The organism is Streptomyces pactum (assembly GCF_002005225.1).
Classification (GTDB): Bacteria; Actinomycetota; Actinomycetes; order Streptomycetales; family Streptomycetaceae; genus Streptomyces; species Streptomyces pactum_A.
This window is the reverse complement of the sequence record NZ_CP019724.1, coordinates 1085035-1315720: the sequence shown is the minus strand read 5'-3', so window position 1 is coordinate 1315720 and position 230686 is coordinate 1085035. Positions and strand designations below refer to the sequence as shown.

Sequence of the window (230686 nt, the reverse complement as noted above, 5' to 3'; positions counted from 1 at the left end):
GACCTGGTCGTCGGCCTCATCCACGAGATCCGCGCCCGCTTCCCGGACCTGGACCCCGCCGCCGTCGACGACATCGTGCTCGGCGTCGTCGGCCCGGTCGGCGACCAGGGCTCCGACATCGCCCGCATCGCCGCCATCGCGGCCGGACTGCCGGACACCGTGGCGGGCGTCCAGGAGAACCGCTTCTGCGCATCGGGTCTGGAGGCCGTCAACCTGGCCGCCGCCAAGGTGCGCTCCGGCTGGGAGGACCTGGTCCTCGCGGGCGGAGTCGAGTCGATGTCCCGGGTGCCGATGGCCTCGGACGGCGGCGCCTGGTTCAACGACCCGATGACCAACCTCGCCACCAACTTCGTCCCGCAGGGCATCGGCGCCGACCTGATCGCCACCATCGAGGGCTTCACGCGCCGCGACGTCGACGAGTACGCGGCCCTCTCCCAGGAGCGCGCGGCCACCGCCTGGAAGGAGAACCGCTTCGAGCGGTCCGTCGTGCCGGTCAGGGACCGCGCCGGACTCACCGTCCTCGACCACGACGAGCACCTGCGCCCCGGCACCACCGCCGACTCCCTCGCGGGCCTCAAGCCGTCCTTCGCCGACATCGGCGAACTCGGCGGTTTCGACGCCGTGGCGCTGCAGAAGTACCACTGGGTGGAGAAGATCGACCACGTCCACCACGCGGGCAACTCCTCCGGCATCGTGGACGGCGCCTCCCTGGTCGCCATCGGCTCCAAGGAGACCGGCGACCGCTACGGGCTGCGCCCGCGCGCCCGGATCGTCTCCGCCGCCGTCTCCGGCTCCGAGCCCACCATCATGCTCACCGGCCCCGCCCCGGCCACCCGCAAGGCGCTCGCCAAGGCCGGGCTGACCATCGACGACATCGACCTCGTCGAGATCAACGAGGCGTTCGCCGCGGTCGTCCTGCGCTTCGTCAAGGACATGGGCCTGTCCCTCGACAAGGTCAACGTCAACGGCGGCGCCATCGCACTCGGCCACCCCCTCGGCGCCACCGGCGCGATGATCCTCGGCACGCTCGTCGACGAACTCGAGCGCCAGGACAAGCGTTACGGCCTCGCCACCCTGTGCGTGGGCGGCGGCATGGGCATCGCCACCATCGTCGAGCGCGTCTGACCCCCTCCCGACGGATCACCTGGAGCACACCCTCATGAGCACCGAGCCCACCACCATCCGCTGGGAGCAGGACGACACCGGCGTCGTCACCCTCGTCCTCGACGACCCCGACCAGTCCGCGAACACCATGAACCAGGCGTTCCGCGAGTCCCTCGCGGTGATCACCGACCGCCTGGAGGCCGAGAGGGACTCGATCCGCGGCGTCATCGTCACCTCCGCCAAGAAGACCTTCTTCGCCGGCGGCGACCTGCGCGACCTGATCCGCGTCACGCCCGAGACCGCCCAGGACCTCTTCGACGGCGGCATGGCGATCAAGCGGAACCTGCGCCGCATCGAGACCCTCGGCAAGCCCGTCGTCGCCGCCATGAACGGCGCGGCCCTCGGCGGCGGCTACGAGATCGCCCTCGCCTGCCACCACCGGGTCGCCCTCGACGCCCCCGGCTCCAAGATCGGCTGCCCCGAGGTCACCCTCGGCCTGCTCCCCGGAGGCGGCGGCGTCGTCCGCACCGTCCGGATGCTCGGCATCACCGACGCGCTGCTGAAGGTGCTCCTCCAGGGCACCCAGTACAACCCGCGCCGCGCCCGGGAGAACGGCCTGGTCGACGAGGTCGCCGACAGCCGGGAGGACATGCTCGCCAAGGCCCGCGCCTTCATCGACGCCAACCCGGAGTCCGCCCAGCCCTGGGACAGGCCCGGCTACCGCATCCCCGGCGGCACGCCCTCGCACCCGAAGTTCGCGGCCAACCTGCCCGCCTTCCCCGCCAACCTGCGCAAGCAGACGAACGGAGCCCCCTATCCGGCGCCGCGCAACATCATGGCCGCCGCCGTCGAGGGCTCCCAGGTCGACTTCGAGACCGCGCAGGTCATCGAGGCGCGCTACTTCGTCGAGCTGGCCGCCGGGCAGACCTCGAAGAACATGATCCAGGCCTTCTTCTTCGACCTCCAGGCCGTCAACTCCGGCGCCAACCGCCCGAGCGGCGTCGAGCCGCGCCGGGTCCGCAGGGTCGCCGTCCTCGGCGCCGGCATGATGGGCGCCGGCATCGCCTACTCGTGCGCCCGCGCGGGCATCGACGTCGTCCTGAAGGACGTCGCCCTGGAGTCGGCCGTCAAGGGCAAGGGCTACTCCGAGAAGCTGTGCGCCAAGGCCGTCGCCAAGGGCCGTACGACCCGGGAGAAGGCCGACGCGCTGCTGGCCCGCATCACACCGACCGCCGAGGCCGCCGACCTCGCGGGCTGCGACGCGGTCATCGAGGCCGTCTTCGAGGACACCTCCCTCAAGCACAAGGTGTTCCAGGAGATCCAGGAGGTCGTCGCCCCCGACGCGCTGCTCTGCTCCAACACCTCCACCCTGCCCATCACCGCGCTGGCCGAGGGCGTCGAGCGGCAGGCCGACTTCATCGGGCTGCACTTCTTCTCGCCGGTCGACAAGATGCCGCTGGTGGAGATCATCAAGGGTGAGCGGACGGGCGACGAGGCGCTGGCCCGCGCCTTCGACCTGGTCCGGCAGATCAACAAGACACCGATCGTCGTCAACGACTCCCGCGGCTTCTTCACCTCCCGGGTCATCGGCCACTTCATCAACGAGGGCGTGGCGATGGTCGGCGAGGGCATCGAGCCCGCGTCCGTCGAGCAGGCGGCGGCCCAGGCCGGCTACCCGGCCAAGGTGCTCTCCCTGATGGACGAGCTGACGCTCACGCTGCCCCGGAAGATCCGCAAGGAGACCCGGCAGGCCGTGGAGGAGGCCGGCGGCACTTGGACCGCGCACCCCGCCGAATCCGTCATCGACCGCATGGTCGACGAGTTCGGCCGCCCCGGCCGCAGCGGCGGCGCCGGCTTCTACGAGTACGGCGAGGACGGCAAGCGGGCCGGGCTCTGGCCGGGGCTGCGCGAGCACTTCACCAAGCCCGGGTACGAGATCCCCTTCGAGGACATGCAGGAGCGCATGCTCTTCGCGGAGGCGCTCGACACGGTCAAGCTCCTGGAGGAGGGCGTGCTGACCTCCGTCGCCGACGCCAACATCGGCTCGATCTTCGGCATCGGCTTCCCCGGCTGGACCGGCGGCGTCCTCCAGTACATCAACGGCTACGAGGGCCGCGCCGGGGTGGGTGCCGGCCTGCCCGGCTTCGTAGCCCGCGCGCGTGAGCTGGCCGACCGCTACGGCGAGCGCTTCACGCCGCCCGCGCTGCTGGTGGAGAAGGCGGACAAGGGGGAGGTCTTCACGGACGGCCGCTGACCGGCCAGGTCCGTCTCACCGCCTCACCGCCTCACCGCCTCACCCGGGCTCGCCTCCGTCGAGCCACTCCCGCAGCTCTTCGCGCAGCGACCGCTGGAACGTGGTCAGCAGCGCCTGCACCACGAGCGGGTGCATGTGGGCGGACAGGGACCGTACGTCCCGCGCGTCGCGTTCGGCGACCGCGTCGCGCAGCAGCCGCGACAGGTCCCGCGCGGCGGCGCGGGAGTGCTCGAGGAGGGCCGACCGGGCGGCGAGGACCGTCTCGGGGGAGAAGGGCACGCCGAGCAGCTCCACGCCGAGCCGGAGCAGCCCGGCGTCGACCCGGTAGACGGCACCGTCCGGGGCGTCGCCGTCCCGCGCCACGATGTCCATCGCCGTGAGCCGGTCCACCTCGTCGTCCGTCAGCGGCCGGCCCGCCCGCCGGTCCAGCTCCCCGCGCGTGACGCTCTCCACCGTCTCCGGTGCCCAGGAGGCCACCACCGCCCGGTGCAGGGCGAGGTCGTGGGCGCTCACGCCCGGCGGGAGCTGCCCGAGATAGCGCTCGATCGCGGCCAGCGTCATGCCCTGGTGCTGCAGTTCCTCGATCAGTGCCAGCCGGGCCAGGTGCTCCCCGCCGTAGTGCCCGACCCGGCGCGGGCCGATCGCCGGCGGCGGCAGCAGCCCCCTGGTGCCGTAGAAGCGGACCGTGCGCACCGTGACGCCGGCCCGCGCGGCCAGCTCGTCGATGGTGAGGGTCGGCTCCTCGGTGTCGGGCGTCGTCATGTGCAGCAGTATCGCTGTCTCACCAGGGCTGTGACACCTCTTGTGCACCATGTGGAGACGACTGACGGATCTTGTGGCAAGTCACGCTGTGTGACATGAGACACCGTGTGGCAACGCAGAGTCGTGGGAAGGTGCTGCCTCGGTCTGTGCCGCGAAGGGTGGTGCGGGCCTTGTCGCTGTACGGACGACCTGGGCGTATCCCGCCCGGGCGCACCAGAGAGTGGAACCACCCGTGAGCAAGGACGCCGTCGCCACGGCACAGGCCGCCACCCACCCCCAGGCGGCCGAACGACCCGCGGACGCGGGTGACGCCGGCTACAGCAAGGGCCTCAAGGCCCGCCACGTCAACATGATCGCCATCGGCGGCGCGATCGGCACCGGCCTCTTCCTCGGCGCCGGCGGGCGCCTGCGCGACGCGGGCCCGGCGCTCGCCATCGCCTACCTCGTCGCCGGCGTCTTCGCCTTCTTCGTCGTCAGGGCCCTCGGCGAGCTGGTGCTCTACCGGCCCTCCTCCGGGTCCTTCGTGTCGTACGCGCGCGAGTTCCTCGGCGAGAAGGGTGCCTACGTCGCCGGCTGGATGTACTTCCTGAACTGGTCGACGACCGGCATCGCCGACATCACCGCGATCGCGCTGTACACGCACTACTGGAGTATGTTCACGAGCATCCCGCAATGGGTGCTCGCCCTGATCGCCCTCGCGGTGGTCCTGGCCGTGAACCTCATCTCGGTCAAGATCTTCGGCGAGATGGAGTTCTGGTTCGCGATCGTCAAGGTCGCCACCCTCGTCGGCTTCATGCTGATCGGCATCTTCCTGCTGGCCACCCAGCACGAGGTGGGCGGCCACACCCCGGGCGTGGGCATGATCACCGACCACGGCGGCATCCTCCCGCACGGCGCGATGCCCGTCATCCTCGTCATGCAGGGCGTGATCTTCTCCTACGCGGCCCTGGAGCTGGTCGGCGTCGCCGCAGGCGAGACCGCCGAGCCGGAGAAGATCGTGCCCCGCGCGGTGAACTCGATCATGTGGCGGGTCGCCCTGTTCTACGTCGGCTCGGTCGTCCTGCTGGCCCTGCTGCTGCCCAGCTCGCTCTACTCGGGCGACGAGAGCCCCTTCGTCACGGTGCTGTCGGGGATCGGTGTGCCGGCCGCCGGTGACGTGATGAACCTCGTCGTCCTCACCGCGGCGATGTCCTCCCTGAACTCCGGCCTGTACTCCACCGGCCGCATCCTGCGCTCCATGGCGATGGCGGGCTCCGCGCCCAGGTTCACCGGCGTGATGAGCCGCAGTCAGGTCCCCTACGGAGGCATCCTGCTGACCTGCGCGGTCTGCGTCCTCGGCGTCGGCCTGAACTACCTGGTGCCGAACAAGGCCTTCGAGATCGTCCTGAACGTCGCCTCCCTGGGCATCATCAGCACCTGGGTGATCATCATGATCTGCCACCTGGTCTTCGTGCGCCGGGCACGTGCGGGCCTGGTCGCCCGGCCGCACTTCCGCCTGCCCGGCAGCCCCGTCACGGAGATCGTCACGATCGTCTTCCTGCTGGCCGTGATCGTCCTGATGTGGAACGACCCCGAGGTCGGCCGCAAGACCGTGCTGCTCGTGCCGGTGATCGCGGTGACGCTGGTGGCGGGCTGGTTCGGCGTCCGCCGGCGGGTGGCGCGGACCGCAAGGCAGGAGCCGTGCGGGCTCACCAAGTAGCCGGAGGCAGCGGGTCACGGCCGCTGTCAGTGGCGGCGTCTACGGTGGCGGTCATGTCGGAGATCAGGTATGTCCGGGGTGACGCCACCGTCCCGTCGGTCAAGGGCGTCAAGATGATCGCCCATGTCTGCAACGACCTCGGCGGCTGGGGCAAGGGCTTCGTCCTGGCCGTCTCCCGCCGTTGGCCGGAGCCGGAGGCGGCCTACCGCGCCTGGCACCGCGACCGCGCGTCGAACGACTTCGGCCTGGGCGCGGTCCAGTTCGTCCGGGTCGAGCCGTACGTGTGGGTGGCCAACATGATCGGCCAGCGCGGCATGAGAACCGGCAGCAAGGGCGTTCCCGTGCGTTACGAGGCGATCGACACGGCCCTCGGCCGCGTCGCCGACAAGGCGGCCGAGCTCGACGCGTCGGTGCACATGCCCCGCATAGGCTGCGGCCTGGCCGGCGGCAAGTGGTCCCGCGTCGAGCCGCTCATCGGCGAGCGCCTCGCGCGGCGGGGCGTCCCCGTGACCGTCTACGACCACGGGGACGCCGCCTGAGCCTGCCGGCCGGTGCCCGCGCGGTCGGTCAGTGCGCGTGCACGTCGTTCGTCGCGGCGATCTGCTGCCAGGACCGGGGCCGCGCCGGCGCGCCCGGCGCCATCGCGTCCGGTGCCTTCGCGTCCGGTGCTTCCGCGTCCGGTGCCTTCGCGTCCGGTGTCTTCGGGGGACGCCGAGCGCGCCGCCGGGGCGCCGGGCTTCGACGGCTGGAACAGCCAGGTGTCGAACAGCGCGGCCGGCGGCTCGCCGGAGACCTCCTCGGCGTACCGCTGGAAGTCGGCCACGGACCCGTCGCCGTCCCCTCCAGTCGGTCCGTGTCCGGCCGGTACTTGAGGCGCAGGTCGTAGTGGGAGACGTCGTATCCGCCGTCGCCGTAGGCCGGGTAGTAGGGGTCGCCGATGCCCGGAGCGCCGGGGGAGCGGGCCGCCGCCGACGCCGGGATCACCAGCATGAGGCAGGCGGCGCCCAGTGCGCCCGGCACGATGATTCCGCGGTGCACGAAAGCTCCAAGTCGTAGGGGCACCAAGCCTGTTCGACGACCATTCAGCCGCTGTGCGCGCGTCCGTGTCCACGGTCACCCCGGTCACACGATCGCCCTTCGGCCGTCAGGAAGCACGCGTTGCCCTCTTCTGCGCGGGAGTTGACCGATGTACCGTCCGCGCATGCCGATACGCACGCGCTTCACGATCTGGAGACCGCTCGCGACGGCGGCCACGGCCGCTCTCATGGCAACCTTCCTCACGCCCGCCGCGACGGCCCACCCCGCAGCCCCGCGGCAGAGCGAACCCGTCCACTCCTACCAAGACGCCGTCCGCGAGGCCGTCTGGGTGGACACCGGATACGACGGGGACGGCGACGGCGAGGACGACCGCGTCGCCGTCGACATCGTCCGCCCCCGCGAACCCGCTCAGCAGGGCCGGAAGGTCCCCGTCATCATGGACGCCAGCCCGTACTACTCCTGCTGCGGGCGCGGCAACGAGAGCCAGAAGAAGACATACGACGCCGACGGTGACGTCGACCTGATGCCGCTGTACTACGACAACTACTTCGTGCCGCGCGGCTACGCCTTCGTCGGCGTCGACCTGGCCGGCACCAACCGCTCCGACGGCTGCGTCGACGTCGGCGGACGCTCCGACATCGAGTCCGCGAAGGCCGTCGTCGACTGGCTCAACGGCCGGGCGAAGGCGTACACCACCCGCACCGGCGGCGAGCGCGCCAAGGCCGACTGGACCAACGGGAAAACGGGCATGATCGGCAAGAGCTGGGACGGCACCATCGCCAACGGCGTGGCCGCGACCGGCGTGGAGGGCCTGGAGACCATCGTCCCGATCGCCGCCATCTCCTCCTGGTACGACTACTACTTCAGCCAGGGCGCCCCCCTTTACAGCTCCGGCCCCGACTGGCTGTCCGACTACGTCAACAGCCCCGACGCCCGCGACCGGTGCGACGCCGTCCAGCACAGGCTCGTCGACGGCGCACCGCGCACCGGCGACTTCACGAAGCTGTGGACCGAGCGCGACTACGTGAAGGCCGCGAGCAAGGTGAAGGCGAGCGTCTTCCTCGTCCACGGCATGCAGGACCTCAACGTCCGCATGCAGCACGTCGGCCCGTGGTGGAACGCCCTCGCCGAGAACGGCGTCGACCGCAAGATCTGGCTCTCCCAGACCGGCCACGTCGACCCCTTCGACTTCCGCCGCGCCGAGTGGGTCGACACCCTGCACCGCTGGTTCGACCACGAGCTCCTCGGCTACGACAACGGCATCGACCGCGAGCCCATGGCCGACGTCGAACGCCGCCCCGAGCAGTGGGAGACGTCGAAGACCTGGCCGCCGCGCTCCGCGGCCACCACGACCCTTCGCCCCGCCGACGGTGCGCGGCCCGGCGTCGGCACCCTCGGACTGCGCCGGGACCGCGGCACCGAGACCTTCACCGACGACCCGGCGCTGAGCGAGACGGACTGGGCCGCGCACATCGACGAGCCCACCCCGGGCAAGGCCGGGTTCGTCACCGGTCCGCTCACCCGCGACCTGCGCCTGTCCGGTGCCTCCGAGGTCACCGTCACCGCGCGGTCCAGCACCCCGACGGCCCACCTCTCCGCCGTACTCGTCGACCTCGGCCCCGACACCATCCGCGACTACGCCGATCGCGGCGAGGGCATCACCACCCTCACCGACCGCACCTGCTGGGGCCCGAGCACCCCGGGCGACAGCTCCTGCTACAAGGAGACGGCGGCGAAGACCACCGACGTGGACTACACGGTCGTCAGCCGCGGTTGGGCCGACCTCGGCAACCACGCCTCCAAGTGGCGGGGCCGCCCGCTCACCCCGGGCAAGGCCTACACCGTCACCCTGGACCTGGCGGCCACCGACCACGTCGTCCCGGCCGGTCACCGCCTCGCGCTGATCGTCGCGGGTACCGACAAGGACCTCATCGACCCTCCCGCCGACACGCCGACACTCACCGTGGACCTCTCCCGCACGTCGGCACGCGTACCGTTCGTCGGCGGCGCCGCCGCGTTCGCCGAGGCCACCGCCCCCACGGCGGCCGCCGCCCCCGCGCCCACGCCCCTCGACGGCGTGAGCGCGCCGCACACGACCCACCGCGTCCCGAAGGGAGACCGATGAACCGCCTGCGCACCCTCACCGTGACCACCGCGGCGGCCACCGCGGCCCTCGCCGCCTCCCTCCTCACCGCGCCGGCCCACGCCGCCGGCACCGGCCACCGTGCGCCCCGCACCGGTTTCGAGAAGACGCACGGCGCCCGCTGGACCACCCAGCCCGAGGAGCAGGCGCTCCTCACCGCCGCGGACCGGGCGAGCGACCGCGTCACCGTCGGCCGCATCGGCACCACGAAACAGGACCGCCCCCTCCAGCTCGTGACGATCGGCAGGCCCTCCGCCCACAACAAGGTGCTCCTCGTGTGCAGCCAGCACGGCGACGAGCCCGCCGGCCGCGAGGCCTGTCTGTCCACCGTCCGCGACCTGGCCTACGCGACCGACCGACGGACCCGGCGGTTCCTGGACCGCACCACCGTGCTGGTCGTGCCCACCGTCAACCCCGACGGACGGGCCGCCGACACCCGCGGCAACAGCGACGGCCTCGACATCAACCGCGACCACCTCGCCCTGAAGACGGCCGAGGCCCGTGCCCTGGCCGCCGTCGTCCGCGACCAGCGCCCCGACGTCCTCTACGACCTGCACGAGTACGGCGCCACACCCCCGTACTACGACAAGGACCTCTTCGACCTCTGGCCCCGCAACCTCAACACCCACACCGGGGTTCACGACGAGGCCCGCACCCTGTCCCGGGCCTACGTCCGCCCCGCCGCCGAGCGGGCGGGCCACTCGACCGGCACCTACGGCATCTGGACCGACCCGGTCACCGGCGAGCCGGTCAAGCAGACCGCCGGCGACGGCCAGGAACGCATCCTGCGGAACATGTCCGGCGTGAAGAACGCCGTCGGTCTGCTCATCGAGAGCCGTGTCGACGCCCTCACGGACGCAGAGCGCGAGGACGAGGCCCTGAACAACCGGCGCCGGGTGGAGTCCCAGCTCGCGGCCCTGGACGGCATGTTCCGCTATGCGGACCGGCGGCGCGGACGCGTCGAGGCGGCCACCGCGGCCGCCCGGTGGTCCGGCCTGGCCGACACCGGACCCGTCTACGTCGGCGGCGCGGACAACGACCCCGCCGAGCCCGCCGAAGTGATCGAGGACCCGCCCTGCGGCTACCGGCTCACCTTGGACCAGTACGCGGAGCTGAAGGACGAATTGGCACTCCACGGTGTACAAGTGCGTCCGGCCGGGGAGAAGGGCGCCTACGTACCGCTGCGCCAGCCGCTGCGTGCCCTCGTGCCGCTGCTCCTGGACGAGCGTGCGACGTACCACTTGACGGTGGGTGAACCCGACACCCGCTGCTGAGGAGGTGAGTTCCGCGTCGCGCGTGGTATGGGCGTAGCGGAGGATTGTTTTCAGCCTCACCGACTTGAAAGGTGCCGCCCGTGACGCAGGACCGACCAAGCGACAAGGACCAGCATGAAAGAGGCGCGCTGCCGGGTTCGGAAGCCGGCCTGCCTGGGCAGGAGCACAAGCCCCGGACCGACCGTGTCGTCTTCGGCGTCACCGCCGTCCTGACCCTCGCGTTCGTCATCTGGGGCGCGGCCGGCACGGACTCGCTGGAGGACGCCTCCGGCAGCATGCTCGGTGGCCTGATGCACAACGGCGGCTGGGCGTTCGTGCTGGCCGCCTCCGGGTTCGTCGTCTTCGCCCTCTGGCTCGCGGCCAGCCGCTACGGCCGCATCCACCTCGGCGCCGAGGGCGAGAAGCCGGAATTCAGGACGGTGTCCTGGGTCGCCATGATGTTCAGCGCCGGCATGGGCATCGGTCTGATGTTCTGGGGCGTGAGCGAGCCGCTGGCGCACTTCGAGACCGCCCCGCCCGGCACCAGCCCCGCCGACACCGGCGACAGCATGGCGACGGCCATGGCCACCACCCTGTTCCACTGGACGCTGCACCCGTGGGCGATCTACGCGGTGGTCGGCCTCGGCATCGCCTACAGCACCTTCCGCAGGCGCCGCCGTCAGACCATCAGTGCCGTGTTCACACCGCTCATCGGCGAGAAGCACGCCAACGGCGTCAGCGGCCGGGTCATCGACATCCTGGCCATCATCGCGACGGTCTTCGGCTCCGCGGCCTCCCTCGGCCTCGGCGCCCTGCAGATCGGGTCCGGCGTCGAGAAGCTCGACTGGATGGACAAGGTCAGCACCGGGCTGCTGGTCGGCATCATCGCGGTGCTGACGGCGGCGTTCGTGGCCTCCGCGATCTCGGGTGTCGAGAAGGGCATCCAGTGGCTGTCCAACACCAACATGGTGCTGGCCCTGCTGCTCGTCGTGTTCGTGTTCGCGGCGGGCCCGACCATCCTCATTCTCGACCTGCTGCCGACCTCGGTCTTCACCTACCTGGGCGACCTGCCCGAAATGGCCGGCCGCACCGAGATCAGCGGCGGTGAGAGCGTCGCCGAATGGCTCAGTAGCTGGACCGTCTTCTACTGGGCGTGGTGGATCTCCTGGACGCCCTTCGTCGGCATGTTCATCGCCCGCATCAGCCGGGGCCGGACCATCCGCCAGTTCATCGGCGGCGTCATCCTGGTGCCCAGCACGGTCAGCCTGATCTGGTTCGCCATCTTCGGCGGCTCGGCGATGAGGCTCCAGGAGCAGAACCGGCTCGGCGACGAGACGACCCCGGAGGGCCGGCTCTTCGCGGTGCTCCAGGAATACCCGATCGCCACCGTCACCAGCCTGCTGGTGATGGTCCTCGTCGGCATCTTCTTCGTGTCGGGCGCCGACGCGGCGTCCATCGTGATGGGCACCCTGTCGCAGCGGGGCGCGCTCGAACCCAGCCGCTGGGTGGTGGTGTTCTGGGGCGTGGTGACCGGAGCGGTCGCCGCCATCATGCTCCTGGTCGGCAGCGGTGAGGGAGACGCGCTGACCGGTCTGCAGAACCTCACGATCCTCGCGGCGGCACCCTTCGTCGTCGTGATGATCGGGATGTGCGTCGCCCTCATGCGCGACCTGCGCCGCGACCCGCTCATCGTGCGCGGTGAGATGGCTTCCGAGGCCGTCGAGATGGCCGTCATCGAGGGTCACAAGCAGTACGAGGGCGACTTCGAGATCCGCATCGGCCCGGGACCCGGCACGGACGTGGAGGGCGACCCGATCGGCAAGCACCACTGACCGACACGGAGTCCGCGGTGGGGCGGAAAAGCGGAGCAGGGACCGGCACGCACCCGCGTGCCGGTCCCTGCTCCAGCGGAGCGGTCCCTGCCCGCCGTGCGGTCCTTGCCCCCGGGCGGCCCCTGCCCGTCGGAGCGGCCCCGCGCGGGCCGTGGTCAGCGGGAGGCGAGGTCGGCCGCCTCCCGCGCGCAGCCCCAGGCCACGGTGACGCCCGCGCCGCCGTGCCCGTAGTTGTGCACCAGCAGCCGCCCGTCCGGCAGCGGCTCGCGCTCCAGCCGTACCGCGTCCCGCGCCGGCCGCAGCCCCACCAGGTGCCCGAGCACCCGCGCCCCGGCGATCTCGGGCCGCACCGCCGCGCACCTGCGTACGATCGCCTCCGCGACCGCCGGGTCCGGCTCCATCGACCAGACGTCCTCCTCGGCCGTCCCGCCCAGGAGGAGCCGGCCGGGGTGCGGAAGGAAGTACGTCACCTCTCCGGAGACGGGGTCGGTGGAGACCAGCCAGGTCCGGATGCCGGGGTTCTCCACGACGACCAGTTGCCCGCGCACCGGACGCACGGCCGCGTCCGGCACCAGCTCCCGGGCGCCCAGGCCCGTGCAGTTGACGACGACCGGAGCGTCGGCCTCGGCCAGATCGGCCACCGCGCGCGTCTCCACCGTGCCGCCCGCCGCCGCGAGCCGTTCCCGCAGCCACGGCAGATGGGTCGACATGTCGATGAGCGGCAGCCGCGCCCACAGCCCCTGCCCGGCGTACTCGGCGGCGGTCGCCGCGCGCAGGCCCGGCAGCTTGGTGGCAGCCCACGAGCCCACCTCGTCCAGGCCACTCTCGCCGAGCACCCCTTCGACCATGCGTACGCCGGTCTCCTGCGGCCGCGCCGCCAGATCCTCGTACACGTCCAGCGAACACAGCGCCCACGCCTGTGCCGACGCCACCGGCTCGATGCGGTACGGCCACCACAGCCCGCCGGCGACCACCGAGGTGGTCCGCTCGACGGGCTCCCGCGTCCACAGCCGCACCCGCCTGCCGCGCTCGGCGAGAACGACGGCCGTCGTCAGCCCGGCCACCCCGCCGCCGACCACGACGACTTCGCCATCCAGTTCGGTTTCCACACGAGGACGTTAGCGGAATGCCCCATGCCGCGCTCAGAGCGGTTCCGGCGAGGGAATACTCACCGCATGGCTGCCGAGTACGCGACCTTCGGTCTTGCCCCGGCGATGCGCGCCGGTGGCGTCCTCGCCGACGGTGACTACCAGGTCCACCGCGACTTCCTGGACTTCGTCGTCGACGGACGTCCCCTGCTGTTCCGCCTCTGTGACCTGGACGCGGTCTCCCCGCTGGCCGCCGACGTACCCCCCGCGATCCTCACCGCGCAGGTCCGCAGCCTGCTTCTGGAGACCGACGCGCCCCTGCCCGGCGGGCGGTACGTCATCTACGCCTGCCCCGAGTGCGAGAACCTGGCCTGCGGCGCGGTGACCGCCGTGATCCTGCGGGACGGCGAGGACTTCGTCTGGCGGGACTTCGCCTGGCAGACCGGGGAACACGCCGACCTGGAGTTCAACGGCTACCACGGCATCGGCCCGTACCGCTTCCCCGGCGCCGAGTACCGCGCCGCCCTCGCCGCCCTGCTCGACGGCACCGCGCACACCCGGCGCCGCATCCTGCTGGTCGGTGCCCGTGTCGCCCTGCTCGCCAGGCTCGCCGCCGCGCTGCGCACCATCGGCATCGGCGCCGACATCACCCATGACGCCGCCGGTGTGCCGGCCGACGAACTGCGGGCCTACGGAGCCGTCGCCTTCGGCCGCGCGGTCGCCGAGGAGGAACGGTCGGCCGTGCGCCGCGCCTTCGCGGACGCCGGGGTGGACGTGGCCCACGTCGAGGCTCTCGCCCCGATCGTCCCGCTGCTCGTCGCCCAGATCGAACACGCCCTGGACCGCCGCCCCGCCGAGCGACGCCGGCTGACCGGCCTCACGGCGACCCGTGGCGCGGCGGCCGTCGAGGTCACCTCACCCTGTCGGGTACGGCTCACCGCCTACCGACTCGACCGCCTCCACCGCACCCACACCCACGAGGTCTTCGACGGCGTGCTGGAACCGGGCGGCCACCGCATCGACCTGGACCCCGGCACCGTGAAGGGGCGGTCCTTCGTGGTGGCGCGCACGCCCGGAAGCGTGCTGGTGACGGCGGTGACGCGGGAGGAACCCGGCTGAGCGGGCGCCGGAGCGCGGCTAGGATCGACGGTCTGATGACTGCCACCCTCGTCGCCAAGAACCTCGCCGCCGGCCACGGAGACCGCTCCCTGTTCACCGGGCTCGACCTCGTCGTCGCGCCCGGCGACGTGATCGGACTCGTCGGAGCCAACGGCGCGGGCAAGTCCACTCTCCTGCGGATGCTCGCCGGGCTGACCACCCCGGAACAGGGCGAGCTGCGCCTGTCCCCGCCCACCGCGACCGTCGGCCACCTCCCGCAGGAGCCGGAGCGCCGTCCGGGCGAGACCGTCCGGGCGTTCCTGGCCCGCCGCACCGGCGTCACCGAGGCCCAGCGCATCATGGACGAGGCCACCCAGGCCCTGGTGGACGGCGCTCCCGGCGCCGACGACGCCTACGCGACCAGCCTGGAGCGCTGGCTCGCCCTGGGCGGTGCCGACCTCGACGACCGCGCGGCGGAGACCGCCGACACGCTGGGCCTGACCGTCGACCTGGAGCAGCCGATGACGTCCCTGTCGGGCGGCCAGGCCGCCCGCGCCGGACTCGCCTCCCTCCTCCTGTCCCGCTACGACGTCTTCCTGCTCGACGAGCCGACCAACGACCTCGACCTGGACGGCCTGGAACGTCTCGAACGCTTCGTGACCGGTCTGCGCGCCGGCACCGTCGTCGTCAGCCACGACCGCGAGTTCCTCACCCGCACCGTCACCAAGGTCCTCGAACTCGACCTGGCCCAGCAACAGGTCAACCTCTACGGCGGCGGCTACGAGGCCTATCTGGAGGAGCGCGAGGTCGCCCGCCGGCACGCCCGCGGCGAGTACGAGGAGTACGCCGACAAGCGGGCCTCCCTCCACGACCGGGCGCAGACGCAGCGCACCTGGATGGACAAGGGCGTCAAGAACGCCCGGCGCAAGGCGGGAAACGACAACGACAAGATCGGCCGCAAGTTCCGCAGCGAGGCCAGCGAGAAGCAGGCCGCCAAGGCCCGCCAGACCCAGCGCATGATCGAACGCCTGGAGGTCGTCGAGGAACCCCGCAAGGAGTGGGACCTGCGCATGGAGATCGCCTCGGCGCCGCGCTCGGGCGCCGTGGTCGCCACCCTGCGCGACGCCGAGGTCCGGCGCGGCGACTTCGTCCTCGGCCCCGTCACGCTCCAGATCGACTGGGCGGACCGGGTGGCGGTGACGGGAGCGAACGGCGCGGGCAAGTCCACGCTGCTCGCCGCCCTCCTGGGCCGCGTCCCGCTCGACGCCGGACAGGCGGCGCTCGGCTCCGGCGTCCTGCTCGGCGAGGTCGACCAGGCCCGCAAGCTGTTCTACGGCCCCGAGTCCCTGCTGGACGCCTTCCGCTCGGCCACCGCAGACACGGAACCGGCCGAGATCCGCACCCTCCTGGCCAAGTTCGCCCTCAAGGCGGACCACGTCGTGCGACCGGCGTCGACCCTCTCCCCGGGCGAACGCACGAGGGCCGCCCTCGCCCTCCTCCAGGGCAGAGGCGTCAACCTCCTGATCCTGGACGAGCCGACCAACCACCTCGACCTGCCGGCGATCGAACAACTGGAGTCGGCCCTGGACACGTACCAGGGCACACTCCTGCTGATCACCCACGACAGGCGCATGCTGGACGCGGTACGGGTGACCCGCCGCCTGGAGGTGGCGGACGGCAAAGTGACGGAGGCGTCGGCCTAGCCGCATGCCGCCGGGGCGGCATGCGGGCGCTGGGGCCCTGCGGGGGGAGGCACCCGACACACGCCGGTCCCCCCCCGCAGCGCCTAGGCCAACCCGGCCCGACGCAACGCGTCGGCCATCGCCCCGTCGGACGCGGGAGAGGCAGCCGACGAGCGCCCCCTCCCACCGCCCCCGGAGCCCTGCCGCTGCTGCCGCTGCCTGGGGGGCTTCCCCCCGCGCTCCCGCTTCTGCTCCGTCTGCGCACCCTGCGGGGCGGCCTCGTCGTCCAACCGCAGCGTCAACGAGATCCGCTTCCGCGGGATGTCGACGTCCATCACCTTCACCTTCACGATGTCCCCGGGCTTCACCACATCCCGCGGATCCTTCACGAAGGTCTTCGACATGGCCGACACATGGACCAGCCCGTCCTGATGCACACCGACGTCCACGAACGCCCCGAAGGCCGCGACATTGGTCACGACGCCCTCCAGCACCATCCCGGACGACAGGTCGGAGATCTTCTCCACGCCCTCCGCGAAGGTGGCCGTCTTGAAGGCGGGCCGCGGGTCGCGCCCGGGCTTCTCCAGCTCCCTGAGGATGTCCGTGACCGTCGGCAAACCGAACGTCTCGTCCACGAACTCCGTCGGCTTGAGCGACCGCAGCACGGACGTGTTGCCGATCAGGCCGGCCACCTCCTGCCTGGTGGTCTTCACCATCCGGCGCACCACCGGGTACGCCTCGGGGTGCACGCTGGACGCGTCCAGCGGGTCGCTGCCGCCCCGGATCCGCAGGAAGCCCGCGCACTGCTCGTAGGCCTTGGGGCCGAGCCGCGACACCTTCTTCAGCTCGGTCCGGGACGTGAACGGACCGTTCGCGTCCCGGTGCGCCACGATGTTCTCGGCGAGTGTGGAGGTCACCCCGGACACGCGGGCGAGCAGCGGCGCCGACGCCGTGTTGACGTCCACGCCCACGCCGTTCACACAGTCCTCGACCACCGCGTCCAGCGAGCGGGACAGTTTCACCTCGGACAGGTCGTGCTGGTACTGGCCGACGCCGATCGACTTCGGGTCGATCTTCACCAGTTCGGCGAGCGGGTCCTGCAGCCGCCGGGCGATCGACACCGCGCCGCGCAGCGAGACGTCCATGTCCGGCAGCTCCTGGGAGGCGAAGGCGGAGGCCGAGTACACGGAGGCGCCGGCCTCGGACACCATCACCTTCGTGAGCTTCAACTCCGGGTGCTTGGTGATCAGTTCCCCGGCGAGCTTGTCGGTCTCGCGGGACGCCGTGCCGTTGCCGATGGCGATCAGTTCGACCGCGTGCCGCTCGGCCAGCCGCGCCAGCTTGGCGATCGCCTCGTCCCACCGGTTGGCGGGGACGTGCGGGTGGATCACGTCCGTGGCCACGACCTTGCCGGTCGCGTCGACCACGGCGACCTTCACGCCCGTGCGGAAGCCCGGGTCCAGGCCGAGCGTCGCGCGGGTGCCCGCCGGGGCGGCCAGCAGCAGGTCGCGGAGGTTGGCGGCGAAGACGTTCACCGCCTCGTCCTCGGCGGCCGTGCGCAGCCGCAGGCGCAGGTCGATGCCGAGGTGCACCAGGATGCGGGTGCGCCAGGCCCAGCGGACCGTGTCCGTCAGCCACTTGTCGCCGGGCCGGCCGCGGTCCGCGATCCCGAACCGGCTCGCGACGATCCCCTCGTACGAGGACGGGCCGTCGGTGGCCTCCTCGGGCTCCAGGGCGAGGTCGAGCACGTCCTCCTTCTCACCGCGCAGCATCGCGAGGATCCGGTGCGAGGGCAGCTCGGTGAAGGGCTCGGCGAAGTCGAAGTAGTCCGCGAACTTGGCGCCGGCCTCCTCCTTGCCCTCCTTGACCTTGGCGGTGAGCCGCCCGCGCACCCACATCCGCTCGCGCAGCTCGCCGATGAGGTCGGCGTCCTCCGAGAACTTCTCCGTGAGGATCGACCGCGCTCCGTCCAGGGCGGCCTGGGCGTCCGCCACGCCCTTGCCGGCGTCGACGAACGCGGAGGCCGCGGCGAGCGGGTCCACCGACGGGTCGCCGAGCAGACCCTCGGCCAGCGGCTCCAGACCCGCCTCGCGCGCGATCTGCGCCTTCGTGCGCCGCTTGGGCTTGTACGGCAGGTAGACGTCCTCCAGGCGTGCCTTGGTCTCCGCCGTGCGGATGCGCGCCTCGAGCTCCTCGGTGAGCTTGCCCTGCTCGCGCACCGAGTCGAGGATCGCCGTACGCCGCTCCTCCAGCTCCCGCAGATAACGCAGCCGCTCCTCGAGCGTGCGCAGTTGCGCGTCGTCGAGCATCTCGGTCGCTTCCTTGCGGTAGCGGGCGATGAAGGGCACGGTCGAGCCGCCGTCGAGCAGCTCCACCGCGGCCTTCACCTGCCGCTCCCGTACGCCGAGCTCCTCGGCGATCCTGCTCTCGATGGACCTCACGTCGATGGACGCGTTGGACCCGGGTGTCGTCACGATCCCGTACCGCCTTCTCACAGAGGTTGCGCGGCAATTGTGGCAGGTGGTGCCGACAATCGGGGATCAGGGCGCCCTCCGGGCCGGTCGGGAACGCGCCGCACCGGACGGGGTGTCAGACCCGACGGCCACGGGTGGAGGACGAGGCCCCGCCGAAAAGCCGGGCCAGGGCCCGGAAGGGAAGCGTCACCACGGTGGCGACGGCCCCACCGATCTGGCGCAGTACGTCTGCGATGGCACGGAACACGAGAAGCCCCTTTCCTCTCCCGGCCCCTCCGGCCGGGAGTCCTACGGGTACCTCTCGATCGGCCGGACATGCCCGCCGACGGGGCGAAACCTGTTTTCAGCGCTTGCCGAGCAGGTCCGCCGGGAAGGCGCCGGCGCCCAGCGCCGTCCGCGTGAAGGCCGTCGCGAGCTCCGTCAGACGCGCCACGCCCTCGGCCCCGAGGTGTGCGTAGGGGGCCGCGTCCAGCCGGTCGGTCTCCCGTTCGATCTCGTCGCGCAGTGCCACGCCCCGCTCGGTCAGCTCGCCGGCGTCGTCGACCAGGCCGCGGCCGCGCAGCCTGTCCGTCGCCGCGTCCCACTCCTCCCGGCTCCAGCCACGGGTGGTGAGGATCCACTTGGGTGCCATGCCCTTGCCGGTCGCGGTGTGCGTCACCAGCGCCTCCAGGCCGTCGAGGTCCGCGGCCACCAGCGCGGCGAGGTGGCCGTCGCCCCGGTGCTCGCGCAGCAGGGTCGCCGCGTGCCAGAACGCCAGGTGCGGAGCCTTGGGCACGGGCAGGTCCGCGTGGGCGGAGTACAGCGGGCGGGCGCTGCGGGAACAGCCCTCGGCGGCACGCAGCGCCAGTCCGGCCGCCTCCGTCATCTCCGCGGACGTCAGGGCCTGAGCGCCGAGCAGACGGCGCAGCGTCGCGTCGACGGCACGCTCGCGTGCCGCCAGGACCTGCTCCGGAGTGGCGGTCTCCCACACCGCGGGCACGTGCCGGGCGACCAGGTCGTGCTTGTAGTTGTAGAACGTCGCCGTCACGGCGCCGGCGCCGACCGGCCCCAGCGCGGCGGCGCGCACCGCGAAGTTGACGGCCCGGGGGTCGGTGACCCCGAGCTCGCCCAGTTCCCGGCCCAGGTCGGGCGAGAAGTAGTGCGTCGAGTGCAGCGAGTTGAGCGCGTTGTGGCAGCGGCGGCCGGCGCGGGCGTCGATGGCGGCAGTGGTCATGCCAGGCAGGTTACCAACCGCTCAGTACGTCCTCCAGGGTGTCCGTGATCCCGTTCGGACGTCTTCTTCCAGGGGCACCTGCCGCGCGGCGGGCCGATGGCAGGAAAGGTGGGGAACTCGTCATTGCGGCCGTCGGCGGCCGGGCGAAGAATCGACGGCATGGCGCAGCGAACCGTCCTCGTCGTCCTCTTCGACCACGTCCAGAGCCTCGACGTCACCGGCCCCGTGGAGGTCTTCGCGGGTGCCGAGACGCACACACCGGGGACGTACCGCATCCGCACCGCCTCGCTGGACGGCGCCCCCGTGCGCACGTCCAGCGGTCTCACCGTCGTACCGGACCGGGCCCTCACCGCCGTGCCGGACCCGGACACCCTGATCGTCCCCGGCGGACCGGGCACCCGGAACCCGGACCCGCGCCTGACCGAGTGGCTGCGTGCACACGGACCGCGCGCCCGGCGCCTGGTCTCCGTCTGCACCGGGGCGATCCTGCTGGCCGGGGCGGGACTCCTGGACGGCCGCCGCGCCACCACCCACTGGGCCCACTCCGGCAGGCTCGCCCGCCATCACCCGGCCGTGGACGTCGACCCCGACCCGATCTACATCCGCGACGGCCACGTCGCCACGTCCGCCGGTGTCACCTCCGGCATCGATCTCGCCCTCGCCCTGGTGGAGGAGGACCTGGACCGGGACGCCGCCCTGAGCATCGCCCGCCACCTGGTGGTGTTCCTGCGCCGGCCCGGCAACCAGGCCCAGTTCAGCGCCCAGCTCGCCGCCCAGACCGCACGGCGCGAGCCCCTGCGGGAGCTTCAGCGGTGGATCACCGAGCATCCCGGCGCCGATCTCGGCGTCGAGTCCCTCGCCGCCCGCGCCCGCCTCTCGCCGCGCCACTTCGCCCGTGCCTTCCGGGCGGAGACCGGCACGACACCCGGCCGGTACGTCGACCGGGTCCGCCTGGAACACGCCCGCCGACTCCTCGAGGACACCGGCGACGGCGTCGAGGAGGTCTCCCGCGCCAGTGGCTACGGCACGCCGGAGGCCATGCGCCGCGCCTTCGTCAAGGCACTCGGAACCTCACCGGCCGAGTACCGCCGCCGCTTCCGGCCCGCGCCCGTCCACTGAGGACGTGCGTTGCCCGCCGAGCGACCCCGAAAGGACACCCGTGCAGATCGCCGTCGTTCTCTTCGACCGCTTCACCGCCCTCGACGCGGTGGGCCCGTACGAGATCCTGAGCCGCGTCCCGGACGCGGAGACCGTCTTCGTCGCCGAACGGACCGGCCCCGTCCGCAACGAGACGGGGAGCCTGTCGCTGACCGCCGACCGGACCCTGGCGGACGTGCCGAGCCCGGACGTCGTCGTCGTGCCGGGCGGCCCCGGCCAGCACGCGCAGATGGACAACGAGACGTTGCTGGACTGGCTGCGCGCCGCCGACGCCGTCAGCACCTGGACCACCTCGGTCTGCTCCGGCTCCCTGCTGCTCGCCGCCGCCGGACTGCTGACCGGCCGCCGCGCCACCTCGCACTGGCTGGCTCTGGACCTCCTGACGCGGTTCGGCGCCGAGCCGACCGGGGAGCGAGTTGTCACCGACGGCAAGTACGTCACCGCGGCCGGCGTCTCCTCCGGCCTGGACATGGGCCTCACCCTGGTCGGCCGGATCGCCGGCGACGAGCACGCCCAGGCGGTCCAGCTCCTGCTGGAGTACGACCCGCAACCGCCCTACGACGCCGGTTCCCCGCAGAAGGCGCCCGCGCATCTCGTCGAGGAGTTCCACGACGGGAACCGGTTCATCCTGACGTAGGCGTGCTCCTCGGCGCGCTCCACCCGAAACGCGGCTCCCTGCGTTCCAGGAAGGCGGCGACCCCCTCCGCGGTGTCGCCGCTGCCGCGCGCCCGCGCGCTCCAGTACGCGTCCCGGTCCGTGCGCCCGTTCGCGAACTCCTTCGCCGCGGCCTGCGTCAGCCGCGAGCGGGACGCCAGCACCCGGGTGAACTCCGTGACCCGCCTGCCGAGTTCGCCCGTCGGCAGCACCTCGTCGACCAGGCCGGTGCGCAGCGCCCGTTCGGCGTCGATCAACTCCCCGCTGAACAGCAGGTACTTCGCGGTGGCCGGTCCGGTCAGCGCCACCAGCCGCCGGGTCGAGGACGCCGGGTACACGACCCCCAGCTTGGCCGGGGTCACCCCGAACAGCGCCGACTCCTCGGTGAACCGCAGGTCGCAGGCCGCCGCCAACTGCACCCCGCCGCCCACGCAGTGACCGCGGATCGCCGCCAGCGTCGGCTTGGGGAAGGCCGCGAGGGCCTCCTCGGCGCGTACGGCGAGTCCCTGCACCTCCTCCGCCGACTCCCGCAGGGTCGAGATGTCCGCCCCGGCGCAGAACGTCGCGCCCTCGCCGGTGAGCACCAGCGCCCGTACCGCCGGATCGCCCGCCAGCGCGTCGAGCAGCCCGGGCAGCGCCCGCCACATCGGGGCCGTCATGGCGTTGCGCTTGGCCGGGTGGTGGACGACGACGGTGGCGACCGAGTCGGCGACCCGGTGCAGCAACTGCGGCTCCATGCGCCGGATGTTATCCGCCGACCCGTTGGGTTCATGCGGGCGGTGCGAGCGGGACAGGAACGGTCCCACAACTGACCGTGTCATACGCCAACGATCAGAACCGCTCGATACCTGCTGAACTGTGTTCAGTTCTCCGGAGCGGAGCGACGCGTTACCAACACTCAGGGTGTGGTGACAATCGAGCCCGAGGGTGGCGACCGGACGATGGACGAGACCGGGCCCGCGCAGCCGCTGCCGTACGAAGGCGTCTGGCGGTTCACCGCCCCCGCCGTGGACGCGTCGGTCCCGCAGGCGCGGCACGCCGTGCGGGACCTGCTGGTGCGCCAGGGCGTGCCGGTGTCCGACGACGTGACCGAGGGCCTGCTCCTGATCGTCTCGGAGCTGGTCACGAACGCGGTCCGGCACGCGGCGGTGCTGTCGCCGGTGCTCGCCGTGGAGGTCGCCGTCGGACCCGAGTGGGTGCGGGTGTCCGTGGAGGACAGCCACCCCTACCGCCCGACCGCCCTGGAGGCCGACCACGGTCAGACGGGCGGGCGCGGACTGCTCCTGGTGCGGGAGATCACCCGGGAGGCGGGCGGGGCGTGCGACATCGCCCACACGGCGAGCGGCGGCAAAGTGGTCTGGGCCGCCCTGCCGCTCAAGCACGCCATGCGGTAGGGGCGGACCCGTCGGCCGGCGGGCGGGCTCACCAGCCGGCGGAGGGGCCCGTCAGCTCGCGGACGGCGGGCCGGGCGGCGTCCAGCACCGTCATGAACCACGCCGAGAACGTGTCCTTGCCGTGCCGCTCGGTCAGTTCGGCCGGGGACACGAAGGCCGTCTCGGCCACTTCCTCGGGGTCGGGCCGCGGCGCCGCCTGCACCAGGCCCACGAACAGGTGGTTGTACTCCTGCTCGACCAGCCCGGAGGCCGGGTCCGGGTGGTTGTAGCGCACCGTGCCCGCCTCGGCGAGCAGCGACGGGGAGACGCCCAGCTCCTCGTACGTCCGCCGGGCCGCCGCCGCGAAGGGCGCCTCACCGGGGTAGGGGTGGCCGCAGCACGTGTTCGACCACACGCCGGGGGAGTGGTACTTGCCCAGCGCCCGCTGCTGGAGCAGCAGCCGCCCCCGCTCGTCGAAGAGGAACACGGAGAAGGCGCGGTGCAGCCGCCCCGGCGGCTGGTGCGCGGAGAGCTTCTCCGCGGTGCCGATCGTCACGCCGTCCTCGTCGACCAGTTCCAGCAAGATCGCGTCTGCGGTGCCGTTCGACGAACTGTGCGTCGCGGTGGCAGGAGTGATCGGCATACCCATCCTTCACATCGGTCCTCGCGCCCCAAGTGTGCCGTACGAATCCGGCACTCTCGGCACTTCCCGGCGCTCCCGCATGTCCCGCGCGGCGGCGCGGGCGGCGGTCGTCACCGGTCGGACGCCGAGGACGGGGCCCAGTCGATCATCGTGCCCGGCGTCGCGGACCGGGAACCGTCCACGGCGTGACCGGGAGAGGTGCCGCGGGGGACGGGAGCGCCCGAGCGCGGGCGGCCGCACTCGGCGGCGCGTTCCCGTGCGCACGCGCCCTCACCGTGGTGCGTCGGCGCCCCCGTGCCTCAGTGGCACAACCTCGCCTCGTGCTCCGCGTGGCCGCTGGGCTCCAACTGGAAGGTGCAGTGCTCCACGTCGAAGTGGTCGCCGAGGCAGCCCTGCAACTCGTGCAGCATCTTCTCGTGGCCGATCGCGCTCAGTGCCTCGCCGCTCACCACCACGTGCGCCGACAGCACCGGCAGGCCCGAGGTGATCGTCCAGGCGTGCAGGTCGTGGACGTCCTCGACCCCGTCCAGCGCCAGTATGTGGGCGCGCACCTCGGCGATGTCCACGCCCTTGGGCGCGGCCTCCAGGAGCACGTCCAGGGTCTCGCGCAGCAGCCGCCAGGTACGCGGCACGATCATCAGGCCGATGACCAGCGACGCGATCGGGTCGGCCGGCTGCCAGCCCGTGCCCAGGATCACGAGGGCCGACACGATCACCGCCAGGGAGCCCAGCGCGTCCGCCGCCACCTCCAGGAAGGCGCCCCGCACGTTCAGGCTCTCCTTCTGGCCGCGCATCAGCAGGGTCAGCGACACCATGTTCGCCACCAGGCCGATCGCACCGAAGACCACGGTCAGCCCGCCCGCGGTGTCGGCCGGCGTGACGAAGCGCTCGATCGCCTCGTACAGGACGTAGCCGCCGACCCCGAGCAGCAGCAGGCAGTTGGCCAGGGCCGCGAGGATCTCGGCGCGGGCGAAGCCGAACGTGCGCCGGTCGCTCGGCGGCAGGTTCGCGAAGTGGACGGCCAGCAGCGCCATGCCGAGACCCAGGGCGTCCGTCGCCATGTGCGCCGCGTCGGCGATCAGGGCGAGCGAGTCGGCGAGCACACCGCCGACGATCTCGACGACCATGACGGTGAGCGTGATCGCCAGCGCCGCGCGCAGTCTGCCGCGGTAGGCGGCCGTCGCCGTCCCGTCGGCGTGCGCCCCGTGCGCATGCCCGTGATCGTGCCCAGCCCCCATGAGAAGCAGCCTCCGTGTGTGTCCGGCGTCCGGCGTCCGGAGCACAGTGAACTACGGGCAGGGGGTATCCGGCAACGCGGCACTGAACACCGTTGTCATGTGCTCTGACCTGCGTAAACGTTACGCAGGTCAGAGCGTCGCGACACTTCGGAAGGTTAGTCCGGGTGGAGCCGGCGAACAGTCGCGCCGGGGCGGCCCTGACCCTGAGCGAACGCGTGTCGACACTGTGCGATGTCCGCGATGTCCGGTCTGGGGGCGCGGTTTGTGGGGCGGGCCCCGAATCCACGATGATGATCGCGGCAAAGGCGGGTGCACGCGGCGTCGACCGACCGTGAAACGGGCGGTGAACACGGCGTTCCGGGCATCCGATAGCCTCTGCCGACACGCCGCCCGGGTGCCGCAGGTACGGGCGTCCCACCATGCACAGGCCCGGCGCCCAGGCGTCGGCACCCAGGGAGTGAGTTCGGTTGTCGACCGCCATCCTCACCGGTCAGCCGGTCCCCGGTTCGTCGATCGAGAGCGAGCTGCGGTCCCTGGGCTTCGACGTGCGCGTCGCCTCCGGTGCCGCCGACACCGAGACGCTGCTGGCCCTGGTGCCGGGCGGTGAGCGGGTCGCCGTGGTCGACGCCCGTTTCGTCGGCCACCCGCACGCCCTGCGCCTCGGCCTCACCGACCCCCGCTTCCCGCTCGCCGCGATCCCCGGCGCCGTGACCGCCCAGCCGGCCGCCCGTCAGGCCCTGACCCGCGCGATGGCCCGGGAGAACTCCGCGGGCGGCGGCACCGCGCCGGCCGTGGACAGCCTCGCCGACCGGATCACCGCCGCCCTCGACGCCGACGGCGCCGACGTGCACCGCCCCGAACTCGGCAGCCTCGTCGCCGTCGTCCCCGCAGACCCGCAGGCCCGCAACGAGGCACGGCAGGCCGTCGCCGGCGTCGACGACGAGGCCGTACGCCTGAAGTCGGCGGTCAAGGCCCGCGACGGCTTCGTCACCACCCACTTCATCAGCCCCTACTCCCGCTACATCGCCCGCTGGTGCGCACGCCGCGGCCTGACCCCCAACCAGGTCACCACCGCCTCGCTCATCACCGCGCTCATAGCGGCGGGCTGCGCGGCCACCGGGACCCGCGGCGGCTTCGTCGCCGCCGGCGTCCTGCTCATCGCCTCCTTCGTCCTCGACTGCACCGACGGACAGCTCGCCCGGTACTCCCTGCAGTACTCCACGCTCGGCGCCTGGCTGGACGCCACCTTCGACCGCGCCAAGGAGTACGCCTACTACGCGGGCCTCGCCCTGGGGGCCGCCCGCGGCGGCGACGACGTATGGGCCCTGGCCCTGGGCGCGATGGTCCTCCAGACCTGCCGGCACGTCGTCGACTTCTCCTTCACCGAGGCCAATCACGACGCCGCCGCCAACACCAGCCCCACCGCCGCCCTTTCCGACAGGCTCGACAGCGTCGGCTGGACGGTCTGGGTACGCCGCATGATCGTCCTGCCCATCGGCGAACGCTGGGCCATGATCGCCGTCCTGACCGCGCTCACCACGCCCCGGATCACCTTCTACGCGCTGCTCATCGGCTGCGCGTTCGCCGCCACGTACACCACGGCGGGCCGAGTCCTGCGCTCCCTCACCCGCAAGGCCACCCGGACCGACCGGGCGGCGAGGGCGCTGGCCGACCTGGCGGACTCCGGCCCCCTCGCCGAGGCCGCCGCCAAGGGGCTGGGACGGACCGCCCGACGGCTGCCCGGCTTCACCGCCCCCGCCGTAGCCCTCATCGGCGGCCTCGCCCTCGTCGCGACGGCCGCGCTCACCGACTTCGGCGGCCCCTGGCCGGCCGTCGCCGCGCTCTCCTACGTCCTGACGTCCGGCCTCGCCGTCGCCCGCCCCCTCAAGGGCGCCCTCGACTGGCTGGTCCCGCCGTTCCTGCGCGCCGCCGAGTACGGCACCGTCCTGGTACTGGCGGCGAAAGCCGACGTGAACGGGGCCCTTCCGGCGGCTTTCGGGCTGGTTGCCGCGGTCGCCTACCATCACTACGACACGGTCTACCGCATCCGCGGCGACGCGGGAGCGCCGCCGCAGTGGCTGGTGCGGACGGTCGGGGGGCACGAGGGCCGCACGTTGGTGATCACCGTGCTGGCCGTGCTGCTCACCGCCACACAGTTCAAGGTCGCGCTCACGGTCCTCGCCGTGGCCGTGGCTCTCGTGGTGCTCGTCGAGAGCATCCGCTTCTGGGTCGCCGCCCACAAGGTCGGCGCACCCGCCGTACACGACGAAGGAGAACCCGCATGATCGGCCTCGTGCTGGCGGCCGGCGCCGGACGCCGTCTGCGCCCCTACACCGACACCCTGCCCAAGGCACTGGTCCCGGTCGGCCCCGAGGGCGCGGAGGACGGCATCACGGTGCTGGACCTGACGCTGGCGAACTTCGCCGAGGTCGGCCTGACCGAGGTCGGGATCATCGTCGGCTACCGCAAGGAAGCCGTGTACGACCGCAAGGAGGCGCTGGAGCAGAAGTACGGCGTCAAGCTCACCCTCATCGACAACGACAAGGCCGAGGAGTGGAACAACGCCTACTCCCTGTGGTGCGGCCGTGACGCCCTCAAGGACGGCGTGATCCTCGCCAACGGCGACACCGTGCACCCGGTCTCCGTCGAGAAGACCCTGCTCGCCGCCCGCGGCGACGGCAAGAAGATCATCCTCGCCCTCGACACGGTGAAGAACCTCGCCGAGGAGGAGATGAAGGTCGTCGTCGACCCCGACAAGGGCGTCCAGCGCATCACCAAGCTGATGGACCCGGCCGAGGCGACCGGCGAGTACATCGGTGTCACCCTCATCGAGGGCGAGGCCGCCGTGGAGCTGGCCGACGCCCTGAAGACCACCTTCGAGCGCGACCCGCAGCTCTACTACGAGGACGGCTACCAGGAGCTGGTCAACCGCGGCTTCAAGGTCGACGTGGCGCCGATCGGCGACGTCAAGTGGGTCGAGATCGACAACCACGACGACCTCGCCAAGGGCCGGGAGATCGCGTGCCAGTACTGACGAGGCTCATCCCGTCGCCGGTCGTCGTGGACATCCGTGCCGGTGCCCTCGACGACCTGGGGTGTGTGCTCGCCGACGAGCGCATCTCCCACTCGGGCAAGCTCGCCGTCGCCGTCAGCGGCGGCTCGGGCGCCGTGCTGCGCGAGCGCGTCGCCCCGTCCCTGCCCGGCGCCGACTGGTTCGAGGTCGGCGGCGGCACCCTGGACGACGCGATCAAGCTGGCCGGCGCCATGAAGGGCGGCCACTACGACGCTGTCGTCGGCCTCGGCGGCGGCAAGATCATCGACTGTGCCAAGTTCGCGGCGGCGCGCATCGGCCTCCCGCTGGTCGCCGTGCCGACGAACCTCGCGCACGACGGACTGTGCTCGCCGGTCGCCACCCTCGACAACGACGCGGGCCGCGGCTCCTACGGCGTCCCGAACCCGATCGCCGTCGTCATCGACCTGGACGTCATCCGCGCGGCACCGGCCCGCTTCGTGCGCGCCGGCATCGGCGACGCCGTCTCCAACGTCTCCGCGATCGCGGACTGGGAGCTGGCCAACCGGGTCAAGGGCGAGCGGATCGACGGCCTGGCCGCCGCGATGGCCCGCCAGGCCGGCGAGGCCGTGCTCCGGCACCCGGGCGGTATCGGAGACAACGAGTTCCTCCAGGTGCTCGCCGAGGCGCTGGTGCTCAGCGGTATCGCCATGTCGGTCTCCGGCGACTCCCGGCCGTCCTCGGGCGCCTGCCACGAGATCAACCACGCCTTCGACCTGCTCTTCCCCGAGCGCGCGGCCGCCCACGGCGAGCAGTGCGGTCTGGGCGCGGCCTTCGCGATGTATCTGCGCGGAGCCCACGAGGAGTCCGCCCACATGGCCGGGGTGCTGCGCCGGCACGGGCTGCCGGTGCTGCCGGAGGAGATCGGGTTCACCCCCGAGGAGTTCTTCCAGGCCGTGGAGTACGCCCCGCAGACGCGGCCCGGCCGCTACACGATCCTCGAGCACCTCGACCTCAAAACCGACCAGATCAAGGACCTGTACGCCGACTATGTCAAGGCCATCGGTAGCTGAACTACGTCCGGTCGTCCACCCCGCGGGGGTGAAGGACCGGCGCAGCGGTGAGCACTGGGCGGGACGCCTCTACATGCGCGAGGTCTCGCTGCGGATCGACCGCTACCTGGTGAACACCAGGATCACGCCCAACCAGCTCACGTACCTGATGACCGTCTGCGGCGTGCTCGCGGCCCCGGCCCTGCTGGTGCCGGGCATCACGGGCGCCGTGCTCGGCGTCGTGGCGGTCCAGCTCTACCTGCTGCTGGACTGCGTCGACGGCGAGGTCGCGCGCTGGAAGAAGCAGTACTCGCTCGGCGGCGTCTACCTGGACCGGGTCGGCGCCTACCTGACCGACGCCGCCGTCCTGGTCGGCCTCGGCCTGCGGGCCGCCGACATCTGGGGCACCGGGCGGATCGACTGGCTGTGGGCCTTCCTCGGTACCCTGGCCGCCCTCGGCGCCATCCTGATCAAGGCCGAGACCGACCTGGTCGGCGTCGCCCGGCACCAGACCGGGAAGGAGCCGGTCAAGGAGTCCGCGTCCGAGCCGCGCTCCTCCGGCATGGCGCTGGCCCGCCGGGCCGCCGGGGCGCTCAAGTTCCACCGGCTGATCCTCGGCATCGAGGCGTCCCTGCTGATCCTCGTCCTCGCGATCGTCGACGCGAGCCGCGGCGACCTGTTCTTCACCCGCCTCGGCACCGCCGTGCTCGCCGGCATCGCGCTGCTGCAGACCCTCCTGCACCTGGTGTCCATCCTCGCCTCCAGCAGGCTGAAGTGAGCGGGGCCATGAGGGTCGGCGCCGTCGTCATCACGATGGGCAACCGCCCCGAGGAACTGCGCGCGCTGCTCGACTCGGTCGCGAAGCAGGACGGCGACCCGGTCGAGGTGGTCGTGGTCGGCAACGGCTCGCCCGTCCCGGAGGTGCCGGACAGCGTGCGCACCGTCGAACTGCCCGAGAACCTGGGCATCCCCGGCGGCCGCAACGTCGGCATCGAGGCCTTCGGCCCGGGCGGCCGGGACGTCGACATCCTGCTCTTCCTCGACGACGACGGCCTGCTCGCCCGCACCGACACCGCCGAGCTGTGCCGGCAGGCGTTCGCGGCCGACGACGAGCTCGGCATCATCAGCTTCCGCATCGCCGACCCGGACACCGGCGAGACCCAGCGCCGGCACGTCCCGCGGCTGCGTGCCTCGGACCCGATGCGCTCCTCGCGGGTGACCACCTTCCTCGGCGGCGCCAACGCCGTCCGCACCCGCGTCCTCACGCAGGTCGGCGGTCTGCCGGACGCCTTCTTCTACGCCCACGAGGAGACCGACCTGGCCTGGCGGGCCCTGGACGCGGGCTGGATGATCGACTACCGGTCCGACATGGTGCTGAACCACCCCACGACCGCGCCCTCGCGGCACGCGGTCTACCACCGCATGGTCGCCCGCAACCGCGTCTGGCTCGCCCGCCGCAACCTCCCCGCGCTCCTCGTTCCCGTCTACCTCGGGGTGTGGATGCTGCTCACCCTGCTGCGCCGCCCCTCGCGACCGGCCCTGAAGGCGTGGTTCGGCGGCTTCCGCGAGGGCTGGGCCACCCCGTGCGGCCCTCGCCGGCCCATGCGGTGGCGTACGGTGTGGCGGCTGACCCGGCTGGGCCGGCCTCCCGTGATCTGACAAGCTCGTATCCGAGAGCGTCCCGGCCCGACCCGGGCCAACAGGTCCATGCCAGGCCCGCGCGGCCGAGCATTCCGAAGACGAAAGTTTCCACCAGTGAGTGAGACAACGCACGACGGCACGGTCGCCATGACCAAGCCCGTGTCGCCCGACGAGGGCCTCACACCGGCCCGGCTGGCCGCCAAGTACGGGCTGTCGGTGAGCGGTGCCCGGCCGTCCCTCGGCGAGTACGTCCGTCAACTCTGGGGGCGGCGGCACTTCATCCTCGCCTTCTCCCAGGCGAAGCTGACCGCCCAGTACAGCCAGGCCAAACTCGGCCAGTTGTGGCAGGTGGCCACCCCGCTGCTGAACGCCCTCGTCTACTTCATGATCTTCGGCCTGATCCTCAACGCCGGCCGGGGCATGCCGAAGGACGTGTACATCCCGTTCCTGGTGACGGGTGTGTTCGTCTTCACCTTCACCCAGTCCTCGGCGATGGCGGGCGTACGCGCGATCTCCGGCAACCTCGGTCTGGTGCGGGCGCTGCACTTCCCGCGTGCCTCGCTCCCGATCTCGTTCGCGCTCCAGCAGCTCCAGCAACTGCTGGCCTCGATGGTCGTGATGTTCGCGGTGGTGATCGGCTTCGGCAGCTATCCCTCGCTGTCCTGGCTGCTGGCCCTCCCGGCGCTCGTCCTGCAGTTCCTCTTCAACATGGGGCTGGCGCTGATCGTGGCCCGGATGGGCGCCAAGACACCGGACCTGGCCCAGCTCATGCCGTTCATCATGCGCACCTGGATGTACGCGTCCGGCGTCATGTTCTCCATCCCGATCATGCTCGAGGACAAGCCGGCCTGGCTGGCCGACGTGCTCCAGTGGAACCCGGCCGCCGTCTACATGGACCTGATCCGCTTCGCGCTGATCGACGGCTACGGCTCCGAGAACCTGCCGCCGCACGTGTGGGCGGCGGCGCTCGGCTGGGCCGTGCTCCTCGCCGTGGGCGGCTTCGTGTACTTCTGGAAGGCGGAGGAGAGGTACGGCCGTGGCTGAGCAGCAGCAGGGCGAGCGGGTGCCGACGGTCATCGCGGACGAACTGCACATCGTCTACCGCGTCAACGGCGCCAGGACCGGCAAGGGCAGCGCGACCGCCGCCCTGAGCCGCATGATCAGGAGAGGATCCGACGACGCGGCCCGGGGTGTGCGCAAGGTGCACGCCGTGCGGGGCGTCTCCTTCACCGCCTACCGGGGCGAGGCCATCGGCCTGATCGGTTCCAACGGTTCCGGCAAGTCGACCCTGCTGCGGGCCATCGCCGGCCTGCTGCCCGCCGAGCGCGGCAAGGTCTACACCGACGGCCAGCCCTCCCTCCTCGGGGTGAACGCGGCCCTGATGAACGACCTGACCGGCGAGCGGAACGTCATCCTCGGCGGCCTGGCCATGGGCATGACCCGGGAGCAGATCAAGGAGCGCTACCAGGACATCGTCGACTTCTCCGGCATCAACGAGAAGGGCGACTTCATCACACTGCCGATGCGCACCTACTCCTCCGGCATGGCCGCCCGGCTGCGCTTCTCCATCGCCGCCGCCAAGGACCACGACGTCCTGATGATCGACGAGGCGCTGGCCACCGGTGACCGCAAGTTCCAGACGCGCTCCGAGGAGCGCATCAGGGAGCTCAAGAAGGAGGCCGGCACGGTCTTCCTGGTCAGTCACAACAACAAGTCCATCCGCGACACCTGCAACCGCGTGCTGTGGCTGGAACGCGGCGAACTGCGCATGGACGGACCGACCGAAGAGGTTCTCAAGGAGTACGAGAAGTTCACGGGCAAGTAGCCCGACACGCCGGGCCGCGCAGGAACTGTTCCCGCGCGGCCCGACGTCTGCAAAGGAAACGTCAACTCCTGGCGTTCGCAGGAATCTTGAAGTCAATCGGTGTGTTCTTGTGATGCACGGAGGACCCCGTCGGACCTTCGTGAGTTGTACAACGTAAGCTGTACCGGTCCCGAAACGCGGCACATGGGGCGATAATGCCCGACACCCTCGAGCGGGCCCGCCCCGTGGACGGTCGGGCGGCGTGTCCGAAATAGTGCGCATTGGGTCGACAGTGTAGAACGGGAGATGTGACGGCAATGGCTACGGAAACTCCCCACCTCCGCGAAGCGTGCGCCGTCCCCGCCCAGGGCAGCCCACGATGACGGTCACCCACACGGCGCACGCCGTCGACCCGGAGCGCGGCACCCTCGCCAAGGCCGCGGACGAGAACTTCCCCGTGGCCCCCTTCTTCCTGCCCCGCGACTGGCGCACCGACCTCATGGCCGTGTACGGCTTCGCCCGCCTCGTCGACGACATCGGCGACGGCGACCTGGCCCCCGGCGGCGCCGACGCCCGCCTCCTCGGCGTCCCCGCCGACCGCGCCGAGGACCGGCTGCTGATGCTGGACGCCTTCGAGGACGACCTGCGCAGGGTCTTCGACGGCGCCCCCCGCCACCCGCTGCTGCGCCGCCTCCAGCCGACCGTGCGCCGCCGCTCGCTGGCCCCCGGGCCCTTCCTCGGACTGATCGCCGCCAACCGCCAGGACCAGGTCGTCGCGCGGTACGAGACCTACGACGACCTCCTCGCCTACTGCGAGCTGTCCGCCAACCCGGTCGGGCGGCTCGTCCTCGCCGTCACCGGCACCTCGACGCCCGAGCGGATCCGCCGCTCCGACGCGATCTGCACCGCCCTGCAGATCGTCGAGCACCTCCAGGACGTGGCCGAGGACCTGGGCCGGGACCGCGTCTACCTGCCCGCCGAGGACATGAAGCGCTTCCACGTCCAGGAGACGGATCTCGCCGCGCCCACCGCGAGCGCGTCGGTGCGCGCCCTGGTCGCGTACGAAGCCGGGCGCGCCCGCGATCTGCTGAACGAGGGAGCCCCCCTGGTGGGTAGCGTCCACGGCAGGCTGCGTCTGCTGCTGGCGGGGTTCGTGGCGGGCGGCAGGGCGGCGCTGAGGGCGATCGCCGCCGCCGATCACGACGTACTTCCCGGCCCGCCCAAGCCCGGCAAGGTCCAGTTGCTGCGCGAGGTGGGCGTGACCCTGCGAGGAGAGGGGTGATCGGGACCGTGGAGTCGTCAGAGCACGCGTCGGCACCGGTACTCGCCGCCTACAGCTACTGCGAGGCCGTCACCGGACAGCAGGCCCGCAACTTCGCCTACGGCATCCGGCTCCTGCCGACGCCCAAGCGCCGGGCGATGTCGGCGCTGTACGCGTTCTCGCGCCGCGTCGACGACATCGGCGACGGGGCGCTGGCGGTCGACGTCAAGGTCACCCGGCTCGAGGAGACCCGGGCCGTGCTGGCCCGCATCCACGAGGGCGCGGTCGAGGAGGACGACACCGACCCGGTCGCCGTCGCCCTCGCCCACGCGGCCACGCGGTTCCCGATCCCGCTCGGCGGCCTCGACGAACTCATCGACGGCGTCCAGATGGACGTCCGCGGCGAGACCTACGAGACCTGGGACGACCTGAAGACCTACTGCCGCTGCGTGGCGGGCGCCATCGGACGCCTCTCCCTGGGCGTCTTCGGTACGGAACCGGGGGCCCGCGGCGCCGACCGCGCGCCCGAGTACGCCGACACGCTCGGGCTCGCACTTCAGCTCACCAACATCCTGCGGGACGTCCGTGAGGACGCCGAGGGCGGGCGGACCTACCTGCCCGCCGACGACCTCGCCAAGTTCGGCTGCTCGGCCGGGTTCAGCGGGCCGACGCCACCCGAGGGCTCCGACTTCGCGGGCCTCGTGCACTTCGAGGTGCGTCGGGCCCGCGCCCTCTTCGCCGAGGGCTACCGGCTGCTGCCCATGCTCGACCGGCGCAGCGGCGCCTGCGTGGCCGCCATGGCCGGCATCTACCGCCGCCTCCTGGACCGCATCGAGCGCGACCCCGAGGCCGTGCTGCGCGGCCGGGTCTCGCTCCCCGGACGCGAGAAGGCGTACGTCGCCGTGCGCGGTCTGTCCGGTCTCGACACCCGGCACGTCACCCGGCGGGCCGTCAGGAGGCGCGCCTGATGGACACATCCGGCACACTCGACACGCCGGACCGGGGCGATGCCTCCGGCGAAGAACGGCGGGCAACCCTCCGGTGGCGGTCGGCGTCCCTGACTGAGACGGTCGGCCCTACGCCGTTCAAGCACCACGGCGACCGGACAGGGAAGGGCGCACCATGACCCACGGCAACGGGACGTGCGACGGCGGGCAGCTCGCGGACGTCTCCGCCCTGCGCCCCGGCGGACACGCCGTCGTGGTCGGCGGCGGGCTCGCCGGAGTCACCGCCGCGCTCGCGCTCGCCGACGCCGGGGTGCGCGTGACCCTGCTCGAAGGCCGGCCGCGCCTGGGCGGGCTCGCCTTCTCCTTCCAGCGCGGCGACCTCACCGTCGACAACGGCCAGCACGTGTACCTGCGCTGCTGCACCGCCTACCGCTGGTTCCTCGACCGTATCGGCGGGGCGGCGCTCGCACCCGTGCAGGACCGTCTCGACGTGCCCGTTCTCGACCTGGCCAGGCCCGAGGGGCGGCGGCTCGGCAGACTGCGGCGCGACGCCCTGCCCGTGCCCCTGCACCTGGGGCGCAGCCTCGCGACGTACCCGCACCTCTCGCTCGCCGAGCGCGCCCGGGTCGGCCGGGCCGCGCTCGCGCTCAAGGGGCTCGACCTCGCCGACCCCGCCCTGGACACCCAGGACTTCGGCAGTTGGCTGGCCGCGCACGGTCAGTCGGCGCGCGCCGTCGAGGCCCTGTGGGACCTGGTCGGGATCGCCACCCTCAACGCGGTCGCGGGCGACGCCTCGCTGGGGCTCGCCGCGATGGTGTTCAAGACCGGTCTGCTGTCCGACCCGGGCGCGGCCGACATCGGCTGGGCCCGCGTCCCGCTGGGCGAACTGCACGACCGGCTGGCCCGCGAGGCGCTCGACTCCGCGGGCGTCCGTACCGAGGTCCGTACACGCGTCACCTCCGTCCGTGGACACGAGAACGGCGGCTGGAGCGTTCAGGTTCCCGACGAGACGCTCGACGCGGACGCGGTCGTCCTCGCCGTACCGCAGCGCGAGGCGCACGACCTGCTGCCCGCGGGCGCCCTCGACGCCCCCGGAAACCTTCTGGAGATCGGCACCGCGCCGATCCTCAACATCCACGTGATCTACGACCGCAAGGTGCTCGCCACGCCGTTCCTCACGGCTCTCGGCACGCCGGTCCAGTGGGTGTTCGACCGTACCGAGGCCTCCGGACTGAAGGAGGGTCAGTACCTGGCGCTGTCGCAGTCGACCGCGCAGAACGAGATCGACGAACCCGTGGCCACGTTGCGCGAGCGCTACCTGCCCGAGCTGGAGCGGCTGCTGCCCCGCACCCGGGGCGCCGGGGTCAAGGACTTCTTCGTGACCCGGGAGCGCACCGCGACCTTCGCTCCCGCCCCGGGCGTCGGACGGCTCCGGCCCGGCGCCCGCACCAAGGCACCCGGCCTCTACCTGGCCGGAGCGTGGACCGCCACCGGGTGGCCCGCGACCATGGAGAGTGCGGTGCGCAGCGGTGTCGGGGCGGCGGGCGCCGCGCTCGGCGCCCTGGGCCGGTCCCGCGGCCGCCTTCCCGATTTCTTCGAGGAGGCGGCGTGAAAGCCGATCCGCGGGGGACCGACTTCCGCACTCCCGGTACCGCAACTGGAGGAAAGACTGTGCCCACTGTGCCCCCGGCCCCGAAGGCCGCTCCGAGGACCACGGTGGACGTGACCGCGCTCCTGGAGCGCGGCCGGACCCTGGCCACGCCGGTCCTGCGGGCGGCCGTCGACCGTCTGGCACCGCCCATGGACACCGTCGCCGCCTACCACTTCGGCTGGATCGACGCCCAGGGCAGGCCCGCGGACGGCGACGGCGGCAAGGCCGTCCGTCCCGCGCTCGCGGTGCTCTCCGCCGAGGTCACCGGGGCCGCGCCCGAGACCGGCGTGCCCGGCGCGGTGGCCGTGGAACTGGTGCACAACTTCTCCCTCCTGCACGACGACCTGATGGACGGCGACGAGCAGCGCCGCCACCGCGACACCGTCTGGAAGGTGCACGGCCCCGCCCAGGCCATCCTGGTCGGCGACGCCCTGTTCGCCCTGGCCAACGAGGTGCTGCTGGAGCTCGGCACCGTCGAGGCCGGCCGCGCCACCCGCCGTCTGACCAAGGCATCCCGCGCCCTGATCGACGGTCAGGCCCAGGACATCTCCTACGAGCACCGCGACCGCGTCAGCGTCGAGGAGTGCCTGGAGATGGAGGGCAACAAGACCGGCGCCCTGCTCGCCTGCGCCAGTTCCATCGGCGCGGTGCTCGGCGGCGCCGACGAGCACACCGCCGACACGCTGGAGAAGTACGGCTACCACCTCGGCCTCGCCTTCCAGGCCGTCGACGACCTCCTCGGTATCTGGGGCGACCCGGAATCGACCGGCAAGCAGACCTGGAGCGACCTGCGCCAGCGCAAGAAGTCCCTGCCGGTCGTGGCCGCCCTCGCGGCGCAGGGGACCGCCTCCGAACGCCTCGGCGAGATCCTCACCGCCGACGCCGAGGCCAGTGACTTCGCGAACTTCTCCGAGGAGGAGTTCGCGGCCCGCGCCGCCCTGATCGAGGAGGCGGGCGGGCGGGAGTGGACCGCCGACGAGGCGCGTCGCCAGCACACCATCGCCATCGAGGCCCTCGACGCCGTCGACATGCCCGACCGGGTACGGGACAGGTTCACGGCGCTCGCGGACTTCGTCGTCGTACGAAAGAGATGATCACTATCGGTCGAATAGCCCTCGCGTAGTCGCCGGCCGGTGGCGCGGGCAAGCGCACACCGGCCGACGGCGGACCCACAGCAGAAGCACCGTATGCACACTGCACGAAGGGGAAGCCATGACAGCGACGACCGACGGAAGCACCGGGGCGGCCCCGCCGTTCCGCGCAGCCGCGGCCAGCGAAACAGCCGACATCACCATCCCCGCCGCGGCGGCCGGGGTACCAGAAGCCGCCGCTCGCGCCACCCGGCGCGCCACGGACTTCCTGCTCTCGCGGCAGGACGCCCAGGGCTGGTGGAAGGGCGACCTCGAGACGAACGTCACGATGGACGCCGAGGACCTGCTCCTCCGCCAGTTCCTGGGCATCCTCGACGAGGAGACCACGCGCGCCGCCGCCCTCTTCATCCGCGGCGAGCAGCGCGAGGACGGCACCTGGGCCACCTTCTACGGCGGCCCCGGCGAACTGTCCGCCACCATCGAGGCCTACGTGGCCCTCCGCCTGGCCGGCGACGCGCCCGAGGCGCCGCACATGGCCAGGGCGTCGGAGTGGATCCGGTCCCGGGGCGGCATCGCCGCCGCCCGCGTCTTCACCCGGATCTGGCTCGCCCTGTTCGGCTGGTGGAAGTGGGACGACCTGCCCGAACTCCCGCCCGAGCTGATCTACTTCCCCACCTGGGTGCCGCTCAACATCTACGACTTCGGCTGCTGGGCCCGGCAGACCATCGTGCCGCTCACCATCGTCTCCGCGAAGCGGCCGGTGCGCCCGGCGCCCTTCCCGCTGGACGAACTGCACACCGACCCGGACCTCCCCAACCCCCCGCGGCCACTGGCACCCGCGGCGAGCTGGGACGGCGCCTTCCAGCGCATCGACAAGGCCCTGCACGCCTACCGCAGGGTCGCCCCGCGCCGACTGCGCCGGGCCGCGATGAACACCGCCGCCCGCTGGATCATCGAGCGGCAGGAGAACGACGGCTGCTGGGGCGGCATCCAGCCGCCCGCCGTGTACTCGGTCATCGCCCTGTACCTGCTGGGCTACGACCTCGAACACCCCGTGATGCGGGCGGGGCTGGAGTCGCTGGACCGCTTCGCCGTGTGGCGCGAGGACGGGGCCCGGATGATCGAGGCCTGCCAGTCCCCGGTGTGGGACACCTGCCTCGCCACCATCGCGCTGGCCGACGCCGGGGTGCCCGCCGATCACCCGCAGTTGGTGAAGGCCGCGGACTGGATGCTCGGTGAGCAGATCGTACGCCCCGGCGACTGGTCGGTGAAGCGGCCCGGACTCCCGCCCGGCGGCTGGGCGTTCGAGTTCCACAACGACAACTACCCCGACATCGACGACACCGCCGAGGTGGTCCTCGCCCTGCGCCGGGTCAGCCACCACGACCCGGAGCGGGTGGAGAAGGCCATCGGCCGCGGCGTGCGCTGGAACCTTGGCATGCAGTCCAGGAACGGTGCCTGGGGCGCCTTCGACGTCGACAACACCAGCTCCTTCCCCAACCGGCTGCCGTTCTGCGACTTCGGCGAGGTCATCGACCCGCCGTCCGCGGACGTCACCGCGCACGTCGTCGAGATGCTCGCCGTGGAGGGCCTCGCCCACGACCCGCGCACCCGGCGCGGCATCCGGTGGCTGCTGGACGAACAGGAGCCGGACGGCTCGTGGTTCGGCCGCTGGGGCGTCAACTACGTCTACGGCACCGGCTCCGTCGTCCCCGCCCTGACCGCCGCCGGACTCCCCGCCTCCCACCCCGCGATCCGCCGCGCGGTGACCTGGCTGGAGTCCGTCCAGAACGACGACGGCGGCTGGGGCGAGGACCTGCGCTCCTACCGCTACGTCAGGGAGTGGAGCGGCCGGGGCGCCTCCACCGCCTCACAGACCGCGTGGGCGCTGATGGCCCTGCTCGCCGCGGGGGAGCGGGAGTCCAAGGCGGTCGAACGCGGCGTCGAGTGGCTCGCCGCCACTCAACGGGAGGACGGTTCCTGGGACGAGCCCTACTTCACCGGGACCGGCTTCCCCTGGGACTTCTCCATCAACTACCACCTCTACCGGCAGGTCTTCCCGCTCACCGCGCTGGGCCGCTACGTCCACGGAGAGCCCTTCGCCGAGAAGCCGCGCGCGGCACAGGCCCCCGCCCTCGTCGAGCAGTCGCCGACCGGACCGTCCGCGGCCGAGGTGAAGGGCCGCTGATGAACGCAGAGTCCGGCCCGTTCCCGCTGCTGATCGCCTGCGCGCTCGGCATCGAGCACCTCGCCCTGCGCACCGGCGACCGCGGCGGCGCCGGCGGGCCGGTCACCGTGCTGCGTACGGGCATGGGCCCGAAGGCGGCCGGGCGCTCCGTCGCCCGGGTCCTGGCCGACCCCGCGCTCGGGGACGCCGCCGTGCTGGCCACGGGCTTCTGCGCCGGACTCGCCCCGGGCATGCACCCCGGCGACCTGGTCGTCGCCGAGGAGACCCGGGACCCCCGCGGCACCGTCGCCGGCGTCGGCACGGACCGGCTCGTCAAGGAACTCGCGCGTGCCGTGCCCGGGCGCACCGTCCACACCGGGCCGCTGACCGGCTCGGACCACGTCGTGCGGGGCCCCGAACGCGCCGACCTGCTCGCGACCGGCGCGATCGCCGTCGACATGGAGTCCGCCGCCACGCTACTGAGCGCCGTCCGGGCGGGCGCGCGCCCGGTTGCGGCCGTCCGAGTGGTCGTGGACGCTCCAGAACACGAACTCGTCCGGATCGGTACGGTGCGCGGTGGAATATCGGCCTTCCGCGTCCTTCGATCCGTTCTTCCCGCATTCTTCGAATGGCACCGCTCGTTGCTGCTCCCCCGGAGGTGAGCCCAGATGGCCATGCCCCTGCGCCAGTCCATCAAGGTCGCTACATACCTGGCCGAACAGAAGATTCGCCGACGGGACAAGTTCCCGCTCATCGTGGAGCTGGAGCCGCTCTTCGCCTGCAACCTCAAGTGCGAGGGATGCGGCAAGATCCAGCACCCGGCCGGAGTGCTGAAGCAGCGCATGCCGGTCGCGCAGGCCGTGGGGGCGGTGCTCGAATCGGGAGCGCCGATGGTCTCCATCGCCGGCGGCGAGCCGCTGATGCATCCTCAGATCGACGAGATCGTGCGCCAGTTGGTGGCCAAGCGGAAGTACGTCTTCCTCTGCACCAACGCGCTGCTCATGCGCAAGAAGTTGGACAAGTTCAAGCCCTCGCCGTACTTCGCCTTCGCGGTGCACATCGACGGGCTGCGGGAGCGGCACGACGAGTCCGTGGCGAAGGAGGGCGTGTTCGACGAGGCCGTGGAGGCCATCAAGGAGGCCAAGCGACGCGGCTTCCGGGTGACCACCAACTCGACCTTCTTCAACACCGACACCCCGCAGACCATCGTCGAGGTCCTCAACTTCCTCAACGACGACCTCAAGGTCGACGAGATGATGATCTCGCCCGCCTACGCCTACGAGAAGGCCCCCGACCAGGAGCACTTCCTGGGCGTGGAGCAGACCCGCGAGCTGTTCAAGAAGGCGTTCTCGGGCGGCAACCGGGCCCGCTGGCGGCTCAACCACTCCCCGCTGTTCCTCGACTTCCTCGAGGGCAAGGTCGACTTCCCGTGCACCGCGTGGGCGATCCCGAACTACTCCCTCTTCGGCTGGCAGCGCCCCTGCTACCTGATGAGCGACGGGTACGTCCCGACGTACCGGGAGCTGATCGAGGACACCGACTGGGACAAGTACGGCCGCGGCAAGGACCCGCGCTGCGCCAACTGCATGGCGCACTGCGGCTACGAGCCCACCGCCGTCCTGGCCACCATGGGCTCCCTCAAGGAGTCCCTGCGCGCCATGCGCGAGACCGTCTCCTCGAACCGGGAGTGACGGTATGACCGCCATCCCGCTGGGCGTTCCCGAGGTACCGGTCCGGCCGATCGCCGAGCGACGCGTGTCGCGACGGATCGAGGTCGGGCCGGTCCCGGTCGGGGGCGGGGCCCCGGTGTCGGTGCAGTCCATGACCACGACGCGTACGTCCGACATCGGCGCGACGCTCCAGCAGATCGCCGAGCTGACGGCGTCCGGCTGCCAGATCGTGCGGGTGGCCTGCCCGACGCAGGACGACGCGGACGCCCTCGCGGTGATCGCGCGCAAGTCGCAGATCCCGGTGATCGCGGACATCCACTTCCAGCCCAAGTACGTGTTCGCCGCGATCGAGGCGGGCTGTGCGGCGGTCCGGGTGAACCCCGGCAACATCAAGCAGTTCGACGACAAGGTCAAGGAGATCGCCAAGGCGGCGAAGGACCACGGCACCCCGATCCGCATCGGCGTGAACGCGGGGTCGCTGGACCGGCGTCTGCTCCAGAAGTACGGCAAGGCGACGCCCGAGGCGCTGGCGGAGTCCGCGCTGTGGGAGGCGTCGCTCTTCGAGGAGCACGGCTTCCGGGACATCAAGATCTCCGTCAAGCACAACGACCCGGTCGTCATGGTCGAGGCCTACCGGCAGCTCGCCGCCCGGTGCGACTACCCGCTGCACCTCGGTGTCACCGAGGCCGGGCCCGCCTTCCAGGGCACCATCAAGTCGGCCGTCGCCTTCGGCGCGCTGCTCTCCCAGGGCATCGGCGACACCATCCGCGTCTCCCTGTCGGCCCCGCCGGTCGAGGAGATCAAGGTCGGCATCCAGATCCTGGAGTCGCTGAACCTGCGCCGGCGCGGCCTGGAGATCGTCTCCTGCCCGTCCTGCGGCCGCGCCCAGGTCGACGTCTACAAGCTGGCCGAGGAGGTCACCGCCGGCCTGGAGGGCATGGACGTCCCGCTGCGCGTCGCCGTCATGGGCTGTGTCGTCAACGGTCCCGGCGAGGCCCGCGAGGCCGACCTCGGCGTCGCCTCCGGCAACGGCAAGGGCCAGATCTTCGTCAAGGGCGAGGTCGTCAAGACCGTCCCCGAGTCCAAGATCGTGGAGACCCTCATCGAGGAGGCCATGAAGATCGCCGAGCAGATGGAGAAGGACGGCGCGGCGGGGGAGCCGGCCGTCACCGTGAGCTGAACAGCACGGACCGAAGGGGGCCCGAGCGTGACGATTCTGGAGACCATCCGGGGACCACGCGACGTGAAGGCGCTGTCCGAGGCGGAACTCGGCGAACTGTCCGACGAGATACGTGACTTCCTGGTGCACGCGGTCGCCCGCACCGGCGGGCACCTCGGACCCAACCTGGGCGTGGTGGAACTGACCGTCGCCCTGCACCGGGTCTTCGAGTCACCGGCCGACCGCATCCTGTGGGACACCGGCCACCAGAGCTACGTGCACAAGCTGCTGACGGGGCGCCAGGACTTCTCCAAGCTGCGAGGGAAGGGCGGGCTCTCCGGCTATCCCTCGCGCGAGGAGTCCGAGCACGACGTCATCGAGAACAGCCACGCCTCCACCGTCCTCGGCTGGGCCGACGGCCTCGCCAAGGCGCGCCAGGTGCGGAGGGAGCGGGGCCACGTCGTCGCCGTCATCGGTGACGGCGCGCTGACGGGCGGCATGGCCTGGGAGGCGCTGAACAACATCGCGGCCGCCCGGGACCGGCCGCTGATCATCGTCGTCAACGACAACGAGCGCTCGTACGCCCCGACCATCGGCGGCCTCGCCAACCACCTCGCGACGCTCCGTACGACCGACGGCTACGAGCGGATACTGGCCTGGGGCAAGGACGTGCTCCAGCGCACCCCCGTGGTCGGCGGCACCCTCTACGAGGCCCTGCACGGCGCCAAGAAGGGCTTCAAGGACGCCTTCGCGCCGCAGGGACTCTTCGAGGACCTGGGTATGAAGTACGTCGGCCCGATCGACGGGCACGACATCGGGGCCGTCGAGTCGGCGCTGCGGCGCGCGAAACGCTTCCACGGACCGGTGCTGGTGCACTGCCTCACGCAGAAGGGCCGCGGCTACGAGCCCGCCCTGCGCGACGAGGAGGACCACTTCCACACCGTCGGCGTGATGGACCCGCTCACCTGCGCGCCGCTCAGCCCCTCGAACGGGCCGTCCTGGACCTCCGTGTTCGGCGAGGAGATCGTCCGGATCGGTGAGGAGCGCGACGACGTCGTGGCGATCACCGCGGCCATGCTGCACCCGGTCGGTCTCGCCGCCTTCGCCGAGCGCTTCCCCGACCGGGTGTGGGACGTCGGCATCGCGGAGCAGCACGCCGCCGTGTCCGCGGCCGGCCTCGCCACCGGCGGCCTCCACCCGGTCGTCGCCGTCTACGCCACCTTCCTCAACCGCGCCTTCGACCAACTGCTGATGGACGTGGCCCTGCACCGCTGCGGCGTCACCTTCGTCCTGGACCGGGCGGGCGTCACCGGCGCCGACGGCCCCTCGCACAACGGCATGTGGGACATGTCCGTCCTCCAGGTCGTCCCGGGGCTGCGCATCGCCGCCCCGCGCGACGCCGACCAACTCCGCGCCCAACTGCGCGAGGCGGTCGCCGTCGACGACGCGCCGACGCTGGTGCGCTTCCCCAAGGAGTCCGTCACACCCGCCGTGCCGGCCGTCGACCGGGTCGGCGGCATGGACGTCCTGCACACGGCCGACCGGCCCGAGGTGTTGCTGGTGGCGGTCGGCGTGATGGCGCCCGTCTGCCTCCGGGCCGCCGAGCTGCTCGAAGCCCGCGGCACCGGATGCACCGTCGTGGACCCGCGCTGGGTCAAGCCCGTCGACCCGGCGCTCGCCCCCCTGGCGGTGCGGCACCGCCTGGTGGCCGTCGTCGAGGACAACAGCCGCGCCGCCGGGGTCGGTTCGGCGGTGGCGCTGGCACTGGGCGACGCCGGGATCGACCTACCCGTACGCCGGTTCGGCATCCCGGAGCAGTTCCTCGCGCACGCCAAGCGCGCCGAGGTGCTCGCCGACATCGGTCTCACCCCGGTCGAGATCGCCGGCCGGATCAGCGCGAGCCTGGCCGTGGAGGAGCATGCCGCGGCACCCGGCGCGGAACAGACCGGGAGCGGACGGACCGTCATGCCAGTGCAAGGAGAGAACTGAATGACCAAGGAGTTCGACCTCGCCGCGCTCTTGGCCGAGCGCGGAGCCGAGCGCTACGAGCTGCACGCCAGGCACCTCAACCACCAGCTCCCGCGCATGCTGCGCACCATCGGCTTCGACAAGGTCTACGAGCGGGCCGAGGGCGCGCACTTCTGGGACGCGGACGGCAACGACTACCTGGACATGCTCGCCGGGTTCGCGGTGATGGGCCTGGGGCGCCACCACCCTGTCGTACGCAAGGCGCTGCACGACGTCCTCGACGCCTCGCTGGCCGATCTGACCCGCTTCGACTGCCCACCGCTGCCCGGACTGCTGGCCGAGAGGCTGCTCTCCTACAGCCCGCACCTGGACCGGGTCTTCTTCGGCAACAGCGGTACGGAGGCGGTCGAGACCGCGCTGAAGTTCGCCCGGTACGCGACCGGCAGGCCGAGGATCCTGTACTGCTCGCACGCCTTCCACGGGCTGACCACCGGCTCGCTGTCCGTCAACGGCGAGGACGGCTTCCGCGACGGCTTCGCCCCGCTGCTGCCCGACACCGCCCTCCCGCTCGGCGACCTGGACGCCCTGGCCCGGGAGCTGAAGCGGGGCGACGTGGCCGCGCTGATCGTCGAGCCGATCCAGGGCAAGGGTGTGCACGAGGCCCCGCCCGGTTATCTGCGCGCCGCACAGGAGCTGCTGCACCGGCACAAGGCGCTGCTGATCGCCGACGAGGTGCAGACGGGCCTCGGCCGGACCGGTAAGTTCTACGCCTTCCAGCACGAGGACGGCGTGGAGCCCGACCTGGTGTGCGTCGCCAAGGCGCTGTCCGGCGGATACGTGCCGGTGGGGGCCACGCTGGGCAAGGACTGGATCTTCCAGAAGGTGTTCTCGTCGATGGACCGGGTTCAGGTCCACTCGGCGAGCTTCGGGTCCAACGCGCAGGCCATGGCGGCCGGGCTCGCCGTGCTGTCGGTGATGGAGAACGAGGAGATCGTCGCGAACGCCGCCGCGGTGGGGGAGCGGCTGAAGTCCCGGCTGGCGGAGCTGGTGGACCGCTACGAGCTGCTCGCCGGCGTCCGGGGGCGGGGGCTGATGATCGGCATCGAGTTCGGCCGGCCGAGATCGCTGAGGCTGCGCAGCCGCTGGACGATGCTGCAGACCGCGCGCAAGGGTCTGTTCGCGCAGATGGTGGTGGTGCCGCTGCTGCAACGGCACCGGATCCTGACGCAGGTGTCCGGCGACCACCTGGAGGTGATCAAACTGATCCCGCCGCTGATCATCGACACGGCGGACGCGGACCGGTTCGTCGACGCCTTCACCGAGGTGATGGACGACGCGCACAACGGCGGCGGCCTGCTGTGGGACTTCGGGAAGACCCTGGTCAGGCAGGCGGTGGCCAATCGTTAGGAGTCACCGGCCGCCGCCTTCGGCCGCGTGCCGTCTTTGCCTCTGAGGCAAGAAAATTGCCCAGCGGGCAAGTTTCGGGCTGAATGGAGGCATGACCTCTCCTGAGACCGGTCCGCCGTCGCCGGACGCGCCGGCGGACGCGGTGTCCGTCGTGGCGCCCCAGTTGCGTGCCCTGCGGCGCCGGGCCGCCCTCACCCTGGAGACGGCGGCCGGTGCGGCCGGGCTGTCGCCCGCCCACCTCTCCCGCCTGGAGACCGGGCAGCGCCAGCCCTCACTGCCGATGCTGCTCTCCCTCGCCCGGGTCTACGGTACGACCGTCTCGGAGCTGCTCGGCGAGACGGCCGCCGACCGGGACGCCGTCGTGCGCGCCGACGCCATGGAGCCGACCTTCGCGGGCGGCTGGACGTACTGGCAGGCCGGCGGCGCCGGTCGCGGTATGCAGGCCCTGCGGGTCCGTGTGCCGCACGGCTCGCAGGGCGACATCGTGCGGGTGCACCCCGGCGAGGAGTGGCTGTACGTGTTGCGGGGCCGGCTGCGGCTGCGCCTCGGGGACACCGTGCACCCGCTGGGTCCGGGCGACGGCGCGCACTTCGACTCGCTGACCCCGCACCGGATCGCCGCCCAGGACGCCGACGGGGTCGAGCTCCTCTTCGTCCACACCCTGCTGCAGAGCCCGACGGCCGCACTGTGCCTGGGACCGGCCACCACGCCGGTCCACCCCGCCCCCGGAGGAACGCCATGAACCTGCAGGAGAAGTTCCCGCGCGCCCTGTGGGTGCGGCTCTTCATCTACCTCATCGTGGGGCACGTCTTCGCGGCCTTCATCTACCTGCTCTTCGAGGTCGGCGCCAACAGCCGGTGAGCCGGTGGCTCAGTCCAGCATCCGCTCGCGCAGCCGCTCCCGGGTCTCCGGGGTGACCCGCAGGCCCTTCTCCAGGTAGGCGTCGACTCCGCCCCAGGTCTCCTCGACGGTCTCGAAGGCCGCCGCCAGGTACTCGGCGCGCGCATCGAAGAGGGGGCTGAGCAGCTCCATGACCTCGGGGGAGTAGGCCGAGGCGGCGGAGCCGCTGCGGCGCACCTTGTAGCGGCGGTGCGCGGCGTTCGACTTGAGGTAGTCGTCGACGACGGCCTCGCGCTCGACGCCCAGGGCGAGCAGGGTGACCGCGATCGACAGGCCCGCGCGGTCCTTGCCGGCCGCGCAGTGCATCAGGGCGGGGACGCTGTCCTCGGCGAGCGCGTGCAGTACCCGGGAGTGCTCCGCCGTGCGCTCCTTGATGATCATGCGGTAGGACTCGATCATCCGGTTCACGCCCTTGCCGTCCGCCAGGATCCCGCGTAGCTGGTCGAGGTCGCCGTCGCGGACCATCTTCCAGAACTCGGCGCCGTCGGCCGGATCGCTCAGCGGCAGGTTCACGTTGCGTACACCCGGCAGCTCGACGTCCGGGCCGTCGAGCTTCTGGTCGGCGGCGTTGCGGAAGTCGAAGACGGTGTGCAGGCCCAGCGAGGCCAGGAACGCGGCGTCCTCCCCGGTGGCGTGCGCGAGGTGACCACTGCGGAACAGCACGCCCTGTCGCACCCGCCGCCCGTCGACGGTCGGCAGTCCGCCCACGTCACGGAAGTTGCGCACGCCGGCCAGCTCGGGTTCGGTCGACGGGACCTGCTGCGTCACGGGGGCTCCTCCCACTCCGCCCCGCCGGCGCTGCTCGCCGACGGGCACCACTCGACGATACGGCACGACCCCGGGGCCCAGGGGGCGAAGTCGCCCGACTGCGACACTTCTGCGCCTTCTGTCCGAATCGGCACCTTCATTCCAACTAGCGCTGTAATAAAAGGGACTGGGGAGGCGTCGCGTGAGCAGCGTCATATACGTGACCGTGCGTTGCTCGTCATGCTCACGTAATCCAGCCGGTTTTCCAGGCTGTTCGCCTGAAAAGCGCCCCGTGAATCGACGGAGGGTGACCGGTGATTCCCGTAAAGGATCAATCGGGACACCCGCCGACGGAACCCCTCGCTTGTCCCTGTGCGTCTTGGTCCCTTACGTTCACCACCGATCCGGACGGACGCCTAATCCTGCCGCCGACCGGAGCCAGCACTCATCCACCACCCGTACACGGCAGGAGCGGGGGACCCACAGGTACAACCGCCTGTTCCGGTTCCCGGAACGGCTTGGGGTAAAGCCGCGTCTCGGCGCGGCCGGGCATCTCCAGCTCGCACCCGACAGCTCACCTCGTAGGCGCCGGAGAGGAATTCGCCATGCCCGCGAAGGGTAAGCACCGCCGTACCAGGGCCATGCGCCTGACCCGCACCATCGCCGTCGCCGGAACCGGTGGCGCCGCGCTCGCGCTCCCGCTGATGGGTGCCGCCAGCGCCCAGGCCGCTCCCGCGCAGTCCGTTTCCGAGCAGGCCGTGCACTCCATACCGACGGCCGCGAAGAAGGCCGCCGGCGGCAGCGCCGAGAAGAACTCGGACTCGCGGACGTACACCGTCAAGAGCGGTGACTACCTCTCGAAGATCGCCGACGAGCAGGACGTCGACGGCGGCTGGAAGAAGCTGTACTCGGACAACCGCGAGGCCGTCGGCTCGGACCCGTCGCTGATCCACCCGGGCCTGAAGCTCTCGATCGGCGAGCGGGCCGCCGAGTCCGCCCCGTCGTCCTCCGCCGAGTCGGAGAAGCCGGCGGCCGAGAAGCCCGCCGCGCCCGAGAAGCCGTCCGCCGAGAAGTCGGAGTCCGCCGAGAAGTCGTCGGACGCCGCGAAGACCTCCTCCTCCTCCTCGGACTCCTCGGACACGAGCGCCCAGTCCGCCGGCACCACCAGCGGCTTCACCTCGCCCGTCCCGGGCGGCGCCGTCGGTACCCCGTACCACCAGACGGGCAGCATGTGGTCCAGCGGTTACCACACCGGCACGGACTTCGTCGTCCCGACCGGCACCTCGCTCAAGGCCGTCGGCGCGGGCACCGTCGTCTCCGCCGGCTGGGGCGGCGCGTACGGCAACCAGGTCGTCATCCAGCTCGCCGACGGCCACTACGCCCAGTACGCCCACCTGTCCTCGCTCTCCGTCTCCGCCGGTCAGTCCGTGACGGCGGGTCAGCAGGTCGGCCTCTCGGGCGCCACCGGCAACGTGACCGGCCCGCACCTGCACTTCGAGATCCGCACCACGCCGGACTACGGCTCGGACGTGGACCCGATCGCGTACCTGCGCTCGCACGGCGTCTCCCTCTGACGAGGGTTTCGCGCGCAGTTCCCGCGCCACCGAAGGCCGGACCCCGATCCCCGGGTCCGGCCTTCGGCGTATTCCGGAATTGACGAACACTTTAGGCGTGGTCTTTCTCACCGACCGTCAAGCCGTTCCTACGGTCGCGTAGGTCACATTCAAGGTGAATCATGGGCCGACGTGGCAGACGATTCGAAGAGTGACAGCAGAGAAGTGATCGGGTCGTACGTGGCGGTGGGGGACAGCTTCACCGAGGGCGTCGGCGACCCCGGCCCCGACGGGGCGTTCGTCGGCTGGGCCGACCGGTTCGCCGTGCTGCTGGCCGACCGGCGCCCCGAGGGCGACTTCAGGTACACGAACCTCGCCGTGCGCGGCAGGCTCCTCGACCAGATCGTGGCGGAACAGGTCCCGCGGGTCGCCCGACTCGCGCCCGACCTGGTCTCGTTCGCGGCGGGCGGCAACGACATCATCCGGCCCGGTACCGATCCGGACGAGGTGGCCGAGCGGTTCGAGCGTGCGGTGGCCGCGCTGACCGCCGCGGCCGGCACCGTCCTGGTGACCACCGGCTTCGACACCCGCGGGGTGCCCGTCCTCAGGCATCTGCGCGGAAAGATCGCCACGTACAACGGTCACGTCCGGGCCGTCGCCGACCGCTACGGCTGCCCGGTGCTCGACCTGTGGTCGCTCCGGAGCGTCCAGGACCGCAGGGCGTGGGACGCCGACCGGCTGCACCTGTCGCCGGAGGGCCACACGCGCGTGGCGCTGCGCGCGGGCCAGGCCCTCGGCCTGCGCGTCCCGGCCGACCCGGACCAGCCCTGGCCGCCGCTGCCGCCCCGCGGCACCCTGGGCGTCCGGCGCGACGACGTGCACTGGGCACGCGAGTACCTGGTGCCGTGGATCGGACGCCGGCTGCGCGGCGAGTCCTCCGGCGACCACGTGATCGCCAAGGGGGCGCTGTCGCCGGACGACATCAAGGTGCGGATCGCGGCGGTGGCCTGACAGGGGGGGGCACGGGCGGTCGGCGCGGTGCGCGTGGTCCGTGCCGGCCGTCGCCCCGCCGTCGTCGCCGAGGCCGTGCGCGCGGCACCTCGCGGGCTGTCGCGCCGGGGCCGGAGCGCGGACGAGGTCCGGGCGGTGGAACGCCGCGGGGCCGGGCGTCGGCACCACCTGGTCGCGGGTCGGGTCCCGGCCCGTGGGCGCGGGACCCTAGGGGCGCTGTGTGGTCAACGCCTCCCGTTCCAGGCCCAGTTCCCGGGCGAGCGCCTCGTCCATCCACGCGTGGGCCCGGGCCCGTGACACCGCGCCCGCGTACGACGTCAGTTGCACGGCCAGCCCGTCGAGCAGGGCGGTCAGGCGGAGGGCGGCGCCTTCGGGGTCCGGGCACGGGAACTCCCCGGCGGCCACGCCCTCGGCGACCACCTCGGCGATCGCCGCCTTCCACTGACGGTCCAGCTCCCGCGTGACCTCCCGCAGCGCGGGCTCCCGCAACGCCACCGCCCAGCCCTCGATCCACAGCCGCCAGCCCTTGGCCTGCCCGGTCGGGGCGTACCACCGCACGGCCGCCCGCAGCCGGCGCAGCGCCGACGTGCGTCGGCCGAGCAGTTTGCGCAGGTGGGCGAGGTCGTCCTCGGCGGCGTAGGTGAACGCGGCCGCGACCAGCTTCTCCTTCGTGGAGAAGTGGTAGAGCACCAGCGCGTTGCTGACACCGAGCGTGGCGGCCACGTCGGCGATGCGCAGCGCGGCCACGCCCCGCACCGATATCTGCTCGATGGCCGCGCGCAGCAGCTCCTCGCGCCGCTCCGTCACACTCAACCGGACTCTCCCCACGCCCGTCACCCTATACAGGCGCCCGGACAGGGCCGGACGCACCGTGCGGCGACGGCCGCTCCCGGCCCGGTGGCTCAGTCCGTCGTGGCGGCGGCCGCGGCCGCGGGGCCCGCGTCGGGCAGGTCGCAGGAGTCCTTGAAGCCCTGGCTGGTGAGGTCGAGCGCCGCGTTGATCCGGGAGCGCAGGTTCTCCACCGCGACCATGGCCGTCAGCTCCACGAACGCGGGCTCGCCCAGCCGGGCCCGCAGCCGCCCGGCGAGGTCGTCGCCGACGGCGGGCGGGGTCGCCGTCACCGCCTCCGCGTACTCCATGACGTCCCGCTCCAGCGGTGTGTAGGCGTCGCTCTCCCGCCACACCGGCACGTCGTGCAACTTGCGCCGGTCCATGCCGCGCTCGGCGTTCTCCCAGTAGCCGAAGTCCATGCACCAGGAGCAGCCGATCGAGGCCGCCGAGGCCAGCACGGCGAGCGCCTTCAGGTCGGGGTCCAGCCTGTTCCACTTGGCCACCGACTGCTCGAACCGCAGGTCGCTCCAGAGCACGCGGGGGTTGTGGGCGAGCGCCTTGCCGGGGTCGAGAACCTTGCCGTAGGTGCGCCGGGAGTACCGCTCCATGACGCGGAGGAGGAGCGTCCGGGGCGGGGTGAGGGATACGCGGGCCATGAGGGCCACCTTCCGGTCCGTCGGTCGTGCCTTCGTCTTCCGGGCGCTCTCGCGGGGGCGCCCTCACCGGTACGACGGGCGGAAGGAACACGGATGTGACATCCGTCGTTCGAGGTGATGTCGGACGAGACGATAATGAGAGCCTGACCTACTCCACCTGGAGGTACCGTGGCCGGTTTCCGTTCCCCGAGCGCCGGGCTCCGCATGCCGCGGCCCGCGGCCTTCGGCGCGGACCCGAGCGGTGAGCGCATGGCGCGTATCCGCAGATCGCCGCACTTCGGTGACGGCGTCTTCCAGAATCCCGGGGGCACCGCCCGGACCCGGCCCTCCGGATCGGCCCGCGAGTTCGCCAAGATCTACTTCGACCGGGAGGCGAGGCTCCGCCGCGCTCCCCGGGGCCCGGTCCCGGTGCACGCCACCACGCTCGCCGACCTCGCCCGGCCGCCCGCCACCGGGCTGCGGCTGACCTGGATGGGGCACTCCAGCGTGCTCGCCGAGATCGACGGACAGCGGGTGCTCTTCGACCCCGTCTGGGGCGAGCGCTGCTCCCCGTTCTCCTTCGCCGGTCCCAAGCGGCTGCATCCGGTCCCGGTGCCGCTGGCGGCCCTGGGCCCGGTCGACGTCGTCGTCATCTCGCACGACCACTACGACCACCTGGACATGCCCACGATCAAGGCGCTGGCCGGCACGGACACCGTGTTCGCCGTGCCGCTCGGCGTCGGCGCCCACCTCGAACACTGGGGCGTGTCCGCCGGCCGGCTGCGCGAACTGGACTGGCACGAGTCGACGCGCGTCGGCGGGCTCACCCTGACCGCCACCCCGGCCCGGCACTTCTGCGGGCGCGGGCTGCGCAACACCCAGCACACCCTCTGGGCGTCCTGGGTCGTCGCCGGTGACGAACACCGCGTCTACCACAGCGGGGACACCGGATACTTCGACGGCTTCCGGGACATCGGCGCCGCGCACGGCCCGTTCGACGCCACGATGATCCAGCTCGGGGCGTACGCCGAGTTCTGGCCGGACATCCACATGACGCCTGCGCAGGCGGTTCAGGCCCACCTTGACCTGCAGGGAGGCGGTCCGGGCGGTGCCCTGCTGCCGATTCACTGGGGCACCTTCAACCTGGCGCCGCACGCGTGGGCGGAGCCGGGGGAGTGGACGAAGGACGCGGCTGAGGAGGCTGGCCAGGCGGCGGCGTTCCCGCGGCCGGGCGAGCCGTTCGAGCCGGCGGGGGAGCTGCCAGTGGGGCCGTGGTGGCGGGCGGTGTCCGGTCCGCTCGCGCACCCGTGGCGCCGCCCCCGGGGTGCTGAAGGCATGGCTGAGACGAGCAAGGGTGATCTCGACCTCGCTGGTGAGCGGTGAGGCCGGTCGGGGACGAGCTGGGGGAGATGGCCCGGACGCCGGAGCGTCTCCCGGCTGAGGCGCGTGACGGTGTGGTCCGGGCCTCGGACGGGGCGGCCCAGGGCGGAGCGTCAAGCTCCTGCTCAGCGATTCAGGCCGTTGCCGTCCTTGGCGGGTCTGTCTCGCGTTGTCGTTGAAACACGCGTCGTGAAGCGCTGAGCCACCGGCGGAGGGCCCGGTTGTCAGTCGTGCCGTCTACCGTGTCGCCCAGGCGAACTGACGGTGAAGACCGTGTGCTCGAGAGGGACACAGGCGAAGAGGGCCCGAAATCGGGGCAGCAGCGGCACAGGAAGGCGTCTTTCCAGGACATACGACGCGACGGTGCCGTTGCACCCGCCGCGGCTGGGTGCGAACTCTACGTGGGACACCGTGTGCAGTTGCCGTGGTCCCACGGCAGGAGGTGATGATGACGCAGGACGGCGGCGCTCACCTGTTCGGCCATCTGCCGATAGGTACCCAGATGTCGGCGGCGGTGGGTGACGTGTGGTGCGGGCCGTTCGGGGACCTCCCCGGCTCGGTCGAGCGCGGCCAGGGTCAGAGCGACGTCGAAGCCCCAGTCCCCCGGGAGGTGGAGGTCCAGAACGAAGTCGCGATCCAGCGCCATCAGGCCGCCCAGCGGTTCGCGGGTGCCGTGGACTCCCAGCAGGTGGAGCAGGGGCGATGCGGTGAGGGTGGTGACGGGGGCGTCGTGCGGGCTGCGTTGCAGGTCGAGGCGGCCCAGTGGCAGGCCGCGGTGCCGGACCTCGGCGAGCAGGTCCGCCACGGACATCCGGTCCAGCCCGTTGATGTCGGCGTCACAGAGCATCACGAACTCGCCGGTGCACGACTTCATGGCGGCCGTCGCGGCGAACCCCTTGCCGACTCGTCCCACATGGACGACCTCGTCGGCGCCGGCGACCTTCGCCGTCTCCGCGGTTCCGTCGTCGCTCGCGTTGTCGGCGACCACGATCCGCGCGTCCGCGCCGTGGGTGTCTCGCAGGTCGGCGATGACGGTCCCGATCCGCTGCGACTCATTACGTGCGGGGATGACGAACTCGAACATTTTCCCCCATACCGTGGATGGATTTGTTCTGCTGGTGGAACTCGGGGACCGCGACTACTTCCTCCATCGATCCGGCGAGCGCCGCGGCCGCTGGGGCGTCGAGGTTCAGGAAGGCGTCCTCAAGGCTTCGTATCGTGGCGAGGGGCAGGCCGGGCTGGGTGCGCTGGAGGTGTACTTCCAGGCGGAGCCACCATGAGTAGCGCTGGGCGAAGGCCCAGTCGAAGGCCGTACGGCCGTAGTGCTTCATGAGCGCCTCGCCGAGCGGTGCGCCGGGGTAGGGGTAGGCGGGATCGGGTGGGTAGTCCCAGTCGTCGGTGTCGTCCTGCTCGTAGATGTCGAGATAGTCGACGGTGCGCAGGTTGAGCCGGTTGAAGCGTACGACGGGCAGTGCCGCCCGTGCGGTGTCGATGCCGCGTTCACAGCGCTCCAGGTGCTGGCGTCGGCCGATCTCCTTGGCCAGGGAGTCGGACACGACGTCCACGCCGAGTTCGGCGTAGACACAGCCGGCCTGTGCCAGGGCGTCGGTCATCGCCGAGGACATCAGATCGGCGCGGCCCTGAAAACCGAAGGACAGGGGCAGACGGGCGAGCTGGGCGAGCAGCGCTCGCAGGTCGGGACCGGGGACGTTGAACGTCTCGTCGATGAAGAAGACGTAGTCCACGCCTCGGTCGACCAGCTCACGCAGCTCGGCGGAAAGACGTTGCAGTGGTCTCCGGGCGAAGCGGTCGCGTACCGGTCCTTTGGCGCAGTAGGCACACGTCCAGGGGCACCCGCGGGATGACTCCAGAAGCGCACCGGAGACGAGGGGGGTGAGGCGGCGGCGTTCCTCGTCGGTGACGCACCACATGTGGGGGGCGTACGTGAGGGATCGGTCGAAGTGGGTGAAGGCGGCCGTGGGTAGCTGTGCCGGGTGGAGTACCGCGATGCCGGCGTCCGGCGGCGGTCCGGCGCCGGCCCGGGAGCGGATGTGCAGGTGGCGGGAGCCTCGGTCGAGACCGTGGCCGAGCAGGGGTGCCAGGTCTCGTTCGAAGGCTCCCCTCCAGCACGCGTCGGCACCGGTGTGCTCGAGCGTCCAGTCGGGGGTGAAAGTGGGATGGGGGCCGATGAGGACGACGGGACAGTCCGCGGCCTGCCGAACTGCCGTCACCGCGGTGGCGACCGCGTCCACCGACATGGGTGGACACCTCCAGTACAGCAGGGAGGGGGTGGTGGTCACGACGACGCAGGTGGGCGCGAACTCGGCCACCTGCTCGGACAGGTCGCCAGGCCCGGCCCCGGCGGCGTAGCCGTCGAAAATGCGTATCTCCGCGGTGCCGCTCGACGCGCCTGCCAGATAGGCGAACTCCAGGGGCATGCCGGGCGGTGGGTGGAGGGTGTCCACGGGGAGGGGTGAGCGGTCCCAGGCCCAGTTGGGCGTTGCCAGGAGGGTGCGCGGTCGCATAGTGCCTCCGACTACCGGTCGAGGATGTGGGCCAACGCGGACAGATGCCGGTCCAGCGGCCAACGGCGCAGTTCTTCGGGCCCTGCAGTCGGGCCGGTGGTGCGGCGGGCCGCCGTAACCAGACAGTCGGCCAGCTCCCCCGGCGCGGGGCCGTCGTCCCCGAGGACGGGTACGGTCCATCCCGTGCGCGTCGTCGCGCCCAAGAGGTCGGGCAGTCCGCCGACGTGCGATGCCACGACGGGGATGCCCAGCGCCAGTGCCTCGGCGGCGATCAGCCCAACGGGTTCGAACCGAGAGGGGACGCACACCACGCGGGCACGGCGCAACGCCGCCATGAGCTGTTTCCGGGGGAGCCAGGGTTCGAGCGTCACACGGGGGCCGCAGTCCGCGGCGAGTCGACGGCACTCGTCGAGACAATCCGTGTCGCCATGTCCCGTGTACACGATGACGGGCGGCAGTGCAGGCCGCTCCTCGCCGGCGCGGTCGGTGTCCTGGGCCGCTCGTACCGCCCGCAGAAGGATGTCGAAGCCCTTCTGCCGGACGGACCGGCCCGCGGCGACGATCGGTCCGCGCCCGAATTCCGCCGCCGATACGGGCCTGATCTGTTCGGTGAGCAGTATCAGAGGGAGCGGCATCACCCGCACGTTGCGCAGCTCCGGATACGCGTGGCGCATCGTGCCGGCCTGGGCGTCGGACAGGACGGCGACCGTGTCCGCGGCAGCCAGTGTGCGTCGTTCCTGTTCCACGAGGTCCGGGCGATGCGGATGTTCCTGTACGGCCAGGCCGTGGGATACGAACACGCGTCGGCGTACGCCGGTCGGAGCCTGCAGCAGCGTGCCGAATTCCTCGCTGTGCACGAGGAGGTCCGCTTCGCCTCCCCCCGTCAGTCGCGGCAGCATGGCCGTCAGCCGCTGGGCGGCCAGTTGGCCCAGTTGCACTCGCCGTGCGCTGCGGTACAGCGGCTGCCCCTCCAGCTCCGGCAGACCGACGGTGCAGACTCTGACGTCCGGGGAGAGCCGGTGCAGTGCGTCGCGGGAACCCACGGTCAGGATCAGGGTGTCGTGCCTGGCGTGCTGAGCGGCCGCGACCATCAGATCCAGGGCACTGGCGATCCCGCCCCAAGCGCGGTACCGGAACTCCACGGTGGCATGGACGGTCGTCACTTGCGGCATGCCACCACCACGATGCGACGGCTGTGGCCGGTGACGGGCTGCGCGTCGAAGCCGCTTTGCATGGTCACGACGGTCCACACGTCGTCGTGTTCGATGTCCGCGGCGAGGGACGAAGGGGTGTAACGCCGGTACTCGAACCCGTACAGACCGATGGCCTGCCGGGACAGGGCGAGGTTCCGCTGCCGGACCTGTCGCCGCGTGCCGTAGCGCAGCCAGAACCCCATCCCGCCGGGCACCAGCTCACAGCCCACGCTGATCGGCCGCCGCCTGCCGTCGGCCACGTCGACGATCAGGTGGCCTCCAGGACGTACGACCCGGCCGGCCTGTGCGAACACCGTGCGCGGACCGGCACCCGCATAGCCGACGCTGGTGTACAACGAGACGGCGGCGTCGAAGACGGCGTCCCGGAAGGGCAGTTCTCCGTTGTCCGCCACGACAGCGACGCCCCGGGGGTGACGTGCGCCAGCACGTGCCACGGCACGACCGCTGCGGTCCGTGCCGTACACATGGTGTCCCGCCGCGGCCAGAGCGGCCATGTGCCGCCCGTAGCCGCAACCCAGGTCGAGCACTCTTTGGGGGGTGCGCGGCCCGAGTACCGCGGTCACCAGGCGCATCGGCCCCTGCGCTCCGTCCCGTTTCTCGACCTGGGCGAGGTCGAACGGATACGGCTCGTCACCGAAGAACTTCCGCCAGTCTCGTGACCAGACAAACCTCGTCATGGGCCATCCGTTCCTCCGGGCGGCACCGGGGTCCACCCGCGGCAGCGCAGTCGATCCGTGCGGTAGTCGTCGATAGTCGTGATCATTCCTGACCGCAGGTCCGGGCCGTGCACACAACCGCCGCACACACTGCTCGCGTGCCGGCCGCAGAACACGCGCCCCGTGTAACGGCATTCAGGGCGGTCGCGGCGTATCCGGAACACCGTCCGGCATCCGAGGTGATCGCACTGGAAACCCTGCCAGAACCCCTGGTGATGGAGGACGAGCCCAGCGCAGGCCAGCAGGGACAGAGCCGCTGACGCGGCCAGTGCCGTGTAGGACGAGTAGCTCAGCAGACGGTCGGAGTCCGCCAGGCCGATACTGACCACCGACGAGGCCAGCACCATGAGCGAGACCAGTTGTGCGGCCAGTACGAAGCCGTGGATGAAGCCTCGGCCCCTTCCGTAGATCGTGAACCGGGCAACTTCCTGGATGATCTCCCACAGAGCGCTGGCCGCGGCGATGAAGATTGCCAGAAGCGCGACGAATCGGTCGTTGCGATCGACCGAGGCGGCAAGGAAGCCGACGAAGAAGACGAAGAGCGAGTTGAAAGCCGCCCGGCCCACGCTGACCCAGGGGCTCCCCGCCAACTGGCCGCTGACCCCGCAGCGGTAGGCGAGGCGCACTTCTTCGGCAGAGGGGAAGTAGATGTTGGTGTAACGCTGTCCGTTGAGCAGTCGTGAAGGATATGCCATGGCGAAGTTGCCCTGTGTGGAACGTGGTGAGACGTCTTCGGGGGTGATGACGGTGAGCAGTAAGGGGAAATTCGCCATGGCGGGAAATCGCAGCCGCATGTCCGCTGTCGCGAATATGTAGGGTGCGACCCCCTGCGGTGGCGTGATCAATTCCCACGCCTGGAACGAGAACGCCCAGGGCGCATCGCGTTCGTGTCCGTCTGCGGGCGCGCTTATGGTGTTGGACGCGGCCGTTCTTCGGCTCACCAAATGCTCCGCACCGGATTCGCTCACGAGTGCGGTGAGTTCGATCGGCCTGTCTCCACTCCCACGGGGTGCCGAGACGAGCATCAGGGGAGCTCCGGGCGCTATCAGTTCCACCGCCGGAATGGGGATTCTGACGCTCACCTCGGCGATTTCGTCACCGGGAGACAGCCGCAACGCGACCTCGATCCGCTCTCCGCCGTGATGATGCGTGGTGCGTCCGAATGCCTGGTGATACAGCTGGAGCTGATCGACATGAGCCACAGTTCGTGAACCGAACGGCATGCGCACGCCGAACCAACCGAATAATGTGCCCGCTCTCATGGCGCCCCCCACACCCTGCGGCAAAGCGCCGCGCGCTCGCGGCGTCCACTGTGGCAGCCGTGTTGTGGGCCTGGCAAGGTGTCGTTGTCCGACTGCCACTCCGAAGCGGCCGAACGTGGATGGCCGCCACATGGGCGGCTTGAGTGACAGGTGAGATCGGGTTTAGCGGTGGTGACAGAAGGAGGGGCCGGGGCCATGGCGCGCAGCAGTCACCGGTGAAGAATCAGCCGGGGGTTGGAGCGTGGCGGCGCGGTGGGTATCACGCTGGGCATCACAGTCGCTTTTTCGCTGGTTCTCCATGCCTGCTCGGTCGACGCGGGCACGAACTTGGCAGTGACCGGCCTTCTGGCCGGGGTGACGTCTTTCGTCGTCGCACGATTCCGGGCGGAGAATGGCAGTCGCCCGTTGGCGGTAGTGCTACGGGTACGTGTCGGGGTGGTGGACCGGGCTCCTTCACGCCTGCCGGTCCTCGGCCGGGCCGACGCGGGGCGGTGCAGGGGGTTGCACCTTCCGTAGCGGCATGTGGTCCGGTGGACTTGCGTCCCGATCCCTGAAGGAAAGGTCCCTGCTCATGCATTCGTCTTTCACGCCACCCCGCCAGGTCAAGATCGGTGACGCGGCGGCCTTCGCCGGCAGCACGCCACGGGCGATTCGCCATTACCACGAGATCGGCCTGCTCCCCGAGCCTGAGCGGGGCGGCGATGACCGCCGCCGCTACGGGTACGAGGACATGATCCGCCTACTGTGGATTCGCAAGATGGCCGAGGCCGGGATCGCCCTGGACGACATCCGTGACGCCCTTGCCACCGGCACGGCTTCCGCCGGCGCGGACAGCGGAGACGGTATCGCGGGCATCCTGGAGCGGTTGGCGGAGACCCTCGCCGAGCAGGAGGCGGAATTGCGGCGGCAACGGACCGCCGTGCAGCGGATGCGCACCGAAGGCAGCCGGATGGGCCTGCTCTCCGACTTCGTCACCGAACGCCTCAAGAGCCTGCCCGAGGGCTCCCTGCGTCAGGCGGACCTGGACAGCCTGCTGGTCACTGAGCGGATCTTCGGCCCGCTCGGCGCGGCCGTCCAGGCCACCCGCTTCGTCGTCCTGGCCACGCATCCCACTCTGCGGGAGGCGTCCGACCGCATCGATGACGCCGAGGAGGCACTCGATGACAGTGTCGCCGTCGATGATCCGCGGGTGGCTCGAGTGGCCGTCGAGCGGCACGCCTTCGAAAGCGCCCTGCAGGCCGTCATCGAGGAGTCCGGCCTGGGTAAGGACGACGATGCCCTCTGCGACGCCTGGGACACTGTGCACCCTGCTACTGCCGATGGCCGCGAGGACGAGGCCGACCTCAGCTCTGGCAGGCGGGAGGCTCACTCCATGAGCGTGTTCGAAGCCACCGGCAAGATGCCCTACGACTTCTCCCCGGCCCGCCTGCGCTGTTTGGAACTGGCCGAAGAGCTGTCCGCCCAAGACTCACCCGCTACCTGAAACACGGCCTAGCTAGGGTGCCTCGGGCAGCAGCGACGGGTCGGTGGCCACGGCGCGCAGGCGGTCCAGGATGCCCTTGGCCGCCCGGCCGTAGCTGGCGAACTCGTCGTGCAGCACCGACTCGGCGTTGGCCATTTCCAGCAGCGCGACGATCTCGAAGGCGAGCTGGGGAACGTCGGCCGTCTCGGCGACGTCGCCCGCCCGCCTCGCCTCCGCCGCCGTCGTCTCGACGAAGGCGAGCCAGTCGGCGCGGGCCTCGGCCAGCGCGTCGTGAACCTTCCCCGCGCGGGCGTCGTACTCGGCCGAGACGGAGTAGAAGAAGCAGCCGCCGGGGAAGACCCGTTCCCGTGAGTAGGAGATCCAGCGGGCGCACAGACACCACAGGCGGCCGAGGCCCGGTGGCAGGTCGAGGGCGGGCTGGACCACGTGTTCCCGGTAGATCCGGATCGCCGCTCGGACGGTCGCGAGCTGCAGGTCCTCTTTCGAACCGAACAGGGCGAAGACGCCGCTCTTGCTCAGCTCGAGCTCGCTGGCGAGACGGCCCAGGGACAGTCCCTCGAGGCCGTCGACCGAGGCGGTGTCCACGGCGCGCTTCAGCACCAGTTGACGGGTCTGGTTCCCCCGGGCGATGCGCCCGTCGACGTGTGCGGCCGTCGTACCCATGTGTGCCTACTCTCCCGAGCCGGAGCCTCTGTGCCGATCGCCGGAGCCTCTGTGCCGATCCCCGAGTCGATCCCCGAGTCGGTCTCCGCGGCGGTCTGCGCGCCGATGAGGTCGCTCGAGTGTAGCGAATGGCGCACGCCCGTGCGGTTAGTGTCCAGCCCGGTCTCGAGATCGGTCCCGGTCCCGGTCCCGGTCCCGGTCCCGGTCCCGGTCTCGCTCGTGCTCGACGAAGTTGAGGACGGTTCGCACGACATCGGGATCGTGCAGGATCCGCCGGTGCCCGAGCCCGTCCGTCACGACCAGGCGGGCCCGGTCGCCGAAGGCGGCGGCGAGCCGGTGCCCCTGCTCCGGCCGGATCCTCGTGTCGCCCGCGTCGTGGATCACCAGGACCGGTGAGTGCACCTCCCGCGCGGTGTCCGTCGCGGAGAAGGGGCTCCGGTGGGCCGGTATCCCGGGAAACAGCCTCCTCGCGACCTGTGCGTGCAACTGGGCCTTGAGCCGGGGGCGCAGCGCGAGCGCCGCGCAGAACTCGTCGACCAGGTAGTCGTAGTCGCAGACCCCGCCGATGACGACGATCCGCTCCGCCTTCACCCCGTGCTCCAGGGCGAAGAACGAAGCCAGCGCGCCCAGGGAGTGGGCGACCAGGGCGTCGAACGGGCCGTGCCGCTCGTGGAGCGCGGTGATCACGGCGCGGTAGTCGAGGATGGTGGTGCTGCGGCCGGGCGACTCGCCGTGTCCGGGGGCGTCGAAGGCGACCACGCTGTGGCCGCGGTCCAGGAGCCCGTCGATCAGGCCGCACAGGCGAGAAGCCCGTGACTGCCAGCCGTGCACCAGGAGCACGGGGCGTACGCCGTCGCCCCACTGGTACGTGACGGCGTGCCTGCCGTGGACGTCCACACGGTCGACGCGCGCCCTCTGCAGCAGCGCTCGCTCGGAGGTCCGCGTCCTGCTGCGGGCGAGCGGCATGTGGAACAGGGTGAAGGCGGCCGAGCCCGCCAGCCGTCCGGAGACGCGGGAGAGGGCGTTGAGGGTGACGCTCGGAACGGCCTCGCTGAACTTCATGGAGTGCTCCTCGATCGACGTCGGATGGCGAGACATTAGCACGAACGACCGTGCACTTTTCTTGGAAGTGACGGCCGGTGCGCTCACCGACAGTGACCGTTTCCGATCAGGTGCGACCGGTCTCCGGCGTCTTTGGAGCGAGTGCTTCACCGGCTTATCGGTCTGTCGTACGAGGCCTCATACCAGAGCGGGACGTTGCCCGAGGGGTTTTGTCAACTGCCCACCGCACATGATGCACGGGCGACTACTGTCAGTGTCCGTCGGGCGACGTAGGGCCGGATTCAGCGGTCACGCGCGAGCACCTGGACCCGACGGCCCAACGGACCAGTACGAGGACCCCGATGTCTCACCTCCGCGCCCCGGCCGCGCGAGCAGACCGCCGTGAGGGCGGGCGGCACGGCCGGCCGGCCTCACGTACCGCCCCCGCGCTTCCCGAGAGCCACATACGGCCCCAGCTCCTGCGTCTCGCCGTGCTGCCGCCCGTCGCGGTGGCCCTCGGCGCCTGCGCGGTCGTCCTGTTCACCGTCCGGTCCACCGGCGCCCGGCCCGGCGTCGTCCTGTGGGTCGTGCTCGCCGGGGCGGTGTCGGTGACCCTCGCGGCCGTCGCCGTCGCCGCCGTCGCCGCCGACCGCGCCGCGCGGTCCGTGCGCGACCGCGTCGGTGCCCTGCGCCGCAGCACCGCGCGCTCGGAGGGCGATCTGCGCGCCGTGGTCGAGGCGTTGCGCCGCGGTGAGACCCCGCCCCAGCGCAAGCCGCGCGGCGGACCGCCCGACGACGCCGACGACTTCGAACTGCTCGCCGCCGATCTGTCCCGAGCCCACGACGGCGCCGTCACCGCCGTCGTCCGGGCCGCCCAGCTCTCCAGCCAGGCGGGCAGCGAACAGAAACTGGAGGTCTTCGTCAATCTCGCCCGGCGCCTGCAGTCCCTGGTGCACCGCGAGATCTCCATCCTGGACGAGCTGGAGAACGAGATCGAGGACCCCGACCTCCTCAAGGGCCTCTTCCACGTCGACCACCTCGCCACCCGTATCCGCCGCCACGCCGAGAACCTCGCCGTGATGGGCGGCGCCGTCTCCCGCCGGCAGTGGAGCAACCCCGTCGACATGACCGAGGTGCTCCGCTCGGCCATCGCCGAGGTCGAGCAGTACTCGCGGGTCCGGCTCGTCCCCCCGATCGACGGGACCCTGCGCGGTCACGCCGTCGCCGACGTCATCCACCTGCTGGCCGAACTCGTCGAGAACGCCACCCTGTTCTCCGCCCCGCAGACCCAGGTCCTGATGCGCGCCAACCTCGTCACCTCGGGCCTCGCCGTCGAGGTCGAGGACCGCGGACTCGGCATGCCCGTCGGCGAGCAGAGCCGGATGAACGCCCTGCTCGCCGACCCCGACCAGGTCAACGTCGCCCGTCTGCTCGCGGACGGCCGCATCGGGCTGTACGTCGTCTCCCAGCTCGCCAAGCGGCACGGGATCACCGTCCGCCTGCAGACCAACATCTACGGCGGTGTGCAGGCCGTACTGGTCGTGCCGCAGGCCCTGTTGGGCGCGGAGCCGGGCGCCCTGCCCGGAGGCGTGGCCCGGCCGGCGGAGGTCACCGGGGCCGAGCCCGTGCCCGTACCGGCGTCCCCGGGGCGGCCCGGGCCCGCGGCCCCCGCCGGGTCGTCGGCCCCCGCCGCACCCGGTTTTGCCACACCCGCTTCGGCCGCCCCCGTGCCGACTCCCGGCGCTCCGGCCGACGCGGCGTCGGATCCGCCCTCCGCAGCGCCCGCTGAGGCCCTCGTCCGCCGGGCCGACAGGGGTGAGCCCGTGCCGCTGCCCGTACGCGGCGCCCACCGGGACCGGCCCACCCCGGCCGCCGCCGTGCCCGGTGTCCGGCCCGGGGACCGGGGCGTCCTCGCCGAGCACGCGGCCACCCCGCCCGTCCCGCGCCACAGTGCGGTGCGCGGCACCATGGGCAAGCCCCAACTGCCCCGCCGCCGCGCCCAGGAGCACATCGCACCCCAGTTGCGCGGCGGCCCCGCACCGCGCCAGGAACCCGAGCAGTACACCGGCCACGACCCCGGACTGATGGCGGCCTTCCAGCGCGGCATCGGCCTCGCGGAGACCCAGCAGCACCCGGAGCCGGCCCCCGCGAAGCCCGCGCCGATGGAGCCGACCCGCGTCGATCGCTCGTCGGCACCCATGGAGCCGACCCACACGGACCCCGCCGGATGAGCACCCCCGCCGCCGCCCCCGGCTCCCGCCCCACCTCCACCACCACGACCAGCGCTTTTGCAGACCTTCGTACCCCAAGGAGTCGATCCACCATGGCGAGCGACGCGCCGACCGGCCAGGTATCCGACCTCGACTGGCTGATGAGCGGCCTCGTGCAGCGCGTACCGCACACGTCCAGCGCCGTGCTCCTGTCCTGCGACGGACTCGTGAAGTCCGTCCACGGACTCGACGCGGACAGCGCCGACCACATGGCGGCCCTGGCCTCCGGCCTGTACTCCCTCGGCCGCAGCGCCGGCGTCCGCTTCGGCGACGGCGGGGACGTACGGCAGGTCGTCGTCGAACTCGACTCGACCCTGCTGTTCGTCACCACCGCCGGCTCCGGCACCTGCCTCGCCGTGCTGGCCGGCCGCGAGGCCGACGCGGCCGTGCTCGGCTACGAGATGGCGATGCTGGTCAAGAGCGTCCGCCCCTACCTGGTCACCGCGCCCCGGCAGTACGCCGTCGAACCGACGGCGATGAGGCCTTGAGGGTGGCCGCGGCCGGAGACGGGCCCTGGCTCGACGACGCGGCCGGCCGGCTGGTGCGCCCCTTCACCGTGAGCAACGGCCGTACCCGGCCCACCGTCCAGCTCGACCTGATGTCCCAGGTGATGGCCACGGGGGCGACCCCCCTCGGATACCTGGGACCCGAGCACGCGCAGGCACTCGACCTGTGCCGGGCGCCCCTCCCGGTCGCCGAGCTCGCCGCTCACCTGAGGCTTCCGGTGGCAGTCACCAAGGTGCTGCTGTCGGACCTCGTCGACTGCGGCGCGCTGACCACCAAACCCCCCGCCTCGTTCCACCACGATCCCACGGACCGGGCCCTTCTGGAGGCAGTGCTCGATGGACTACGACGACAGCTCTGACTACGGCCACGGATCCCTCCCGGGGCCCGGCCACGACACCACCGACCCCTTTCCCACCGCGCTGAAGATCCTCGTGGCGGGCGGGTTCGGAGTGGGCAAGACGACCTTCGTCGGCGCGGTCAGCGAGATCGCGCCGCTGAGCACGGAGGAACTGCTCACCACGGTCAGCGCCGCGACCGACAACCTCGACGGAATCGAGAACAAACTCGAAACCACCGTGGCCATGGACTTCGGCCGCATCACCCTCGACCCCGAACACGTGCTGTACCTCTTCGGGACGCCCGGCCAGGAACGGTTCTGGTTCATGTGGGACGAACTGTGCGAGGGCGCCCTCGGCGCCGTGATCATCGCCGACACCCGCCGCCTCGACGAGTCCTTCGCCGCCGTCGACTTCTTCGAGGAGCGCGGCCTCGGCTTCATCGTCGCGATCAACGAGTTCGACGGCGGCCACCGCTACGACCCCGAGGAGGTGCGCGCCGCCATGGACCTCCACCCCGATATCCCGATCGTGCGCTGCGACGCCCGGATCTCCAGTTCCGGCGTACAGACCCTGCTCACCCTCGTACGCCACCTCATCGCCCACACACCGGCCCCCACGACGGGGCACGGCGCCCACAGGTAGATCCCGGGTAGCCCAGGTGATCCCCGCACACACCGCCACGGAGCCGCACATGACGCACGCCCACAGCGACGGAGCCCGCCCATGAGCTACGACCCGCCGCGCCCGGCCGGACGCCTGCTGCTCACTCCCGAGGACCGGGAGGCCCCCGCCCGGGTGCGACGGCTGCGCCGGCTCGGCCTGGCGGAACGCCCGGATCCGGCCCTCGACGCCTTCGCGGCCCACCTCGCCCACCTCGCCGAGGCGCCGTACGCGATGGTGAACTTCCTGGTCGAGGGCGGGCAGTTCTTCGCGGGCCTGCGGGTGCCCGAGATCCCGCCGGTGACGCGGGGGGACGGCAGCAGCCCCCCATTCGCCCGGGTCCAGCCGCGCGACCACGGGTTCTGTCCCCACGTCGTGGTCCGCCGCAAGGCGCTGGTCCTCGAGGACGTGCGCGACTATCCGCGCTTCGCGGGCAACCCGGTCGTCGACGAGTTCGGCATCCGCTCCTACCTCGGCGCCCCGCTCATCGACAGCACGGGGACGGTGCTGGGCGCCGTGTCCGCCGCCGACGTGAGGCCCCGGACCTGGGGGCAGGCGGGCCTGGCGACGATCAAGTCGACGGCGGCCGACCTCGTACGGCGCATCGAACGCAGCGCGGAGGACGGGTTCCCGCTGTGAGCCGCCGGGCATCGGCACCAGGGGCGCGCGGGGCGTGAAGGAAAGCTGCGGCCGGGCTTAAGAAAGGCTCGATGGACCCGGGACGGTGTCGTACGGCAGATTGCTGTGCGATTCCCCTCCCCTCCCCGGACGCGGGCTGCCCCGGCATGCCCGTCGCCGGGACCTCACCGTCAGGAGCCGTAGCGTTGAAGGCGCTGGTCAAGGAGAAGGCCGAGCCCGGGCTGTGGCTCGCGGACGTCCCCGAGCCCGTCATCGGACCCGGTGACGTCCTCATCAAGGTGCTGCGCACCGGCATCTGCGGCACCGACCTGCACATCCGGGCCTGGGACGGCTGGGCGCGGCAGGCCATCCGCACCCCGCTCGTCGCCGGGCACGAGTTCGTCGGCGAGGTCGTCGACACCGGCCGGGACGTCACCGACATCAAGGCCGGCGACCGGGTCAGCGGCGAGGGCCACCTGGTCTGCGGCAAGTGCCGCAACTGCCTGGCCGGACGGCGGCACCTGTGCCGTGCCACCGTCGGGCTCGGCGTCGGCCGGGACGGGGCGTTCGCCGAGTACGTCGCCCTGCCCGCCGCCAACGTCTGGGTGCACCGCGTCCCCGTCGACCTCGACGTCGCCGCGATCTTCGACCCGTTCGGCAACGCCGTGCACACCGCCCTGTCCTTCCCGCTGGTCGGCGAGGACGTCCTCATCACCGGCGCCGGACCGATCGGCCTGATGGCCGCCGCGGTGGCCCGGCACGCCGGTGCGCGCAACGTCGTGATCACCGACGTCAGCGAGGAGCGCCTCGACCTGGCGCTCAAGGTCGGCGTGAGCCTCGCCCTCGACGTCTCGAAGGCGACCATCGCCGACGGACAGCGCGAGCTGGGCCTGCGCGAGGGCTTCGACATCGGCCTGGAGATGTCCGGCCGTCCCGAGGCCATGCGCGACATGATCGCCAACATGACGCACGGCGGCCGGATCGCCATGCTCGGCCTGCCGTCCGAGGAGTTCCCGGTCGACTGGTCCCGGATCGTCACCTCCATGATCACCATCAAGGGCATCTACGGCCGCGAGATGTTCGAGACCTGGTACGCCATGTCGGTGCTGCTGGAGGGCGGTCTCGACCTCGCCCCCGTGATCACCGGCCGGTACTCCCACCGCGACCACGAGGCCGCGTTCGCCGACGCGGCCGGCGGCAAGGGCGGCAAGGTCATCCTCGACTGGACCGCGTAAGTCATCTGCCCCTCTAGGAGCTTCCGATATGTTCGACTCCGTGCGCGACGACCTGCGCACCACCCTCGACGAGATCCGCGCCGCCGGCCTGCACAAGCCCGAGCGCGTGATCGGCACCCCGCAGTCGGCGACGGTGAACGTCACCGCCGGTGGCCGTCCCGGTGAGGTCCTCAACTTCTGCGCCAACAACTACCTCGGCCTCGCCGACCACCCCGAGGTCGTCGCCGCCGCCCACGAGGCGCTGGACCGCTGGGGCTACGGCATGGCCTCCGTGCGCTTCATCTGCGGCACCCAGGAGGTGCACAAGGAACTGGAGGCCCGGCTCTCCGCGTTCCTCGGCCAGGAGGACACGATCCTCTACTCCTCCTGCTTCGACGCCAACGGCGGCGTCTTCGAGACCCTCCTCGGCCCCGAGGACGCGGTGATCTCCGACGCGCTGAACCACGCCTCGATCATCGACGGCATCCGCCTCAGCAAGGCGAAGCGGCTGCGCTACGCCAACCGAGACATGGCCGATCTGGAGGCGCAGCTCAAGGCCGCCGGCGACGCCCGCCGCAAGCTGATCGTCACCGACGGCGTCTTCTCCATGGACGGCTACGTGGCCCCGCTCGCCGAGATCTGCGACCTGGCCGACCGCTACGACGCCATGGTGATGGTCGACGACTCGCACGCCGTCGGCTTCGTCGGCCCCGGCGGACGCGGCACCCCCGAACTGCACGGCGTCATGGACCGCGTCGACATCATCACCGGCACCCTCGGCAAGGCGCTGGGCGGCGCCTCCGGCGGTTACGTCGCCGCCCGCGCCGAGATCGTCGCCCTGCTGCGCCAGCGCTCCCGGCCGTACCTCTTCTCCAACACCCTGGCCCCGGTGATCGCCGCCGCCTCCCTCAAGGTGCTCGACCTGCTGGAGTCGGCCGACGACCTGCGCGTACGGCTCGCCGAGAACACCGCCCTGTTCCGTCGCCGGATGACCGAGGAGGGCTTCGACATCCTCCCCGGCGACCACGCCATCGCGCCGGTGATGATCGGCGACGCGTCGAGGGCGGGCCGCATGGCCGAGCTGCTCCTGGAGCGCGGGGTCTACGTGATCGGCTTCTCCTACCCGGTCGTCCCGCAGGGCCGGGCCCGCATCCGCGTGCAGCTCTCCGCCGCCCACTCCACCGAGGACGTGCACCGCGCGGTGGACGCCTTCGTGGCGGCGCGCACGGAACTGGACGCCTGACACGGGCGTGACCTGCGGCCACGGATGCCGCGGGTGCGGCGGGTGAGAGAATCGATCCCGTGATCGAAGCGCGGCGGCTGCACATCCTCCGAGCGGTGGCGGACCACCGCACCGTGACGGCGGCTGCCGCCGCGCTGTACCTCACCCCGTCGGCGGTCTCCCAGCAGCTCGCCGCGCTGGAGCAGGAGACCGGCCACCGCCTGGTCGAGCGCGGCGCCAAGGGTGTACGGCTGACCCCGGCCGGCGAGATCCTGCTCAGCCACACCAACGCCGTCCTCGCTCAACTGGAGCGGGCCGAGGCCGAGCTCGCCGCGTACAGCTCGGGCGCGGCCGGCACCGTCACGGTCGCCTCCTTCGCGACCGGAATCGCCCTGGTCGTCGCGCCCGCGCTGGCCCGCCTCGCCGAGTCGGCGCCCGGCATCCGCATCCGCGTCCAGGACGCCGAGGGCGACGCCAGCCTGCCGATGGTCCTCGACCGGCAGGTCGACGTGGCCGTCGCCGTCGAGTACCGCGGGGCGCCGCCCGCCGACGACCCGCGCCTGACTCACGTCCCCCTGTACGCCGAGCCCTTCGACGCGGTGGTCCCGGTCGCTCACCGGCTCGCCGACGCCGCCGAGGTGCCGCTCGGGGAGCTGGCCAAGGACCCGTGGATCGGCCCCTACCCGGGCAACCCGTGCCACGACGTGGTGGTCATGGCCTGCGAGAACGCCGGCTTCCAGCCCCGCATGGAGCACTCCTCGGACGACTTCCGGGCCGTCGTGTCGCTCGCCGCGGCCGACGTCGGTGTGGCGCTCGTTCCGCGCTCGGCGCTGCACGGCACGGACCTCACGGGCGTGGTCGTCCGCCCCGTCGACGGGGTCGCACCCACCCGCCGGGTCTTCGCCGCCGTACGCCGGGGCGCCGAGGAGCACCCGCTGATCCGCCCGGTCCTGAACGCACTCGGCGAGGCGGCCCGGGCGTGAGCCTTCGGTAACACGGGCGTCTCATATTCGGGATAGCGTCCCGGATGTGAGAAGCACCGATGACGCTCCGGATCCCGCGGACGCCCGGCTCGCCGCCCGGCTGGCCGAGCTGCGGGCCGAACACGGCTGGTCGCTGGGGGAGCTGGCGGAACGCACCGGAGTCAGCCGGTCCACGCTGTCCCGCGCCGAACGGGCGGAGATCAGCCCCACCGCCTCCGTCCTGAACCGCCTGTGCGCGGTCTACGGACGCACCATGTCCCGGCTGCTCGGCGAGGTCGAGGCGGAACCCGCGCTGCTGGTGCGGGCGGCCGGGCAGCCGGTCTGGGAGGACCGGGCCGCCGGCTTCGTACGCCGCTCGGTGTCCCCGCCGCACGCCGGGCTGCGTGGCGAACTGGTCGAGGGCCGCCTCGCAGCCGGTGCCGACATCGCCTACGACCGGCCGCCCGTGCCCGGCCTGGAGCAGCACGTCTGGGTCCTGGAAGGGGCCCTGGAGGTGACGGCACAGGAGGCCGGGCACGACCTCGGCGCCGGGGACTGCCTGCGGATGCGGGTGTGGGGGCCGACGAGGTTCCGGTGCCCCGGCCCAGACGACGCGCGGTACGTGCTGGCGGTGGTGCTGCCGTGAGGGTGAGCCGCGTGGACGAGCGGCGGCTGACCGCCCTGCTGGGGGAATTGGCCGACCTGCTGACCGACACCGTCGAGGGCGGCGCTTCGGTCGGCTTCCTCGCGCCGCTGGACCGCGCCGATGCCGTCGCCTGGTGGCGGGGCCGGGTCAGCGCCGTGGCCACCGGGCAGCTCGCCGTCTGGGTGGCGCACGAGGGGGACCGGGTGCTCGCGACGGTGAGCCTCGCCCTGCCCGACAAGCCCAACAGCCGCCACCGCGCCGAGCTGGTCAAGCTGATGGTTTCCCGCACGGCCCGCGGCCGGGGCCTGGGCCGCGGGCTCCTGGCCGCCGCCGAGGAGGCCGCCGCGAAGGCCGGCATCACCCTGCTCCACCTGGACACCGAGACCGGCAGTCCAGCCGAGCACCTCTACCGCTCCGCCGGGTGGACCCGGGCAGGGACGATCCCCGACTACGCGGCGGACCCGGGCGGGGAACTGCGGCCGACGACGCTCTACTTCAAGCAGGTCGGCCCGGTCGCCGCCGGGTGACTGATGCTCCTATTGCCTGTCAAACGGCTTGGAGCCAGTTGCGGTAGGCGTGGGCGAGGTCGTCGTCTCGGCGGGTCCCGCGTTCGAGGGTGGAGATGGTGGCCGGCCAGAGGGCGAAGTGGCGGGCTGCAGCGGTCAGGGTGATGTTCTTGGACCGCCGCAGCGGCCGTAGATCGTCGATGCCGGGGACGGTGACCGTGGTGGTCAGGCAGCGGAACATCTCCCGGGCGATGGCCCGTTTCAGCAGCCGGATGATCTCCTTCTTCGTCCGGCCGGCGGCGGTCTGACGTGCCACGTACTCGCGGGTGCGGGAGTCGCTCGACATGCGGACCAGGGCGACGCGGTAGAGGGCTGCGTTTGCTTGCCGGTCGCCGCCTCGCGAGAGGCGGTGGCGGTTGGTCCGGCCGCTGGAGGCGGGGACCGGTGCGGCTCCGCACAGGGCCGCGAAGGAGGCCTCGGTCCGCATGCGGTCGGGGTTGCCTCCGGCGGTGACGAGCAGTTGGGCCGCGGTGTCGGGGCCGACTCCGTGGGCGGCTCGCAGTCCGGGGTTGTGGACACTCACCACGCTGTCCAGTGCCTTGACCAGGGTCTCGTGTTCGACCGTCAGTTTCTTGACGCGTCGGGCGAGACTCTTCAGCGCGGTGAGGACCGCGGTATGGACCGCGTCCCCGGCGGGCCGCAGCCGGGCGAGGGCGTCGGTGCGGTCCGTTCCTTTGAGCCGGCCGTACTTGGCGCGGATGGTGTCGGGAGCGGTGATGAGGAGGCTGCCGATCTGGTTCAGGGCGGCGGTGCGGGCCTTGACCGCGGAGCGGGCGGCGTTGTGCAGGGCGCGTATGCCCGCGACCGTGTCGTCCTTGGGGGCGCTGGAGGCTCGTCCGGACAGGGCGGCGCGGGCGGCGGCGTAGGCGTCGATGGGGTCGGACTTGCCGATGCGGCGGCGTTCGGCCCGGTCGGGCCGGTTGACCTCCACGACATGAAGCCCCGCCTCGCGGGCGGCGCGGGTGAATCCGGCTCCGTAGGAGGCGGTGCCCTCCACCCCGATGGCGATCACGTGGCCGTGGGCGGTCAGGAAGGCCAGGGCCGCGGCGTATCCGGCGGCAGTGGTGGTGAACTCGGCGTCCGCGAGATGGCCGCCGTTGTCGCTGATGACCGCGACGTGGAGGGTGTCGGTGTGGGAGTCGACCCCGCCGACCACATCCTGGTCTGCCGTGTTGTCCATGACCGCTGATGTCATGCTGATGGTGCCTTCCCAGCCGAAGGTGGGCGCCGGCCGGGTGGCGCAGACAGGACATTGAAGGGGCTTCTGACCAAGCTCCTATCAGGTCATGTTCCGCCCGGCCGGAGCCATGAGAACAGGTCCCGGTGGCCGGACAGAACAGCCAGAAGACAGTCCAGCAGGACGTCAGTCAGTGGCAGAGCCATGACCACCGGAACCTGAGTATCAGGATCAATGTCAGTGGCGGCGGCTACGGTGCCTGACATGCCGGACGCAGAAGACGTACGCCGTATCGCCCTGTCCCTGCCGGACACGACGGAGAAGACCGCCTGGAGCATGCCCACCTTCCGGGTCGCGGGGAAGATGTTCGCCACGCTGCCCGAGGAGGAGACCTCCATCGCGGTGCGCTGCCCCAAGGAGGAGCGCGACGAACTCGTGCTGGCCGAGCCGGAGAAGTTCTGGATCGCCGGCCACGAGGCCCAGTTCGCCTGGGTGCGGGTCCGCCTCGCCGCCATGGAGGGCGAGGACGAGCTGCGCGACATCCTCGCCGACTCCTGGCGCCAGGCCGCTCCGCCCCGGCTGCTGGAGGCCCACCCCCGGCTGGGGCTGCCGGCCGGGGGCTGAAAACCCTTCGGGCCTTGCCGGTGTCCCGTGGCATGATCCGGACACATGCGTGGCAGCCGGGGCCGGAGGGGGGCTCCGGCTGTCGGACGTACGACGTGAGCAGGCGTCCGGCAGCGGTCGCCCGGGGTGGTCGGCGGGCGGGCCGGCCGGGGAGGGGGGAGCGCGGGATGACCGGGCCGTCGTCGTCGCAGCCCACACCCGAGGGGGCGGCAGGCGCGCAGGCCGCGCGAGCCGTCTGGTCGAGGGACTTCGCGCTGTTCTTCGTCGCCCGGGCCATCGCCCGGCTGGGTGACACGATGCTGCCCGTGGCGCTCGCCGCCGGCCTGCTCCAGCACGGGTACGGGGCGGGCGCGGTCGGCGTCTCCATGGCCGCGACGGCCGCCGCCTTCGCCGGCCTGGTCGTCTTCGGCGGCGTGCTGGCCGACCGGTTCAGCACCCGCAAGCTGATGATCGGCGCGGACCTGGTGCGGCTGGGCACCCAGGCGCTGGCCGCCGGGCTGTTCTTCTCCGGCCACGTGGTGCTGTGGCAGGTCTGCGCGATCGGGTTCGTCAACGGCGTCGCGGGCGCCGTCTTCCAGCCCGGGGTCGCCAGCACCGTCCCCCGGCTCGCCTCCGACATCCAGGGCGCCAACGGCGCGATACGCGTCGCCGAGTCCGCCGCCCAGCTCGCGGGACCCGCCGTGGCCGGTCTCCTGGTCGGCTTCGCCTCACCCGGCGGGGTCTTCGCGGCCCATGCGACCACCTACGGGATCAGCGCCCTGTGCCTGCTGCTGCTCCGGCTGCCCCCGCTGGCGCCGGGGAGCCGAGTGGTGACCGGCCGCGGGACGAAGGCCTTCCGTGCCGACCTGGTCGAGGGGTGGCGGGAGTTCCGCTCCCGCCAGTGGCTGTGGGGCGTCATCGCCGTCTGGTGCGTCTACATGATCGCCGTGTGGGGCCCGACCGTCCCGCTGGTGGCGACTCAGGTGGTGCAGGAGCACGGCCCTCGCGTGTACGGCCTGGTCAACTCCGCCCTGGGCGCCGGCACCGTCGTCGGCGGCCTCCTCGCGCTGCGGCTGCGTCCCCGCCGCATGCTCCGTGCCGGCGCGATCGCCCTCGTCGGCTTCGCCGCATTCCCCGCGAGTGTCGGAGCCGGGCTCGGCGTACCCGCCATGGCGACCGGAGCCGCCGTCGCCGGGGCCGGGATGTCCTTCTGGGGCGTGATGTGGGCGACCAGTGTGCAGACCCAGGTGCCGCCCGACGTCCTCAACCGCATCCACGCCTACGACGTGGCGGGATCACTGGCGATGATGCCGGTCGGCCAGGCCCTCGCCGGCCCCGCCGCCTCGGCCGTCGGCGCCGATCACGTGCTGCTCGTCGCCGGCGCGACGAGCTTCGCGGTCTGCGCCGCCCTGCTCCTGATACCGGCGGTACGCGGACTGGTCCGGGTCGACGCGGCCGCGGCCGGCTCGAACCGCGCCGCGGTACCCGAGCCGTCGCGCGCGCAGAAGGGCTGAGTGCCGAGGGGCGCTCCGGGAAAGCGGTGCGCGACCACCGGTCCGGATGCGGTATGGTTTTCCTGCGCGTTCGGCCAGGGAAACCCCAGGTCAGACGGGCAACGGGACGTGGCGCAGCTTGGTAGCGCACTTGACTGGGGGTCAAGGGGTCGCAGGTTCAAATCCTGTCGTCCCGACATGGCGAAGGGCCTTCGCGGGCGAGAGTCCGCGAAGGCCCTTGTCGTGTGCGAGGAAGGGCGGCGGCCCCAGGCCGTCGAACCCTCAGACCACGCGGCCCACATGCGCCAGCGCCTGCTTCAGCAACACCCCGTGCCCGCCCGGCATCTCGCTCTGCACGGCCGGTGACAGGGCATCCTGCGGGCTGAACCAGACCAGGTCCAGCGCGTCCTGCCGCGGCCGGCAGTCGCCGGCCACCGGCACGACGTAGGCGAGGGAGACCGCGTGCTGCCGGGGATCGTGGTAGGGCGTGACGCCGTGCGTGGGGAAGTACTCGGCCACCGTGAACGGCTGGAGCGAGGACGGCACCCGGGGCAGCGCCACCGGGCCGAGATCCTTCTCCAGGTGACGCAACAGGGCGTCCCGGACCCGCTCGTGGTGCAGCACCCGGCCGGAGACCAGCGTCCGGCTGACCGTCCCGTCAGGGCCGATGCGCAGGAGCAGGCCGACGCTGGTGACTTCACCGCTGTCGTCGACGCGCACGGGCACGGCCTCGACGTACAGGATCGGCATGCGGGCGCGTGCCATCTCGAGTTCGTCGGTCGAAAGCCAGCCCGGCGTGGTTTCGGTCATGTCAGACATCGCTTGATCATACTTTCAGCCGTTCCCGCTTCCCGGGTGGCGCTCCGGGATTGTGACCGGTCCCACGCCGCTCAGCCGTCGTCCACCAGGCCGCCCGGCAGCCGGTAGACGCGGCGCGCGTTGTCGCGCCCCAGCCAGCGCGCGATGCGCAGCGCGTCCGGCAGGGCGAGTTCGTCGGCCTCCACCCGCTCCCACAGCAACCCGGCCAGTCCCTGCCGGAAGGCCAGCGCCCCGAGGTGGTGGAACTCGGCCACCCCGTAGGCGTCGGAGCTGTACAGCAGCTTGCGGAACGGGGTGATCTCCAGCGCCTCCGCGAGGATGGCGCCCGCCCGGGCGGGGCCGACGTGGTGCAGGGTCAGGCCCACGTCCAGGTACACCCGCTCGAAGACCGCCGACAGATAGGCGGCCTGGCGCTGGTACGGCCAGCAGTGCAGCAGCAGCACCGGGATCGTGCTGGCGGTCAGATGCAGCCAGTCGGTCAGGAGGGTGGGGTCGACGCGGTGCATGCGGATGTCGCCGTCCCCGAACCCGGTGTGCAGTTGCAGGGGCCGTCCGAGGTCCACCGCGGTCCACAGCAGATGCCGCACGAGCACCGGGTCGTCGAGCCGGCCTCCCCGGGCGAGCCAGCGCCGGGCGGCCTCGGTGACCTCGGCGGACGAGGGACGGACCGGATCCAGGCCGAAGCCGGTGCGGTACGCCGCCACCGACTTGACGCCCACCACGCCCGGCCGCCGTACCGCCTCCCACGCGGCGGCACGGAACGCCGCCGCGTACGCGTCCGGCTCCACGCCCCCGGCCGCCACCGCCTCCGCGACACCCTCCAGCCGGACCACCTCGTACGCCACCCCGCCCGCCGCCTCGGCCAGCTCGGCGGGCGCGGTCACGCGGTGCGGGGCGTACCCCGTGTCCACGCAGAACACGCCCGTGCCCGCGGCGCGCAGGAACCGCCTGTTCACCTCGGCGGTGCCCAACTCGGCCCGCCGGCCCAGGTACACGTCGGGCGGGACGTGGCGCGGCAGGTCCAGGAGGGGAGCGCAGTGGCGGCGTACGGCGACGCCGACGGGGCTGTCGAAGGGGGAGACGCCGGGCCACGCCTCGCCCTCGGTGAGGAGGGACTCGAAGCCCGCCCGGTCCAGGCCGGTGGTGACGGCGCCGTGGCAGTGGTGGTCCACCAGCTCCAGTGCGGCGAGCCTCTCGTGGACGGGTCCGGCGGCCACGTCAGTACTTCCAGCGGTAGGCCGCCGCCACCCGGTCGTCGTCCAGCCCGTCGACCGCCTCGACCTCCCCCCGCCGTACGGCGGTCACCGCGTCGGCGAGGACCGGCCCCAGCGCGGTCCGGAGCACGTCGTCGGCGCGGAACGCCTCGGCCGACTCGGCGAGCGAGCCGGGCAGCCGTCGCACTCCCCGGGCCGCCGCCTCGTCCGCGCCGAAGCGGGCCGGGTCGCCGGTGATCTCCTCGGGCAGGGGCGCGGACGAGGCGAGCCCGTCCAGTCCGGCGGCGATCACCGAAGCGAGGGCGAGGTAGGGGTTGGCGGCGAGGTCGACCGGCTTCACCTCCAGGTTGGCCGCCCGGCCACGCTCCCCGGTGGTGCCGGTGACGACGCGCAGGGCGGCCTCGCGGGTCTCCCGGCCCCAGGCGGTGAAGATTCCCGCCCACTGCGAGGGGCGCAGCCGCAGACGGCTGGCCGGGCTCGGCGCGGTCATCGCCGTGAGTGCCGGGAGGTGGTCCAGCACCCCGGCCACGAAGGACTCGGCCTCCGTGGTCATCCCGTACCGGGCCGTACCACCGGCGTGCAGATTCCTCCCGTCGCGCCAGGCGGAGAGGTGGATGTGCCCGCCGTTGCCGACTCCCTGCCCGAGGACCGCCGGGGCGAAGGAGACCCGCAGCCCGTGCCGCCCGGCCACGGCCCGGATGGTCTGCCGCACCAGCACACTGCGGTCGGCCGCCGCCACCGGGTCGAGCGCCCCCACCGAGATCTCGAACTGCCCCGCCGCGTACTCGGGATGGAGCTGGTCCACGTCCACGCCCTGCGCCGCGAGCGCCGCCAGCAGGTCGGCGGCGCAGTCGCTCAGCTCCACCTGCCGGATGGCACCGTAAGCCGGTCCCGACACCGCCGGCACGAAGTCGTCACCGGCCGCGTCGCCCCGGCCCACGGCCCACTCGATCTCGATCGCGGCCTTGAAGACGATGCCGTACCGCTCGGCGGCCCGCGCCACGGTCCGGCGCAGGACGGTCCGCCCGCACGCCGGATGCGGCTCGCCCTCCTGCGTGATCCGGTCGACCGGCGCCCACGCCCAGCCGGGCTGCGCCGCGAGTACGGCCAGTCGGTCGAGGTCGGGGTAGAGGCGCAGATCTCCGTCGGGGGAACCGAGCACGTCCGTGGCGACGATCGAGTCGTTCGCGAGGAAGGTGTCGAACACCGGTGACATGCCGACGCCCCAGGCCGCGGCCGCGGCGAGCTTCGCGGTGGGGACGGTCTTCACCCGGCCGATCCCCGCCGTGTCGACGTACGCCAGCACGACGCCGTGCACGCCCTGCCCGGACAGTTCACCGCCGAGCGCGGCGGCCCGCTCGACCTCGCCCGGACGCCCGCCGGGAACGGGATCGCTGTCGCTCACGTCTGGGCTCCTTCGCGCGTGCGATGTCCGTCGCGCACCATTGTGCCGTCCGGTGATCACGCTGTCCGGGTTTCGCCCGAGGTGCGCACACGGCGGCGCCCGCGCCGCGTCGGGGAGGCTGCGCGGGGCGTGGTGCCGGGGGACTGCCGCTGCCCGGCGGGGCCGTCAGTACGGGTTGGTGGGCTGTGGCGAAGGCGTTCCGCCGTCCAGGACGGTCTTCAGGCGCTCGGTGCCCTGCCGCACCGCCTGTTCCACGGACGAGGCCTCGCCGCCGTCCAGGCCGCCGCCCGTGACGGTGAGGGCGGAGGTGCCGACGCGTACGGCGACGAGGTCCAGGGTGAGTGTGGCCGGGTTGTCCGCGGCGGTGCCCCGGACGGTCACGTGCAGGCCTTCACGCGCGTCGCCGACCTCGGGCACCGATGCCTCGGTGACCTGGACCGTGCGCTTCTCGCCCGCGTCGTCGGTCGCGGTGAACCGATCGCACTTCCGCGGCAGGGAGTCCAGCCACTTCAGGCGGTCGTCCAGCCCGGCGCGGTCGTAGCCGGCGACCTGCTCCAGCAGCCGGGAGTCGCCCTGTTCGAAGCCGGTGAGCGCCGACGGCCCCGACGGCTCGCCCAGCAGGTCGTCGCGGTACAGGGAGTCCAGCAGTTTCTGGCAGTCGGCGGCGTCGGTCCTCGCGGTGAGGAAGTCGGAGACGTCGACCTCGCCGACGAGCAGCCGGTCGCGCCACTTGTCCGCGTCCTGGACCTGGTTCCAGTCGCCCTCCAGGTCGGCCTCGGTGAGCAGGGCTGCCTTCGCACCGGACTCGGTGAGGGTGGAGGGGAGCGTTCTGGGAGACCCGGTGGGCTGGCCCGCGGGGACCTCGCCCGCCTCGCGCCGCTCTGCCGCGGGGGACGCCGACCGGGCCTGTGCGGCGGCGGTGTCCGAGGCCGCCGCCGGCTCGCCGCCGTCCGCAGAGCAGGCGGCCGTGGTCACCAACGCCCCCGCCGCCAGTGCGCGGGTCATGAGACGGACGGGGCGGGACGGACGACGGCTCATCGCGGATGCCTCCTGGGATGTGACACGGTGCCCTCAGCGCATCACCGCACCCGCGGACGCACCAGCGCACGGGGGTTGTCCGGGTGACCGGCCGTTGGTACCGCGAAGGCTCACCCGGAGCGGTCGAGCGTGTCCCGCGCGACCTCCCCGTCCACCGACGCGCGCACCAGGGCCGCCGCGAGGACGGCCGGTTCCGTCGCCCCGGCGAGGTCGAGGAGCCGGTCCGGGTCGCTGGGCAGGCCGAGTCGCTCCGCGCCCTGGAGCGCCTTGCGGTCCAGGTAGGGGGCCGTCTGCGGCCAGACGCGCTGGACCTCCCGCAGGAAGATGTCCGCGCCGGTCGGACCCACTCCGGGGAACTCCTGGAGCAGCCGCCGTACTTCGGCCACCTCGCCGTCCGCCTGCTCTCGAAGCCGGCGCAGGTCCCCGCCCCATCGCTCGGTCAGCAGCTCGGCGGCGTCGCCGAGCTGGGAGGCGGTGCGCTCGTCGTAGCGCCGGTAACCGCCCCGGCCGAGCGCGTCCACCCGCTCCTGCCAGTCGGCGCCGGCCATGCGGCGCGGATCGCGCAGCCCGGCCTCGTGCAGTGCACGGGCGGTGGCCACGGCGACCGAGCCGCGGATGCGGGCACTGAGCAGGTGGGCGAGGACCAGCAGCCGGTACAGCGGCTGCGGGGTGTCCTTCAGCCGGATGCCCGCCTCCTCGGCGTACGTCTGCCCGTGCGCGCCGACGAGTTCGCGTACCACCCGCCGTTGGTCACGGCTCACGGCTACGGTTTCAGTGGGTCGTGGCCGACCGTCATCAGCCGGTGCCTGAGCCGGGTGTCGGCGGACTGGGGCTCGTTCTCCAGGTCGGCCTGCGATGTCACGGTGTCCACGACCTTGCGCATCGCCTCCAGGTCGTCCTCCGTCAGGTCCGTGCGCCGCTTCTGCAGGATCGCGAGGACGTGCTGTCCCAGTGGTGGGCCGGCGTCGTCCGGCATCGGCTCGGTCAGCTCGCCGGAGTCGCGTACCCGGAGCCAGTCCGAGAGTTCCGCGGAGGTCATGTTCACCACGCGGTGGAAGTCCTCCCACAGCGCGTCGAGTTCGAGGGCGTCGGCCATGAGGTGCCCCTCATTTCGTCGTGCGTATGTGCGTACTGCGCGGTCGTACGGAGCAGGCGGACGCACTCGTCCTCGCCGGGACCTCCCCACACGCCCGACGTCCGGCCGGGGTCCAGGGCGAACGCCATGCACTGCGCGCTCACCGGGCACCGGGCGCGTACGCCCTCGGCGGCCCGGTGTCCCGCAGTGTCGGGCCGGCGGTGCCCACGGGGAGGACGGTTCGGGGTCCTCGTCCACAGGCGGCGCGGTGCAACCACTCCGTGGGGGCGCGGGTGCCCATGGGGCTCGGGGGCAAACGCCCCGCCGGGGGTACCGGGACCAGAGGCCCGCGGGCGCAGCGGAGTACAAGCTCCTACCCGCCGGGCTCGGGGCTCGCGCTCCTACCCGCCGGGCTTGGGGCTCGTGCCCCTACCCGCCGGGCTCGGGGCTCGCGCCCCCGGCTGGGGCACCGGGTGCGAACGCCCCCGCCGGGGCACCGCCCCCGCCGGTCAGCGGGGGAGTACGCGGTCCAAGAAGCGCGTGACGTCGGCGAACACCTCCGCCCGGTTCGTCTCGTTGAAGACCTCGTGCCGGGCGCCCGGGTAGATCCGCTCGGTCAGGTCGCCGCCGCTCAACCGCTCGACGCCGACCCGGCTGCCGGGCAGCGGAACGAGCCGGTCGTCGTCGCCGTGCACCCACAGCAGCGGGAGCCGGCCGACGTCGCCGCCCTTGGCCACGGTCTCCAGGGTCCGTACGAAGGCCTCCAGTGTCGGCCGCTTCATCGGGCCGTGCCACACCAGCGGGTCCGCCGCGTACGCCGCGCCGACCGCCGGGTCCCGGGAGAGCGAGGCCGGGCTGATCGGGGTGTCGGGGATCTCGTCGAGGGCGAGCAGCCGGCGCGGCAGCTCCCAGTCGCCGACGACCGGGCCGGAGAGCACCAGCGCGGTCAGCCCGCCGGGGTGGCGCTGGGCGTAGCGGGAGGCGATCAGGCCGCCCATGGAGTGCCCGATCATGACGACCGGCAGGCCGGGGTGGGCGGCCCGGGCCCGCTCGGCCACGGTGTGCACGTCGGTGACCACGTCCTCGAAGTCCTCGATCAGCACCCGTTCGCCGTCCGACCGCCCGTGTCCCGCGTGGTCGACGCCGTACACGGCCGCGCCGTGCTCCGTCAGAACGCTCGCCACCTCGTCGTAGCGGCCGATGTGCTCGCCGTATCCGTGCACCAGCAGCGCCACGTAGGTGGGCCGCCCGGCCGGCCACGCGCGGGCGGTGAGCCGACCGCGCGTTCCGGTCAGGACGTGCTCGCGGGCCTCGGTCATGTCTCCTCCAGCGCGTCGGTGACGGTCACCGGGGGATCTTCCCAGGGAGCCGTCCGACGGTCTATAGTCCAAAACTAGCAGTGCTAATTAAGTGTTCGTTCGCCGCCGTCGGCGACCGAGTGACGGTCAGGAGTCCCCTCGTGCGTCCCGTCCACTTCGCGGCCGCCCGCCGCACCCCGATCGGCAAGCTCCGCGGCGCCCTGTCCACCGTGCGGCCCGACGACCTCGCCGCCGCCGTGATCCGGGGCCTGGTCGCCGACGTGCCCGCGCTCGACCCCGCCCGCGTCGACGACGTGTACTGGGGCGCCGCCAACCAGGCCGGTGAGGACAACCGCAACGTCGCCCGCATGGCCGCCCTGCTGGCGGGCCTGCCCGACTCCGTGCCCGGCGCCACGGTGAACCGCCTGTGCGCCTCCGGCCTGGAGGCCGTCACCACCGCCGCCCGCACCATCGCCGCGGGCGAGGCCGACGTCGTGCTCGCGGGCGGCTCGGAGTCGATGAGCCGCGCCCCCTTCGTGCTGCCCCGCCCCGACGAAGCCCTGCCGCACCGCATCGAGACCGCCGACACCCGCCTCGGCTGGCGCCTGGTCAACCCGGCGATGAAGGAACTGCACGGACTGCTGGCCATGGGGGAGACCGCCGAGGAGGTCGCCGAGCGGTACGGCATCCCGCGCGAGCGCCAGGACGAGTTCGCGCTGCGCAGCCACCGACTGGCCACCGAGGCCCGCAAGAACGGCCACTTCGACGACGAGCTGCTTCCCGTAGAGCGCCCCGACGGCGTGGTCGTCGACACCGACGAGTGCGTCCGCGAGGACACCTCCGTCGAGAAGCTCGCCCGCCTCAAGCCGGTCTTCCGCACGGGCGGCACCGTCACGGCGGGCAACGCGTCCCCGATGAACGACGGCGCCGCCGGTCTCCTCCTGGTCAGCGAGGAGGCCCTGAACGACCTGGGCCTGGAGTCCCTCGGCCGCTATGTCGCGGGCGGCTCGGCCGGCGTCCACCCGGACGTCATGGGCATCGGCCCGGTCCCCGCCACCCGCAAAGTCCTCGCCCGGGCCGGCTGGAACGTCGACGACCTCGCGGAGGCCGAGTTCAACGAGGCGTTCGCCGCCCAGGCACTCGCCTGCGTGGACCAGCTCGGCATCGACCCCGACCTGGTCAACCCCAGTGGCGGCGCCATCGCGCTGGGCCACCCGCTCGGCTGCTCCGGCGCCCGCATCCTCACCACCCTGCTCCACCGCATGCGCCGCACGGGCGCGGCCCGCGGGCTCGCCACGATGTGCGTCGGCGTCGGGCAGGGCAGCGCGCTGCTCGTCGAGCGGCACTGAGGGTCTCCGCCCCCGCCGAGCGCCACCCACCCCCTCCGCAGAGCCGCAGCAAGGAACGGAGCAACACCCCATGGCAACCCTCTCCGTCGCCGCCGTCCTCGCCGAGAACGCCCGGCGCCGCCCCGACAAGGAGGCGCTGGTCGAGGGCGACCTGCGGCTGACCTTCGCCGAGGTGTGGCAGCGGGCCCGGGCCCAGGCCGGCGCCCTCACCGGCCTGGGCGTCCGGCCGGGGGACCGGGTCGCGCTGATGGCGCCGAACACCGCCGACTTCCCGCAGGCGTACTACGCGATCGCCGCGACCGGTGGCGTCGTGGTCCCGGTCCACCTGCTGCTGTCACCGGCGGAGGTCGAGCACGTCCTGCGCGACAGCGGCGCCACCCTGCTGCTGTGTCACCCGGCGCAGGCGGAGACCGCGGCGGCCGCCGCGCGGGAGGCGGGCATCCGGGTGATCACCCTCGGTGACGAGCTCGGCAAGCTCGCGGCCGACGCCGAGCCACTGCCCTCGTACGTCACCCGCGACGCCGACGACCCCGCCGTCGTCTTCTACACCAGCGGCACCACCGGTGTCCCCAAGGGCGCCGTGCTCAGCCACTTCAACCTGGTGATGAACGCGACCGTCAACGCCTTCGACGCCAACGACGTCAGGCCCGACGACGTCGCGCTCGGCGCGCTGCCGCTGTTCCACGCCTTCGGCCAGACCGTCTCCATGAACTCCACCTGGCGGGCGGGCGCCACCCTCGTCCTGCTGCCGCGCTTCGACGCGGCGCGCGCGATCGAGCTGATGGTGCGGGAGAAGGTCAACACCTTCCACGGGGTGCCGACCATGTTCGTCGCCCTCGCCGCGGCGGCGGCCGGGGCCGATGCCCTGCCCGGCCTGCGGGTGTGCGTCTCCGGCGGCGCGTCGCTGCCCGTCGCCGTGCTGGAGCGGTTCGAGGCCGCCTTCGGCGCGAGGGTCTACGAGGGATACGGGCTGTCGGAGACCTCCCCCGCGGCGGCCGTGAACCAGCCGGTGTTCGGCGCCAGGCCAGGCACCATCGGCCATCCCCTGTGGGGCGTGGACGTGGAGATCGCCCGCGCGGAGGTCGAAGGCACCGTCGAACTGCTGCCGCCCGGTGCGCTGGGCGAGGTCGTCGTACGCGGCCACAACGTCTTCTCCGGCTACCTGGGCCGCCCCGAGGCCACCGCCGAGGCGCTCGTCGACGGCTGGTTCCGCACCGGGGACCTCGGCACCAAGGACGAGGAGGGCTTCCTCCGGATCGTCGACCGGAAGAAGGACGTCATCATCCGCGGCGGTTACAACGTCTATCCGCGGGAGGTCGAGGAGGTGCTGATGCGCCACCCCGGCATCGCACAGGTCGCCGTCATCGGCCTCCCGGACGAACTGCACGGCGAGGAGGTGTGCGCCGTCGTCGTCCCCGCGCCGGACGCGGCGCCGGACGCCGCCGAGGTCACCGAGTGGTCCAGGCAGTACCTCGGCAAGTACAAGTACCCGCGCCGCGTGGAGTTCGCGGACGCGCTGCCGCTGGGACCCAGCATGAAGGTGCTGAAGCGGGAACTGCGGGTGCGGTACACGGCGGGCTAGGGCACCACAGGGGCCACCTGCCGAGACGGTGCTTACGGGCATCGGTTGGGTGCGCATAGCATCAGTGCCCGCAATGGACACCATGACGCTCTGGCACCTCACCGGCTGGGAATTCGCCGCCCTCGCCTTCGCCGCCTTCCTCGTCGGCTTCTCCAAGACCGCCGTGAGCGGGGCCAACACGGTCAGCCTGGCCATCTTCGCGGCGGTACTGCCCGCCCGCGCCTCCACCGGCATCCTCCTGCCGGTCCTGATCGCGGGTGACATCCTGGCCGTGCTCACCTACCGGCGCCACGCCCACTGGCCCACGCTGTGGCGGCTGTTCCCGGCGGTGGGGGCCGGCGTGGTCGTCGGCACCGTGTTCCTTCTCTGGGCGAACGACGCGGTCGTACGGACCTCGATCGGCGCGATCCTGCTGCTGATGGCCGGGGTGACGATCTGGCGCAGGCGGCGGACCGACGCGGACGGACGGCCGGCCGGGGAGGGGGACGGGATCACCTCTCGGGCCGGTCGCCTGAAGGCCCGCTCGTACGGCGTGCTCGGCGGCTTCACCACGATGGTGGCCAACGCGGGCGGCCCGGTGATGTCGATGTACCTGCTGTCCGCGGGCTTCCGGAAGCTCGGTTTCCTGGGCACGTCGGCGTTCTTCTTCCTCATCGTCAACGTCTCCAAACTGCCCTTCAGCGCCGGCCTCGGCCTGATCGACGAGAGCTCGCTGCTCCTTGACGCCGCGCTCGTGGGGTTCGTGGTGCCGGGCGCGTTCATCGGCAAGTGGGCGGTGAACCGGATCAACCAACGCCTGTTCGAGCGGCTCGTGATCGCGGCGACGGTGATCGGGGGCCTCGAGCTCCTCCTGCCCTGACGGTGCGTAGTCTCGACGCATGTCCCGGCCGACTTCGTCCCGCCCGACGCCGCCCCGCCCGGCGCCGCACGTGCTGATCCTCGGCGGCACCACCGAGGCCCGCCGACTGGCCGCCGACCTGGCGGCGCGCACCGGCGTCCGCGTCACCACCTCCCTCGCGGGGCGGGTGACCCGGCCGGGCGCCCTCGCCGGCGAGGTACGGACCGGTGGCTTCGGCGGACCGGAAGGGCTGGCCGCCTGGCTGCGCGAGCAGCACGCGGACGCCCTCGTCGACGCCACCCACCCCTTCGCCGAGACCATCACGGCGAACGCGGTCCGTGCCGCGGCGGCCACCGGAACCCCCGCGGTGATCCTGCGCCGTCCCGGCTGGCAGGCCGGCCCCGGCGACCACTGGCATCCCGCCGCCTCCCTCGCCGAGGCGGCCGGCCTGCTGCCGGCCCTCGGCCGCCGCGTGTTCCTCACCACCGGCCGCCTGGGCCTGGCCGCCTTCGCCCACCTGTCCGGCCTCCACTTCGTCACCCGCTCGGTGGAGCCCCCCGAGCCGCCCCTCCCACCGGACACCCGCGTCCTCTTGGCCCGCGGCCCGTTCACGGTGGCCGACGAGACGGCGCTCCTGCGCGACCACCGCATCGACGTACTGGTGACCAAGGACAGCGGGGGAGCGGCCACCGCGGGCAAACTCGCGGCGGCCCGGGAGCTGGCCCTCCCGGTGGTGGTCGTCCGCAGGCCTCCGCTGCCGCCGGGCGCGGACGTGGTGTCCGACGTGCCGGCGGTACTGGAGCGGCTGGAGCGACTGGAGCGACTGGAGCGACTGGGCCTCAGCGGGCCGTGACCGGCTGCCGCACGCGGTCCGGCAGGCCGCTGCTCAGGTCCTCGACCAGCAGACGCTTGGCGATCGAGTCGACCGCGGCGCGCAGCTCCGTGTCCGAGGGCCGGCCGATGTCCTGTTCCACCCGGTCCTCCAGCCAGGCCGACCACGCCCGGCCGATGACCAGGGCCTCGCGGGCGCCCGCCTCGGTGTGCGAGAGCAGGGAGCCGTGGCGGGTCAGGAACCCCTCCTCGACCATGCGGTCGAAGACCGGCAGCAGCACCTCCGGCGGGACCCGGCGGCGCGCCGCGATGAGGCCGAGGCCGGCGTGTCCGACCAGCCGCGTGAACAGGTCGACCTGCATGACGGCCCAGGCGCCGGCGACATCGAGCCGGGTGTCGCTGTCCGCGATGATCCGGCGCGCGGTGTCCAGCTCGGTACTGCCGATGATCTTCCCGACGGAGGCCTCCAGCGCCCGTCTGTTGTCGGCGTCGTGCGGTGAGGCGAAGCCCTCGCCCATGTCGGTGGAGCCCAGCCGGGCGCTGTCGCGCAACGGCACCTGCTTGAGGAACAGGGCGACGAGCAGGCCGAGCGCCGCGACCGGCACCGTCCACAGGAACACGGTCTGGATGGTGTCGGCGTACGCGCCCACGATCGGCGCCGACGCCTCGGACGGCAGCCGGTGCACACCGTCCGGACTGGTCGCCGCCCTGCCGATCACGGCCGGGTCGGCGGCGCCGGTGCCCGCGGCCGCGGCGACGCCGTCCCGCAGGTTGGGGCCGAGGGCGTTGGCGTAGATCGTGCCGAAGACGGCGGTGCCGAAGGAGCTGCCCAGCGTGCGGAAGAAGGTGACGCCGGAGGTCGCGGTGCCGAGGTCGGCGTAGTCGACGGTGTTCTGCACGGCGATGGTCAGCACCTGCATGGACAGGCCGATGCCCGTGCCGAGCACGAACATGTACAGCGACTCCGGCCAGGCGCCCGTCGACGGTTCCATGAGCGACATCAGATACAGGCCGACACCCATCACGAGGGTGCCGGCGATCGGGAACAGCCGGTACCGCCCGGTCCTGCTGACCACGTTGCCGCTGAAGACCGAGGCGATCAGCAGCCCGGCGACCATCGGCAGCGTCCGGACGCCCGAGACGGTGGCCGAGTCGCCGTCGACGTACTGCAGATAGGTCGGCAGATACGTCAGCGCGCCGAGCATCGCGAAGCCGACGATGAAGCTGAGGATCGAGCAGACCGTGAACACCGGGTTGGAGAACAGCCGCATCGGCAGCATCGGCTCGGCCGCCCGGGTCTCCACCCGGCAGAACAGCCCGAGCGCGATCAGCCCGCCCGCGAACAGGCCGACGATCACGGCCGAGCCCCACGCGTACTCGTTTCCGCCCCAGCTCGTCGCCAGGATCAGCGCGCTCGCGCCGACCGCGACCAGCGCGATGCCCAGGTAGTCGATGACGGGCCGGGCGGCCGACTTCACCACCGGGATGGTGCGGGCGGCGGCGATGACGACGACGATCGCGATGGGCACGTTGACGTAGAACGCCCAGCGCCAGGACAGGTGGTCGGTGAACAGCCCGCCCAGCAGCGGGCCGATGACCGTCGCCACGCCGAACACCGCGCCGATCGCGCCCTGGTACTTGCCGCGCTCCCGCAGCGGGATGACGTCCGCGATCAGCGCCATCGACGTGACCATCAGACCGCCCGCGCCGATGCCCTGCATCGCCCGCCAGATGATCAGCAGCGGCATGCTGGTGGCCAGACCGCACAGGAACGAGCCCGTGATGAACACGATCGCCGAGACCTGGAAGACGACCTTGCGGCCGAACATGTCGCCGAACTTGCCGACCAGGACCGTCGCCACGGTCTCCGCGAGCAGGTACGAGGTCACCACCCACGACATGTGCTCGCCGCCGCCCAGGTCCGACACGATCGTCGGCAGCGCGGTGCCGACGATCGTCTGGTCCAGGGCCGCGAGCAGCATGCCCAGCATGATCGTGACGAAGACGACGTTGCGGCGGCGCTTGTCCAGCACGGGCGGCTGGGCGGCGGCGGTCCGTGGCGGTTCCTCGGCGACTGTCACACGGTCACGATCACACCCGTGCACGGGCCACGCATGCGGGGACGGTCCGCCAGGGTGCGGCTGTCAGCGCGGCCGTCAGTGCGGCCTTCGGCCTGCCCGGGTGCGGCTGTCAGCGTGGCCTTCGGCCTGCCCGGGTGCGGCCATCGGTCCGGTCGGCGGCGAGGTCCGGCTAGCCGTCGCCGGGATCGCGCCGCAGCAGATACGTGTCCATGATCCAGCCCTTGCGCTCCCGCGCCTCCGCGCGCAGGCGCTCGATGCGGGGGGCGGCCTCGGCGATCGGGCCGGAGGCGAGGATCTCGTCCGGAGTGCCCAGGTAGGCGCCCCAGTAGATGTCGATGTCCTGGTCCGCGTACCGCCGGAAGGCCTGGTGGGCGTCGAGCATCACCACGACGTCGTCCACCCCTTCCGGGAAGCCCTCCGCCAGTCGTCGTCCGGTGGTGATCTGCACCGGCCGGGCCACCCGGTTCAGCCCGGTACGGTGCCGGGCGACGAGGGAGGAGACGCTGCTGACACCGGGCACGACGTCGTACTCGAAATCGACCGCGCCGCGCTCCAGGATCTCCTCCAGGATGCCCAGCGTGCTGTCGTACAGCGCGGGGTCGCCCCACACCAGGAAGGCGCCGCTCTCGTCCTCGGCCAGCTCCTCGGCGATCATCCGCTCGTAGACACCGGCTCGGGCACTGCGCCAGTCCCCCACGGCGGGGGAGTACGCCGAGCCGCCCGCGCTCCGGTCCCGCTCGGGGTCGCGCGCCTCGACGATCCGGTACGTCCCCTCCGGTACGTGCGTCTCCAGCATGTCCCGGCGCAGCCGCACCAGGTCCGCCTTCACCTCGCCCTTGTCCAGGAGGAAGAACACGTCAGTGCTCCGCAGCGCCTCGACCGCCTGCAGGGTCAGTTGCCGGGGGTCGCCCGCGCCGATACCGATCACATGAATCATCCGCACGCCACGAGTCTGCCGTACGCCACCGACAACGCCCCGGCCGGGCTGCCCCCGGTGCCGCGGTGCGGCCGTCTCCGGTGCCGCGGCGTGGCCGTCTCCGGTGCCGCGGCGTGGCCGGATCAGCCCCGCAGCCGGGGCGCCCGCGCGCCCGCGTCCACCGACTCGCCGTCCTCCACGTCCCGCGCCAGTTGCCGGGCCCACCCGGCGACCCGCCCCAGGTCCATGCCGTACGGCCGCCCCCGCCCGGAGTCCGAGGCCGCCCACTCCGTCACCGCCCCGGCCCCCCGCCGCAGCAGTCTGGCGCCGCCCGTCACGTTGCCGCGGGCCGCGTGCGTGAGCCCCACGGCGAGCTGGGCCATCCCCCGCCATAGCTGCCGTTCCTCCTCGGGGCCGGACTTCCAGGCGTCCTCGAACACCTCGTGCGCGTGGAACGGCCGCCCCGCGTCCAGCAGCCGCTGCGCCTCGGCGACCGTCTCCCCGGGTGCCCGTACGACACCCTCCGGCTGGCGGGGGACGCCGTCCGCGCCGTACGGCAGCGGGCGGCCGAGCCCGTCCCGGGGCCGGGCGTTGCGCGCCCGCCCCTCGTCGTCGCGGTCCCGCGCGTCCACCGGCCGGTTCGCGGCCGTGCTGTCCATGGGGTTGTCGGCAGGGCTGTCCATGGGACCGATTGTCCCCCTCCCGCACCCGCTTAGGCGTGGCCCGGGGTGTGGGGTAAAGTACTGTTCGCGTGATCGCGCGGTTCGCCGCGTGTGAGCACACCGGGACGTGGCGCAGCTTGGTAGCGCACTTGACTGGGGGTCAAGGGGTCGCAGGTTCAAATCCTGTCGTCCCGACGGTGTGAAGGGCCTTCACGGGCGCGATTCCCGTGAAGGCCCTTTGCCGTGGCCCTTCTGTGCCGTCCTGTGTCCTCATGCGAGGCTCTGTGCCGTCGGGCGGGTCCGTGGGCGGTCCGTCACCCGCCTGCCCGCGATCACCGTCGGCCGTCTCGGCCGGCGCTGCGGCCCGCGGCCCGGCCGGCCACGTCCCACTCACCCCAAAAAGCGCTGGCCCGGTCCCGTCCCAACTGGCTAGCGTCGCCGAGCGTGGGCACCGGGAACCCGAAGGACATCGTGCGGCGCGGATACGACGCCGTGGCGGCGCGCTACGACGAGGCGTACGGCAGCGGCACCAAGTACGGGCCCTGGCTCGACGACCTGCGCCGGCGGCTCCCGGCCGGCGGCCCGGTCCTGGACCTCGGCTGCGGAGGCGGAGTGCCCGTCGCCCGGACGCTGACGGACGCCGGGCACCCGGTCACCGGCGTGGACATCAGCGAGGTGCAGATCCGCCGGGCGCGCGAGCGGGTGCCCGGCGCCGTGTTCCACCGCGCCGACCTCTCGGACGTCGGCTTCGAACCCGGCTCCTTCGACGCGGTGGTCTGCTTTACGCCCTCATCCACCTCCCGCTGACCGAACAGCCCCCGCTGCTGCGCCGGATCGCCGGCCGGCTGCGTCCCGGAGGCCGGTTCGTCGCCACCGCCGGGCACGGCGCCTGGACCGGCGTCGCGGAGGACTGGCTCGGTGGCGGCGCCCCCATGTGGTGGAGCCACACGGACGCCGCCGGATACCGGGAGTGGATCACCGAGGCCGGGCTGACCGTGGAACACGAGGAGTACGTGCCGGAGGGCGACGTGGGGCACACCCTGTTCCGGGCCCGCCGGCCGCTGCGGGACGGCACCTAACTCCTGACCAGCAGTTGGAAGTCGAACGCGTACCGGGACGCGCGGTATATGTGCGTCCCGAACTCGACCGGCCGCCCGGTGTCGTCGTACGCCGTGCGCTGCATGGTCAGCAGTGCGGCGCCTTCCTCCTCGTCCAGGCGGTCCGCCTCCTCCCGGGTGGCCGAGCGGGCGCCCACGGTCTGGCGGGCGCTGTGCAGGGTGATGCCGCAGGCGCGCATCATCCGGTACAGGCCGGTCGACTCAAGCCGGGCGCGGTCCAGATCGAGCAGGGCCGTCGGCAGGTAGTTGCACAGCAGCGCCACCGGCTGGCCGTGGGTGAGGCGCAGCCGTTCCAGGACGGTGACCTCGCCGCCCTCCGGGACGCCGAGGGCGGCCGCCACGCAGGTGGAGGCCGGCACGCCCTCGTTGCGCACCACCCGCGTCGAGGGGCCCTGTCCGGCCGCCTCCAGGTCGTCGTAGAGGCTGCTCAGCTCCAGGGGGCGCTTGACCTGGCTGTGCACGACCTGCGTGCCGACCCCGCGCCGCCGGACCAGGAGTCCCTTGTCGACCAGGGACTGGATGGCCTGGCGGACGGTGGGGCGGGACAGGCCGAGGCGGACGGAGAGGTCGACCTCGTTGCCCAGCAGGTTGCCCGGGGCGAGGGCACCGTTCTCTATAGCCGCCTCCAACTGCTGGGCGAGCTGGTAGTACAGCGGCACGGGACTGCCCCGGTCCAGGGCGAAGTCCAGGGTGCTGAGCGCGGGGGCGGTCACGGCACGTGCGGGGTCGCCGGACTTCGCCATGGACGTACCTCCCTTACGTAGATGACGGCGTGTCAGAGGTGGCGGCGGCGGTCGGCGACGGCGCGTTCGTACTCCGCGCGGGCGCCGGTGGCGGCCTCGCGGGCGGACACCTCGGCCACCGGCACGTCCCACCAGGCCGCCGCCGGGGGAGTGGCCGCCGGGGCGGTCTCCACGTGGACACAGGTGGGGCGGGTCGCCGCGCGGGCCGTCACCAGCGCCTCGCGCAACTCGCGCACCGTCTTGGCGCGCAGTACGTCCATACCGAGGCTGGCCGCGTTGGCGGCGAGGTCGACGGGGAGCGGGGCGCCGGTGAAGGTGCCGTCGGCGGCGCGGTGGCGGTAGTCGGTGCCGAAGCGCTCGGCGCCCACCGACTCGGACAGGCCGCCGATGGACGCGTAGCCGTGGTTCTGGACCAGGATCAGCTTGACCGGCAGGTTCTCCTGGACGGCGGTGACGATCTCGGTCGGGTTCATCAGATAGGTGCCGTCACCGACCAGCGCCCACACGCTCCTGCCGGGCGCGGCCTGCTGGACGCCCAGCGCGGCCGGGATCTCGTAGCCCATGCAGGAGTAGCCGTACTCCAGGTGGTACTGGCGGGGGGAGCGGGCCCGCCAGAGTTTGTGCAGGTCGCCGGGGAGCGAGCCGGCCGCGTTGATCACCACGTCCTGGTCGCCGACGACCGCGTCGAGCGCGCCCAGCACCTGTGTCTGGGTCGGCACCGCACTGTCGTCGTCGGCGCGGTAGGCGGCCTCGACCGTCTCGTCCCAACGGGCCTTGCCGGCGCGGTACTCGGCCTCGTACGACGCGTCCACCCGGTGGCCGGACAGCGCCCCGGTCAGCGCCGTGAGCCCCGTCCGAGCGTCGCAGACCAGCGTGCGGGCGGCGAGCTTGTGGGCGTCGAAGGCGGTGATGTTCAGGTTCAGGAAGCGGACGCCCGGGTGCTGGAAGAGGGTGCCGGACGCCGTGGTGAAGTCCGTGTACCGGGTGCCGACGCCGATCACCAGGTCGGCGGTGCGGGCGAGGTCGTCGCTGACGGCGGTGCCGGTGTGGCCGATGCCGCCGAGGTCGGCCGGGTGGTCGTGACGCAGCGCGCCCTTGCCGGCCTGGGTGGCGGCGACCGGGATGCCGGTGGCGTCCACCAGGGCCTTGAGGGCGTCTTCCGCCTCGCTGTGGTGGACGCCGCCGCCCGCGACGATCAGCGGACGCCCGGCCGCGCGGATCGCCCGCGCCGCCTCGGTCAGCTCCACCGGGTCGGGTGCCGGGCGCCGCACCCGCCAGACGCGGTCGGCGAAGAACTCCTCCGGCCAGTCGTACGCCTCGGCCTGCACGTCCTGCGGGAGCGCGAGGGTGACCGCCCCGGTCTCGGCCGGGTCCGTGAGCACGCGCATCGCCTGGAGCGCGGAGGCGACGAGGGCCTCGGGGCGGGTGACGCGGTCGAAGTACCGGGAGACGGGGCGCAGGGTGTCGTTGACGGACACGTCCGCCTCGACCGGGTGCTCCAACTGCTGGAGCAGCGGGTCGGCGGCGTGCGAGGCGAAGTAGTCGCCGGGCAGGAGGAGCACCGGCAGACGGTTGATCGTGGCGAGGGCGGCGCCGGTGACCAGGTTGGTGGCGCCGGGGCCGATGGACGTCGTGACGGCCTGCGCGGACAGGCGGTTGAGCTGGCGGGCGTGGCCGACGGCGGCGTGGACCATGGCCTGTTCGTTGCGTCCCTGGTGGTACGGCATGAGGTCGGCGTACTCGACGAGGGCCTGACCGAGGCCGGCCACGTTGCCGTGGCCGAAGATGCCCCAGGTGCCCGCGATGAGGCGGTGCCGTACGCCGTCGCGTTCGGTGTACTGGGCGGCCAGGAAGCGCACCAGGGCCTGGGCGGTGGTAAGTCGGCGGGTGGCGGCGGCGCTCATGCGGACCTCTCCGGTGCGGTGTAGAGGGGCAGCCGGGAGTCGACCGGCTGCTCGGGCCAGGTGTCGCGGATCCAGGCGTGGTCGGGGTGGTCGCAGATCAGCCAGGCGCGTTCGGCCTCCGGGCCGGCCATGACGTTGAGGTAGTACATGTCGTGGCCGGGGACGGCCATCGACGGCCCGTGCCAGCCGTCGGGGATGAGGACCACGTCGCCGTCGCGCACCTCGGCCAGCACGTCCGTGCCCCGCCCCTGCCCGGACGGGGAGACCCGCTGGTAGCCGAGGCCGGGGGTGCCGTCGTGGTCCGCGAACTCGAAGTAGTAGATCTCCTCCAGCACCGACTCCTGGCCGGGGCGGTGCTCGTCGTGCTTGTGCGGTGGGAAGGAGGACCAGTTGCCGCCCGGGGTGATGACCTCGACCGCGATGAGCTTGTCGCACTCGAAGACCCCGGCGGCCCCGAAGTTGTTGACCTGGCGGGAGCAGTTCCCCGTGCCGCGCAGCTCCACCGGCACCGACGACGCCGGGCCGTAACGGGCGGGCAGACGGCGGGTGCAGCGGGCGCCGGTGAGGGCGAAACGGCCGCCGCCGTGGGAGGTCACGGTCGTCCGGGCGTCGCGCGGCACATACGCGAAGTCGCTGACGCCGCTGAACACGTCCGTGCGGCCCGCGAGTTCGAAGGTCTCCCGACCGAAGTCGTCGGCCGTGGCGACGGTGCAGCCGCCGCTGAGCGGGAGGACGATCCACTCGCTGTCGCCGCTGTCGAAGGTGTGGCTGCCGCCGGGCGGCAGCCGGAGCACGCGCAGGGCGGAGTGGCCCCAGCCGGCGCTCTCGGGCGTCACGTCCACGGCATGGGCGCCGTTTGCCGCCTTGCCCGCCGGAAGGTGGTACGTCATCCCCTCGTCCTCTCTCGTCGTCTCCTGGTCGGTCACAGCAGTCCGACGGCCGTGTCCACCGCCTGCTCCACGCTGCCCTCGGCCGGGTAGAGCAGCGAGCGGCCGACGACCAGGCCCTGCACGGTGGGCAGCCGCAGCGCCTTGCGCCAGCGTTCGTAGGCGGCGGCCTGGTCCGCGGGGGAGCCCCCTATGTCACCGCCGAGCAGGACGGCGGGCAGTGTGGAGGTCTCCAGTACCTCGCCCATGTCGTCCGGGTCGTGGGTGACGGGCAGTTTCAGCCAGGTGTAGGCGGAGGTGCCGCCCAGGCCCGAGGCGATGGCCACGGACCGGGTGACGGCCTCGGCGGACAGGTCGTTGCGGACCCGGCCCTCGGCGCGGCGGGAGATGAACGGCTCGACGAAGACGGGCAGTCCGTGCGCGGCCATGGCGTCGACCGCGCGGGCGGTGGACTCCATCGTCGTCAGCGAACCGGGGTCGTCGTAGTCGATGCGCAGCAGCAGCTTGCCCGCGTCGAAGCGCAGGCGGGCGATGTCCTCGGCGCGGTGGCCGGTGAACCGGTCGTCCATCTCGAAGGCGGCGCCCGCGAGGCCGCCGCGGTTCATCGAGCCCATGACGACCTTGTTCTCCAGCACCCCGAGCAGCAGCAGGTCCTCCAGCACGTCGGCGGTGGCGAGTACCCCGTCGACGCCGGGCCGCGACAGTGCGGTGCACAGGCGTTCCAGCAGGTCGGCCCGGTTGGCCATGGCGAGCCGACGGTCGCCGACGCCGAGCGCGCCGCGCGCCGGATGGTCGGCGGCCACGATCATCAGGCGGCCGGAGTCGCCGATCAGCGGTCGGCGTACCCGGCGGGCCGCCGCCTCGGCGATCGCCTCCGGGTGCCGGGCTCTGACCGCGGTGAGGTCGGGGATGCTGAGGGACAAGACGAAGCTCCGTTCAGGGAGTGGCTCGCGCGAGGAGGTCGTCGACCTCCGCCACGGTGGGCATCGCGGAGGAACAGGCGAGACGGGAGGCGACGAGGGCGCCGGCCGCGTTGGCGTACCGCATGGTCCGCTCGAGGTCCCAGCCGGAGAGCAGCCCGTGGCAGAGCGAGCCGCCGAACGCGTCGCCCGCGCCGAGCCCGTTGACCACCTCGACCGGCACCGGCGGAACCTCGGCACTCCGGCCGTCGCGGTGCACGGCGAGGACGCCCCTCGGGCCCTGCTTGACGACGGCCAGTTCCACGCCGGCCGCCAGCAGCGCGTCGGCGCAGGCGCGCGGCTCGCGCAGGCCCGTGGCGATCTCGCACTCGTCGAGGTTGCCGACCGCGACGGTCGCGTGCCGCAGCGCCTGCGCGTAGTACGGGCGGGCCTGGCCGGGGTCGGTCCAGAACATGGGGCGCCAGTCGAGGTCGAAGACCGTGGTGCCGGCCTTGGCACGGTGGGCCAGGGCGGCCAGGGTCGCGGTACGGCTCGGTTCCTCGCTCAGCCCGGTGCCGGTGATCCAGAAGACGGCGGCCGCGCGGATCGCGTCGAGGTCCAGCTCCTCCGGATGGATCTCCAGGTCGGGGGCCTTGGGGCGGCGGTAGAAGTAGAGCGGGAAGTCGTCCGGCGGGAAGATCTCGCAGAAGGTGACGGGCGTCGGATACGCGGCGACCGGGGTGACCCAGCGGTCGTCGACACCGAACTCCTTCAGCGCCCCGTGCAGGTAGCCGCCGAACGGGTCGTCGCCCGTGCGGGTGACGACGGCCGTGGCGCGGCCGAGACGCGCGGCGGCGACCGCCACGTTGGCGGCCGAACCGCCGAGAAACTTGCCGAAGGTCTCAACCTCCGCCAGGGGTACACCCGTCTGCAAAGGATAGAGATCGACCCCGATGCGGCCCATCGTGATCAGATCGAAATGCGGGACTGACTCGGCCATGTGCGACGCTCCTCGGGCTGGGCGGGGGCCTGCCGCCTCCCAGGTGTATGACTCCCGGCCGACCATGTCAATACTTTGTACTTACATTCGGACCTGCTTGTGAAATGATGTCTTAACAAAGTATTGACAGCGGACGTCCCAAGGACTTGTATCCGGTCCCAGCGCAACAGCCGTTCTTCTCTGGTCTGGCACACGGCTCCCCGTCGCACAGTCCCACAGTGAGGTGCAGGAAAGATGGACCGCTCTTCGCACGCCCGCTCCCGCGGATTCGCCCCCGCGTTGGCCCTCGCCGCCGCCGCGGCCCTGACCCTCGCCGGCTGCTCCAGCAGCTCCGGGGGCAAGAAGGCCGACGAGGAAGGGGGCTCGGGTGCCTCCGCGGGCAAGGCGAACACCCCCCGCATGACGGTCGCCCTGGTCACGCACCAGGCCGCCGGTGACACCTTCTGGGACATCGTCCGCAAGGGCGCCGAGGCCGCCGCCGCCAAGGACAACATCAAGCTCGTCTACTCCGCCAACCCGAACGCGGGCGACCAGGCGAACCTGGTGCAGAACGCGATCGACCAGAAGGTCGACGGCATCGCCGTCACCCTCGCCAAGCCGGACGCCCTCCGGAGCGTCCTCGGCAAGGCGGAGAAGGCCGGCATACCCGTGGTCGGGCTCAACTCCGGTCTGGCGGACTGGAAGAAGCTCGGCCTGATGGAGTTCTTCGGCCAGGACGAGACCGTGGCCGGCGAGGCGCTCGGCAAGCGGCTGAACGAGGACGGCGCCAAGAAGGCCGTCTGCGTCATCCACGAGCAGGGCAACGTCGGCCTCACCCAGCGCTGCGACGGCGTGAAGAAGACCTTCGAGGGCTCGATCGAGAACCTCTACGTCAACGGCACCGACATGCCCTCGGTGAAGTCGACCGTCACCGCCAAGCTCAAGCAGGACGACTCCATCGACCACCTCGTCACGCTCGGCGCCCCGTTCGCCATGACCGCCGTGCAGTCGGTCGAGGAGACCGGCAGCAAGGCGAAGGTCGCCACCTTCGACCTCAACAAGGAGCTGACCGGCGCCATCGAGAAGGGCGACATCGAGTTCGCCGTCGACCAGCAGCCCTACCTCCAGGGCTACCTGGCCGTCGACGGCCTGTGGCTCTACAAGAACAACGGCAACTACAGCGGCGGCGGTGAGCAGCCGGTGCTGACCGGCCCGGCCTTCGTCGACAAGTCCAACGTGAAGGCCGTCGCCGAGTTCGCCGCGAAGGGCACCCGGTGATGAGCGTGACCCAACAGGCTGAGCCGGCGGTGAGCACACCGCCGGCCCCCGGCCCGGGGCAGGCCGACGGACGGACCCGGCAGCGCTCCCTGGCGCTGCGGCTGCTCGCCCGGCCCGAGGTCGGGGTCTTCCTCGGCGCCGTCGCCGTGTTCGTCTTCTTCCTGATCGCCGCCCCCGCGGTCCGCGAGGGCGGCTCCATGGCGACGGTCCTGTACCAGTCGTCCACCATCGGCATCATGGCGCTGCCGGTCGCCCTGCTGATGATCGGCGGCGAGTTCGACCTGTCGGCAGGTGTCGCCGTGGTCACCTCGGCGCTCACCGCGAGCATGCTGAGCTACCAGCTCACCATGAACGTCTGGGCGGGCGTGATCGTCGCCCTCGTGGTCTCCCTCGCGGTCGGCGCGTTCAACGGCTGGGTACTGGTGAAGACCGGCCTGCCGAGCTTCCTGGTGACGCTCGGGACCTTCCTGATCCTCCAGGGCGTCAATCTCGCGGTCACCAAGCTCGTCACCGGCAACGTCGCCACCGACGACATCAGCGACATGGACGGCTTCGAGCAGGCCAAGGCGCTCTTCGCCTCGTCCTTCGACGTCGGCGGCGTCCAGGTGAAGATCACGGTCGTGTGGTGGCTGGTCTTCGCCGCCCTGGCCACCTGGGTGCTGCTGCGCACCAAGTACGGCAACTGGATCTTCGCGGTCGGCGGCAACAAGGACAGCGCCCGCGCGGTCGGCGTCCCCGTCACCTTCACCAAGATCTCGCTGTTCATGCTGGTCGGCTTCGGCGCCTGGTTCGTCGGCATGCACCAGCTCTTCTCCTTCAACACCGTGCAGTCCGGCGAGGGCGTCGGCCAGGAGCTCATCTACATCGCCGCGGCCGTGATCGGCGGCTGCCTGCTCACCGGCGGCTACGGCTCCGCCATCGGCCCGGTCTTCGGCGCCTTCATGTTCGGCATGGTGAACCAGGGCATCGTCTTCGCCGGCTGGAACCCGGACTGGTTCAAGGCCTTCCTCGGCGTGATGCTCCTCGGCGCCGTCCTCATCAATCTGTGGGTCCGCCGCGCGGCGACCCGGAGGTGATCGGAAATGACCAGCAAGACCGCCGGCACCCACGGGGCCGTCCTCGCGGACACCGCCCCCGAGGCCGACCGGCCGATCGTCCAACTGCGCGGCGCCGGCAAGGCCTACGGCAACATCCGCGCCCTGCACGGCGTCGACCTCGCCGTCCACCCCGGCCGGGTCACCTGCGTACTCGGTGACAACGGCGCCGGCAAGTCCACCCTCATCAAGATCATCTCAGGGCTGCACCAGCACACCGAGGGCGAGTTCCTCGTCGACGGCGAGACCGTGCGCTTCAACACCCCCCGCGACGCCCTGGCCCGGGGCATCGCCACCGTCTACCAGGATCTCGCCACCGTGCCCCTGATGCCGGTGTGGCGCAACTTCTTCCTCGGCTCCGAGATGACCAAGGGCCCCTGGCCCGTGCGCCGCCTCGACATCGCCCGCATGAAGAAGACGGCCGACGAGGAACTGCGCAACATGGGCATCGTCCTGGACGACCTGGAGCAGCCCATCGGCACGCTCTCCGGCGGCCAGCGCCAGTGCGTCGCCATCGCCCGCGCCGTCTACTTCGGCGCCCGTGTCCTCATCCTCGACGAGCCCACCGCCGCCCTCGGCGTCAAGCAGTCCGGCGTGGTCCTCAAGTACGTCGCCGCCGCCCGCGAACGCGGCCTCGGCGTCATCTTCATCACCCACAACCCGCACCACGCCTACATGGTCGGCGACCACTTCAGCGTGCTGCGCCTGGGCACCCTCGAACTCAGCGCCGCGCGCGCCGACATCACCCTCGGGGAACTCACCAACCACATGGCGGGCGGCGCCGAACTCGCCGCCCTCAAGCACGAGCTGGCGCAGGTCGGCGGGGTGGACGTGGAGGCACTGCCGGAAGACGAGCCGGGGGCTCCCGCGCCCGGCCCCGCGAAGGCCGGCGCCGTCGGCCCCGCGGCGGCCCGCACCGCCGTCTCCGCAAGCGCCGCCTGTGACCCCGCCGAGCCCGGCGCCGACGCACCCGGCACCGCCGAAGGGAAGGCCTGACATGCCCGCTGCCCTCGACCGCATCCGCGTCGGCTCGGCCCCCGACTCCTGGGGCGTCTGGTTCCCCGACGACCCCCGGCAGGTGCCCTGGGAACGCTTCCTCGACGAGGTCACCGGGGCCGGCTACGAGTGGATCGAACTGGGCCCCTACGGCTACCTCCCCACCGACCCGGCCCGGCTCACCGACGAGGTGACCCGGCGCGGCCTCAAGGTCTCCGCGGGCACCATCTTCTGCGGCCTGCACCGCGGCCCCTCCGAATGGGACGCCACCTGGGAGCAGGTCAGCCGCGTCGCCGCCCTCACCCAGGCGATGGACGCGAAGCACCTCGTCGTCATCCCGTCCTTCTGGCGCGACGACAAGACCGCCGAGATCCTGGAGCCGCCGGAGCTGACCGGTGAGCAGTGGGCGCACCTGACCAAGGGCATGGAACGCCTCGGGCACGAGGTGCGGGAGGCCTACGGGCTGGACATCGTCGTCCACCCGCACGCCGACACCCACATCGACACCGAGGAGCACGTCGAGCGCTTCCTCGACGCCACCGACTCCGACCTCGTCGGCCTCTGCCTGGACACCGGGCACTACGCCTACTGCGGCGGCGACAGCGTCAAGCTGATCGAGACCTACGGCGAGCGCATCGGCTACCTGCACCTCAAGCAGGTCGACCCGGAGATCCTCGCCGAGGTGCGGGCGGGCGGGGTGCCGTTCGGGCCGGCCGTGCAGCGCGGGGTGATGTGCGAACCGCCCGCCGGCGTGCCCGAGCTGGGTCCGGTGCTCACGGCGGCCCAGAAGCTGGGCGTGGACCTGTTCGCCATCGTCGAGCAGGACATGTACCCCTGCGAGCCCGACAAGCCCCTGCCCATCGCCGTCAGGACGCGCAGGTTCCTGCGCTCCTGCGGCGCATGAGGCGTCATCTGCGGCGTCCGAGAGGCGTGGGACTCTGAGACGCGTCAGGCGCGTCAGGCGCGTCAGACGCCTTAGACGCCTCAGACCCGAGGCCGACCGCGCCGGCGGGACGGGGTCCCGCCGGCGCGCCACTCGGCGGGCCGTTGTCAGTGGTGCGCGCTAGCGTGCACAGCACTGGCAATTCGTCCGTTCCGGAGGCAGTCATGACCTCACGTCTCAACCCCTACCTCAGCTTCGACGGCGACGCCCGACAGGCGATGGAGTTCTACGAGCAGGTGTTCGGCGGCACCCTGGCGCTGAACACCTTCGGTGCGGTCGGCGAGTCCGACGCCCCCCAGGCCGACAAGATCATGCACGGCATGCTGGAGACGCCGAGCGGGTTCACCCTGATGGGCGCCGACACCCCGCCCGGCATGGAGCACAGCCCGGGAAACAACTTCTCGGTGAGCCTCAGCGGCGATGACGAGGCAGAGCTGCGCGGCTACTGGGAGAAGCTGTCCGCCGGCGGCTCCGTCGCCGTGCCGCTGGAGAAGCAGATGTGGGGCGACGTCTTCGGCATGTGCACGGACCGGTTCGGCGTCCCCTGGATGGTGAACATCAGCGAGCCGGCGAGCTGACCGCGCGGCCCGCCGATCCGTCCGCCGGGCTCAGCCCCGCCGTGCCTCCGCCACCGTCACCGGGCTCAGCCCCGCCGTACCTCCGCCACCGTCACCGGGCGGTGCTCGTGCAGGGACAGGGTGCACGCCTCGGCGATCCAGCCCGCCTCCAGCGCGTCCTCGATCGTGCAGGGGGACGGCCGGGCACCGGCGACGACCTCGGTGAACGCGGTGAGCTCGGCGCGGTAGGCGGCGGTGAAGCGGTCCATGAAGAAGTCGTGCGGGGTGCCGCCCGGGAAGGTCACGCCGGGCTCGACCGAGCGCAGCGGCAGTTGGTCCTCCAGACCGACGGCGATGGAGTCCGCGAAACCGTGGATCTCCATGCGGACGTCGTAACCACGCGCGTTGTGGCGGCTGTTGGAGACCACGGCGATGGTGCCGTCGTCCAGGGTGAGGATCGCCCCGGTGGTGTCGGCGTCGCCCGCGTCCTTGATGAAGCCGGCCCCGCGGTTGCCGCCGACGGCGTACACCTCGGTCACCTCGCGTCCCGTCACCCAGCGGATGATGTCGAAGTCGTGCACCGAGCAGTCACGGAAGATGCCCCCGGACGCGGCGATGTACGCGGCGGGCGGCGGCGCGGGGTCCAGCGTGGTCGACCGCACGGTGTGCAGCGCGCCGAGCTCGCCCCCCTGCACCGCCGCCCGTGCCGCGACGAATCCGGCGTCGAAGCGGCGGTTGTAGCCGATCTGGACCGGCACGTCATGACCCGCGACCGCCTTGAGCACCTCGACACCCTCCGCCATGGTGCGGGCGACGGGCTTCTCGCAGAAGACGGGGACGCCTGCCTCGACGGCGGCCAGGATCAGCCCCGGGTGGGCGTCGGTCGCCGCCGCGACCACCACCCCGTCCACCCCGGCGGCCAGCATCGCCCCGGGCGAGTCCGCGACCTCGGCGCCGAACCGCTCGGCGGCCGTCTTCGCGGCGTCCGCGAACGGGTCGGCGACGACCATTGAGTCGACGGCGTCGAGACCGGAGAGGGTCTCGGCGTGGAACGCTCCGATGCGGCCGAGGCCCAGGATTCCGATACGCATGTTCTTCGCTGCTCCTTGTGCGTGGTTGCCGTGGTCGGTGCTCGGTCGAGGCCACCGAGAACGTGCTGGTCCCAGTCGATCACCGAGCCCGTGACCCCGCCTGCCACATCCCTCGGCTCTCTCGCCGTTTCCGGCCGGTCCGCAGTTCCTCGCGCCTTGCCTCCGGTGTCCGCCCCTCGCGCACCGCCCGCCGCACGATCGCCGGGCCTGGGGGTGTGGGGACCGGGGACGCGGCGCGAGCGTCAACCGGTGCGGGGCAGGTTCCGGCGGTCCTGCCGCGGGTGTTCCCGCGACCGTCCTGCCCTCACTCCTCCCGCCGGACCTCGACCCAGGTGCCGTGCTCGGCCGACCGCGTCATCGCGTCCAGGACGACGGCGCTGTGCACCGCGTCCGGCAGCGTGGCGCCGTGCGGGGTGCCCTCCGCGATCGAGCGCAGGAAGCGGTGGGCCTCCACCACCTTGAGGTCGTCGTAGCCCATGGCGTTCGCGGCACCCGGCTGGAAGGCGGCGAACTCGCCGTGCGCGGGACCGACGTAGACGGTGCTGACCGGCTGGTCCTGGTACGACGTGCCGCGGCTGACGCCCAGTTCGTTCATCCGGCGGAAGTCCCAGAACACCGCGCCCTTGGTGCCGTGCACCTCGAAGCCGTAGTTGTTCTGCTCGCCGACCGAGACCCGGCAGGCCTCCAGGACACCGCGGGCGCCGGAGGCGAAGCGCAGCAGACAGCTCACGTAGTCCTCGTTCTCGACCGGGCCCGGTACGCCGCCCGCGGCCCGGGAGTGACCGGCGGTGGCGGCGGTCGGACGGGCCCGCTCGGGCAGGAACACCGCCGTGTCCGCGGTCAGCGACGCGATGTCGCCGAGGAGGAAGCGGGCCAGGTCGGCGCCGTGCGAGGCCAGGTCCCCGAGCACCCCGCTGCCGCCGCGCTCCCGCTCGAAGCGCCAGGTCAGCGCGGATTCCGGATGGGCCGCGTAGTCACTGAAGAGGCGGATCCGGGCGTGCGTCACGGCGCCGATCTCCCCCGACGCGACCAGCTCGCGGGCGGTCTCGACGGCCGGGGCGTTGCGGTAGTTGAAGCCCACCGCGCCCTGGACACCGGCCTTGGCGACCGCGTCCGCCACCGCACGAGCGTCCCCGGAGGTCAGGCCGACCGGCTTCTCGATCCAGATGTGCTTGCCGGCCTCGGCCATCGCGACGGCGATCTCGCGGTGCAGGAAGTTCGGGGCGGTGATGCTGACCGCCCCCACCCGCGGGTCGGCGGCCACGTCGCGCCAGTCCCGGGTCGTCGACACGAATCCGAACTGCGCGGCGGCCTCCTCCGCCCGCCCCGGCACCTCCTCGGCGACCGTCACCAGCTCCGGGCGCAGGGCGAGCTGCGGGTAGTGGTGCCGGACACGGGCGTACGCCTGGGTGTGCACCCGGCCCATCCAGCCGAAACCGACGACGGCGACACCCAGCGCGTCCACCATGAAAGCCCCTCTTCGGACCGTCCCTGCTCTGTCCCGCCCACCCTGGGCGGAGCAGCGGCATCATGTCAACCTTTTGACAGGACAAACGCGCCGAGGTGAGCGGTCGCCGGATCGCGCTAGGCGTCGCGGCGGCGCAGTACGACGGTCCCGGCCGCGTAGCAGGCGAGCGACCACAGCAGCAGGACCAGCAGCGCGGTGCCGCCGCCGTAGGGATCGTGGTCCTGGGTCAGCAGCACGGTGCCGGCGACACTCGGCATGAAGTCGGCGGCGGTCTCCAGCCACCGGGCGCCGACGACGCCCATCAGTTGCGGCAGTGCGAGCAGCACCATGATGAGGGTCGTGATGGTTCCCGCGGCACTGCGCAGTACCGTGCCGAGGCCGACGGACATCACCGCGAGAAGCGCGAGGTACACGCCGGCGCCGAGCGCGCTGCCGAGCATCTGGCCGCCCGTGTAGTCGCCGTGTCCTCTCATCAACGGGGCGGCGACCAGGGTCCCCAGCACGCTGAAGACGCTGCCGGCGGCGGCCGCGACCGCCAGGACGACCAGTGTCTTGGATCCGAGCATCCGGCCGCGGGCCGGCACGCCCTGCAGCGTGGTGCGGATGGAACCGCTGGAGTACTCGCCGGTGAGGGCAAGGGTGGCGAGCACCACCACGGTCAACTGGGAGATGAGGAAGGCCTGCGAGGCGTGGTGCGGCGCCGGCACGGCGACGTCGATGCCCTTCTTCGCGCTGGCGTCGGCGGACGCGCCCACCATCGCGGCGAAGCCCACGGTGAGCAGCAGGCCGACGGCGAGGTTCCACCAGGTGGCCCGGACGCTCCAGAGCTTCGTCCACTCGAACGCGACGGCGCCCCTGAACCCGCCGCCCCGCACGGGACCCGTGAGCCGGGGAGGAGCGGCTGTCGTCACTGTCGTCACTGTCGTCATGCCGGGTCACGCCCTCTCGTGCCGGGTGGCGTCGATGACCTGGGAAAGTACGGGCGAGCCGTACTCCACGCTGGCGGCGGTGAGTTCCATGTACGCCTGTTCCAGGCTGGCCTTGCGCAGGGTCAGTTCATGGACCGGGACGCCGTGGGTGAACGCCAGGTCGCCGATCTCCCTCAGGGTGCCGCCGACGACGATGAGTTCGTCGGGCTCGGACTCCGCGTCCCGCTCCACCTTCATGCCGTGCCCGCGCAGTTCCCGCCCCAGTACGTCGGGCTCCGGGGTGCGCACGCGTACGGCGGTGAGGGAGCTGCCCGCGAGGACCTCCTCGATCGGGGCGTCGGCGAGGATCCTGCCGCGGCCGATGACCAGCAGGTGGTCGGCGGTCTCCTGCATCTCGCTCATCAGGTGGCTGGAGACGAGGACCGTACGGCCCTCCGCGGCCAGCGAGCGCATCAACTCCCGCACCCAGCGCACGCCGTCCGGGTCGAGACCGTTGACCGGCTCGTCGAAGAGCAGCACCTTCGGATCGCCGAGCAGCGCCGAGGCGATGCCGAGCCGCTGGCCCATGCCGAGGGAGAAGGAGCCGACGCGCTTCCTCGCGACCTCGGTGAGGCCGACGGTCTCCAGGACCTCACCGACCCGGGACGACGGGATGCCGTTGCTCCGGGCCAGCCCGAGCAGATGGTGGTGGGCCGAGCGGCCGGGGTGCCCGGCCCGGGAGTCGAGCAGCGCGCCCACCTCGCGCAGGGGGTGCCGCAGTTGCGGGTACCGCCGGCCGCCCACCCGTACCTGTCCCGAGGTCGGTGCGTCGAGACCGACGATCATCCGCATGGTGGTCGACTTGCCGGCGCCGTTCGGGCCGAGGAAACCCGTGACCTTGCCGGGGTTGATCGTGAACGAGAGGTCCGACACGGCGGTCCTGTCGCCGTACCGCTTGGTCAGCCGGTCCGAAGTGATCATTGTGCGGTGGCTCCTTCCAGAGGCGTGTCCAGCACGCATGCCGAGCACGCTAGGGAGCCGCCGGCCCCGGAGCATCTGGCGAACGGCAACGACCGCATCGACTTTCGGCAGGTCCCAGGCCGTACCCGCTCTTGTAGCGTGCCGGCATGCAGCGATGGCGGACCGTGCGCGGACGAAGCGGTACCTTCACGCGGACTCTGCGGACTCTGCGGACTCTGCGGACTCCGCGGACTCCGCGGACTCCGCGGGTTCAGGGGGCTCCGCGGGTTGAGCGGGCCCTGCGGGTTCTGCGGGCCGACCGGCCCTTCTCCCGGCTCGGTGACCACGGCCTGCTCCTCGCGCTCCTGCTGCCCTCCGCCTTCGACACGGAGGTGCCCGCGACCGCCCCGGCCGTCTGGCTGACCGCGTGCCTGGCCATCACCGCCGCGGTCGCGGTGCGGCGTACGGCGCCGTTGCCGTCCCTGCTGCTCGCGGCTCTCCTCGCGCTCTTCTACCCGTGGTTCGGCGCGAGTCTGTGGCCGGCGGTGGCCGCCGCTGTTCTGAGCTGGGGCGCGGGCCGCCGCCTGACCCGGCTGTGGCCCGCGCACGCGGTGTTCCTCGGGGCCACGGCGGCCGGGCTCCTCGTGGTCGGCGCTCTTGCCGAGGCCAAGGACGGGCTCAGCCTGCTGATGATCCAGTTCCTGTCCTGCGTCCTGCCGTGGTGGGCAGGCGACTGGCGCCGGCAGCGCACCGCACTGGCCCACGCCGGCTGGCAGCGTGCCGAGCAACTGGAGTGGAGGCAGCGCGCCGTCGCCGAGCAGGCCAGGCTCAAGGAGCGCGCCAGGATCGCGCAGGAGATCCACGACTCCCTCGGCCACGAGCTGAGCGTGATGGCCCTGCTCGCCGGTGGACTGGAACTTTCCAAGGACCTTTCCGAGGAACACCGGGACGTGCTGGGACAGTTGAGGCAGCGCTGCTCGCTCGCCACCGAACGGCTGCACGAGGCGATCGGGCTGTTGCGGGAGGAGACCGCCCCCGCTCTGGTGCCCGCCCACGAGTCGGTCGCCCAGCTCGTGGACCGCTTCGAACGATCGGCCGGGCCGGTGGATTTCCACGAGGAGGGCGCACCACCCGGGGCGGGTGCACCCTCCGGCCGGGACACCCGACGGGGAGAGGCCGCGCCCTCTCCGTCCGAGCTCGCCGCCTACCGCGTGGTTCAGGAGGCGCTGACCAACGCGGCCAAGCACGCGCCGGGCGCCCCGGTCGCCGTCCGGGTGCTGCACCGACCGGACGAGACCGTGGTGACGATCGTCAACGAGCGCCCGGGGGGAGCCGACCGCCCGTCCGCCACGGGCAGCGGTGCCGGACTGATCGGCCTCGACGAGCGGGTCCGCCTGGCGGGCGGCACCCTGCGGACCGGCCCGGGGCCGGACGGCTTCGAGGTGCACGCCCGGCTGCCGCACACCCCGCGGGTCCCGCAGAGAACGGTGGACCCGGCCACCGGTGTACCGGGCACCGGACCGGTGCCCGGCGCCGCCTCCTGCACCGCGTCCGGCGCCGCGCCCTTCACCGCGTCCGGCGCCGCGCCCCGCACCGCGTCCGGCACCGCGCCCCCGCCGGAGCGCAGCGCGTCGGCGTCGGCGCTGCTGCGGGCCAGGACCCGCCTCCGCCGTGACGCCCGGCGGGCCGCGCTGCTGCCGGCGCTGCTCGGCGCGGGGATCGTGGCACTGCTCGCCGGTCTCTACGCCGCCACCTCGACGACCACGTCGGTCACGTCCGAGGACTACGCGCGCATACGGCTCGGGGAGACGCGCGCGGATCTGGAGCCGCTGCTCCCGGCACGGCGGATCGGGAGGCCACCGCCGGTCATCCCGGAACCCCTCGTGCCGCCCGGCGCCACCTGCGAGTACTACCGGGCGAGCGAGAACCTGCTCGACTTCGGGGACACCATGTACCGGTTGTGCTTCACGGATGATGTCCTGGTGGCCAAGGACACGCTCTGAGCACACGGAGCCCGACGGCGGGCACCCGCCGGGACGACGACGGACCGAGAGACCACCACGGAAGGACCGGATGATCCGCGTACTGGTCGCCGACGACGAGACCATCGTCAGGGCCGGCGTGCGCGCCATCCTGACCACCGAGCCCGGCATCGAGGTGGTCGCCGAGGCGGCCGACGGGCGCGAGGCGGTCGAACTGGCCCGCAGACACCGCCCCGACGTGGCACTGCTGGACATCCGCATGCCGGAGCTGGACGGCCTGGCCGCCGCGGGCGAACTGCGGACCACCAACCCGGACACCGCGGTGATCGTCCTCACCACCTTCGGCGAGGACAGGTACATCGAGCGCGCCCTGGACCAGGGGGTGGCCGGGTTCCTGCTCAAGGCGTCCGATCCGCGCGACCTGATCTCCGGAGTGCACGCCGTGGCCGCCGGGGGCGCGTGTCTCTCACCGCTGGTCGCGCGCCGGCTGATGACCGAACTGCGCAGGGCCCCCTCACCCCGCTCGGCCGCCTCGGGCGAGCGGGTCGCCGTACTGTCCGGGCGTGAGCGGGAGGTCCTGGGCATGCTGGGGGCCGGCCTGTCGAACGCCGAGATCGCGCGGCGCATGCATCTGGTCGAGGGCACGATCAAGGCGTACGTCAGCGCGATCCTCCACCGGTTGGGGGTGCGCAACCGTGTGCAGGCGGCGATCGTCGCCTACGAGGCGGGACTGGTGAACGACGCGTAGCCCAGGGGGCTACGTGAGGTTGATCGCGTACGCCTTGCGCAGCGTCTCGTGCACCGTCCACGTCGTACGGTCGCCCTCGCGCAGCACCGCCAGGTCGCCCGGCCCCACCTTCAGCGTCGGGCCGTCCGCCACCTCGATCGTGGCCGAGCCGCTGAGCACGACGAACATCTCGTCCGCCTCGGTGTCGGTGACGACGCCCGGCGTGATCTGCCAGACGCCTCGTTCCTGGCGGCCGTCCGCCGACCGCCAGACCACCTTGCCCGTCACCTCGGGGGTGCCGGACACGATCTGCGCGGGGGAGAGGGGTTCGGGTGCGAGCTCGGCGTCGGGCACATGGACAAGGAAGCTTTGGGTCATGCCGTGACGCTAACCGGGGCGCACGGTGCACCGGGGGCGACAGGGTGTGGGGTATCCGCCCGGGCCCGCGGACACTTCGTCGCGTCGTGCACGGCGCCCACGTGCGGCGCGGGCTCTGGGCCACCGCCGCGGGCCGACCGCGGGTCACCGCCCCCGGCGTGACAGCCACGCCGCGGTCACGGCGCCGGAGACGTTGTGCCAGACGGAGAACACCGCGGCCGGCAGGGCCGCCAGCGGGCTGAAGTGGGCGGTGGCCAGGGAGGCCGCGAGGCCGGAGTTCTGCATGCCGACCTCGAAGGCCATGGCCCGGCTCGCCGGTTCGCCGAGCCGGCCGAGGCGTCCCGCACCGTAACCGAGCGCCAGCCCGAGGCCGTTGTGCAGCACCACGGCGACGAACACCAGCCCGGCGGCCGACTTGATGGCGTCGGCGCTGCCCGCCACCACCACCGCCACGATCACCGAGATCGTCAGCGCGGACAGCCAGGGCAGCGCCGGCAGCGCCCGCTCCACGTACCGCCCCGCCAGCAGCCGTACGGCCAGGCCCGCGAGGACCGGCGCCAGCACCGTCTTGAGGATGTCGGCGACCATGGACCCGGCGTCGACCGGGAGGTACTCGCCGGCCAGCAGCAGCGTCAGGGGCGGGGTGACCAGCGGGGCGACGAGCGTCGAGACGGTCGCGACGGAGACCGACAGGGCCACGTCACCCCGGGCCAGGTACGTCACCACGTTGGAGGCCGTGCCGCTGGGCGCGCAGCCCACGAGAATCACTCCGGCGGCGAGCTGCGGGGGCAGATCGAGCAGATGGGCGACGGCCCAGCCGAGCCCCGGCATGATGACGTAGTGCGCGACCAGTCCGAGAGCCACCGCCCAGGGCCGCTTGACGACCCCGCGGAAGTCCTCCGGCGTCATGGTGATGCCCATGCAGAACATCACGACACCGAGCAGGTACGGCACCGACTCGCTCCATCCGGTGAGACTCCCGGGGAGCAGCAGGCCGAGGGCGCCGGCCGCGAGGACGAGGATCGGGAAGACGGTGACGGCGCGCCGCGCGGAGCGGTCGCCGGTGGTGTCGTTTCCGGTGGTGTCGTTGCGGAGGTGATCGGGTCGTTCGGTTCGCACCGTGCGAGGAAACGCCCGCTGGACGGCGCGGCGCAAAGCCGTCTCGCGATGTGATCATCGGAACGGGTGCGCGGCAGATGCGCCGCGTCACCGGCCGCTTGACCGGCAGCGGCCCGCGACTCGGCCCAGGCCTGCCGATGGGGTAGGGTTGACCTGCGCGATCACACGGAACCGGACACACGGACGTGGGACGCGCACCGGGACGTGGCGCAGCTTGGTAGCGCACTTGACTGGGGGTCAAGGGGTCGCAGGTTCAAATCCTGTCGTCCCGACTTTTCGAGGTCGTGGGTCGAGGCCGGTCGCGGAGAAATCCGCGACCGGCCTTTCCTGTGATGTCGCAGAGAGCGCGCCCGGTCAGGTTGGCCGCTCGGACGCTCCGCACACGCGAGGGCGGCTCCCTCCTGCGGAGCCGCCCTCGCGTGCGCGCCGGTCCGTGGCGGCGCCCGCCGTCCCCCGTGCGGCGGGCGCCGCGTGGCCGGGACGCCACCCTCCCCCGAAGGTGGCGTCCCGGCCGCCTGCCCCCGGCGCCGGACTGTGGCCGCTTGCGGCCCGGATGAGTTCAGCCGGCGGTCACCAGCACATGACCGCCGTCTCGCCCGCACCCCACGCGGAGTACAGACGCACCCGGACGACATAACGGCGGCCCTTGACGAAACGGGCCCTGATCGTGGCGTTGTCGGGGGTTCCCCCGTCGTCCGTACCGGCGAGGTAGCGGGGCACGCCGTCCCGCTCCTCGAAGATCACGACGACGGCGTCGCTGTCACCGAAGGTGCCCACGGTGTACTCCCGGGTCTCCGGCGGATCCACCCGGAAGTCGGCCTGCTCGCCCGGTCCGAGCCCGAGCGGCACCGAACGGAACGGCACCAGCGGTCCCGGCCGGCCGGTGGGCGGGTACCAGCGCAGGGCGAACTCCTTGTCGGCGGCGGAGAGGGTACCGGGCGGACGCAGGCCCGAGCGGTAGTGCTCCGGCTCCAGTATCAGGCCCGACGGAAACGGGTACTCCATGATCGACTGAGGGTCCCAGACCGGCCCGTTGACCTCGTCCGTACGGAGCTTGCGCAGGATGTTGTGGAAGGTCCGCTCCCGGCTCCAGTGGTTCGGCGGGCCAGCCAGTTCGGCGTAGACGGCCTCGTCGTCCCAGAGGATGCCGGCGAACGGGCTCTGGTGCTCGTGCAGCATGCCGAGCGCGTGCCCGATCTGGTGCAGGGCCGTCGCGCGCTCACCGGACGCGGTCAGGTCCCAGCCGAAGTTCATCGTACGGTCGTTCAGACCGACCCGTAGCGCGTCCTTGCCCACCGCCGACCAGGACCCGTCACCGGGCTGGAAGCCGATCCGCAGCTCGGCCTCCGAGCGGTCGCCGACCTCGGTGAGGCCGAGTCCGATACCGAGGTCCTGCCACTCCCGGAAGCAGTCGCGCACCACGTCCCGCTGCTCCTCGGTACCCACCCACGACACCCGCGCGGGCCGGCCGGTGCCGGGCATGGGAACGACGGACGAGTCGGTGTCGCCGCCGAGGAAGCAGTAGTGCAGAACGGTGCCGTTGACCCACATCCGCTGCCCGCCGACGAGCGCGGCGAGGCGCTCGGCGGCCAGCCCCGGCGCGAACGCGGGGGCAGGCTGCTGCGCGAGCGAGCAGTAGCGTGCGGTCATGGCCCCCAGAATGCCGTCCGCGCCGGTCCGGGCGCCTGAGTCGGGGGCTACTCAAGTCGCCCTGTATCAGGGATGAGTATGCCGGCTCCTGTTGCCGTGACGATTTCTCTGCGGGACGCGAAGACACTTCGGACGCCCTGGCCGTTCACCGGGCGCGCCGACGAACTGGAGCTGGTACGCCGGTCCGTGGCCGCCGGACGGAACGGCATCGTGGTGACGGGCCCGGCCGGCTGCGGCAAGACCAGGCTCGTGACGGAGGCCGTCCGCGGCGCGGACTGCGCCAGGGCCGCCGGGACGCCCGAGGCCCGGGGGGTACCCTTCGCCGCCTTCGCCCACCTGCTGCCCGAGAGCGTCACGCTGCACCGCGCGGTACACCTCCTGTCCGGCGTACGGCTGCTGCTGATCGACGACGCTCACCTGCTCGACGACGCCTCCGCCGCCCTCGTGCACCAGCTCGCCGTGCACGGGCGCACCCGGCTCCTGGTCGTCGTCACCGAGGGCGTCGACGTGCCGGGCGCGGTGTCCAGGCTGTGGTCCGGGGAGCTGCTGCCGCGCCTGTCCCTGGAGCCGCTGCCCCGCGAGGAGACCGCCGAACTGCTCACCGCCGGTGCGGGCACCGCGCTGGAGCCGCTCACCGTCGACCGGCTGCACCGTCTGAGCCAGGGCGATCTGCGGCTGCTGCGCGAGCTGTTGACCGCCGTGAGCGGGCAGGGTCTGCTCAGCCCGGTCCCGGGCACGGACGAGCGGGCCTGGCGCGGGCGGGTGCCGGTCACCGCGACGGTACGGGAGCGCACCGCCCACGTCCTCGACCGCGCCCGCGCCGAGGAGCGCGACACGCTCGAACGCCTCGCCTTCGCCGAGCCGCTTCCGCTCGGCCTGGACGTCCTCGACGTATGGACCCTGGAGCGTCTCGAGGCCGAGGGCCTGGTCGCCGTCGACGACCACGGCGCCACCCGCCTCGCCCACCCCCTGCACGGTCCGGTGCTGCGCGCCGCCGCCGGCAGGCTGCGGGCGCGGCGCCTGGCCCGCACCCCGGACCAGTGCGGGTCCGCCCTCATGGAGGAGAGCGACACGCTGGCCCTGCGCATCGAGGAGGCCGACGTACGGGCGTGGGAGACGCCCGTGGGGGAGTGGCTGGTGGCCGAGGGGGCTCCGCTGCCGGCGCGGTACGCGGCGCTGCGCGCCAGGTTCGCACGCCTGCGCGGCCGACTGCGCGAGGCCGCCGCCTGGGCCCGCGAAGGACTGCGGACCAACCCCGACGACGCGTCCTGCCGCGAGGAACTCGCCTTGGCCGCCGCCCAGTCGGGTGACGCGAGGGCGGGAAGCCACGGGGCGGCCGCGGCCTGGGCCGCCGCCGCACGCGGCGACCTCGACGCGGCGGTCCGGGCGGCCGCCCGCGGCGGGGACCCGTACGACGCCGTCCGGCTCGGCGCCCCCCAGCGGGCGGCCGGCCGGCTGACCGGCGTCTTCGCCGCGCACGCCGACGCCCTCGCGCGGGGCGACGGGCAGGCGCTGGACCGGGCGGCCGGGGAGCTGGCACGGCGCGGGTTCCTGCTGTTCGCGGCCGAGGCACACGCCCAGGCCGTCCGCGTCCACCGCGACCCGGGCGCCGCCCGTACCGCCCGCACCCGAGCCGTCGCCCTCGCCCGGCGCTGTCAGGGCGCCCGCACGCCCGCCCTGTCCGGTCTGGTGCTCGGCGAACTCACCGCCCGCCAGCGGCAGATCGTCACACTCGCCGCGGCCGGCCTGAGCAACCGGCAGATCGCGGAGAGACTCACCCTGTCCGTCCGCACCGTCGGAAACCACCTCTACGGCGCCTACACCCGCCTCGGCGCCGGCGACCGGGGAGCCCTGCCCTGGCTGATGGAGCTGCCCGAGCCCCAGCCCGCCTGACGGCGCGGCGGCCGGGCCCTCAGGCCGCCCCGAACGCGGAGAACGCCCACCCCGTCGCCTGGTGCATCGCGTCGTCCGGCAGCGCGGCCCGCGCGTCGCGCAGCGCCTCCGCCAAGGACAGTCCGGCGTCCAGGCCCTTGTGCAGGGCCAGCATCAGCGGCACCACCGCCGCGTCGTTGACCGGCGCGCTGCACGCCACCACCCCGGCCGTGCCCAGCGGCAGCAGCGCGGTGACCAGCCCGAGCAGTTCGTCCGCGCCGACCGAGGCGAACCGGGCGGTGTCGCAGCAGGACAGGATGATCCGGTACGGGCTGCGGTCCAGGCGCTCGAAGTCGTGCACGATGAGCGGCCCGTCCGCCATCCGCAGCGACGAGAACAAGGGGCTGTCCGCGCGAAACGTCCCGTGCGCGGCGATGTGCGCCAGCGCGGCCCCGTCCAGTTCCCGCAACACCCGCGGCACCCGTGCCTCGTCCCCTTCCAGCACGGTGGGCCCGTCCCGTCGGCCACCGGCCGCCGCTCCGGCCGCCCGCACGCCGCCGTCCCGCGCGGGAGCGGCGCCGCCCCGCCCGGCGGACGAGGAGGGAGCCCCTGCGCCGTCCCCCACGTCGTGCGTCGCGTCGTCCCGTGCGTCGCCTTCGCCGGTGTCGTGGGCCCCGGCCGTCCGGTGTGGGGGCCCCGCGGTCGTCTTCCTGTACACGTCGTGCGTCGCGTCGTCCCGTGCGTCGCCTTTGCCGGTGTCGTGGGCCCCGGCCCTTCGGTGTGGGGGCCCCGCGGTCGTCTCCCCGTACCCGCCCACCGGCGGCCCCGCCCACGTCGCCGGGGAGCCGGGACTCCGCGCTCCCCCGTAGCGGTCGGCGAGCACCGGCACCTCCGCGCCGCCGCTAGCCAGCCCCGGCCCGCGTACCAGGACCTCGCGGCCGCCGGGCGGGGGCGCGGTCTCCTTCGCGCGGAGCCAGCTACTCGCGGACGGCGACACGCTCAGCACCCGGTCGCGCAGCACGGGCAGCAGGGCCCACGGCACCCGGTGCAGTCGGCCCGGGGGGACCACGACGACCGGCCCGGAGCCGAGGTGCGCCGCCGCGGGGCCCAGCAGGAGCTTTTGAAGGCGCGCGCCCGCCGCCTCCACCAGCGGCAGCCTGGCCTCCGCCCCCGGGTGGGCCAGCCGCCGGAGACCGGCCTGTACGTGCTCGGCCTCCCGTTCCGCGTCGGCCAGCAGACCCGCCTCGAACCGCCGGACCCGCCCCCGCCCGCACAGCAGTACGTGCACCCGCCCGTCGAGCACGGCCAGCTCGACCAGTTGTACGTCGTCGCCCAGCCGCTCCAGCAGGCGCCCGACATCGAACCGGTCGCCGTCGTCCGGCGCCTCGCCCCGCATGTGCAGGGTGCGGGAGCGGATCTCCCGCTCCAGACGCCGCTGTTCGCGCTCCAGCGCGGGGACGGGACGGCCGCCGTCCCTCCTGGCCTCCTCCGCCCGGGCGGCGATCTCGCGGAACGCCGTCATACCGCTCAGCAGTGCGGGATCGGCCGGCGGCCGGGTCGGCGGTGCCGACAGCACCGTCGCCCGCCAGCGCTCGCTCCACACCAGCAGCCGCCGCGGCCCGCCCGAGACCAGACTCGCCCGCTGCGCCAGCGCCGCCAGCTCGGCTCCCTGCGCGGTCGCCCGCGCCCGCAGCTCCGAGGCACCCAGCGTCATCCGGTGGTCGTCGAGGACGTCCAGACCCCGCCGACAGGCCTCCAGCACACCCCGCGCCGATCCCGCCCGCAGCGCCTGCGCGGCCCAGCCCGTCATCCGCGCCAGCGGCGGCCCGCTGTGCCGGCTGCGCGCGGCGACCGCGAGATGCCGTTCCGCGTCCGCCGCCCAGCCGAGCCCCAGCGCGATCCGGCCCGCCAGCAGCGACGCCTCCGGCGCGGCCGGCGCCCCGAAGGCGGCCAGCCGCTCCGCCACCGCCGCCGCGTCCGCGACCAGCCGCCCCGACGCACGCCCCGTCGCGACCCGCGCCTCGATCAGCACCAGCCGGGCGTGCGTCTCGTACCAGGTGCGCCGCTGCCCGGCGAACAGCCGCACCGCGACGGCCGCACGCGCGAGCGCGGTCTGCGGATCGCCCGCCAGCCGGGCCGCCCGCGCCGCGACCAGCAGCAACTCCGCCTTCCGGGTGGACTGCCCGCCGATCTCGTCCAGCGCGGCGATCGCCCCGTCCGCCTCGGTCAGCGCCTCCGGGGCGAGCCCCGCCGCCATCAGCACCTCGCAGCGCCGGATGGTGAGCATGAACGTCGGCACGCCCAGCTTCGCGTACCGCTCCTCCGCCTCGTCCAGCAGCCGCAGCGCCGCCGGCACGTCACCCGAGCGGAACGCCGCCAGCCCCCGGCTCTCCACCGCGTCCGCCTTGTCGTGCTCCTGGCCGGTGGTGTCCCACAGCGCCTCCGCCGCGGTGAAGTCCGCGTCCGCGCGCTCCACCGCGCCGAGCGCCAGATGCACGGTGGCCCGCAGGGTCAGCGCCCGCGCGGTCCAGATCACGTCGTCTGCCTGCCGCAGCACCGGGATCGCCCGCCGCACGTCCTCCAGCGCCTCGCCGTGCCGGCCCAGCACCCACCACACGTACGCCCGCCGGTACAGCACCCGCGCCCGGGTGTGCCCGGTGCCGCGTGCCACGCCCCGCTCGAAAGCGGCCAGACCCTCCCGGGTACGGCCGGAGTGCACCAGCGCGACCCCGAGCGTGGCCAGTACGTCCGCCTCCCGCTCGGCCGAATCCGCGCGAGCCGCGAGATCGCGGGCGCGCCGGAGATGGGCCAGCGCGCGCCGGGTGTCCCCGAAGTCCCGCTGCCAGATGCCGATCACCTGATGGGCGATCGAGGCGTGCAGCGGTGCGGGATCGGCCCCGAGCAGCTCCTCCGCCCGCGCCAGCGCTTCGCCCGGGGCGGCGAACACCATCGGCAGCAGTTGGAGTACCGAGTCGTTTCCCGCTGTCACCCCACGGATGGTAGTGCTCCGGAACCGCACACCACAGGTTCGAGTCTGTATCAATCAGCCACCCCCGGACTCTGATTGACGACCGTCGCCGAGACCGCACCAAGACCTTCGCCGAGACGGAAGCGGCGACCGTCGCGACCACCGCCGTCCCAGTGGAGGACATGCCATGGCACCACAGCGATTCCGCGAGCAGTTCGACCAGATCCAGCGCTCGATGCCGGAGGTCCCGCTGGCGATGGGACCGGACGACTCCGCCGAGTTCTTCTACGAGAAGGGAGTCGTCCTCGCCCGCGACGGCGAGGAGGCCCGTCTCGTCGAGGACACCGTGCGCGACCACTTCACCACCATGGCCGGCCTGACCCCGGACCACGTGCGCCGGGCGAGCCCCGAGACCAACCGCACCGGCATCACCCGCATCCAGGTCGCCGGCCCCGGCGAGGGCGACCGCGGCGGCGACCCCACCGTCGCCCACGCCCTGCGCTCCCTGCGGACCATGGAGGGACGCGCGGGCCGCCGGCTGATCAGCCGGAACCACGTCGTGTCCATCGCCGTCAACGCCTGCCCCGGCGACGAGCCCGTCCCCGTCCCGATCAGCGAGCCGCCGAACCCGGCCGCCGCCGGGACGCCGTACGACGCCGGGACCGCCGTCGGCGTCCTCGTCATCGACACCGGCCTCATGCACGACTACCGGTCCTGCCCGCTGCTGGCCCACACCGAGGGCGACGCCCAGCTCAGGGAGTGCGACGACGACGGCGTCCTCCAGCAGTACGTCGGACACGGCACGTTCATCGCCGGACTCGTCGCCGCCGTCGCGCCCAACACCGAGGTGACCGTCCGCAACACCCTCAACGACGCGGGCGCCATCCTGGAGTCGGAGCTCGGCGAGAAGCTCTTCGAGGCCGTCGACCGCGGCGGCTGGCCCGAGGTGATCAGCCTCTCCGCCGGCACCTCCAACGGCCGCACCGACGGCCTGCTCGGCGTCCACGCCTTCATGGAGGAACTGCGCGACCAGCGCACCCTGCTGGTCGCCGCCGCCGGCAACAACGCCAGCGCCACGCCGTTCTGGCCCGCCGCCTACGCCGACCTGCCCGGCTGGGAGAACTCCGTGCTGTCGATCGGCGCGCTGCGCGCCGACGGGGAGTTCGGCGCCTGCTTCAGCAACCACGGCGGCTGGGTCAAGGCCTACGCCCCCGGTGAGCGTCTCACCAGCGCCCTCACCGGCTTCAAGACACCCGTGCCGTATGTCTACCAGCACTCCACCTACGACGACTGCCGGTACGGCTTCGCCTACGCCTGCACCTGCCAGTACCCCCGGCACAGCGGGGTCCTGAGCGAGCCGGGCGAAGCGCCCGCCAAGCCGGACCAGGTGATGTTCGAGGGGCACGCGCAGTGGAGCGGCACCTCCTTCGCCACCCCCGTGGTCGCCGGCCTGGTCGCCTCCCACATGACGGCCCACAAGGAGCGGGACCCGCGTGCGGCCCGCACCCAACTGCTCGCGGCCAACACCGAGTACGCGGAGGTGCGTGGGGCGCACGTACCGGCACTGCTGCCGCCCACCTGGCGCCCCGTCACCCTCGACCCGCCGACCGGCGGGGCGTGAGGGGCCCCGTGCTGGGCGGAACCACCCACTCCACGGCGTACGATGGCCTGTCGTACACGAGGGGTGGGACCGTGGACCGTGCAGATGTCGGGGTGCTCGTCCAGTCTGCCGCCGACGGGGACGCGGCGGCCTGGAAGTCACTGGTGGACGGGCTGGGCCCGCTCGTGTGGTCCGTCGTGCGGGCCCACGGGCTGTCCGACGCCGACGCGCACGAGGTGTACCAGACCGCCTGGTTCCGGTTCGCCCAGCACCTGGGACGGATCCGGGAACCGGAGAAGACCGGCTCCTGGCTGGCGAGCACGGCGCGGCACGAGTGCCTGAAGGTGCTCAGGGCGTCGAAGCGGTGGACGCCGACCGACGACCCGCAGCTCCTCGACCGGCCGAGCGACGACCGTACGCCGGAGGAGTCGGTGCTCGACTCCGAGGAGGCCGCCGCGCAGACCGAGCGCGTGCGGCGGCTGTGGCAGGAGTTCGAGGAACTGGGCGAGCGGTGCCGCCAGTTGCTGCGGGTGCTGATCTCCTCGCCGCCGCCCAGTTACCAGGAGGTGTCCACCGCGCTGGGAATCGCGGTGGGCAGTATCGGGCCGATGCGCCAGCGCTGTCTGCGCCGGCTGCGGGCCCGGCTAGAGGCGCGGGGGACGATATGAGCGACATGAACGACGACTTCGGGGACGAACGGTCCGACGGGCCCTTCACGGACGAGGAACTCGGCGCCGGGTTACTGGAGGAGGAGCTGCGGCAGGCCGCCGCGATCCTCGACCCGGTCCCGGCCGGGCTGCGGCAGATCGCCGTCGACGCCTTCGCCCTGCACGACCTGGACGCCCGCGTCGCCGAGCTGACCTTCGACTCACTGGTCGACGCCATCCCGGTCAGAGGGGAGACGGACCCGCCGCGGATGCTGACCTTCCGCGCGGACGAGGTGACCGTCGACGTCGAGGTGACCGAGGACGGTCTGATCGGGCAGGTGCTGCCGCCGGGGCCGGCCCGGATCGAGGTGCTGAGCGGTCCGCTGGCCCACGCGCGGCTGACGGCGGACGACATGGGCCGGTTCACCGGCGACGCCCCGCCCGCCGGCCCGTTCGCGCTCCGGCTGCGGACCGGCCGGGAGGTGGTCGTGACGGAGTGGCTGCGGGCCTGAGCCGCCGGTGCGCCGTCACGGCCTACCAGGCGCAGGAGAGGGTGCGCGGCCCGCGGATCATGGTCCTGCGGCGCCGGGCCACCCGGTCGGCGGGGACCTCGCGCCACAGCCCCGGCAGCCGCTCGAGCAGGGTGCCGATCAGCAGCTCCGTCCGCATCCGGGCGAGCACGGCCCCCGTGCAGTGGTGGTACCCGTTGCCGAAGGCCACGCCTCGCTCACGACGGCGCTCGGGAAGGGTTCCAGGAACCGCTCGGCCGGGTCCGCCGGCGGCCCGTCCCGGACGACTCCCTCCACCAGGCCGTCGGGGATCTCCCGCGCCCGGGGCCGCGGCCCCTTGTCAGTGTCCAGGATGAACGCACCCGTGAGCGTTCGCCGCAGCCGGTCGTGGCCGGCTGGTCAAGCTGGTCGGACTGGTCGGACTGGTCGGACTGGTCGGGCTGGTCGCGCTGGTCGGCGAAGGCGAGCGAGCCGGGACGCGGCTCGAAGTGCGGGGTCAGTCGTGTGACCTGCCGCTTCGTCACCTCCGCGCGCCCGAAGCGCGGGTCGTTGGCGAGGGGGTTCACGTCCTCGTACCGGGTGGCCGGCCACGCCCAGCCCTCGCCGTGCGGAAGCCGACGCGGGTCAGCGGTCCCTCGCGCATCAGACCGGCGAGCGCCGGGTCGACCCCGGGCCCGTCCAGGTCGAGAGCGGGCCGGCCCCGCACCGGGGGCGGGGACTGGCCGGTCGGTGTGGTGGTCTCCCGCGTCGTACACCCACCCTCACGGCGCCCCGGGGCGGCTGTCGCGCGGGAGTGCTCCAGCCGGTGGGCGGGCCCGCCGGTCAGCCCGACACGGCGTCGACGAGCGCCGCCAGCGACGCCGCGAGGCGCGACAGACCGGGGCCGGCCGGACCGCCCGGCTCGGTCATGTAGGTGTCCCGGCGGATCTCCACCATCAGCGCGCCCACCTCGCGCCGCTTCCCGTAGAAGTCCAGCGGCACGTACGTCCCGCTGAACGGGCTGTCCAGCCCCGTCTCCCCGCACGGGGCGAACGCCTTCCGGGCGGCGGTGAGCAGCTCGGACGGCGTGTGGAACTCGTCGGTGCCCAGGCAGACCGGCGGGCGCGGGCCCTCACCGTGCAGCTCGTAGGGCAGCGGCTCGGCGGGGTAGGAGTGCACGTCGATGATCACGGCCCGTCCGGTGGCCGCGAGCCGGTCGGCGACCGCGTCGGTCATCGCCCGCGCGTACGGGCGGAAGTACCGCTCGATCAGTGGCTCCGGGTCGGTGCCGTCGGGCCGCAGCACCTCGCGGTGCGAGGTCCGCGTGTACACGGCGCCCATCCCGACGGCCGTCATCTCCTCGCGCTCGTCCGGGAACCGCTCCGGGTCGACGACCAGCCGCGAAGCCCGGTTGACGAACCGCCAGGGCGTGCGTCCGGCCAGGCCGGCCGCCGCCTCGGCGATCCGGGCGGTGTGCGAGTCGGTGATGTGGTCCAGCTCCCGCTCCAGCGCCGCGTCGTCCAGGGCGATGCCGGGGCGGACGTCGGCGGGTATCTCCCGTGAGGAGTGCGGCACGTGCAGGATCACGGGGGACCGCGCGGCGCCGGGCAGCAGCTCGAAGGTCTGCGGGGCGTCGGTCATGGGGCTGCTCCAAGGGCGGCTGTACGAGGACGGGCGCTCGCCCCGACCGGGAGCGGCGAGGGGACCGGAAGGGGTGGGGGGACGGGCGGGAGAGACGGGGAGAGGGAAGAGGGGAAGGGGTGGGAGACGGGGAGGGGGAAGACGGGAAGGGGTGGGAGACGGGAAGGGGCGGGAGACGGGGAGAGGGGAGAGACGGGCACCCCGCCTCCGTGGAACGGAGACGGGGTGCCGCCCGCGGGTCTTCGGCGCCGGGTGAGGATCAGGCGAGGGACGCCAGCGCCTCGTTCCAGGTGGCCGACGGGCGCATGACCTCGGCGGCCTTGGCCGGGTCGGGCTGGTAGTAGCCGCCGATCTCGGCCGGCTTGCCCTGGACGGCGTTCAGCTCGTCGACGATGCGCTGCTCGCTCGCCGACAGCGTCTCGGCGAGCGGGGCGAAGGCCTTGGCCAGGTCCGCGTCGTCGGTCTGCCTGGCCAGCTCCTGCGCCCAGTACAGGGACAGGAAGAAGTGGCTGCCGCGGTTGTCGATGCCGCCGACGCGCCGGGTCGGGGACTTGTCCTCGTTGAGGAAGGTCGCCGTGGCGCGGTCGAGGGCGTCGGCGAGGACCTTGGCGCGGGTGTTGCCGGTGACCTCGGCGTACTGCTCCAGGGACGGCACCAGGGCGAAGAACTCGCCGAGGGAGTCCCAGCGCAGGTAGTTCTCCTTGACGAGCTGCTGCACGTGCTTGGGCGCGGAGCCGCCCGCGCCGGTCTCGAACAGGCCGCCGCCCGCCATCAGCGGGACGACCGACAGCATCTTGGCGCTGGTGCCCAGCTCGAGGATCGGGAACAGGTCGGTCAGGTAGTCGCGCAGCACGTTGCCGGTGACGGAGATGGTGTTCTCACCGCGGCGGATGCGCTCCACCGACAGCTTGGTCGCCTCGACCGGGTTGAGGATCCGGATGTCCAGGCCCTCGGTGTCGTGCTCCGGCAGGTACGCCTTGACCTTGGCGATCAGGTTGGCGTCGTGGGCGCGGCCCTCGTCCAGCCAGAAGACGGCCGGGTCGCCGGTGGCGCGGGCACGGGTGACGGCCAGCTTGACCCAGTCGCGGATCGGGGCGTCCTTGGTCTGGCAGGCGCGGAAGATGTCACCGGCGGAGACCGTCTGCTCCAGGACGGCGTCGCCGTTCCGGTCGACCAGGCGGACCGTGCCCGTGGTGGGGATCTCGAAGGTCTTGTCGTGGCTGCCGTACTCCTCGGCCTTCTGCGCCATGAGGCCGACGTTCGGGACCGAGCCCATCGTGGACGGGTCGTAGGCGCCGTTGGCGCGGCAGTCCTCGATGACGGCCTGGTACACGCCGGCGTAGGAGGAGTCCGGGATGACGGCGAGGGCGTCGTGCTCCTGGCCGTCCGGGCCCCACATGTGGCCGGAGGTGCGGATCATGGCCGGCATGGAGGCGTCGATGATGACGTCGGAGGGCACGTGCAGGTTGCTGATGCCCTTGTCGGAGTCGACCATCGCCAGCTCCGGGCCCTCGGCGAGCTCGGCGTCGAAGGAGGCCTTGATCTCGGCACCCTCGGGCAGGGACTCCAGGCCCTTGTAGATGCCGCCCAGACCGTCGTTCGGGGTGAGGCCGGCCTTGGCGAGCGCCTCGCCGTACTGGGCGAAGGTCTTCGGGAAGAAGGCGCGGACCACGTGGCCGAAGATGATCGGGTCGGAGACCTTCATCATCGTGGCCTTCAGGTGCACGGAGTACAGGATGCCCTCGGACTTGGCGCGGGCGACCTGCGCCGTGAGGAACTCGCGCAGCGCGGCGACGCGCAGCACGGAGGCGTCGACGACCTCGTCCTTCTTCACCGGTACCGACTCGCGCAGCACCGTGGTGGTGCCGTCGTCGCCGACCAGCTCGATCCGCAGCGCGCCGTCCTCGGCGATCACCACGGACTTCTCGGTGGAGCGGAAGTCGTTCTCGCCCATGGTCGCCACGTTGGTCCTGGACTCGCCGGTCCAGGCGCCCATGCGGTGCGGGTGGGTCTTGGCGTAGTTCTTCACCGAGGCCGGGGCGCGGCGGTCGGAGTTGCCCTCGCGCAGGACCGGGTTGACCGCGGAGCCCTTGACCTTGTCGTAGCGGGCGCGGATGTCGCGCTCCTCGTCGGTCTTCGGGTCGTCCGGGTAGGCCGGCAGGGCGTAGCCCTGGCCCTGCAGCTCGGCGATGGCGGCCTTGAGCTGCGGGATGGACGCCGAGATGTTCGGCAGCTTGATGATGTTGGCGGCGGGGGTCTTGGCCAGCTCGCCGAGCTCCGCGAGGGCGTCCGGGATGCGCTGGTCCTCGGTCAGGTACTCCGGGAACAGGGCGATGATGCGGCCGGCCAGCGAGATGTCGCGGGTCTCGACCGCGACACCCGCCTGCGAGGCGTACGCCCGGATCACCGGCAGGAACGAATACGTCGCCAGGGCCGGGGCCTCGTCAGTGTGTGTATAGATGATGGTCGAGTCAGTCACCGGGTGCTCCGCTCCACGTCTGCAACATTGCTCGACATCAAGATATCTCGTGATCGACCCGGGCTCGACAGGGGCCGTGCGGAGATTCCGGACAACCGGCCGCGCGACCTCTGTCGAACAGGTGAGCGAGCAGGGGGGATCAGTGGATGATCACGCGAACGGGACGGTGTCCTCGCCCGCCCGCTGCTGCGGGAACACCACGGTCCCCTGCTGGAGCGCGACGGTCCGGGCGGGCGCCGGGATGCGGATGCCCTCCTCGCGGTAGCGCCGGTGCAGGCGCTTGACGAACTCGTGCTTGACCCGGTACTGGTCGCTGAACTCGCCGACGCCGAGGATCACCGTGAAACCGATCCGCGAGTCGCCGAAGGTGTGGAAACGCACCGCCGGCTCGTGCTCCGGCACCGCGCCGCTGATCTCGGTCATCACCTCGGCGACCACCTCCGTCGTCACCCGCTCCACGTGCTCCAGGTCACTGTCGTAGGAGACGCCGGCCTGGACCAGGATGGTCATCCGCTGCTCGGGCCGCATGAAGTTGGTCATGTTCGACTTCGCGAGCTGACCGTTCGGGATCACGACCAGGTTGTTGGACAGCTCCCGGACGGTGGTCTGCCGCCAGTTGATGTCCTCGACGTAGCCCTCCTCGCCGCTGCTGAGCTGGATGTAGTCACCCGGCTGCACGGTCTTCGAGGCCAGGATGTGCACGCCCGCGAAGAGGTTGGCCAGCGTGTCCTGCAGGGCCAGCGCGACCGCCAGACCGCCGACGCCCAGCGCGGTGAGCAGCGGCGCTATGGAGATGCCCACCGACTGCAGCATCACCAGGAAACCGATGGCCAGCACCAGGACGCGGGTGATGTTGACGAAGATCGTCGCCGATCCGGCGACCCCGGAACGGGACAGGGTCACCGTGCGCACCAGGCCGGCGACCACCCGGGCCGCCGACACCGTCACCACGAAGATCAGCAGCATGGTCAGCACCTGGTTGACGCCGTGCTGCACCGTCCGGGTCAGCGGCAGCGCCGCCGCCGCGCCCGCCACGCCGCCCGCGACGGCCGCCCACGGCGCCACCGTGCGCAGCGCGGCCACCATGACGTCGTCGCCGCTCCAGCGGGTGCGCCCGGCGTGTCCCGCCAGCCAGCGCAGCACCACGCGCAGCAGGAACGCGCCCAGGAGACCTGCCGCCAGGGCGATGCCGGCGGGCACCAGGTGGTCCATGGTCGGGTCGTCCGTCACCGGCCACCTCCAAGGAGAACGGCCGCGGCGAAGTCCCTCGCCGACGACCCGATGTGAAGTCTCGTCACGTCGTCACCTGCTCGATACCTGCTGGATTCCGGGGTTGCGCGCTCGCGCCGGCCCGCAAGGCAGTTCGACCGGCGCGAGCGTTCATCCTGCCGTATTCCGAGGGGTGGTTCGTACCGCGCACAGGGGCGGGACGGAGCGTTTCAGACGATGCCCTCGGCCAGTTCGGCCTGGTCACGGTCGTCGCCGTACGCCGCGGTCGTGGGAGTGCCGTACGAACGGCGGGCGACGAACCACCACACCGTGGCCAATGCCAGTACGACGGCCAGGGCGACGGCGGCGTAGTTCATCGTGTCGACGGTCACCGGCGACGACTGGGGGAGGCAGAACAGCACGGTGACGAACGCCACCCACACCACCGCCGTCCAGCCGACCGGCCTGCTCCACCGGCCCAGGCTCCACGGGCCCGGCGTGAACCGGTCGCCCGCCCGCAGCCGCAGCAGCACCGGGATGGCGTACGCCGGGGTGATGCCGATGACGTTGATCGCGGTGACCGCGCCGTACGCCGTCGCCGAGTACAGGGACGGCAGGGCCAGCAGGCAGGCGACCACCACGGACAGCCACACCGCGGCGACCGGGGTCTGGGTACGGGCCGAGACCGTGCGCCACAGGGCCGAGCCGGGCAGGGCACCGTCCCGGCTGAACGCGAACACCATCCGGCTCGCGGCGGCCACCTCGGCGTTGCCGCAGAACAACTGCGCGACGATCACCACGAGCAGCAGCGCGCTCGCGCCGTCCGTGCCCAGGCCGTCCAGCAGGATCTGCGCGGGCGGCACCCCCGTCTCGGTGTTCCGCGTGGCCTCGTAGTCCTGGATGGCGAAGGTCAGACCGGCCAGCAGCACGAAGCCCGCCAGCCACGACACCCAGATCGCCCGCACGATGCCGCGCGCCGCCGACACGGAGGCGTTCGAGGTCTCCTCCGACAGATGGGCGGAGGCGTCGTAGCCGGAGAAGGTGTACTGCGCGAGCAGCAGACCGATCGCGGCCACGTACAGCGGGCTCTCCCAGCCGGTGTCGTTGACGAACTCCGTGAAGACGAAGGACGGCGACTGGTGGTGGTCGGGGACGACGGCCAGCGCGCCGACGATCAGCGCCACACCGGCCAGGTGCCACCACACGCTGATCGAGTTGAGCACGCTGACCAGTCGCACGCCGAACAGGTTGAGCACCGCGTGCACCAGCAGGATCGCGACGAAGATCAGCATCGTCTTCTCGGGCGTCGGCTCGAAGCCCCACTGGAGGTTCAGGAACGCGCCCGTGAACAGCGCGGCCCCGTAGTCGATCCCGGCGATCGCGCCGAGCAGCCCCAGCAGGTTCAGCCAGCCGGTGTACCAGCCCCAGCGCCGGCCGCCGAGCCGGTCGGCCATGTAGTACAGGGCACCGGACGTGGGATACGCGCTGGTGACCTCGGCCAGCGCCAGCCCCACGCACAGCACGAACAGGCCGACGCCCGCCCAGCCCCACAGCATCACGGCGGGCCCGCCGGCACCCAGGCCGAAGCCGTACAGGGTCATGCAGCCGGACAGGATCGAGATCACCGAGAAGCTGATCGCGAAGTTGCCGAAGCCGCCCATGCGGCGGGCCAGCACCGGACGGTAGCCGAGTTCGCGCAGGCGCTGTTCCTCGTCGGGGGCGGCGGACGGCCCGGGAGCGGGCGGTCCGGAGGGGCGAGAGGGGCGGGACATGCCGAAAACCTCCGGGGACGGAAGGGTGGGGGGTCAGGAACGCCGGCCACCGCCACGGGCGGCCGACCGACTGCGCGTCCGGGCCTGGAGGAAGATCTCCACCGGCTGCTGGGAACCGCCCCCGCCGGCGGCCCGGGAGGCCCAGGGCAGGGGCGTCCAGTACGGGCCGAGCGCGTCGAACACCTGAGCCGCCTCCGGGAACCGGAGGGCGCCCCACAGGGCGTGGGCCAGGTGGTTCATGTCCAGCAGGGACCGTTCGTCGTCCTGGGTGAGCGTGAACCAGGAGTGGAACGCCTGCCGTGCCTCACGGGTGGCGTCCTCGGCCACCCAGTGCAGATCGAGGGCGGCTTCCCGCCCGCCCGAGCGCCGGTAGCGCTCCACCCGCACGTACAGCGGCAGCACGTGCAGCGCCGAGCCCGGCGGGGCCGAACCCGCCGCCCACTGCGCGAAGCCCGCCGCCCGGGCCAGCCGCTCGGAACCGCCCCGCGGATACAGGAACTGCAGCATGCGGTGGTGGGCCTCGCGGTTGTACGGGTCCCGCTTGCCCGCCTCGGCCAGCAGACCCCACGGGCCCGGCGGCAGCATCGGCTCCGGCGGTGCCGCCCGGTGCTCCGCCCAGCGCTGCTCCTCGTCCAGCCTGGCCAGCGCCAGCAGGCACACCCAGGGCACCGGGTCGTAGGGCGCCACCCGCGTCGCCGCGTCACAGGCGTGCCAGGCCAGCGGCCACAGTTCGCGCGTGCGGGGGTGGCTCTCGCGGTGCGCCCGCAGCGCGCGCTCCACGACGACCCGGGTGTGCATCACGGCGGCCGCAACGCTGTCCGGCTCCTCCGCCAGCCAGGCCCGCACCACGTCCGTACCGGCCGCCGAGGTGGCCAGGACCTGGGTGCGCCGCGTCCACGCCGACCAGGAGGCGGTCTGCTCGAGCAGGGCGCGCATCGACATCCAGCGTCCGGCGCGCACTTCCTGGAGCGCCGAGCGCAGCGCGGTGTCGTGGCCGGCGGGATCGTAGGCGGGCTGCGCTCCGTCTCTGGCCATCACCCGCCCGTTCCCGGGTACGGAACGGGCGGGACGGCAGGGTGGAGTAACAAACAGCCCTCCCCTGGGCGGCGATCAAGCGGTCGTGCCGGTCGGCGGCCACTATAGAGGCGGAGGTTCCGCCTCAGTCCGGTTTTGCTTCGCCCGGGCAAATTCATTGCCACCAGGGATAACTGACTGTCAGTCAGCCGCACTTGACGCGGTGTGCCCGCGACGGCAGGCTGGCGCGCAGTGATCGCCGAGACCGTCGGCGCGTAAGCCGGGGAGGGACGCGATGCCGGGCTCGGTGCTCGCCGTCGACCAGGGCACGTCCGGCACCAAGGCCCTGGTGATCTGCCCCGAACGCGGGGTCGTCGGCACCGGCTTCGCACAGGTCCGCCCCAGATACCTCCCCGGTGGCCTGGTGGAGGTGGATCCCGAGGAGCTGTACGGCTCGGTGGTCGACGCGGGCCGCCGCGCGCTGGCCGAGGCGGGCGAGCCGGTCGCCGCCCTGGGCCTGGCCAACCAGGGCGAGACCGTGCTCGCCTGGGACTCGGGCACCGGCCGCCCGCTCACCGACGCGCTGGTCTGGCAGGACCGCCGCGCCGAGACGGTCTGCGACGAACTCTCGGACCACGCCGACGAGTTGCGGCATCTGACCGGTCTGCCCCTCGACCCGTACTTCGCCGCGCCCAAAATGGCCTGGATACGACGGCACCTCACCCGGGAGGGGCACGTCACCACCTCCGACGCCTGGCTGGTCCACCGGCTCACCGGCGCCTTGGTCACCGACGCCGCGACCGCCTCCCGCACCCAGCTCCTCGACCTCGACCGCGCCGAGTGGTCGCCGCGCGCTCTGGAGCTGTACGGCCTGGCCGGAGAACGGCTCCCGGACGTCGTCGACAACGCCGCCCACATCGGCACCACCACGGCATTCGGCCCCGAACTCCCGCTCACCGGCCTCGCCGTCGACCAACAGGCCGCCCTGCTCGCCCAGCGCGTCACCGAGCCCGGCACCGCCAAGTGCACCTACGGCACCGGCGCGTTCCTGCTCGCCCAGACCGGCGACGGCGCCCGGCGTGGCGCCTCCGGCCTGGTGAGCTGCATCGCCTGGCGGCTCGGCGGACACACCAGCTACTGCCTGGACGGCCAGGTGTACGCGGCCGCGTCCGCCGTGCGCTGGCTGACCGGCCTCGGCGTCCTCACCGGCGCCGCCGACCTCGACACCGTGGGTGCCACGGTGCCGGACGGCGGCGGCGTCACCTTCGTGCCGGCGCTGGCCGGCCTCGCCGCCCCCTGGTGGCGCGGCGACCTGCGCGGCTCGATCACCGGACTCGGCCTGGACACCGCCCCCGGCCACCTCGTGCGCGCCCTGTGCGAGGGCCTGGCCGCGCAGGTCGTGGAACTCGCCGACGCCGCCGCGACCGACCTCGGCACCCCGCTGACGGTCCTGCGCGCCGACGGCGGCCTGACCCGCTCGGCGCTGCTCATGCAGACCCAGGCCGACCTCCTGCAACGCCCCGTCGAGGTGTCCGCCCTGCCGGACGCCACCGCGCTCGGCGTCGGCGTCCTGGCCCGGCTCGGCGCCGACCCCGGCCGCACGGTCGCCGAGGCGCTGCCCGCCGGCGGACCGGCCGCCGTGTACGAGCCCCGCGTCACCGCCGACGAGGCCGCCGAACGCCTCGCGCGCTTCCGCACGGCGGTCGCCGCACTGCTCGCCGGGAGCCCGGCATGACACGTACGGCGACCGGGCCCGCGTGCCCCGCGGTGTCCGGCACCGGTGGGGCGGGCCGGCGTCGTGGCCGGGGCCGTGCCGCCGGGTGTGGGGTGGCGGGGTGTCGTGTGGCCGGGTGTGGGGTGGCGGGGTGTCGTGTGGCCGGGTGTGGGGTGGCGGGGTGTCGTGCCGCCCGGTGTCGGGCAGCCGGGTGCCGTGCCGCCGGGTGTCGGGGCGCGGGCGGGGCGTCCCGCGTGTCCCTGACCTCGAGCGTGCTGTCCCGCCCCGGCGCGGCGCACGGCGGCGAGGTCGGCCGGCGCCGTGCCGCCGGACGCCGCCCGGCCGGTGCGGAACGCGGTGTGCCGCGGACCGTGGCACGGTCGCCGCGCTCCGCGCCGATCGGCGCGGGCCCGCGGCCGACGCCCGCGCCGAGCCGGACCGTCACAGGTGACGTCCCGCCCCGCCGCGCCGCCCCCACGCCGCTCGAACGGACTCCCGTATGACGGTCACCGCGTCCGGACCCCTGCCCGCCGCCCCGTACGACGTGGCGATCGTCGGCGCCGGGGTGGTCGGCTGCGCGATCGCCCGGCGGCTCGCGCACCATCCGAGTCTGCGTGTCGCCCTCGTCGAGGCGCAGGACGACGTCGGGCAGGGCACCTCCAAGGCCAACACCGCCATCCTGCACACCGGTTTCGACGCCGTGCCCGGCTCCCTTGAGGCCCGGCTGGTCCGGGAGGGCGCCCGCGAACTCGCCGCCTACGCGGCCGAGTCGGGCATCCCCGTGGAACGCGTCGGCGCACTGCTCGTAGCCTGGGACGAGGAACAGCTCGCGGCCCTGCCCCGCCTCGCCGAGAAGGCCGGGCGCAACGAGTACCACGACACCCGCCTCCTGGGCCCCGACGACCTCTACGCCCGCGAACCCCACCTCGGCCCCGGCGCGCTCGGCGCCCTGCACGTACCCGGCGAGAGCATCATCTGCCCGTGGACGACGACCCTGGCGTACGCCACCCAGGCGGTCCGTGGCGGAGTCGACCTGCACCTCGACTCGCCGGTCACCCAGGCCTGCCACCGGGACGGCGTGTACCGCCTGACGACCCCGCGCGGCCCCCTGCGCGCCCGCCGGCTCGTCAACGCGGCCGGACTGCACGCCGACACCCTCGACCGGCAACTCGGCCACGACGACTTCACCGTCACCCCGCGCCGGGGCCAGCTCATCGTCCACGACAAGTTCGCCCGCGACCTCGTCCGCCACATCCTGCTGCCCGTTCCCACCGCCCTCGGCAAGGGCGTCCTGGTCACCCCCACCGTCCACGGCAACGTCCTGCTCGGCCCCACCGCCGAGGACCTCGACGACAAGCGCGCCACCCACTCCACCGCCGAAGGTCTCGCACGGCTGCGCGAACAGGGCCGCCGCATCCTCCCCGCCCTGCTGGAGGAGGAGGTCACCGCCGTGTACGCCGGCCTGCGCGCCGCCACCGAGCACGAGGACTACCGGATCACCGCCCACCCCGGCCAGGGCCGCGTCACCGTCGGCGGCATCCGCTCCACCGGCCTCACCGCCTCCCTCGCCATCGCCGCGCACGTCACCGGCCTGCTCGCCGGCACCGGCCTCGACCTCGGCCCGCGACGCCCGCCGGAGCCGGTCCGGATGCCCAACCTCGGCGAGGCCTTCCCGCGCCCGCACCAGCGGCCCGATCTCGTGGCCGCCGACCCGGAGTACGGCACCCTCGTCTGCCACTGCGAACGCGTCTCCCGCGGCGAGATCCGCGACGCCCTCGCCAGTACGATCCCGCCCCGTTCCCTCGACGGACTGCGCCGCCGCACCCGCGCCCGGTCGGGGCGCTGCCAGGGCTTCTACTGCGGGGCCGCGGTGCGGGCGCTGTTCGAGGAGGCCCAGGGGCGAGCGGAGGCTCAGGGATGACCCGTCAGGTCGACGTCCTGGTGGTGGGGGGCGGCCCCGCCGGACTCGTGGCCGCGTCCCTGCTCGCGGTGACCGGCGTCCGCGTCGAGGTCCTGGAGCGGGAGCGGCGGGCCGGGGGAGTGCCGAGGCACTGCGCGCACCGGGGCTTCGGCAACTGGCCGCGCGCGCTGACCGGCCCGGCCTACGCCCGTCTCCTCGCCGACGCGGCGGTCCGCGCCGGGGCGGACGTACGGACCGGCGTCACCGCCCTCGACTGGGCGGGCCCGCGCACACTGACGACCGTGGGGCCCCGGGGCGCCCAGACCCTCGCCGCCCGGGCCGTCGTCCTCGCCACCGGCGCCCGCGAACGCCCCCGCGCCGCCCGCCTGGTGCCCGGCACCCGCCCCGCCGGCGTGTACACCACCGGCGAACTCCAGCAGGCCGTCCACCTGTACGGACAGCACATCGGCACCCGCGTGGTGATCGTCGGAGCGGAGGACGTCTCCTACGCCGCCGCCGACACCGCGCGCACCGCGGGCGCCGACGTCGTCGCCCTGGTCACCGACCGGCCCCGGGCGCACACCGCGCCCGCGCGGGCCCTGGACGCCCGCCTGCGCCGCCGCATCCCCCTCCTGACCGGTGCCACGGTCACCGGACTCCTCGGGCACGGACGTCTGTCGGGCGTGCGCGTCCGCCACCGCGACGGCCGTACCGCGACGCTGCCCTGCGACACCGTCGTGTTCACCGGCGACTTCGTCCCCGACCACGAACTCGCCCGGCGCGGCGCGCTGACCCTGGACGCCGGCACCCGCGGTCCCGGCGTGGACGGCGCCCTGCGAACCTCGCGGCCGGGCGTCTTCGCGGTCGGCAGCCTGCTGCACGCAGTGGAGAGCGCGGGGACGGCGGCCCGTGAGGGCGCCTACGCCGCGACCGCCGTACGGGACTGGCTCACGGACGCCGAGTGGCCCGCGAGCGTCCCCCTGACCGCTCACGCACCCCTGCGCCGGATCGTCCCGAACCGCGTCACCCCGGCCGACGGCCTCCCGTACCTCCTGCGCACGGCGGCCCCCCTGACCCGGCCGGTCCTCCAGGTCACCCAGAACGGCCGCCGACTGCACCGGGAGCAGCCGGGCCCGCGTACCGTCCCGCCCGACCGGCCCCTGACGCTGCCGGCGTGCTGGACCCACCGGGTCGACCCGCGGGGCGGCCCGGTGCGCGTCACCGTCGTCTGAGCGTGCCGCCCGCCCTCAGATCACCCGCGTCCGTACGAGCGCCGCCAGTGTCAGCGCCCCCGGCAGCAGCGGCAGCCAGACGGTCATGAGCCGGAACGCGAGCACCACCGCCGTGGCCACGGCCGCCGGGCCGCCCACCGCCACCAGCGCCACGACCAGCGCCGCCTCGACCGAACCGATGCCGCCCGGCGTGGGCACCAGCGCGACCGCGATCGTCGCCGCCAGATACGCCACCGCCATGTGCCCGGCCGGCACCGGCAACCCCAGCGCCCGCCCCACCAGGACCAGCACCGCCGCCTGCAGCGCGGGGAAGGCGAACGCGCCGCCCCACAGCGCCAGCGCCCGCGCCGGGAGGGCGTGCACCGCGCGGGCCTCGCCGAGCGCCGTCCGCAGGAAGGCGACCAGCGCCCCACGCAGCCGTGGCGCCAGCACGAGCACGCCCGCCGCCACGACCGGCACCGCGCCCGCCACGACCAGCAACGGCCCCACGGCCCCCTCGGGCAGCAGCGTGCCGAGCCGCAGGGCGTCGGGAAACGCGATCAGCAGGACGCCCAGCAGGGCGACGCGGCCGACGCTCTCCGCCAGCAGGTACAGGGCGAGAGCCGCCGAGGAACGGGCGAGCGGCAGCCCGCACACCGTCATGAACCGCAGGTTGACCGCGCTCGCGCCCAGCCCCGTCGGCAGCAGGTGGTTGGCCGCGCCCGCCGCGAACTGCGTGGCGAGCAACCGCCGCCGCGGCAGCCGCTCCACCACGGCGCCCTGCCGGGTACAGGCCGCCGCGACCCAGGTCAGACAGGTCGCGCAGGCCGCGGCCAGCAACCAGGGCCACCGAGCGGTGGCGAGGTGACCGAAACCCTCGGCGAGCACGGACCGGTGCCGCACCGCGACCACGGTGACCAGCAGCAGCGGAAGCACGCACAAGACCCGCCGGACCAGGTGGGCACGGCCGTCGCGGCGGACGGGGACGCGGCCGGCGACGGGCCGCTCGGGGAGTCGTACCTCTGTCACATCGCAAGAGATTCCCCCTCCCGCGCCAACTACGGATGTCCGACGCGCGGACGGGGGCTTACGGACGGCAGGCGGCCGCCCCTTGACCTCAAGGATGATTGAGGTTCTACCGTCACTCGCATGAGCATGGAGACCACGGCCTGGACCCAACTGCACAGCGTCATGAACGCCGAACAGGAGCGCAGGCCCCTCGCCCGCGCGACGCTGCGCCGCATCGGCGCGTTCGCCCGCCCGCACCGCCGCCGCCTCACCCGGTTCGTCCTGCTCGGGGTGGTGACGGCGCTGCTCGCCGTCGCCACGCCCGTCCTGGCCGGCAACGTCGTGAACGCGATCGTGTCGGGCGACGACGAGGCGACTGTCGTACGCCTCGCCCTGCTGATCGCGCTCATCGCGGTCACCGAGGCGGTGCTCGGCATCCTCTCCCGCAGGCTCTCGGCGACGCTCGGGGAGGGACTCATCCTGGATCTGCGCACGGCTGTGTTCGATCATGTGCAGCGCATGCCGGTCGCGTTCTTCACACGTACCCGTACGGGAGCGCTGGTCTCCCGACTCAACAACGACGTCATCGGCGCCCAACGGGCCTTCAGCAACACCCTGTCGGGTGTGGTCAGCAACCTGGTCACGCTGCTGCTCACCCTCGCCGTCATGCTCACCCTGTCCTGGCAGATCACCCTGCTCGCGCTGGTGCTCCTCCCGGTGTTCGTGCTCCCGGCCCGGCACATGGGCCGCCGCATGGCCCGCATGCAGCGCGAGGCCGCCACCCTGAACGCCGCCATGGGCACCCGCATGACCGAACGGTTCTCGGCCCCCGGCGCCACACTGATCAAGCTGTTCGGCCGCCCGGAGGACGAGTCGGCCGAGTTCGCCGACCGCGCCCGTCGCGTCGCCGACATCGGCGTGCGCACCGCCACCGCCCAGGCGGCCTTCATCACCGCGCTCACCCTCGTCTCCGCCCTCGCCCTGGCCCTCGTCTACGGCCTCGGCGGCTGGTTCGCCTTGCGCGGCACCCTGGACCCGGGCGCCGTCGTGGCGCTCGCGCTGCTCCTGACCCGGCTGTACGCGCCGCTCACCGCGCTCGCCGGGGCCCGCGTGGAGGTCATGAGCGCCCTGGTCAGCTTCGAGCGGGTCTTCGAGGTGCTGGACCTGGCCCCGCTCATCGACGAGAAGCCCGACGCCCGCCCGGTCCCCGACGGTCCCGTCGCCGTGGAGTTCGACGACGTCCGCTTCGGCTACCCCTCCGCCGACAAGGTCTCCCTGGCCTCCCTCGAAGAGGTCGCCACCCTGGACACCCGGGGCGGCGAGGAAGTCCTGCACGGCCTCTCCTTCCGCGCCGAACCCGGCCAGACGATCGCGCTCGTCGGGTCCTCCGGCGCCGGCAAGTCGACCATCGCCGGGCTGCTGCCACGCCTGTACGACGCCGACGGCGGCACCGTCCGCGTCGGCGGCGTCGACGTCCGCGACCTGGACGCCCGGTCACTGCGCGACACCGTCGGCATGGTCACCCAGGACGGCCACCTCTTCCACGACACGGTCCGCGCCAACCTGCTGCTGGCGCGGCCCGGTGCCACCGACACCGAACTGTGGGACGCGCTGCGCCGGGCCCGCCTGACCGACCTCGTACGGTCCCTGCCCGACGGCCTCGACACCGTGGTCGGCGAACGCGGCTACCGGCTCTCGGGCGGTGAACGCCAGCGCATGACCATCGCCCGGCTGCTGCTGGCCCGCCAGCGCGTCGTCATCCTCGACGAGGCCACCGCCCACCTCGACAACACCTCCGAGGCGGCCGTCCAGGAGGCCCTCACGGAGGCACTGGAAGGCAGGACCGCCCTGGTGATCGCGCACCGGCTGTCCACGGTCCGGGCGGCCGACCAGATCCTGGTGGTGGAGGCCGGCCGCATCGTGGAACGCGGCACCCACGACGAACTCCTCGCCGCCGACGGCCGCTACGCCCAGCTCCACCGCACCCGCTTCGGACGGCGGACCCCGGCGAAGGCCGAACGGGCGGCGTAGGGGGGCCGGTGCGAGCGGGCCGGACCGGCGCGGGCTACGGGGAACCCGCCGGACCGGCCCGCACGGGCAGGTCCTGCTCGGCCCAGACGACCTTCCCCCGCGGGGTGCGGCACGAGCCCCAGCGCCGGCACAGCATGTTGATGAGCTGGAGCCCGCGCCCGCTCTCGTCGCTCACGTCCGCGTGCTGGATCTGCGGCAGGTCCGGGCCGGAGTCCGAGACCTCCACCGAAAGCCGCTCGTGCCGCAGCAGCCGCAGCTCACCGGGGGCGTTCCCGTACCGCAGGGCATTGCCGACCAGCTCGCTGACCACCAGCTCCGTCGAGTCGACCAGGTCGTCCAGGCCCCACTTCACCAACTGCTCGCGCACCGCGGTCCGCGCCTGCCCCGCGGCCTTGCCGTCCGGCGGCAGCGTCCGTACGTACACCTCACCCTCCGGACCGAGCGGCCGGGCGCCCGCGATCAGGACGATCGCGTCGTCGGACCGGTCACCGCCGACCCGCTCGGTGACCGACCGGCACACCGTGCCGTCCCCGGGCACACCGTCACCGACCGCCTCGCGCAGCCGCTCCATCTGGGTGGCGAGGTCGCCGGTGCGCGACCGGATCAGACCGTCCGTGTACAGCGTCAGCCGGCCCCGCTCGGGCACCGGGCAGTCGACCGGGTCGTACGGGATCACCCCGGCCCCCAGCGGAGCCCCGGCGGGCACGTCCAGGAACGAGGCGGTGCCGTCGGGACCGGTCAGCAGCGGCGGCGGGTGACCGGCGCTGGCGATGCGGAAGGTGCTGCCGTACGGGTCGTAGACCGCGCACAGACAGGTGGCGACCTGGTCCTCCTCCAGGTCGCGGGCGGCCAGGTCCAGCCGGGCCAGCAGCCGCTCGGGCGCGATGTCGAGCGCCATCAGGGTCCGGGCCACCGTCCGCAGCCGGCCCATGGTCGCGGCGGCGGCCAGGCCGCGCCCCATCACGTCGCCCACCATCAGCGCGGTACGGCCGCTGGGCAGCGCGACGACGTCGAACCAGTCGCCGCCCACGGCCGCCGGATCGACGGCCGGGTCGTAGCACGAGGACACGTCGAGGCCTGGGGTACTCGGGCTGGACCGGGGGAGCAGGGCCCGCTGCAGTGTGACCACGTGCTCGCGCTCGCGCCCGTAGAGCCGGGCGTTGTCGATGGACACGGCCGCCCTGGACGCCAGCTCCATGGCCAGTGCCACGTCGGCCCGGGTGAACGGGGTCCGGCTGCCGGCCCGGACGAAGTCGGCCAGGCCCAGCAGCACTCCCCGGGCGATCAGCGGCACCGCGAGGTACGAGTGCACGCCCGCGCGCCGCATCAGACGGGCCGCCTCGGGGGTGGGCGCGACGGCGTGGAAGTCGGACGGCTCCATCCGGGCGATCAGAACCGGCTTCCGGGTGGTCAGGCACGTGCGTACCAGCCGGTCAGCGGTGTAGAGCGACACCTCGCCCACCGGGTCCGGAGCGAGGTCCAGCCCGGGGATCTCGCAGACCGCCATCGCCCTCAGCTCGGGGGTCCCCGTCTCCCCCTCGAAGTGGTCGCCCTCCTGGAACCGCAGTACCGACTCCAGCAGGTCCACCGCGCATCCGTCGGTGAGTTCGGGCACGGTGAAGCCGGCCAGTTCCTCGGCGGTGCGCCGCAGATCCAGCGTCGTCCCGATGCGCACCCCGGCCTCGTTCAGCCACGCCAGCCGGCGCCGGGCGCGCACCGCCTCGGTCACCGGGCGCAGGGCGGCCTTGAGCGTACGGCGGCCGCCGACGAGGGGGTCGGGAATCAGGCGCACCCCGCGCAGCCACGGTCGTTCCCGCACGCGTCGCCTCCTCCCACGGCCTCCTGCCCCCGATTCTGCCCTGCCTCGGGGCGAGCGGCGACGGCGGTGCCCCGGTCGGTGGCTCCACCGGCCGGGGCACCGCCGCCCAGATCGCCTCAGGCGCCCAGCCACACCGCCGTGTCCCGCGGCAGCCGGCCGTCCGCGTCGAGCGGCCCGCTGCGCAGCAGGAGCGTGCCGTGTGCCGGCAGATCGACCGGTCCGGCGGACAGGTTGACGACACAGACCGGACCGCCCGCGCGCTGGAACGCGAGGACGCCCCGCGGCGCGGGCAGCCAGCGCATGGGGCCGTCACCGAAACCGTCGGTGGAGCGCCGCAGGGACAGTGCCTCGCGGTACAGCGTGAGCATCGACTCCGGGTCGGCGCTCTGGCGGTCCGCGGCGTACGCCGACCAGTGAGCCGGCTGTGGCAGCCAGGGCTCCGTCTCGGAGCCGAAACCGCAGTACGGGGCGTCGGCCGACCACGGCAGCGGCACCCGGCAGCCGTCCCGGCCGGGATCGGTGCCCCCGGAGCGGAAGTGCATCGGGTCCTGGATCCGGTCCAGCGGGACGTCCGCCTCGGGCAGCCCGAGTTCCTCCCCCTGGTACAGGTAGACCGATCCGGGCAGGGCCAGCGTCAGCAGCGCGGCGGCCCGGGCGCGCCTGGTCCCGAGGGCCAGGTCGGTCGGGGTGGCGAAGGCCTTCTTGGCGAAGTCGAAGCCGGTGTCCTCGCGGCCGTACCGGGTGACGGTGCGGGTCACGTCGTGGTTGCAGAGCACCCAGGTGGCGGGGGCGCCGACGGGGGCGTGCTCGGCCAGCGTGTCGTCGATGGTGCGGCGCAACCGGTCCGCGTCCCAGGGGCAGGACAGGAGGTTGAAGTTGAAGGCGGTGTGCAGTTCGTCGGGCCGCAGGTAACGGGCGAAGCGTTCCGCGTCGGGCAGCCACACCTCGCCCACGAACACGGCCCCGTACTCGTCGGCGACGGCCCGCCAGGAGCGGTAGATGTCGTGCAGCTCGTCCTGGTCGATGTACGGGTGCGGGTCGACGCCCTCCTCGAAGTCCGCGAGCGCCGGGTCCTTGGCGAGCAGGGCGGCGGAGTCGATGCGCACGCCCGCGACACCGCGGTCGAACCAGAAGCGCAGCACGTCCTCGTGCTCCCGGCGCACCTCGCGGTGGGCCCAGTTGAGGTCGGGCTGCTCGGGGGTGAAGAGGTGGAGGTACCACTCGCCGTCCGGGACCCGGGTCCAGGTACGGCCGGAGAACTGGGAGGGCCAGTTGTTGGGCGGGAGTTCGCCGTTCGCCCCGCGCCCGGGGCGGAAGTGGAAGCGCTCCCGCTCCGCGCTGCCCGGACCGGCGGCCAGCGCCGCCCGGAACCAGGCGTGCCGGTCCGAGACGTGGTTGGGGACGATGTCGACGAGGGTGCGGATGCCCAGCTCCCGTGCCTCGGCGATCAGCTTCTCGGCCTCGCCGAGGGTGCCGAAGGCCGGGTCGATCGTGCGGTAGTCGGCGACGTCGTAGCCGCCGTCGACGAGCGGCGAGAGGTACCAGGGGGTGAACCAGACGGCGTCGACCCCGAGTTCGGCGAGGTACGGCAGTCTCGCCCGGACGCCCGCGAGGTCACCGGTTCCGTCGCCGTCGCCGTCGGCGAAACTGCGGGGGTACACCTGGTAGATGACGGCGTCGCGCCACCAGTCGTCGGTGCGGTGCGAGTTGGGGGCTGCCACGTGAGGGTCCTTTCGGGCAGGGAGGATCTTCGCCGCCGGCCCGGACAGGGCGGGGCGTCGGACGGGCCGGCGGCGAAGGTTGACGGGGACGAGCCGGTCGGGCCTCAGCCCTTGAGGCCGCCGGCGGTGAGTCCGCTCATGATGTGGCGCTGGAAGATCAGGAAGATGATCAGGGTCGGCAGCGAGGCCATGGTGAGCGCGGCGATCAGCACGTTGACGGGCACGCCGTTGGACAGGGAGTAGATGCCGACGTTCAGCGTCTGCTTGGCGGGGTCGGGCAGCGTCAGCATGGGCCAGAGGAAGTCCTTCCAGACGCCCACGATCGCGAAGATGGACACCACGCCGAGGATCGGCCGCGAGATGGGCAGGACGATCGACCAGAGGGTGCGCACCGCAGAGGCGCCGTCCATGGACGCCGCGTCGAGCAGCTCCCTCGGGATCGAGTCGAAGAACCGCTTGAGCAGGAAGATGTTGAAGGCGTTGGTCACCGAGGGCAGCCAGATCGCCCACGGCGTGTTGAGCAGGTTGCGTTCGAAGACCGGCACGTCGAGCACCGTCAGGTACTGCGGCACGACCAGCACCGTCGCCGGGATCATCAGCGTCGCCAGCATCATGCCCAGGACGGCCTTGCCGAAGACCGGGCGGAGCTTGGACAGCGAGTACGCCGCCGCCACGTCGAGGACCAGTTGGAAGGCCAGTGCGCCGAACGCGTAGTACAGCGTGTTCCCCAGCAGGCCGGCCAGGTCCATGACGTTCCAGGCCTGCGAGTAGTTGTCGGGTTCGAACGACTCGGGAACCAGCGTCGGAGGTGTCCGGACGACTTCCTGGGTGTCCTTGAACCCGCTGGAGACCATCCAGTACATCGGGCCGAGGAAGACCACGGTGAACAGCGTGACGACGCCGCCGAACGTCACCCAGTACAGGGCCTTGCCGCGGGGCCTGGCGAGCTGCGCCGGCGAGATGAGCGTGCGTGTGGACATCTGTGGTTTCCCCCGGCCTATTCGTCCTCGGCGCGGCTGAGCTTCACGTACGCCGCCGAGAATCCGGCGAGGAGCACGAGGAGCAGCAGGCCGAGGGCCGCCGCGGCACCGTAGTCGTTGAAGTTGAAGGCGTACTGGTAGATCAGGTAGACGACGGTGGTGGTCGAGCCCTCGGGGCCGGCACCGCCGGTGAGCAGGAAGGGCTCCACGAAGACCTGCATGGTGGCGATGATCTGCATGAGCAGCATCAGCGAGAGGATGAGCCGCGTCTGCGGGATCGTCACGTGCCAGATCTTGCGCAGCAGTCCGGCGCCGTCGAGTTCCGCCGCCTCGTACAGCTCACCGGGTATGCCCTGGAGCGCCGCGAGGTAGATCAGGGCCGCGCCGCCCATGTTCATCCAGGTCGAGGCGATGACCACGGAGAGCATGGAGAGGTCGGGATCCTGCAGCCACTGCTGCTCGGGCAGCCCGACCGAGCCGAACAACTCGTTGAGCAGACCGTAGCCGGGGTCGTACAGGTACTTGAAGAGCAGCACGGCGGCGACCGGGGGCAGCATCACCGGCAGATACACCAGCAGTCGCAGATATCCCTTGCCGTGCCTCAGTTCGTTGATGACGAGGGCGACCACGAACGGCACGGCGAAGCCGAAGACGAGGGCCAGCACGGTGAACAGCAGCGTGTTGCGCCAGGCCTGCCAGAAGGCCGGGTCGTTGAAGACCGTGCGCAGGTTGTCCAGGCCGACCCAGGAGACCTCGCCCTGATCCGTCTTCTGGAAGGCGAGGAAGAACTCCCGGACCATGGGGTACCAGGAGAAGAACGCGAAACAGAGAACCGCTCCGATCAGGAAGCCGTGCGCGGTGAGATTGCGCTTCAGGCTCCTGCCGAAGGACCCGCCGGGCGAGGGCGGGCCGGCCGGCGGCGGCTGGGAGTGGCGGGGTCTCCCCGCTTTGCTCGGGGTCAGGCTGGGGGCCGACATCGTCGCTCCTCGGGACTGATCTCATGGGCCCCGGGGGGCGGTGCGGCCCGCCCCCCGGGGGAGCCGGTCACTGCGTGGCCAGAACCTGGTCGACCTGCTGCTCGGCGGTGGAGAGCAGTTGGCCGACGTCGGCGTCCTCGTTGGTGAGGATGCCGGACATCACGTTGTCCAGGACCTTGTAGACCTCCTGGGCCTTCGGCGGCTCGGCCTTGCCCGGGACCGGGTTGTCCATGAACGTCTTGAAGTTCTCGACCGGCATGGTGGCGTGCTCGATCCGGGCCGCGTCGTCCCTCCGCTTCGACTCGTTGAGCCAGAAGTTCGGCTGCGGGAGGCCGACCGGCAGGTCGTCCTTCTTCTTGCGGGCCCAGTCGAACTGTCCCCGGCCGACGGTGAGGTTCTTGAAGTTCAGCCAGGCGACGGCCGCCTTGATCTTGTCGGGGGAGATCCCTTCCTTGATCATGTAGCCGTTGCCGCCGGCGAGGGTGTTCTTCTCGCCCGGGATCGGGCCCATGCCGAAGTTCTCGTAGTCGGCGCCGAGTTGCTGCACCATGTACGTGATGTCGTCGGGCGCGGCGAGGAACATGCCGAGCTTGTCGGTGGCGATCTGCTTCTGCAGGTCGCCCCACTTGAGGAGCTGGGTCTTGCCCATGCTCTCGTCCTCCCAGCGCATGGCGTGGAGGTTCTCGGCGACCTGCTTGCCCAGCTCGTCGTCGAACGCCGCCTTCTTGCCGCTCGCGTCCACGACCTCGCCGCCGAGGCTGTACATCTGTGCGGTGAAGTGCCAGCCGCCGGTGTTGCCCGCGCTGTACTCGCCGAAGCCGGCGATCCCTTCGCCGAGGCCGGAGATCTTCCTGGCGGCGGTGCGGACCTCGTCCCAGGTGCGCGGCGGGGAGTCCGGGTCGAGGCCGGCCTGCTCGAAGAGCTTGCGGTTGATCAACAGGCCCATCGTGTAGTTGCTCTCGGGCAGGCCGTAGAGCTTGTTCTCGTGTTCGAGCGAGCCGAGGACGCTCGGATCGATGTCCTTCAGGGCCGGCACGGTCTTCTCGTTGACGTACGCGGTGATGTCCTCGGCGCCGTCGTTGTCCAGCACCTGGGGCAGGTCGGTGAAGTACGTGTAGAAGACGTCGGGCTGGGACTTGGCCTTGAGCATCGCCGTGAAGCGCGGCGGTTCCAGGCACTGGCCCGGGGTGGAGCGGCCGTCGATGGTGACGTTCGGGTACCTCTCGTTGAACGCCTTGACGTCCTCCTTCCACTCCTTCAGCTCGGCCGCCTTCGCCGCCGGGGGCATGCAGTCGATGGTGATCGTCACCTTGGTCTTCGGGTCCAGCGGAGCAGCCGGGTCGGAGGACCCGCTGCCGCCTTCGGAACCGCCGCCGTCGTCACTGCTGCTCGTGCCGCAGGCGGCCAGAGCGGTCAGGGTGAGAGCGGAGACGAGCGTGATGGCGCCGGCACGGCGAGTACGGCGGAACCGAGCACTTCTCATGGGTGGTCCCCTTCGGGCATGAACGTGGAAGGCGCCCCACCGCCGATGCGTTGTGGGGCGCCGCTCACTCAACCACCGCGAACAAGTGGACGCAATATCTCGCGCTGATTTCGTAATTGCTCGACAGTCTGCCGAAGATGTCCGCCAGAGGGGGCGGAGCCGCTACCGGGTGGCCGCCTGCGCGGTGGAGCCGCGGACGACGAGCTCGGGCTCGAAGAGCAGCTCCCTGTGGGGCACTTCGGTGCCCTGGATCTGTGCGCAGAGCAGGTCGACGGCGGCGCGTCCCATGGCCTCGATGGGCTGGCGGACGGTGGTGAGCGGGGGTTCGGTGCAGGTCATGAAGGCGGAGTCGTCGTAGCCGACGACGGACACGTCGCGGGGTACGTGGAGTCCGCGCCGGCGGGCGGCGCGGACGGCGCCGAGGGCGAGGGGGTCGCTGGCGCAGATGACGCCCGTCACGCCGCGCTCCAGCAGGCGTGACGCGGCTGCCTGGCCGCCCTCCAGGGAGAACATGGCGCGCTCGACGAACTTCTCGGGCAGCTCGGCGTTCACCGCCTGCGCCGCCTGCCGTGCGGCGGCCAGCTTCCGGCGGGAGGGGATGTGGTCCGTGGGGCCGAGCACCAGACCGATGCGCTCGTGGCCGAGGGAGGCCAGGTGCCGCCAGGACTGTTCGACGGCCACGGCGTCGTCGCAGGCGATGCACGGGAAGTCGAGATCCTCGATGGAGGCGTTGATCAGCACCACCGGGATGTTGCGTTCCGCGAGCAGCCGGTAGTGGTCGTGCGGGGCGTCCGCCTGGGCGAACAGCCCGCCCGCGAAGACCACGCCCGACACCTGCTGCTGTAGGAGCAGTTCGACGTAGTCGGCCTCCGAGACGCCGCCCTGGGTCTGGGTGCACAGCACCGGCGTCAGCCCCTGCTGGGCGAGGGCGCCGCCGATGACCTCGGCGAACGCGGGGAAGATCGGGTTCTGCAACTCGGGCAGCACCAACCCCACCAGCCGCGCACGCTCGCCCCGCAACTGCGTCGGCCGCTCGTATCCCAGGACGTCCAACGCGCTCAGCACGGACTGCCGGGTCGCCTCGGAAACCCCCGGTTTGTCGTTGAGCACCCGGCTGACCGTGGCCTCGCTGACCCCAACCTTCTTCGCTACTTGAGCAAGTCGTCGCGTCACATACGCAAGACTAGCGCAAGTCCCGCAAGCCGCTTGCTCTCCAGTCTCATTGAGGCAGCTACGTCCGGCTGTGCGGCGTATGCCCCGTTCAGTCCATCCTGATCCGGGCGACGACCGGAAGGTGATCGCTTCCGGTGGCGGGGAGGGTGCGGATGTGGCCGACGGTCGCGGAGCGGGCCATGACCTGGTCGATGCGGGCCAGCGGGAAGGCGGCGGGGAAGCTGAGGGCGACACCCCGTTCGGCGACGTTCAGACGCGTGGTCAGCGGATCCAGCGCACGGTCGTGGACCGTGCCGTTGAGATCGCCCAGCAGGACGACCCGGGGCAGCCGCTCGGCCGCCACGGCGTCTCCCAGCAGGCCGGCGCTCTCGTCCCGCCAGGACGAGGCGAGGCCGCTCGCCCGGACCCGTACCGAGGGCAGGTGCGCGACGTACACGGCCAGCTCACCGTGCGGCGTCCGCACCGAGGTCCGCAGCCCGCGATTCCACTCGTCCGTGATGCCCCGGGGCTTGATGTCGAGCGGCCGCGCACCGGTGAGCGGACGCTTCGACCAGAGCCCGACCGTGCCCTGAACCGTCCGGTACGGGTACTCCGGGGCGAGAGTCCTCTCGTACACGGCGAGGTCCCGGGGCACCAGCTCCTGGAGCGCTATGAGGTCGGCTCCGGTCCCGGCCAGGGCGCGGGCCGTGCCCGAGGGGTCGGCGTTCTCGTCGCTGACGTTGTGCTGCACCACGACCAGGTCGGCGGCGCCGGGCTCCGGCGCGGGCAGGAGCAGTGCGCCGAACAGGTACGTCCAGGCCGCCACCGGCAGGAGCAGGGCCACCAGCGCGACGGCCGAACGACGCACCAGCGCGAGGACGAGCAGCACCACGACGACCAGGCCGAGCCACGGCAGGAACGACTCCAGCAGACTGCCCAGCCCGCCCACCGCATTGGGGACCGCCCCGTGGAACAGCGTCAGGGCGGCCGTCAGTGCCGCCGCCCCGGCGAGCACTCGCCCCCGCGTCCAGGCCGACCGGCCCCGCGCTTTCGTCCGTTCGGCCATCGTTTTCCGTCCACTCGTTGTCGGTCGTCAGGACGCGTCAACAGGTGGATCGGGTTCCGGTTGCCTCCGAGGCGTTGGTGAGGTGGTCGGTGTCCTCGGTGGACTCGGCGAGCAGGTCGCGCATGGCGCGCTCGGTGCGGGCCGGATCCTGGTCCCGGACGGCGTCGAGCACCGCCCCGAGCGCACCGATGTCGAGGATCTCGCCCTCGGCGATCGTGAATGCGATGCCGCTTGCCGAGAGCCCTCGCACGGAGTGCGCCCGGACCCGTGTCGTTCCCCCGAGTGCGAGCGCTGCGGCGGCCGGGTGGTCCCGGTGATGACCGTCTCGACGGCGGCGGACCGTGCCGGGCGGCGCCGCACTCCCGCGGCAGCGCGGACTACCGCCCGTACGGGGGACGCGCCGCGAGGCGGGAGCGCGGGTACCGCACCCGGTCCGCCTCTCAGTCCGCCACCGCGGCGTTCCCTCCGGGTGCGTCGTGAGGCGTCGTCCGGTTGCCGGCTGGTGCCGTGTTCAGGAGGGCATCATGTCGTTCTTGAGCGTGCGGGTGATCTGGTTGATCCGCTTGAAGCGGCGGTCGTCGGCGAGCTCCGCGAACGTGTAGTACTCCATCTGGATGGCGCCGCCGGCTTTGAGGGAGCCGTCGAAGGTGAGGCGCAGGGCGAGGGTGTTGCCGCTCTGCAGTGCCTCACGCACCGTGTACTGGACGCTCTCGAAGGTCTGGCTCGCGGCGGGGGCGTGCTCGGCGAGTGCCGCCCGGTCCGTCTCGGTGCCGTCGGTGACCTGTACGAAGTCCGGCGTGTAATAGCGGTCGATGCTCTGCTCGGGATTCTCGCCCCCGAAGATGACGTCCTTCACGTACGAGTTGAAGAAGTCGCTGGCGAATTCCTCGGGGGTGGTGCCGAGATCGACGGACATGCCATTCCTTTCGGTCCTGCCTGCTGGATACCCTCCCCAGGTATACACCCCAACCGGGAAGCACACCAATGGTGTTGGGGTCTCGTGGCTCAAAGGCGTACGGGAAGGCTGCGTGCGCTGCGCAGTGGCATGAGGTGATGCCATTCCAGCTCGGTGGCGTCCACCGCGAGGCGCAGGGCGGGGAAGCGCGTGAGGAGCCGGTGGAGCGCCACCTCGATCTCGAGCCGGGCCAGGGGGGCTCCGACGCAGTGGTGGATTCCGTGGCCGAAAGCAAGGTGGTCGCCCGGCTCGCGGGAGATGTCGAGCCGCTCGGGTTCGGCGAACCTGCACCGGTCGCGATTGGCCGACTGGATCGACACCAGGACGCACTCGCCCCGGGGGATGTCCACGTCGCCGAGCCGCACCGAGGCGGTGGTGTAGCGCAGGGCGGCGGAGTCGCCCGGGCCCTCGAATCGCAGCAGCTCGTCGATCGCGGACGCGAGCAGCGCCGGGGAGGCGCGGGCGGCCGCCAACTGGTCGGGCCGGACAAGCAGGTTGATGACGCTGTTGCACAGGGCATAGGCCACGGTCTCGTACCCGGTGAAGAGCAGCAGGCAGGCGGTCGCGATGAGATCGCCCTCGTCGAGGGGCCCGCCCTCCTCGTCGGCTGCGGACGCGAGGTCGGAGAGCAGGTCGTCCGCGGGCGCCGCGCGCTTCTCGCGGAACAGGCCGGTCATGAGCCGGATGACCTCACCGGCCGCGGCACGCGCGGCGTTGGGCGTCGCGGGCCGCCCGCCCACCGTGACCAGGGCCTCGGCGGATTCCTCCAGGCGGGCCCGCAGGGCGTGCGGAACACCGAGCACCTCGGAGATCACCGCGAGCGCCACGGGGAGGGCGAACCCGCTCAGGAGTTCCGGCTCGTCGCGGCCCGCCAGCCGGGCCAAGGCGCCGTCCACGATCCGCTCGACGTCGCGACGCCAGAACGCCGAACGCGGCGTGCCGAAGGCGCGGTTCACCAGGTTTCGCAGGCGGTCGTGCGCGGGCGGATCGCTGTGCAGCACGTGCCGGCCGGCGGCCTCGGCGAGGAGTGCCTGAGGGGGGCCGTGTTCCCAGGGCGGGTGCTCGTACTTGGGTGAGGCGTGCGCGGGATCGGTGCTCAGGCAGGGGTGGGCGAGGGCCTTCCGGGCCTCCTCGTACCGGGTGACGAGCCAGCAGACGGTGCCGTCCGGCAGGCGCGCGGGATGGACTGGTCCTGCCTCCCTGAGCCGGGCGTACCGGGCATGCGGGTCTGCCGTGGACGGGGCTCCGAGCTGGACCGGCAGCGGTTCACAGGCAGGCGCCATCGTTGCTCCAAGCGGTGAGGGCAGGTCACCGGCCCATCGTTGTACAGTGGATGGAGTGGTGTCATGTCCGCGATTGCTCTGGTGGCCGTGCGCCGGCGGGTGACGGCTCGACCGCGACCGTCAGGTTCGTGTCGGTCGGGCGGACTCGAGCAGACTGTCCTGGTCGAGGCGGGCCCTGATCAGCTCGGCGGCGTCGCCGCGCCCCAGGGACCGCCCTCTTTCGTACGCCTGGGCGTGTGCCGCCTCGCCGAGATCCTCCGTCAGGGCCGCCGCGAGCTGGGCGATGTCGGGGTTGCCCGCCTCGGAGGCACCGCGCAGCGCGTGCGAGACGCCGAGCAGCAGCGCCGCCGACTCGGGGTCCCGACAGCGCTGCAGCAAGTGCGCCACCGCGGCGCAGACGAGCGCCACGAGAAGCATGTCGGCCGCGTCGACGGCCAGTTCCAGAGCCTCGCGCAACGCACGGTGGCTGCCCTCGAGGTCGTCCCGGGCGAGGGCGATCCGGGCGGTGCCCGTCCAGTACAGGGTGTGGAAGGCCACGTCGTGGAAGGTGTCGGTGGAGCAGGTCTCGCGGGCCAGCGCGTACTGTCTCGACGCCTCCTCGACATCGCCCTCCAGGCGCGCCAGGTCACCGAGGTTCAACCGCGCCATGCGCAGATGGGGCGCCGGGGAGGGGCTGTCGACGACGCGCAGCAGTTCCTCGCGGGCCGCCTCCCGCTGACCGGTGTGCCGGTGGGCGATGGCCAGCCAGACCCGCTGCAGATCGTCTCCGCCCAGCTCGCGGGCCGGGCCCATCGCCTCCGTCAGCGCGGCCACGGCCTCGCCGTACTTCCCTTGGGACATCAGCCCCACGGCCAGATACGTCAGTGATGTGGCCAGGCCCCAGCGCTCGCCGATGACGCGGAACTCCCGTGCGCTCCAGCGCAGATCGCGACAACCCTGCTCCGGGTTGCCCTCGTTGAGGCTGAACATGGAACGGATGAGCCACAGCATCGCCCGGGTCCACCGATCGGGCGGGGAGGGCTGCTGGTCGATCGCCCGCAGCCCCTCCTCCACGTCGCCGCTGATCCAGGCACGCAGCGGCGTCACCAGGGCGACGGCGGGATGGTCCCCGGCCTGTGGCCCGCGGTTCGTGCCCAGCCATGGATCCACCGGCACGCCCAGGGCGTTGACCGGGTCGCCGGAGAGGATGCCGTTGAGCAGGCACCCCGCCGCGGCGACGGCCCGCTTCTGCGGCTCGGTCTCTCCGGGCACCTCCAGCGCGGTCCGCAGCAGGTGCACCGCCTGGCCGTACTCGCCGCGCTGGGTCCAGAAGTACGAGAGCGCGGCGCCGAGCCGGACGGCGGTGTCGGCGTCGCCCAGCTCGTAGGCGAAATGCAGCGCGGCCAGGAGGTTGTCGCGGTCGGCGGTGAGCGCCCTGGTCCGGCCGATCTGCTCCGTGCCGCCCCGCAGGTGCGGCTCCGCGGCTTCGGCCAGGGCGAGGAAGCAGTGGGCGTGGGCGCGCCGCGCCGCTTCCACCGCACCGCGGTCGGCGAGGCGTTCCAGACCGTAGGCGCGGATCGTCTCCAGCATCCGGAAGCGCATCTCCCCACCGTCCACGACCTGCACGACCGACTTCTCGACGAGGGAGGTGAGTGTGTCGAGAGTGCGGGTGCCCAGCCCGGCCATGGCCTCCGCGGTCTCCAGCGTGATCGAGGCCGGGCAGACCGAGAGCGTCTCCGCGAGACCCCGCTCGTCGTCGGTGAGCAGATCCCAGCTCCAGGCGACCACGGCGCGCAGTGTCCGGTGCCGGGGCCGGGCGGTGCGGCTGCCGCCGGTCAGGACGTGAAAGCGGTCGTCGAGGCGGGCGGCCAACTGCTCCACCGAGAGCGTACGCAGCCGGGCCGCGGCCAGCTCGATGGCCAGCGGGAGCCCGTCGAGCCTGCGGCAGATGTCGGCCACGGCCGAGGCGTTGTCCGCCGTGACCGTGAAACCGGGACGGACGGCGGCCGCGCGGTCGCTGAAGAGCTGTACGGCGGGACAGGCGGCCACGGTCGTGGCGCTGGAGAGCGGCGAGGGAAGGGCCAGCGGCGGCACCGGGAAGAGCGATTCCCCCAGGATGCCGAGCGGCTCCCTGCTGGTCGCGAGGATCCTCAACCGCGGGCAGCGAGCGAGGAGTTCGTCGGCGAGCCGGGCGGCCGCCCCGATGACGTGCTCGCAGTTGTCGAGGACGATCAGTGTGCCGGCGGCCGGGACCACCTCGATCAGCCGGTCCGTGCTGTCGCCCGTGCCGTCGGCGGAGTCGGACAGGCTGACGCCGCGGGTGCCCAGCGCCGCCAGCACGGCCGGTGCCACGTCCCTCTCGTCGGTCACCGCGGCCAGCTCGGCCAGCCATACGCCGCCGGGTGTGCCGTCCGCGAGTTCGCCGGCGAGCGCGGTGGCCAGGCGGGTCTTTCCGGTGCCGCCCGTGCCCACGAGCGTGACGAGGCGGTGTTCGGCCATCTGGTTGCCGAGCCGCAGCGTCTCCGCGTACCGCCCCACGAAGCTGGTGAGCTGCGCGCGCAGATTGTCGCGGCGCAGGCCTCTGGGCGCCCCGTGCCGCCGGTCCGCGCCGTCCTGCCCCCGCAGCACACGCAGATGGGTCTCCTGCAGTTCCGGCGACGGGTCGGTGCCGAGCTGATCGGCGAGCCAGGTCCGGCAGCGTTCGTAGGCGGCCAGCGCCTCGGCGGACCGGCCGTCCGCGTGCAGGGCGCAAATCAGGAGCGACCACAGACGCTCGCGGTGCGGGTGCAGCGAGACCAGCGACTCCAGTTCGGCGATCATGCAGGGCAGTTCGGTGCGCAGCGACAGGCCGGCTGCGGCGCGGTCCTCTAGGGCGGTGAGCTTGAGTTCGCTCAGGCGTACGACGGTGCCCTGCGCGTACGCCGAATCGGCCATGTCGGCGAGCGGCTCGCCCCGCCACAGACCGATCGCCTCGCCCAGGACCCGGGTGGCGGCCCGCGGATCGTCCTCCTGGAGCAGGCGGCTGCCCCGACGGGCGAGCACCTCGAACCGCAGTGCGTCCACGGAGTCCGGCGCGATGTCCAGGCGGTAGCCGCCGCCGGCGAACCGCAGGGGAGTCCCGTCGGGCAGCGCCTTGCGCAGGCGGCTGACGAGAGCCTGCACGGCGTGACCGCGGTCGGCCGGCGGCTCCTGGGGCCACAGTGCGGACGCCAGCGAACCGACCGGGACGGACCTGCCCGATTCGAGTGCCAGCCTGATGAGGAGGGTGCGGAGCCGGATGCCGCCCACGGCGACGGACTTCTCCCCGCTCCGGACCTCCAGCGGTCCGAGAAAGCCCACATGCATTCCCCCATGGTGACATCCGTGTCACCCGGACGAGCTGCGCATGATTGCTCAATGTGAGCGACATGAGGGCGCGTTGTGAGCGGGCGGGGGCAGCCTCGACGGCGTTGGCCGTTCGGCCGACAGACGGGAGGGGGCACGGGGCGGCGCGGTACTGCTAATCCCCCGGGCGGCCCGCCATCCACGCGGCCCCCTCCCTCGACCTCGCCGGATCCCCGCGGTGCTGCCTGCCGCGAGACGTGAGATACGAGGACTGACATGACTGCCCTGGCGCGATGGTGTTTCCGACACCGGATCGTGGTCCTGCTCCTGTGGCTGGGGGCGCTGTTCGGCACGGCGGCCGGCGGATCGGTGGGCGGCAACGCCTTCTCCAACGCCTTCGACGTGCCCGGCACCGAGTCGACGCGCGCCATGGAGCGCATGGAGGAGGTCTTCCCCGAGGCCGCCGGTGACGTGACCACCGTGGTGTGGCGGACCGAGAACGGCACGGTGCGGGACCCCGCGGTGCGCGACCGCATGACGGACGCGCTGCGGGACATCGCGGGCCTGCCCCACGTGGGCGAAGTACTCAGTCCGTACGACACGGCGGGCGGCGCGCACATCAGCGAGGACGGCAAGATCGCCTATGCCGAGATCATCTTCACCGAGCAGGCGTACGACCTGGACAAGGACGACACCAAGAAGGTGATCGACCGGGCCCAGGACGCCCGCACCGACGGACTCGACGTCGAACTGGGCGGCATGGCGATCGAGTACGCGCAGCAGCCGGCGGAGGGCGCCGCCGAGCTGGTGGGCATCGTGGCCGCGGCCGTGGTCCTGCTGCTCGCCTTCGGTTCGCTCTTCGGCATGCTGCTGCCGATCATCACCGCCGTCGTCGCCGTCGGCACGGGTGTCTCCCTGCTGGGAGTGCTCAGCCACGCCATGACACTCCCCGCCTCGGCGCCGATCGTCGGTTCGCTCGTCGGGCTCGGGGTCGGCATCGACTACGCGCTGTTCGTGGTGACGCGGCACCGCAAGGGCCTGAAGGCGGGACTGACCCCCGAAGCCTCCGCCGAGCGCGCGCTGAACACTTCCGGACGGGCCGTGGTGTTCGCCGGCGGCACGGTGTGCGTCGCCTTCCTCGCGATGTTCGCGCTCGGCATGCAGTTCCTGAACGGGCTGGCCCTCGCGATGATCGTCGTCGTGCTGCTCAGCGTGGCCTGCGCCGCGACCCTGCTGCCCGCCCTGCTCGCGCTGTTCGGGACGAAGGTGCTCAGCCGGCGTGAGCGCCGCGCGCAGGCCGAGGACGGACGGCGGGCCGAGGAGGGCGCCGGACCGCTCGCCGTGCGCTGGGCGGCGTTCGTGGAGGGGCGGCCCGGCGTGGTCGCCGTGGTCGCCGTCGTGGTGATGGTCGTGCTCGCACTGCCCGCACTCTCGCTGCGGCTCGGTGCCAGCGACCAGGGCAACCATCCGCAGTCGCAGACGACCCGGCAGGCCTACGACCTGCTCGCCGACGGCTTCGGCCCGGGGTTCAACGGTCCGCTGCAACTGGTCGCCGACGTCCCCGGCGGCGACGCCGACGTACGGGCCCTGGAGGCACTGGTCGACCGGGTGCGCACCATGGACGGCGTCGCGGACGTCGCCGAGCTGAGCACGCCCGACGGCGCCGGGTCACGGGTCTACCAGGTGGTTCCCGCGCACGCGCCGCAGGACGAGGAGACCGACGACCTCATCACGGAACTGCGTGACTCGGCCGTGCCGCAGGCGGAGCGCGGCAACACACTGGAGGTCTACGTCGGCGGCAACACCGCCGTGCAGAGAGACTTCGCGGAGGCGATCACCGACCGGCTTCCGCTGTTCATCGCGCTGATCGCGGTACTCGGTGCGCTGCTGCTGATGGTGGCTTTCCGCAGTGTCGTGGTGCCGCTGATCGCGGCGCTGATGAATCTCCTCGCGGCGGGCGCCGCGTTCGGCGTCATCGTCGCGATCTTCCAGTGGGGCTGGGGCATCGACGTGCTGGGCCTCGGCAAGGAGGGGCCGATCACCTCGTACATCCCGGCGTTCATGCTGCCCCTGCTCTTCGGTCTTTCCATGGACTACCAGGTGTTCCTGGTGAGCCGGATGCACGAGGAGTGGGTGCACACCAGGGACAACGCGCGCGCCGTGCGCCTGGGCCTGACGGACACCAGCCGGGTGATCAACTGTGCGGCGCTGGTCATGGTCTGTGTCTTCGGCTCCTTCGTCCTGAGCGCCGACCAGGCCGCCGTGATGACGGGTGTCGCGCTCGCCGGAGCGGTCGCCGTGGACGCCTTCATCCTGCGGATGCTGCTGGTGCCCGCGCTGATGCACATCATCGGCGATGCCAACTGGTGGCTGCCCGGCCCACTGGACAGGGCCCTGCCGCGAGTCGCCCTGGAGGCGCCGGCGGGCCAGGGGAGCGGGCCGGTGCCGCGGGAGCGGGAAGACCTCGTCACCGAGCGGTGACGAGCGGCTCCGCCGCCCGCGCCTTCGAGGACGGTCCGCGTTCTCGAAGGCGCGGGCGCGTGCGCTGTGTCATCGAGCGTGCGGTCGTCCGTCGGGTAGGGTAGCCTGCATATACCCCCCAAGGGTATTTCTCGATGAACGAACCGGGGCAACGACGACAGGAGTAGCTCATGGCCTCCCCCGCAACTCCCAACGGTGACGCCGCGGCGAGCGGGACCGGTGAAACCTCCGAGGCCGGGGGCGTCACCGTGACCTACGTCGTCGAAGGCATGGTCTGTGGGCACTGCGCCACCTCCGTTACCGAGGCCATCACCGGCCTCGACGGCGTGCGCGACGTGGATGTCGACGTCCAGAGCGGACAGGTGTCCGTCAGCTCCGAGCGTGAGCTGGAGGAGGCCGCGCTCGCCCGGGCGCTCGACGACATCGGGTACGAGATGTCCGGCCGCGCCTGACGAGGCGGCAAACGCGGAGGGGGCGGTGACCGCGAGGTCGCCGCCCCCTCCGCCTTCGCACGCTCAGGCCGAGGCGCCCGTCACCGCACCGGGCGGTGCGCCACCACCAGGAGGTAGCCGAGTTCCCAGACCTCGGCGAGGTCACCCGGATCGAGCTGGTAGGCCGGATCGTCGCCGTGCATCTCCTCGATCTCCGCCGGGACCGTCGCCTTCTGCCGCGACGCCTCCCGCATGGTCTTCGCCATCACGTTCTCGCTGATGTCGATGATCTCGTCGACCATCAGACCGGCGCCTCGGAGCAGTCCAGGGTAGTCGTCGACCGTGACGGCCGGGCCGAGCAGCGTCTCGCGGTAGTACGCCTCAACCACTGCCCTCTTGTGCTCCGGTATGGGGGCCCGCTCGAAGATGTCGGTCAGCACCACGCGCCCGCCGGGGCGGACCACCCGGCCCATCTCGCCCAGTACCCGGGCACGGTCCGGCATGTGGATCATGGACTCCAGCGCCCACGCGGCATCGAAGGAGTCCGCTTCGTAGGGCAGGTCCATGGCGTCCGCGAGTTCGAAGCGCACCCGGTCGGCGAGGCCCGCCTCGGCGGCCCGCTGGTTGCCCAGCCTGACCTGCTCCTGGCTGACCGTCACCCCGGTGACCCGGGCGCCGGCGGCCTGGGCGAGGCGCACGCCGGGCCCGCCGATGCCGCAGCCCACGTCGAGCAGGTGCCGGTCCGTGCCGACCCGCGCCTTGTCGATCATGATCTCCGTCAGGCGGGCGGCCGCCTCGGCCAGCGAGGAGTCGTCGTCCGGAGAGTCCCAGTACCCGAAGTGCAGGTTGGCCGCCGGGTCCGCCATGACCGAGAACTGCGCGAACCGGTCGTAGAACCCGCCGACCTCGGTCGGGTCCGGCGCCTTGATCCCTTGCATTGCTGATGTCCCCTCACTCACCTGCGACAACCTTTCCTGACACATCCCGCACCGAGTACCCGATCGCTCCGCTCGGGCAGGACCGGACCGCCTCGCGGAGCGCCGCGTGATGCCGGTCGGCCGGCTGTGCGTCCAGCACGACCACCGTGCCGTCCGCATCGGACTGGTCGAACACCTCGGGGACCGTCAGCGCGCACATCCCCGCCGAACAGCACAGTTCGAGATCCGCCTCGACCCGCAGGACCCGGCCGCTCACCAGGTGACCGGCAGCTCGTGCACGCCGTAGACGATCATTTCCGACCGAAGCGGCACGTCGTCGACGGGCACCGCGAGGCGCAGGCCGGGAAACCTGTCGAGCAGGGCGGTGAACCCGACCCGCAGCTCGATCCGGGCCAGTTGCTGGCCCAGGCACTGGTGCAGGCCGTGGCCGAAGCCCAGGTGGCCGGCCGCAGACCGGGTGATGTCCAGTTCTTCCGGCCGTTCGAACCGGCGTGGATCGCGATTCGCGGCGGGCAGTGAGACGGTGACCACCTCGCCCGCGCGGATGAGCCGGCCGGCCACCTCCACGTCCGCCAGCGCCGCCCGGGTCGGCCCGAACTGAAGGATGCTCCCGTGCCGCAGCAACTCCTCCACCGCGCCGTCCATCAGTCCCGGGTCGGTACGCAGCGCGGTCAGTTGGTCCGGGTGGCTCAGCAGAGTGAACGTCCCGAGCGTGAGCATGTTGGCCGTGGTCTCGTGTCCGGCGACGAGCAGCAGCCCGCCGATGCCGGCGATCTCCTCGTCCGTCAGATCGCCGTCGGCGACCAGCCCGCCGAGGATGTCGTCCGCCGGTTCGGCCCGCTTGCGGCGCACGGTGCGGAGCATGACCTCGTCGATCCCGGCGGCCGCGGCGACGACCTGGTCGATCGAGCTGTCGGTGGACATGAGGACGCTCGCATTGTCCTGGAAGACCTGGCGCTCGTCGTAGGGCACACCGAGGAGTTCGCAGATCACCAGCGACGGGATCGGCAGCGCGAAGTGCTTCAGGAGGTCGACGGGGCGCCCGTGTGCCTCCATGGCGTCGAGCCGCTCACGGGTGATCTCCTCGACCCGCGGCAGGAGCCGGTTCATCCGCCGGACGGTGAACAGGCCGGCCAGCGGCTTGCGCAGCCGGGTGTGGTCGGGGGGATCCATGCTGATGAACCGGCCCGGCGCCGCCGGTTCCGCCACCCACGGGTACGGGACGGGCAGGCGCTGCAGCTCGCTGCGGGAGCTGAACAGGGGGTTGCCGAGTACGCTGCGCGCCTCGGCGTGCCCCGTGACCAGCCAGCCGAGCGTGCCGTCCGGGTAGGTGAGGCGTCTGACCGGGGTCCGGGTACGGAGCGCCGCGAGTTCTTCGGGAGGGGCGAAGGGGCAGGTACGCGCCGTGGGCAGTGCCACCGGCTCCGGTGCGGTCTCTGTCATCTGGTGGCCTTTCCGCTTTGGCTCGGTCGGATCTGCGATGTGCCCCACGCGTTCGGACGCCTCACCGGCTGAGCGTGACAGGCAGCGTGTCGAAGCCCCGCAGTCCGAGGCCGAGCCGCCGCCGGGGAGGCCCGGCCGCGGTGATCGCGCGGGTGCCCGCCACCAGCCGCCGCAGCAGGACCTCCGCCTCCAGGTTGGCCAGTTGTGCGCCGAGGCAGAAGTGCACCCCGGCCGCGTACGACAGGTGGGCGTTCTCGCCCCGGCCCACGTCGAGGCGTTCCGGGTCCGGGAAGCGCGCGGGATCCCGGTTGGCGGCGCCGATGACGGTCATCACCGTCTGTCCCGGCTTGAGTTCGACGCCCGCGAACCACACCGGCTCCAGGGCCACCCGCGCGTCGAGCTGCGCCGGGGTGTCGTACCGCAGCAACTCCTGTACGGCGGAAGGGATCAGGCCGGGATCGGCGCGCAGCCGCGCCCACTGGCCGGGGTTGTCGAGCAGGGCCCGCATGCCGTTGCCGAGCAGATGGGTGGTGGTCTTGATGCCCGCTCCCAGAAGGAGCAGCGCGGTGGAGACGATCTCGTCGTCGCTCAGGCCGCCGCTCTCGGGCGCGGTGCCGAGCCGGCTCAGCAGATCGTCGGCCGGTTGGGCCCGGCGGCGGGCGAGCAGCTCGGCGAAGTAGTCGCACAGCGCGCGCTGCGCTTCGGCGGCGGCGCGGAACACCGCCGCGTCGGTGACGGGCTCCATCAGGGCGGCCAGCGCCTGGCAGTTGGGCAGTACGGAAGGACGGTCGCTCTCGGGAATGCCGAGCAGGTCGGAGATGACGATCTCCGGCAGCGGCTTGGCCACGGCCTCCATGAAGTCGCCGCCCGCGGTCCCGTAGAGGCCGGCGAGCAGCCGGTCCGCGTGCGCCACCATGGCGGGGCGCAACCCCTCGACCTGCCGGTGGGTGAAGACGGAGCTGACGGGTCTGCGCAGCCGGGCGTGCCGGGGCGGGTCCACGAAGGCCATGCTGCGCTTGAGCGCGGCCATCACCTCCGCGACCTGTTCCTGGGGCACGGGCGCGAGACGGAACCCGTCCATGTCGTCGCCCCGGCCCAGCGAGCGGTGCCGCAGCGCGGCGTCGCACTCCGCGTGCCCGGTCAGCACCAGCGTCCCGTCGCCCGTGATCAGAGCCGGTGCCGTCTCGCGCAGCCTGCGATAACCCGAGTACGGGTCGTCGGCGGCGGGATTCTGCATGATCTCGAGGAAGACGGACTCGGCGGCGTCGTCACGGCGGGCCGTGACCGTCAGCGTGGCGGGCGGTGTCTGCTCCATGGCTGGCTCTTCACTCACTTCCGTGTCCTGAACTGCTGCCGCGGGACTGGTCACGCCTCGGGACGGTGGGCCACCACCAGTACGTAGCCCAGTGCGGTGATGTCGCTCAGCCGGGCGGGATCGAGGTGGTAGGCCGGGTCGGTGGCGAACTTCTCGTCGATCTCCGCGCGGGCCTCCCGCATCTGACGGGAGAGCTCCTGGGTGGTGCGCCACATGACGTTGTCGCTGATGTCGAGGACCTCGTCGAGCACCAGACCGGCTTCTCGCACCAGACGCGGATACGAGTCGAGCGTCACCATCGGGCTCATCTTGGCGGCCTGGAAGAACTCGTCGACGGTGCTCTGCTCGTCGGCGGTCAGCGGGGACCGCTCGCACAGATCGGTGAAGACCACGCGCCCGCCGGGGCGGACCACCCGGGCGATCTCGCCGAGCACATGGCCGCGGTCGGGCATGTGGATGATGGACTCGAGCAGCCACGAGGCGTCGAACGAGCCGCCCGGGTAGGGCAGTTTCATGGCATCGGCGTACTCGAAGCGCACCCGGTCGCCCAGGTCGAGGCCGGCCGCGAGCTCGTTGGCGAGGGTGACCTGTTCGTGGCTCACCGTGATGCCGGTGACCTCGGCACCGGTGACGCGGGCGAGCTGGACGGCGGGCCCGCCGATGCCGCAGCCGACGTCGAGCAGGTGACCGGAGGCCGGCAGCCGTACTTTCTGGATCATCAGGGCGGTGAGCTGTGCGGCCGCCTCCTCGAAGGTCGCGGCGTCGTCCGGCGACGTCCAGTACCCGTAGTGCAGGTTCGCGCCGGGAGTGTTGCCGATCGTGAGCTTGGTGAAGCGGTCGTAGAAGCCGCCGACCTCCGCCCGGTCGTGTCCGGCCGCGGCCTCACCGTCCTGTGCTGATCCCCTGCCCTGTGCTTCGTCCACGTGCGTCAACCTCTCGTGTGCGGGAAGGGCCGGCGGCGGCGCGGGTGCCCGGGCCGGTGTCCGTAGGGCCTCACCAGGTGACCGGGAACCGGTGCATGCCGTAGATGAACATCTCCGAGCGCAGCGGGAGTTCCTCGGTGGGCACCGCCGGTCGCAGGTCCGGGAAGCGGCGGAACAGGGCGGAGTAGCCGACACGCATCTCGATCCGGGCCAGATGCTGGCCGACGCACTGGTGGATGCCGTGGCCGAAGGTCAGGTGGCCGGCCGCCGACCGGCTGACGTCGAGTTCGTGGGCGTGCTCGAAGCGCTCGGGGTCCCGGTTCGCGGCGGGGATCGAGGTCAGCACCACGTCGCCCTTGCGCACGACCTGTCCGGCCAGTTCCACATCCTCCAGCGCCGCCCTCAGCGGTCCGAACTGACCGATGCTCAGGTAGCGCATCAGCTCCTCGACGGCCGAGTCCATGCGGCCGGGGTCCGCACGCAGCAGGGCCAGTTGATCCGGCTTGCTGATCAGCGCGTACGCGCCGAGGGAGAGCATGTTGGCCGTCGTCTCGTGGCCCGCGACGAGCAGCAGTTTGCCGACGCCCGCGATCTCGGTGTCGGTGAGTCCGCCGTCGGCGACCAGGCCGCTGATGATGTCGTCACCCGGTGCCGCCCGCTTGCCGGCGACCGTCTGCAGCATGAGTTCGTCGAGAGCGGCGTGTGCCGTCATCATCTGCTCGGGAGTGCCGTCGGTGGCCACCGTCGTGGCCGCGTGCCGCTGGAAGGAGTCGCGGGCGTCGTAGGGCACGCCGAGCAGTTCGCAGATGGCCAGGGACGGCAGGGGCAGGGCGAAGTCCTGCACCAGGTCGGCGGGCGGGCCCTGCTCCTCCATCGCGTCGAGGAAGCTCTCGGTGATCCGCTCGATGTGCGGCGTGAGCTGCTTCATGCGACGCACGGTGAACTGGCCGGTGAGGAGCTTGCGGTAGCGCGTGTGCTCCGGGGCGTCCATGCCGACGAAGAAGCCGGGGGGCGCGGGTGTCGCCTGCCACGGGTAGGGAACCGGCATGCGCAGCAGCTCCGTGCGCGCGCTGAAGCGGGCGTCGTTGAGTACGGTGCGGACCACTGCGTGCCCGGTCGCCAGCCAGCCCACGGATCCGTCCGGGAACGCCAGCGGTCGCAGGGGCGTTTCGGCGCTCAGCCGGATCAGCTCGGCGGGCGGGTCGAACGGGCAACTGCGGACCGTGGGCAGGGCCACCGGTTCCGGGGAGGTTCGCGTCATCGGGAGTCTCTCTGCTCAGCCGGATGCGGCGCCCGGCGCACGGCACGGGATCGGATACGCGTGCGAGAAGGATCCGTGACCGGTGCCGCTGGGCGGGGCGCGGTGTCGGCCCGGAACAGAGTCGCACCCCGGATTCGGGCCCCTCAACTCCTGGATTGCACACGCTGCTCACCGCGGACGCCGGGGTGAGAGGCACCGGCGGAGTCGGAAAGAAAGGACAGCGGGGCCGCCGGCGCGCGGTGGCTCGGCACCGTGGGGCCGGCCACCGTGCGGCCGTGGCAGGCCGGGGCCCGCAGGGCGGGGCCCGCGTGGCGGACAGGCGCCAGCGGTGCGGGGGAAGGGGGGACGGCCGCGCGGACGGTCCGGGAGATGCGGTCGGGCTCAGTCCTTGAGGGTCCGGGTGAGGGAGGTGACGTTCGCGAACTTGCCGTCGTCGGTCATCTCGCAGAACTCGAAGACCTCGATCTTCGCCGTCGCCCCCGTCTGCGTGACGCCGTGGATGATGAGGCGGGCGGCGATGCGGTTGCCGTCCCGGACGGCCTCCAGCACCTCGTAGTGCCCGCCCGCGACGCTCTTGCGCACGGGCTTGCAGTGTTTGATCAGGCGCTCGCGCCCCATGCTGACGCCGTCGCTCACGAGTTCGATGTCCGGCGCGTAGTAGCGGTCGATGACCGTGGCGGGATCTTCGTCTCCGTGGACGACGTCGTTGTGGTACCTGTTGTGGAGATCCTCGATGAAGCTCCGAGGGTCCGCGACGGCCTTCATGTCCATGCTTCTCCCTGGGTGGACGATACCCCGGGCGGGTATAGGTGGTGTTCAGTAAAACAGGGGTGGCAGGGCGCCGCAACCAGCCCACGACGCCCACGGTCCGCCTGCCGGGACCGGGCGACACCGCGTCGCCGGCGCGCGACGAGCTGAGCAATCTCGGCGATGACAGGTTCGGTGGACCATCGCAGTCTTGGCTGGGCCGACGGGTCGGCCGGCCGATGCCCGCGTGACCCGTCCGGGCCCGGACGGCCGACCCCCCAAGCCGCCGGCCGACTGCACGTGCGGGCCGGCGTCGTGAGGTGATTGTGGGGTGGAGACAGTGAGCACCGGGGAACGCGAACCCGTTGCGGTGGTCGCCATGGGATGCAGGCTGCCCGGGGGCGTCACCACGCCGGAGGAACTCTGGGAACTTGTGGCCCAGGGACGTGACGGCCTCTCGGACTTCCCCGAGGACCGGGGGTGGGACCTGGAGCGGCTGCGGTCGGCGGACACCGGACTCCCCGGGGTCTCCACCCCGCACCGGGGCGGCTTCCTGTCCGACGTGGCCGGCTTCGACCCCGCCCTGTTCGGGATCTCCCCGCGCGAGGCGCTGGCGATGGACCCGCAGCAACGGCTTCTCCTCGAAACCTCCTGGGAGACGCTGGAGAGGGCCGGCATCGCACCGACTTCCTTACGCGGCCGACCCGTCGGTGTCTTCACCGGCACCGGCGGACAGGACTATCTGACCGTTCTCCAGCAGGCGCGGGACCGGGCGGCGGGCCACACGCTGACGGGCACCGCGGGCAGCGTCCTGTCGGGTCGCGTCGCCTACGCACTGGGCCTGCAAGGGCCCGCCGTCACCGTGGACACGGCGTCCTCCGCATCCCTGGTGGCCCTTCACCTGGCGTGCCGGGCACTGGCCCAGGGGGACTGCACGCTCGCCCTCGCGGGCGGTGCGACGGTCATGTCGACCCCGGCGATGTTCGTGGAGTACAGCAAACTGCACGGCCTCGCGCCGGACGGTGTGGCCAAGCCGTTCTCGGCGGCCGCCGACGGCACGGCGTGGGCGGAGGGCGTCGGCGTGGTGCTCCTCGAACGGCTCTCGGACGCGCTGACGCACGGCCACCCGGTGCTCGCCGTGATCCGCGGCTCCGCCGTCAACCAGGACGGTGCCAGCGACGGTCTGACCGCGCCGAACGGGCGTGCGCAGCGGCGGGTCCTCGGCCAGGCCCTCGCGGACGCCGGACTCTCGCCGGCCGACGTGGACGCCGTGGAGGCACACGGCACGGGCACCGCCCTGGGCGATCCGGTGGAGGCCGAGGCGCTGCTCGCGGTATACGGCGCGGGACGCGAGCGGGGCCGCCCGCTGTATCTCGGATCGCTGAAATCGAACCTCGGCCACGCCCAGGCCGCCGCCGGAGTCGCCGGCGTCATCAAGATGGTGCTGTCCCTCACGCGCGGCACCCTGCCCAGAACACTGCACGTGGCCGAACCCACCCCGCGGGTGGACTGGTCCGGGGGCGGGCTGGAGCTGTTGCACGCGGCGCGGCCGTGGCCGTCGACGGGGCGCCCGAGAAGGGCGGCGGTGTCCTCGTTCGGGATCAGTGGCACCAACGCGCACCTCATCCTGGAGGAGGCTCCGCGGTCCGCTTCCGACGCCTCGCGGACCCCGCGTCCCGGCGTGCGGCCGGCTCCCGGCCATGGCGCCCCCGTCGCCCCGGACGGCCCAGTGGCCTGGGTGGTGTCCGCGCGCGGCGAACGGGCCCTGCGCGAGCAGGCGCGGCGGCTGCGGTCCTGGGCCGCCCGGAGCGCGTCGGCGATGACGGGCGCGGCGGACGGTGCCGCGGCGGGCCGCGAGGGCGTGGCGGACGGTGCCGCGGCGGGCCGCGAGGGCGTGGCGGACATCGCCGGTGCGCTCGCTCGCGGCCGGGCGGAACTGGAACACCGCGGCGTCGTGATCGCGCCGGAGGGGCGTCTTGACCAACTCCTCGACGGTCTGCGGGCGCTGGCCGAGGGAGAGCCGGCCCCGGGGGTCGTCGAGGGGGTGGCGCGCGGCGACGCCCGCCTCGCGGTGCTGTTCACCGGACAGGGCGCACAGCGCCTGGGCATGGGGCGCGAACTCCACGCCCGCTACCCGGTGTTCGCCCAGGCCTTCGACGCGGCCTGTGCGGCGCTGGACCGGGAACTGGCCGGGCACGTCCCCGAGCCGGTCGCCGACGTGGTGTCCGGCGTCAGGCCCGGCGGAGAGGGAGTGCCGGGCGCCGCCGGCCTGTTGAACCGGACGGTGTACACCCAGGCCGGGCTCTTCGCGCTGGAGACCGCGCTGTTCCGGCTGGTGGAGTCCTGGGGTGTCCGGCCCGGTCTCCTCGGCGGGCACTCCATCGGCGAGGTCGTCGCGGCGCACGCCGCGGGGGTCTTCTCCCTGCCGGACGCGGCCCGGCTCGTCGCGGCGCGCGGGCGCCTGATGCAGGAGCTTCCGGAGGGCGGCGCGATGGCGGCCCTCGAAGCCACCGAGGCGGATGCCCTCGGGCTGATCGGCACTGCCGACGACGTGGGCGTGGCGGCGGTCAACGCGCCCGGTTCCGTGGTGATCTCGGGCGCGGAGCCCACCGTGGTGGCACTCGCCGAGGCCTGGCGGTCGCGGGGCAGGAAGGCCAAGCGCCTGCGGGTGTCGCACGCCTTCCACTCGCCGCGGATGGACCCCATGCTCGACGCCTTCCGCGAGGAACTGCGGGCCCTGTCCTTCCGCGCCCCGCGGCTGCCCGTCGTCTCCAACGTGACCGGCAGACCGGCGACGGACGCGGAGCTGACCTCGCCGGACTACTGGGTACGGCACGTCCGGCAGGCCGTGCGGTTCGGTGACGGAGTCAACGCGATGGCCGAACAGGGCGCCGCGGTGTTCCTGGAACTCGGCCCCGACGGCGTGCTCAGCGGCCTCGGACCGGAGGCACTCGACGCTCGTGACACGGCCGAGCGGGAACCCGTGTTCGCCCCCGCGCTGCTCGGGGACCGGCCGGAGCACGGCTCGCTGCTCGCCGCGCTCGGCCGGCTCTGGGTCCACGGCACACCGGTCGACTGGGCCGCGGTGACCGGCGGTACCGGCCCCGCGGCCCGGGTGGACCTGCCCACGTACGCCTTCCAGCGCGGCCGGTACTGGGCGGAGCCGGAGCCGTCGGCCGCCGGCGACGTCACGGCGGCCGGGCTCGCCCCCGCCGGGCACCCGGTCCTCGGTGCCGTACTAGAACTCCCGGACTCCGACGCCCTCGCGCTCACCGGACGGCTGACCGCACGCACCCTGCCGTCGCCCACGCGGAACCCCGCCGCCCTCGCGTCGGGTCTGCTGCTGGAACTGGCGGTCCGCGCGGCCGACGAGGCGGGGTGCGGCCGGGTCCAGGACCTCACCGTCCACACCCCGCTGCTCCCCCCGGAGCGCGACGCGCTGGCGCTGAGGGTGTCGGCGGGTGCCTCCGACGCGAACGGACTGCGTCCCCTGACCGTGCACAGCAGGCCGGACGACTCCCTGCCGGGTCGGCCGTGGACCCGCCACGCCTCCGCGAGCGCCGCCGCGGCGGCGCCCCGGCACGGCGGACAGGGGCCTGGCCCCGGCCTGAAGGCCTGGCCGCCGGTGGACGCCGTGGCGCAGTTCACCGGCGGTCCCCGGCCACCGGCGCCCGGCGTGCGCGGACTGTGGCGGCGGGGTGCGGAGACGTTCGCGGAGGTGGCGCTCCCCAAGGCCCTGCACGGTACGGCACAGGCGTACGGCATTCAGCCGGCGCTGCTGCAGAGCGCCCTGGACGTGGCGCGTATCGCGCAGTCGGGGCAGCCGTCCGAGGTGCGCGAACTGAGTCTGCGAAGCCTTGAGCTGTATGCGACCGGCGCGACCTCGCTGCGGGTGCGCGTCACAGCGGGTCCCGACGGTCAGGCGCTCGACGCCGCCGACGACTCGGGGGAGCCGGTCCTGTCGGTGCGTGGCCTGCGGCTGGTGAGCGGGCCGGGCACGACGGACGGCACCGTGCGCCGGGGAACGCCGTACCAGGTGCGCTGGGCCGCCGCGCCGCTTCCGGAGGCCGTGCGGGAACCGGGCCGCTGCGTGCTGGTCGGCACCGACGCGCTGGGGCTGCGCGGAGCCCTCATGGCCACCGGTACCTATACGGACGCCTACCGCGACCTCGACGCTCTGTGCGACGCGATCGACGCGGGAGACCGCGTTCCGGACTCCGTGCTGATCCTGGGCAGTTCGACCGGCGGCACCGGCGGCACCGGCGGCACCGGTGCCGTCGTGGAAGGCGGTGCGGGGGCGACGGACCTCGGCGAAAGAGCCCGGTACGCCCGGCAGGCCGCCCGGCGCTGGTACGACGAGGAACGGTTCGCGGCCACTCGGCTCGTCTTCGTGACCCGGGGCGCGGTGGCGACTCGGGACGGCGAGGACGTCCCCGGCTTCCTGGACGCGCCGGTATGGGGTGTGGTCAGGTCGGCCCGGGACGAGCACCCGGGCGGCTGCACGCTGCTCGACGTCGACGACAGGCCCGCGTCGCTGCGCGCCGTCGCCGCCGTGCTGTCCGGCGCTCCGGGGCAGGCAGCCCTGCGCCGGGGCGCACTGCGCGTGCCCCGCCTGGAGCCGCTGGCATGGCCGCGCGACCGGCGGGAGCTCACACCCGGCGGCACGGTCCTGATCACGGACGGCACGGGAGCGCTCGGCGCCTCCGTCGCCCGCGACCTGGTCCGCCGCGGGGTGCGCCATCTGCTGCTGGCCGGCGGTGGCGGGTCCGCGGCCCCGGACGCCGGGGCGCTGGTCAAGGAACTGACGGGACTCGGGGCCGAAGTCGCCGTCGTCGACTGCGACTTGACCGACGCCGCGGCGCTGGCCGCCGTCCTGGACGCCGTGGACGACGCGCATCCGGTCACCGCCGTCGTCCACGCGGCGGGTGCCGAAAGGGACGCGCCCGACGGCGACGGAACCGAGCAGCTACCGGTCGGCGCTGTCGCCGCCTGGCACCTGCACCGGCTCACAAGCGGCCATGACCTCGACGCCTTCGTCCTGTTCCTCTCCGCCGACGGAACGCTCGGCGCCCCGCACCATCCGGGCCCGGCCGTCGACGCCTGCTTGCTCGAAGCCCTGGCACACACCCGGCGCGCGGCCCGTCAGGCGGCCCTCGGCATCGCGGTCGACCGGCGCGCCGGGGCGCCCGGGAAGCCCGCGGCCGGCCGGCGGGAGCCGGTGCACCGGGACGACCGCACGGGCTTCACCCCGCTCGGCACCGAGGACGTGACGGCCCTGCTGGACGCGGCACTCGCCCCCGGCGGAGCCGCGGTGATCCTCCCGGCCCAGGTCCGGGCGGGCGCGCTGCGGGACCGGGCCGCGACCCTCCACCCGCTGCTGCGGCACCTGGTGCCGTGGCCGGCCAGAAGAGTCGTCAGGACGGAGACGGCCCCGCAGTCGGGCGGCGCGCTGCGCGCCCGTCTCGCGGCGCTCGCCGACACCGAACGCGACGCGTTCCTGACCCGGCTCGTGCGCGACCAGGTGGCGGCCGTCCTCGCCCAGGCCTCACCCGACGAGGTGGACACCGGGCGCTCGTTCAAGGACCTGGGCCTCGAGTCGCTCAGCGCCATCGAGTTCCGCAACCGTCTCGGCAAGGCCACAGGACTGAAGCTGCCGACCACGCTGGTCCGCTCGTTCCCCACCACGGGCCTGCTGGTGCGGCACCTCAGGGAACAGCTCCGCTGACCGTCGAACGCCCACCCGAGGAAGGCCATCCATGAAAGTGCAAGGCGTGTACGTCAGTTCGATCGGAACGTACCTGCCACAGCCCGTGAGCGCCGAGGAGGCGATCGCGCAGGGCCTGTACGACCAGGAGCTGTACGACACCATCGGCTGGCGCGGTACACACGTGGCCGGCCGGCAGTCGGCCCCGGACATGGCGGTCCGCGCCGCGCGACAGGCCCTCGGGCGTCAGGGCGAGCCGAGCGAACCCGTCGAGTCCTTCCTGCACTCCGGTGCGTTCTACCAGGGACCCGACGAGGTGTCCGTACCCGGTTACATCATGCGGGAGCTGGGCCTCGACGGCATTCCGTCGCTGGACATCCGCCAGGGCTGCAACGGCATGCTGGCGGGCGTCGAGGTGGCGGTGGGCCGGCTGACCGGCGCGGCACGCTGCGACAGCGCCCTGATCACCTCGGCGGAGAACCACTCGACGCCGCTGATCGACCGCTGGCGCGGTTCCGCGCCCGGCATCGTCATGGGCGACGGGGCGGCCGCCGTGACGCTCAGCTCGGAGGGCGGCTTCGCCGAGATCGTGGCCGCCAACTCCAGCACCCTGCCCGCGCTGGAGGGCTGGCACCGCGGAGACGACGACCTGCTGCCGCCGCGGGAGCCGAGGTTCCAGCCGCTCAGTCTGGGCAGGACCGTCGAGGAGTTCACCAAGAGCACCATGGCGATGACCGAGGCCATCGATCTCATCAGCAAGTTCAGCCTCGACCTCGTCCAGCGCTCCATCGTCGACGCGGGCATCAACGCCTCGGACGTCGCCGCACTGATCTCCGTCAACGCCGACGGCCGCGCGCTCGAACAGTGGTTCCTGGAGCCACTGGGCATCCCCGCGGGGCGCACGAGCTGGGAGATCGGCAGAACCGTGGGCCACGTGGGCGGATGCGACCAGTTCATCTCGCTCGACCGCATGCTCGCCTCCCGGGCGGTGGGGCCCGGCGACCACGTCATCCTGCATGCCGCCGCGCCCGGCTGGACCGGAACGACCCTCGCCGTACGCATCGCCGAACGCCCGCCCTGGCTCGACTGACCCGAAGGGGAACCCCATGACCGAACAGCCCGTCGCAGATCACCCCGTGTGGGACCTGCTCCTGCCCCCGAGCGAGCACGGCACCCCCGAGCGGCACGTGGTCCGCGCCCACGGACACCGCCTCACCTTCGCCGACGGCGCCGACGTCCTCGACGCGACCTGCGGTCTGTGGAACGCGAGCCTCGGCTACGGCAACGAGGCCATCGCCCGAGCGGTCGCCGAGGCCACGGCCCAGGCGTCCTACATGGCCACCTTCCGCCGCAGTCACGACTACGCGCGGGACGCCGCACGCGCGCTCATCGAGGCGGCGGGCCCCGACCGCTACGCCCGGGTGCTCTTCTCCACGTCGGGCAGCTCCGCCAACGACGTCGCCATGAAGATCTCCCGCCAGTACGCCAGTCTGCGGGGCGAGGAGGACCGCAAGCTGGTCGTCGGCCTGCACGGCAGCTACCACGGCCAGACCTACGGCGGCTTCGCCCTGTCCGGCGAGGACTTCCAGAAGCCGATGTACGGCGCGGACACCAGCCTGATCCGGCACGTAGGCCACAGCGACCCGCAGGAGCTGGCGGCGCTGATGCGCGAGTGCGGCTCCCGGGTCGCGGCCGTCGTCGTCGAACCGGTCCTCGGCAGCGGTTCGCTCGCACTCGGCGCCGACATGGTCAAGGCCCTGGTGACCCTGCGCCACGAATACGGGTTCCTGGTGGTCTGCGACGAGGTCGCCGCCGGATTCGGCCGTACCGGAACCCTGTTCGCCAGCGAGCTGTGGCCCGAGTCGCCCGACCTCCTGCTCAGCTCCAAGGGGCTGACGAACGGCACCTGTGCCGCCTCCGCCGTCCTGGTCGCCCACCGCGTCTGGGAGGAGTTCGCCCGGCACGACGCGACCCTCATCCACGGCGAGACCCAGGCGGGTACGCCGGCGAGCTGTGCGGCGATCCTCGCCACGCTCCGGCAGATCGAGGAACTGGACGCGCTGAACACGGCCCGGCGCAACGGCCGGCTGATCGCGGAGGGCCTCGCGGGCATCGTGGCGCGCTCCGACCTGGCCGCGGAGGCGACGGGCACCGGCTGCTTCCAGGCACTGCACCTGCGTACGCGGACCGGGGCCCCGTTCTGGCAGCCGCACGTCATGCAGATGATCGACGCGGTCCGCGCCCGCGGTGTCCTGGTCTACCCCGGGCCCAGCTCGCTTCAGGTCTTTCCCGCGCTGACCTGGTCGGAGGAGGAAGTGGCCACGCTGCTACGGGCCTTGGAGGACGGCGTCGCCGACTTCGCCACCGCGCGGGAAGCGCGCGCCGGGGCCAGGGCGGCGGCCCGCACGGCCTGAGCCCGCGCGTACCCGGAACCGGCAGCGGGCGCCGGGCCCCCGCGGTCGGCGGGGGCCCGGTGCCCGGCCGGGGTGCGGACCGGGGGCCGTCCGGCTCACCCGCCGGGCAGCACCACGGCGCGGCCGGTGATCAGGCCCTGCCGCAGTCGGTCGTACGCCCTGGGGACCTCCCGGAGCGGATACGTCTCCAGGCGGGCCGTGAGCACGCCGTCCCGGGCCAACTCGATGACCTCGGTGAAATCAGTGCGGGTGCCCCAGTAGGTGCCGGCGACCGAGACCCCGTACGCGGGGGTGTCGAAGCCGACCGGCAGGGCGCCCCGGCCGACTCCGGCTACTGTCACGTCGCCGCCCGTGGCCACGCAGGCGCCCGCCATCTCCACCGTGGCCTGCGTACCGACGAAGTCGAGGATCACGTCGGCGCCCGCGTCGTCGGTCAGCTCGCGCACCCGTCCGACGGCGGTCTCGTCCGGCACGAGCGTGGCGTGGGCGCCGAGGTCGGAGGCCAACGTCAGTTTCGCCTCGGACACGTCGACCGCGATCACTTGCACCGGTGTCAGTGCCCGCAGTAGTTGCACCGCCAGATGCCCGAGGCCGCCGACGCCGATGACGACGGCCGTGCCGCCCGGCCCGAGCTTGGGCAGAGACCGTTTGACGCAGTGGTAGGCGCTCAGTCCGGCGTCGGTCATCGGGACGGCCTGCAGCGGGTCCAGGCCGTCGATCGGGACCAGGTGGCGCGGCGACTCCACCAGCATGTACTCCCCGAGGCCGCCGGGGGAGCCGAGCCCGGGCGGGGCGATGCCGAGCGCCTCGCGCCGCACGCAGAGGTTCTCCGCGCCGTCGGCGCATCGCCTGCACCGCCCGCAGCCCCACGGTCCGTACAGGGCGACGGCCTCACCCTCGCTCACGCCGCTCGCGCCGGCCCCGAGCGCGGCGACCGTACCCACCACCTCGTGCCCCAGCGTCAGCGGCAACGGAATGCCCATCCGGCGCAGCATGCCGGCGGGGGTGTCGAGGAGCAGGAAGTCCGAATGGCACAGGCCCACGCCGGTGACGGACAGCAGCACCTGTCCGGGACCGGGCCGCGGCACCGGCAGTTCGACCAGTTCGGGCGCGCGCCGGGCGGTGCGCAGTTGGACGGCCTTCATGGTGGACAGAGAGGTCATGATCGTCCTTCTCCGGGGCGGACGCCCGGGCTCGGCGGCCCGGGGCCGCGCTCCGTTCCTGGCTCGCGCGATCGGGACACCGGCCCGCGCCCGGACCGCTCACCCCGTGCGCGACACCCAGGCGGCGAGGTGGGTGGCGATGGCCCGCTGCCGTTCGGGGCGTCCGATGCCCGCGTGGTCGGTGGCCATGCGCTCGATGTCGATGCCCGGGCACACCTCGCGCCACACGGGCGCCGGGTCGGCGAGCGGCTCCTGGTCGGCGATGTACAGCAGCGTCGGCTGGTCGTGCGGCCCCGGACGCCAGGCGGCGGTCAGCCGGGTCTCGTGCTGCTGGACGCGCATCAGCCGCTCGTATCCCGCCACGTCGACCTCGGCCGGCAGCAGACCGTGGGCGACGCAGGTGTCCCTGGCGACCTGGGAGAGGTCCTCGGGACGCGCCGAGCGGACGGCGGCCGCCACGGCCTCGGGCGCGGGGCCCAGATTGAGCGTGACGATGAACGCCAGGTGCCGTTCCGGCTCCGTGTCGGCCACCCGCAGGTCGGTGATGCGGCTGTCGAGCATGAAGACCTGACTGGTCCGGCCCGACTCCCGCAACTGGCAGGCCAGTTCGTAGGCGAGGAAGCCGCCCATGGACCAGCCGCCCAGGATGTAGGGCCCTTCGGGCCGGACTCGCAGCAACTCCTGGAGGTAGCCGGCCGCCATGGACCGCAGGTCCGGGGCGAAGGCCTCCTCCGAGGTGTCGACGTGGGGCCGGCTCTGGAAGGCGTGCACCGGTCCCGGCCAGCTCTGCGCCAGCGGCACGTACGGTGCCACCGAACCGCCCATCACGTGGAACAGGACCAGCCCGGGCCCCTCGCCGTCCGAGAGCCGCACCAAGCACGTCGGCCGCTGCGCGTCCTGTCCGCTGTCCGAGAGGGAGGCGGCGAACTCCCGCACGGTGGGTGCCTCGAAGACCCGCCCCAGCGGCAGGTCCACCCCGAACTCCGCGTGCACGCGGTTGACCATGCGCAGGGCGAGCAGCGAGTTGCCGCCCAGTGCGAAGAAGTCGCTGTCCGGCCCGACGGACGGTGCCTCCAGCAGCTCGCCCCACAGTTCGGTGAGCTGTTTGAGCAACGGGTCGTCGTCCGGCACGGCGCCGGCGCCGCCCTGCCGGTCCAGGGCCGCGCCCGGGGCGGAGACCAGTTCCAGGGCGCGGGCCGCGTCCACCTTGCCGTTCGCCGTCAGCGGCAGCCGGTCCACGATCACGGTGTGACCGGGGATCATGTAGTGCGGCAGGTGCTCACGAAGGTGGGCGGAGACGGCCGCGCCGTCCAGCGCCACCTCCGGTTCCGGGACGGCCAGGGCGACCAGGCGGCGCTGTCCGCCGGGCGCGTCGTCCACGCACACCACGCACTCGCGTACCCCGGGGTGGGAGCGCAGCGCGGCCTCCACCGATCCGGGCTCCACGCGATAGCCGAGTATCTTGACCTGGCGGTCCTCGCGGCCCATGAACTCGATGGTCCCGTCCGGCCAGTAGCGTCCCAGGTCACCGGTGCGGTAGAGGCGTTCACCGGTACGCGGATGGGTGATGAACCGCTCCGCCGTGCGCTCCTCGTCCCGCCAGTAGCCGCGGGCGAGCCCGGCACCGCCGATGTGGATGTGACCGACCGCCCAGGGTTGCCGGATGTCGAGGCGGTGGTCGAGCACTCTCATCGTCTGGTTGGTCAGCGGCCGGCCGTACGGTACGGAGCGCCAGGCGGGGTCGACCTCGCCGACCTCGTGGATGTTCGACCAGATCGACGCCTCGGTCGCACCGCCCATCGCGATGACACGCACGTCGCTCCACAGCCGCCGTGTCCGGTCCGGCAGCGTGGTCGGCACCCAGTCACCGCTGAGCAGGAAGGCGCGTATCGGTGCGTGTCCCAGCTCCGGGCGCTCCTCCGCCACTTCCACGATCATCTCGGCGAGCGCGGGCACCGAGTTCCACACGGTCACGCCGTGCCGGTGCGCGGTCCCCGACCACGCGATGGGATCGGGCAGCTCCGTGGGGTCCGGGATCACCAGGGCGCCACCGGCGGCCAGCGTCCCGAACACGTCCCACACGGACAGGTCGAACGCCAGCGAGGAGATCCCGAACACCCGGTCGTCGGGGTTGAGCCGGATGCGCTCGTTGATGTCCAGGACGGTGTTCAGGGCGGCGCGGTGCTCGATCATCACCCCCTTGGGCCGGCCGGTGGAGCCCGAGGTGTAGATGATGTACGCCAAGTCGCCGGGGTCCGCCTGCACACGGGGCAGGGGGCGCTCGGCCGGGTCCGTCGCGTCCACGGCCAGGACGGGCAGCGTCGACGACGCGCCGAGTTCCGGCAGGGCGTGGGACTGCGCGAGGACCACTGGCGCCGAGCACTCGACGAGCAGGTCGCGCAGCGGACCCGTCGGCATGCGCGCGTCGATCGGTACGTAGGCGGCGCCGGCCCGCAGCGCGCCGAGCGCCGCGACCACCTGCTCCCACCCCTTCACCATGACGACGGGGACGATGTCACCGCGCCGCACGCCCCGCTGAAGCAGCCAGTGCGCCACCGCGCGGGAACGGGCCTCCAGCTCCCCGTAGGTGACGGTGCGGGCGTCGGTGAGCAGGGCGGGGGCGTCGGGGTGGGTGTCCGCCCGCCGCAGGAAGCGGTCCTCGAGGCGCCCTTCGGGCAGCGGCTTCGCGGTGTCGTTGACCGTCGCGACGAGCGCGCGGTGTGCGCCGGGGACCGGGTCGGGTTCGGTCTCGGCTCCGTCGGGACGGGACAGTACGTCCAGCAGGTGCCGGTAGGCGGCGACGACCCGTTCGGGCAGGCCGGGCGGGAAGGCCTCGTCGACGAAGTCGATGTTGGAGGCCACACCGCCGTCCGGCAGGTCGCGGATCTGGTTGTCGACCAGGACCTGCGGGGTGTGCTGGACGCGCTCCACCGCCCGGAAGGCGGGCCTGGGCTGCGGCGGCGGGGTGTCCCAGCCGGGGCCCTGGTTGCTGGTGAAGACGTAGGGGAAGGCGGCACGCCGGGTCCAGCCACTGCGGGCGGCCAGCTCGCGGCTGATCCGCACGCCCGTGACGTCGCTGTGGGACATGTCCTTCCACAGCCGGCGCTGCAGCAGCTTGGCGCGTTGCCAGAACCCCGTGCCACCGCGCTGGTCCACCTCCAGCGGGAGGGTCGCGGTGCGCTGACCGACCACCGGCGGGCCCGGGTGCCGGGCCACCAGGTTGAGGTGGACGACGTTCAGACAGAAGTGCGGTGTCTCGGCCCAGGAGCCGAGCGCCTCGGCGAGGACGTGCATCAGGGCGGTGGCGGGCAGCACCCTGTGTTTGCGGAAGTTGACGCAGAAGGTGTCCCACTGCTCCTGGGTCAGATAGGCCGTGCGGGCGGTGAACTGCACGGACTCGATGCTGTCGGGTTCCCGGACCAGCGGCAGCCTGGGGGCCTCGGGCAGCGTGTCGAGCCGGTTCTCCCAGTACGCCCACTGCTTCTGGAAGTCGTCGCTCCGCTCGTGGGCGAGCAGTTCCCCGCGCCACTCGCGGAACGTCTTCTCCACGGGGGGCAGTTGTCCGTCCGGGTCGTGGTAGAGCTCCAGCCACTCGTCGACCGCCGTGTTCAAACTCGGCGCGTCGATGAGGATCAGGCTGTACCTGAAGTGGACGCGGCAGCGGTGCTCCCGGAGCCGGCTCACGACGACCTCGAACAGCGGCCAGCCGGTGGGGTCGAGGCCCTGGGTGCACATGCGCTCGCGGGTCCGTGCGAGGCCGGCCTCCTGTTCATCCGCGCCCAGACGTGTCAGGTCCACGACTGTCAGCGATGTCCGCGGTTGCCGGCCCGGCCCCATGACACGTCCGTAGCCGTCGTCGCCGAACACGGTGCGCAGTGTCTCGTGCCGGTCCACCAGCGCGTTCAGGGCGGTCTCCGCCCTGGCCGGGTCGAGGCCCACCGCGTCGAGTTCGATGTAGTACTGCTGCCGGCCGCCGAGTTCCACGAGACGGCTCCTGCCCACGATGTACGCGGCCTGGATGTCCGTCAGCGGGAACTCGTGGGAGGCCTCGGACGGCGTGACGGCGGCCGAGGGTCCTTCGTCGGTCGTACTCACGGTGCGCTCCCCGTTCTGTGAGTGTCCTGTGGCTTCCTCGGCACGGGTACCGGCCCGGCCCGGGGTCTTCGGTGCGGTGGAGGTCATGCCATCCACGCGGCGGCGCGTTCGGCGAGCATGATGCAACTGAGGTTCATGGGGGACAGGAGGGGTGACGGGATCACCGAGGAGTCGACCACCCGTAGCCGGTCGACCTGGTGCACCCTGAAGTACTGGTCGACCACGGACGAGGCGTCGCCGGCCGGCCCCATCCGGGCCGTGCCCGAGGGATGCCACATGGGAGTGGCGAAGCGCCTGACGGCCTTCCGCAGCCGGTCCTCGTCCTGGATCATCCGCTCGGTCCACAGCAGGACGTGCCGCAGGGTCCGCGTCATGGCGGAGGCGTTCAGCAGCGACCAGAGCAGCCGGGTGCCTTCCATCAGACGCTCCGCGTCGGACCGCTCCGACAACAGCCCCAGAGTGATCACGGGCGCGTCGTCGGGACCGGCGCCGGAGGCGTGCACGGCGCCGCGGGAGACCGGATCGAGCAGCATGGCGGACAGGACGACGGCGATACGGTCCTCGGCGACCTTGCCGACCTCCGGGATGGTCTCCTCCGTGACGTTGCTCGCCAGGAAGACACCCAGCCCCGGTACGCCCCCCGCATGCGCGACGCGCGCCATCACCTGGTGCCAGGGAACGCCCTTGCGGCACACACCCGGTCGGGGCACCGCCCAGACCACGGTCGCCACATGGTCGGCCAGGTCCTCGCCCACGCCGGGCAGGTCGGCGACGACCGGCACGCCGAGCGAGGCCAGGCGGCGGCTCCCTCCGATGCCCGAACGCTCCAGCACCAGCGGGGTGTTGATGCCTCCGGCACACAGCGTCACCCGGTCGGCCGGAACCTGTACGGGATGCCCCTCGCGCAGCGCGTCCACGCCGACGGCCCGGTTGCCCGCGAACAGCACCCGGGACACTTCCGTCCGCGTCCACACGCTGAGGTTGGGCCGGTGGCGCGCGGGTTCCAGGTAGGCCTCGGCCGTGGAGATCCGGCGGCCGTCCCGGGCGTTGCTGGGCAGGGGGCCCGCTCCGACGGCGCCGGTGTTCATGTCGGCGGTGTGCGGGATGCCCCGCTCCTCGCAGGCCTCCAGGAAGGCGAGGGCCACCGGGTCGAACTCGTCGACCGCCGGCCGGCGTACGGGAACCGGTCCCGCGCAGCCGTGTGTCGCGTCCGTGAAGTCGGCATCCGTCTCCAGGGCGCGGAAGAACGGCAGCACCGCCTCCCAGGCCCACTCCGGGCTGCCTCCCGCGGCCCACGAGTCGAAGTCGGCGGCCAGGCCGCGCAGGGCGATCGCGCCGTTGACCGCCGACGAGCCGCCGAGCAGCTTCCCCACACCGTAGGGGCCCCGTCGGCCCTTGGGCTCGGTGCCCATGTACGCGGTGTAGTCCCAGTTGTAGCCCGACAGCACGGACATGCCCAGCGGGTAGGAGTCCTGCGGTTCGCCGAGGCGGTCGACGCCCGCCTCCAGGAGAAGTACCGAGCGCTGCGGGTCCTGGGAGAGCCGGGCGGCCAGCGCGGCGCCGGCGGAGCCACCGCCCACGATCACGTCGTCCCAATGCTGGAGCCATGCGTCTTCAGGCATGCGTGCCTCTTCGGGTCAGGGACTTTGCGCGCGGGGGCAGTCGAGCGGCCCGCCCGCTCCAGCCACGCGCGGTTCGCGCGTGGCTGGAGCGGGCGGGCGCCTGACGGGCTCTCAGCCGTTCAGAGTCGTGGCGACGTCGTCGCGCTGCGAGCGCCGACGCTTCCACATCAGTCCGCCGGCTCCGGCGAGGAGCGCCGCGGCCGAGGCGGACGCCAGAGCGGGCGATCCGGCGAGGGAGCTGCCGGAGTCGTCGCCCGAGGTGGTGGAGCCCGCGAGGGCCATGGTCTGCGTCGCCGACGTGGACGCGGCGGCGGCCGGCACGACCTTGAGCGAGGGGGCGGGGTGCTCCGGGTGGGGGGTCTCGGCAGTCGGACGCTGGTCCCAGCGGACGACCTCACCGTTGTTGTACGTCTGCACGGCCTCGAAGTAGATCTTCTCGGTGTCCGGAATCCGGCCCACCGACAGTTTGAATTCCTCGAACTCGCCGGCGTCGATGGACGCCCTGGAGGACTGCGCGATCCAGGTGACGGAGACGACTCCCTCGCCTATGCCGTCACCACCCCGCTTCTCAATCACGTGCTTCCAGCCGGGAACCCGCTTTACCAGCGCGTTCGGCAGCTTGGCGGCCGCTTCCGTGGGAAGAATGATCTGCAGCTTCTCGGTATTCGCCCTCTCGCGCTCGTTCGGGACGAGGAATGTGAGGGTGGGATAGGAACCGACGGTGGCCTGGACCGGGTCCTTGATGGTGACATGGGCCGACGCGGGGAGCGCCGCGGCGAGAACAACTGCAAGGGCGCCCACCGAAGCGGCCGCGATTCTGGTCGGAGTGCGGAACATGTTTGCCTCTCACGGGAATCCAGCCGGGCCCACTTGCCCGGGCACAGGCATTCTCCGCCGAGGCCGCACGTAGCGGCATCTCCCAAGTTGCCGTGGTGAAACGGCAGATGGAGAGCGCGCCGAGGGCGCGTGGCGGCCGCGGTGGTGCGCGCCACCGCGGCGCCGGGCTCAACCCTTGATGCTGCGTGTGATCTGGTCGATGTGCGTGAATCGGCCGTCGTCGGTCATCTCGCAGAACATGTGGACCTCGTTCTCGGTCTCGCCGCCCTGCTTGGTGACGGCGCGAATCACGAAACGGGCTGCGAGGCGATTGCCCTGGGCGACGGCCTCGAGTACCTCGTAGGTGCCACTCAGGACGCTCTTCTTCACGGGGCGAATGTGTTTGATCAGGCGTTCCCGGTCGATCGAGATCCCGTCACTCACCAGAGTGAAGCCCGGGGCATAGTACCGGTCGATGACCTCCCCCGAGTCCTCTTCGTTGAAAATCTCGTTCTGGAAATTATTGTAGAGCTTTTCGAGAAAGCTCCGGGGGTCGTCCATGGCGGTGCTTTTCATGATGCTCCTCGAACTTTCCCAGGTACTCCCCGGGGGTATATGCGGGCACGGTCAGTAAATCAGGGACGCGGAATCCCTGCAACCGCTTCGCCGCGTGCCAGGCGGCGAAGCGGTTGCAGGCGGCCGGGCCTCCGGCAACGTGGGAGATGCCGCGAGGCGCACCGGACGACGAGGATGCCTTGCTGGTGCCGTCCGGCTCCCGGGGGCACGGCGGGGCCGATGCCACCCCGGGCGCCGAACGGCCGCACGGATCACACGCGTTGGGCATGGGCCGCCGAGGGGATGTGGGTGCGATGGGTGGATACGGGGACGCTCCCGGCCGAGAGCGGTCCGGGGGCACGGCCGTCGCGGTCGTCGGGATGGCATGCCGGTTGCCCGGGGCGCCCGACCCCGAGAGCTTCTGGGAACTCCTGAGGGAAGGACGCGACGCCGTCACGGACGTGCCGGAAGGGCGGTGGACCCTGCCGCGCGCGGTAGGAGGCGAGGACGCGCCCGTGGCGGCCCCGGGCACCGGACGCGGCGGCTTTCTCGATCACGTCGACGGGTTCGACGCCGACTTCTTCGGCATCTCGCCGCGGGAGGCCGCCGCGATGGACCCGCAGCAGCGGCTCATGCTGGAGCTGAGCTGGGAGGCGCTGGAGGACGCCGGCATCGTGCCCGGTGAGCTGCGCGGCAGCAGGACGGGCGTCTTCGCCGGAGTGATGGCCGACGACTACGCGACGCTCGCGCGCCGACTCGGTCCCGAGGCGCTGACCCGGCACTCCGTGACCGGTCTGCACCGCGGCGTGATAGCGAACCGGGTCTCCTTCGTACTCGGCCTGAACGGGCCCAGCATGGCGGTCGACACCGGCCAGTCCTCGTCGCTCGTCGCCGTCCACACGGCCTGCGAGTCGCTGCGCGCCGGTTCCTCCACACTGGCGCTCGCGGGTGGAGTGAACCTGAACCTCGCTGCGGAGAGCGCCGTGGCCACCTCCAGGTTCGGCGCTCTCTCTCCCGACGGCCGGTGCTTCACCTTCGACGCGCGGGCCAACGGCTACGTCCGTGGTGAAGGAGCCGGAGTCGTTCTCCTGAAGCCTCTCGACCGGGCCGTCGCCGACGGTGATGTCGTGTACTGCGTCGTCCTGGGCGGCGACGTGAACAACGACGGCGCGACGGACGCCCTGACACGGCCGAGTGCCGCCCTGCAGGCACAGGTCGTGCGCGCGGCCCAGCGGTCGAGCGGTGTGCTCCCGGCCGACGTCGGATACGTCGAGCTGCACGGGACGGGAACGCGGGTGGGCGACCCCGTCGAGGCGGAGGCGCTCGGTGCCGTCTTCGCCGCCACCCGCAAGCCGGGGCAGCCGCTGAGGGTCGGTTCCGCAAAGACGAACGTGGGGCACCTGGAGGGCGCCGCGGGCATCGTGGGGTTCATCAAGGCGGCGCTCTGCGTCAGCCGGGGGGAACTGCCGCCCAGTCTCCACTTCGAGCACCCGAATCCGGCCATCGCGTTCGACGCGTGGGGCCTTCGCGTACAGCGCGAGGCGGAGGCGTGGCCCGGTCAGGGCCGGCGCGTGGCGGGCGTCAGCTCCTTCGGTATGGGGGGCACCAACTGTCACGTCGTGGTCGCGCAGGCGCCGCCCGTCCCGGCGGCTCCGCGGCCCGTCGGTGTTCAACCGGACGACGGGTCCGTGGTGTTGCCGTTCTCGGCGAAGTCGCCCACGGCCTTGCGGGCGCAGGCGGGCCGGCTGCGGGAGTATCTGGAGCGGTGGCCGGACGCCGGCCCGGGAGAGGTGGCACGGACGCTGGTGACGCGGCGGACCACGTTCGAGCACTGGGCGGTCGTGTCGGCCGACGACCGGGCTCAGGCCCTCGACGCCCTGCACGCACTGGCCGACTCGGCCCCCCACGTCGCCCTCACCACCGGCCAGGCCCCCACACCAGCCAGGAAACTCGCCTTCCTCTTCCCCGGACAGGGCTGCCAGTACCCCGGCATGGGACGCGGCCTCTACAACCGGCTCCCCGTCTTCACCGACGCCCTCGACGACACCTGCCGCGCCCTCGACGAACACCTCGAACACCCCCTACGCGACATCATCCTCGCCCAACCCGACACCCCCCAAGCCCAACTCCTCACCCGCACCGACTACACCCAACCCGCCCTCTTCGCCCTCACCACCGCCCTCTACCACCAACTCCGCGACCTCGGACTCACCCCCGACTACCTCATCGGACACTCCATCGGCGAAATCACCGCCGCCCACGCCGCCGGCATCCTCACCCTCACCGACGCCGCCACCCTCATCACCACCCGCGCCCGCCTCATGCACCAACTCCCCAACCACACCACCGGCATGCTCGCCGCCCACACCACACTCACCAACCTCACCCCCCACCTCACCAACCACCCCACCACCACCATCGCCGCCTACAACAGCCCCACCAACCACATCCTCGCCGACACCCACACCAACCTCACCACCCTCCAACACGACCTCACCACCCACGGCATCAAAACCACCCCCCTCCACACCACCCACGCCTTCCACTCCCCCCACATGAACCCCACCCTCGAAACCTTCCACCACACCGCACAACAACTCACCTACCACCCACCCACCATCCCCATCATCTCCACCCTCACCGGACAACCCACCACCACCGAACTCACCCACCCCACCCACTGGACCCAACACATCCGCCAACCCGTCCAACTCCACCAAGCCCTCACCCACACCCCACCCCACACCACCTACCTCGAAATCACCCCCCACCCCACCCTCACCCCCCACACACCACCCCACACCCCCACCCACACCACCCTCCACCGCAACCACAACGACCAACACCACCTCCACACCACCCTCGCCCACCTCCACACCACCGGCCACACCACCACCTGGCCCACCACCACCCACACCCACACCACCACCACCAGCAGCAGCAGCACGGCGAAACTGCCCACCTACCCCTTCCAACACCACACCCACTGGCTCACCTCCGTCGCCCCGGAAGAGGCGCCCGAGCCCACCGACGGTGCCCTGACCCACGAGTCCGTTCCGCTGCTGGTGCGTACGCATGTGGCCGCGATCGTCGGCGCCGACGGTCCGCAGGCCGTGGACGGGGCGCGGACGTTCAAGGATCTCGGCTTCGACTCGTTGGGGGCGGTCGAGTTCCATCGGCGGATGTGCGCGACGTCGCGGCTCGCGCTCGCCGCGTCGTTGACGTTCGATCACCCGACTCCGGACGCCGTCGTCGCTCACGTGCGTTCCCTGTTGTCGTCCCCGGGCGGTGGTACGGCGGCGCTCTCGCCCCTCCTGTCCCGGCTCGACGGCGTACGTGAGGTGCTGGACGGCGGCGACGGCCTCGACGAGGCGGCGCGGGGCGTGGTCGCCGCCCGGCTGCGCGACCTGCTGGGGCTGTGCGAGGGAGAGCCGGAGGACCGAGCCCCGTCGCGCGGCGGTCCGGAACAGTTGGAATCCGCCAGCGACAGCGAGGTGCTGGACTTCATCAACAACGAGCTGGGCATCACCTGACCTCGGGACCGCCCGACCGCCCCGGCACGGCGAAGCGCCCCTCCCGGATCGTCCGGGAGGGGCGCCCGCCTGTCCGGCCAGGCCGGGGTCAGGCCGTCCGGCGTGCGGCGAGTTCCTCGGACAGCTCCGCGATCGTCGGGTTGTCGAAGAGGAGGTCCAGACCGTTCTCCTCCGCGTCGTCGAGGCCGAACTCTTCCTGCAGCCGGCCCAGGATGGTCACCGCGTGCAGCGAGTCGCCGCCCAGGTCGAAGAAGTCCTCGGTGACCCCGAACCCGTCATGACCCAGTGCTTCGCACCAGATGGCGAAGACCGTTTGCTCCACCGCGTTGCGCGGGGTGACGCGCTCGTCCTCGGGCGCCTCTTCCCACGGCGAGGGCAGGGCCGAGCGGTCCACCTTGCCGTTGGGCGTGAGCGGGAGGCGGTCGAGGACGATGACGTGGCGCGGCACCATGTAGCCGGGCAGCAGATCCTCCAGCCCGCGGCGCAATCGGTCCGGCCCGGGCCTCGCCCCGGCCGCGTCGTCCGGTGCCTGGCCGATCAGCACCTGCTGGCCGTGGAAGTCGACGGAGGCGTCGGGACCCGGCACCGCGGCCAGGCGGGTGAACCCGGCGGCTTCCAGGTGCCGCTGCCATTGCGGGACGGTGAGCAGCGGCAGGCGCTGTCCGCCGTGGTCCTGGGCGAGTGCCTCGATGAGGCCGACCGTGACCATCTGCTGCCGCGAGTTGACGGTTCCCTCCAGGAGCACCAGCAGCCCGCCGGGCGCCAGGGCGGAGCGGAGCCGGGTCAGGCTCCACTGGACGTCCTTGGCGTCGTGCAGCACGTTGGCGGCGATGACGACATCGACCGATCCGGGCTCCACGCCCTGCGGGGCGGGCTCGCGGTCGATGTCGAAGACGGCGTACTCGACGCGCGCGTCGTGCCGGAAACGTTCCTTGGCGTGGGAGGTGAAGTAGGCCGACACATCCGTGAAGGAGTACCGGACGACGTCCTCGGGAAGCTCCTTGAGCACCTGGGCCGTGGTGGCACCCGTGCCCGCCCCGACCTCGAGGACGCGTACCGGGCGTCCGGTGCCGCCGCGGCTCTCCACGAAGGCGCGTACTCCCTGGGCCAGGACGCTGTTCTGCAGGACGGACACCGCGTTGTCCGCGTACAGCGCGTCCGTCAGATTCCGGTCCTTGTCCTTGTCGCCCGCGAGCAGCAGCTTGAGCGGGCTGGTCCGCCCGCGCAACATGTCGACCTGCTGCTCGACGCAGGCGGCGAAGTAGTCGCGCAGCACCGCCTCGCTGCCGCCGAACTCGGCGGCGGCCAGGGCGTCGCGCAGGCGGTCCGTCAACCCTTCGGCGTCCAGGGGCCGGGTACACGCGTACGTCGCCGGGGCGGCGCCGGCGCGCAGCACGCCCTCAGCGGCCAGGACGGACAGCCAGCGCTCGACGAGTTGGCGGTAGCCGGGTTTGATGCCGCACCGGGCGACGACGTCCGCCGCGGACGCCGTGTCCGCCGTCGAGGTGAACACGCCGAGGCGGGCGAAGGTGCGCGCCATCACGGTCGGCGCGATGTCCTCCAGCGTCTCCAGCATGTGCCGGTACTCGGCGAGCTGCGCGGCCAGCTCCACCGTGCCTTGCCGCATCCCCGCCTCGCAGGCTTCGATCGCCTTCTGCCAGGCGGAGGCGCCGTCCTGCGTCCGCGGCGTCGCGGCGGCTGCCGCCGCGACGGCCGGCACCACATGGGCGACGAGCTGCCGGTGCCCCGTCTGCGGGTTGGTGTCCACTCCGGTGACCGCGTCGGCCACTCCCGGCTGCCGCAGCAGCGCCGAGGTGATCTCGCCCAGCTCGATGCGGTAGCCGTTCACCTTGACTTGGAGGTCCTCGCGTCCCAGGAACTCGATGTCGCCGCCCGGCAGATAGCGGCCCAGGTCACCGGTGCGGTAAAGCCGCTCCCCGGTACGCGGATGGACCACGAAGCGCTCCGCGGTCCGCTCCGGGTCGCCCCAGTAGCCGCGGGCCACCCCCGCGCCGCCGATGCAGATCTCACCCGTCGACCAGACCGGGCAGGGCTCGAACGACGCGTCGTACACGTGCAGCGTCTGGTTGGCGAGCGGCTTGCCGTACGGAATGCGCGACCAGTTCGCGGGGACCTCGCCGATCGGGTAGCACACCGACCAGATGGCGGCCTCGGTGGCGCCGCCCAGACTGACGACCTCCGCCTTCCCATGCCGACGGCGGACCGCGTCGGGCAGCGCCACCGGTATCCAGTCGCCGCTGAGCAGGACCAGGCGCAGTTTCGAGTCGGGCGGTTCCGCCCCGCCGCTGCCGGAATCCACCCAGGCCTGCATCAGTGCCGGCACCGAGTTCCAGAGGGTGACGCCGTGCCGCTCGGCGAGGTCCGTCCAGTGCGCGGGATCCTGCGTGCGCCCGGGAGCCGGCAGGACGACGCTGCCACCGGCCGCGAGCAGCCCGAACACGTCGTACACGGACAGGTCGAAGCTCAGCGACGACAGGGCGAGTACGGCGTCGCCGGGGCCGACCCGGAAACGGGCGTTCATGTCCAGAATCGTGTTCACGGCCGACCGGTGGTCGATCGCCACCCCCTTGGGGCGGCCGGTGGACCCCGAGGTGTAGATGACGTACGCCAGGTGGTCCCCGGCCGGCATCACCTCCAGGGGGTCCGTGCTCGCCGCCGCCACCTCCGGGTCGTCGAGCGTGACCACCCGCACGCCGTCGGGCCACCCCGCCTCGTCCCGCAACGCCGGCGAGGTCACCACGATCCGCGCCCCCGCCTCGTCGAGCAGCCGGTCGCGCCGGGCCCGGGGCCAGCCCGGCTCGATCGGCAGATAGCCCGCCCCCGACAGTTGCACGCCGAGCACCGTCGCCACCTGCTCCCAGCCCTTGTCGAGGACGACACCGACGAGGGTGTCGGGAGCGGCGCCGAGTTCCCCCAGGCGGCGGGCCAGGCGGCGCGCGTGCCACACCGTCTCGCGGTACGTCAGCTCTCCCGTCTCACTGATCACCGCGACCGCGTCGGGGGACTTGCGCGCCTGCTCCTCGACGAGCGCGCACAGGCTGGCCGCACCGGGCAGTTCGGCTGCCGTGTCGTTGGCCGCGGCGCGCTCGCGCGCCTGCCACTCGGGCAGCCGGGCGGGTGAACCCGCCGTCTCCCACAGCTCCGGTTCGTCGACGAGTCGTCCGAGAGCCTCGCAGTACACGGCGAACATGTCGTCCAGCATGCCGTCGGGGAACAGCGCTTCCACGGTGTCCCAGTTGAACAGCAGCTCGCCCTGTTCCTCCGACGTCTGGTGGTCGAGCCACACCTGAGGAGTCTGCGTCAGACCGTGCACCCGTTCACCGAAGAAGCGGATGCCGTCCGCCGGGTCCCCGTCCGCCGAGCCGAGCACGAGCGCACTCGTGAACACCACCGGCATCGCCGCGGCCGACGGTCCGCCGCCGAGCCGCTTGGTCCGCTCCCGCAGCACCCGTACGCCGTTGTACGACATGTGCTCCAGGTCGCGCATCAACTGCGCCTGCAACGACTCGACCCGGTCGGCGAACGCGGAACCGGACTGTGCCCGGTTCTCCAGCATGGTCAGCGTCGTGAAGTCACCGATGACGTCGTCGATCTGCGGGTGTACCGAGGGCCGGTTGAACAGCGTCAGGTTCAGGGTGAAGTCGGGCCGCGCCGACCACAGCCGCAGCGCGTCGCCGAACACGGTCATCAGCACGGCCGACGGTGTGACCCCGCGCCGCCTGGCCGCCTCCTTGAGAGCGCCCCACCGCTCCCGGGTCAGCTTGCCCCCGCGCCGCGTGAACTCGGTGCGGGCCACCTGCCCCGGCTGCACCGCCAGCGGCAGCTCCGGGGCGGCGGGCAGCGTGTCGAGGCGCCGCAGCCAGTACTCCTCGTCCTTCTTGTAGCGGGTGCCGCCGCGCGCGGCCTCCTCGTGCAGTACGTAGTCGCGGTACGACAACGACAGCGGCTCCGGGTCCCACCGCGGGTCCTCGTAGAACCGCCGCCACTCGCCGAAGAGCACGAACAGGCTCAGCCCGTCCAGGATGAGCACGTCGATGCTGATGTGCAGGCGCGTGCGGTCGCCGTCCAGGAGACAGGCACGGATGTCGAACAGCGGGGCCCGGTCGGTGGGCAGCACCTGGTGATCCATCGTCGCGCGGATCTCCTCGACACCCGCCTGCTGTCCCGCCTCGTCGAGCCCCCGCAGATCACGCACCGCGATCTCGTACGCGGGCACCTCCGGCAGGATCCGCTGCCGGCCGTCCGGCTGGATGACGGCGCGCAGCATGTCGTGCCGCGCGATGACCTTGCGCAGACTCGTGGTGAGGCGTTCCATCTCGAGCCCCGTGCGCTCCAGCTCGAAGTACAGGTGTGTGGAGACACCGCCCAGGTCGAGAGCCGAGCCGCGCCCCACCCAGTACGCGTGCTGGATGTCGGTGAGCGGGAACGGCTCGTACCGTTCGTCCGGGCGTGGTACGACGCCCGTGCCCGCCTCGGCCGTGTGACTGCGCCGCAGCAGCGCGATCAGCTCGTCCCTGCTTCCCTTCAGCCGGTCCCGCAACTCCTCGGTGAGCGAGCCGGCGGGCGCCACGATGTCCAGGCGGCCGTCCGCGAGTCGTAGTTTGATGCCCCTGCGGCGCAGCTCGGACAGTAGTTCCTGTGCCATCTCACGTCTCCTCAGTAGTCCCGTGCCGTCAAGTGGTCGTGTCCGTGCGGTGTGTGTCTCGGGGCGGGTGAGGACCGCAGCATCGTGTCCGCGACGGTGGCGAGCGCCGCCGGGTCGGTGAGCAGCGTGTGGTGCGAGGCCGCCACGCGCACCGCGGTGGCGCCCCCGCGCGTGCAGCGGGACCAGCCCCATTCCGGCGCCGCCGCGTCGGGATGCCCGTCGAACTCGCTGACCCGGCCCAGTTCCGCGCGCACCACCGTCACCGGGGCGTCCACGCACTTGGCCTGGTAGCTGTTGCAGGCCCGCACCACACCGCGGAACACGGCGAGCGCGGACACCAGGTCGGCCGTGTCGAGTCCCGTGTCGGGCAGACCGTTGCCGTACGCGAGCGTCAGCGTGCGCGCGATCCGGTCGCCGTCCCGCATCCCGTCGAGGCGCCGCACCTCCTCGACCGGCGCGTGCCCGGGCAGCAGTCCGATGCCCAGGTCCTCCAGGAACCACACCAGGAGCCGGGCCTCGTCGACCTCGCGGGTCAGCGAAGGGGCGGGTGAGTCGAGTACCACGACCCGCTCGACGACCTCGCCGCTCTCCTCCAGGCGCCGCGCCGCCTCGAAGGCGATCACTCCGCCCGAAGACCAGCCGCCCAGCACGTAGGGGCCCGCCGGCCGCACGTCACGCAGGGCGTCGACGTACAGTCGCGCCAGCTCCTCCACCGACTCCAACGGCTCCTGCCCGGTGGCGGGCCCCGGAGCCTGGAACGCGTGCACGGGGCGGTCCAGCAACCCGGCCAGCTCCCGGTAGCAGACGACGTTCCCGCCCGCGGGATGCACCAGGAAGTACGGTGTCCGGTCCTCGCCGGGTCCGGCCGCGCGCAGGGTCACCAGCGGCGACCAAGTACTGGGCGCCCGCAAGCCGTCCGCGAGGCCGGCGATCGTACGCCGTTCGAGCAGCAGACCGAGCGGCACCCGGCGCCCCGTCCGCTCCGCGACCTGCCGCAGCACCCGAAGCGCCGCGAAGGACTGCCCGCCCAGATCGAAGAAGTCGTCGTGCACTCCGATCGGACCGACCCCGAGCACCGCCTCCCAGACCTCGCAGAGCAGCGACTCCAGCGGGGTCCGAGCCGGGGCGGGCTCCCGCTCCCGCCCGCCCCGGGGCAGCGCCGACGCCTCCAGTGCGCGCCGGTCCACCTTGCCGTTGCCCGTCAGCGGCAGCGCCTCCAGTACGGTGGCGCGGTCCGGCACCATGTAGCGCGGCACCCGCCGTGCCGTCTCGGCGAGCAACGCCCCGACGAACGCCTCCCCGTCGCCGCCCCCGGCGTCCGCCTCGCGCACCACGAAGGCCACCAACTGCCGACCGGTACCCGTGTCGGGGGCGACCACCACCGCCTTCCGCACGCCGGGGCAGTCGAGCAGCGCATGCTCGATCTCACCGAGTTCCACCCGGAACCCCTGGATCTTGACCTGGAAGTCGGTACGACCCAGGAACTCGATGTCGCCGCCCGGCAGATACCGGCCCTGGTCACCGGTGCGGTACAGCCGCTCCCCGGTCCGCGGATGGCTGACGAACGCCGAGGCCGTCTTCTCCTCGTCCTGCCAGTATCCGAGGGCGAGCCCACGCCCGCCGATGTACAGGTCACCCGGCACCCACACGGGCGCGTCCCGCCCCGACGCGTCAAGGACGTGCCAGCTCTGTCCCGCGAGCGGTCGCCCGTACGGAATGCTCGCCCACGACGTGTCCCGCTCCCCGACGGGGAAGCAGATCGACCAGATCGACGCCTCGGTGGCGCCGCCCAGGCTGATGACCCGCGCGTTCGGGGCCACCTCACGGACGCGGTCCGGCAGACCCACCGGAATCCAGTCACCGCTCAGGAGCACCGTCCGCAGCGACGGCAACCCGACGCCGGCCGCGGCGGCCTCCTCCACGAGCAGTTGCATGACGGCGGGCACCGAGTTCCACACCGTCACCCCGCGCGAGCGCACCGTCTCGATCCACGAGGCGGGATCGCTCCGCGCGGCGGCGGGCAGCACGAGCGTCGCGCCGGCTGCGGCCACTCCGAAGACGTCGTACACCGACAGGTCGAAGCACAGCGACGAGACCCCGAACACCACGTCCGACGAGGAGACCCCGAACCGGCGGTTGACGTCCGTGACCGTGTTCAGCGGGCCGCGGTGATCGAGCATGGCGCCCTTGGGACGGCCCGTCGACCCCGACGTGTAGATGAGATACGCCAGATCCCCGCCGCTCACGGCGCCCTCCGGCACCGTGTACTCCGTCCCCTCCCCGACCGGTCCGCACTCCTCGACCGTCACCACCGGCGCGTCGGTCGCACCCGTGAACCGCGCCCGCAGAGCGTCACCCGTCACCACGGCCGCCGCCGCGGTGTCCGCCAGGATGTAGCGCACGCGGTCCTCGGGCCAGTCGGGGTCGACCGGCACATAGGCGGCCCCCACCCGGAGTACCCCGTGGACCGCGGCGATCTGCTCGGGACACTTCGGCAGCGCGACCGCCACCAAGTCTCCCCGGCCCGTGCCGCACTCGGCCAGCCGCGCCGCGACGCTTCGGCACAGACCATCCAACTCGCCGTAACTGAGCGACCTCCCATCGCTCACCACCGCCGGAGCCTGCGCGCGCGAGACCGCCTGCCGGGGCAGCAGGTCACTCAGGAGACGGACGGGCGGCGCCTGCTCGGCCGCCAGCGCCTCCTCGTTGACCCGCGCGCGCTGCGCCCGCTGACCTGGGGGCAACAGATCGAAGTCGCGCACGGCCCAGGCCGACTCGTCCTCCGCCAGGCGCGTGACCAAGGACTCGTACGCCGCCAGCATCGCGTCGATCAGGCCGTCGGGGAACATTGACTCGATGACGTCCCAGATCACCCACAGGCGCCCGTCGCGCAACTCCCAGAACTCGGTGTCCAGAAGGGTCTGCGGAGTTTCCAGAAGGCTGTACCGTGGGGGATCCGCCGGGCCCACGAACAGGGCACTGCCCACCGCGAAGGGACACACCGCGCTGCCCGGCGTACGACGCACCTGATTGAGCGTCTGCAGCACCTTGTTGCCGCTCCAGTGCGTGTGCTCCGTGTCGGCCATCACCTGCGCCTGCAGCCGCCGCACCCGCTCCCCGAAACCCTCCGGGTGCCGCCAGTCGACCTCCAGGGGATACAGCGAAGCGAAGTTGCCGAGGATGTCCGGCATCTGGGGATGGATCGGAAGACGGTGCGTGATCATGTTGTTGAGCAGGAAGTGACGCGAACCGCTCCACAGCGCGATGACCTCCGCGTGCGCGCCGAGCATCACGTTCGTCAGCGTCAGCCCCCGCGCCTCCGCCTGCGCACGCAAGGACTCCAGGATCCAGGGCGCGAGCAGCAGCTCGCGCCTCGACAGCATCGAACGCCCTTGGCGCTCCGCGCCGCTGACCAAGGGAAGTTCCGGAGCATCCGGCCACTGCGCCATCCGGTCGCACCAGTACTTCTTCGACGCCTGCCCGAGCGGCGAGTCCTCCATCTCGGCGAGCGTCAGCACGCAGTCCCGGAAGGCCACCTCCAGCTCCGGCAGCTCCTGGTCGGGGTGATGGTAGTAGTGCAGCGCGTCACTGAGCAGCCGGAACGCGCTCGGGGCGTCGGCGAACAGGTTGTTGTTGTTGTAGTGGAACCGGGCCCGGCCGTCGCCGTAGAGGCTCAAGTGAGGCGCCAGCCACGGCCACCGGTCGTGCGGAGGCTCCTGCCTGCGCATCGTCTCGCGGGTCCGTTCCATCCGTCGCTCGGCGGCCTCGACGGGCATGCCCCGCAGATCGGACACCGTGAACTCGACGGGAGCCGGATCGCGCACCGTGCGCAGCAGCATGTCGTCCCCCGCCACCACGATGTTCTTGCGCTGTCGGCGCAACGCCCTGTTGAACGCCTCCTCGAAGCGGGCCGCGTCCAGCTCGTCGAACTCGAACTCGCCGTACTGATGCGGACGCACATGGAACTCGAACCCCTCACGACTGCCCATGAGGAAGGACTGCTGAAGATCCGACGGGGCGAAGGGCTCGTGGAGCCGTTCCGCATCGTGCCGCACCGTCGGCAGGTCGCCGCCCGGCGCACCGGAGCCGCTCCGCGACCGGGCGAGCCAGGAGACGATCTCCTGCTTGTGCGCGGCGAGTTCCGCACGCAGTTCGGGCGTCAGGCTGCCACGTGGCGCCTGCACCTCCAGGCGATCGTCGCCGTCGAGCCTCAGCTTGATGCCCTTGCCGGCCAGTTCAGTCAGCAATGACGCAACCATGGCAATGCCTCCCGTGCTCACTGCGGAACCTCTTCCTTCAGGGCGTCGGACTTCAGGGCGTCGGGCTTGAGGGCGTTGGGCTTGAGGGCGTCGGACTTCAGGGCGCCGGCCGGACGTCTCGTGCTCCGCCGCACCGGCCGCGACGCGGAGCTAACCCGGTGGGTCACAGCGTCAGCACCTCTGTCTCGGAGTCGTCCAGACCGGCGTCGTCGCCCGCGAGTACGCTGCGCAGCGCGAGCTGACGGCAGACGAACTCGGCGATGTCCCAGGCGGTTCCCCCGCCGAACAGCAGGTCCGAGGGCACATCGGCGGAGTAGTCCGTGAGCAGCCGGCTGCGCAGCCGCACCGTCGTCAACGAGTCCAGCCCCAGCACGTTCAGACGCGTCCCGGCGAAGGTGCCGCGCAGCGCGTCGCGCTCCGCGTCGGCCAGTCCGAGGAGGAGCGCCACACTCCCGAGCAGCTCACCGAGAACCACCTCGCGGGCCCGCTCGGGATCGGTCCCCACCAGCGCGGCCAGTTCGTCGGCCGAGGTCGTGGCGACTCCCCCCACCGCGCGCCCGCCCCGCGGACGCAGGGTGTCCAGAACGGTGTACGGCACCGAGCGCGCTGCGACGGCCGCGTACCGGTGCCAGTCCATGCGGGCCAGACCCAGATGCGCCGAGGTGCCGGCCCCGAGGCGCGTGAACGCGTCGAAAGCCTGCCGCGGATCCATCGCGTCCACACCGGTCGCGGCCAGGCCCTCCAACGAGCCCCCGCGAGCCGCCATGCCGACCTCGGCCCACGCGCCCCAGCCCACGCTCAGCGCGGCCAGTCCCAAGCTCCTGCGGTGGACGGCAAAGGCGTCGAGGACCGTGTTCGCCAGGACGTAACCCGCCTGTCCCGGGGCGCCGGTCAGCGACGTCATGGAGGAGAACAGAACGAAGGCGTCCGGCTCCTGCCCGGCCCGCGCGCACTCCTGGTGTAGATGCCAGGCACCTCGGACCTTGGGATCGAGGACCTGCTCGACGCGCGGCCACGTCAGCTTGTCGAGCACCGCGTCATCCGTGACCCCGGCCAGATGGAAGACCCCGTGCAACGGCGCCGACTCCCACCGCACGGACGAGAAGAGCCGCGCCACGTCGTCCCGGCGCGTCACATCGGCCTGCCGCAGCTCGACCCGCACCCCGCTCGCGCGCAGCGCCAAGACCTCGGCCGGCACCTCGCCGTCACCGGGCACGCGACGTCCCACCAGGAGCAGCGACCGCGCCCCCTGCCGGGCCAGCCACCCCGCGACCTCAAGACCCAGACCACCCAGGCCACCCGTGACCAGATACGTGCCGTCGGGCCGTACGGTGACGGGCGGCCGGCCGCCCGGCAGTTCGCGCTCCGTGAGCCGCGCCTCGTACCAGCGCCCGCCGCGGACCGCCAGATGCCCGGCCCCCGGAAGCAGGGCCACACGCTCCAGCGTCTCCTCGAGCGACCGTGGGGGATCGGCGGGATGGGCGTCGACCTGGACGCACTTGATGTCGGGGTGATCAGAGATCACGGCCCGCGCGACGCCGGTGAGTACGGACTGCGCGAGCGCTGGACGGCCTGCCTCGCCGGGCACCGCCGCAGCGCCCGCCGAGCGGATGACGACGTGCGGTCGGTCCTCCGCGTGAGCCCGGAGGAAGTGCTTGAGGAGAAGGAAGGAGTGCCGGGCGAGCCGGTAGATCCCGTCCACTCCGTCCCCGTCCACTCCGTCCCCGTGCACTTCGTCCCTGTCCGCTCCGTCCCCGTTCTCGTTCTCCTGCGGACCGGGCCCGCTCGCCGCCGCGAGGGACGCCGCGTCCAGCACGAGCCCCGCGAGCTGTGGCCGAGCCTCGCCGTCGCGCGAAGACAGCGCTTCGAGCGCACTGGTCACGCGTTCCCCGAAGAACTGGTCCAGATCGAGTTCCGACTCCGGGTCCACGGGCAGGAGGGCCCGATCGTCGCTCTCCGAGGCGAAGCGTCCGTGCCAGGTGACCGGACCGTCCGCAGCGGCCGACGCGCCGCCATGTCCGTCACCGTGGCCGGCACCGATGACCAGCCACTCACCGGCTGCCTCCGCCGCTGAGCCGTCCACCGGCGACGGCGGCGCGAACGGCTGCCACTCGATCTCGTACCGACGAGGACGGGTGACGGCCATGCCGCGCAGCGCGTCGACGGAGACCGTACGGAACCGAAGTCCCTCGACCGTCACCAGTACCTCGCCGGAGTCCGCCACCAGGTCCAGGTCCATCGAGCACTCGCCGGACGCGCCGATTCCGTGCCAGCGTGCGTGACCCCACACCCGCGAGGGCAGCGCCCCGTGCACGGCGACGCGGTCGAGGCCCACGGGAAGGCGAAGTATCTCCTCGCCCTCCGTGAACATCGCGACGACGTGGAAACACGCGTCCAGCACCACCGGATGCAGCGTGTACGCCCCCGAGTCACGCCCGGCCTCCTCGACCTCGACCAGCGCGAGCGCCTCGGCGTCGCCCCGGCGCAGCACCTGCTTGAGGCCGCGGAAGGCGGAACCGTACTCGACGCCGATGTGCCACAGGCGCTCGTAGAAGCCGTCCGTGTCCACCGTCCGCATCTCGTCGCGCAGCGAGTCGAGGTCCACGCGCGGTAGGGAGGAGCGGGCGCCGCGCGAAGCGCGGCCGACCGTCATGTGCTCGGTCCACCGCCCGTCCCGGCCGCCGTCGACCGTCTCGTCGGGCCGGCCGAAGCAGCGGACCCGGTACCCGTCTCCCTCGGCCACGACGGAGGCCTGCACCTTGACGGGAACGTCGGCACCGAAGTGCAGGAACTCGTTGAAGGTGACGTCCTCCAAAAGCAGCCCGGAGACCTCCTCACCGGCGACGGCGCGCATTCCGGCGACGGCCCACTCCAGCATCGCGGCAGCGGGCAGCACGACGGTGCCGACAAGCTGGTGCTGCTCCAGGAACCAGGGCCTCGCGGTCTCCAAGACCTGGGAGAAGCGGTGCTCTTGGGTGTCAGCCAGGTCGAGGGCGTTCCCAAGGAGGGGGTGGCTGTTGGGGGTTGCGGTGGTTGTTGTGGGTGGGGTGAGCCAGTGGGTGTGGTGTTGGAAGGGGTAGGTGGGCAGTTTCGCCGTGCTGCTGCTGCGGTTGGGGCTGGTGTGGGTGGTGGTGGGCCAGGTGGTGGTGTGGCCGGTGGTGTGGAGGTGGGCGAGGGTGGTGTGGAGGTGGTGTTGGTCGTTGTGGTTGCGGTGGAGGGTGGTGTGGGTGGGGGTGTGGGGTGGTGTGTGGGGGGTGAGGGTGGGGTGGGGGGTGATTTCGAGGTAGGTGGTGTGGGGTGGGGTGTGGGTGAGGGCTTGGTGGAGTTGGACGGGTTGGCGGATGTGTTGGGTCCAGTGGGTGGGGTGGGTGAGTTCGGTGGTGGTGGGTTGTCCGGTGAGGGTGGAGATGATGGGGATGGTGGGTGGGTGGTAGGTGAGTTGTTGTGCGGTGTGGTGGAAGGTTTCGAGGGTGGGGTTCATGTGGGGGGAGTGGAAGGCGTGGGTGGTGTGGAGGGGGGTGGTTTTGATGCCGTGGGTGGTGAGGTCGTGTTGGAGGGTGGTGAGGTTGGTGTGGGTGTCGGCGAGGATGTGGTTGGTGGGGCTGTTGTAGGCGGCGATGGTGGTGGTGGGGTGGTTGGTGAGGTGGGGGGTGAGGTTGGTGAGTGTGGTGTGGGCGGCGAGCATGCCGGTGGTGTGGTTGGGGAGTTGGTGCATGAGGCGGGCGCGGGTGGTGATGAGGGTGGCGGCGTCGGTGAGGGTGAGGATGCCGGCGGCGTGGGCGGCGGTGATTTCGCCGATGGAGTGTCCGATGAGGTAGTCGGGGGTGAGTCCGAGGTCGCGGAGTTGGTGGTAGAGGGCGGTGGTGAGGGCGAAGAGGGCGGGTTGGGTGTAGTCGGTGCGGGTGAGGAGTTGGGCTTGGGGGGTGTCGGGTTGGGCGAGGATGATGTCGCGTAGGGGGTGTTCGAGGTGTTCGTCGAGGGCGCGGCAGGTGTCGTCGAGTGCGTCGGTGAAGACGGGGAGGCGGTTGTAGAGGCCGCGTCCCATGCCGGGGTACTGGCAGCCCTGTCCGGGGAAGAGGAAGGCGAGTTTCCTGGCTGGTGTGGGGGTCTGGCCGGTGGTGAGCAGCGTGTGTGGAGAGTTTTCGGCGAGGGCGGTGAGCGCTGCCAGCGCCTGGTCTCGGTCGGTAGCGGTGATGACGGCGCGGTGTTCGAAGACGGCGCGGGTGGCGAGTGTGGTGGCTGTTTGTGGGAGGCCGAGGTCGGGGTGGTCGGTGAGGTGGTCGCGTAGTTGGGTGGCTTGGGCGCGCAGCGCTGGTGCGGACTTGGCGGAGAGGGGCAGGGCGACGAGGGTTTTGTCGTCCTGTGGGGGTGTGGTGGGTTCGTCGGTGTGTGGCGGGGTGGGTTTGTCGGTGTGTGTGGGGGTGGGGGCTTGTTGGAGGATGAGGTGGGCGTTGGTTCCGCTGACGCCGAAGGCTGAGACTGCGGCGTTGCGGGGGCGGTTGTGTGTGGGCCAGGGGGTGGGTTGGGTGAGGAGGGTGATGTGGCCGGTGGTCCAGTTGATGTGGGGTGAGGGGTTGTGTGCGTGGAGGGTGGGGGGGAGGTGGTCGTGGTTGAGGGCTTGGACCATTTTGATGATGCCGGCGATGCCTGCGGCGGCTTGGGTGTGGCCGATGTTGGTTTTGAGTGAGCCGAGGTAGAGGGGGTGTTGGGGGGTGTGGTGTTGTCCGTAGGTGTTGAGGAGTGCGTGGGCTTCGATGGGGTCGCCGAGGGTGGTGCCGGTGCCGTGGGCTTCGACGGCGTCGATTTGGTCGGGGGTGAGGTGGGCGTTGGTGAGGGCTTGGTGGATGACGCGTTCTTGGGCGGGGCCGTTGGGTGCGGTGAGTCCGTTGCTGGCGCCGTCCTGGTTGACGGCGGATCCGGGGATGAGGGCGAGGATGGTGCGGCCTTGTGCTTGGGCGTCGCTGAGGCGTTGGAGGATGATGATGCCGGCGCCTTCGGACCAGCCGGTGCCGTCGGCTTCGGCGGCGAAGGCTTTGCAGCGGCCGTCGGGGGCGAGGCCGCCTTGGCGGCTGAATTCGAGGAAGGTTTCGGGGGTGGCCATGATGGTGGCGCCGCCGGCGAGGGCGAGGGTGCATTCGTTGTTGCGGAGGGCTTGGCAGGCGAGGTGGACGGCGACGAGGGAGGAGGAGCAGGCGGTGTCGATGGTGAGGGCGGGTCCGTGGAGGCCGAGGGTGTAGGCGATGCGGCCGGAGGCGACGGCGGGGGCGGTGCCGGTCAGGAGGTAGCCCTCGAGTTCGGTGTCGCCGTGGGTGCCGTAGTGGTTGGGGGAGAGGCCGGTGAAGACGCCGGTGGGGGTGCCGGCCAGGGTGTGGGGGTCGAGTCGGGCGTCTTCGAGTGCTTCCCAGGCGGTTTCCAGGAGGAGTCGTTGCTGGGGGTCCATGGCTTTGGCTTCGCGGGGGGAGATGTTGAAGAACGCGGCGTCGAAGGCGCCGGCGTCGTGGAGGAATCCGCCGTAACGGGTGGCTGAGGTGCCGGGTTTCCTCTCGGTGTCGCCGGTGTGACCGGTGTTGCCGGTGGTGTCGAACAGTTTGTCGAGGTTCCAGCCGCGGTTGGTGGGGAAGGCGGTGATGGCTTCGTGGCCTTGGGTGATGAGGTGCCAGAGTGCGTCGGGTGAGGTGATGTTTCCGGGGAAGCGGCAGCCCATGCCGACGATGGCGATGGGGTCGTCGGTGGTGGTTGTGGTGGTGGGTTTGTCGTGGGTGGCTTTTTGGTTGGTGTGGGGGGTGAGTTGTTGGTTGAGGTGGGTGGTGAGGGCGTGGGGTGTGGGGTGGTCGAAGGCGAGGGTGGTGGGGAGGTGGAGTCCGGTGGTGTGGGTGAGGTGGTTGCGGAGCTGGACGGTGGTGAGGGAGTCGAAGCCGAGTTGTTTGAAGGGCTGGTGGGGATCGATGTGGTGGGGATCGGGGTGAGCGAGGACGGTGGCGATGGTGGTGCGGACGAGGTTGAGGAGGTGTTCGAGGCGTTCTTGTTCGTTGAGCCCCGTCAAGCGGGTCTTCAGGGAGGAGCCGTCTCCCGCGGCTCCCTCACCGGCCGACCGGGTACGTACCGCCGGTGCGCGTACGAGACCGCGAAGCAGCGTGGGCAGCGTGCCGTTCCGCGACTGGGTGAGAAGGGCGGGCGTGCCGACCCGGGCGAGCACGGGGGCGGATTCGGATGTGACGAGGGCGGCATCCAGCAGGGCGAGCGCTTCCTCGGTCGCGAGCGGAGGGAAGCCCGACCGTGTGATCCGTGCGATGTCGGTCTCCGCGAGATGGCCGGTCATGCCGCTGTGCTCGGCCCACAGACCCCAGGCAAGGCTCGTCGCGGGCAGCCCGAGCGCCCGTCGGTGCTGGGCGAGTGCGTCCAGGTAGGCGTTGGCGGCGGCGTAGTTGGCCTGCCCGGGAGCGCCGAGCGTGCCGGAGAGCGAGGAGTAGAGGACGAAGGCGTCCAGATCGAGGTGGCGGGTGGCCCGGTGGAGGTTCCAGGCGGCATCGGCCTTCGGTCGCAGCACCGTTCGGAACTGTTCGGCGGTGAGGGCGGTGACCGTGGCGTCCTCGATGGCCCCGGCTGTATGGATGACGGCCCGCAGTGGGTGTTCGGCGGGAACAGCGGCCATGAGCGCGTCGACTGCCGCGGGGTCGGCCATGTCGCAGGCGACGATGTCGACATGTGCGCCCATTGCCCGCAGGTCCGTGGCCAGGTCGGCGGCGCTTTCGGACCGGGGGCCGGACCGGCTGGCGAGGAGGAGGCGGCGTACCCCGTGTTCGGTGGCCAGGTGCCGGGCGGTCAGCGCGCCGAGGACACCGGTGCCGCCCGTGATGAGGACGGTACCGTCGGTTCCCGGCGGCACGGAGAAGGTCAGGACGACCTTGCCGATGTGCCGGGCCTGGCTGAGATGGCGCAGCGCCTCACGGGCCTGGTTGGCCCCGAAGGTGTTGACGCGGGGCGGCAGCAGCACCCCTGTGTCGAACAGAGGGGCCATCTCGTGCAGGAGTGCACCGATCCGTTCTGGTGCGGTTCGCGTCAGGTCGTACACGCGGTAGTCGACGCCGGGGTGCGACGTGGCGACCTCACTCGCGTCACGGATGTCGGTCTTGCCCATCTCGATGAACCGGCCGCCGTCGGCGAGCAGCCGCAGTGACGCGTCAACGGCCTCGTCGGCGAGGGAGTTGAGGACTATGTCGACGCCTCGCCCTCCGGTGCGCTCGCGGAACACGTCCTCGAACTCCAGGGTGCGGGACGACGCGATGTGCGCGGCGTCGACACCGAGTTCGTGAAGAGCGTGCCACTTGGGTTCGCTCGCCGTCGCGTACACCTCGACGCCCCAGTGCCTGGCCAGATGCAGTGCCGCGGTTCCGACGCCGCCGGTCGCGGTGTGCACGAGCATCGATTCCCCGGCACGGACATGGCCCTTGAGCGCTTCGTACGCCGTGAGGTACGCGACCGGTGCGGCGGCGGCCTGGGTGAACGACCAACTGTCGGGCATCCGCACGAGCAGGTCCCGTTCCGTGACCGAGACGGGGCCGATTCCCTGGGAGAACATGCCCATCACCCGGTCGCCAGGCGCGAGATCCTCCACGGCCCGGCCCACCTCGGTCACGATGCCGGCACCCTCACCGATGACGCCCTCCTGGCCCGGGACCATGTCCAACGTCACCAGCACGTCCCGGAAATTGAGCCCGGCGGCCCGTACCGACACCCGGACCGAACCGGCGGCGAGTGGGGCGACGGCCTGCTCGTAGGGAACCATCTCGACGCCCTCGAACGTGCCTTTGCGGGTCAGGTCGAGCCGCCACGCGGCCGCGTCGGCGGGCGGGGTGAGTTGTGGGGTGGGGAGGCGGGTGAGTCGGGGTGTGTGGATGTGGCCTTGGCGGATGGCGAGTTGGGGTTCGTGGTGGGTGTGGCTGTGGTGGAGGGCGTGGGGGAGTGTGGTGGGTGTGTCGGGGTCGGTGTCGAGGTCGATGAGGGTGATGCGGTGGGGGTGTTCGGTTTGGGCGGTGCGGATGAGTCCCCAGAGTGTGGCGTGGGTGGGGTTGGGGTTGTCGTGGGGGGTGATGGGGACTGCGTGGTGTGTGGTGAGGGTGAGGTGGGTGTGGGCGTTGCGTTCGTCGGTGAGCCAGTGTTGGAGGAGGTTGAGGGTGTCGGTGAGGGTCTGGTGGTTGGTGGGGTGTTGGTCTTGGTTTTGGGGTGTGTCGGGGTTGGTGAGGTGGATGAGGAGGTGGGGTGGTGTGGGGGTTGGCTGGTTGAGGGCTTGGGTGAGGGTGAGTTGGGTGAAGTCGGGGGTGGCGGTGGTGTCGGGGGTTTCGGTGGGGAGTGGTCGGCGTATCCAGCGCACGTGATGCAGTGGCGCGGGCTGGGCGGCGGCCGACTGCGGCAGCAGGGTGAGACCGCTGACGGTCGTGTGTGGTGTGCCGTCGGCGTGACTGGTCACCAGCGTGAGCGTTTGTGGTCCGGTCCTGGTGAGACGGACCCGGAGAGAGGCGGGGGCGGCCGGTCCGCCGTGGTGCGTGATGCCCCGGAAGGCATAGGGCAGTGCCGTTTCGGTACCGTCGCCGCGGTCCGGGTGCAGGGCGAGAGCGTGCAGCGCGGCGTCGAGCAGCGCGGGATGGGTGCGGTAGCCCCCGGCGGCGGTGTTCGACGGCAGGGCGACGTCGGCGTACACGTCGTCACCGTCCTGCCACGCGGCCGTGATTCCCTGGAAGACGGGCCCGTAGTGGTAGCCGCGCCCGGCGAGTTCGTCGTAGAGGGCGCTCGTGTCGAGCGGGACGGATCCGGCCGGCGGCCAGACCCCCGTCAGGTCGGCGGAAGGGGCCGCCTCCGAAAGGGGATGCGGGGCCAGGACGGCGTCGGCGTGATGGGTCCACTCGTCGTGGTCGTGCGGGCGCGAATGCAGGACGAGCTTGCGCAGACCGCTCTCGTCCGGTTCCTCGGCCAGGAGATACAGGTCGTACGACGTGTCGTCGGCGAGCCGCAGCGGGGCGTGCAGCGTCAGTTCGTGCACGTACGGACAGGCCAGATGAGCACCGGCATGCAGCGCGAGGTCGACGACGCCGGTGGCGGGGAGCAGTGCCGTGTCGTGCACGGCGTGATCGGCGAGCCAAGGGTGGGTCGACAAGGATATCTGCCCGGTGAAGACCGTCGCGCGCTGATCGGGCAGGTCGAGCATGGCGCCGAGCAGAGGGTGACCGGCTGCCGTCTGGCCGAGCGCGGTGGCGGACGCGTCGGCCGACAGGGGCGGCGTCAACCAGTACGAGTCCCGCTGGAAGGCGTAGGTCGGCAGCTTCGTGCCCCGGCCCCGCGCGGGAGTGATGGGCCAGTCGAGAGTGTGATGGTGGGTGTGGAGCTGCGCTCGTGCGGTGAGGAGTGCCTGGTGGTCGCCCTGGTTGCGGTGCAGCGTGCCCGTGACGAGCGGCGTGATGCCGTCCGGCGAGTCGACGGCATGCCGGTCGGCGGTGTCCTGGACGGCCGGCGTCAGTACCGGGTGGGGGCTGATCTCGAGGAAAGTGTGGTGACCGGTGTCGAGAAGCTCGTGGAGGGTCTCCTGGAGCCGGACGGTCTGGCGGAGATTCCGCCACCAGTAGGCGGGCGTGAGCTCGCGGGTGTCGAGCGGGCCGGCGGTGACGGTGGAGTGGAAGGGAATCTCACCGGGGAGGGGCGTGACGGCGGCCAGGGCCTGGTGGAGTTCGTCGTGGAGCGCGTCGACGTGATGGGAATGAGAGGCGTAACTGACGTTGATCTTGCGTGCTTCGACGTCCCGCTTCGCGCAGTGGTCGAGGAACTCCTCCAGGGCGGAGGCGTCACCGGCGATGACGGTGTGGGCGGGGCCGTTGACGGCCGCGACTGTGAGCTGCTCGCGCCAGGGATCGAGGAGTCCTTGGACCTTCTCGGCGGCAAGGGGCAGTGATGCCATGCCGCCCTGTCCCTCCAGGGTGGTGAGCGCCTGGCTGCGCAGGGCGACGATTCTGGCCGCGTCCGCCAGGGACAGGGCCCCGGCGATGTGGGCGGCGGCGATCTCCCCCTGGGAGTGACCGATGACCGCGTGGGGGCGGACGCCCGAGTCCTGCCAGTGGCGGGCCAGGGCGACCATGACAGCGAAGAGCACGGGCTGGACGACGTCGACGCGGTCGAGACCGGGCGCGTCGGGATGCTCTTCGAGCACCTGGAGGAGAGACCAGTCGAGGTAGGGAGAGAGAGCATCCTCGCACTCCTCGATGCCGCGCCTGAAGCCGTCGGAGGTGGCGAGCAACTCCCGGGTCATACCCGGATACTGCGAACCCTGCCCGGGAAAGACGAACACCACTTTGCCCGTGCCGGCCTCTCCAGGACCGCTCGTGGCCTTCCCGGTGGTCAGCAGCGCGTGTGGAGAACCCTCGGCGAGGGCGGTGAGCGCTGCCAGCGCCTGGTCTCGGTCGGTAGCGGTGATGACGGCGCGGTGTTCGAAGACGGCGCGGGTGGCGAGTGTGGTGGCTGTTTGTGGGAGGCCGAGGTCGGGGTGGTCGGTGAGGTGGCGGCGGAGTCGGTCGGCCTGGGCTGTGAGCGCGGTGGGGGTTTTGGCGGAGAGGGGCAGGGCGACGAGGGATGTGTCGTCCTGCGGGGGTGTGGTGGGTTCGTCGGTGTGTGGCGGGGTGGGTTTGTTGTCGGGTGGGGGTGTGGGGGTGGGGGCTTGTTGGAGGATGAGGTGGGCGTTGGTTCCGCTGACGCCGAAGGCTGAGACTGCGGCGTTGCGGGGGCGGTTGTGTGTGGGCCAGGGGGTGGGTTGGGTGAGGAGGGTGATGTGGCCGGTGGTCCAGTTGATGTGGGGTGAGGGGTTGTGTGCGTGGAGGGTGGGGGGGAGGTGGTCGTGGTTGAGGGCTTGGACCATTTTGATGATGCCGGCGATGCCTGCGGCGGCTTGGGTGTGGCCGATGTTGGTTTTGAGTGAGCCGAGGTAGAGGGGGTGTTGGGGGGTGTGGTGTTGTCCGTAGGTGTTGAGGAGTGCGTGGGCTTCGATGGGGTCGCCGAGGGTGGTGCCGGTGCCGTGGGCTTCGACGGCGTCGATCTGGTCGGGGGTGAGGTGGGCGTTGGTGAGGGCTTGGTGGATGACGCGTTCCTGGGCGGGGCCGTTGGGTGCGGTCAGTCGGCTACTGGCACCGTCCTGGTTCACCGCGGACCCGGGGATGACGGCGAGGATGGTCCGTCCCTGCGCCTGGGCGTCGCTGAGACGCTGCAGCACGATCAACCCCACGCCTTCGGCCCAGCCGGTGCCGTCGGCTTCGGCGGCGAAGGCTTTGCAGCGGCCGTCGGGGGCGAGGCCGCCCTGGCGGCTGAATTCCAGGAAGACGGCGGGCGTGGGAAGCACGGCTGCTCCGCCGGCCAGTGCCATCTCGCATTCGCCGTTGCGGATGGCCTGGCAGGCGAGATGCACGGCGACCAGTGACGACGAACACGCGGTGTCCACGGTCATGGTCGGCCCCTGGAGCCCGAGGGTGTACGCGATCCGCCCCGACGCCACACTCCCCGAACTCCCGGACATCAGATACCCCTGGTACTCCTCAGGAGCATGCGTCACCCGAGGGCCGTAATCGTGCGCTGAAACCCCCGTGTACACCCCGGTATTACTGTCCGCCATGGAATACGGATCGACACCGGAATCCTCCAGAGCCTCCCATGCCACCTCAAGCAGCAGACGTTGCTGCGGGTCCATCGCCTGCGCCTCGCGGTGGGAGATGTTGAAGAATTCGGCGTCGAACTGATCGGCGTCGTGCAGGAAGCCACCGGAACGCGTGTAAGAAGTGCCGGGGTGCTCCGGATCGGGGTGGTAGAGGGCGGACAGGTCCCAGCCACGATTGGTCGGGAAGTCGGAGATGGCGTCCCGGCCTTGTGCGACCAGGTTCCACAGCTCCTGCGGTGAACTCACCCCACCGGGCAAGCGGCACGCCATGCCCACGATCGCAATGGGCTCATGGGCACTGTCCGTCACGTCCTGCAGGCGCTGACGCGTCTGATACAGATCCGCAGTAACCCGTTTGAGGTACTCAACGAGCTTCTTTTCATCAGTCATGGGAACCCGCCTCACCGGAGTCATGAAGGGTGTCACTGAATTCTCGGTCGATGAACTGGAAGACCTCTTCGGCGGACGCCGAAACGAGTGTGTCCGCCAGTCGCCCGCTGCTGTCATCGCGCCCGTCGTCGAACTGCTTCAACATCGCCTGAAGCTGTTCCTTCACCTCGGCGCGCAACCGGCCGTTCCCTGCGGAAACCGAGAAGAGAGAAGAATCCAGGCGGCGCAACTCACCCAGGACGTCCGTCCGCTCCCCGTCGCCACTGTCGGCGAGCCGGCCGTCGAGATGGCGCGCCAGAGCAGAGGGCGTGGGGTGATCGAAGATGAGTGTCGCCGGCAGTTGTAGCCCGCTCAGCCGGCTCAGGACGTTGCGCAACTCGATCGTGGACAGCGAGTCGAGGCCCAGGTCGAGGAAACCCGACCGCGCGGGAACATCGGACAGGTCCGAGTACGCGAGGATCGACGCCGTGGTGCGTCGGACGAGGTCGAGCAGCCGCTCCTGCCGCTCGGCCGCGTTGAGACCGGCGAGCTGGTCCCTGAGTGAGTTCGCGGCGGGGGCCGACTCCGCCGGTGCCCCTGCACCCTGGGTGCGTCGTACGGTACGGGGAGCCAACTCGGTGAGGATCGGGGGGAGGCTCCCGACGTCGGCCCGGGCGCGCAGCGCGGCTGTGTCGAGCGCGGTGCCGATGAGCAGTGGATGGTCCGGCCCGGTCAGCGCGGCATCCAGCATGGCCAGCCCTTGCTCGGCCGTCATCGCCGGGAATCCCGTACGTGCGATGCGCGCCGCGTCGGTCTCGCTCAACAGCCCGGCCATGCCGTCGGTGTCGGCCCACGGCCCCCAGGCGAGGCTGGTGGCGGGGAGTCCTTGGTGGTGTCGGTGGTGGGCGAGGGCGTCGAGGTAGGCGTTGGCGGCGGCGTAGTTGGCCTGCCCCGGGGAGCCGACGGTGGCCGCGAGGGAGGAGTAGAGGACGAAGGCGTCGAGGTCGAGGTCGCGGGTGGCCTGGTGGAGGTTCCAGGCCGCGTCGGCCTTGGGGCGCAGGACGGCTTCCAGCTCACGCGCCGACAGCGACGTGCAGGTGGAGTCCTCGACGACACCGGCGATGTGTACGACGGCGCTCAGCGGATGCCGTTCGGGGAGGTCGTGCAGCAGTGCGTCGACGGCTCCGCGATCGGCGACGTCGCACGCCGAGACGGTCACCTCGGCACCCAGTTCCTCCAGTTCCCGGCGGAGTCGTGAGGCATGAGGGGCATCGGGCCCGCTGCGGCTGACGAGGAGGAGGCGGCGCACGCCGTGCCGGGTGACGAGATGCCGGGCGGTGTGGGTCCCGAGCGCCCCGGTGCCGCCGGTGATCAGGACGGTGCCTTCCGGGTTCCAGGTCGGATCCGTGCCGGTGAGTTGTGGGGTGGGGAGGCGGGTGAGTCGGGGTGTGTGGATGTGGCCTTGGCGGATGGCGAGTTGGGGTTCGTGGTGGGTGTGGCTGTGGTGGAGGGCGTGGGGGAGTGTGGTGGGTGTGTCGGGGTGGGTGTCGAGGTCGATGAGGGTGATGCGGTGGGGGTGTTCGGTTTGGGCGGTGCGGATGAGTCCCCAGAGTGTGGCGTGGGTGGGGTTGGGGTTGTCGTGGGGGGTGATGGGGACTGCGTGGTGTGTGGTGAGGGTGAGGTGGGTGTGGGCGTTGCGTTCGTCGGTGAGCCAGTGTTGGAGGAGGTTGAGGGTGTCGGTGAGGGTCTGGTGGTTGGTGGGGTGTTGGTCTTGGTTTTGGGGTGTGTCGGGGTTGGTGAGGTGGATGAGGAGGTGGGGTGGTGTGGGGGTTGGCTGGTTGAGGGCTTGGGTGAGGGTGAGTTGGGTGAAGTCGGGGGTGGCGGTGGTGTCGGGGGTTTCGGTGGGGTGTGGCCGGTGTATCCAGCGCACGTGATGCAGTGGCGCGGGCACGGAAGGCCCCTGGGGACGCAATGTCAGGGTGTCAATGGTCGCGACCGGCGCTCCGGTTGAGTCCGCCGCGGTGAGCGTGAGGGCATGGGCTCCGGTACGGCTGAGCCGGACTCGGAGGGCCGTGGCACCGGTGGTGTGCAGGGCGAGGCCCTCGAAGCTGTACGGCAACGAAGTCTGCTTCGTGGCCGTCTCGTCGGAATGCAGGACGAGGGGGTGGAGCGCGGCGTCGAGCAGCGCGGGGTGGACTCCGTAGCCGTCAGTACTCACGCCGGTGCCGGTGCCGGTGCCGGGGTCCGTGACCGACGGCAGGGCGACCTCGGCGTACACGTCGTCGCCGTCCCGCCACGCGGCCGTGAGCCCTCGAAAGAGGGGCCCGTAGTGGTAGCCGCTTCGGGAGAGTTCGTCATATGTGGTCGTCACATCAATGGGCGTGGCTCCGGCGGGCGGCCAGGCGGTCCAGGCGTCGGTTCCGTCGAGGGTGCCGACTGCGTCGGCCGCCTGGGCGGCGAGGGTGGCGGACGCGTGGTGGGTCCACTCGTCGTGTTCGGACGCACGGGAATGAACGGTCAGTGCGCAGGCGGCGTCCTCCTCGGACCGTACAGCGGTGAGGCGCAGGTCGCGCGCGGTGTCACCGGACAGAGCAAGCGGGCTGTGCAGGGTCAGCTCGCTGACGACGGGGCAGCCGAGATGGTCCCCCGCGTGCAGGGCGAGATCGACGACAGCGGTTGCCGGCAGCAGCACGGTTCCCTGGATCGTGTGGTCGGCCAGCCATGGGTGGGTGTCGAGTGAAATCTGACCGGTGAACACGGTGGTGCTCTGCTCGGGCAGGTCGAGGACAGCGCCGAGGAACGGGTGGTGGGCTGCTCCCTGACCGAGGGCGGTGGCAGTGGCAGAAGCGGTGGTTGTTGTGGGTGGGGTGAGCCAGTGGGTGTGGTGTTGGAAGGGGTAGGTGGGCAGTTTCGCCGTGCTGCTGCTGCGGTTGGGGCTGGTGTGGGTGGTGGTGGGCCAGGTGGTGGTGTGGCCGGTGGTGTGGAGGTGGGCGAGGGTGGTGTGGAGGTGGTGTTGGTCGTTGTGGTTGCGGTGGAGGGTGGTGTGGGTGGGGGTGTGGGGTGGTGTGTGGGGGGTGAGGGTGGGGTGGGGGGTGATTTCGAGGTAGGTGGTGTGGGGTGGGGTGTGGGTGAGGGCTTGGTGGAGTTGGACGGGTTGGCGGATGTGTTGGGTCCAGTGGGTGGGGTGGGTGAGTTCGGTGGTGGTGGGTTGTCCGGTGAGGGTGGAGATGATGGGGATGGTGGGTGGGTGGTAGGTGAGTTGTTGTGCGGTGTGGTGGAAGGTTTCGAGGGTGGGGTTCATGTGGGGGGAGTGGAAGGCGTGGGTGGTGTGGAGGGGGGTGGTTTTGATGCCGTGGGTGGTGAGGTCGTGTTGGAGGGTGGTGAGGTTGGTGTGGGTGTCGGCGAGGATGTGGTTGGTGGGGCTGTTGTAGGCGGCGATGGTGGTGGTGGGGTGGTTGGTGAGGTGGGGGGTGAGGTTGGTGAGTGTGGTGTGGGCGGCGAGCATGCCGGTGGTGTGGTTGGGGAGTTGGTGCATGAGGCGGGCGCGGGTGGTGATGAGGGTGGCGGCGTCGGTGAGGGTGAGGATGCCGGCGGCGTGGGCGGCGGTGATTTCGCCGATGGAGTGTCCGATGAGGTAGTCGGGGGTGAGTCCGAGGTCGCGGAGTTGGTGGTAGAGGGCGGTGGTGAGGGCGAAGAGGGCGGGTTGGGTGTAGTCGGTGCGGGTGAGGAGTTGGGCTTGGGGGGTGTCGGGTTGGGCGAGGATGATGTCGCGTAGGGGGTGTTCGAGGTGTTCGTCGAGGGCGCGGCAGGTGTCGTCGAGGGCGTCGGTGAAGACGGGGAGGCGGTTGTAGAGGCCGCGTCCCATGCCGGGGTACTGGCAGCCCTGTCCGGGGAAGAGGAAGGCGAGTTTCCTGGCTGGTGTGGGGGTCTGGCCGGTGGTGAGCAGCGTGTGTGGAGAGTTCTCGGCGAGGGCGGTGAGCGCTGCCAGCGCCTGGTCTCGGTCGGTAGCGGTGATGACGGCGCGGTGTTCGAAGACGGCGCGGGTGGCGAGTGTGGTGGCTGTTTGTGGGAGGCCGAGGTCGGGGTGGTCGGTGAGGTGGTCGCGTAGTTGGGTGGCTTGGGCGCGCAGCGCTGGTGCGGACTTGGCGGAGAGGGGCAGGGCGACGAGGGATGTGTCGTCCTGCGGGGGTGTGGTGGGTTCGTCGGTGTGTGGGGGTGTGGTGGGTTCGTCGGTGTGTGGCGGGGTGGGTTTGTCGGTGTGTGTGGGGGTGGGGGCTTGTTGGAGGATGAGGTGGGCGTTGGTTCCGCTGACGCCGAAGGCTGAGACTGCGGCGTTGCGGGGGCGGTTGTGTGTGGGCCAGGGGGTGGGTTGGGTGAGGAGGGTGATGTGGCCGGTGGTCCAGTTGATGTGGGGTGAGGGGTTGTGTGCGTGGAGGGTGGGGGGGAGGTGGTCGTGGTTGAGGGCTTGGACCATTTTGATGATGCCGGCGATGCCTGCGGCGGCTTGGGTGTGGCCGATGTTGGTTTTGAGTGAGCCGAGGTAGAGGGGGTGTTGGGGGGTGTGGTGTTGTCCGTAGGTGTTGAGGAGTGCGTGGGCTTCGATGGGGTCGCCGAGGGTGGTGCCGGTGCCGTGGGCTTCGACGGCGTCGATTTGGTCGGGGGTGAGGTGGGCGTTGGTGAGGGCTTGGTGGATGACGCGTTCTTGGGCGGGGCCGTTGGGTGCGGTGAGTCCGTTGCTGGCGCCGTCCTGGTTGACGGCGGATCCGGGGATGAGGGCGAGGATGGTGCGGCCTTGTGCTTGGGCGTCGCTGAGGCGTTGGAGGATGATGATGCCGGCGCCTTCGGACCAGCCGGTGCCGTCGGCTTCGGCGGCGAAGGCTTTGCAGCGGCCGTCGGGGGCGAGGCCGCCTTGGCGGCTGAATTCGAGGAAGGTTTCGGGGGTGGCCATGATGGTGGCGCCGCCGGCGAGGGCGAGGGTGCATTCGTTGTTGCGGAGGGCTTGGCAGGCGAGGTGGACGGCGACGAGGGAGGAGGAGCAGGCGGTGTCGATGGTGAGGGCGGGTCCGTGGAGGCCGAGGGTGTAGGCGATGCGGCCGGAGGCGACGGCGGGGGCGGTGCCGGTCAGGAGGTAGCCCTCGAGTTCGGTGTCGCCGTGGGTGCCGTAGTGGTTGGGGGAGAGGCCGGTGAAGACGCCGGTGGGGGTGCCGGCCAGGGTGTGGGGGTCGAGTCGGGCGTCTTCGAGTGCTTCCCAGGCGGTTTCCAGGAGGAGTCGTTGCTGGGGGTCCATGGCTTTGGCTTCGCGGGGGGAGATGTTGAAGAACGCGGCGTCGAAGGCGCCGGCGTCGTGGAGGAATCCGCCGTAACGGGTGGCTGAGGTACCGGGTTTCCTCTCGGTGTCGCCGGTGTGACCGGTGTTGCCGGTGGTGTCGAACAGTTTGTCGAGGTTCCAGCCGCGGTTGGTGGGGAAGGCGGTGATGGCTTCGTGGCCTTGGGTGATGAGGTGCCAGAGTGCGTCGGGTGAGGTGATGTTTCCGGGGAAGCGGCAGCCCATGCCGACGATGGCGATGGGGTCGTCGGTGGTGGTTGTGGTGGTGGGTTTGTCGTGGGTGGCTTTTTGGTTGGTGTGGGGGGTGAGTTGTTGGTTGAGGTGGGTGGTGAGGGCGTGGGGTGTGGGGTGGTCGAAGGCGAGGGTGGTGGGGAGGTGGAGTCCGGTGGTGTGGGTGAGGTGGTTGCGGAGCTGGACGGTGGTGAGGGAGTCGAAGCCGAGTTGTTTGAAGGGTTGGTGGGGGTCGATGTGGTGGGGGTCGGGGTGGGCGAGGACGGTGGCGATGGTGGTGCGGACGAGGTTGAGGAGGTGTTCGAGGCGTTCTTGTTCGTTGAGCCCCGTCAAGCGGGTCTTCAGGGAGGAGCCGTCTCCCGCGGCTTTCTCACCGGCCGACCGGGTACGTACCGCCGGTGTGGGGGTGAGGTGGTGGAGGAGTGGGGGGAGGGTGTTGTTGTGGGCTTGGGTGGTGAGGGTGGTGGTGTTGAGGTGGGTGGCGGTGGTGGTGGGGTGGTGGGTGGTGAGTGCGGTGTCGAGGAGGTGGAGTGCGTTGGTGGTGGTGAGGGGTGGGAATCCGGTGCGGGTGGTGTGTTTGCGGGTGGTGGTGTTGAGGTGGCGGATCATGCCGTTGGTGTCGGTCCAGGGGCCCCAGGCGAGGCTGGTGGCGGGGAGTCCTTGGTGGTGTCGGTGGTGGGCAAGGGCGTCGAGGTAGGCGTTGGCGGCGGCGTAGTTGGCCTGTCCGGGTGAGGCGAGGGTGGCGGCGAGGGAGGAGTAGAGGATGAAGGCGTCGAGGTTGAGGTGGCGGGTGGCGTGGTGGAGGTTCCAGGCGGCGTCGACTTTGGGGCGTAGGACGGTGTGGAGTTGTTGGGGGGTGAGTTCGAGGAGGGGGGCCATGTCGATGAGGCCTGCGGTGTGGATGACGGCTGTGAGTGGGTGTGTGTCGGGGAGGGTGGTGAGGAGGTGGGTGAGGGCGTGGGGGTCGGCGATGTCGCAGGCGGCGAGTGTGACGTCGGCTCCGAGGGTTTGTAGTTCTGTGGTGAGTTGATGGGCTCCTGGGGCGTTGGGGCCGGTGCGGCTGGCGAGGAGGAGGTGGCGTACGCCGTGCTGGGTGATGAGGTGGCGTGCGGTGTGTGCGGCGAGTGTTCCGGTGCCGCCGGTGATGAGGACGGTGCCTTGTGGGTTCCAGGTGGGGGGTGGTGTGGTGGGGGTGTGGGTGTGGCGGAGGGCGGGTGTGTGGATGTGGCCTTGGCGGATGGCGAGTTGGGGTTGGTGGTGGGTGTGGGCGTGGTGGAGGGCGTGGGGGAGTGTGGTGGGTGTGTCGGGGTGGGTGTCGAGGTCGATGAGGGTGATGCGGTGGGGGTGTTCGGTCTGGGCGGTGCGGATGAGGGCGGTGGTGGCGGCGTGGGTGAGGTGGGGGTCTTCGTCGGGGGTGACGGTGACGGCTTGGTGGGTGAGGAGGACGAGGTGGGTGTGGGTGGTGCGTTCGTCGGCGAGCCAGGTCTGTAGGAGGTGGAGGGTGGCGGTGAGGGTGTTGTGGGTGTCGGTGGTGGGGTCGGTGGGTGTGGTGGTGGGTGTGGGGAGTGGGCAGATGAGGGTGTCGGGGGCGGTGGTTGCGTTGTCCAGGGCGTGGGTGAGGTCGGTGAGGGTGCGGTAGTGGTTGGCGGTGGGGACCAGTCCGCTGAGGACACGGTGGCCGGCATCGGGTGCATCGGGTGCATCGGACACGCCCAGTCCGTCAGGCCCAGCCTGCCCGTCATCCTGCCCGTCCGGTTCATCCGCCCTGTCTGCCTTGTCCGGCCTGTGCGGCTCGTCTGGCGCAACCGGTGTGTCAGGTGTGTCGAAGGGGTTGGTCAGGAGTGCGGTGTGGGCGGGCAGTGCCGCGGTGGTGTGGGGGGTGGGGTGCTCGTCCCAGGTGAGGTGAAGCAGTGCCGGACCGTTCTCACGTGCAGCAGCGGTCCGGGGCGGGCTCAGCCAGTAGGTGTCGCGCTGGAAGGGGTAGGTGGGCAGTTTCGCCGTGCTGCTGGTGGTGGTGGTGTGGGTGTGGGTGGTGGTGGGCCAGGTGGTGGTGTGGCCGGTGGTGTGGAGGTGGGCGAGGGTGGTGTGGAGGTGGTGTTGGTCGTTGTGGTTGCGGTGGAGGGTGGTGTGGGTGGGGGTGTGGGGTGGTGTGTGGGGGGTGAGGGTGGGGTGGGGGGTGATTTCGAGGTAGGTGGTGTGGGGTGGGGTGTGGGTGAGGGCTTGGTGGAGTTGGACGGGTTGGCGGATGTGTTGGGTCCAGTGGGTGGGGTGGGTGAGTTCGGTGGTGGTGGGTTGTCCGGTGAGGGTGGAGATGATGGGGATGGTGGGTGGGTGGTAGGTGAGTTGTTGTGCGGTGTGGTGGAAGGTTTCGAGGGTGGGGTTCATGTGGGGGGAGTGGAAGGCGTGGGTGGTGTGGAGGGGGGTGGTTTTGATGCCGTGGGTGGTGAGGTCGTGTTGGAGGGTGGTGAGGTTGGTGTGGGTGTCGGCGAGGATGTGGTTGGTGGGGCTGTTGTAGGCGGCGATGGTGGTGGTGGGGTGGTTGGTGAGGTGGGGGGTGAGGTTGGTGAGTGTGGTGTGGGCGGCGAGCATGCCGGTGGTGTGGTTGGGGAGTTGGTGCATGAGGCGGGCGCGGGTGGTGATGAGGGTGGCGGCGTCGGTGAGGGTGAGGATGCCGGCGGCGTGGGCGGCGGTGATTTCGCCGATGGAGTGTCCGATGAGGTAGTCGGGGGTGAGTCCGAGGTCGCGGAGTTGGTGGTAGAGGGCGGTGGTGAGGGCGAAGAGGGCGGGTTGGGTGTAGTCGGTGCGGGTGAGGAGTTGGGCTTGGGGGGTGTCGGGTTGGGCGAGGATGATGTCGCGTAGGGGGTGTTCGAGGTGTTCGTCGAGGGCGCGGCAGGTGTCGTCGAGGGCGTCGGTGAAGACGGGGAGGCGGTTGTAGAGGCCGCGTCCCATGCCGGGGTACTGGCAGCCCTGTCCGGGGAAGAGGAAGGCGAGTTTCCTGGCTGGTGTGGGGGTCTGGCCGGTGGTGAGGGCGACGTGGGGGGTTGAGTCGGCCAGTGCGTGCAGGGCGTCGAGGGCCTGGGCCCGGTCGTGGGTGGTGATGACGGCGCGGTGTTCGAAGACGGCGCGGGTGGCGAGTGTGGTTGCTGTTTGTGGGAGGCCGAGGTCGGGGTGGTCGGTGAGGTGGTCGCCTAGTTGGGTGGCTTGGGCGCGCAGCGCTGGTGCGGACTTGGCGGAGAGGGGCAGGACGACGAGGGTTTTGTCGTCCTGCGGGGGTGTGGTGGGTTCGTCGGTGTGTGGGGGTGTGGGGGCTTGTTGGAGGATGAGGTGGGCGTTGGTTCCGCTGACGCCGAAGGCTGAGACTGCGGCGTTGCGGGGGCGGTTGTGTGTGGGCCAGGGGGTGGGTTGGGTGAGGAGGGTGATGTGGCCGGTGGTCCAGTTGATGTGGGGTGAGGGGTTGTGTGCGTGGAGGGTGGGGGGGAGGTGGTCGTGGTTGAGGGCTTGGACCATTTTGATGATGCCGGCGATGCCTGCGGCGGCTTGGGTGTGGCCGATGTTGGTTTTGAGTGAGCCGAGGTAGAGGGGGTGTTGGGGGGTGTGGTGTTGTCCGTAGGTGTTGAGGAGTGCGTGGGCTTCGATGGGGTCGCCGAGGGTGGTGCCGGTGCCGTGGGCTTCGACGGCGTCGATTTGGTCGGGGGTGAGGTGGGCGTTGGTGAGGGCTTGGTGGATGACGCGTTCTTGGGCGGGGCCGTTGGGTGCGGTGAGTCCGTTGCTGGCGCCGTCCTGGTTGACGGCGGATCCGGGGATGAGGGCGAGGATGGTGCGGCCTTGTGCTTGGGCGTCGCTGAGGCGTTGGAGGACGATGATGCCGGCGCCTTCGGACCAGCCGGTGCCGTCGGCTTCGGCGGCGAAGGCTTTGCAGCGGCCGTCGGGGGCGAGGCCGCCTTGGCGGCTGAATTCGAGGAAGGTTTCGGGGGTGGCCATGATGGTGGCGCCGCCGGCGAGGGCGAGGGTGCATTCGTTGTTGCGGAGGGCTTGGCAGGCGAGGTGGACGGCGACGAGGGAGGAGGAGCAGGCGGTGTCGATGGTGAGGGCGGGTCCGTGGAGGCCGAGGGTGTAGGCGATGCGGCCGGAGGCGACGGCGGGGGCGGTGCCGGTCAGGAGGTAGCCCTCGAGTTCGGTGTCGCCGTGGGTGCCGTAGTGGTTGGGGGAGAGGCCGGTGAAGACGCCGGTGGGGGTGCCGGCCAGGGTGTGGGGGTCGAGTCGGGCGTCTTCGAGTGCTTCCCAGGCGGTTTCCAGGAGGAGTCGTTGCTGGGGGTCCATGGCTTTGGCTTCGCGGGGGGAGATGTTGAAGAACGCGGCGTCGAAGGCGCCGGCGTCGTGGAGGAACCCGCCGTAACGGGTGGCTGAGGTACCGGGTCGGCTGCCCCCACTCGGATTACCGTCGTCGGTCCGCCCGTCATCGCCGTCACTGGCGCCTTCGTCGGCGCTCTCATCCTCCCGGCTCCGGGCGCCTGCATCGACGTGCGTGCTGTCCTGGTCGAACAGCGCGTCCAGGTCCCAGCCACGGTTCGTCGGGAAGTCGCTGATCGCGTCCCGGCCCTGAACGACGACCTCCCAGAGCGTCGCAGGGGAGGTGATGCCTCCGGGATAGCGACAGCCCATGCCGACGATCGCGATCGGTTCACGAGCGGTCTCTTCCACCTCCTGCAAACGCCGGCGAGCCTGGCGCAGATCCGTGGTCGCCCGCTTGAGATAGGTCCGGAGCGTGTCTTCGCCTGCCACTTTGATCCTGCCCTTGCGGAAGTCGGGGTCTCTACGAATGGCGCCGAAGCACCTATGGACCGTGGGGTGCCGTGTGGCGTGGGGGTGTTCGCGGCTTACGGGGTGTCCAGCTCGTTGTCCAACACGCTGAAGAGTTCCTCGTCCGTCGCGGAGTCGAGGTCATCGAACGGGCCGGTGCCGGCAGGTCCGTGGCCGCGGCTGTTTTCCCAGTTCCAAAGAAGGTCTTTAAGACGTGCCGTCACTTCCGCGTGCCGCGCCGCACCCACCGAGGCGGAAGAGAAGGCCGCTTCCAGTTTCCGGATCTCCGACATGAGCTTCTCGTGCGTGGCTTCTTTGTTGGTCTCGGAGTTGAGTTGTTGGTTGAGGTGGGTGGTGACGGCGTGGGGTGTGGGGTGGTCGAAGGCGAGGGTGGTGGGGAGGTGGAGTCCGGTGGTGTGGGTGAGGTGGTTGCGGAGCTGGACGGTGGTGAGGGAGTCGAAGCCGAGTTGTTTGAAGGGTTGGTGGGGGTCGATGTGGTGGGGGTCGGGGTGGGCGAGGACGGTGGCGATGGTGGTGCGGACGAGGTTGAGGAGGTGTTCGTGGCGTTGTTGTGGGTCGAGGTGGGCGAGTTGGTCTTGTAGGGGGGTGTTGTTGTCTGGGGCGGTGGTTTGGAGTGTGGGTGGTGGTGTGGGGGTGAGGTGGTGGAGGAGTGGGGGGAGTGTGTTGTTGTGGGCTTGGGTGGTGAGGGTGGTGGTGTTGAGGTGGGTGGCGGTGGTGGTGGGGTGGTGGGTGGTGAGTGCGGTGTCGAGGAGGTGGAGTGCGTTGGTGGTGGTGAGGGGTGGGAATCCGGTGCGGGTGGTGTGTTTGCGGGTTGTGGTGTTGAGGTGGCGGATCATGCCGTTGGTGTCGGTCCAGGGGCCCCAGGCGAGGCTGGTGGCGGGGAGTCCTTGGTGGTGTCGGTGGTGGGCGAGGGCGTCGAGGTAGGCGTTGGCGGCGGCGTAGTTGGCCTGTCCGGGTGAGGCGAGGGTGGCGGCGAGGGAGGAGTAGAGGATGAAGGCGTCGAGGTTGAGGTGGCGGGTGGCGTGGTGGAGGTTCCAGGCGGCGTCGACTTTGGGGCGTAGGACGGTGTGGAGTTGTTGGGGGGTGAGTTCGAGGAGGGGGGCCATGTCGATGAGGCCTGCGGTGTGGATGACGGCTGTGAGTGGGTGTGTGTCGGGGAGGGTGGTGAGGAGGTGGGTGAGGGCGTGGGGGTCGGCGATGTCGCAGGCGGCGAGTGTGACGTCGGCTCCGAGGGTTTGTAGTTCTGTGGTGAGTTGATGGGCTCCTGGGGCGTTGGGGCCGGTGCGGCTGGCGAGGAGGAGGTGGCGTACGCCGTGCTGGGTGATGAGGTGGCGTGCGGTGTGTGCGGCGAGTGTTCCGGTGCCGCCGGTGATGAGGACGGTGCCTTGTGGGTTCCAGGTGGGGGGTGGTGTGGTGGTGGGGGTGTGGGTGTGGCGGAGGGCGGGTGTGTGGATGTGGCCTTGGCGGATGGCGAGTTGGGGTTGGTGGTGGGTGTGGGCGTGGTGGAGGGCGTGGGGGAGTGTGGTGGGTGTGTCGGGGTGGGTGTCGAGGTCGATGAGGGTGATGCGGTGGGGGTGTTCGGTCTGGGCGGTGCGGATGAGGGCGGTGGTGGCGGCGTGGGTGAGGTGGGGGTCTTCGTCGGGGGTGACGGTGACGGCTTGGTGGGTGAGGAGGACGAGGTGGGTGTGGGTGGTGCGTTCGTCGGCGAGCCAGGTCTGTAGGAGGTGGAGGGCGGCGGTGAGGGTGTTGTGGGTGTCGGTGGTGGGGTCGGTGGGTGTGGTGGTGGGTGTGGGGAGTGGGCAGATGAGGGTGTCGGGGGTGGTGGTTGCGTTGTCCAGGGCGTGGGTGAGGTCGGTGAGGGTGCGGTAGTGGTCGGCGGTGGGGACCAGTCCGCTGAGGACACGGTGGCCGGCATCGGGTGCATCGGGTGAATCGGACACGCCCAGCCCGTCAGGCCCAGCCTGCCCGTCATCCTGCCCGTCCGGTTCATCCGCCCTGTCCGCCTTGTCCGGCCTGTGCGGCTCGTCTGGCGCAACCGGTGTGTCAGGTGTGTCGAAGGGGTTGGTCAGGAGTGCGGTGTGGGCGGGCAGTGCCGCGGTGGTGTGGGGGGTGGGGTGCTCGTCCCAGGTGAGGTGAAGCAGTGCCGGACCGTTCTCACGTGCAGCAGCGGTCCGGGGCGGGCTCAGCCAGTAGGAGTCGCGCTGGAAGGGATACGTGGGCAACTTCGCCGTGCTGTTGCTGTTGCTGTTGGTGACGTTGCCGGTGGTGGGCCAGTCAATGGCGTGGCCGCTGGTATGGAGAGCGGCGGCGGAGAGCAGAAGCTGACGCAGGTCGCCTTCGTCGCGGCGCAGAGTGCCCTGTACGTGCACCCTGCCTTCCGTGACGGTGTCGGTGGTCTCCTGGATGCCGATGGTCAGGACGGGATGGGGGCTGCACTCGATGAAGTGGGTGTGCCCGTCGTCGAGCAGAGCCTGAGTGGTGGCGGCGAACTCCACGGGCCGGCGCAGGTTGGTGTACCAGTACCGCCCGTCGAGCTGGGCGGTGGCGGTGATCTGCGTGCCGGTTACCGCAGAGTAGTAGGCGATCGCGCCGGTCTCCCGCTCCTGCGGCTGAACTCCGGACAGCAGATCGGCCAGTTCTCCCTCCAGGACCTCCATGTGTGCGGTGTGGGAGGCGTAGTCGACCGGGATGGGACGGGCCCGGACACCGGAGGACTCACAGTGGGCGAGGACTTCCCGCAGGGCGTCGGTGTCGCCCGCGACGACGGTCGCGGTGGGGCCGTTGTGCGCGGCCACCGACAGCCGGCCCTCGTACGAAGCGATCAGCTCACCGGCCGTCTGGCGGTCCACGGCGAGGGAGAGCATCCCGCCGTGCCCGGCGGCCAGGGCACGGATCGCCCGTGACCGCAGCGCCACGATCTTCGCCCCATCCTCGAGGCTGAGGATCCCGGCCACGCATGCGGCAGCGATCTCACCCTGGGAATGACCGACCACCGCGTCAGGCACCACCCCCAGCTCGGCCCAGGCGGCGGCCAGACTCACCATCACGGCCCACAACGCAGGTTGCACCACATCCACCGCGTCCAGGCCTTGCGCCCCTTCCACCTCCGCCAGAACATCCCGCACATCCCAGCCCGTGTACGGCGACAACGCCCGAGCACACTCCGCCAACCGTGCCCCGAACGCCGCCGATTCCGTCTGGAGTCGCACACCCATGCCCGCCCACTGCGAACCCTGCCCGGGAAACACGAAAACCGTCTTCCGCTCACCGGCGCCGGCTGGCGGCCCGAGTACCGCGGCGGGGTGTGCACGGTCTTCCGCCAGGGCGTCGAGGGCATCCAGGGCGGTCGTGCGCGAGGAAGTGACCACAGCGGCGCGATGGGTGAAGGCGGCACGGGTCGTGATGAGCGCGTGCCCGGCGTCCGGCAGGGACAGGCTCGGACGAGCCGACAAGTGGTCGCGTAGTTCGGTGGCTTGGGCGCGCAGCGCTGGTGCGGACTTGGCGGAGAGGGGCAGGACGACGAGGGATGTGTCGTCCTGTGGGGGTGTGGTGGGTTTGTCGGTGTGTGGCGGGGTGGGTTTGTTGTCGGGTGGGGGTGTGGGGGTGGGGGCTTGTTGGAGGATGAGGTGGGCGTTGGTTCCGCTGATGCCGAAGGAGGATATGGCGGCGTTGCGGGGGCGGTTGTGTGTGGGCCAGGGGGTGGGTTGGGTGAGGAGGGTGATGTGGCCGGTGGTCCAGTTGATGTGGGGTGAGGGGTTGTGTGCGTGGAGGGTGGGGGGGAGGTGGTCGTGGTTGAGGGCTTGGACCATTTTGATGATGCCGGCGATGCCTGCGGCGGCTTGGGTGTGGCCGATGTTGGTTTTGAGTGAGCCGAGGTAGAGGGGGTGTTGGGGGGTGTGGTGTTGTCCGTAGGTGTTGAGGAGTGCGTGGGCTTCGATGGGGTCGCCGAGGGTGGTGCCGGTGCCGTGGGCTTCGACGGCGTCGATTTGGTCGGGGGTGAGGTGGGCGTTGGTGAGGGCTTGGTGGATGACGCGTTCTTGGGCGGGGCCGTTGGGTGCGGTGAGTCCGTTGCTGGCGCCGTCCTGGTTGACGGCGGATCCGGGGATGAGGGCGAGGATGGTGCGGCCTTGTGCTTGGGCGTCGCTGAGGCGTTGGAGGACGATGATGCCGGCGCCTTCGGACCAGCCGGTGCCGTCGGCTTCGGCGGCGAAGGCTTTGCAGCGGCCGTCGGGGGCGAGGCCGCCTTGGCGGCTGAATTCGAGGAAGGTTTCGGGGGTGGCCATGATGGTGGCGCCGCCGGCGAGGGCGAGGGTGCATTCGTTGTTGCGGAGGGCTTGGCAGGCGAGGTGGACGGCGACGAGGGAGGAGGAGCAGGCGGTGTCGATGGTGAGGGCGGGTCCGTGGAGGCCGAGGGTGTAGGCGATGCGGCCGGAGGCGACGGCGGGGGCGGTGCCGGTCAGGAGGTAGCCCTCCAACTCGGCGTCGCCCTGGGCGCCGTAGCGGTTGGGGGAGAGGCCGGCGAAGACGCCGGCGCGAGCTTCCGCGAGGTCGGTCGGGGGGATGCCGGCGTCCTCGAGTGCCTCCCAGGCAACCTCCAGGAGGAGTCGCTGCTGGGGGTCCATGGCTTTGGCTTCGCGGGGGGAGATGTTGAAGAACGCGGCGTCGAACTGATCGGCGTCGTACAGGAACCCGCCGCGCCGTGTCACCGATGTCCCGGGCCGACTGCCACGGGTCTCACGGGGAACCCGAGGGCCCTCGCCCTCGTCGGTGCTCCGGTCTTCGGCTCCGTGGCCGTCCCCGTCCCCGTTCCTGTCCCCGCCCTCGTCCCCGTCCTGGCCTTCGGCACCGTCATCGGCGTACGTACCGTACGTATCGAACAGCCCGTCAAGGTCCCAACCACGGTTTGTGGGAAAGTCGCCGATCGCGTCCCGGCCCTCGGCGGCCAACTCCCAGAGTGATTCCGGGGAGACGGCACCACCCGGAAAGCGGCACCCCATTCCGACAATGGCGATCGGCTCGTGCGAGGACTCCTCGGTTTCTCGCAACCGCGCCCGTGCCTCATGGAGTTCGCCACTCACCCGCTTGAGGAAATAGCGAAGCTTTTCCGGGTCTTCTGCCCCCACGACTTTCTCCTCCGCGCTGGTGTTGATTCACGCATCACGGCAGACGGAGGCAGACGTAAGCTGTGGTTCCCCCCGTCGGCACAGCAAGACTGCTTCCGCCAGCGATGACATGTCACCGCCGAGATTGCTCACTGGGACGTGGGGGGGGGGGGGGGGGGGACAGCGGTCGGCCGGGGCTACGCGGCGCGGCCCGGCACGCGGCCGAGCGGGTCCAGGCCCTCGAGCGCCGAAAGGATCGGAGGGCGGCTCCAGGTGAACGGGCGCAACGTCAGATTCACATGGAGATCGGTGTTCTGGCCGAAGCGCAGCGGCCCCACCATGTCGACCAGGAGCTGCGGTTCGCCGGGCGGGACGACGGCGGCCGCGGCGTCGGAGCGGGCCACGGCGTGCAGGTACCACACGCCGGACGGCAGCTCGGGCAGGAAGTAGCGCCCGGGGGCGCTGACCTCGGCGGTGGTGACGGGGTGGCCCTGCAGGATGGGGCTGTTGAAGACGCCGAGCCGGACGGAGTCCAGGGGGTGATCCTCGGCGACGATCGTGCCGTGGACCGTGTTGGCCCCGGTCTGACGAGCGGGCGTGACCGGAGCGGCGGCGTGGGGTGTCGCAGTGGGCTGGAGGTCGTCAGCCGCCGTCGGCCCGGTTGAGTGCCGTTCGTAGGCCAGGCACCGGTACTTGGTGGGCGAGACGCCCACCGATTCACTGAATCGCCGGGAGAACGTGCCGGTGCTGCTGTACCCGACGCGGGCGGAGATGTCGGCGACGTTGAGGGACGTACTGCGCAGCAGGCGTTTGGCCTCGTGGAGACGGACGGCGCTGAGAAAGCGGCCCGGCGTCACGCCGGTCACCCTGCTGAACACGCGTAGAAAATAGAATTTGCTGACCATGGCCGAACGTGCCAGGTCGTCCAGTGTCAATGGCTCGTGGAAACGATGGTGCATGGTGGCTATCGACCGCTGGACCAAGTGTTCCATGGTTGTCTCCGGGATGGGCGAGGCGTATGGGTGGGGGCCTGCTACTCGGCGCGGGCGTGCGTGGGAGCGTCGGGGGACACGCCCCTCAGGGAACGAGCCGGCTGAGGAGAGCCAGGCGACGCGCACGGCGGCCAAGCGGCCTCGTAGGGAGGTCTTGGGGTCGCACACGAGGTTCGTCGGCGGGCACGGTCGCAGGGCTTGCGGGAACCAGGAAGCTGTGGACGGTCGACGCTGGGCGCCCTACGGCACCGCCGATGACATGGGATCCGTACGGGTGCAAGTTCGCCTCTTTTGCCCTGTGTGTCACTGAAGGTGCGGAGTACGACTGAGTGCGCGTGCGGAGCTCGGGGCTGTGGAGTGTCCCGGCGTGGTGCGGAGTTGCGCTGAGCGATGGCGGCGGTTTCGATCCGTCGGAGTGTCCGCCGCCGTGAAATGTTGCGGCGGTGACCTTTCTGACACCTGATCGTGCAGCGCTGGCCGTCGCTCTGTCTTCTTCGTCCTTGCTGACTAGCGGAGTGACAGCTTCCATGGAGGGGAGGCGTCCGGAAGAGTCCGCTTATCCACGCGACGGAGTGCCCCGACGGCCTCAACAGGTCCCTGGCCAGGGCTTTTCATCATCGACCCACGCGTGCGCGCTCCGTCGTGCCCTCGGCTGAGCAACCTGGGCGATGACGCCGGACGTGGTCGGTTGCACTGTGGATACCCGTACCGCCTTGGGGTATGACGGCTGTCAGTCGTGATCGAGGAACGTCGTCTCCAGATGTGCGCGCGGGAAGTACACGCCCGGTGAGAGCAGTGCGCTGGGATGATCGACGGTGTCGGGGAAGGGGAGTCCATGCGACTGGAACTGCTCGGGACGGTCCGGGCCTGGCAGCACGGGCAGAGAGTGGTGGTGGGGCCTCCGAAGCAGCAGGCCGTTCTGGGGTTCCTGGCGAGTCGTGTCAACGAAGCGGTGAGCATCGAGGAGATAGCCGACGCGGTCTGGGGCAGCGAGCTGCCGAGGACCGCGGGCAACGCGGTGCACACCTACGTGGCGGGGTTGCGCCGCGCTCTCGGACTTCCGCGTGAGAAGACGGCGGGCGGACCCGCACTGGTGTCGACCGGCGGCGGCTACGCGCTCCTGGTGAACCCGGCGAACGTGGACGCGCGCTGCTTCGAGCACCGCCTCGCGGAGGCTCGCAGGCTCTGCGTCCGCGGTGAGCGCAGGGCGGCGCTCGACCTGCTCGAATCCGCCCTGGACCTGTGGCGGGCCGAGGCGTACACCGCCGTCCCGGGGCCCTTCGCGGTGGTGGAGCGCATGCGGTTGCAGGAGCTGAGGTTCACCGCCGTCGAGGAGTGGGCCGCCGAGATGCTGGCGGCGGGCCGGCACGCGGAGGCGGCCGTACCGCTCGGCGACCTGGTGGTGAAGGCGCCGCTGCGCGAGCGGCTGAGGGCCCTGCTGATGATGTCCCTCCAGGGCTGCGGACGGCGCGCCCACGCGCTGGCCGTCTACCGTGAGACCCGTGAGCTGCTCCACGCCGAGCTGGGCATAGAACCCTGTCCGGACCTGCGTGCGCTGCATGAGCGGATCCTCGCCGACCAGCCTGTGACACTCGGGCGGGACGCCCGTGGGCGGCTGGTCATCGGTGCGGACGGGGGCGCGGAGGGACCCGGCGGGGGCGACCGCGCCGGCGGGGGCGCGGCGCCGGGAGCGGCCGGGACCGAATCCGAGAGCGCGGGAACGGGCGCGGGCGGCGGCGCGGGCTCGGGGCCGGCGGGCGGGCGCGCGGGGGCCGGCGGTGGCGCCGGGATCCAAGGGGGAGTGCGCGGCACCGGTGCGAAGGACGGTACCGGGTGCGGCACGGGGGCCGGCCTCGGTACCGGGGCGGCGGCCGACGCGCACCCGCCGGCCTCCGCGCCGCCCTGTGCCCCGCCCCGGACACCGACGCAGGTTCCGGGTCCGCCCTCCGTCCCGTCGGTCAGGTCCGCCAGAGTCACCCCGCGCCCAGCTCAACTTCCGCCCACCGTCCGCGGGTTCATCGGCCGAGCCGCGCAGCAGCGGCGCCTGCGGTCCCTCGTCGACGAAGCCGGCGCCCATCCCGCGAAGGCGCCCGCGATCGCGGTGATCGACGGTGCTCCCGGGGTCGGCAAGAGTGCGCTGGCGCTGCAGATCGCGCACGAGACCGCGGAGCGGTTCCCGGACGGGCAGCTCTTCGTCGACCTGTGCGGCAGCGGCCTCCGGCGCCCGCGGGTGAGCGCAGGGGAAGCCCTGGGGCTCGTTCTGCGCAGCCTCGGGGTCGCCGAGACGCGGCTGCCCGCCACCGTGGACGGGCGCGCGCGCCTGTACCGCACCCTGCTCAGCGGCAAGCGGACCCTGCTCTTCCTCGACGACGCCCACGACACCGAGAGCCTGGCCCCGCTGCTGTCCGGGGGACCGACATGCGTCCTGGTCACCAGCCGCTGGCGTCAGCTCGGCAGGCTGCCGTCGCCGCACACCGAGCGGATCGAACTGAAGCCCCTGACGCCCCAGGAGTCGGTGAGGCTGCTCGCGTATCTGGCCGGTCCGCGACGCCTTACGGGAGCACGGCAGGAGTCCTTCCGGCTCGCCCTGCTCTGCGGCTGCCTGCCGCTGCCGCTGCGGATCGCGGCCGGAGCCCTGGTCGAGGACCCCGCCCTCTCCCCGGCGAGGCTCGCCGACGACATCGAGAACGGGCGTCTCGAACAGCTCACCGTGGTGGGCGACACCGCCGCGAGTCTGCGGATGAGCTTCCGGAAGTCCTACCGCGCCGTGCCTCCCGAGGCCGCGCGGATGTTCCGGCTACTCGGTCTGCACCAGGGCAGGGAGATCACGGAGTCGACGGCGGCCACCCTCGCGGGCATCACCCGGGAGGGCGCGAGCCGCCGGCTCGATCTGCTCGCGGCGGGCCATCTCCTGGAGCAGACGGGGCCGGACCGGTACAGATTCCCGGACCTGCTGCGGCTCTACGCCGCCGAATGCGCGGAGGAGGAGCCGCTGCGCGGTCGCACGGGAGCACTGTCGAGGCTCCTCGCTCAGCGCGACACGGAGGAAGCCGGTGCCGGGACCGGTGCTGCCCCGCCCCGGCGCGCGGCCCCGTGCCGGGAACCCCTCGCGAGTGAGCGGTGCGGGGCGCACGAGGGAAAGCGGCGGACGGCGAGGTCGGGCGGCGGCCGGTCCTCGTGAGAGCGGATGCCCGGGCGGGCGTCGGCGGGGGACGAGCGGCGAGGGCATGGGGCAACGACGGAGATGCGCGGGCCCCCGCGCACGCAGGAGAGTGTGGTGAGCGTGCGGCATCCCGTGCCGTGCCACCCGCACGACGAGGGGAAGCCGATGAACGGGGCGGTCGAATGGCGCAGATGACGACGGCGGCCGACGCGTGGGTCCGGCGGTTCCACCCCTCGCGCGACCCCCGGTGGCGGCTCGCGTGCTTCGCGCACGCGGGCGGCGCGGCCAGCACCTACCATCGGCTGTCCGCACGGCTGGGACCCTCCGTGGAAGTGCTTTCCATGCAGTACCCGGGCCGTCACGACCGGCGCGCCGACCCCTTCCTCACCGACGTACGAAGCATGGCCGACCAGGCCCACCGGGCGCTGCTGTCCCGCACGGGCCCCCAGCAGCGGCCGCTGGCGCTGTTCGGACACAGCATGGGCGCGACCGTCGCCTTCGAGGTGGCGCTGCGCATGGAGGCCGAAGGACTGTCCCCCACGCATCTGTTCGTGTCCGGTCGGCGGGCTCCTTCCACGTATCGCGACGAACGGGTCCGTCTCAGGGACGACAACGGCCTGGTGGACGAGATCATCGAACTCGGCGGCACCCAGCCCGAGGTCCTCGCCGACGAGGCGCTGCGCCAGATGATCCTGCCGGTCGTACGCAACGACTACACGGCGATCGAGACGTACCGCTGCCTTCCCGGAGCGGTCCTGCGTCGCACCCCGGTCACCGCCCTGGTGGGTGACTCCGACCCCAAGGCCACGCTCGACGAGGTGCGCACCTGGGCCGACCACACTCGGGCAGCCTTCGCCCTGCGCGTGTTCGAGGACAGCGGCCACTTCTACCTCGACGACCGTGAGGACGAGGTGGTGGACCTGGTGACCGGGACGCTGCGGGCGGATCGGGCGGTCCCCGCGAGCTGAGGCGGTGAGCCGCCGCCGGTGGTGCCCGAACCGCCGGGGTGAGTCGTGCGGTGGAGGACGGGCTCGGCGCCGTGCCCTGCCGGCCGCTCGGTGAGCGCGTCGGCGAGATCCTCGACGGAGAGCGAGATCAGTACGTCTCCGCTGGCCGTCACTCCCTGACCAGCTTCCCCGGAGTTCCCTGGAGGGCTCGGTGCACGCAGGAACCACGGCCACGGCCGACACGCCACGAACTGCCGCCGCGCCGGCGGTCCCGGCGGTGCCGCAGAAGCGTCCTGTCCCGCTGGGCAGGGCGGTCACCCTTGACGGCCTGTTCGCCAGAGCCGCGGGGCGCAGACCCGGCGCGACCGCCGTCGAGGACGGCAGCCGCAGCATCACGTACGAAGCGGCCGGAAAGCGCTCCGACCGTCTCGCGACGGCTATCCTCCGCTCCGGTGTGCAGCTCGGCGATCCCGTCCTCGTGCACTGCACGGATCACGTTCAGGCGCTGGTCGCGCAGTTGGCCGTGTTGAAGGCCGGGGGAGTGTGCGTCCCGGTGCCCTGCGGTGCCGGGGCGGGCGTGCGCGGGCGGATCGCGGCCGTCAGCGGGGCCGAGCTCGTGCTGTGCAGTGGTGCCACCCGGACCCACTGGCAGCGTCCCGCGGTGGTCCTGGACGACGAGCGGACCTGGGCCAGGGTCACGCCGCTGCGTGTCGACCGCTCGCTGCCCCGGTCCAGCCCGACGGACGCCGCGTACCTGATCGTCGAGCAGGACCCGGCGGGACCGCCGGCCGGCCACCTCATCGATCACCGGGCCTGGGCCCTGGCGCTGACGGACCGCGTCCGCAGGGCGGGGCGCGCAGACCGGGGGGTTCTCTGCCGTGCGGAACCGGGCGGTCCCGACACGCTCACCTCGATGTGGTGGTCGATCGCGGCGGGCGGCACCCTGCACGCCCGACAGACCGTCGGTACCGGCTCGGGCCTCGCGGTGCCGCGGTCCGGGCCAGGAAGGATCGCGACCGCCGTGTTCAGCCCGCAGACGTACGCCGCCGTACTCGCCGAGACCGCGCGGCCGCCGGCGCGGGGGCCGGGCACCGTGGTCCTCGTCGGCGAGCCGTGTCCGCCCGGTCTCGTGGACCGGCACTTCGCACTCCTGCCCCACACCAGACTGCTGGCCGAGTTCTCCCCGCTGGACGGTGCGCTGCCCTGGGCGGCAGTCGAGCACGCGCCGCCCGGCGGCGACCGTCCCGGCGGCCATGTCGTGGGGGGCGCCACGACCCGGGTCCGGATCACCATCCGTGACATCGAGGGGCGCGTGGTCCCGATGGGCAGTACCGGCGAGATCTGGGCCTCGGGCGCGGCCCTGCCGTTCGACCGGCTGGGCGCGCGCGGCCTGAGCGCGCCCCTCGGTACGCCCTGCGCGGTGTCCGGCCGCATGGGCCGCTGGAACGACGACGGGCTGCTCGAGGTGACCGGCCCGCGAGTGCGCGCCTGACCGGCTCCGGCATCCGGGTGGGCAGGGGCCGGCCCGGGCCCGAGGAGCTTGCGGCCGTCACCGTGGTCCTGATGGCCCGCGCCCCAGGCGGCGCCGGCCCGCCGGGACGCCCGGGAGGGAATCAAGGCGCTCTGACACCGCCTGGACGGCGTCCGGAGAATCCGTGCCCCGCACAGCCGGCTGAGCTGACGCGGCGGTGCCCCGGCCGGCCGGGGCACTCGTCAGTCGGGCCGGGCGCCCGAAAGCTCGTAACGCACCTTGGTCAGCCGCTCCGAGAGATTCCACAGCGCGACGGCGGTGGCCTCGTCGTACACCGTGCGGCGTCCGCGGTGGACCGTCGTCGCACCCCGGATCTGCAGCGGGCCGCTCGGGGCGACGTACGAACCGCCCGGCAGATCAGGCACCGTGGCCGCGTAGAGCGAGGGCCGCGCGCCCTCGACGACGGGCTTGGCCACCAGGCCGACGAGGCGGGGGACCACGGCCCGCCACAGGGCGCCGTACCGGGTCGACTTGGTGATCACACCGGTGTCCGTCATGCCGGGGATGGCGATCACGCTGCGCAGCGGGACGCCCTGGGCGAGGGCCCAACGATGAAGCTGCGCGGAGAAGTAGACGTTGGCGCGCTTCGACTGGGCGTAGGCGGAACTCGGGCGGTAGCGGCGCTCCGCGTTGAGGTTGGCCAGGTCGAAGGAGGCGGTGAGCTGACTCTCGCTGCTGACCGTGACCACGCGGGGCGTGTCCGCGCGCAGCAGATGGGGCAGGAGCCGGCCGGTGAGCGCGTAGGTGCCCAGGTGGTTGACGCCGAACTGGGCCTCGAATCCGTCCGCGGTCCGGGTCAGCGGCGGCATCACGATTCCGGCGTTGTTGACGAGCAGGTCGAGCCGGTCGTGGTCCCAGCCGTCCGCGAAGGCCCGGACGGACCCGAGATCGGCCAGGTCGACCAGCCGCAACTCGACCCGGGCACCCGGCACCTCGTCGCGCAGCCGGGCCAGCGCGGCCTCGCCGCGGCTTCTGTCGCGGCAGGCGAGGACCGTGTGGGCGCCGTGCCGGGCCAGCTCGCGGGCGGTCACGTAGCCGATGCCCGCGTTGGCGCCCGTGACCACGGCCACCCGGCCCCTCTGATCGGGGATCTGCTCCTCCGTCCAGGGTGTGGCGGACGGCGCGGAAGTGGAACTGGTCATACCGAGTGCTCTCCCGTCGGTCCAGTCGCAAATGCCGTTCCCGTCCGGGCTGTCGGGCGAAAGACAGTCAGGACGATAGGGACTGTAGCCGCGGTGGAGTCGACTCGACTCGATTACGGACCTGTTGAGCAAGCTCGAAGAAGACATGGAGAAGGTCTCCGCAGAATACTCGGGGAAGTCGGAAGGCTCAGTCGCGCCTGTTCGGCATTTCCCAGCAGAAGATGCATGGAGGACGCATGGGCGTGATCGGTGAACACGCAGTGGTGATGGGCGCTTCCATGGGAGGTCTGGCGGCCGCCAAAACACTGGCCTCGCGATTTCGCCGAGTCACGGTCATCGATCGCGACACTCTTCCAAAACGCGCGGAGAATCGCCGTGCCGTGCCGCACGGAGGCCATGCGCACGCCCTGTTGATCAGTGGCCGGATCGCGCTCGACGAGCTTTTCCCCGGACTCACCGATGAACTCGTCGAGGGCGGCGCGGTCCTCTTCGACCCCGGTCATGACCTGCTCTTCCACCAGATGGGCTCATTGCGGGCCCGATTCGCCAGCGGACGCTGCGGAGTCAGCCTCACCCGCGCCTACCTGGAACACAGCGTCCGGGCCCGGGTGCGGGCCCTGCCCAACGTGACGGTCCGCGACCGGACCCTGGTGCGCGGATACCTGGCCGGCGGTGGACGGATCACGGGCGTCGAGCTGGACGGCGGTGAGCGGCTGTGGGCCGACTTCGTCGTCGACGCCACCGGGCGGGGCGGCGGGGGCCCCGCCCAGTCGATGGAGCGCTTCGGGTACCCGCTGCCCGAGACCGACACCGTCAAGATCGACGTCGGCTACACGACCCTGATGCTCAAGCGCAGGCCCGGAGACCTGGCGGGCGACGGGCTGCTGTACCTGATGAGCGCCGTTCCGCCGCACGACAAGCGGGCCGCTGCCGCGTTCGCCGTCGAGGGGGACCGCTGGATGGTCACCCTGGGCGGCTGGCACCGTGCTCACGCGCCGGTGGACCGTGAGGGGTTCAAGGAGTTCGCGGCCGGGCTCGAAGCCCCCGAGATGGCGGAGCTGCTCGCCCGGGCCGAGTCCCTGGACGACCAGGACGCCCGCAAGTTCACCTATCCGGCGGCCAAGCGGCGCCGCTACGAGCGGCTGCGCACGGTGCCGGCGGGCCACGTGGCACTCGGTGACGCGATCTGCAGCTTCAACCCGCTCTACGGCCAGGGCATGACCGTCGCCGTTCTGGAGGCGCTCGAACTGGGCCGCCGCCTCGACCGGTTCGGGGCTACGTCCGCGCCGATGGCACGCTCCTACTACCGCGCCACGAGCAAGATCATCGACACGCCCTGGCAGATGGCGACCGGCAGCGACTTCGTCTTCCCGGAGACCGAGGGAAGCCGACCGTTCGGCAACGGCCTGCTCAACTCCTACATCCGGCAGGTGATGCTGGCCAGTCACGTCTCGCGGGACGCCCACCGGGTCATGCTCGACGTGCAGCACCTGCTCGCGTCCCCTGCCTCGGTGATGCGACCCGCCACGATCCTGCGCGCGCTGCGGCACGCGCGGCGGTCACCGGCCCACGCGTAGACCGGCGGCCCAGGCCCGGACACGTACGTCTCAGCGGCGAGACGGTGCGGCGCCACCCCCGTCGCGGTGCCGTCCCGCAAGCGCCGGGAGACCGGACCGGACCCGCGCGCGCAGCGGTCAGGACGCGTACAGGTCCGGAAGCGAGAAGGCGAGCGGGCACCGCTCGCTGTCCGCCACACGCACCCGCCGGTACGGCTCCAGCGCCACGTCCACCCGGACGACCGCTCCGGGGGTGACGAAGACCGGGCCGACCGACCCGGCGACCACGCAGCCCCCGCCCTGCGCCGAAGTGAGGGACACCGCTTCGATGAACCACCGGCCCTCGGGCACGTACGGGATGGTCCACAGGTCCGATGAGCGCCCCACGCGGTAGCAGCGGGCGGGCCGGTCGCCGGCCGAGGCGGCATGGAAGGCCGCGACGAACACCGAAGCGTGATCGAGGCCGTCGTCCCGGCGCAGCCGGCCCTGGATCGCGCCGTACGCGTACGAGGCGTCGGCGCTTCCGCCGGCGAACTCCACGGCGTCCGGACCCAGTTGCGTCATCCTGCGGTACTGGCCGGGCGACACCCCGAACGTCTTGGTGAAGCGAGTGGTGAATGAGCCGATGCTGGCGTAACCGACCCCCAGCGAGATGTCGGCGATACTCACGTCGGTCCGCAGGAGTCGCCGCTTGGCCTCCTCCAGCCGGACCGCGGTGAGGAAGCGTGCCGGAGGGAGCCCGGTCTGTTCGCGGAAAAGGCGCGCCATATGAAAGGGAGTCAGCCGTGCCATCTCTCCCAGGTCGCAAAGGGAGAGCGGTTCTTCATACCTTTTCCGTATGCCCTCGACAACCTGCTCTATTTCGGCTCTCATCGCTTCCCCCATGATGTGCGCAGAGATGTGAACCCCGATGGCCGCAGGTCACGGATCTGTAAACGCCAGCCAGCAGGCAAGCAGGGTCGTGCGGGGGTGTCAAGGGATTATCCGCCCCGGGCGTGCCCGGGGCAGGCTCACCCCGTTACCGTCAGTGATCCGGGAGGGCGGCAAGGGGTGCGGAGCGTCCGGCTGTGAGTGGTGCGAGCTGCCTCATTCCGCGATCTTCGTGCAGGTCGTCCAGTGGAAGACCACGGGGGACGCACGGTCGGGGCGCACGGCGCCGGGCGCCCGCTCGAAGTGCTCGTAACCGTTGCGGTGCCTGAGTTTCACTTTGTCGTCCAGGCCGCTCTCTCCGGTGATCGGAAGCCGCACATTGCGCGCTTCGGCCGGGATATCCGCGGGCCCGCCGACGAGCACGGCTTCAATGGTGTTTTCGGTCCGGCCGGTTGAGTACGACGCGGGCGATGCGGTCACTGTCTGCTCCCTGTTGGACGCTAATCGAGTCGGTACCCTTCGATGATGGCTCCGCCCAACACGGCCTGGATACCCTTATCTTGCCTCCGACCCCTACTGGGCTCGGCCGCCGAGGCATTTGATTAGGGGGTATGGAGATCCAAGCCCTTCCGTTACTCTCGCGTGAAGATGGGAACTCGCGAATCCACGAACCGGCGGAGGAGCATGTCATCGGTGACCCGTACATGCCCTACCCTGCGAAGGGAAGCGAGCTGATGCGCAATGGCCGGAAAGCGATGCTGACTGGCCGGAAGTCGACCTGGCCTCGCAAAAAGGGCACTCGTCGCCGACCGGAAGTCCGTCGTGACTTCCGCGCGCCGTCCGAGGGTGGCTTCCCCACCCCCGCCGCACAGGGCTCACGAAGCGGATAACCGCAGGCCGCAGCGGTTCTGGAGGTGCCGGACGAGCAGCGGCGGCGGTGATGCCGCCCCGCAGGGACTCGCGGCTGGGGGAATTCGTATGGAATGGCTGGTTTCCATGACGCGTTCGCCCCCTCCGTAAACTCAAGAGGTGTGGGACCGGGTCAGGCCGAGCAGGCAGGGCGGCCGTGACCTGAGGTTGTCGGACAGACGGGGGAATAGCATGCGGCTGCAACTGCTGGGTCCAGTGCGAGCATGGCGGAAGGGAATCGAGCTGCCCCTGGGGCCGCCCAAGCAACGCGGAGTGCTCGGACTTCTGGCCAGTCGCGCGGGCGACGTCGTCCACATCGAGGAGATCATCGACGCCGTGTGGGGCAGTGCCGTCCCGCGCACCGCCGTCAACGGCGTCCACACCTATGTCGCCGGCCTGCGCCGTGCCATCGAGCCGGGACGCGGCAGCCGGGAGTCCGGCGGACTGCTCATCTCCTCCGGCGGCGGCTATTCGCTGCGCCTGCCGCAGGAGCAGATCGACGCCCACGTCTTCGCCCAGCTCCACGCGAACGCCAGCCGCTTACGGGCCGAGGGGGAGGTGCGCGGCGCACTCGATGCCCTTGAGCGCGCGCTGCCGCTCTGGCACGGCGAGGCCTTCGCCAACATCCCCGGCCCCTTCGCCGCCATGGAGCGCACCCGGCTGCAGGAGCTGCGCCTCGCGGCCACCGAGGAGTGGGCCGACGGCCTGCTGTCCCTCGGCCGGCACGCCGAGGTCGTGGTGCTGCTCGCCGACCTGGTCGCCAAGGAACCGCTGCGCGAGAAGCTGCGCTGGCTGCTGATGATGGCGCTCTACCGCAGCGGACGCCGTGCCGACGCGCTGACGCTCTACCGCAGGACCCAGGACCTGCTCCGCGACGAACTCGGCATCGAGCCGGGGCCCGAACTGCGGGCCCTGCACGAGCAGATGCTCGGTGGCCACCTCGACACCACGGGCACGGCGCTCAACGCCCCCGTGCCCCCCACGGACGCCGGGGAGTTGCCGGCGGACCGGTGGACTCCGGTACGGCCCGCCCAGCTCCCGCCGCTCACGCGCGGATTCCTCGGCCGCGGCACGGAGCGGGCGCGGCTCAGCAGGCTGGTGGCGGACGACGGCGCACGCCGCCGCACCACCATGGCGCTGATCACCGGCGCGCCCGGCGTCGGCAAGAGCGCCCTCGCGCTGCACGTGGCCAGCGACCTCGCGGACGATTTCCCGGACGGCCAGCTCTTCCTCGACCTCTGCGGCACCAGCCCCGAGCGCGCTCCGCTGTCGGCGCGGGAGGCGCTCGCGCAACTGCTGCGCAGCCTCGCCGTGGACGAGTCGGCCATACCGGACGACCTGCCGGGACGCACGGCGCTCTACCGCAGCCTGCTGTACGGCAAGCGAGTGCTGTTCGTCCTCGACGACGCCTACGACGCCGAACAGTTGCGCCCCCTCATCCCGCAGGGACCCGCCTGCGTCCTGATCACCAGCCGCTGGCGGCACAGCGGCCTGGTGGCCCGCGACGGCGCCTACCGGGTGGAGCTCGCGCCGCTGTCCCCGGAGGAGTCGGTGGACCTGCTGGCATACCTCGCGCCGTCCCGCTGCGTCCGTGAGGAACCCGAGACGGTCGAGCGCATCACGCGGCTGTGCGGGCATCTGCCGCTCGCCCTGCGGGTGGTGGCCGAGGCGCTCACGACACGCCCGGGCACGACCCTGTCCCAACTGGCACAGGCCCTGGACGAGGGCGCCATGGAGTGGCTCGACGTGGTGCGCGACGCCGCGGCGAGCCTGCGCAGCGCCTTCAGCCGTTCGTACCGGGCGCTGCCCGCGGACGTGGCGCAGATGTTCCGCCTGCTCGGCCTCTACGACGGCCTGGTGATCACCGACGACGTCGCGGCCACGCTGGCCGCCTGCAGCCGCACCCGGGCGCGCCGGCTCCTGGACAGCCTCGCCGAGGCGCACCTGCTGATGGAACTGGGGGAGGGCTGCTTCCGCTTCCACGAGCTGATCGGCGTCTACGCCGCCGAACGCGCGGAGCGGGACGAACCCGCGCCGTCCGTCGATGCCGCGCTCGCCCGTTCCCTGCAGTCTTATGGCAAGGGGCGGCGGCCCCTGCGCCCGATGGTTCAAAGTTCATCGAAGGCGCACCACTTGGCAGGGCATGACATGCGCTGATTCACGCCCAGTAGTCGTCCAGATGCTATCCAGAACCTCTGCAGAACCCGCGTCGCAGACTGACCATGCACACCCTGCACACCCTGCACCACGGAGAACGATGCCCGCTTCCGCGGGCCGGCCCGGGTTCGACAAGGGGAAGGTCTACGCATGTCATCCACTCTCTACGGGATTCCGCAACACTTCGACGTCATCGTCATCGGTGGCGGGCCCGCGGGGGCGACCACGGCCGGGCTCCTCGCCCAGCGCGGTCGCTCCGTGCTCGTACTCGACCGCGAGAGGTTTCCGCGCTACCACGTGGGAGAGTCGCTCATACCGGCGTTCATGCGCCCCATGCAGGAGCTCGGTCTCCCGGAGCGGATGGACGCCCGGGGCTTCGAGCGGAAGTACGGCGGTTCGCTGGTGTGGGGCAACAAGCAGGTCCCGTGGAACTTCTCCTTCATCAAGGGCGGTGCCCACGCCTACGCCTACCACACGCGCCGCGCCGATCTGGACTCGCTGATCCTGGACCGTGCCCGCGAACTCGGCGCGTACATCATCGAGGACGCGACGGTGAAGGAGCCGCTGCAGAACTCCGACGGCAGGGTCACCGGCATCCGCTTCGCGGTGCGCGGCGAGGACGACATCAAGGAGGCCACCGCCGGTCTCGTCATCGACGCCTCCGGCCAGGCCCGGGTGCTCAGCCGCCGCTTCACCGACCTGCGCTGGCACGACGAGCTGCGCAACGTCGCCATCTGGACGTACTTCGACAACTGCGACCGGCTGCCCGGGGACGAGTACACGAACATCCTCATCGAGGGCCTCGACGAAGGCTGGTTCTGGGCGATTCCGATCGACAAGGGCACCATCAGCGTCGGCTACGTGACGCGGTCCTCCACGGTCGGCGAGTCCGACAAGTCGCTCCAGGAGCACTTCGAGGCGGAGGTCGGCAAGTCCACCAAGCTGAAGAAGATGCTGGCGCCCGGCCGCCGTTCCGCCGGCTACCGCACGGCGCGTGACTGGTCGTACCACAGCGACCGGTTCCACGGCGACGGCTGGGTCCTCGTCGGGGACGCCGCGGCCTTCGTCGACCCGCTGTTCTCCACGGGCGTCGCGCTCGCGACGCTGGCCGGCAGTGTGCTGTCGCAGATCGTCGACAAGATCATCGAGTACCCGGAGATCGAGGAGAAGGCCCTCGACCGCTACGCCACCGCGTACTCGGGCTTCTTCGACGAGATCCGCGAGTTCGTCGAGCGGTTCTACGACCGCACCAAGTACAAGGAGTTCTACTACAGCCTGGCCCAGGAGATGATCGACCCGGAGAAGGAGAAGGAGCCCTCGGCCGACTTCGTGACGCTCATCTCCGGCCTCAGCGGGCGGCACCCGATGTTCAACATCAGTCTCGACGATCTGATACCGGGCGGCCTGGAGGACTCCGCGACCGGCTCCCCCGCCCCGGCAGCGAGCGCCGAGAGCACCGAAGCGGCGTCATGAGCAAGGGGCCAAGCAGGAGTCGCCCCCTTCGTGCCCCGCGACGTGATTGAGGTCTGTGCCCACTCATGACCAGCCATCAAGTGGCCCTGCTCTTCCTGGATGTCGCGCTCATCCTGATGCTGGCCCGCAGCCTCGGCACGCTGGCCGCCCGTATCGGCCAGCCGCCCGTCGTGGGCGAGATCCTCGGCGGCATCCTGCTCGGCCCGACTCTGTTCGGTACGTTTCTCTCCGACCACCTCTTCACCGCCGACGTACGTCCCCTGCTGACCGCGCTCGCCGACATCGGCGTCGTGCTCTTCATGTTCGTCGTCGGCCTCGAACTCGAACACCGGGCGCTGCGCGGCCGCACCAGAGTCAGCGCGGGTGCGGCCCTCGGTTCCACACTGGTGCCGTTCGGACTCGGTGTCGGCCTGGCCTTCTACCTGCTGCGCGGTCACGACACCGACCAGCGGGCGGCGTTCGTGGTCTTCGTCGGCCTGGCCGTGTCGGTGACGGCCTTCCCGGTGCTGGCCCGGATCCTCACCGACCGCGGCCTGTCCCGCACCGAGGTGGGCGGCCTGGCCCTGGCTACGGCCGCGCTGGTCGACGTGGTGGCCTGGACCGCGCTGGCCGCTGTGCAGGCCGTGGTCGGCGGCGCCGACGACTACTGGCGCGCGGCGCTGCTGCTGCCGTTCACGGGCCTCCTGCTCGTGCTCCGGCCGCTGCTGCGTCGGCTGTTCACCACGTCGGGCGGCAAGCCCAGGCCGTTCGCCGCCAACCATCTCGCGATCGTGCTGATCGGCGCGCTGCTCTCCGCCGCGGCCACCGAGGCCATGGGGATGCACTACATCTTCGGCGCCTTTCTCTTCGGCGCCGTCCTGCCGCGCGAAAGTATCGGCTCCCTGCGCGACGACCTGTGCGAGCGGACCGGCCAGGTCGCCTCGTTGCTCCTGCCCGTCTACTTCGTGGTGGCCGGCCTCAACGTCGATCTGCGCGGCCTGGGTACCGGCGAGGTCCTCGAGTTCGCCGCCATCGCGCTGGTCGCCGTCGGCGGCAAGTTCGGGGGCACCTACGTCGGCGCCCGCTCCCAGGGACTGCCCGCCCCGGGGGCGGCCACCCTGGCCGCCCTGATGAACACGCGGGGGCTCACCGAGCTGGTCATCCTCGGTGTGGGACTGCAACTGGGCCTTCTGGACGCGGAGTTGTACTCGCT

General features: G+C 71.9%; 165 protein-coding genes, 3 tRNA genes, 2 pseudogenes and 1 riboswitch (2 of these 171 running past the window's edge). Of the genes and pseudogenes, 86 read left to right on the top strand and 84 right to left on the bottom strand.

The window, feature by feature from the left end; translation table 11 throughout:
• A protein-coding gene (locus B1H29_RS05610) for an acetyl-CoA C-acetyltransferase (protein ID WP_055419163.1) crosses the window boundary here: on the top strand, positions 1-1125 show its 3' portion. 90 nt of this gene lie to the left of the window's left edge; the window shows 1125 of its 1215 coding nt (coding positions 91-1215); its start codon lies off the left edge, out of view; it ends in the stop codon at positions 1123-1125.
• A 34-nt stretch (positions 1126-1159) separates the two neighbouring features.
• On the top strand, positions 1160-3358 hold the full coding sequence (locus B1H29_RS05605; RefSeq protein ID WP_055419162.1) for a 3-hydroxyacyl-CoA dehydrogenase NAD-binding domain-containing protein: 2199 nt from the start codon (positions 1160-1162) through the stop codon (positions 3356-3358).
• A 39-nt stretch (positions 3359-3397) separates the two neighbouring features.
• On the opposite strand, the gene B1H29_RS05600 is transcribed toward B1H29_RS05605, so the two are convergent.
• Positions 3398-4120: a MerR family transcriptional regulator gene (locus tag B1H29_RS05600; RefSeq protein ID WP_199832369.1), complete on the bottom strand. Its 723-nt coding sequence runs from the start codon at positions 4118-4120 to the stop codon at positions 3398-3400.
• A 232-nt stretch (positions 4121-4352) separates the two neighbouring features.
• Here B1H29_RS05600 and B1H29_RS05595 point away from each other — a divergent pair, with 232 nt between their 5' ends.
• Both B1H29_RS05595 and B1H29_RS05590 read left to right on the top strand, forming a co-directional pair.
• A complete protein-coding gene (locus B1H29_RS05595) occupies positions 4353-5819 on the top strand; it encodes an amino acid permease (RefSeq protein ID WP_055419161.1) in 1467 nt (488 codons plus the stop codon).
• Between the two features lie 53 nt (positions 5820-5872).
• Positions 5873-6358 (top strand): macro domain-containing protein, encoded by a 486-nt coding sequence (locus B1H29_RS05590; protein ID WP_055419160.1) that lies wholly within the window; start codon positions 5873-5875, stop codon positions 6356-6358.
• A 289-nt stretch (positions 6359-6647) separates the two neighbouring features.
• On the opposite strand, the pseudogene B1H29_RS05585 reads toward B1H29_RS05590, so the two are convergent.
• Positions 6648-6857, bottom strand: a pseudogene (locus B1H29_RS05585) (M1 family peptidase); the annotation flags it as partial.
• Positions 6858-7020: 163 nt separating this feature from the next.
• On the opposite strand from B1H29_RS05585, the gene B1H29_RS05580 reads away from it, so the two are divergent.
• The 3 genes from B1H29_RS05580 (at position 7021) to B1H29_RS05570 (ending at position 12085) form a co-directional block, all read left to right on the top strand.
• Positions 7021-8982: a Xaa-Pro dipeptidyl-peptidase gene (locus tag B1H29_RS05580; protein ID WP_055419922.1), complete on the top strand. Its 1962-nt coding sequence runs from the start codon at positions 7021-7023 to the stop codon at positions 8980-8982.
• Positions 8979-10274, top strand: coding sequence for a M14 family metallopeptidase (locus B1H29_RS05575; protein ID WP_055419158.1), 1296 nt, complete (start codon positions 8979-8981; stop codon positions 10272-10274). The genes B1H29_RS05580 and B1H29_RS05575 overlap by 4 nt, the downstream gene beginning before the upstream one ends.
• 80 nt (positions 10275-10354) lie before the next feature.
• The gene (locus tag B1H29_RS05570) at positions 10355-12085 is read left to right on the top strand and encodes a BCCT family transporter (RefSeq protein WP_055419157.1); all 1731 of its coding nucleotides are present in this window, start codon (positions 10355-10357) and stop codon (positions 12083-12085) included.
• A gap of 155 nt (positions 12086-12240) precedes the next feature.
• Here B1H29_RS05570 and B1H29_RS05565 read toward each other — a convergent pair whose 3' ends face one another.
• Positions 12241-13194, bottom strand: coding sequence for an FAD-dependent oxidoreductase (locus B1H29_RS05565; RefSeq protein WP_055419156.1), 954 nt, complete (start codon positions 13192-13194; stop codon positions 12241-12243).
• A gap of 66 nt (positions 13195-13260) precedes the next feature.
• Between B1H29_RS05565 and B1H29_RS05560 the strand changes: the two genes are divergently transcribed.
• Together B1H29_RS05560 and B1H29_RS05555 are read left to right on the top strand one after the other, a co-directional pair.
• Positions 13261-14292, top strand: coding sequence for a hypothetical protein (locus tag B1H29_RS05560; RefSeq protein ID WP_055419155.1), 1032 nt, complete (start codon positions 13261-13263; stop codon positions 14290-14292).
• A 35-nt stretch (positions 14293-14327) separates the two neighbouring features.
• Positions 14328-15974 (top strand): ABC-F family ATP-binding cassette domain-containing protein, encoded by a 1647-nt coding sequence (locus tag B1H29_RS05555; protein WP_055419154.1) that lies wholly within the window; start codon positions 14328-14330, stop codon positions 15972-15974.
• A gap of 83 nt (positions 15975-16057) precedes the next feature.
• On the opposite strand, the gene B1H29_RS05550 is transcribed toward B1H29_RS05555, so the two are convergent.
• The 3 genes from B1H29_RS05550 to B1H29_RS05545 form a co-directional block, all read right to left on the bottom strand.
• Positions 16058-18427, bottom strand: a complete 2370-nt coding sequence (locus B1H29_RS05550; RefSeq protein ID WP_055419153.1) for a Tex family protein — start codon at positions 18425-18427, stop codon at positions 16058-16060.
• 115 nt (positions 18428-18542) lie between these two features.
• Positions 18543-18674, bottom strand: coding sequence for an LPFR motif small protein (locus tag B1H29_RS39830; protein ID WP_256976191.1), 132 nt, complete (start codon positions 18672-18674; stop codon positions 18543-18545).
• Between the two features lie 96 nt (positions 18675-18770).
• Positions 18771-19640, bottom strand: a complete 870-nt coding sequence (locus B1H29_RS05545; RefSeq protein WP_055419152.1) for an SCO6745 family protein — start codon at positions 19638-19640, stop codon at positions 18771-18773.
• Positions 19641-19799: 159 nt separating this feature from the next.
• On the opposite strand from B1H29_RS05545, the gene B1H29_RS05540 reads away from it, so the two are divergent.
• The gene (locus tag B1H29_RS05540; RefSeq protein ID WP_055419151.1) at positions 19800-20759 is read left to right on the top strand and encodes a GlxA family transcriptional regulator; all 960 of its coding nucleotides are present in this window, start codon (positions 19800-19802) and stop codon (positions 20757-20759) included.
• A 40-nt stretch (positions 20760-20799) separates the two neighbouring features.
• Positions 20800-21435 (top strand): DJ-1/PfpI family protein, encoded by a 636-nt coding sequence (locus B1H29_RS05535; protein ID WP_055419150.1) that lies wholly within the window; start codon positions 20800-20802, stop codon positions 21433-21435.
• Here B1H29_RS05535 and B1H29_RS05530 read toward each other — a convergent pair.
• Positions 21422-22189 carry an enoyl-CoA hydratase/isomerase family protein gene (locus B1H29_RS05530; protein ID WP_055419149.1) on the bottom strand — a complete coding sequence of 256 codons (768 nt, stop codon included), beginning with the start codon at positions 22187-22189 and terminating at the stop codon, positions 21422-21424. The two genes, B1H29_RS05535 and B1H29_RS05530, sit on opposite strands and share 14 nt — an antisense overlap.
• Positions 22190-22393: 204 nt before the next feature.
• Between B1H29_RS05530 and B1H29_RS05525 the strand changes: the two genes are divergently transcribed.
• Positions 22394-22846, top strand: a complete 453-nt coding sequence (locus tag B1H29_RS05525) for an ATP-binding protein (RefSeq protein ID WP_055419148.1) — start codon at positions 22394-22396, stop codon at positions 22844-22846.
• Positions 22847-22874: 28 nt separating this feature from the next.
• On the opposite strand, the gene idi is transcribed toward B1H29_RS05525, so the two are convergent.
• Complete coding sequence (idi, locus tag B1H29_RS05520) at positions 22875-23468, bottom strand: isopentenyl-diphosphate Delta-isomerase (RefSeq protein ID WP_055419147.1); 594 nt, start codon at positions 23466-23468, stop codon at positions 22875-22877.
• 299 nt (positions 23469-23767) lie between these two features.
• On the bottom strand, positions 23768-24706 hold the full coding sequence (locus B1H29_RS05515; RefSeq protein ID WP_055419146.1) for a cation diffusion facilitator family transporter: 939 nt from the start codon (positions 24704-24706) through the stop codon (positions 23768-23770).
• A gap of 467 nt (positions 24707-25173) precedes the next feature.
• On the opposite strand from B1H29_RS05515, the gene B1H29_RS05505 reads away from it, so the two are divergent.
• The 20 genes from B1H29_RS05505 (at position 25174) to B1H29_RS05410 (ending at position 46395) form a co-directional block, all read left to right on the top strand.
• Complete coding sequence (locus B1H29_RS05505) at positions 25174-26991, top strand: DUF5941 domain-containing protein (protein WP_055419145.1); 1818 nt, start codon at positions 25174-25176, stop codon at positions 26989-26991.
• Positions 26988-27740, top strand: coding sequence for a sugar phosphate nucleotidyltransferase (locus B1H29_RS05500; RefSeq protein WP_055419144.1), 753 nt, complete (start codon positions 26988-26990; stop codon positions 27738-27740). Before B1H29_RS05505 ends, B1H29_RS05500 begins: the two co-directional genes overlap by 4 nt.
• Positions 27728-28789, top strand: a complete 1062-nt coding sequence (locus B1H29_RS05495; RefSeq protein WP_055419143.1) for an iron-containing alcohol dehydrogenase family protein — start codon at positions 27728-27730, stop codon at positions 28787-28789. The genes B1H29_RS05500 and B1H29_RS05495 overlap by 13 nt, the downstream gene beginning before the upstream one ends.
• Complete coding sequence (locus B1H29_RS05490; protein WP_167392512.1) at positions 28767-29546, top strand: CDP-alcohol phosphatidyltransferase family protein; 780 nt, start codon at positions 28767-28769, stop codon at positions 29544-29546. The genes B1H29_RS05495 and B1H29_RS05490 overlap by 23 nt, the downstream gene beginning before the upstream one ends.
• A gap of 8 nt (positions 29547-29554) precedes the next feature.
• Positions 29555-30427 carry a glycosyltransferase family 2 protein gene (locus B1H29_RS05485; RefSeq protein WP_055419141.1) on the top strand — a complete coding sequence of 291 codons (873 nt, stop codon included), beginning with the start codon at positions 29555-29557 and terminating at the stop codon, positions 30425-30427.
• Positions 30428-30523: 96 nt separating this feature from the next.
• The gene (locus B1H29_RS05480) at positions 30524-31453 is read left to right on the top strand and encodes an ABC transporter permease (RefSeq protein ID WP_055419140.1); all 930 of its coding nucleotides are present in this window, start codon (positions 30524-30526) and stop codon (positions 31451-31453) included.
• Positions 31446-32234 carry an ABC transporter ATP-binding protein gene (locus tag B1H29_RS05475; RefSeq protein ID WP_055419139.1) on the top strand — a complete coding sequence of 263 codons (789 nt, stop codon included), beginning with the start codon at positions 31446-31448 and terminating at the stop codon, positions 32232-32234. The genes B1H29_RS05480 and B1H29_RS05475 overlap by 8 nt, the downstream gene beginning before the upstream one ends.
• Positions 32235-32592: 358 nt before the next feature.
• Positions 32593-33495, top strand: coding sequence for a squalene synthase HpnC (gene hpnC, locus B1H29_RS05470; RefSeq protein ID WP_055419138.1), 903 nt, complete (start codon positions 32593-32595; stop codon positions 33493-33495).
• On the top strand, positions 33492-34442 hold the full coding sequence (hpnD, locus tag B1H29_RS05465; RefSeq protein ID WP_055419137.1) for a presqualene diphosphate synthase HpnD: 951 nt from the start codon (positions 33492-33494) through the stop codon (positions 34440-34442). Before hpnC ends, hpnD begins: the two co-directional genes overlap by 4 nt.
• Entirely contained in the window at positions 34442-34600 is a 159-nt protein-coding gene (locus B1H29_RS39175) for a DUF6380 family protein (RefSeq protein ID WP_079160047.1), read from the top strand. Before hpnD ends, B1H29_RS39175 begins: the two co-directional genes overlap by 1 nt.
• Positions 34597-36033 carry a hydroxysqualene dehydroxylase HpnE gene (gene hpnE / locus B1H29_RS05455; RefSeq protein ID WP_055419136.1) on the top strand — a complete coding sequence of 479 codons (1437 nt, stop codon included), beginning with the start codon at positions 34597-34599 and terminating at the stop codon, positions 36031-36033. The genes B1H29_RS39175 and hpnE overlap by 4 nt, the downstream gene beginning before the upstream one ends.
• 68 nt (positions 36034-36101) lie before the next feature.
• Positions 36102-37166, top strand: coding sequence for a polyprenyl synthetase family protein (locus B1H29_RS05450; RefSeq protein ID WP_055419135.1), 1065 nt, complete (start codon positions 36102-36104; stop codon positions 37164-37166).
• Between the two features lie 118 nt (positions 37167-37284).
• Entirely contained in the window at positions 37285-39351 is a 2067-nt protein-coding gene (shc, locus tag B1H29_RS05445; RefSeq protein ID WP_055419134.1) for a squalene--hopene cyclase, read from the top strand.
• Positions 39351-39992 carry a 1-hydroxy-2-methyl-2-butenyl 4-diphosphate reductase gene (locus B1H29_RS05440; RefSeq protein WP_055419133.1) on the top strand — a complete coding sequence of 214 codons (642 nt, stop codon included), beginning with the start codon at positions 39351-39353 and terminating at the stop codon, positions 39990-39992. Before shc ends, B1H29_RS05440 begins: the two co-directional genes overlap by 1 nt.
• Positions 39993-39998: 6 nt before the next feature.
• Positions 39999-41021 carry an adenosyl-hopene transferase HpnH gene (gene hpnH, locus B1H29_RS05435; protein ID WP_055419132.1) on the top strand — a complete coding sequence of 341 codons (1023 nt, stop codon included), beginning with the start codon at positions 39999-40001 and terminating at the stop codon, positions 41019-41021.
• Positions 41022-41025: 4 nt separating this feature from the next.
• Entirely contained in the window at positions 41026-42180 is a 1155-nt protein-coding gene (gene ispG, locus B1H29_RS05430) for a flavodoxin-dependent (E)-4-hydroxy-3-methylbut-2-enyl-diphosphate synthase (RefSeq protein WP_055419131.1), read from the top strand.
• Between the two features lie 27 nt (positions 42181-42207).
• Positions 42208-44148 (top strand): 1-deoxy-D-xylulose-5-phosphate synthase, encoded by a 1941-nt coding sequence (gene dxs / locus B1H29_RS05425; protein ID WP_055419130.1) that lies wholly within the window; start codon positions 42208-42210, stop codon positions 44146-44148.
• Entirely contained in the window at positions 44149-45534 is a 1386-nt protein-coding gene (locus B1H29_RS05420; RefSeq protein WP_055419129.1) for an aspartate aminotransferase family protein, read from the top strand. It abuts the gene before it with no gap.
• 91 nt (positions 45535-45625) lie between these two features.
• Positions 45626-46276, top strand: a complete 651-nt coding sequence (locus B1H29_RS05415; RefSeq protein WP_055419128.1) for a helix-turn-helix domain-containing protein — start codon at positions 45626-45628, stop codon at positions 46274-46276.
• The gene (locus B1H29_RS05410) at positions 46273-46395 is read left to right on the top strand and encodes a DUF6126 family protein (RefSeq protein WP_055419127.1); all 123 of its coding nucleotides are present in this window, start codon (positions 46273-46275) and stop codon (positions 46393-46395) included. Before B1H29_RS05415 ends, B1H29_RS05410 begins: the two co-directional genes overlap by 4 nt.
• Before the next feature lie 9 nt (positions 46396-46404).
• Here B1H29_RS05410 and B1H29_RS05405 read toward each other — a convergent pair whose 3' ends face one another.
• Entirely contained in the window at positions 46405-47202 is a 798-nt protein-coding gene (locus B1H29_RS05405; RefSeq protein WP_055419126.1) for a tyrosine-protein phosphatase, read from the bottom strand.
• A 422-nt stretch (positions 47203-47624) separates the two neighbouring features.
• A riboswitch (cyclic di-AMP (ydaO/yuaA leader) is annotated at positions 47625-47784 on the top strand.
• Positions 47785-47786: 2 nt separating this feature from the next.
• Between B1H29_RS05405 and B1H29_RS05400 the strand changes: the two genes are divergently transcribed.
• A complete protein-coding gene (locus B1H29_RS05400; protein WP_055419125.1) occupies positions 47787-48755 on the top strand; it encodes a M23 family metallopeptidase in 969 nt (322 codons plus the stop codon).
• Positions 48756-48959: 204 nt separating this feature from the next.
• Positions 48960-49745: an SGNH/GDSL hydrolase family protein gene (locus tag B1H29_RS05395; RefSeq protein WP_055419124.1), complete on the top strand. Its 786-nt coding sequence runs from the start codon at positions 48960-48962 to the stop codon at positions 49743-49745.
• 207 nt (positions 49746-49952) lie between these two features.
• Here the strand turns inward: B1H29_RS05395 and B1H29_RS05390 are convergent, their stop codons facing one another.
• The gene (locus tag B1H29_RS05390) at positions 49953-50573 is read right to left on the bottom strand and encodes a TetR/AcrR family transcriptional regulator (protein WP_055419123.1); all 621 of its coding nucleotides are present in this window, start codon (positions 50571-50573) and stop codon (positions 49953-49955) included.
• 74 nt (positions 50574-50647) lie between these two features.
• A complete protein-coding gene (locus B1H29_RS05385; RefSeq protein WP_055419122.1) occupies positions 50648-51232 on the bottom strand; it encodes a carboxymuconolactone decarboxylase family protein in 585 nt (194 codons plus the stop codon).
• Between the two features lie 168 nt (positions 51233-51400).
• Here B1H29_RS05385 and B1H29_RS05380 point away from each other — a divergent pair, with 168 nt between their 5' ends.
• Complete coding sequence (locus B1H29_RS05380; RefSeq protein ID WP_055419121.1) at positions 51401-52594, top strand: MBL fold metallo-hydrolase; 1194 nt, start codon at positions 51401-51403, stop codon at positions 52592-52594.
• A 394-nt stretch (positions 52595-52988) separates the two neighbouring features.
• Here the strand turns inward: B1H29_RS05380 and B1H29_RS05375 are convergent, their stop codons facing one another.
• Genes B1H29_RS05375 through B1H29_RS37940 form a run of 5 tightly spaced genes read right to left on the bottom strand, consistent with a single transcriptional unit; the run spans position 52989 to position 58308 of the window.
• Positions 52989-53675 carry a glycosyltransferase family 2 protein gene (locus B1H29_RS05375; protein ID WP_055419120.1) on the bottom strand — a complete coding sequence of 229 codons (687 nt, stop codon included), beginning with the start codon at positions 53673-53675 and terminating at the stop codon, positions 52989-52991.
• Positions 53647-55116 carry a B12-binding domain-containing radical SAM protein gene (locus B1H29_RS05370; RefSeq protein ID WP_159027783.1) on the bottom strand — a complete coding sequence of 490 codons (1470 nt, stop codon included), beginning with the start codon at positions 55114-55116 and terminating at the stop codon, positions 53647-53649. Before B1H29_RS05370 ends, B1H29_RS05375 begins: the two co-directional genes overlap by 29 nt.
• 11 nt (positions 55117-55127) lie before the next feature.
• Positions 55128-56288, bottom strand: a complete 1161-nt coding sequence (locus B1H29_RS05365) for a glycosyltransferase family 4 protein (protein ID WP_079160044.1) — start codon at positions 56286-56288, stop codon at positions 55128-55130.
• Positions 56276-57007, bottom strand: coding sequence for a class I SAM-dependent methyltransferase (locus tag B1H29_RS05360; protein WP_055419117.1), 732 nt, complete (start codon positions 57005-57007; stop codon positions 56276-56278). Before B1H29_RS05360 ends, B1H29_RS05365 begins: the two co-directional genes overlap by 13 nt.
• Positions 57004-58308, bottom strand: a complete 1305-nt coding sequence (locus B1H29_RS37940) for a hypothetical protein (protein WP_159027782.1) — start codon at positions 58306-58308, stop codon at positions 57004-57006. The genes B1H29_RS05360 and B1H29_RS37940 overlap by 4 nt, the downstream gene beginning before the upstream one ends.
• Positions 58309-58879: 571 nt before the next feature.
• On the opposite strand from B1H29_RS37940, the gene B1H29_RS05350 reads away from it, so the two are divergent.
• A complete protein-coding gene (locus B1H29_RS05350; RefSeq protein ID WP_055419114.1) occupies positions 58880-59791 on the top strand; it encodes a MerR family transcriptional regulator in 912 nt (303 codons plus the stop codon).
• A 12-nt stretch (positions 59792-59803) separates the two neighbouring features.
• On the opposite strand, the gene B1H29_RS05345 is transcribed toward B1H29_RS05350, so the two are convergent.
• Positions 59804-60454 (bottom strand): TetR/AcrR family transcriptional regulator, encoded by a 651-nt coding sequence (locus B1H29_RS05345; RefSeq protein ID WP_055419113.1) that lies wholly within the window; start codon positions 60452-60454, stop codon positions 59804-59806.
• A 147-nt stretch (positions 60455-60601) separates the two neighbouring features.
• The gene (locus tag B1H29_RS05340) at positions 60602-61516 is read right to left on the bottom strand and encodes an alpha/beta hydrolase (RefSeq protein ID WP_055419112.1); all 915 of its coding nucleotides are present in this window, start codon (positions 61514-61516) and stop codon (positions 60602-60604) included.
• 341 nt (positions 61517-61857) lie between these two features.
• Between B1H29_RS05340 and B1H29_RS05335 the strand changes: the two genes are divergently transcribed.
• The 10 genes from B1H29_RS05335 to B1H29_RS05290 all read left to right on the top strand — a co-directional run bounded on the left by B1H29_RS05335 (position 61858) and on the right by B1H29_RS05290 (position 70459).
• Entirely contained in the window at positions 61858-63726 is a 1869-nt protein-coding gene (locus B1H29_RS05335; RefSeq protein WP_055419111.1) for an ATP-binding protein, read from the top strand.
• 92 nt (positions 63727-63818) lie between these two features.
• Positions 63819-64253, top strand: a complete 435-nt coding sequence (locus B1H29_RS05330) for a roadblock/LC7 domain-containing protein (RefSeq protein ID WP_055419110.1) — start codon at positions 63819-63821, stop codon at positions 64251-64253.
• Positions 64254-64255: 2 nt separating this feature from the next.
• A complete protein-coding gene (locus B1H29_RS05325; RefSeq protein WP_055419109.1) occupies positions 64256-64630 on the top strand; it encodes a DUF742 domain-containing protein in 375 nt (124 codons plus the stop codon).
• Positions 64608-65252 (top strand): GTP-binding protein, encoded by a 645-nt coding sequence (locus B1H29_RS05320; RefSeq protein ID WP_055419108.1) that lies wholly within the window; start codon positions 64608-64610, stop codon positions 65250-65252. Before B1H29_RS05325 ends, B1H29_RS05320 begins: the two co-directional genes overlap by 23 nt.
• A gap of 81 nt (positions 65253-65333) precedes the next feature.
• Positions 65334-65909, top strand: coding sequence for a GAF domain-containing protein (locus B1H29_RS05315; protein WP_055419107.1), 576 nt, complete (start codon positions 65334-65336; stop codon positions 65907-65909).
• Between the two features lie 185 nt (positions 65910-66094).
• Entirely contained in the window at positions 66095-67123 is a 1029-nt protein-coding gene (gene tdh, locus B1H29_RS05310) for an L-threonine 3-dehydrogenase (RefSeq protein WP_055419106.1), read from the top strand.
• A 28-nt stretch (positions 67124-67151) separates the two neighbouring features.
• Entirely contained in the window at positions 67152-68345 is a 1194-nt protein-coding gene (locus tag B1H29_RS05305) for a glycine C-acetyltransferase (RefSeq protein WP_055419105.1), read from the top strand.
• A gap of 59 nt (positions 68346-68404) precedes the next feature.
• On the top strand, positions 68405-69307 hold the full coding sequence (locus B1H29_RS05300) for a LysR family transcriptional regulator (protein ID WP_055419104.1): 903 nt from the start codon (positions 68405-68407) through the stop codon (positions 69305-69307).
• 46 nt (positions 69308-69353) lie between these two features.
• Positions 69354-69932: a helix-turn-helix domain-containing protein gene (locus B1H29_RS05295; protein WP_055419103.1), complete on the top strand. Its 579-nt coding sequence runs from the start codon at positions 69354-69356 to the stop codon at positions 69930-69932.
• Positions 69929-70459: a GNAT family N-acetyltransferase gene (locus B1H29_RS05290; protein ID WP_055419102.1), complete on the top strand. Its 531-nt coding sequence runs from the start codon at positions 69929-69931 to the stop codon at positions 70457-70459. Before B1H29_RS05295 ends, B1H29_RS05290 begins: the two co-directional genes overlap by 4 nt.
• A gap of 19 nt (positions 70460-70478) precedes the next feature.
• Here B1H29_RS05290 and B1H29_RS05285 read toward each other — a convergent pair whose 3' ends face one another.
• On the bottom strand, positions 70479-71678 hold the full coding sequence (locus tag B1H29_RS05285) for an IS110 family transposase (protein WP_055416408.1): 1200 nt from the start codon (positions 71676-71678) through the stop codon (positions 70479-70481).
• Positions 71679-71939: 261 nt separating this feature from the next.
• On the opposite strand from B1H29_RS05285, the gene B1H29_RS05280 reads away from it, so the two are divergent.
• From B1H29_RS05280 to B1H29_RS05270, 3 genes are all read left to right on the top strand, one after another.
• Positions 71940-72299 (top strand): MmcQ/YjbR family DNA-binding protein, encoded by a 360-nt coding sequence (locus B1H29_RS05280; protein ID WP_055419100.1) that lies wholly within the window; start codon positions 71940-71942, stop codon positions 72297-72299.
• 167 nt (positions 72300-72466) lie between these two features.
• Positions 72467-73792, top strand: coding sequence for an MFS transporter (locus B1H29_RS05275; protein ID WP_055419099.1), 1326 nt, complete (start codon positions 72467-72469; stop codon positions 73790-73792).
• Between the two features lie 102 nt (positions 73793-73894).
• Positions 73895-73968 (top strand) — tRNA-Pro (locus B1H29_RS05270).
• An 85-nt stretch (positions 73969-74053) separates the two neighbouring features.
• Here B1H29_RS05270 and B1H29_RS05265 read toward each other — a convergent pair.
• From B1H29_RS05265 to B1H29_RS05230, 8 genes are all read right to left on the bottom strand, one after another.
• Positions 74054-74581, bottom strand: a complete 528-nt coding sequence (locus B1H29_RS05265; protein WP_055419098.1) for an NUDIX hydrolase family protein — start codon at positions 74579-74581, stop codon at positions 74054-74056.
• Between the two features lie 80 nt (positions 74582-74661).
• Entirely contained in the window at positions 74662-75807 is a 1146-nt protein-coding gene (locus B1H29_RS05260) for an amidohydrolase family protein (protein WP_055419097.1), read from the bottom strand.
• A 1-nt stretch (position 75808) separates the two neighbouring features.
• Positions 75809-77209 carry a glutamine synthetase family protein gene (locus B1H29_RS05255; RefSeq protein ID WP_055419096.1) on the bottom strand — a complete coding sequence of 467 codons (1401 nt, stop codon included), beginning with the start codon at positions 77207-77209 and terminating at the stop codon, positions 75809-75811.
• Positions 77210-77374: 165 nt separating this feature from the next.
• Positions 77375-78247, bottom strand: coding sequence for a hypothetical protein (locus B1H29_RS05250; RefSeq protein WP_055419095.1), 873 nt, complete (start codon positions 78245-78247; stop codon positions 77375-77377).
• Positions 78248-78357: 110 nt separating this feature from the next.
• Complete coding sequence (locus tag B1H29_RS05245) at positions 78358-79008, bottom strand: hypothetical protein (RefSeq protein WP_055419094.1); 651 nt, start codon at positions 79006-79008, stop codon at positions 78358-78360.
• A gap of 2 nt (positions 79009-79010) precedes the next feature.
• Positions 79011-79343 carry a DUF3140 domain-containing protein gene (locus tag B1H29_RS05240; protein WP_055419093.1) on the bottom strand — a complete coding sequence of 111 codons (333 nt, stop codon included), beginning with the start codon at positions 79341-79343 and terminating at the stop codon, positions 79011-79013.
• The gene (locus B1H29_RS39995) at positions 79289-79471 is read right to left on the bottom strand and encodes a hypothetical protein (protein WP_324611013.1); all 183 of its coding nucleotides are present in this window, start codon (positions 79469-79471) and stop codon (positions 79289-79291) included. Before B1H29_RS39995 ends, B1H29_RS05240 begins: the two co-directional genes overlap by 55 nt.
• Before the next feature lie 360 nt (positions 79472-79831).
• Entirely contained in the window at positions 79832-80641 is an 810-nt protein-coding gene (locus B1H29_RS05230) for an alpha/beta hydrolase (RefSeq protein ID WP_055419092.1), read from the bottom strand.
• Between the two features lie 140 nt (positions 80642-80781).
• Here B1H29_RS05230 and B1H29_RS05225 point away from each other — a divergent pair, with 140 nt between their 5' ends.
• The 4 genes from B1H29_RS05225 to B1H29_RS05210 all read left to right on the top strand — a co-directional run bounded on the left by B1H29_RS05225 (position 80782) and on the right by B1H29_RS05210 (position 85242).
• Positions 80782-81969, top strand: coding sequence for a thiolase family protein (locus B1H29_RS05225; protein ID WP_055419091.1), 1188 nt, complete (start codon positions 80782-80784; stop codon positions 81967-81969).
• A gap of 70 nt (positions 81970-82039) precedes the next feature.
• The gene (locus B1H29_RS05220) at positions 82040-83551 is read left to right on the top strand and encodes a long-chain-fatty-acid--CoA ligase (protein ID WP_055419090.1); all 1512 of its coding nucleotides are present in this window, start codon (positions 82040-82042) and stop codon (positions 83549-83551) included.
• A 73-nt stretch (positions 83552-83624) separates the two neighbouring features.
• Positions 83625-84410: a sulfite exporter TauE/SafE family protein gene (locus B1H29_RS05215; RefSeq protein WP_055419089.1), complete on the top strand. Its 786-nt coding sequence runs from the start codon at positions 83625-83627 to the stop codon at positions 84408-84410.
• 19 nt (positions 84411-84429) lie between these two features.
• Positions 84430-85242: a cobalt-precorrin-6A reductase gene (locus tag B1H29_RS05210; protein ID WP_055419088.1), complete on the top strand. Its 813-nt coding sequence runs from the start codon at positions 84430-84432 to the stop codon at positions 85240-85242.
• On the opposite strand, the gene B1H29_RS05205 is transcribed toward B1H29_RS05210, so the two are convergent.
• The 3 genes from B1H29_RS05205 to B1H29_RS05195 all read right to left on the bottom strand — a co-directional run bounded on the left by B1H29_RS05205 (position 85229) and on the right by B1H29_RS05195 (position 88900).
• On the bottom strand, positions 85229-87301 hold the full coding sequence (locus tag B1H29_RS05205) for an MDR family MFS transporter (protein ID WP_055419087.1): 2073 nt from the start codon (positions 87299-87301) through the stop codon (positions 85229-85231). The genes B1H29_RS05210 and B1H29_RS05205 overlap by 14 nt on opposite strands.
• A 169-nt stretch (positions 87302-87470) precedes the next feature.
• Positions 87471-88244, bottom strand: coding sequence for a precorrin-6A synthase (deacetylating) (gene cobF / locus B1H29_RS05200; protein WP_055419086.1), 774 nt, complete (start codon positions 88242-88244; stop codon positions 87471-87473).
• Between the two features lie 116 nt (positions 88245-88360).
• Complete coding sequence (locus tag B1H29_RS05195) at positions 88361-88900, bottom strand: DUF309 domain-containing protein (RefSeq protein WP_055419085.1); 540 nt, start codon at positions 88898-88900, stop codon at positions 88361-88363.
• A 100-nt stretch (positions 88901-89000) separates the two neighbouring features.
• Between B1H29_RS05195 and B1H29_RS05190 the strand changes: the two genes are divergently transcribed.
• The 3 genes from B1H29_RS05190 (at position 89001) to B1H29_RS39165 (ending at position 89958) form a co-directional block, all read left to right on the top strand.
• Positions 89001-89074 (top strand) — tRNA-Pro (locus B1H29_RS05190).
• Between the two features lie 249 nt (positions 89075-89323).
• Positions 89324-89686: a class I SAM-dependent methyltransferase gene (locus B1H29_RS39170; RefSeq protein ID WP_234393056.1), complete on the top strand. Its 363-nt coding sequence runs from the start codon at positions 89324-89326 to the stop codon at positions 89684-89686.
• A 125-nt stretch (positions 89687-89811) separates the two neighbouring features.
• Positions 89812-89958, top strand: a complete 147-nt coding sequence (locus tag B1H29_RS39165) for a hypothetical protein (RefSeq protein ID WP_234393055.1) — start codon at positions 89812-89814, stop codon at positions 89956-89958.
• Here B1H29_RS39165 and B1H29_RS05180 read toward each other — a convergent pair.
• Genes B1H29_RS05180 through iolC form a run of 5 tightly spaced genes read right to left on the bottom strand, consistent with a single transcriptional unit; the run spans position 89955 to position 95430 of the window.
• Complete coding sequence (locus tag B1H29_RS05180; protein WP_055419084.1) at positions 89955-90740, bottom strand: GntR family transcriptional regulator; 786 nt, start codon at positions 90738-90740, stop codon at positions 89955-89957. The two genes, B1H29_RS39165 and B1H29_RS05180, sit on opposite strands and share 4 nt — an antisense overlap.
• A 32-nt stretch (positions 90741-90772) precedes the next feature.
• Entirely contained in the window at positions 90773-92644 is a 1872-nt protein-coding gene (gene iolD, locus B1H29_RS05175; protein WP_055419083.1) for a 3D-(3,5/4)-trihydroxycyclohexane-1,2-dione acylhydrolase (decyclizing), read from the bottom strand.
• Positions 92641-93534 (bottom strand): 5-deoxy-glucuronate isomerase, encoded by an 894-nt coding sequence (iolB, locus tag B1H29_RS05170; RefSeq protein WP_055419921.1) that lies wholly within the window; start codon positions 93532-93534, stop codon positions 92641-92643. The genes iolD and iolB overlap by 4 nt, the downstream gene beginning before the upstream one ends.
• Positions 93535-93566: 32 nt before the next feature.
• Positions 93567-94454 carry a Cgl0159 family (beta/alpha)8-fold protein gene (locus B1H29_RS05165; protein ID WP_055419082.1) on the bottom strand — a complete coding sequence of 296 codons (888 nt, stop codon included), beginning with the start codon at positions 94452-94454 and terminating at the stop codon, positions 93567-93569.
• Positions 94455-94467: 13 nt separating this feature from the next.
• Positions 94468-95430, bottom strand: coding sequence for a 5-dehydro-2-deoxygluconokinase (gene iolC, locus B1H29_RS05160; RefSeq protein ID WP_055419081.1), 963 nt, complete (start codon positions 95428-95430; stop codon positions 94468-94470).
• A gap of 234 nt (positions 95431-95664) precedes the next feature.
• On the opposite strand from iolC, the gene B1H29_RS05155 reads away from it, so the two are divergent.
• The 5 genes from B1H29_RS05155 (at position 95665) to B1H29_RS05135 (ending at position 100298) form a co-directional block, all read left to right on the top strand.
• Positions 95665-96687, top strand: coding sequence for a sugar ABC transporter substrate-binding protein (locus B1H29_RS05155; RefSeq protein WP_055419080.1), 1023 nt, complete (start codon positions 95665-95667; stop codon positions 96685-96687).
• Positions 96687-97763 carry an ABC transporter permease gene (locus B1H29_RS05150; RefSeq protein ID WP_055419079.1) on the top strand — a complete coding sequence of 359 codons (1077 nt, stop codon included), beginning with the start codon at positions 96687-96689 and terminating at the stop codon, positions 97761-97763. The genes B1H29_RS05155 and B1H29_RS05150 overlap by 1 nt, the downstream gene beginning before the upstream one ends.
• A gap of 6 nt (positions 97764-97769) precedes the next feature.
• A complete protein-coding gene (locus B1H29_RS05145) occupies positions 97770-98777 on the top strand; it encodes an ATP-binding cassette domain-containing protein (protein ID WP_055419078.1) in 1008 nt (335 codons plus the stop codon).
• A 1-nt stretch (position 98778) separates the two neighbouring features.
• Positions 98779-99681, top strand: a complete 903-nt coding sequence (locus B1H29_RS05140; RefSeq protein WP_055419077.1) for a sugar phosphate isomerase/epimerase family protein — start codon at positions 98779-98781, stop codon at positions 99679-99681.
• Between the two features lie 203 nt (positions 99682-99884).
• Positions 99885-100298, top strand: coding sequence for a VOC family protein (locus B1H29_RS05135; protein WP_055419076.1), 414 nt, complete (start codon positions 99885-99887; stop codon positions 100296-100298).
• Between the two features lie 65 nt (positions 100299-100363).
• Here B1H29_RS05135 and B1H29_RS05130 read toward each other — a convergent pair whose 3' ends face one another.
• The 4 genes from B1H29_RS05130 to B1H29_RS05115 form a co-directional block, all read right to left on the bottom strand.
• Complete coding sequence (locus tag B1H29_RS05130) at positions 100364-101368, bottom strand: Gfo/Idh/MocA family protein (protein ID WP_055419075.1); 1005 nt, start codon at positions 101366-101368, stop codon at positions 100364-100366.
• 304 nt (positions 101369-101672) lie between these two features.
• Positions 101673-102836 carry a Gfo/Idh/MocA family protein gene (locus B1H29_RS05125; RefSeq protein WP_055419074.1) on the bottom strand — a complete coding sequence of 388 codons (1164 nt, stop codon included), beginning with the start codon at positions 102834-102836 and terminating at the stop codon, positions 101673-101675.
• A gap of 116 nt (positions 102837-102952) precedes the next feature.
• Positions 102953-103747, bottom strand: a complete 795-nt coding sequence (locus B1H29_RS05120; protein WP_055419073.1) for an ABC transporter permease subunit — start codon at positions 103745-103747, stop codon at positions 102953-102955.
• 24 nt (positions 103748-103771) lie between these two features.
• The gene (locus B1H29_RS05115) at positions 103772-104725 is read right to left on the bottom strand and encodes an ATP-binding cassette domain-containing protein (RefSeq protein ID WP_055419072.1); all 954 of its coding nucleotides are present in this window, start codon (positions 104723-104725) and stop codon (positions 103772-103774) included.
• Positions 104726-104871: 146 nt separating this feature from the next.
• Between B1H29_RS05115 and B1H29_RS05110 the strand changes: the two genes are divergently transcribed.
• The gene (locus tag B1H29_RS05110; RefSeq protein ID WP_079160038.1) at positions 104872-106707 is read left to right on the top strand and encodes a sensor histidine kinase; all 1836 of its coding nucleotides are present in this window, start codon (positions 104872-104874) and stop codon (positions 106705-106707) included.
• Between the two features lie 70 nt (positions 106708-106777).
• Positions 106778-107434, top strand: coding sequence for a response regulator (locus B1H29_RS05105; protein ID WP_055419071.1), 657 nt, complete (start codon positions 106778-106780; stop codon positions 107432-107434).
• 9 nt (positions 107435-107443) lie between these two features.
• Here the strand turns inward: B1H29_RS05105 and B1H29_RS05100 are convergent, their stop codons facing one another.
• Together B1H29_RS05100 and B1H29_RS05095 are read right to left on the bottom strand one after the other, a co-directional pair.
• Entirely contained in the window at positions 107444-107791 is a 348-nt protein-coding gene (locus B1H29_RS05100; protein WP_055419070.1) for a cupin domain-containing protein, read from the bottom strand.
• A 144-nt stretch (positions 107792-107935) separates the two neighbouring features.
• Positions 107936-108910, bottom strand: a complete 975-nt coding sequence (locus B1H29_RS05095; protein ID WP_055419919.1) for a bile acid:sodium symporter family protein — start codon at positions 108908-108910, stop codon at positions 107936-107938.
• Between the two features lie 198 nt (positions 108911-109108).
• On the opposite strand from B1H29_RS05095, the gene B1H29_RS05090 reads away from it, so the two are divergent.
• Positions 109109-109182 (top strand) — tRNA-Pro (locus tag B1H29_RS05090).
• 298 nt (positions 109183-109480) lie between these two features.
• Here the strand turns inward: B1H29_RS05090 and absR1 are convergent.
• Positions 109481-110560 (bottom strand): beta-glucuronidase AbsR1, encoded by a 1080-nt coding sequence (gene absR1 / locus B1H29_RS05085; protein WP_055419069.1) that lies wholly within the window; start codon positions 110558-110560, stop codon positions 109481-109483.
• 72 nt (positions 110561-110632) lie between these two features.
• On the opposite strand from absR1, the gene B1H29_RS05080 reads away from it, so the two are divergent.
• Positions 110633-112453: a LuxR family transcriptional regulator AbsR2 gene (locus tag B1H29_RS05080; protein ID WP_055419068.1), complete on the top strand. Its 1821-nt coding sequence runs from the start codon at positions 110633-110635 to the stop codon at positions 112451-112453.
• Positions 112454-112472: 19 nt separating this feature from the next.
• Here B1H29_RS05080 and B1H29_RS05075 read toward each other — a convergent pair whose 3' ends face one another.
• Positions 112473-115382 (bottom strand): CHAT domain-containing protein, encoded by a 2910-nt coding sequence (locus B1H29_RS05075; protein WP_199832389.1) that lies wholly within the window; start codon positions 115380-115382, stop codon positions 112473-112475.
• A 205-nt stretch (positions 115383-115587) separates the two neighbouring features.
• Here B1H29_RS05075 and B1H29_RS05070 point away from each other — a divergent pair, with 205 nt between their 5' ends.
• The 3 genes from B1H29_RS05070 (at position 115588) to B1H29_RS05060 (ending at position 118159) form a co-directional block, all read left to right on the top strand.
• Entirely contained in the window at positions 115588-117021 is a 1434-nt protein-coding gene (locus B1H29_RS05070; protein ID WP_055419066.1) for a S8/S53 family peptidase, read from the top strand.
• Between the two features lie 71 nt (positions 117022-117092).
• Positions 117093-117668 carry an RNA polymerase sigma factor gene (locus tag B1H29_RS05065; protein ID WP_055419065.1) on the top strand — a complete coding sequence of 192 codons (576 nt, stop codon included), beginning with the start codon at positions 117093-117095 and terminating at the stop codon, positions 117666-117668.
• Complete coding sequence (locus B1H29_RS05060) at positions 117665-118159, top strand: hypothetical protein (RefSeq protein ID WP_079160036.1); 495 nt, start codon at positions 117665-117667, stop codon at positions 118157-118159. The genes B1H29_RS05065 and B1H29_RS05060 overlap by 4 nt, the downstream gene beginning before the upstream one ends.
• 22 nt (positions 118160-118181) lie before the next feature.
• On the opposite strand, the gene B1H29_RS40150 is transcribed toward B1H29_RS05060, so the two are convergent.
• The 6 genes from B1H29_RS40150 to B1H29_RS05030 form a co-directional block, all read right to left on the bottom strand.
• A complete protein-coding gene (locus B1H29_RS40150; protein ID WP_055419063.1) occupies positions 118182-118367 on the bottom strand; it encodes a hypothetical protein in 186 nt (61 codons plus the stop codon).
• Positions 118368-118978: 611 nt separating this feature from the next.
• Positions 118979-119776: an N-formylglutamate amidohydrolase gene (locus B1H29_RS05050; RefSeq protein WP_055419062.1), complete on the bottom strand. Its 798-nt coding sequence runs from the start codon at positions 119774-119776 to the stop codon at positions 118979-118981.
• Between the two features lie 259 nt (positions 119777-120035).
• Entirely contained in the window at positions 120036-122255 is a 2220-nt protein-coding gene (locus B1H29_RS05045) for an NADP-dependent isocitrate dehydrogenase (RefSeq protein WP_055419061.1), read from the bottom strand.
• Between the two features lie 150 nt (positions 122256-122405).
• A complete protein-coding gene (locus tag B1H29_RS05040) occupies positions 122406-123467 on the bottom strand; it encodes a mechanosensitive ion channel family protein (RefSeq protein WP_079160700.1) in 1062 nt (353 codons plus the stop codon).
• Between the two features lie 227 nt (positions 123468-123694).
• Positions 123695-125236 (bottom strand): amino acid permease, encoded by a 1542-nt coding sequence (locus tag B1H29_RS05035; RefSeq protein WP_055419059.1) that lies wholly within the window; start codon positions 125234-125236, stop codon positions 123695-123697.
• A 33-nt stretch (positions 125237-125269) separates the two neighbouring features.
• On the bottom strand, positions 125270-126271 hold the full coding sequence (locus B1H29_RS05030; RefSeq protein WP_055419058.1) for a hypothetical protein: 1002 nt from the start codon (positions 126269-126271) through the stop codon (positions 125270-125272).
• Between the two features lie 274 nt (positions 126272-126545).
• Between B1H29_RS05030 and B1H29_RS05025 the strand changes: the two genes are divergently transcribed.
• The 3 genes from B1H29_RS05025 to B1H29_RS05010 all read left to right on the top strand — a co-directional run bounded on the left by B1H29_RS05025 (position 126546) and on the right by B1H29_RS05010 (position 131096).
• Positions 126546-127985, top strand: a complete 1440-nt coding sequence (locus B1H29_RS05025) for an FGGY family carbohydrate kinase (protein WP_055419057.1) — start codon at positions 126546-126548, stop codon at positions 127983-127985.
• Between the two features lie 478 nt (positions 127986-128463).
• On the top strand, positions 128464-129885 hold the full coding sequence (locus B1H29_RS05015; RefSeq protein ID WP_055419055.1) for an FAD-dependent oxidoreductase: 1422 nt from the start codon (positions 128464-128466) through the stop codon (positions 129883-129885).
• The gene (locus tag B1H29_RS05010; protein ID WP_055419054.1) at positions 129882-131096 is read left to right on the top strand and encodes an NAD(P)/FAD-dependent oxidoreductase; all 1215 of its coding nucleotides are present in this window, start codon (positions 129882-129884) and stop codon (positions 131094-131096) included. Before B1H29_RS05015 ends, B1H29_RS05010 begins: the two co-directional genes overlap by 4 nt.
• A gap of 15 nt (positions 131097-131111) precedes the next feature.
• On the opposite strand, the gene B1H29_RS05005 is transcribed toward B1H29_RS05010, so the two are convergent.
• Entirely contained in the window at positions 131112-132011 is a 900-nt protein-coding gene (locus tag B1H29_RS05005; RefSeq protein WP_055419918.1) for a lysylphosphatidylglycerol synthase transmembrane domain-containing protein, read from the bottom strand.
• Positions 132012-132230: 219 nt separating this feature from the next.
• Between B1H29_RS05005 and B1H29_RS05000 the strand changes: the two genes are divergently transcribed.
• Positions 132231-134114 carry an ABC transporter ATP-binding protein gene (locus B1H29_RS05000; protein ID WP_079160035.1) on the top strand — a complete coding sequence of 628 codons (1884 nt, stop codon included), beginning with the start codon at positions 132231-132233 and terminating at the stop codon, positions 134112-134114.
• Positions 134115-134148: 34 nt separating this feature from the next.
• Here B1H29_RS05000 and B1H29_RS04995 read toward each other — a convergent pair whose 3' ends face one another.
• The 11 genes from B1H29_RS04995 to B1H29_RS04945 form a co-directional block, all read right to left on the bottom strand.
• Positions 134149-135933, bottom strand: a complete 1785-nt coding sequence (locus B1H29_RS04995) for an ATP-binding SpoIIE family protein phosphatase (protein WP_055419052.1) — start codon at positions 135931-135933, stop codon at positions 134149-134151.
• Positions 135934-136049: 116 nt separating this feature from the next.
• Positions 136050-137654, bottom strand: a complete 1605-nt coding sequence (locus B1H29_RS04990) for a glycoside hydrolase family 13 protein (protein ID WP_055419051.1) — start codon at positions 137652-137654, stop codon at positions 136050-136052.
• A gap of 104 nt (positions 137655-137758) precedes the next feature.
• The gene (locus B1H29_RS04985; RefSeq protein ID WP_055419050.1) at positions 137759-138634 is read right to left on the bottom strand and encodes a carbohydrate ABC transporter permease; all 876 of its coding nucleotides are present in this window, start codon (positions 138632-138634) and stop codon (positions 137759-137761) included.
• Between the two features lie 17 nt (positions 138635-138651).
• The gene (locus tag B1H29_RS04980) at positions 138652-139611 is read right to left on the bottom strand and encodes a carbohydrate ABC transporter permease (protein ID WP_055419049.1); all 960 of its coding nucleotides are present in this window, start codon (positions 139609-139611) and stop codon (positions 138652-138654) included.
• A gap of 67 nt (positions 139612-139678) precedes the next feature.
• Positions 139679-141094 carry an ABC transporter substrate-binding protein gene (locus B1H29_RS04975; protein ID WP_055419048.1) on the bottom strand — a complete coding sequence of 472 codons (1416 nt, stop codon included), beginning with the start codon at positions 141092-141094 and terminating at the stop codon, positions 139679-139681.
• 162 nt (positions 141095-141256) lie between these two features.
• Positions 141257-142267 carry a LacI family DNA-binding transcriptional regulator gene (locus tag B1H29_RS04970; protein WP_055419047.1) on the bottom strand — a complete coding sequence of 337 codons (1011 nt, stop codon included), beginning with the start codon at positions 142265-142267 and terminating at the stop codon, positions 141257-141259.
• A gap of 88 nt (positions 142268-142355) precedes the next feature.
• Positions 142356-143312 (bottom strand): endonuclease/exonuclease/phosphatase family protein, encoded by a 957-nt coding sequence (locus B1H29_RS04965; RefSeq protein ID WP_167392510.1) that lies wholly within the window; start codon positions 143310-143312, stop codon positions 142356-142358.
• Positions 143313-143349: 37 nt separating this feature from the next.
• The gene (locus B1H29_RS38775; protein WP_055419045.1) at positions 143350-143562 is read right to left on the bottom strand and encodes a hypothetical protein; all 213 of its coding nucleotides are present in this window, start codon (positions 143560-143562) and stop codon (positions 143350-143352) included.
• A gap of 261 nt (positions 143563-143823) precedes the next feature.
• The gene (locus B1H29_RS04955; RefSeq protein ID WP_055419044.1) at positions 143824-144228 is read right to left on the bottom strand and encodes a nuclear transport factor 2 family protein; all 405 of its coding nucleotides are present in this window, start codon (positions 144226-144228) and stop codon (positions 143824-143826) included.
• A gap of 89 nt (positions 144229-144317) precedes the next feature.
• Positions 144318-145550: a cytochrome P450 family protein gene (locus B1H29_RS04950; RefSeq protein ID WP_055419043.1), complete on the bottom strand. Its 1233-nt coding sequence runs from the start codon at positions 145548-145550 to the stop codon at positions 144318-144320.
• 120 nt (positions 145551-145670) lie between these two features.
• Positions 145671-148874: a BTAD domain-containing putative transcriptional regulator gene (locus tag B1H29_RS04945; protein ID WP_079160033.1), complete on the bottom strand. Its 3204-nt coding sequence runs from the start codon at positions 148872-148874 to the stop codon at positions 145671-145673.
• A 255-nt stretch (positions 148875-149129) separates the two neighbouring features.
• Between B1H29_RS04945 and B1H29_RS04940 the strand changes: the two genes are divergently transcribed.
• Both B1H29_RS04940 and B1H29_RS04935 read left to right on the top strand, forming a co-directional pair.
• Positions 149130-151334: an MMPL family transporter gene (locus tag B1H29_RS04940; protein WP_055419041.1), complete on the top strand. Its 2205-nt coding sequence runs from the start codon at positions 149130-149132 to the stop codon at positions 151332-151334.
• Positions 151335-151504: 170 nt separating this feature from the next.
• Positions 151505-151786: a heavy-metal-associated domain-containing protein gene (locus tag B1H29_RS04935; protein ID WP_055419040.1), complete on the top strand. Its 282-nt coding sequence runs from the start codon at positions 151505-151507 to the stop codon at positions 151784-151786.
• 80 nt (positions 151787-151866) lie between these two features.
• Here the strand turns inward: B1H29_RS04935 and B1H29_RS04930 are convergent, their stop codons facing one another.
• The 7 genes from B1H29_RS04930 to B1H29_RS04900 all read right to left on the bottom strand — a co-directional run bounded on the left by B1H29_RS04930 (position 151867) and on the right by B1H29_RS04900 (position 158416).
• Positions 151867-152703, bottom strand: a complete 837-nt coding sequence (locus B1H29_RS04930; protein ID WP_055419039.1) for an SAM-dependent methyltransferase — start codon at positions 152701-152703, stop codon at positions 151867-151869.
• A 13-nt stretch (positions 152704-152716) separates the two neighbouring features.
• The gene (locus B1H29_RS04925) at positions 152717-152959 is read right to left on the bottom strand and encodes a ferredoxin (RefSeq protein ID WP_324611012.1); all 243 of its coding nucleotides are present in this window, start codon (positions 152957-152959) and stop codon (positions 152717-152719) included.
• A complete protein-coding gene (locus B1H29_RS04920; protein WP_055419038.1) occupies positions 152956-154146 on the bottom strand; it encodes a cytochrome P450 in 1191 nt (396 codons plus the stop codon). Before B1H29_RS04920 ends, B1H29_RS04925 begins: the two co-directional genes overlap by 4 nt.
• Positions 154147-154207: 61 nt before the next feature.
• Positions 154208-155479, bottom strand: a complete 1272-nt coding sequence (locus B1H29_RS04915) for a cytochrome P450 (protein WP_159027781.1) — start codon at positions 155477-155479, stop codon at positions 154208-154210.
• Positions 155480-155511: 32 nt separating this feature from the next.
• The gene (locus B1H29_RS04910) at positions 155512-156384 is read right to left on the bottom strand and encodes a methyltransferase domain-containing protein (RefSeq protein ID WP_055419036.1); all 873 of its coding nucleotides are present in this window, start codon (positions 156382-156384) and stop codon (positions 155512-155514) included.
• A 70-nt stretch (positions 156385-156454) separates the two neighbouring features.
• Complete coding sequence (locus B1H29_RS04905; RefSeq protein WP_055419035.1) at positions 156455-157645, bottom strand: cytochrome P450; 1191 nt, start codon at positions 157643-157645, stop codon at positions 156455-156457.
• Between the two features lie 381 nt (positions 157646-158026).
• Positions 158027-158416 carry a nuclear transport factor 2 family protein gene (locus B1H29_RS04900; RefSeq protein WP_055419034.1) on the bottom strand — a complete coding sequence of 130 codons (390 nt, stop codon included), beginning with the start codon at positions 158414-158416 and terminating at the stop codon, positions 158027-158029.
• A gap of 307 nt (positions 158417-158723) precedes the next feature.
• Here B1H29_RS04900 and B1H29_RS04895 point away from each other — a divergent pair, with 307 nt between their 5' ends.
• The 3 genes from B1H29_RS04895 to mpaD are packed head-to-tail and all read left to right on the top strand — an operon-like array spanning position 158724 to position 166510.
• On the top strand, positions 158724-164117 hold the full coding sequence (locus B1H29_RS04895) for a type I polyketide synthase (protein WP_159027780.1): 5394 nt from the start codon (positions 158724-158726) through the stop codon (positions 164115-164117).
• A 31-nt stretch (positions 164118-164148) separates the two neighbouring features.
• Positions 164149-165186 carry a ketoacyl-ACP synthase III family protein gene (locus tag B1H29_RS04890; RefSeq protein WP_063787506.1) on the top strand — a complete coding sequence of 346 codons (1038 nt, stop codon included), beginning with the start codon at positions 164149-164151 and terminating at the stop codon, positions 165184-165186.
• A gap of 16 nt (positions 165187-165202) precedes the next feature.
• Entirely contained in the window at positions 165203-166510 is a 1308-nt protein-coding gene (gene mpaD / locus B1H29_RS04885) for a daptide-type RiPP biosynthesis aminotransferase (RefSeq protein ID WP_055419032.1), read from the top strand.
• Positions 166511-166605: 95 nt separating this feature from the next.
• On the opposite strand, the gene B1H29_RS04880 is transcribed toward mpaD, so the two are convergent.
• From B1H29_RS04880 to B1H29_RS04860, 5 genes are all read right to left on the bottom strand, one after another.
• Positions 166606-167655: an NAD(P)-dependent alcohol dehydrogenase gene (locus tag B1H29_RS04880; RefSeq protein WP_055419915.1), complete on the bottom strand. Its 1050-nt coding sequence runs from the start codon at positions 167653-167655 to the stop codon at positions 166606-166608.
• Positions 167656-167772: 117 nt separating this feature from the next.
• Positions 167773-171768 carry a non-ribosomal peptide synthetase gene (locus tag B1H29_RS04875; RefSeq protein ID WP_159027779.1) on the bottom strand — a complete coding sequence of 1332 codons (3996 nt, stop codon included), beginning with the start codon at positions 171766-171768 and terminating at the stop codon, positions 167773-167775.
• Between the two features lie 83 nt (positions 171769-171851).
• Positions 171852-173390: a GMC family oxidoreductase gene (locus tag B1H29_RS04870; RefSeq protein ID WP_063787505.1), complete on the bottom strand. Its 1539-nt coding sequence runs from the start codon at positions 173388-173390 to the stop codon at positions 171852-171854.
• Positions 173391-173501: 111 nt separating this feature from the next.
• Positions 173502-174191, bottom strand: a complete 690-nt coding sequence (locus B1H29_RS04865) for a YcnI family copper-binding membrane protein (RefSeq protein ID WP_159027778.1) — start codon at positions 174189-174191, stop codon at positions 173502-173504.
• A gap of 204 nt (positions 174192-174395) precedes the next feature.
• Positions 174396-174782: a nuclear transport factor 2 family protein gene (locus B1H29_RS04860; RefSeq protein WP_055419028.1), complete on the bottom strand. Its 387-nt coding sequence runs from the start codon at positions 174780-174782 to the stop codon at positions 174396-174398.
• A gap of 293 nt (positions 174783-175075) precedes the next feature.
• Between B1H29_RS04860 and B1H29_RS04855 the strand changes: the two genes are divergently transcribed.
• The gene (locus B1H29_RS04855) at positions 175076-178294 is read left to right on the top strand and encodes a type I polyketide synthase (RefSeq protein ID WP_159027777.1); all 3219 of its coding nucleotides are present in this window, start codon (positions 175076-175078) and stop codon (positions 178292-178294) included.
• A gap of 88 nt (positions 178295-178382) precedes the next feature.
• Here B1H29_RS04855 and B1H29_RS04850 read toward each other — a convergent pair whose 3' ends face one another.
• The 7 genes from B1H29_RS04850 to B1H29_RS04770 form a co-directional block, all read right to left on the bottom strand.
• Complete coding sequence (locus B1H29_RS04850; RefSeq protein WP_055422401.1) at positions 178383-182960, bottom strand: non-ribosomal peptide synthetase; 4578 nt, start codon at positions 182958-182960, stop codon at positions 178383-178385.
• A gap of 11 nt (positions 182961-182971) precedes the next feature.
• Entirely contained in the window at positions 182972-187219 is a 4248-nt protein-coding gene (locus B1H29_RS04845) for a non-ribosomal peptide synthetase (RefSeq protein WP_079160027.1), read from the bottom strand.
• A 17-nt stretch (positions 187220-187236) separates the two neighbouring features.
• A complete protein-coding gene (locus B1H29_RS37935; RefSeq protein ID WP_159027776.1) occupies positions 187237-187386 on the bottom strand; it encodes a hypothetical protein in 150 nt (49 codons plus the stop codon).
• Positions 187383-199295: a type I polyketide synthase gene (locus tag B1H29_RS39825; protein WP_159027775.1), complete on the bottom strand. Its 11913-nt coding sequence runs from the start codon at positions 199293-199295 to the stop codon at positions 187383-187385. The genes B1H29_RS37935 and B1H29_RS39825 overlap by 4 nt, the downstream gene beginning before the upstream one ends.
• The gene (locus B1H29_RS38770) at positions 199288-209613 is read right to left on the bottom strand and encodes a type I polyketide synthase (protein WP_159027774.1); all 10326 of its coding nucleotides are present in this window, start codon (positions 209611-209613) and stop codon (positions 199288-199290) included. Before B1H29_RS38770 ends, B1H29_RS39825 begins: the two co-directional genes overlap by 8 nt.
• A gap of 95 nt (positions 209614-209708) precedes the next feature.
• Entirely contained in the window at positions 209709-214775 is a 5067-nt protein-coding gene (locus tag B1H29_RS04775; protein WP_079160025.1) for a type I polyketide synthase, read from the bottom strand.
• A gap of 176 nt (positions 214776-214951) precedes the next feature.
• Positions 214952-215746 (bottom strand): helix-turn-helix transcriptional regulator, encoded by a 795-nt coding sequence (locus B1H29_RS04770; RefSeq protein WP_063787542.1) that lies wholly within the window; start codon positions 215744-215746, stop codon positions 214952-214954.
• An 835-nt stretch (positions 215747-216581) separates the two neighbouring features.
• Here B1H29_RS04770 and B1H29_RS39820 point away from each other — a divergent pair.
• From B1H29_RS39820 to B1H29_RS39815, 4 genes and pseudogenes are all read left to right on the top strand, one after another.
• Positions 216582-218927: an AfsR/SARP family transcriptional regulator gene (locus tag B1H29_RS39820; RefSeq protein WP_159027773.1), complete on the top strand. Its 2346-nt coding sequence runs from the start codon at positions 216582-216584 to the stop codon at positions 218925-218927.
• Positions 218928-219100: 173 nt separating this feature from the next.
• A complete protein-coding gene (locus B1H29_RS04760; RefSeq protein ID WP_107095386.1) occupies positions 219101-219877 on the top strand; it encodes a thioesterase II family protein in 777 nt (258 codons plus the stop codon).
• A gap of 190 nt (positions 219878-220067) precedes the next feature.
• Positions 220068-221348 carry an AMP-binding protein gene (locus B1H29_RS04755; protein WP_159027772.1) on the top strand — a complete coding sequence of 427 codons (1281 nt, stop codon included), beginning with the start codon at positions 220068-220070 and terminating at the stop codon, positions 221346-221348.
• A gap of 17 nt (positions 221349-221365) precedes the next feature.
• A pseudogene (locus B1H29_RS39815) lies at positions 221366-221458 on the top strand (acyl-CoA carboxylase epsilon subunit); the annotation flags it as partial.
• A 111-nt stretch (positions 221459-221569) separates the two neighbouring features.
• On the opposite strand, the gene B1H29_RS04745 reads toward B1H29_RS39815, so the two are convergent.
• Positions 221570-222529: an oxidoreductase gene (locus B1H29_RS04745; protein WP_055420956.1), complete on the bottom strand. Its 960-nt coding sequence runs from the start codon at positions 222527-222529 to the stop codon at positions 221570-221572.
• A 380-nt stretch (positions 222530-222909) separates the two neighbouring features.
• Between B1H29_RS04745 and B1H29_RS04740 the strand changes: the two genes are divergently transcribed.
• Positions 222910-224106 carry an NAD(P)/FAD-dependent oxidoreductase gene (locus B1H29_RS04740; protein ID WP_159027771.1) on the top strand — a complete coding sequence of 399 codons (1197 nt, stop codon included), beginning with the start codon at positions 222910-222912 and terminating at the stop codon, positions 224104-224106.
• Positions 224107-224223: 117 nt separating this feature from the next.
• On the opposite strand, the gene B1H29_RS04735 is transcribed toward B1H29_RS04740, so the two are convergent.
• Positions 224224-224877, bottom strand: coding sequence for a helix-turn-helix transcriptional regulator (locus B1H29_RS04735; RefSeq protein WP_267891987.1), 654 nt, complete (start codon positions 224875-224877; stop codon positions 224224-224226).
• A gap of 294 nt (positions 224878-225171) precedes the next feature.
• Positions 225172-225435, bottom strand: a complete 264-nt coding sequence (locus B1H29_RS04730; RefSeq protein ID WP_063787544.1) for a DUF5988 family protein — start codon at positions 225433-225435, stop codon at positions 225172-225174.
• A 621-nt stretch (positions 225436-226056) separates the two neighbouring features.
• On the opposite strand from B1H29_RS04730, the gene B1H29_RS04725 reads away from it, so the two are divergent.
• From B1H29_RS04725 to B1H29_RS04715, 3 genes are all read left to right on the top strand, one after another.
• Positions 226057-228021 (top strand): AfsR/SARP family transcriptional regulator, encoded by a 1965-nt coding sequence (locus tag B1H29_RS04725; RefSeq protein WP_079160022.1) that lies wholly within the window; start codon positions 226057-226059, stop codon positions 228019-228021.
• A 150-nt stretch (positions 228022-228171) separates the two neighbouring features.
• Positions 228172-229494 carry an NAD(P)/FAD-dependent oxidoreductase gene (locus tag B1H29_RS04720; protein WP_055420960.1) on the top strand — a complete coding sequence of 441 codons (1323 nt, stop codon included), beginning with the start codon at positions 228172-228174 and terminating at the stop codon, positions 229492-229494.
• A 65-nt stretch (positions 229495-229559) separates the two neighbouring features.
• Positions 229560-230686, top strand: the 5' portion of a protein-coding gene (locus B1H29_RS04715; RefSeq protein ID WP_079160021.1) for a cation:proton antiporter. It continues 169 nt past the right edge of the window; only the first 1127 of its 1296 coding nucleotides appear in the window; the start codon lies at positions 229560-229562; the stop codon falls past the right edge of the window.

Coding starts and splice junctions, on each gene's coding strand:
- B1H29_RS05605 (WP_055419162.1), top strand. CDS start 1,160: ATGAGCACCGAGCCCACCACCATCCGCTGGGAGCAGGACGACACCGGC.
- B1H29_RS05600 (WP_199832369.1), bottom strand. CDS start 4,120: ATGACGACGCCCGACACCGAGGAGCCGACCCTCACCATCGACGAGCTG.
- B1H29_RS05590 (WP_055419160.1), top strand. CDS start 5,873: ATGTCGGAGATCAGGTATGTCCGGGGTGACGCCACCGTCCCGTCGGTC.
- B1H29_RS05580 (WP_055419922.1), top strand. CDS start 7,021: ATGCCGATACGCACGCGCTTCACGATCTGGAGACCGCTCGCGACGGCG.
- B1H29_RS05575 (WP_055419158.1), top strand. CDS start 8,979: ATGAACCGCCTGCGCACCCTCACCGTGACCACCGCGGCGGCCACCGCG.
- B1H29_RS05560 (WP_055419155.1), top strand. CDS start 13,261: ATGGCTGCCGAGTACGCGACCTTCGGTCTTGCCCCGGCGATGCGCGCC.
- B1H29_RS05555 (WP_055419154.1), top strand. CDS start 14,328: ATGACTGCCACCCTCGTCGCCAAGAACCTCGCCGCCGGCCACGGAGAC.
- B1H29_RS05545 (WP_055419152.1), bottom strand. CDS start 19,640: ATGACCACTGCCGCCATCGACGCCCGCGCCGGCCGCCGCTGCCACAAC.
- B1H29_RS05540 (WP_055419151.1), top strand. CDS start 19,800: ATGGCGCAGCGAACCGTCCTCGTCGTCCTCTTCGACCACGTCCAGAGC.
- B1H29_RS05530 (WP_055419149.1), bottom strand. CDS start 22,189: ATGGAGCCGCAGTTGCTGCACCGGGTCGCCGACTCGGTCGCCACCGTC.
- B1H29_RS05525 (WP_055419148.1), top strand. CDS start 22,394: ATGGACGAGACCGGGCCCGCGCAGCCGCTGCCGTACGAAGGCGTCTGG.
- idi (WP_055419147.1), bottom strand. CDS start 23,468: ATGCCGATCACTCCTGCCACCGCGACGCACAGTTCGTCGAACGGCACC.
- B1H29_RS05515 (WP_055419146.1), bottom strand. CDS start 24,706: ATGGGGGCTGGGCACGATCACGGGCATGCGCACGGGGCGCACGCCGAC.
- B1H29_RS05500 (WP_055419144.1), top strand. CDS start 26,988: ATGATCGGCCTCGTGCTGGCGGCCGGCGCCGGACGCCGTCTGCGCCCC.
- B1H29_RS05490 (WP_167392512.1), top strand. CDS start 28,767: ATGTCAAGGCCATCGGTAGCTGAACTACGTCCGGTCGTCCACCCCGCG.
- B1H29_RS05485 (WP_055419141.1), top strand. CDS start 29,555: ATGAGGGTCGGCGCCGTCGTCATCACGATGGGCAACCGCCCCGAGGAA.
- hpnC (WP_055419138.1), top strand. CDS start 32,593: ATGACGGTCACCCACACGGCGCACGCCGTCGACCCGGAGCGCGGCACC.
- B1H29_RS39175 (WP_079160047.1), top strand. CDS start 34,442: ATGGACACATCCGGCACACTCGACACGCCGGACCGGGGCGATGCCTCC.
- hpnE (WP_055419136.1), top strand. CDS start 34,597: ATGACCCACGGCAACGGGACGTGCGACGGCGGGCAGCTCGCGGACGTC.
- shc (WP_055419134.1), top strand. CDS start 37,285: ATGACAGCGACGACCGACGGAAGCACCGGGGCGGCCCCGCCGTTCCGC.
- B1H29_RS05440 (WP_055419133.1), top strand. CDS start 39,351: ATGAACGCAGAGTCCGGCCCGTTCCCGCTGCTGATCGCCTGCGCGCTC.
- hpnH (WP_055419132.1), top strand. CDS start 39,999: ATGGCCATGCCCCTGCGCCAGTCCATCAAGGTCGCTACATACCTGGCC.
- ispG (WP_055419131.1), top strand. CDS start 41,026: ATGACCGCCATCCCGCTGGGCGTTCCCGAGGTACCGGTCCGGCCGATC.
- B1H29_RS05420 (WP_055419129.1), top strand. CDS start 44,149: ATGACCAAGGAGTTCGACCTCGCCGCGCTCTTGGCCGAGCGCGGAGCC.
- B1H29_RS05415 (WP_055419128.1), top strand. CDS start 45,626: ATGACCTCTCCTGAGACCGGTCCGCCGTCGCCGGACGCGCCGGCGGAC.
- B1H29_RS05410 (WP_055419127.1), top strand. CDS start 46,273: ATGAACCTGCAGGAGAAGTTCCCGCGCGCCCTGTGGGTGCGGCTCTTC.
- B1H29_RS05400 (WP_055419125.1), top strand. CDS start 47,787: ATGCCCGCGAAGGGTAAGCACCGCCGTACCAGGGCCATGCGCCTGACC.
- B1H29_RS05385 (WP_055419122.1), bottom strand. CDS start 51,232: ATGGCCCGCGTATCCCTCACCCCGCCCCGGACGCTCCTCCTCCGCGTC.
- B1H29_RS05375 (WP_055419120.1), bottom strand. CDS start 53,675: ATGTTCGAGTTCGTCATCCCCGCACGTAATGAGTCGCAGCGGATCGGG.
- B1H29_RS05370 (WP_159027783.1), bottom strand. CDS start 55,116: ATGCGACCGCGCACCCTCCTGGCAACGCCCAACTGGGCCTGGGACCGC.
- B1H29_RS05365 (WP_079160044.1), bottom strand. CDS start 56,288: ATGCCGCAAGTGACGACCGTCCATGCCACCGTGGAGTTCCGGTACCGC.
- B1H29_RS05360 (WP_055419117.1), bottom strand. CDS start 57,007: ATGACGAGGTTTGTCTGGTCACGAGACTGGCGGAAGTTCTTCGGTGAC.
- B1H29_RS37940 (WP_159027782.1), bottom strand. CDS start 58,308: ATGAGAGCGGGCACATTATTCGGTTGGTTCGGCGTGCGCATGCCGTTC.
- B1H29_RS05350 (WP_055419114.1), top strand. CDS start 58,880: ATGCATTCGTCTTTCACGCCACCCCGCCAGGTCAAGATCGGTGACGCG.
- B1H29_RS05345 (WP_055419113.1), bottom strand. CDS start 60,454: ATGGGTACGACGGCCGCACACGTCGACGGGCGCATCGCCCGGGGGAAC.
- B1H29_RS05340 (WP_055419112.1), bottom strand. CDS start 61,516: ATGAAGTTCAGCGAGGCCGTTCCGAGCGTCACCCTCAACGCCCTCTCC.
- B1H29_RS05335 (WP_055419111.1), top strand. CDS start 61,858: ATGTCTCACCTCCGCGCCCCGGCCGCGCGAGCAGACCGCCGTGAGGGC.
- B1H29_RS05330 (WP_055419110.1), top strand. CDS start 63,819: ATGGCGAGCGACGCGCCGACCGGCCAGGTATCCGACCTCGACTGGCTG.
- B1H29_RS05320 (WP_055419108.1), top strand. CDS start 64,608: ATGGACTACGACGACAGCTCTGACTACGGCCACGGATCCCTCCCGGGG.
- B1H29_RS05315 (WP_055419107.1), top strand. CDS start 65,334: ATGAGCTACGACCCGCCGCGCCCGGCCGGACGCCTGCTGCTCACTCCC.
- B1H29_RS05305 (WP_055419105.1), top strand. CDS start 67,152: ATGTTCGACTCCGTGCGCGACGACCTGCGCACCACCCTCGACGAGATC.
- B1H29_RS05285 (WP_055416408.1), bottom strand. CDS start 71,678: ATGGACAACACGGCAGACCAGGATGTGGTCGGCGGGGTCGACTCCCAC.
- B1H29_RS05280 (WP_055419100.1), top strand. CDS start 71,940: ATGCCGGACGCAGAAGACGTACGCCGTATCGCCCTGTCCCTGCCGGAC.
- B1H29_RS05275 (WP_055419099.1), top strand. CDS start 72,467: ATGACCGGGCCGTCGTCGTCGCAGCCCACACCCGAGGGGGCGGCAGGC.
- B1H29_RS05265 (WP_055419098.1), bottom strand. CDS start 74,581: ATGACCGAAACCACGCCGGGCTGGCTTTCGACCGACGAACTCGAGATG.
- B1H29_RS05250 (WP_055419095.1), bottom strand. CDS start 78,247: ATGAGCCGTCGTCCGTCCCGCCCCGTCCGTCTCATGACCCGCGCACTG.
- B1H29_RS05240 (WP_055419093.1), bottom strand. CDS start 79,343: ATGGCCGACGCCCTCGAACTCGACGCGCTGTGGGAGGACTTCCACCGC.
- B1H29_RS39995 (WP_324611013.1), bottom strand. CDS start 79,471: ATGGCGTTCGCCCTGGACCCCGGCCGGACGTCGGGCGTGTGGGGAGGT.
- B1H29_RS05230 (WP_055419092.1), bottom strand. CDS start 80,641: ATGACCGAGGCCCGCGAGCACGTCCTGACCGGAACGCGCGGTCGGCTC.
- B1H29_RS05220 (WP_055419090.1), top strand. CDS start 82,040: ATGGCAACCCTCTCCGTCGCCGCCGTCCTCGCCGAGAACGCCCGGCGC.
- B1H29_RS05215 (WP_055419089.1), top strand. CDS start 83,625: ATGGACACCATGACGCTCTGGCACCTCACCGGCTGGGAATTCGCCGCC.
- B1H29_RS05210 (WP_055419088.1), top strand. CDS start 84,430: ATGTCCCGGCCGACTTCGTCCCGCCCGACGCCGCCCCGCCCGGCGCCG.
- B1H29_RS05195 (WP_055419085.1), bottom strand. CDS start 88,900: ATGGACAGCCCTGCCGACAACCCCATGGACAGCACGGCCGCGAACCGG.
- B1H29_RS39165 (WP_234393055.1), top strand. CDS start 89,812: ATGTGGTGGAGCCACACGGACGCCGCCGGATACCGGGAGTGGATCACC.
- B1H29_RS05180 (WP_055419084.1), bottom strand. CDS start 90,740: ATGGCGAAGTCCGGCGACCCCGCACGTGCCGTGACCGCCCCCGCGCTC.
- iolD (WP_055419083.1), bottom strand. CDS start 92,644: ATGAGCGCCGCCGCCACCCGCCGACTTACCACCGCCCAGGCCCTGGTG.
- iolB (WP_055419921.1), bottom strand. CDS start 93,534: ATGACGTACCACCTTCCGGCGGGCAAGGCGGCAAACGGCGCCCATGCC.
- iolC (WP_055419081.1), bottom strand. CDS start 95,430: ATGGCCGAGTCAGTCCCGCATTTCGATCTGATCACGATGGGCCGCATC.
- B1H29_RS05155 (WP_055419080.1), top strand. CDS start 95,665: ATGGACCGCTCTTCGCACGCCCGCTCCCGCGGATTCGCCCCCGCGTTG.
- B1H29_RS05150 (WP_055419079.1), top strand. CDS start 96,687: ATGAGCGTGACCCAACAGGCTGAGCCGGCGGTGAGCACACCGCCGGCC.
- B1H29_RS05145 (WP_055419078.1), top strand. CDS start 97,770: ATGACCAGCAAGACCGCCGGCACCCACGGGGCCGTCCTCGCGGACACC.
- B1H29_RS05140 (WP_055419077.1), top strand. CDS start 98,779: ATGCCCGCTGCCCTCGACCGCATCCGCGTCGGCTCGGCCCCCGACTCC.
- B1H29_RS05135 (WP_055419076.1), top strand. CDS start 99,885: ATGACCTCACGTCTCAACCCCTACCTCAGCTTCGACGGCGACGCCCGA.
- B1H29_RS05130 (WP_055419075.1), bottom strand. CDS start 101,368: ATGCGTATCGGAATCCTGGGCCTCGGCCGCATCGGAGCGTTCCACGCC.
- B1H29_RS05125 (WP_055419074.1), bottom strand. CDS start 102,836: ATGGTGGACGCGCTGGGTGTCGCCGTCGTCGGTTTCGGCTGGATGGGC.
- B1H29_RS05115 (WP_055419072.1), bottom strand. CDS start 104,725: ATGATCACTTCGGACCGGCTGACCAAGCGGTACGGCGACAGGACCGCC.
- B1H29_RS05110 (WP_079160038.1), top strand. CDS start 104,872: ATGCAGCGATGGCGGACCGTGCGCGGACGAAGCGGTACCTTCACGCGG.
- B1H29_RS05105 (WP_055419071.1), top strand. CDS start 106,778: ATGATCCGCGTACTGGTCGCCGACGACGAGACCATCGTCAGGGCCGGC.
- B1H29_RS05100 (WP_055419070.1), bottom strand. CDS start 107,791: ATGACCCAAAGCTTCCTTGTCCATGTGCCCGACGCCGAGCTCGCACCC.
- absR1 (WP_055419069.1), bottom strand. CDS start 110,560: ATGACCGCACGCTACTGCTCGCTCGCGCAGCAGCCTGCCCCCGCGTTC.
- B1H29_RS05080 (WP_055419068.1), top strand. CDS start 110,633: ATGAGTATGCCGGCTCCTGTTGCCGTGACGATTTCTCTGCGGGACGCG.
- B1H29_RS05075 (WP_199832389.1), bottom strand. CDS start 115,382: ATGGTGTTCGCCGCCCCGGGCGAAGCGCTGGCGCGGGCGGAGGAGCTG.
- B1H29_RS05070 (WP_055419066.1), top strand. CDS start 115,588: ATGGCACCACAGCGATTCCGCGAGCAGTTCGACCAGATCCAGCGCTCG.
- B1H29_RS05060 (WP_079160036.1), top strand. CDS start 117,665: ATGAGCGACATGAACGACGACTTCGGGGACGAACGGTCCGACGGGCCC.
- B1H29_RS05050 (WP_055419062.1), bottom strand. CDS start 119,776: ATGACCGACGCCCCGCAGACCTTCGAGCTGCTGCCCGGCGCCGCGCGG.
- B1H29_RS05040 (WP_079160700.1), bottom strand. CDS start 123,467: ATGGACCACCTGGTGCCCGCCGGCATCGCCCTGGCGGCAGGTCTCCTG.
- B1H29_RS05035 (WP_055419059.1), bottom strand. CDS start 125,236: ATGTCCCGCCCCTCTCGCCCCTCCGGACCGCCCGCTCCCGGGCCGTCC.
- B1H29_RS05030 (WP_055419058.1), bottom strand. CDS start 126,271: ATGGCCAGAGACGGAGCGCAGCCCGCCTACGATCCCGCCGGCCACGAC.
- B1H29_RS05025 (WP_055419057.1), top strand. CDS start 126,546: ATGCCGGGCTCGGTGCTCGCCGTCGACCAGGGCACGTCCGGCACCAAG.
- B1H29_RS05015 (WP_055419055.1), top strand. CDS start 128,464: ATGACGGTCACCGCGTCCGGACCCCTGCCCGCCGCCCCGTACGACGTG.
- B1H29_RS05010 (WP_055419054.1), top strand. CDS start 129,882: ATGACCCGTCAGGTCGACGTCCTGGTGGTGGGGGGCGGCCCCGCCGGA.
- B1H29_RS05000 (WP_079160035.1), top strand. CDS start 132,231: ATGGAGACCACGGCCTGGACCCAACTGCACAGCGTCATGAACGCCGAA.
- B1H29_RS04985 (WP_055419050.1), bottom strand. CDS start 138,634: ATGTCCACACGCACGCTCATCTCGCCGGCGCAGCTCGCCAGGCCCCGC.
- B1H29_RS04980 (WP_055419049.1), bottom strand. CDS start 139,611: ATGTCGGCCCCCAGCCTGACCCCGAGCAAAGCGGGGAGACCCCGCCAC.
- B1H29_RS04975 (WP_055419048.1), bottom strand. CDS start 141,094: ATGAGAAGTGCTCGGTTCCGCCGTACTCGCCGTGCCGGCGCCATCACG.
- B1H29_RS04965 (WP_167392510.1), bottom strand. CDS start 143,312: ATGGCCGAACGGACGAAAGCGCGGGGCCGGTCGGCCTGGACGCGGGGG.
- B1H29_RS04955 (WP_055419044.1), bottom strand. CDS start 144,228: ATGTCCGTCGATCTCGGCACCACCCCCGAGGAATTCGCCAGCGACTTC.
- B1H29_RS04950 (WP_055419043.1), bottom strand. CDS start 145,550: ATGGCGCCTGCCTGTGAACCGCTGCCGGTCCAGCTCGGAGCCCCGTCC.
- B1H29_RS04945 (WP_079160033.1), bottom strand. CDS start 148,874: ATGCATGTGGGCTTTCTCGGACCGCTGGAGGTCCGGAGCGGGGAGAAG.
- B1H29_RS04940 (WP_055419041.1), top strand. CDS start 149,130: ATGACTGCCCTGGCGCGATGGTGTTTCCGACACCGGATCGTGGTCCTG.
- B1H29_RS04935 (WP_055419040.1), top strand. CDS start 151,505: ATGGCCTCCCCCGCAACTCCCAACGGTGACGCCGCGGCGAGCGGGACC.
- B1H29_RS04930 (WP_055419039.1), bottom strand. CDS start 152,703: ATGCAAGGGATCAAGGCGCCGGACCCGACCGAGGTCGGCGGGTTCTAC.
- B1H29_RS04920 (WP_055419038.1), bottom strand. CDS start 154,146: ATGACAGAGACCGCACCGGAGCCGGTGGCACTGCCCACGGCGCGTACC.
- B1H29_RS04905 (WP_055419035.1), bottom strand. CDS start 157,645: ATGACGCGAACCTCCCCGGAACCGGTGGCCCTGCCCACGGTCCGCAGT.
- B1H29_RS04900 (WP_055419034.1), bottom strand. CDS start 158,416: ATGGACATGAAGGCCGTCGCGGACCCTCGGAGCTTCATCGAGGATCTC.
- B1H29_RS04890 (WP_063787506.1), top strand. CDS start 164,149: ATGAAAGTGCAAGGCGTGTACGTCAGTTCGATCGGAACGTACCTGCCA.
- mpaD (WP_055419032.1), top strand. CDS start 165,203: ATGACCGAACAGCCCGTCGCAGATCACCCCGTGTGGGACCTGCTCCTG.
- B1H29_RS04880 (WP_055419915.1), bottom strand. CDS start 167,655: ATGAAGGCCGTCCAACTGCGCACCGCCCGGCGCGCGCCCGAACTGGTC.
- B1H29_RS04870 (WP_063787505.1), bottom strand. CDS start 173,390: ATGCCTGAAGACGCATGGCTCCAGCATTGGGACGACGTGATCGTGGGC.
- B1H29_RS04860 (WP_055419028.1), bottom strand. CDS start 174,782: ATGAAAAGCACCGCCATGGACGACCCCCGGAGCTTTCTCGAAAAGCTC.
- B1H29_RS04855 (WP_159027777.1), top strand. CDS start 175,076: ATGGGTGGATACGGGGACGCTCCCGGCCGAGAGCGGTCCGGGGGCACG.
- B1H29_RS04850 (WP_055422401.1), bottom strand. CDS start 182,960: ATGGCACAGGAACTACTGTCCGAGCTGCGCCGCAGGGGCATCAAACTA.
- B1H29_RS04845 (WP_079160027.1), bottom strand. CDS start 187,219: ATGGTTGCGTCATTGCTGACTGAACTGGCCGGCAAGGGCATCAAGCTG.
- B1H29_RS39825 (WP_159027775.1), bottom strand. CDS start 199,295: ATGACTGATGAAAAGAAGCTCGTTGAGTACCTCAAACGGGTTACTGCG.
- B1H29_RS04770 (WP_063787542.1), bottom strand. CDS start 215,746: ATGGAACACTTGGTCCAGCGGTCGATAGCCACCATGCACCATCGTTTC.
- B1H29_RS39820 (WP_159027773.1), top strand. CDS start 216,582: ATGCGACTGGAACTGCTCGGGACGGTCCGGGCCTGGCAGCACGGGCAG.
- B1H29_RS04760 (WP_107095386.1), top strand. CDS start 219,101: ATGACGACGGCGGCCGACGCGTGGGTCCGGCGGTTCCACCCCTCGCGC.
- B1H29_RS04745 (WP_055420956.1), bottom strand. CDS start 222,529: ATGACCAGTTCCACTTCCGCGCCGTCCGCCACACCCTGGACGGAGGAG.
- B1H29_RS04735 (WP_267891987.1), bottom strand. CDS start 224,877: ATGGCACGGCTGACTCCCTTTCATATGGCGCGCCTTTTCCGCGAACAG.
- B1H29_RS04725 (WP_079160022.1), top strand. CDS start 226,057: ATGCGGCTGCAACTGCTGGGTCCAGTGCGAGCATGGCGGAAGGGAATC.
- B1H29_RS04720 (WP_055420960.1), top strand. CDS start 228,172: ATGTCATCCACTCTCTACGGGATTCCGCAACACTTCGACGTCATCGTC.